The sequence below is a fragment of the Rothia sp. HMSC061D12 genome (assembly GCF_001836735.1).
Taxonomy (GTDB): Bacteria; Actinomycetota; Actinomycetes; order Actinomycetales; family Micrococcaceae; genus Rothia.
This window is the reverse complement of sequence record NZ_KV830307.1, coordinates 119,630-310,851: the sequence shown is the minus strand read 5'-3', so window position 1 is coordinate 310,851 and position 191,222 is coordinate 119,630. Positions and strand designations below refer to the sequence as shown.

Genomic DNA, 191,222 nt, shown 5'->3' with positions numbered 1-191,222 from the left:
TCGATGTCCAAGAAACGGGAGGCAGTTCACCTTAGCGGGTCGCCCATCCGGGGCTTTAGCTACACAAAAATCAACAACAGGCTAGTGGCCCGCCGCCGGGGCCTCATGGCTCAGACCGTCCGCCGAGTAGTCCGAATCCTTACGCGGCGTAGTCCACAGCACCAGCGCCGTCAGGACGGCAAAACCAAAAATGGAGAAGCCCATCGGCAGGTACTCATGCTCACCGGCAAACGACACCAGCGGCGCCGCCAACGCACCGAGCATCGCCTGAACCGTACCCATCACCGCCGAAGCACTACCCGCCATGTGGCGTGCCTCGTTCAACGCCAACGCCGAAGCATTACCAAAAATCAGACCGCACGAACTGGTCAGCAGGAACAGCAGAATCAGCGTCGGCACCAGCGAGATACCGATAAGGAAGCTAACCACCAGCAGCGAAGACACCACCAGCAGGCTCACCACGCCGACATTCACAATACGACGCTGCGCCACACGACCAACCAGCTTCGTTGCAATCGCACTGAACAGCACAATACCAATCGAGTTCACACCGAACACGATCGTGAACTCAGTCTCGGACAAGCCCAGAATCTTCTGCAACACAAACGTCGAACCGGAAATGTACGAGAACAGCGCACCAAACGCGAAGCACATCGTCAGCATGAAACCCAGGTAGCGGCGAATCTTGAAGACCTTCGGCAGCTCCGAGTACACGCTCAGGGAGGTGCCCTGGTAGCGTTCCTCCACCGGCAGGGTCTCCTTAATCACGAAGATCACGCCGAGCATCATAATCGCGGTAATCACGCCGAGCACATGGAAAATATCGCGCCAGCTACCCCACGACAGCACCCAGCCACCAAACAGCGGCGCAAGCACCGGCGCGAAGCCGTTAATCATCATCATGACGCCCATGAGCTTAGCGGTCGCCAGACCCTCAGTCGTATCAGCCACGATAGAACGCGCCAGCACGGCACCAATCGAACCGGTGAAGCCCATCATGAAACGCGCAAAAATCAGCAGCTCAATATTCGGCGCGAAACCACACGCCACCGTCGCAATAAAACAAACCACCGCACCAATCAGCAGCGGCTTGCGGCGGCCCGTCTTATCCGACAGCGGACCCACGACCAGCTGGCCCAGCGCCATACCCACCATGAACGCACTCAGAGTCAACGAGGCGTTCGTGCTGGTGGTGTTCAGGTTCTCAGCGACTGCGGGCAACGCCGCCAGGTACATGTCCGTGGCGAGCGGCGCGATAGCGGTCAGCAGCGCCAAAACAACAATGAAAAGGGGCGATAGCCCGAAGGAGGTCTTAGTCGACTTCGAAGACATTAGTCTTAGTTTTTCTTTCTGCGTGATGCGCGTGCAACGGCGCCTGCGGCTCTACAAGACATGGATGCGGTAGTACCGCCCCTGGGGATGAGCTTGCGCAGGCTGGAAGCACAACTTTTTCACGGTAGCAGAATCGGGGGTGGCTTCGTAAGTTAAACGTTTGACATTTTTTAATTTGGGAGCGGGACGGGTATGCAGAGGGTATGCAGAAGGGACGGTGTTATCCTCGCTCCTACAGGGGCACCCGTCCTCGCTTCGCTTCGGACACCCTGATGTCGCTTACGGATAACACCGCCCCTTGAGCGGCTTGGCTTAGCCTGCCGCTCAACCCCCAGCGCTGAAGAAATATTTGAGAAATATTCTTGAGAAGCATTGCTCGGGGCGACCGCATAACTTACGTTGGTCATACCACGCGATACGACCGGAGGGACAACCTCAGATGCGCAACCACTATTACAAATATTTGCTATGCATCCTGCTGCTCATAGCTTGCGTCTTGCTCGTAATCCTCGCTGTGCTTTCTAGCAACAACTCGGGTAACGAAAAAGACGGTACCGCCTCCACGCACGCGCCGAGCAATACCTCAACCTACTGGGATAAAGACCGCATGGAATCCGCTAGCCCGGCTTCCATGCCCGAATAAAACAGCGCCTGAATAAAACTGCCTCTGAATAGCCGTAGGGCCCAATGCTTCGAGATACACAAAGCATTGGGCACTACTGTCTTGTAGGCGGCTGCTACTGCGCCGCGCCGTCGTAGATGAAGTCCACGGTCGCGTAGTCCTCCGGGATTTCGGCGAACAGCGCCTCCTCCTGAGCCGCCCAGCGCTCCCAGTGCGGGCGGAACATGTCACCGTCACGAGCCATGGCGCGTTCGTAACGCACCTCGTCCGGGGCGGTGGCGAGAATACGCACCTCGCAGGCGCCAGCAATCGCGCCGACACCCTCACAAATAATGACCTGCGTAGCCGCCGGGTCAACGGTGCGCACCTCACCGGGGGCGCCCGCCTCCCAATCCCACGGGGTGTAGGTCCCGGCAATACCCTCGGTCAGCTGCACGGAGAGCGCGTCCCACGCCTCCACGCCGTCGAAGAGGCCGTCCCAGCCGGGGTAGAAGTCGTCCAGGTGCAGCACGTGCACGCTGTGGCCGGCGGCGGTGAGCTCCTGCTCAAGCTGCGCGGCGAGGCTGGTCTTGCCGGTGCCGCTACGGCCGTCAATGCCGATGATCAGCGGGATCTGCGCGAAGTCGGCGAGGAACTGCGCACGGAATTCGGTGAATTCGGCGGTGTCCATGTCGAAGTCGTTGCCGATGCCGTGCTCCAGGCGCAGCATGTCTTTGCAGAGCTCCAGGATTTCGGTGGTGCCGGTGACGCGGCGGTTCTGGTTCAGGGGGATACGCTGACTCACTACGCGTCACCTTCCTGCTTGAGGTGGTTGATGAGGCCGCGTGCGGCGGCGTCAATGAGGTCGGTGGTGTACACGAAGTCGCGTTCGCTACCGTACCAGGGGTCGTAGATGCCGAGCTGGTCCAGGTGGGTGGTGGTGACCTTCGGGTCGAAGCTGCGCATCATGCGGATTTTGGCTTTGTCGTCGTCGTTGCGGGCGAGGGCTTTGAGGCGCAGGTAGTGGGGTGCGTCCATGGCGAGGATGAGGTCGTTGCGGTCGAAGTCCTCGACGGTGAAGACGCTGGCGCGGTGCGCGGACGGGTCGATACCGCGGGTGGCGAGCTGCGCGGCGGCGCGCGGGTCGATGCGGTTGCCTTCTTCTTCGTTGCTGATGCCGCTGGAGGTGACGGTGACGGGCACGCCGGCTTCTTGGGCGTGCTGGCGGATGAGGTATTCGCCGACGGGGGAGCGGCAGATGTTGCCGGTGCAGACAGTCATGATTCGGTACATGGTTCTAGTGTATCGGTGGGGTGACAGGTGGTTGAGCGCGGTGGGGGCTCGGTGTGGTGCTGTGATGGGTGGATGACGGGTGGATGCGCTCGCAAGACTCAAAGTGCAACAGCTGTGGATATATTTGCGCTTTATAAGACTGTTATATCTGCAAAATGATGTATATGAGGGGAACCATAATCAGCCTTAAATATTAAAGATGTACCCAGATATATTTGACTCTTCTATCAAATTGAATTGCGGTTGTTTATCCGTAGCGTAGCGATGCACCTTTCTCATTTGTTCGCCACGGGTTTACAGAAAGAAGTCCCGCTGTATTGGATATACAAGCGGGACTTCTGGGTATTATTTATTGCGCACGTTCGCTTTTATCATAATCTCCCGTTTCTTGATTCTTTGATTTAGGGTCGAAAAGGCGGGAATATATTGGTATTTCCTGTGAATTATTTTTAAATTCTATTGGGTATACCGGAAATACTAGAGGAGAATCCCCTGAAGGAATTATGCCATCTGGCGAATCATATTTGAATCCGAAGTAATGAGATTTGTAAATTGTGAATAGCGCATCGGTGAATGAAGGCGTTTCATTGGAAGTACAGTTTGAGAAACTTGCCTTCTGGAAGAAGCGTGATTCACCAAAATTGACGCTATTGAAATGCGTGTCAGAAAACTGAACTTCGCCATTGAACTCGGCTCGCTCAAAAGAGTTTGAATTTTGGAAAGAGCAATCGCTAAAAGAGGTGAGGTAATTTTCATGAGTTGATCTATGAGTTGAAAATTTTGTAGATGTAAATTTTACGCCACCCTTGAAATTAATATTTTTAAATTTTGCTGAGTAGAAGAACTTGGCCCCTGAAAAGTCTACATTCTTTTTAAATTCCATATCCTGGAGATCTAGTTCGTAGAAAAATAGTGCTCCTTGAAACTCAAATAGTAGATCGCTCCAGTTTGTTTTGTCTTTCTGTGAATCTTCTTTAGTTCGAATGGAAATTTCATTAAATATTGTTTTTCGAACTTCCCTTTCTCTGGCAGTAGCTTGGCCTGTCGCAAATTCATAGGGAGAACGAATATAAGCACAGAGGTTATTGATAATAACTTGCCCTTCTTTTTGTTGCTTTTTTGATTTGAGGTCCTTATCAGTAAGCCATTCATCTGCTAGACCGACGAGTGTATAAACGCCTCCTAGACGAATAGCAGAGTTAGCGTCCGCAAGTTGTTCTACAGCCTTGGTATAGCGGCTGCGGTGTTCAGCATGTACCTGGCGGGTGTAATCATCCTTGTTCTTCTGGATGTCATCCTCAATTTTTCGGCGGTCGATTTGATTTTTCCAGCTGTTCTGCAGAAGAGTCAGAATCGCGATAATTCCACCCGTGATATATAGGATGTGTAGGCGTAAATCAGAGATAGATTTCTGTCTAATCTCATCTGCCTTAATATCTGCAGAATTATTGTTTGAAATTTGCCAGTCAATACAGTTTGGCACCATAAGAGCGGCTAAACCTCCTAAGAGGCCAAGAGAAACAATGACCCAGAAGAAGCGCTCTGGTTTATCAAAAAGCCACGTATATAAGTTAAAACGTGGTTTTTTGTTTTCTTGGTTCTGGTCGTTGGGAGACGGTGGTGAGACGTTCTCTGGCATGTTTGTTTCTCCTGTCTTCGCTGAAAGGAACGGTTACCTTTCAGTGTAGTGTACAGGCTACTCGTTGAGAGCTGCCTGCGGGCATAAATGAAGACCCCGCCACAGTGATGTGTGGCGGGGCTTCGAGGGAGCTGCGTCTAATGGATGGTGCTATAGGTGTTACTGTGCGGGCTCGCTGATTCGAGTATATTCCTTCTTATCTTCATCCCAGGAACCTGGGTCGTACAGTACAGTTCCGAGAGGGATAGCGAATGACTTATCAAGGAACCTAGCCGTCCCAAGACGAATAGGTGCGCTTGTTCCAGGAAATGAGAATAGATAATCATTTGGATTCGGTAGAGCAGAGAACCTGGCTTTGCAATTATCAATGACAAATATGGGCTCCGAGCTTTTGAAGTGTGTGTTGTAGAAATTCACGCCCTGGGCGAAGCGTGCCCCAGGGAAAAGTGTTTCTTTAGCGAAAGTTGCTTCGAGGAAGCTTGCGTTTTGAAAGAAAACTGCCTTGCTGAAATCAGCGTTTTGAGGGAAAAATGCATTGCTGAAGTTAGCATCTTGAGAGAAGACCGCGTAACTAAAATCTGCATCTTTTTCAAAGATCGTTTCGCTAAATTTCATATATTGGGTGAAAGCTGCTTTGCAGAAGTTTGCTTTTTCAGTGAATGTAGTCTGGGTAAAGTTTACGATTTTAGCAAAGACAGTTTTGGTAAAGTACGCATTTTGAAGGAAAGCTGCCTTGGCGAAATCAGCACCTTGAGTGAAAGTAACTCTGGTAAAGTCTGCATCTTTCATTTTGAAAGTTGCTTTATAGAAATCTGCTTCTTCTGTAAAAAATGAATCTTTGAATTCGGTGCCCTGTTCAAACATTGCACCTCGGAAGTCTGCATTTTTTTTAAAAAATACTTTGCAGAAGTCGGCGCTACTTTTGAAACTAGCTTCGTAGAAGTTTGCATAGTGTTCCTGCTTCTCCCCAAGAAATTTTGCTTCGAAGAAAGTAGCAGGTTGTTTGAAATTTACTTTATAGAAATCTGCATATTGGCGGAAGACTGTTTTGAAGAAATTTGCCTCCTGGGTAAAGACTACGTTCCTGAAAGATGCTTTTTGAGCGAAATCTGCCTCGTTGAAGTTTGCTTCATGGGTGAATTTTACGCGGTTGAAGGAAGCTTTCCCGCCGAAGAATGTTTTGACATCCCCTTGGTCTGAGAAATCTGCTGCTTCGTTGAAGACCGCTTCGTTGAAGGTTGATTCTTGAACAAAATTTGAACCGTTAAATTTTGCTTTACCGTTAAAAGTTGCTCGGCTAAAGTCTACGTTCTGGATAAAGGATGTCTTGAGGAAATTTGCGTCACCGTAGAATCTGGTAGAAGAGAAAATTGCTTTTTCAATGGTGAGGTTACTCAAAGGGTAGAAAATTGGTGCCCAACTGAAATTGAAATCAAATTCACTCCACGCGCCAGGGGTTACAAAAACTTTCCCGTTCTTATCTTTGGTGAAGGTACTACTGCGATTGCTAATTTCTGCAAAAATTGTTCGTCGTACATCCTGCTCTTCACGAAACATCGCCTGGTCTGCAACGAAGTCTCCTACATAGTTAGCAGGTGCTATATCTACATCAGACTGAAGATATTCCGTCTTTGTTACCAGGGGGAAGGGCGCACGGACATATGAACAAAGATTATTAATAATGACCTGTCCTTCTTTTCGCTGTTCTTCCAGCTCGAGAGCATCATCAGCAAGCCACTCATCGACCAAACCTGCAAGGGTATAGATGCCGCCCAGACGGACGGCGGCTTTCTCGTCAGCTAGCTGCTCGACAGCTTTGGCATAACGGCTACGACGTTCCGCGAGTACTTGACGGGTATGGTCCCGCTCATTCTTGTTCTTTTCATAGGTATTTTTGCGATGGGTCTCCGAGAGCGTGAGCATGGTAAGGGCTCCTGCTAAGACTGCGAGAATACCCTGACGAACGGACACAATGCTATTGCCATCATTGATGAGCCCAGGGATTAGCGCCGGAATGAAAAAAGCGCTGGGAACCCCAATCACGGCTAACAAAATGAGGACTGTATAAAACCAGTACTTACTCCACCAGCTAGGTTCCTGCAGCGGCTTTTTGGAATCTTTAATCGTTTTAACCATATCCCTATCTCTATCTCCTTTGAGAGGAATGTTCACCTTCCAGCATAGGGTAAAGCTGCTTGCCATGAGTTGCGCCCGGTCATAACGAAGACCCCGCCAGCGCTGGATGCACGGGCGGGGTCTGTGCATATGTGTGTGGGAGCTTCCCCGACGGCAGGGGGGAGCTAGGTTTTACTGCGCAGGCTCACTAACGCGGGTGTACTCCTGCTTCTCTTCGTCCCAGGAATCCGGGTCGTACAGCACCGCACCAACAGGGAGCATGAACGTTCTGTTAAGAAGTTCCGCCTCGCCACAGCTGAAACCGTGCGGGCTCTCCGGGCGTGCCTCGAACAGGTAATCCTGCGGATCCGCCTGCGCCGAGAACCGTGCCCTCTGCAGCCGCCTCTCCAAAGCCTCAAAGGACGGCTCAACGTACGCGAAGCTAGTCTGCCTGAAATCAGCCTTCTGACTGAACGTCGCATCCGCGAAGTAGGCGCCCTCAAAGCTCGCCCCGTTGAAGCTCACCTCCCGCGCGAACGTCGCCTTGTAGAAGCCGACATGCGCCGTGAACGTCGCCTTACTAAAGTCGGCATCCTGCGCGAAGGTCGCGTTACCGAAGTTCGCTCTCTGCGGGAAGTCCATCTCATAGCGCGTCCTCGGAAGCGCAATAAAAGACGCCCGGCTGAACGTGGCGTCGCCGTCGAACCGCGCCCCACCAAAATCCTCGTACTGTGTGAAGGACGCCCCGCTAAAGTCCGCCGCGCTCGCAAAGCGTACGTTGCTGAACATTGCGGACTGCTTGGTGGCTATTCCGGCAAAGCGCGCGACCCCGCCGAACAGCGACTTGGAGAACACCGCCGGACGGTTGAAGACCGACGCGGCGAAGTGTGCCTCATCGTGGAACGTGGAGGCGGTGAATACTGCCTTTCCGTCGAAGGTGATTGCCGCGAAGCTGGCTATGCCTGCGGTGTTCAAGCGTGAGAAGTCGGCATCGGATTTGAAGGTGGATACCGCGAAGTCAGCCGCAGCCGAGAAGACCGCATCTGAGAAGTCGGCTCCGCCGGTGAAGGTTACGGTTGCGAAGCTTGCCGCGTCTGCAAAGTGTGCCCCGCTGAACTCTGCTGCGCCCGCGAAGTGCGCGGCGCTGAACCCCACCCAGTCGTTGAAATTTGCGCTGTTGAAGGATGCGTCAGCCGTGAACTGTGCTGCGGAGAAGCTGATGTCACCGTGGAAGGTTGCGCCGGAAAAATCCGCCGGGCCGTAGAAGGTTGCGGAGGCGAAATCGGCGTTCTGAAAGTGCAGCTGCCGTAGCGGGTAGAAGATGGGTGCGCCGCCAAAGTCGAAGCACAGATCAGCCCACATGGGCGATATTGGCGGCACCGCGTGCTGGCTTTCTTCGCTGTCTGCCTTGTTGCTCTCGGCGATTGCGGCGAGGCGGCGGCTGAACTCCATGAAGACGGTGCGGCGCACCAGCTGCTCTTCGCGGAATGCCTCCTGATCGCGCGTAAAGTCGCCTTCGTATCCTTCGGGGGCCTCGCCTGATTCTAGGACCTGCCGCTTCTGTGCGAGGGGGTAGGGCGTGCGGATGCACCCGGTCAGCGCGTCGATGATGGCCTGGGCTTCTTCGCGGCGTACCTGCTCGGGGAGGGATGCGTCGGTGAGCCATTCGTCTGCGAGGTTCGCGAGCGTGTACGCCCCACTGAGGCGTACGGCGGGCTGCCCGTCAAGGAATTGCTCGAGTGCGTGCGTGTAGCGTTCGCGCCGCCCTGCCTGCTGGTTGTGTGCCGGGGTGTTTTTGTGTTGCCGCAGCGCGGTTAAGAGTTTGTTGAGGTTCATGGCGGTGTGCCCTTCCTGCTCCGGTGCTGGCTTATAACCAGCATAGGGGAGGACCCCACCCTATGCGCTCGCGATGGGCAAAAGAAGAAGCCCCGCCTGCACGAGAGGTGCAGACGGGGCATCCGTAGGTGGGCCTTATTTAGAGGGGCTTCTTTCTTTTTCTAGTAACATCCTATTTACTTTGCAGGCTTACTCATACGGGTGTATTCTCCTGTCTTTTTATTCTTAATATCTGGGTTGAAGAGCACAGTTCCGATGGGGATACTTCGTTCTACTCCGTCAAGCTCGGCTGTGCCCGGCGGAATAGTCTTACCGTTATAGGTTGAGAAATCGTAGTCCTTCTGAGCCGAGTGGAGGGAGAACCTGGCTCGCATATTAGGAATTTCTGGTTGCCCCGCTGGCACCATTATAAAAGCTGGTGAAAACTGCTTGAAACAGGCATTGAAGTGTACCTTTTTTTCGAAGGATACTCCAATGAAGGTCGAATCTTTGATGAAAGTTGCATATGAAAATATTGAATCCTTTATGAAAGTCGCATGATTAAATGTTGTAGTATTTTCAAATGTCGCATCGGTAAAATCAGCATTTCCTTCAAAAGTTGCACCTGTGAAATAAGAACTATTTTTAAAAACTGCAGACTCAAATTTAGCTTCCTGCTTGAAATTTGCATCCTCAAAATACGCGTTGCCAGAAAATTGTGCCCTAAAGTGGGCCGTCTCTACAAAAGTAGCCTTTCTGAAGTATGCACTATTTTTGAAAATATCTATGTTATATAGTCCTCCGAAGTAAACTTTCTTCATGAAGGTCGCTCCACTGAAATCGGCTGTAGATTTGAAGGGTACAGTACTAAAGTTTAATTCATCTATAAAAACTGTCTGATTGCATTTAGCTTCGCCATGGAATACAACATCGGAGAAATTTGAATTTTTAATAATTAGGTTATTAAGGGGGTAGAAAATTCGTGCATTATTAAAATCAAAATTGAAATGACTCCAGGGCCCAGGAATTATCTCTATATTGTTGTCATGTTTGATAATCTCTCCGAGGTGGTCGCTAATCTCTGAGAGAATAAGGCGACGAATTTCAGCATCTTCTTTAGGGATGTCTCCGCTTTCAAGCATTTTGTCAGTGTATTTATGTGGCATACTGCGAATGTATTTACAAAATACATTGATAATAGTCTGAACTTCAGCATTGGCTTTGTCCTCGAACTTTGACAAATCTTTTTCGGAGGTTGCAAGATTTTTGAATTCGAGCCAGTCGTCAGCAAGGTGTGAAAGTTTGTAAACAGCAGCAAAAGCAATATTTGCGTCTCTGTCGTTGTTGTTAAGTTCTGTGACAGCTTTGTCAAATCGATCGCCATATGTGCTATACAGTTGACGTATATGATCTCGGCTATCTTTCTGCTTCTGGACCTCCAATTGCTCACGTTCAAGCTCGCTCTTTTGATGGCTTTTGATGAGTGAGAATAGTGCAACAACTCCACCCGTAACTCCAAGTAACGCGGTTGTTAAATCTTTAGTCTCCCCGATGAGTCTGTAATTATACAAAAAAGATGGGATGGTGAATGCGAGTATGCCTCCAGATATTACTGTTGCTACAAATACTCGTAAGATATGATTTCTTAGCGTTAATTTAATATGTTTTCTAAAAAACCAGGCAGTGAGAAAAATTAGGAAGATAACTCCAAGCATCTGCATAAAAATAATGTTTTGAAGAGAGTGAATTTTTGAAAGTTCCTGACTTTTGGTGGAGAAGGTGAAATTGTCTGGGAGGCTTATCATTGTTTCTCTATAGCTATTAATGTTCCCTAAGAGAAAGACGATTAGAATTACGGTGATTAATGCAAGAATAGCAAGATAAAATCGTTTAAGAAATTGGTCTTTGGTGCTTTTTTCTTTAGCTTCGGGGGCCTGTTGAATATTCAATTTTTTGTGCCCAGTGGGATTTTCTGAATTGATGATATGGTTTGTAAGGCGAAAGTATAAGAAAATAAAAACAGGTATACCGATAAATAAAATAATTCCGAAGATAACTGGACTAGATATGTATACTATGAGATAAGGAATGAAAATAAACGTAAATAATTCTAATATCCAACGAGGAAATTTTCTTTTGGTCTTTTGGGTGGGCTCTGACATGAAGGCCTCCTGTCTACTTTGAGAGGATATGGTCCTAACCAGCATACGGCAGGCGGGTAGCCTCAAGCCACAGGTGAAGGTTAGAGAATTGCGGATCGGACGAGCAGAGATACCTCCATAAGGTGAGCGATGGAGCTTGCGGGCAGATACTCCATATATTGCTCCCTATATAAGAGGGATGATTATCTGATATCTCGCTGTGATGTCTCACGGTGGGTGCTCGTGGTTGTGGGGCACCCGCACGAAGCGCACCTCTAGCAACACTGTTAGAGGTCTAGCTTCCCGGCTCAAAAATCGTGCCTAAAAATCGCCCCGCACACCCTATACAAGGTGCCCTTATGCCACCTTCCGGCACCTCTCGCACCCTAATTTTTCGGGTTTTTCACCCCTTTTTAAAGATTTTTAAAATTTTTTTCGCCCAGTTAGCCCGGCAGTGTCTGCCGTGCGCTGAATCGTTGCGCCGCACCCTTGCGCCACCCGAAACCCCCGGAATTTCGCGGTAAAACCGCCCAATCCCGCCTCGCCGCCGCCCCAAAATCACCCGCAAAACACTGCCCCAGAACCCTAAAAAACCCGCCCCTCACACACCTCCGCGAAAAAAAGTTGAGTAAAGTTCGCTCAACCCTATTGACACGCCCTCTGAGAGGGTGCATACTTGAGTACATGAGGCTCAAGGAGCCGCGCAGACCACCCCACACGGGGCGGCACGCGCAGCACCGACCGCCTCCACAACTTTCAAACTAACCCGCCTCGCATTAGAAGAAGCGGGGCACTGATCACAAGGAGTGAATAAACATATGGCACGTGCAGTAGGTATTGACCTCGGTACCACCAACTCGGTCGTAGCAGCACTGGAAGGTGGCGACCCGGTCGTCATCGCTAACGCAGAGGGCACCCGCACCACCCCCTCCGTCGTCGCATTCTCCAAGGACGGCGAGGTTCTGGTCGGTAGCGTCGCAAAGCGTCAGGCAGTGACCAACGTCGACCGCACCATCTCCTCCGTCAAGCGCCACATGGGCACCGACTGGACCACCGAGATCGACGGCAAGAAGTACACCCCGCAGGAAATCTCCGCTCGTATCCTCATGAAGCTGAAGGGTGACGCAGAGGCATTCCTGAACGACACTGTCACCGACGCCGTCATCACCGTCCCGGCATACTTCAACGACGCTGAGCGTCAGGCAACCAAGGAAGCCGGCGAGATTGCAGGCCTGAACGTCCTGCGTATCGTCAACGAGCCCACCGCCGCAGCACTCGCATACGGTCTGGACAAGGGTAAGGAAGACGAGCTCATCCTGGTCTTCGACCTCGGTGGCGGTACCTTCGACGTCTCCCTGCTGGAAGTTGGCAAGGATGACGACGGCTTCTCCACCATTCAGGTTCGCGCAACCAGCGGTGACAACCGCCTCGGTGGCGACGACTGGGACCAGCGCATCGTCGAGTGGCTGCTCGCACAGGTGAAGGCAAACACCGGCGCAGACCTGTCCAAGGACAAGATCGCTCTGCAGCGTCTGCAGGAGGCAGCTGAGCAGGCTAAGAAGGAGCTGTCCAGCGCTTCTAGCACCAACATCTCCCTGCAGTACCTGTCCGTGACCCCCGAGGGCCCCATCCACCTGGATGAGAAGCTGACCCGCGCAAAGTTCGAGGAACTGACCCGCGACCTGCTCGAGCGCACCAAGAAGCCCGTGCTCGACGTAATCAAGGAAGCTGGCGTGTCCATCTCCGAGATTTCTGAGGTCATCCTGGTCGGTGGCTCCACCCGTATGCCCGCCGTCGCTGAGCTCGTCAAGGAGCTCACCGGCCGCGAGCCCAACAAGGGCGTGAACCCCGACGAGGTCGTGGCAATGGGTGCAGCACTGCAGGCAGGCGTGCTGAAGGGCGACCGTAAGGACGTTCTGCTGATCGACGTCACCCCCCTCTCCCTCGGTATCGAGACCAAGGGCGGCGTGATGACCAAGCTGATCGAGCGCAACACTGCAATCCCGACCAAGCGTTCCGAGACCTTCACCACCGCAGAGGACAACCAGCCCTCCGTGACCATTCAGGTCTTCCAGGGTGAGCGTGAGTTCACTCGCGACAACAAGAACCTGGGTACCTTCGAGCTGACCGGCATCGCCCCCGCACCCCGTGGCGTGCCCCAGATTGAGGTCACCTTCGACATCGACGCAAACGGCATCGTCCACGTCTCCGCAAAGGACAAGGGCACCGGCGTTGAGCAGTCCATGACCATCACCGGCGGCACCTCCCTCTCCAAGGAAGACATCGACCGCATGGTCAAGGACGCAGAGGCACACGCAGAGCAGGATAAGGCACGCCGCGAGGCTGCTGACACCCGCAACGCAGCTGAGTCCGTCGCATACTCCGTCGAGAAGCTCCTGAAGGAGAACGGCGACAAGCTGCCCGAGGACGTCAAGACCGAGGTTCAGGGCGATGTCGACGAGCTGAAGAAGGCACTCGAGGGCGACGACGACGCAGCAGTGAAGTCCGCATTCGAGAAGCTGCAGGCATCCCAGTCCAAGCTGGGCGAGGCACTCTACGCAGCAGCACAGGCTGAGGCATCCGAGTCCAAGCCCGCCGCTGACGAGGACGTTGTCGACGCCGAGGTTATCGACGAAGACGAGAAGAAGTAATCATGGCTGAGCAGGAAAACATCACCCCCGACCCGCTGGAGGAGGCATTCAACGCCCCCGCAGCGGAAGGCCACCCCGAAGCTGAATCGGTCGAAACTGCCGAAGACGCTGCGGAAGCCGTCGAGGCTGAGCTCCAGGACGCCGTAGAAGCAGAATCTGCGGATGCGGCACTCGCCGCAGAGCGCCTGGACTCCCTGCTTCGCCTGCAGGCAGAGTTCACCAACTACAAGAACCGCACCGCCCGCGAAAAGGAGCAGCTGCGAAACTTCGTAATCGGTGACCTGGTCGGCGCACTGTTGCCGGTGCTCGACGACATCGACGCCGCACGCAAGCACGGCGACCTGCAGGACGGCCCCTTCGCCTCCATCGCTGCGAAGCTCGAAGAGCTGCTCAGCAAGCAGGGCGTGGAGCGCTTCGGTGAAGTAGGCGATGCCTTCGACCCGAACATCCATGAAGCTGTACTGCAGCAGCCCACCGACGAGGTGGCCGAGGATCATGTCTCCATGGTTCTGCGTTACGGCTACCGCGTGAACGACCGTGTGGTTCGTACCGCTCAGGTGGCTGTGGCTGTCGCACCGTAAGGTGGTCGGCTCAGCAATGGCTGAATAACTAACGACGGGCGGGTGCTCTCCCTGGTGGGGAGTGCCCGCCCTGTTGTTTGCCTGAGCTACTATGCCCAGCGTTGGCGCGGGTTTCGGTGAGCTGTGGCGGCGGTCAAGAGGCTTGTAGGGGCGCAATTTTTTGGACTCAACCCTTTCAAAATTGAGTCAAGTAGACTAAACTTTTATATAGAGTATTAAGACAAGTACGCGGTGCCCCTGCAAGCCGTCCCGTAACCGAGGAGGGCGGCGCATCACCGCAGAAGGAGAAACACAACATGGCAAGTGAAAACTGGCTAACCGACGACTTCTATAAGGCACTGGGTGTCAGCGAAGACGCAAGCGAAAGCGACATCAAGAAGGCGTACCGCAAGCTCTCCCGCAAGTACCACCCGGACCTGAACCCCGGCGACGCCGCAGCAGAGAAGAAGTTCAAGGAAATCTCGGAAGCATACGACGTGCTCTCCGACAAGAAGCAGCGCGAAGAGTACGACCAGATTCGCCGCTACGGTGCCGCAGGCATGGGCGGATTCGGAGGCGGCGGCTTCGGCGGTGGCAGCTACACCGGCTACCCCGGCGCGGACGCATTCGGCGGCTTCAGCAACGGCGGCGCAGGCATCAACATTGACGACCTGCTCGGCGGCCTCTTCGGCGGTAGCGCAGGCGGCTCCCGACGCTCCGCAGGCTTCACCAGCGCCGACTTCGGCGGCATGGGCGGTGGCGGTTTCGGCGGCGCACAGCACGCAGCCCCCGAAGAGAGTACCACCAGCACCCGCATCAGCCTCGCCCAGGCATACACCGGCGCGACCGTGACCGTGTTCCTGCCGGACGGCTCTCACACCGAGGCACGCATCCCCGCAGGCATTAAGGACGGCCAGAAGGTGCGCCTGCGCGGCAAGGGCCTGCGCGGCGGCGACCTGAAGGTCACCGTGCGCGTCTCCGATGACTCCGTGTACTCGCGCGAGGGTAACAACCTGATTATGCGCGCGCCCGTCACCCTCGCTGAGGCTGTCGACGGCGCAGTGATTGAGGTGCCCCTGCCGGATGCATCCACCGTGAAGCTGCGCCTGGCACCCGGCCAGGTCGGCCGCCGACTGCGCGCTAAGGGCCGCGGCTTCAAGGCTAAGGGCGGCGACGGCGACCTGCTGGTCATCCCGGAGATTGTTCTGCCCACCGAGTTGAGCGCAGAGGCAAAGGAAGCATTCGATAAGTTCGTAAAACTGGCTCCGCAGGAGAACCCGCGTAAGGATCTGTTGAAGAAGGCGAAGTAAACCATGGCATCTCGAGAATCATCATCTAAGTCCCGTAACGGTAAGCCGTTGCACAGCGTGGACCTGCCGGTTTTCGTGATTTCTGTGGCGGCTGAGCTGGCGGGCATGCACCCGCAGACCCTGCGCCAGTACGACCGCATCGGCCTGGTCCAGCCTTCGCGTGCGCCCGGTAAGGCGCGCCGCTATTCGCAGCGTGACGTGAACCGTCTGCAGCAGATTCAGCAGCTCTCGCAGGAGGGCGTCTCCCTGGAGGGTATTCGCCGCATTATTGAGCTGGAGTCCCTCGTGGAGGAGCAGCAGGAGCAGATTGCGGCGCTGCAGCGTCAGGTTGAGGACGCGAAGGTGAAGATGGGCATGGCGGAGCGCGTGTTCGCCGCCGGTACCAGCGGCGACGTGGTGCATATTGCCCGCGGTACCCGCCCGGCGCCTCGTCAGCGTTCTTCGGCTGTGGTGCTGTACCGTCAGCGTCACCAGCCGGTTACGGCGGATGATACGAAGCCACAGCGCTAAACCGGCTAAACCCGCTACACTGGGATAAACGGTTCGGCTGTTCTAGCTCATTTGCGCTAGTCGGCCACCCATATAGGCTTGTGCGTCTTTGTGTATACGCCGCGAGAGGGAGGGTAGACCCCCGCCCCGCATGCACTTGGACCCACACACAAGGAGGTGAGGCTCCCCGAATGATCGGGGAGCCTCACCTCCTTAACGTATATTCGCGCTAACCTGCGCCACCTGATGCCGGTGCTGCCTCGGCTTACTTGCGGCGCTGCTTACTTGCGGCGGTAGGTTAGATCGTGCGCGCGGCGGCCCGCCTCCTGAGCCTTACGCTCAAAGCTGGTGAGGGTACGACCCTCCCAACGCGGAGCCCAACCACCCAACGGATCCTCCTCGGTCGCACCGGCGCCGGGGTTCACGTTCTCAAAGTCGGGGTGCGCCTCCAGAACCTCACGCATGACCAGGGCGTACTCCTCCCAGTCAGTCGCCAGACGCCAAATGCCGCCAGGCTTGAGCACGCGCGCAACCTTATCAGCGAACGCCGGGGACACCAGGCGGCGCTTGTGGTGGCGGGACTTGTGCCAGGGGTCCGGGAAGAACACCCACAGCTCGTCCACGGAGTTCTCCTCAAGCATGTTGTCGAGCAGTTCGGGCGCGTTCGCCTGAGCCACACGCACGTTCTCCACGCCGGCGTTGCCCATCTTCAGAAGCAGATCCGCGATGCCGGGGGTGTACACCTCAACGGCGAGGAAGTTCGCCTCGGGCACCTCAGCTGCGCGGTGCACGATTGCCTCGCCCAGACCGGAACCGATCTCGACGACCTGGTACGCCTCACGGCCGTAAATCTTAACCGGGTCGAAGGTCGCCTCGGGTGCGACGGAGGTGTCGGTGCGCAGGCGCGGGATGTCCAGCACGTGGGTGGGGGAGTAGGCGTCCCACGCCTTCTGGCGGCGTGCGGTGAGGCGGTCGCCGCGGCGGACGAAGGAGTAGGGCTGGCGGAAGAATTCCTCGGGAACCGGCTTCTTGGCCTTTTCTTCGGTGGATTCGGGTGCCTGGCTAGGCTGCGTGTTCTCAGTAGACATACCTAAAAGAATAGCGCAGGGCCGCTGCACCGTGCGGTTTCGCGGTTTGCTCGGGCTGGGTGATGCTGAGCTAGCCGTGTGTGGGTAGGTGGTGTGCGCCAGCCTGGGCTGCGTAGAAAGTCAGCGCGCATACAAAAGTGCGGCGGGAACAAAGACTGTTCCCGCCGCACTTTCGTGAGGTTGTTTGAGTGAGTTAGCTTGTGGGGCTTACTTCTTGGAGCCCAGCAGTGCCAGACCCGCGCCGAGTGCGGTCTCTGCGCCGGAGATGAGCTTACCGAAGGTTGCTGCGTCCAGCTTGGAGCCTGCTTTAGGCGAAGCCTTATGCGTTTTCAGGGGCGCGCTCCATCTCAAAATTCTGCTCCCGTTGGGTTCTGTGTGCTTGTGTGGGTATGAGGGGGTAAAATTTGAAATTATGCATTCTCTGCATAACCTTTTATCGGCGATGCAAGAAGTCGGAAGCTCCGCGAAATCGGAGTTTACAAGCCCCAGCGCACCGCGCAAGCTATGGATGCGCGGGAACCGCCTCCTGGCGCGCCGTTCAGGATTATGCACGAATACCAACCACCCGGACTCGCCCCCGAGTGAAATTTAGGGCGAATCGACGCAGGAAAGAGAAATACGTGACACAGCAGCCAATGCAGCACAACTCCGTCACCGGCCTAGACTCCGAAGCTGAGCACTCCAAGCTTCAGCGCGGACTAAGCTACCGACACATTCAGCTGATCGCTATTGGCGGCGCCATCGGCACCGGCCTTTTCCTCGGCTCAGCAAAGACCATCGCCCTGACCGGCCCCTCCATCGTCTTGGTGTACGCCATTATCGGTAGCGTCATCTACTTTGTTCTGCGCGCCATGGGCGAGATTCTGCTCTCTAACCCCAAGTACAAGTCCTTCACCGACTTCATTACCGACATCCTCGGTCTGCGCGCCGGCTTCTTCGTCGGCTGGTCGTACTGGTTCTTCTGGGTCGTCACAGGTATCGCGGACGTCATTGCTATTACCGGCTACATCAAATACTGGTGGCCGGAAATCCCAGCCTTCATCCCGGCGCTGACCGTTATCGTGGCTCTGCTGCTGCTGAACCTGCCCTCGGTGAAGAACTTCGGTGAAATCGAATTCTGGTTCGCAGTCATTAAAATCGTCGCCATTGTCGCCCTCATTATTGTTGGTGCGCTCATGGTTGCCTTCAGCTTCACCGCGCCCGACGGTACCGTCGCCTCTGTAGCAAATCTCTGGGATCGCCCCGGCCCCTCCGGTAGCGGTATCTTTACCCAGGGCCTGACGGGCTTCCTGGGTGCCTTCCAGATTGCGCTCTTCGCCTTCGTGGGTGCTGAGCTGGTCGGTACCGCCGTGGCGGAAACCGAACACCCCGAACGCACCCTGCCCAAGGCGATTAATGCGGTACCCTTCCGCATTGCGCTCTTCTACGCTGTGCCGCTGATGACCATCCTCGCCGTGACCCCCTGGGATAAGCTGGATAAGTCCATGAGCCCCTTCGTGGGCATGTTCTCCCTGGCGGGTATTGCTGTTGCAGCCTCGCTGGTGAACTTCGTGGTGCTGACCTCCGCCGCATCTTCGGCGAACTCCGGTATCTTCTCGACCTCCCGCATGGTCTACGGTCTGGCACACGACGGTGCCGCACCCTCCGCACTGGGTAAGCTCACCAAGAACGGTGTGCCCGCCAACGCCCTGTACCTGACCACCGTGCTGCTGCTGTTCAGCCTGGTCATGCTGTACGCCGGTAGCGGCATTATGGAGGCGTTCACCGTGGTGACCTCCGTGGCGTCGATGATGGGTATCTTCACTTGGAGCATGATCCTGATTGCGTACCTGGTCTACCGCAAGAAGTTCCCCGAACGCCACGAGGCATCCGAGTATAAGATGCCCTGGGGTATCGGCATGAGCTGGTTTGGCCTGGTCTTCTTTGCTGTGATGGTCTACGCCCTGAGCCTGTACCCGGACACCGCAATCGGTCTGGCACTGACCCCCATCTGGTTCATTGTTCTGGCGATTGGCTACGAGATCCTAACCCGCCGCCACGCCGCGAAGCGCGCTCGCGCGCTGGCTACTGAGAGCACTGCTGACAAGGCTGGTCAGAAGTAGTCTTCAGCTCTCCTCCGGCTGGTTTGTGTGAGCCCCGCCCCGCATTCTTGATTGATGCGCAGGGCGGGGTTTTCTGTGTCTATTAGCCCCCGTCAGGCGGCAGATAGTGACCTGTTTAATAGATTCGCGACACACCAAGAGCTGAAAAACATTTCATTCACCGTTCAAAGCGTGTAGAATATCTATCCAAACAGATGTGTAAGCTCCCAAAGGTACCCGCATCGGGCGATGTTTGAACGCGCCCCGGATGCGGCGCGAACCATGGTTGAGCGCATCTTCCGCCCCGAAAGCCGGGGCTGCCCCGCATTAATAGTGGTTGCATATCTATACGCGAAACCTACCGGATGACACCGAAAAACCCTCATCCACCATGCACTATATGCGCTACGGGGCCTAACTGCAGAAAAGAGGACGTCGTGACTGAACAGAACAACGTCACCCTGAATCCTAAAGCTCCCGAACAGGGAGAACGACTGCACCGCGGTCTGAGCAACCGACATATTCAGCTCATCGCTATCGGCGGTGCCATCGGCACCGGCCTGTTCATGGGATCCGGACGCGCTATCTCCGTCGCCGGCCCCTCCGTCATTTTCGTGTACATGCTCATCGGCGCCGTCATCTTCCTGGTGCTGCGCGCCATGGGTGAAATCCTGCTGTCGAACCTGAAGTACAAGTCCTTCTCCGACTTCACCACCGACCTGGTCGGCCCCATGGCGGGATTCTTCCTCGGCTGGTCCTACTGGTTCATGTGGGTGGTCACCGCAGTTGCGGACATCATCGCAATCGTCGGTTACCTGCGCATGTGGTGGCCTGACCTGCAAGCCTGGATTCCGGCGCTCGCCGTTATCAGCGTGCTCCTGGTGCTGAACCTGGTCTCGGTGAAGAACTTCGGCGAAATCGAATTCTGGTTCTCCATGATTAAGATTGTCGCGATTGTTGCCCTGATTGTGGTCGGTGGCGCACTCGTGGCTATCGGCTTTACCTCGCCCAGCGGCGCGCAGGCATCCGTCGCGAACCTCTGGAACGACGGTGGCATGTTCCCCAACCACTTCATCGGCTTCCTTGGCGCATTCCAGATCGCCGTCTTCGCGTTCATGGGCTCCGAGCTGGTCGGTACCACCGCCGCAGAAACCCAGGACCCCGAAAAGACCCTGCCCAAGGCAATTAACGCCGTGCCCGTGCGCATCATGGTCTTCTACGTGGGTGCGCTCGCCATCATCCTGATGGTTACCCCCTGGCGCCTTGTCAGCCCCGACAACAGCCCCTTCGTCGCCATGTTCACCCTGGCGGGCCTGGGCATCGCCGCGCACATCATCAACTTCGTGGTGATTACCAGCGCAACCTCCTCGGCGAACTCCGGTATCTTCTCGACCTCGCGCATGGCATTCGGCCTGGCACGCGAGCGTAGCGCACCCGCCTTCCTGGGCAAGATTTCCACGAACGGTGTGCCGCGTAACGCGCTGTTCCTTTCCGCCGTGATGCTGCTGTCCTCCATCGTGCTGCTCTACGCGGGTGACTCAATCTCTAGCGCGTTCAACCTGGTCACCACCGTGGCTGCGGTACTCGTGATTTTTGCGTGGGCGATGATTATGGTCAGCTACCTGATGTACCGCAAGAAGTTCCCCTCGCGTCACGAGAAGTCGAAGTTCCGTCTGCCCGGCGGCCGTTTCTCCGCGTGGCTGTCGCTGGTGTTCTTCGCCTTCACCATCGGTGTGCTGGCCATGGATGAAGAAACCCTCAGGGGTCTGCTCGCGATGCCCGTCTGGTTCGTGATTCTGGGTATTGGTTGGTTCTTCAAGCGCCGTGCGGATGCACGCCGCCACGAAGCAATCTCTACCCGCACCGCGCAGATTGCGATTGTGGAGGCGTCCGAGATTTTCTCGGCACGCTAAGCACTCCACGCTAAGCACCTGCGCTAAGCCACGCCGGCTATCGGTGCCGGTTATCTCGGTACCGGCTATCAGCGCATGCGTAAAGCCCGTGTCACCTGCTCCTCTCAGGGAGCGGGGACGCGGGCTTTCGCTGTCTCCAGGGATGAACCCGACGAGAGGCTCGCGGGAGTGCTTGCTTAGACGGAAGCCATCTCAGCCTCTTCGGCAAGCGGGTCGTTGTCGTCATCGGTGCGGTAGAAATCCCAGCGTTCACAACCGCAACCGGAACGCATCGCCTCGATGACGGCGGCAGCTGCCTCCAGCGGGTCGAGCGCGTGCAGGTTCCACAGTGCATGCACCGGTACCGGGTGCCTCCAGCCGTGCTCCTGCAGGAACTCCGGGTCGAAGGCGGGCAGCGCCTCGACGGTGGGTTCAAGCTCGCAGAGGAAGCCGGTGGGGGAGCGGAAAACCGTCACCACGGGGGTCGGGTCGGCGTCTTCCAGGCAGGCTCCGTCGAAGAAGTAGTAGGTGCTCAGGCGGCGGTTCCAGGCAAGCTGCGCGAGGCGTTCGCCGAAGACTTCCACCGTCTGTTCCCATTGGGTGCGGTGGTACGCCGCCAGGTCGGTGTGGGCGGTCTGCACCACGCCGATGCCCTGCTCGGTGAGTTCGCGGGCGCTCAGACGTGCGGGTTCTGCCGATTCTGCGGGAGCGCCCGCAGGGGAGCCGTCCGGGGTATCCGGCTCTGCTAGTTCTGCTTCGGTGAGCTCAGTATTAGTCAGCTCAGCGTCAGCATTAGTCAGCTCAGCGTTGAGGAGCTCAAGCTCCTCAGCGGCACCCGACTCAGTGGCACTCGCCTCGGCCTCGTTCGGCTCAGCGGCACCCGACTCCACGGCAGCTGCGTTTGCTTCGTTCTTCGTCCACAGGCGCAGCTCGCGGGCAATCTGCGTGCGTCCGCGATGCAGAGTCGTCTGCCAGGAGCCGAACTTGGCGCGTACCGCACCCAGCGGCGGCACCTGCTCAATCAGCGTGGGAATGGTAGACCAGTAGCCGTAGTTCAGCGCTGTCGGCTCGCGGTCGTAGCGGGCACAATAGCTCAAAAACAGGCTCAGAGTCTTCGGTGCAAAATCCTCGGGTACTGCCGCGGCGTCGATATACCACTCGTTCTCGAGCGCCTCCGCCGGGTAGATGCCGGTGCGGAGCATGCCCAAGGACCAGTCGCCGTCACCGAGGTAGTCGTTAACCGTCTGAACCGGTGCCGGCCACGCCGATTCGCCCTCCATGCTGGCGGCAAGCAGGGTGTACAGGCTACCGCCCTCGGTACCGATTTCTTTTACGCCGCGCAGCCGGATGTCCTCGAGGGTCTGCGCGTAGGCTTCTTCCTCCAGCTGGGAGTAGGGGTGTGCGGCAAGGTACTTAAGCGTTGCGCCAATCTTCGCCAGAACGTGCGCAATGTCTTCATTGTTGAAGTGGCGTGCCTCCAGCGCGGACGGCAGGTCGTGAATAATATCGCAATCAAGAATCAGCGCCGCATACTCGGGCTCCGGAGGCAGATCGTAGGCTTCCGCGAAAACGTACCAGAGGCCGCAGGCGAGCACCGTGTAGCTCGGGGCGTCTGCCGTGACCGGGCCAAACTGCCAGATGCCGGAGTCCAGCGCATAGTTCAGATGCTTCTTGTTGATGCGCGGGTACAGAAAATTGAGGCGGCGGAGAACCTGGGTAGGGGTGAACCCCAGCGCGGCGAGTTCGGCGATGAGTTCCGCGTACTCGTCGTGAAAATCTAAGTAGCCCTCCGGAGCGTTTGATAGCGCGGCTTGTTCGCGCATGGGTCCCTCTTTCATCTGCGGGATGTGGCGGCACCTTGTCGTACCGTGCCGCCGAAACCCTGAATGTGTGCACGCAGACAAGGGCGTTTGCGTGGTGTGAGGCCACCCCTTATCTGCATGAATAAGCGATATTTTTTCAAAAAATATGCTCTTTTATCTAAATTTATCGCTGAAACTAAGCACTATTCAAATACGTGAACCCCTAACACGGTTTCTTACGGAAAGATGACAACGTTTAGCGCACCCACAGGGCAAAATGTGCGTAAAGACTCGTAATCTGCATTAGAAGATGCGATAGAAAAATACGCTTACCCGCACCCGCACAGGCGAGCAAAATACGCCCCGCGCTGACTCTTTTCTCAGCATTACCGGCCAACCCATGAGCCGCGGCGAAATATGCGAAACTGGAAGGATGAGCGAACACCCCCTCCCGAGTAGCATCCGCCCGCGCGCGGATCGAGCTGCAGACCCTGCGCCCAGTAGCGCCGCCGGCAACGAACCCAGCAGTGCCGCACACCGCGAAAAACACGAAACCGGTGGCAAGACTGAGCAGCCCGCCGAGTACCTCATCAACGCGCTCGCCGTAGAAACCGGCATCGCGCCGCACCGCATCCGCGCCGCCGTGGCGCTGCTTGACGCCGACAACTCCGTACCCTTTATCGCCCGCTACCGCAAAGAAGCAACGGGCGCGCTCACCGACACCCAGCTGCGCGCCATCCAGACCCGCCTGGGCCAGCTCCGTGCCCTCGAAGAGCGCCGCAACCGCGTGCTCGAAGCGCTCACCGAACGCGCCGACGAAGGCCTCATCGACCCGCTCACCCTGCTGCAGCTGCGTTCCTCGCTCATGAACGCCGCCACCATCGCAGACGTGAACGCCATCTACGCCCCGTACCGCAGCGAGCGTGTGACCCGCGCGCAGATGGCGCGTGCCGCCGGGCTTGATTCCCTCGTCGAAGACCTGCTGGAGGTGCCCCTCGCTGACGCGCACGCCATTGCCGCCGCGTACATTACCGACGGCGCCGAAGAGGATGAGGAAGAGGGCGTTGAAGCTTCGGAGGCGGAGGAAGCCCTGCAGATTCACAGCGCCGAAGAAGCCCTCGACGGCGCCCGCGCGATCCTGATTGACCGCGCCCTCACCGACCCGGTACTGAGCGAAAAGCTCCTTAAGCGCCTGCGTGAGGGTGGCGTGATTGAGTCCCGCGTGATTGCCGGTCACGAGAGCGACGGCGCGAAGTTCTCCGACTATTTCGCCTTCTCAGACCGTATTCGCTCCATCCCGCCGCACCGTGTGCTGGCGCTGCACCGCGCCAAGGATGCCGGCGTGGTACGCCTCAAGGTGGATGTGGCGCCCGCCCCCGTGGCGCTCAGCCGCCTGCGCGGTGCCGCCCGCGCCGAGGCGGAGGCCGCCGCCGAAAATTACGAGAACGTCCGTTCTGCATACGAGCGTGAAGTTGCCGCCGCGCTGCGCATCCCCGTGCAGGTGCTCAACACCGTCGACGACGAAGACCGCGTGCTCGGCTGGCTCGCCGCCACCGTCCGCACCGCATGGCGCAGCCACTTGCGCCCGCGCCTCGCCGAACGCATCCGCCACCAGCTGCTCGACGCCGCCGCACAGCACGCGACCGAGGTGTTCGCCTCCAACCTGCGCGATATTCTGCTCGCCGCACCCGCCGGACACAAGACCACCCTCGGCCTGGACCCGGGCCTGCGCCACGGCGTGAAATACGCCGTAGTTGACGGCACCGGTGAGCCGCTGCGCGTGGGCACCGTCTACCCGCACGCCCCGCGCAACCAGTGGGCAGAAGCACTGCGCGAGCTCGCCGCCGCATGCCGCGAGCACGGCGTGGAACTCATCGCCATTGGCAACGGCACCGCAAGCCGCGAAACCGACAAGCTCGCCAGCGAGCTGATTCGCCTCCTGCGCGAGGAGGGCGTAGAAGCACCCCAGAAGGTGACCGTCTCGGAGGCGGGTGCCTCCGTCTACTCCGCCTCCGCGCTCGCAGCCGCCGAGCTGCCCGACTACGACGTGACCGTACGAGGCGCCGTCTCGATTGCACGCCGCCTGCAGGACCCGCTCGCCGAGCTCGTCAAAATCGACCCGCAGTCCATCGGTGTGGGCCAGTACCAGCACGACGTGCCGCCCGCCGCCCTGCGCCGCGCCCTCAACGACACCGTCGAAGACTGCGTGAACGCCGTGGGCGTGAACCTCAACAGCGCCTCCGTGCAGCTGCTCGCGCACGTGGCGGGCGTGGGCACCGCAACCGCCGAACGTATCGTCGCCTACCGCACCGAACACGGTCCCTTCGCGAACCGCCAGCAGCTGCTGAACGTGCCGCGACTGGGCGAGAAGACCTTCCGGCAGGCGGCAGGATTTATTCGCATCCGCGGCGGTGAGGAGCCGCTGGACGCCTCCGCCGTGCACCCGGAAGCGTACCCGCTCGCGCGCCGCATTATTGCCGACGCGCAGGCACGCAACGGCGCCCACTGGGTTGCCGGCGCCCTGGGTACCTCGGATGGAACCGACCCGCTCGCCGGGCTGAACCCCGCCGACTACGTGCAGGATAGCGATACTCAGGCGAGCGCGGACGAAGGCACCGCGGGCGTGTACACGGTCGAGGACATCTTCGCCGAGCTGCGCCGCCCCGGCCTGGATCCGCGCGGTAGCTTCCGCACCGCCCGCTTCTCCGAGTCCGTCTCGCACTTCGAGGACGTGCGCCCCGGCATGGTACTCGAGGGCACCGTCTCGAACGTGGCGGCATTCGGCGCGTTCGTGGATATTGGCGTGCACCAGGACGGCCTCGTGCACATCTCGCAGATGAGCCGCGGCTACGTGGCGAACCCGCACGACATTGTGCGTAGCGGCGACATCGTGCAGGTGCGTGTCGTGGAGGTCGACCCGGCGCGCCGCCGCATCTCCCTCTCCCTGCTGGTAGAGGACGAGAACTAGCGGGGGGAGAGCTAGATACAGAGTGGTCGCCGACTTATTGGGCAATCCAAGAATGAGCGTTCGCTAAAAATTCAGCTTCCGCAAGAGTGCACAAAAGCCCCGACAAGCACTATCCGTGCCTGTCGGGGCTTTATTTAGGTGTGTATCGAGCTATACGCCCGAGCTACACCTTAGAAGTCAATGTTCGCCGGGTCAGCGCCAATACGCCCCTCGGGGCTGGAAAGCGCATCTACAGCCGCGATGTCCTCGGCGGTCAGCTTCACGTTCACCGACGCCAGGTTCTCCTCAATGCGGGAGGGGGTCACAGACTTCGGGATAGCCACGGTGCCCTTAGCCAGGTGCCACGCCAGCACGACCTGCGCGGGGGTTGCGCCGTGGCGCTCCGCGATCTCAGCCAGCACGGGGTTCTGCAGCAGGTCACTACCGTTACCCAGCGGGCTCCACGCCTGAGTCGCGATGCCGTACTCGGCGTGAACGGCGCGCAGCGCCTCCTGCGAGAAGTAGGGGTGCAGCTCAACCTGGTGGATGACCGGAACCACACCGGTCTCCTCGATAATCTCGCGCAGCTGCTCCTCGGGGAAGTTCGAAACACCAATCGAACGGACCTTACCCTGCTTCTGCAGCTCAATCAGAGCACGCCACGAATCCAGGTACAGGCCCTGCTGCGGCTTAGCCCAGTGAATCAGGTACAGGTCAACGTAGTCGGTGCCCAGCTTCTTCAGAGAAGCGTCGAACGCCTCGAAAGCGCTCTCGTAGCCCTGGTCGGAGTTCCACAGCTTGGTGGTGAGGAAGATGTCCTCACGAGCCACGCCGGAGTTAGCGATAGCGCGGCCCACGCCCGCCTCGTTGCCGTAAATAGCTGCAGTGTCGATGTGGCGGTAGCCAATCTGCAGGGCGGTGCCCACAACCTTCTCAGCGACCTCGTCCTCAACCTGCCACACGCCGTAGCCCAGCTGCGGAATGGTTCGGCCGTCGTTGAACTTTACGTTCGGTACGTTGTAGCTCATGATGCTCCTTTGGAATCTATGGGGAGGCGGCGCCTCCCGAAGAGTTGCTTTGGATAGTTCTACAAGGCTACGCCCCAGAGCCCCCGTTGAAAAGAGCCGGGCCAGAATCGGGCGTGAATCTAGCCTGAGGCGTAACCAAATGACAAAAAAATGACGGGGGCCAGACACCTCCTCAGACTCGAGGGGTACCGCTCAGGCTGGAGGGCGGCTATCGCTCGACAGCCGGCGCAAAGAGCTCGCGCACATCCTCAGCTGTCACCGCCGCGGAGGCGAACTCGCCCTCACCGACCACCGCATCGAAGAGCGCGGCCTTCGACTCCTTGAGCTGCATGACCTTCTCCTCAATCGTGCCCTCGGCGACCAGACGGTAGACGTGCACCTCCTTGTCCTGGCCGATGCGGTGAATACGGTCCACCGCCTGCTGCTCGGCGGCGGGGTTCCACCACGGATCCATAATGAACACGTGATCCGCCTCGGTCAGGTTCAGACCGAAACCGCCAGCCTTGAGCGAAATGAGGAACACCGGCTCCTGACCGCTCGTGAACGCCTCAATAACCTCTGCACGGTTGCGGGTCGAACCATCCAGGTACAGGTGACCGATGCCCTCCTCCGCCAGGCGCGCCGAAATGCTCTTGAGGTAGCCGGTGAACTGGCTGAACACCAGCACACGGTGGCCCTTCTCGAGCAGGTCGGGTAGTTGCTGAACCAGGTAGTCGCGCTTGACCGACGACACCCCGGCGTAGGCTTCCGGGTCAATCAGCGCGGCATCAAGCGCCAGGCGGCGCAGCAGGGTCAGCGACTGGAAGATCGTGAACCGGTTCTTATCCATATCCTCCAGCAGGCCCAGTACCTTCTGGCGTTCACGCTGCAGATGCGTGTCATAGATGCGGCGGTGACCGGGAGCCAGCGGCAGGTTCACGCGCGTATCGTTCTTCGCCGGAAGCTCCGCCGCCACCAGCTCCTTGGTGCGGCGTAGCATGAGCGGGCGGATGCGCCGGCGCAGACGAGCCGCCGTCGCCGCGGCGTGCGCCGGGTCCTCGCCAGACTCCGCCGGGCGAGCGTACAGGTCACGGAACGCACGGGCGGAGGGGAACAGGCCGTCCGCCACAATCGCCAGCAGCGCCCACAGCTCCATGAGGTTGTTCTCAATGGGCGTGCCGGTCATCGCGATCTTGGTGCGGGCGGGCATTGCGCGGGCGATGGACCAGGCGCGGGTGCCGGTGTTTTTGACGAATTGCGCCTCGTCCAGCAGGAGCGCACCCCAGCCTTCGGGGGCGGACTGCTCGCCCGTGAACTCGTTGACGGCTTGGCCCAGCGTGCGGGCGTAGCCGGTGTATGCCTCCTCATCCATGCGTAGCAGCGTGTAGCTGGTCAGCACCAGGTGCGCCCCGGCAATCCGCTCGGCCAGCGGGGTCTTACCGGCGGTGGTTTCGGTAATGGTCACGACCTTCGCCTCGGGCAGGAATCGCTCAGCCTCCGCCGCCCAGTTGGCGATAACGGAGGTCGGCGCAACCACGAGGAAGGGCGCGAACGGCTCGACGCTCTCACCTCGCTTTGCGGCACGTTCGGAGGCGGCACGGTGCTCCTCCATCGCGTGGGCGAGCAGGGCGAGAGCCTGCACGGTCTTACCCAGACCCATATCGTCGGCGAGAATACCGCCCAGACGCTGCTCGTACAGGAACGACAACCACTGGAAACCCTCCACCTGGTAGGGGCGTAGGGTCGCCTGCAGGCCGGTGGGTACCGGGCGCTGAGCGATAACCCGACGGGACGCCTTCTGGGGTGCGGGAAAACCCTGAGTGCCCTTGTCGAGTGCTTTTTCAATGCCCTTTTCGGGGTTCTCTTCGGCACTCTCTTCGGCATCCTCCAGGCCCTCAACCAGCTCCAACAGCGAACGCACCTGCGCATCCCACCGCGCGGTCGTATGCACGCTTGCCGCCAGCGACTCCAGCTCCGAGAACAGCCCCGCCTGGTGCCGGTTAATGCGCAGCTCACCGCCCGCATCGTCGAGTTCGCGAGCCTCCGCGATGAGGGTGCGCAGGGTCTTAAACTCGGGTCGACGCAGCGAGAAGTAGGTGCCGCTACCGAGCAGAATACGGTCCGCCCCGCGGTCGAGTGCCTCGAAGATCTGGGCGAAGGGCACGGTCCAGTTATTGACCTTCACTGCAATGCCCAGACCGAACCAATCGCGAGAATTGCCCTCGCTCACGGTGATTTCGATGAGCGCGTCGGTTGCCTCCACGAACTCCGGCGGGGTGCCGTTAAAACGCACCTGAACAGCGGAAACACGGCGAAGCTTCGGCAGAATCGCACTCAGCAGCTCGCGGGTCTCCCACCCCTCAATGCGGCGCTCCTCCAACCCGGAAAGCGCCGGATGGGCGGCAAGAATTGCGCGCACCGAACGCAGTACGCGCGCCTCAAAACGCTCATCACGAATCTCGCCACCCTCTTCTCCGGGGTAGCCGAAAACGGGAAGGGACTGCACCTCGGAGGCGCCCGCAGAATCCTGCGCGCTCGCCTCATCTGCGCTGTCCTCCGCGAAGGGGTTCAGCGGGTACTCCCAATGCCAGCTCAGCTGCGCGTCGTGGGGAACTTGCTCGTCAAAGCTGATTTCGAGCACCAGATGCGGCGGCTTTACGCGCGGCAGCGCCAGCGCCGGGTCGGAGGTCAGTGAAGGAATGGAGCGGCTGAGCGCGGGTAGGTACTCCTTCTGGAAGGTGGCGCGCTCCGCGGCGGGAATCCGCACGGTTCCGGTGCTAATGAGCGATTCGGAGGCGGCATCAAGCGGCTCGACTAGGGGGATGAGCGCCAACTCCACACCCTCGGGCAGCTCGGGCACGGCGGGGGAGTAGCGCACCCGCTCACCCTGTACCGGGGCAATCGTCGGCGCGCTATTCTCAGCCTCCTCAGCCGGCGCCTCCTTCTGCACAAAGGATTCGCGACCCACCTCGTCCAGCGCACCGGGGCGCGCGGTCTTCCAGTGCACCGCCTTTGCCGCCTGCTCGTACTCCTGCTGCACCAACCCACCCAGGGCGAAGAAGCCGGTGCGCGGGGTGCCGATGGGGTGGCAGTGTGCGGCGGGTAGCCAGAGCTGGCGCAACAGTTCGCCTTCGCGTCCTTCCCAGCTGAGCGCGGCTTGAAGCTGCAACCCGGTGCCTTCCGCGTGCTTCTCTTCGCTGGCGGCGGCGTGCAGGCGCACCTGCGCGGGGCTCAGCACGGCGTAGTTCACCTCGCGGCCGTTGACGAGCAGGGGCAGGCCAATATCCTCCGCGCGGGCGAGCACATCCCAGAGCAGAGTGGAGGCAGAAGCACTAATTGAGATCCAATCGCGGTGCGAGGAGTACATGTTCTGCCAGGGGCGGGCAATCGAGTAGAGCTCGGCGAAGAACCGTTCGTGTTCGGGGTAGATTTCGTGCCGACCGACGGGGCCACCCACGCTGGAGGCGAAGGTTTCCCAGCTGAGTCCGCCCTTGATCCAACGCCCGGTTTTGGACGCCATGAGCGGTCGGGCGAGCAGGTTAATGCTGGGGGTCGCGCCGGGCATATTGCGGCCGCGCGCGTAGGATCCGGAGACACTCAGTGAGAAATCCAGGGCGCCGCTCACGCGCATCGAATCGATGCCCGCAAGGTCCTGACGTGCGGAAAGGATGGAGGAGAGGTCGCGTCGCCAGGCAGAAATCTTGGAGGTGGCACCATCGAGCACGGTAGGGGAAGAGCCCAGCTCGTTGAGCGCGAAGCTTCCCTGCGCCTCGTCGCGCGTACCGTGTGCCGCAGTGCCCTGTTCTGCGATGTTGTTTTCTGCATCGGGTGCGGGCAGTTTTGCCGCGGTGGTGAGTGCACCGGATGCGCGCAGCGCCGCGAGCGGGTCGGCGGATTTCTTCGCCTCAGCAACATCTGCGCTCTTCGCAGCTACGCCATGAGAGCCAGCATTTGGTACGCCGACCGGTCCGGGGTGTTCGCTGAGTGCCTTTTTCGCTACGGAGGCGCGGTCGAGCGCGGTGAGCATGAGCGCTACGGCGTGCTTGCAGTCGGTGAGCACGGGGCAGGTGCAGCGGGCGGTGAAGGTCGCGGAGCCGCTGACAGCGGGGAAGAAGCGAACCGTCACTTCGTAGGGGATGATGGTGCTTCCGTTGACGAGCCCGGTGAGGGTGCGTTCGTCTTCGTCGTAGCTGTAGCGGATGACTTCGCGGTTGCGCTGGTAGGCGACACCGCGCTGGTAGGTGCGGTGCCCGACCTGGCGGATGATTTGCGGTACGGTAACCGGAATTTCGGGGAAAGGATTGTTGGCGCTCACCAGCTCATTATCGCGTATCGTGCGGGTTTGCGCCTTGCCGCCGGTCATTGCCGGGCGGGTGCGCGGGATGCGTTTTTGATGCATAAAAACACCTATATTTACATAAAATATTCCGCACCGTATCAAAAATTCCCGCCATCAAAAACGCTTCCACAAGCAAAAACGCTAATAGTCTAAATCTCTTTCAAAAAACGCTTTACTTAACTTGAGAAAATGCTGTAAGCTGAACCCAGCTTCAAGAGTTTCGACTGATAAGCTCCGACTATGGTCGAACGCCAACCCCATGTTCACGGGTGGCTCGGATGACGAAGCGGTTTGTATTCACCACCGGAATAACCGGTGGTAACCGGTACAGACAAGAGCAACGCGAAAGGATCGCGCCACTCACGGCGCAGGTTGTCACATGTACAACGGCTCTGCAACCGAAGCAGCAATCTCTCTGAACCCCTCCCGCTCCTACCAGGAAAGCCTGCGTGCCGCAGCTGTCCCCGCGCGAGGCGGATACACCGCAGTCAGCATTGACGACTACTCCCGCATTTCTTCTAAGCGCGACGAGTTCCTGAACTTCCTTCTTCTGCCCAACCCCGAGGGCATTCCCGCTATTGAGTACGCCGGTCTGCGCGTAGCGTAGCATTAGGGGTATGAATTTCTCCGGTATGCTCCTGGACTCCGACGTTCTTGCGGAGATCCGTAAGGCGGATCCAGACCCCGCCGTGGTCGCTTTTCTGCGCCGCCGCTCGTTCCGACACATGTATATTTCTGTGCTGAGTATTGGCGAGCTGAAGGGCCTGTACCCTTACCCGGAAACTAATCGCTGGATTACCGAGCTGCTCGAACGCTTTGGCGACCACGTTATTAACGTGGATGCGCGTGTGAGCCTCGAGTGGGCGGGCCGCCAGGCACCGCCCGGCGTGCACGCCGTGGGCCGTGATGATGCCGGTCCGCTGCCTACTGCCGCCCTGGAGGGTCTGATGGCGGCGAGCGCGAGCGCCTATGATTTGGAGCTGATTTCTTCTAAGGCGCAGGTGTACCGCGCCTGGGGTGTGCAGGCTTCCAACCCGTGGACTGAGCAGTAAAACTTCACAGGATACACGCCCTCGCGTGCGTGTCTGTATGAATACCTGTGCGAATAGTTGTGAGAACCCGCTTTCGAGTGTTAATCGGAGGCGGGTTTCGTCGTTAATTCGTGGCATGATTGAAGGACGATGAAAAGCACCTCACCTATCTCGCGTTATTCCATGCCCATGCCTCTGTGGCTTCAGGGTGTTGTTGAGCTAATTGTTACTGCCCTGTTCTCTGCGCTTGCCGTGTTTGCGGCGATGTCTGCCGTGTGGGCGACTAAGGGTTTTGGCGACATGGAGTTCTCCTCCGTGGCCGCCATGTCGGCGCACCTGTGGCTTCTGATTCACGGTGTTCCGCTGGATCTTGCGGCTGCTTTTGGTGCTTCTGCCGGCACGATGACGCTGGTGCCGCTGGGTTTGAGTGTTCTGCCTCTGCTGCTCTGTTACCGTTCGGGTCGTCGCCTGGCGCGCGCCTCGTATGAGGGTGAGTTTTTGATTCCGGTGCTGTCCGGTTCGGTGACGTATGCGCTGATTAGTTCGGCGATGTACGGTTGGGCGAGCCCGCATCCGCAGCCTCTTCAGGCGTTGAATGCTGCCCTGGTGCCTTTGGGTATTGTGGTGGCTGGTCTGATGTGGGGTGGCTACCGTGAGGCGCGTTCGCTCTCGCGCATGGTGGGTGTTGATACTGCGGAGCAGATTTCGCAGATGAGTCAGTATTCGCGTTGGGCGGGTTCGTATGCCTGGGCTGTGGTGCGTGCTGCGGTGGTTGCTTTTGTGGCGCTGGTTGGTCTGGGTGCGGTGCTTTTGGGTATCGGTATTTTGGCGGGCTGGTCGCAGATTGTTGCCACCTACCAGGAGCTGCATGCGGGCGCTGTGGGTGATACTGCGGTGACTCTGTTGCAGCTGGGTTTCTTGCCGAACCTGGTGATTTATGCGATTGCGTGGTCGACCGGTGCCGGTTTCTCCTTTGGTGCGGGTACCTCGGTTGGTTTGACCAGTAGTGATGTTGGTACTTTGCCGATGCTTCCGATTCTGGGTGCTGTGCCCGAGTCAATGGGCACGTTCGGTCTGGTGGGTCTGCTGGTGCCGCTGGGTGCCGGTGCGATTGCTGGCTGGTGGTTCTTGCGTGAGGGTGAGGATCACCTGGATGAGTGGGTTGCCCTGAAGGTTCCGTTCCGCCCGCTGTCTGCGCTGATTTCTGCGGTGGTGCTGGGCATGATGACCGGTATTATGACGTCGTTTGGTGCCCTGTGGCTGGGCTGGATTTCGTACGGCTCCCTGGGTATTGGTCGTTTTACGGAGGTTGGTGCTGAGCCGCTGACTTTTGCGGCGCATACCGCGTTGACGGTGGGTGCCGGCGTGACTTTTGGTATGTTGCTGAGCCGCGCCCTGGTACCGGATAGCAGCCGTGAGCTGCCTCGTTTTGCGGATGAGCGCCCGAACCTGGGTGAGCGTCTGATGAGCTTTACTGTCTCGACCCGTGAGCGTTTTGCGGAGTACCGTGAGCAGCGTGCGCAGGCGCGTGCGGAGCGTATGGAGCGTGAGGCTGAGGAAGCCGCCGCACGTGAAGCGGCTGAGCGTGAAGCAACAGAGCGCGAGGCGGCTGAACGTGAAGCTGAGGAGGCGGCACGCGCACAGACTTCCGAGAACGTTGCTGAGCCTGAGCAGTCTGTTGTATCTGAGGTGGCGACCGGTCACGTGCCGGTCCACCCGCAGGAGCCGGTGGTTGCCGTCCCCGTGGAGGCGACCGAGCAGCTGGCGCAGCGCGCGGCGGCGGACGCTTTCGCCGAGATTGTTGCAGAACACGAAGAGGTAGCTGAAGAGCCCGCCTCTGAAGAGCTTATTGCTGAAGAAAACTCCGCTGAGGAGTACGAGCCGATTGAGGCCGTTCAGCAGGTCGATTACCTGCACTCTGCTCACGCTGACTCTGCACAGGTGGAGGACTACGAGAGCATCGAAGCATCCGCCGAGCCCGCATCCTATGACCCCGCCCTGTACGCGCATGACCCCTCCGAGGAGGAGACTCGCGAGCTGATTCAGGAGCCCGTCTACGAGGCTGCTGAACCTGCGGAATCTCAGCGCGTATCTGTCACTGACGAGTCTGCAGAGCAGGCGCCGCGTTCTAAGGGTCGCGCGAGCCGCATTATGGCGTACTTCGGCTTTGGTATTGAACAGCCCGCCGCGGCGCAGGGTTCCGAGTCCGCAGAGGGTACCCACGCTGAACCCGCTCCGCAGGATTCCGCTCAGGACCGCGCCAACGACCGCGCGCAGAAACGTGAGGCGAAGAAGGCGGCTAAGGCGGCACGCAAGAAGCAGAAGAACGGCCTAGAGCGTGATTTTGTGGACCGCGAGCTGGATGTCCTCTCCGCCGATCAGGCGATGAGCCGCATCTTTGAGGTTCGTAGCCAGACCGGCATCCTTCCGCTGGTGACCGATGAGGCGTCTACCGTGGAGCTGCCCCCGCTGGATGTCAGCTCCTCGAAGCCCCAGGGCTCTAGCGCGCCGAAGAAGAACTAGAGCTGGACGCGCCGGTGAGCTTGTCCATCGTGCCCTGGAACTTCTGATCGCAGGTGTACATGTCGGTCTGAGTCAGCGCGGCGGCGCGGCACTCGCGGTACTCCTGCGCGCCGGGCATGAAGGCAAGACCAATGCCACCGAGCAGGGTCATTGCGCCGTAGATGATGCTGACGCCCGCGGCAATGTAGAAGAACCAGGGGCCGCGGTAGATTGCGGTGCGCACGATCGCGATGATGCTCAGGGTGATGCCGACCAGTGCGAAGAGGAAAAGCGCCAAGAAGAGCGGCATCGTGGAGAGCACGAAGGATGACGCCGCAAAAATCACCAGCGCGGCAACAATCAGCATGAGTGAGGTGCGAATGTTCGCCTTCTGCTGCTCGACGGGGTCGATGGGCTTGCGAGGCTTCTTGCCCTGAGGCGCCCGATGCGGCGGCATCATGTTTTGAGGTGCCTGCTGCGGCGCTCGCGGGGGAACCTGCTGGTTCTGCGGTGCGCCGTTGTTCGGGGTGGGCTGTTGCGGCGTGTTGTTCGGTGCGTTGTTCGGAGTGTTCTGCGGGGGAGTAGACATACCTATAAGGGTACCGTCCCGCTCGTCTGTGACCTATTGAGTTCGCGACCTGTTGAGTTTGTATCCAGCAAACCCCGGTGAACCTTGGTGAACTCTAGTGAACCCCGGTGAGGATTTGTCTCGCCGGGGTTTCTGTGTGCTCGCCTTTGGGCTTGAGGTGTGTTGTGAGCCTCTGACCCCTTTGGATAAGGGTGTGAGACGGGTTATACTAGTCGGGTGCGAATTGTGGTTATGGTATCCGGCTCCGGAACGAATCTTCAGTCCATTCTCGACGCTGTAGCAGCGGGCGAGCTTCCCCTCGACATTGCGGCAGTGGGCGCCGACAAGCCCTGTCTGGGTATTGAACGTGCCCAGGCGGCGGGTGTACCCACCTTCCTGGTGCAGCCCGGCGACTACGCCGACCGCCCCTCCTGGAACCGCGCGCTGGAAGAAAAGATTGCTTCCTACGACCCCGATTACATTGTGTTCGCCGGTTTCATGCGCATTGTTGACGCGCAGCTGGTCGAGCGTTTCAGCAACCGCATTATTAACACCCACCCCGCCCTGCTGCCCTCTTTCCCGGGCGCGCACGGCGTGCGTGACGCTCTGGCGCACGGTGTGAAGATTACCGGCCTGACCGTCCACTTTGTGGATGCGGGCGTTGACACCGGCCCCATCCTCGCCCAGGCGGCAGTGCCCGTTCTGGATGGCGACACCGAAGAGACCCTGCACGAACGCATTAAGGTGCAGGAGCGCCGCCTGCTCGTGCAGACCATCGCATCCCTCGCTGAATCTCACGGCACTGAATCCCACAGCGTTGCATCTGGCAGCTAATTCCGTCCACTAAATAATCCGCGGCGGAATGAGCCGAGCTCAACCCCGCCGCCCACACACGTTCCGTTGTGGCACCCGAGTACCCCTGAGGGGAAGGTGCACAGCGGCGGGGAATACCCCCACACATATCCTGTCGATCCTGGCAGGCTACGTCCATCCACCAGCTGTGCCGCCGAGAGCCGGCGTGCACGTCTAAAGCATCGGAGTATTTGTGTCTCTCATTGAGCTCGATCGCGTGCCCCTGCGCCGCGCCCTCATTTCCGTCTACGACAAGACCGGTCTGGAGGAGTTCGCCCGCGGCCTGCACGAGGCTGGCGTCGCACTGGTCTCCACCGGTTCGACCGCAGCAACCATCGCGGCAGCAGGCGTACCCGTCACCGAGGTCACCGAAGTGACCGGCTTCCCCGAATGCCTCGAAGGCCGCGTGAAGACCCTGCACCCGCGCATCCACGCAGGTATTCTGGCTGACCGCCGCAAGCAGGAGCACATCGACACCCTCGGCGAGCTGGATGTCGAGCCTTTCGACCTGGTCGTCGTGAACCTGTACCCCTTCGTTGAGACCGTCGCATCCGGTGCCGGTCAGGACGCCATCATCGAGAAGATTGACATTGGCGGCCCCTCCATGGTTCGTGCAGCTGCGAAGAACCACGACGCTGTCGCTATTGTTGTGGATCCCGCCGATTACGCACGCACCGTTGAGGCCGCTAAGAACGGTGGTTTCTCCCTGGATGAGCGCCGCCGCCTGGCCGCCGGCGCTTTCGCCCACACCGCCGCATACGATACCGCCGTGGCTACCTGGACCGCATCCCAGTTCCTGCAGGATGAGGACGCTAACTTCTGGCCCCCGTATGCCGGCCTGGGCTTCGAGCGCAGCGAGACCCTGCGTTACGGCGAGAATCCGCACCAGCGTGCCGCCCTGTACGTTGACCCGGCTGCAGCCCCCGGCATTGCTCAGGCGGAGCAGCTGCACGGTAAGGCGATGAGCTACAACAACTATGTTGACGCTGACGCCGCTCTGCGTGCCGCATACGACTTCGACGAGCCCGCTGTTGCCGTTATCAAGCACAGCAACCCCTGCGGTATTGCTGTGGCAACCCCCGGCGCGGCTGACCCCATTGCGGACGCTCACGCGAAGGCGCACGCTTGCGACCCGCTGTCCGCATACGGTGGCGTGATTGCCGCTAACCGCCCCGTGACTGCCGAAATGGCACGTACCGTCAAGGGCATCTTCACCGAGGTTGTTGTGGCTCCCGGCTACGAGCCCGAGGCACTGGAGATTCTGCGCGAGAAGAAGAACCTGCGCCTGCTGGTGCTGCCCGAGGGCTTCGCCCGCGAGGCTATCGAGTACCGCCCCATTTCCGGTGGTGCGCTCTTCCAGGAGGCTGACCGCCTGCAGGCTGAGGGTGACGACCCGAAGAACTGGACCCTGGTTGCCGGTGAGGCTGCTGACGAGGCTACCCTGCGCGACCTCGAGTTCGCGTGGCGTGCGCTGCGTTCGCCCAAGTCCAACGCTATTCTGCTTGCCGATAACGGCGCTGCTGTGGGCATCGGCATGGGCCAGGTGAACCGCGTGGACTCCTGCAAGCTCTCGGTTGAGCGTGCGAACACTCTCGGCGGTGAAGGTAACGAGCGTGCCCGCGGTGCGGTTGCCGCATCCGACGCGTTCTTCCCCTTCGCTGACGGCCTGCAGGTGCTGCTGGACGCCGGCGTGCGTGCCGTCGTGCACCCGGGCGGTTCGATCCGTGACGAGGAAGTTATCGAGGCGGCTAAGGCTGCTGGCGTGACCATGTCCCTGCCCGGTACCCGCCACTTCTTCCACTAAACATGTGTAGCGGGCTCAGTACGCGCTGAGCTACCTGCTGTGAGCGGGGCATTTTCGGGTGAACCTTTTGAGGTGACCCCGGGGTGCCCCGCTTTTTCGTGCTTGCTACCTAGGACGCCCGCAGGGCATCCGTATTGTGGGCACTCATATTTATAGAATTTTTGCTCTATTTTGCGCCGGATTTGCGCGTGAGGGCGCGTCAACGGTGACCCGGATGCGCACGGATTGGCCAAAAGTTCGCTAGGATTAGGTTGTGCCTAAAGTCAGCGAAGAATACAAAAAGAACAGGCGTTCTCAGATTGTAGAGACCGCCCGCGAATGCTTCATCAAGCACGGTTATCAGAAGGCTTCGATGAGCGACATTATTGCGGCCACCGGCCTGTCTGCTGGAGCGATCTATAACCACTTCTCCTCCAAGGATGAGATTATCCTGGCGGCAGCCCGCATGGACATGGCGCCTTTCGACCGCATCCGCGCCGAACAGCCCTGGGACTACGTGTTCGGGTGCCTGAAGGTGCTGGACACCCCCAAGATTCGCCGTCACCTGCTCGTCACTTGGGGCGAGGCTGTTGCCATGCCGCAGCTGGCGACCGTGGTTTCTGAGCAGCTGAGCTACCTGCGCGATCAGTCCCTGGAGCGCTACCGCGCCTGGGGTGCCGCTGAACTGGACTTCACCGAAGAGGAGCTCGAGGAGTGGCTGACCGTGATTGGTGCCGCTGTGCTGTCGGTGCTGACCGGTTACGTGGTGCAGACCCAGCTGGTGGCTGGTGGTAAGAAGGATAGCGCTCGCGAGGCGTACCTGGAGTATGCTTCCGCTATTCTGCGTCAGGCGTAGGGTTCGCAGACCTGCGTAAACGCCGCCGATAAGCCTACCGGGGTGTGTTGTGCGCCCCGCGCTGGTGCCGTACTGGCGCTGTAAAACTTCATCGTGATGCTTGGTAAAGCCCGTTTTCCTTCTCGAAGGAAAGCGGGCTTTACGGTATTATGAGGTGTAGCTCATATTTTTTCATTCAGGGTTTTCAGCCGCAGACAGCGCCGCAACCCCGATGATGAGCGACCGAAGATAACGCAAAAACACTCCCAGGAGCGTAATGTCCGAGCAGAAGATCCTCGAGATGCCCCTCGCCGACCTCGACCCCGAGGTTGCAGAAGCCATTGAGCTGGAGCGCAAGCGCCAGCAGAACACCCTCGAGATGATTGCATCCGAGAACTTCGTCCCCCGTGCCGTCCTCGAAAGCCAGGGCTCGGTACTGACCAACAAGTACGCTGAGGGTTACCCCGGCCGCCGCTACTACGGCGGCTGCGAATTCGTCGACATCGTTGAGTCCCTCGCTATCTCCCGCGTGAAGGAACTCTTCGGCGCTGAGCACGCGAACGTTCAGCCGCACTCCGGTGCGCAGGCGAACAACGCCGTCATGCACGCGTTGCTGACCCCCGGCGACACCATCATGGGCCTGTCCCTGGCACACGGTGGCCACCTGACCCACGGCATGAAGCTGAACGTCTCCGGCAAGCTGTACAACGTTGTCGCCTACAGCGTGGACGAGAACGGCTACGTTGACATGGAGCAGGTGCGCGAGCTGGCGCTGGCCGAGCGCCCCAAGCTGATTATCGCCGGCTGGTCCGCATACCCCCGTCAGCTGGACTTCGCTGCGTTCCGCGCGATTGCTGACGAAATCGGCGCATACCTGTGGGTGGACATGGCTCACTTCGCTGGTCTGGTGGCTGCGGGTCTGCACCCGAACCCCGTCCCGCACGCACACGTGGTGTCCTCCACCGTGCACAAGACCCTGGGTGGTCCTCGTTCCGGCTTCATCCTCTGCACTGAGGAACTGAAGAAGAAGATTGACTCCGCTGTGTTCCCCGGCCAGCAGGGCGGCCCGCTCATGCACGTGATTGCTGCGAAGGCTACCGCGTTCAAGGTCGCCGCATCTGACGCGTTCAAGGACCGTCAGAAGCGCACCGTTGAGGGCGCACAGATCCTGGCGGACCGCCTGCTGCAGCAGGATGTGAAGGATGCCGGCGTTTCGATTGCGTCTGGCGGTACCGATGTTCACCTGGTGCTCGTTGACCTGCGCAACCACGCCCTCAATGGCAAGGAAGCAGAAGATCTGCTGCACGACGCTGGCATTACCGTCAACCGTAACGCTGTGCCGAACGACCCCCGCCCGCCGATGGTGACCTCCGGTCTGCGTATCGGTACCCCCGCGCTGGCTACCCGAGGCTTCGATGCTGAGGGCTTCACCGAGGTTGCAGACATTATCGCTTCCGTACTGCTGCCGAACCCGGACATTGCGGCACTGCGCGCTCGCGTGGACGCGCTCTGCGCCAAGTACCCCCTCTACCAGGGCAGCGAGAACTGGTAGACCCATGAATGACCCCGTTCGCTCAACACCCCCTGTGGCTGCTGAGCGGGCGGGGTTATTTCGCCCTCTTACTTTTTGCCGCCTTACCCGCTACATCCGTTGAGGGAGGTAGTGGGGGAGTGGCACCTCCTAGGCACACACCCTAGAACTCAACACACAGACCATCCGTTTCGGCGAACCCGCCGCAATCTATGGAAGGAAAAACAATGCCCCAGATTCTAGACGGTAACGCAACCGCCGCAGCCATCAAGGAAGAGCTGAAGGAGCGCGTCGAGGCGCTCAAGGCTAAGGGTATTACCCCCGGCCTGGGTACCGTTTTGGTCGGTGACGACCCGGCATCCCGCTCGTACGTGGGCGCTAAGCACCGCGACTGCGCAGAGATCGGTATTAACTCCATCCGTGTGGACCTGCCCGGTGACATCACTCAGGAGGAGCTCGACGCCGAGATCGACAAGCTGAACAACGACCCGGCGTGCACCAGCTACATTGTGCAGCTGCCCCTGCCCAAGCACCTGGACACCAACCGCGTGCTCGAGCGCATCGCCCCCGAGAAGGACGCTGACGGCCTGCACCCGACCAACCTCGGCAAGCTCGTGCTGAACGTTTCTGAGCCGCTGGATTCCCCGCTTCCTTGCACCCCGAACGGTGTGATTGAGCTGGTCAAGCGCCACGGCATCGACTGGAACGGCAAGAATGTTGTGGTGCTCGGCCGCGGCATTACCGTGGGCCGCCCGCTGGGTCTGCTGCTGACCCGCCGCGAGGTGAACGCAACCGCAACCTTGGCGCACACCGGTACCGAGAATCTGGACGAGGTGCTGCGCGAGGCGGACGTCATCGTCGCCGCTGTGGGTGTTCCGCACGTGCTGAAGGCACACCAGGTCAAGGACGGCGCAATCCTGCTGGACGTCGGTGTTTCCCGCGCTGAGGACCCGGAAACCGGCAAGAAGAAGCTCTTCGGCGACGTCTCCCCGGAGGCCGCTGAGAAGGCGTCCTGGGTTTCCCCGAACCCCGGTGGTGTGGGCCCGATGACCCGCGCGGAGCTGCTGGTGAACGTGGTGGAGACCGCGGAGCGTCAGGCGGCATAAGGCTCGCAGCATTTCAGAGCTGATAACTCAAAAGGGCGGTGCCCCGGTAGAGCAATCTACCGGGGCACCGCCCTTTCGCGCGTCTCGTGCGGCCTCCTGCGTCAGGGGAGAGGCGCTAGAGAAGCAGCTCGTAAAAGTAGTGGTCCGAGAGGTATAGGGTCTCAGCGTATTCGACCGGCGTTCCCTCCTTGGTGTAGCCGGTGACGCACACCTTGAAGGCGGCCTCGCCCACGGGAACCTGCTGGTTGAAGGCCTCGGTATCGGCATCGGTGAAGAGGGCCGCGCTCGTGCGTACGCGGGCGTGCTTAATGGCGTTGGGGGTGTCGGCCAGCTGATCCAGGGAACTGGAGGAACCCGAGAGGCCGGCCATCATGGAGTCCAGGATGCTGCTGGCGGCTTCCTTGACAAAGTAGGAACGCTCGAAGCCGATGACCTCGTGGTTGGCCAGGCGCAGACGGCGTACGAAGAGGACCGACTCGCCCACGGGAACGGATAGTCGGGTCGAAATCTCCTCGGTGGCGTCCACCCAGCGGGTCGCGATCATGCGGGTCGAGCCTTCGAACCCGCGGCGGCGCATATCGTCGGCGAAGGTGTCCACGCGCGGGATGTACGTGGCTTCGCTGCGTTCGGCCACGTAGGTGCCGGACCCCTGCACGTTGTAGAGCAGGCCGCGCTCGATGAGGACCTTCAGGGCGCTACGTACCGTCTGGCGGCTCACGCCGAAGTTCTGCTGAATCGTGCGCTCGGTCGGGAGCTTATCGCCGGGCTTACCCGGAATGATGTAGCGCTGCTCGAGGTAGTGAATCACCTGCTCGTACTTGGGTCCCGGAATCGGCGGCAGCTCATAGGTCTGGCTACCGTTGGGGGAAGTACTCGGGGAGACCTGATCTGCGGCCTGAGCATCGGTGGAGAGCGAGTGGGCGGTGGGTTCGGGGGTATGTGAGGAGTGTGAATTCATCACCCAACATTTTAACCATCTGTGAAAGAAAAATGAATCACGGTGAATTTTTACTTCCGCGCATGCTGGCATAATTAAGACTATGCATTCTTCGATTCCTCCCGTTCCGCGTGAGCCCGGTCTGCTCCGCGTGGCGAGCGTCAACGTCAACGGCATCCGCGCCGCCTACCGCAAGAACATGGCCGACTGGCTGGCTGAGCGAGACATCGACATCCTCTGCCTGCAGGAGGTTCGCGCGCCCGACGCCATCGTGCGTGAGCTCCTCGATGAGTCGCAGTGGAATATTCTGCACGCCGAGGCCGCCGCTAAGGGCCGCGCGGGTGTGCTGGTGGCTACCCGCCGCACCCCGAACTCGGCTGGTGAGGTGCTGAAGGATCAGCCCGTGGCCACCCGCTCCACCATCGGCGAGGAGTACTTTGATGACTCGGGGCGCTGGGTTGAGGCCGACTACGTTCTGCCGAACGGGCAGACCCTGACCGTGGTGAGCGCGTACGTGCACTCCGGCGAGGTCGGCACCCAGAAGCAGGAGGACAAGTACCGCTTCCTGGAGCGTATGCTGGTGCGTATGCCCGAGCTGGCCGAGCATTCCGATCACGTGCTCATCGTGGGTGACCTGAACGTGGGCCACACCGAGCTGGATATCAAGAATTGGAAGGCCAACCAGAAGCGTGCGGGTTTCCTGCCCGAGGAACGCGCCTATTTCGACCGCTTCTTTGGCGATATCGGCTACCGCGACGTGGCGCGCGATCTGGCCGGTCAGGTTCCCGGGCCCTACACCTGGTGGTCCTACCGCGGCAAGGCCTTCGATAACGACGCCGGCTGGCGCATCGACTACCAGATGGCGACCCCGGCCTGGGCCGAGCGCGCCGTGCAGGCGCAGGTTGATCGCGCCGCCACCTACGAGGAGCGCTTCAGCGACCACGCGCCGCTGGTGGTGGACTACCGCATCGACGGCTAGGTCCTCGCGCTACCGCGCCCCGAACATAAGTTTTGAGATACACGCTGCACCGTTCGCAGCACCGCACAGGAAGTAACTGCACAGGAAATAACTATGGCAGACGAAAAGAAGCAGGATAAGTCCCTCATCCCGAACGCCTCCCAGCAGAAGACGCGTATCTTCTCTGGTGCCCAGCCCTCGGCCGATTCGATGCACCTGGGTAACTACATTGGCGCCGTGAACAACTGGGTGGCCCTGCAGAACGACCCGGATAACGAATGTCTGTTCTTTATTCCGGATATGCACGCCATCACCGTTCCGCAGGATCCCGAGGAGCTGCGCGAACGCACTCGCCTGACCGCGGCGCAGTACATCGCCTCCGGCATTGACCCGTCCCGCGCGCCCCTGTTCGTGCAGTCGCACGTGCCCGAGCACGCCCAGCTGGCCTGGGTTCTGAACTGCTTCACCGGCTTTGGCGAGGCGTCCCGCATGACCCAGTTCAAGGACAAGTCCCAGAAGCAGGGCGCGGAGAACGCCTCCGTGGGTCTGTTCACCTACCCGATTCTGATGGCTGCCGACATCCTGCTCTACCAGGTGGACGGCGTGCCCGTGGGTGAGGACCAGCGTCAGCACCTGGAGCTGACCCGTAACCTGGCGCAGCGTTTCAACTCCCGTTTCGGTGAGACCTTCGTGGTGCCCGATCCTGTGATTCTGAAGGAAACCGCTAAGATTTACGACCTGCAGGACCCGACCTCGAAGATGTCCAAGTCGGCGGCATCCGATAAGGGCCTGATTAAGCTTCTGGACACCCCCAAGGTCACCCAGAAGAAGATTAAGTCCGCCGTGACCGATGACGGCTCCGTCATCGCCTACGACCGCGAGGCTAAGCCCGGCGTCTCCAACCTGCTCTCCATCTACTCGGCAATGACCGGCGAGAGCATCGATGAGATTGTGGCACGCTACGAGGGCAAGATGTACGGCCACCTGAAGGTCGACCTTGCCGATATCGTGGTGGAGCGCCTCACCCCGGTGCGTGAGCGTACCCTCGAGCTGATGGACGACCCCGCCGAGCTGGACCGCCTGCTGGCTGTGGGCGCATCCGCTGCCCGCGAGATCGCTACCGTCACCATTGAGAACGTGTACAAGAAGGTTGGCTTCCTGCCTGCCGCCGCAATCTAGCGCGCTGTTCAGCCTGCCTGGCTGAGACGCCGCATTACCTGCCCGACTGAGATGACAGCACAAGAGAACTCTTCGAGCCCCACGACGGCTCCTGTATCCCCGACCCTGAAGCCCGGTCACCGCTACCTGAGCGTTATTGCGCATGTGAGCGGTGAGAATGTTCAGCGCCTGGAAGAGTGGAAGCGCACGGTAGTTGGCGGTGCTGCGGCACCGATCAGCACGCACGTGACCGTGTACCTGGCGGAGCTGAACGAGTCTCTATTGGCTGCGGTGCAGTCCCCGCAGTTCCGCGAGGCGCTGGACGCACCGCGTTTTGAGGCACGCTGGGGTTCGGTACACTCCTTCCGCCCGGTGACCGAGGTGGAGTACCTGAACCTGGAGGCGGGCAAGGCCGAGTTCGAGCAGATTCATCAGAAGCTGGTTGAGCTGTTCGGTGCCGGCGCGGCGTCCTTCCCGTACGTGCCGCACGTGACTCTGGGCCACGGGCTCACGGAGGCGCAGGTGGCGAACGCTCACAAGGTGTTTGATGCCCTACCCGCCGAGCAGCGTACCTTCACCGTGGATCATCTGCACTACTACTCCTACGACGGGCAGAACTGGGAAGAGATTGGGGTTCTGCCGCTCCGTTAGTGGCTGGCGCATAAACCCTGCATACATAAAGAGAGATGCGACCGATAGGTTATCGGTCGCATCTCTCTTTATGCTTTCGCTCGGTTTATCTCAGTGTGAACGTGCTAGTGAGAGCGTCCTAGTGGGAGTGGCCCTCGTGAGCCTCGCCGGATTCGTGAGCATCTGCGGAAGCTGAGGAAGAAGCCGCGCCGTGCGAGCCGTGCGCCTCAGCCTCAACCGGTGCAGCATTCGCGGAAGAAACACCCAGGATCTCGTTCGGGGTCTTCGGAAGCTCCACGCTCATCAGCTCCTTGGGTGCTGCCGGGTTCGACAGGGATACCGCAATGAGCTTCTTGGTCGCCGGGTCGGTCACGTAGGCGGTCTTACCGTCCACCCACAGCGCCGGGCGCTCATCCTGCCAGGTCTCAGACTCGGTCCACGCCTCCATGAGCTGTACGGAGCCGAGCTCGGTACCGGTTGCCGGATCGAAGACGCGCAGCTTACCGTCGGTGGTCAGCAGCAGCGCCTCCCCCTGGGGACCGCGAGCCAGCGAACGGAAGGTGTAGCTCACGCCAGAGGGCAGGGAGTAGACGGTGCGGGTTGCCGCAACGGTGTCGATGATGGAGAACTTCTCCGGGCGCTCCAGCTTTGCGTCCTTATCGGTCTTGTAATCCGCCAGAACGTACTGGGAGTCAGCCTTACCAGCCTGGTTACCGGAACGCGAGTACGGGTCCTCGGGGTTGGTGATCTTGGTGAACTTGCCGTCCTTGTAGACCAGCGCGCCGTCGGTGCAGCCGATGGAGAACGCGCCGTCCTTGGCGATAGCTTCACCGTGTACGCCGGGGCATGTGGGGCTCTCGAGAACGGTCTTACCCTGCGCGTCCACAACAGCGGCACCGGTGCGGGTCTTCGAATCGCCAACCGCTACCAGGTACTGGTCGTTGGGCAGCGGGATTGCGAAGCCGTGGTGCGGCTTCGGCAGGGTGACGGTAGTGGTCTCCAGGGAGGATGCGGTGCGCTTATCGTGGGTCAGCTTCGCCGGGTCGTACACGGCGAAGGAACCGGTGCCGTCAGCGAATGCCGCAACCTTGCCGTTGTCCTTGATCACGTGACCGGTGTGGTCAGCTGCAAGAGACAGCGAAGACAGCGACGGGGAAGTGGTGTAGTAGTGCGAGTGGTCGCCGTGCGCTACGGACCATACGCCGGTGTCCAGGAAGGTGTAGCTGTTGCCGTCTGCAACGACGAGGTGGCGGTTATCGCCAGCGTCGGAGAGGCGCAAGAAGCCTTCCTTGGGGATGTCGGCGAGCAACTTCATATCTTTAGCGTCGTAGACGAGTACGCCGCCGTCGTAGGTGATGGCGACTCGGCTTGCCGCGCCCTTGCCTTCGGTGATGGGTGCGGGGGTTGCGCTCGCGGAGGTGGAAGCGCTGGGGCTGGTCTGTGCGTTCTGGGTGGTCTGGGAGCCGCATGCGGTCAGGGCGAGGGCGGCTACTGCGCCGAGTGCGCCGGCGCGGGTGAGGAAAAACTTACGGGTCATGTGCATGCACCAAGATTAACATGAGAATGGTTCTCTATAGAAGCTACTCCTTGGCTCATATCAGAGTCTGGAAGTGCAGTCTGCGTCGGGCCTGCAGGGCGTCCTGCGCTCTTCTCATTCGAAGGGGGATTCCTTCCCGGCCCCACTATGCGAAAGCCTTGAACCGACCCGCGAAGTGTCTCATCAGGGCATAAGAAAAACCGGCTCCCTTCTGAAAAGAAGAGAGCCGGTTTCTAGAGGTGTCTTTTGCTCGAATAGGGTTCACGTACCTACTCGGGGCTAAAAACTTAAAGGAGGTTGTTCAGGCCTCGCGCCTTGACCTCACCCACAGCGTCCTTGACAGCCTGAGCCTTGGAGCGCGGAGCGACCAACAGAGCATCGGGGGTATCCACCACAACGATGTCATCGAGACCAATGATAGAGATCTTACGGTCGGTGTTCGCAACAACAATGCCGGAGCAACCGTGGTTAATGACGTTGTCCTTCTCGCCGAGGATGGTCAGCTCTTCGCCGCTCTTCTCGGTGTTCAGGCGTGCCACGGCGTCGAAGTCTCCAACGTCGTCCCAGCTGAAGGAGCCGGGAACCATTGCAACGTCGCCTGCAGCTGCGGCAGGCTCTGCCACTGCGTAGTCAATAGCGGTCTTCGGCAGGGTCTCCCACACGCGCTCCATGACGGTCTCACGTTCGGGGGTGTCCCATGCGTTAGCAATCTCCATGATGCCCGCGTACAGCTCGGGCTCGTTCGCCTCGAGGTGCTTGAGCATCAGGGCTGCCGGTGCCACGAACATGCCTGCGTTCCAGGTGTACTCACCGGAATCCAGGTACTTCTGTGCGGTAGCGGTGTCCGGCTTCTCCACGAAGGTGTCCACCGCGTGAGCGTTGGGTGCACCCTCGATGCCCAGGGACTCGCTGGCGTGAATGTAGCCAAATGCGCTGGAGGGCTCGGTGGGGGTAATGCCGATGGTGACAATCTTGCCGGTTGCCGCGGTGATGACAGCCTCGGTCACCACGCGCTGGAACTCGTCCACCGGGCTGATGACGTGGTCAGCTGCGAAGGAGCCGATGATAGCGTCCGGTTCGCGGCGGTGGATGATGGCGCAAGCCAAGCCGATAGCTGCAGCCGAATCCTTGGGGGAGGGCTCCAGTACCAGGTCAGCGGCCCGCAGTTCAGGAATCTGCTGGGTAACCGCATTGGCGTGCGAAGTGCCGGTAACCACCATGACGGAACCGTTGCTGAGATCGATGAGACGGTCGTAGGTGTCACGCAGCAGAGAATTGCCCGACGAGGTGAGGTCGAGCAGGAACTTCGGGGCGTGCGCGCGGGACAGGGGCCACAAACGCGAGCCAACACCGCCGGCGGGAATGAGCGGGCGGAATCGAGTGAGTGCAGTATTCATCGCTTCAAGAATAGCGGGTCAATTTGTCATATATCGAATTCTTTTAGGTTTTAACAAAAAAGTGTCAGGCGGCTCTCATTTAGGCGATGTTTGAGGTTAGGTTAAGGTAAGTTCCGCACAAACACAGGGAAGTAGGCGATATGGTAATAAAAACATGCCCTAATTCACTTTTAGAACCTGTAAAAATTCCCTAAACAGGGTGTCAATAAGCTGTGAATTTACCTGATATCTTGGAAGTAACAGACGAACAAAAGCAGTCGGTGAGCACACAGCTGTGCCCGGAAGCTGAGGGTCACAATGACCCCTCAGAACCCGGAAGCTCGCCGTCGCAGCAGGAGGTTATTCAGTGTTGAATGGTTCTAAAGGAACCCTCTACCGCGGCCGCTGGGGCATGTGGTCCTGGGTTGCTCATCGCATTACCGGTATCGCGATTTTCTTCTTCCTTCTTGTACACATCCTGGATACTGCCGTCGTGCGTATCTCCCCGGAGGCCTACAACGGCGTACTGAGCCTGTACAAGAACCCCATCATGGGTCTGGGTGAGACCGCGCTTGTCGCCGCCATCGTCTACCACGCGTTCAACGGTATCCGCATTATCCTCATTGACTTCTGGGGTAAGGCAACCAACTCACACGTGGAGCACATCCAGGCGAAGAACAAGGACGGCAACGTCGAAATCAGCCAGAAGGCAACTTACACGCACATCAAGATTCTCTGGGTTGTGCTTTTCCTCTGGGCAATCACCGTTGCTGGCTTCGCAGCACGTCACCTGCCGATCGTTTTCTCGCACATGGGAGGTCACTAAACTATGGCTACTCCGCTTAAGCCCCGCACCTATGTACCCCGTCTGCGTGACAACCGCATCGACGGTGTGAAATACAACCGCTCCTCCTCCAAGCGCAACAACTTTGAGATGTTCGCTTGGCTGGGTATGCGCCTGTCCGGCGTCGTACTCGTCGTGCTGATTTTCGGCCACCTGTTCTCCAACCTCATGGTCGGCGACGGCATCCACGCCATCGACTTCGGCTTCGTGGGCGGCAAGTGGGCTAACCCCTTCTGGCAGGTCTGGGATCTGCTGTTGCTCTGGCTGGCTATGCTGCACGGTGCTAACGGCATCCGCGTCATCATCGATGACTACGCTGAGAAGGACCGCCTGCGCGTTTGGCTGAAGGTCATTCTCTTCGCAGCATGCGCATTCGTCCTGCTGGTTGGTACCCTCACCATCTTCGCGTTCGACCCCTGCCCCTCCGGCGCAGCGGCTGAACTGCTCCCCAGCTTCTGCTCGGCACGCTAACGGCGACGTATCCGAGACAAACGAAAACATCTAAAACACAGAAAGAACATCATGCAGGTACATAAGTACGATGTAGTGATCGTCGGTGCCGGTGGCGCAGGTATGCGTGCCGCCATTGAGGCCGGTCAGCGAGTTCGCACCGCGGTACTGACCAAGCTATACCCCACCCGCTCCCACACCGGTGCGGCACAGGGTGGCATGTGCGCCGCTCTGGCTAACGTTGAAGAGGACAACTGGGAGTGGCACACCTTTGACACCGTCAAGGGTGGCGACTACCTGGTTGACCAGGACGCAGCAGAAATCATGGCTAAGGAAGCTATCGACGCTGTGCTCGACCTGGAAAAGATGGGTCTTCCCTTCAACCGAACCCCCGAAGGCCGCATCGACCAGCGCCGCTTCGGTGGCCACACCCGTGACCACGGTAAGGCCGCTGTGCGCCGCGCATGCTACGCAGCTGACCGTACCGGCCACATGATTCTGCAGACCCTCTACCAGAACTGCGTTCGCCACAATGTGGAGTTCTACAACGAGTTCTACGTTCTCGACCTGATCCTGGTCAAGGACGAAGAGGGCAAGCCCCGCCCCGCTGGCGTCGTCTCCTACGACCTGGCAACCGGCGAGGTCCACGTCTTCCAGGCTAAGTCCGTGATCTTCGCATCCGGCGGTTGTGGCAAGATCTTCAAGACCACCTCCAACGCACACACCCTCACCGGTGACGGCATGGCTATCGCACTGCGTGCAGGCCTGCCCCTGGAGGACATGGAATTCGTTCAGTTCCACCCGACCGGTCTGGCTGGCCTGGGCATTCTCGTCACCGAGGGTGCTCGTGGTGAAGGCGGTATTCTCCGTAACGCTGACGGTGAGCGATTCATGGAGCGTTACGCACCCACCATTAAGGACCTCGCACCCCGCGATATCGTGGCACGTGCAATGGCAAACGAGGTGCGCGAAGGCCGCGGTTGCGGTCCCCACAAGGACTACGTGCTGCTGGACCTGACTCACCTGGAGCCCTCCCACATCGATGAGAAGCTGCCCGATATTACCGAGTTCGCTCGTACCTACCTGGCAGTGGAACCGCACCACCAGCCCATCCCGGTGTTCCCCACCGCGCACTACGCAATGGGCGGTATCCCCACCAACAACGAGACCGAGGTCTACCACAACAGCGAAGAGACCATCCCCGGCCTCTACGCAGCTGGTGAGGTTGCTTGTGTGTCCGTCCACGGTGCAAACCGTCTGGGCACCAACTCCCTGCTGGACATCAACGTGTTCGGTAAGCGTGCAGGCCGCAAGGCTGCAGAGTACGCAGCATCCGCTGAGTTCGTGCCGGTTCCGGACGACGCTGCAGATCGCGTTCTGAACATGCTCAACGGCATCCTCGAAGGCAAGGGCACCGAGAAGGTCGGCGCTATCCGCGCGGACCTGCAGAAGGCTATGGAAGCTGACATGCAGGTGTTCCGTACCGACGAGACCATCCGCGCAGCACTGGCAACCATTGCTGAACTGGAAGAGCGCTACAAGAACATCGCCATCCAGGACAAGGGCAAGCGCTTCAACCTCGACCTGCTCGAGGCTGTTGAGCTCGGCTTCTTGATTGAGCTGGCAAAGGTCATGTCCGTTGGCGCGCTGCACCGTAAGGAATCCCGTGGTGGTCACTACCGCGAGGACTTCCCCAAGCGTGACGACGTTAACTTCATGAAGCACTCGATGGTCTACCTCGACCCCGAATCCGAGTTTGAGGGTGTCAAGGGCCTGCGATTCGAAACCAAGCCCGTTGTCTACACCCGCTACGAGCCGAAGGAGCGTAAGTACTAAAATGGCTGAAAACGAACTCCCCGAACCGGAATCCGTCAAGCTGTTTGAGGGTATGACCGGCGGCGACTCCGACTCCATCCCCACGTACGATGTGGTCATCAAGATTCGTCGCTACAACCCGGAAGTTTCCTCCGAGGCATACTGGGATGAATTCCCGCTGACCATGTACCGCACCGACCGCGTGCTGGATGCTCTGCACAAGATTAAGTGGGAAGTAGACGGCTCCGTCTCCTTCCGCCGCTCCTGTGCACACGGCATCTGCGGTTCGGACGCGATGCGCATCAACGGCCGTAACCGCCTGGCTTGCAAGACCCTGCTGAAGGACCTTGACCTGTCCAAGCCGATTACCGTTGAGCCCATCAAGGGTCTGCCCTGCGAGAAGGACCTCATCGTTGACATGGAGCCCTTCTTCCAGGCATACCGCGAAATCATGCCGTTCTTCATCAACGACTCGAACGAGCCTGAGCGTGAGCGCCTGCAGACCATTGAGGACCGTGCACGTTTCGATGACACTACCAAGTGCATCCTCTGTGCAGCATGTACCTCGTCCTGCCCGGTCTTCTGGACCGACGGTCAGTACTTCGGCCCCTCCGCTATCGTGAACGCACACCGCTTCATCTTCGACTCGCGCGATGATGCAGGCGACCTGCGTCTGGAGATCCTCAACGACAAGGAAGGCGTATGGCGTTGCCGTACCACCTTCAACTGCACCGAGGCTTGCCCCCGTGGCATCCAGATCACCAAGGCTATTGCCGAGGTGAAGCAGGCAATCCTGAGCCGTTCGCTCTAATCTGAGTACGCGGTATCAGCTGATACAGCATTAACGATTCAAGCCGTCACCCACACCGGGTGGCGGCTTGAATTGTTTGACAGAAAAAGTCTGATGGAAATGATGGGGCAGAGCATTTTCAGGGGATTGGGAGCGCACAAAAACTCTTCACAATCTGTCATAAAGTCATAGATATTCTCGAGGGCTGTCAGAAAGGGGCAGCGGGTAGGTAAACCTCGGTGGGCGGCGTTATTCTACTGTGTATGGTTTTCGCTAATTCTCGCTACGATTTGTCCACCCCCGTCTTTGACGACTGGGTGGAGCGCATGATGGGTACCCTCGTGCAGTTCCGCCGCGAAGTGCACGCCAACCCGGAGCTTTCCTTCCGTGAGGTGGCGACCACTGAGCGCCTCATGAATCGACTGCGAGAAGCCGGCATGAACCCCGTCGCCTGCGAAGGTACCGGCTGCTACGTCGATATTGGAAGCGGCCCCTTCGCCGTGGCTCTGCGCGCCGATATTGACGCTCTGCCCATTGTTGAGCAGACCGATCTGCCCTACGCTTCTACCGTGCCCGGCGTGATGCACGCCTGCGGCCACGATATTCACCAGACCGTCATGCTCGGTGTGGCGCTGGCACTGCACGAGCTGAACGAGAAGACCCCGCTGGGCCGTAGCGTCCGCATTCTTTTCCAGCCCGCTGAGGAGCAGCTGCCCGGCGGTGCGGTGCAGATGATTTCGCAGGGTCTGCTGAAGGATATTCCGCGTGCTTTCGCTCTGCACTGTGACCCGAAGGTGGACCTGGGCCAGATCGGTACCCGTATCGGTGCGATTACTAGCGCATCCGACACCATCAAGATTCACCTGAGCGGTCACGGCGGCCACACTTCTCGCCCGCACCTGACCGAAGACCTCATCTACGCCATGAGCCAGATCGCTGTGCAGGTTCCCGCCGTGCTGACCCGCCGCACCGACGTGCGTTCGGGCGTGCTGGTCGCCTGGGGACAGGTCAGTGCCGGTGTTGCACCCAACGCTATCCCCGCCGAGGGTTACTTGGCGGGCACCATGCGTTGCCTGGACGTTGAGGTGTGGCGCCAGGCAGGCAACCTGCTGGACGAAGTGATTGAGCAGGTCGTTGTGCCCTTCGGCGTGACCGCGCGTGTGGAACACATCCGCGGCGTGCCGCCGGTTGTGAACACCGACCTGGAAACCACCATGCTCGAGAACGCAGCCCGCGCCGAGCTGGGCGAGGATTCCATCGTTTTGGTGGAACAGTCTATGGGCGGCGAAGACTTCGCATGGATGCTGCAGGAAGTTCCCGGCTCCATGTTCCGCCTGGGCACCCGCGCCCCCGGCGATCCCACCTACGATTTGCATCAGGGTGATTACGCCCCGAGCGAGCAGGCGATCGGTATTGGTGTGCGTGTTATGGCGGCAACCGCGCTACGTGCCGTCCGTTTTGAGCTGGCGAAGGCGGCGAAGGCGGCGAACCCCATCCGCGATGAGGCACGCTAAAGAGCTTTTCGAAAGCTTATTCTGCAGCCTTGAAGGCGCGACTCTATAGCCGCATTAAGCCTTGAAAAGTGTAGAAGTTTCACCCCGTTACCTCTCACCGAGTAGCGGGGTGAAACTCTATGCACGCGATAGAATTAAAAGGATTATGAGGACATTTGCGTCATGTTTCCGACCCCGTGCCCACACACCTGCGGGGATGAAGGAGGTGGCGCATCATCACACGGCGCACGCCGGAGGAGGACACCCAATGAGCTTCTTTGGAATCGGCAAGAAGAAGTTGGATGAGCAGTCGCGCGAAGAACAGAGTGCCGAAACTGCTAAGGTCCAGAAGGAACAGGTAAGCGAAGATGCTCCCAAGAGCGCGCGACTGAGCCAGAAGATTATGGAACAGCAGCAGTGGGAGGACTCCCTGCGCCGCTTCGTGAAGTCTGAAAGCACACGCCACCAGAACCACGATGAAGAGCAGAACGAAGAGCACCGCGCTGTTGAGGACCTCAAGCGCGCCCTCTTGCACGGCGATGAGAAGGTGGAAGAATCTTCCGCTACTGATGAGCTGACTGAGGATCAGGCTGAGGAGCAGGAGCGTCGTAGCCTACTGGCTGCGCTTGGTGCTTTCCCTCAGGAATCTGAAGAGCCTGTTGAGACCGAGCAGATTACTGAGGTCCAGGACGTTAAAGAAGAAGTCGCCCCGGTTGCTGAGGCAGCTAAGCCCGCTACCCCCGCATTCCTGCGTGATGACGAAGAGACTGAAACCGAGGACGCATCTGTAGAGGCTGAGGAACCTAAGGATGCCGCTGAGGACGCGCGTTCCCAGTTTGAGGAGCACCTGCGTGCTGTGCGTGCCCAGAACACCGAAGATACTGCCGCTGAGGTCGCTGAGGAGACTGTAGGCGAGGCAGAAGACAGCGAAGAACATGAGGTCGTCGAAGCATCTGTAGAACCCACCGACAACAAGTCTGAGAACGCTCATTCTGTATCTGAGCCTGCATCTGAGGATGCTCCCGCTGATGCTGAGGAGTCCCTGACCGTAGAAGACATGAAGGCTGCCCGTACCCGCGCCGCCGTCACCGAGGCACAGAACACCGGTCTGGACGACCTGGCGGCAGCCTATGCGGCACGCCTGGGCATCACCCTCGATAGCGAAGAGGAGACCTTTGGCGAGGTCGCCTCCGATGAGGTAATCGCTGAAGAAGCTCCTGCTGATGAGGTAGCTGCCGAGGAAGCAGAGTCTGCTGAATCTGTCGAAGACGCTGAGGCCTCTGAGGCACCCGCACCTGTTGCTGAGGTTTCTGAAGACTTCGAAGCCGAAGAGACCATTGACCTTACCGCAGGCGTAGAAGAGGCTGCAGAGCCTGTTGCCGCTGGTGAGGAAGAGCCGATTGAGGCCGTCGTTGAGGCACCCGAACTGCTGGCATCTGAACTTACTGAGGAAGAAGACGCGGTCTCTGATGAGACCGAGTTGCTCTCCGCTGTATCCGTTGAGGAGAAGCATGAAGCGCTCGAGGCTGAGGACTTCGACGCTGAAGAAGAGAACACCGCAGAGCTGATCTTTGACGCTTCCGCTGTTGAAGAAAGCACCGTGGAAGAAACCGCTACGGAAGAGCCTGCTACCAAGATTGAGGACTCCGCAGCTGAAGGTTCCGCTTCTGAGGAAGGTGAGCCTGCCAAGAGCGCCTCTGTAGCTCCTGCTCTTGTCGCTGTTGCTGCACCCGTGGCTGCTGCCGCTGCTGTTGCCTCCGCCGCAAAGGCTGAAAAGGCTGAGGAGAAGGCTGAGGAGAAGGCTGAGAAGGGCACCTCTCAGGGTGTCGCCCTGACCGCAGAGGCCATCGACAAGAAGGAAGCGGAGAAGCAGGAGGCTTCCGCTCGTGAAGAGCCCGCTGCAGAGTTGAAGGAAGCTGAGCAGAAGATTAGCGAAGACGAGGCTGAGCTGGTTGCCGAGTCCATCGTCCTGAGCGAGCCCGCCGAGGGCGCGGCAACCCTGCCCGCTCTCCCCAAGCAGCGCGCTCTCTACAGCCTGGCGGAGCTCATGCGTACCCGCGGTTCGGGCACCATGAGCCTGGAACTGCGCCAAGTAGATGAGGACATGCACTACCGTCTGCTGCACCGCGGCCGTGAGGTTGAAACCGGCATTGTGGTGCCCGGTGTTGACTGGTTCGCGCCCGTGGCGGCACTGTACACCGAGGCTCAGCAGGCTGGCGCAACCTGGAACCGTGCGGCGGTCTCCCTGAACCCGCGCCTGGGTGACGGCCTGGAGGTTCACGCATCCTACCTGGGTGCTGCGGACGGTCAGACTACCGACGAAAGCTTCCTGCTGGAAGGCTCCGCTGTCGAGGCTAAGCCCGTTGCGACCGCTGAGGCCGCTGAGGCTACCTCGCAGGATGAGCCTCAGGAAGCTGCTGTTCAGAGCGTTGACTCGGTTGAGGCTGAACGTGAGGCTATTGAGCGTGAGCTGGAGGCTGAGCTTGCTCAGAAGCAGGTAGCTAACGAGGTTGAGGCCGCTGTTGAATCTGCTGAAGAGCCTGCCTCTTCGGGCCTGGCGGCTGCTGCAGGTCTTGCTGCGGCCGGTACTGCTGTGGCTGGTTCTGCTGTCGCTTCTGCGCAGGAGAAGGAAGACGTAGAGGAGGCTGTTGAAGCTTCTGCCCAGCCTGCCCAGCCTGCCCAGGCTGAGTTTGCGCCGGTTGAAGCTGAATTCGAGCACGATTACGAGAACGACCCGGTCTTCGGTGCGGCTACCGTAGAGCCCGAGACTGAGCAGGCTGAAGAGTCTGCCGCTGAGGCATCTGAGGCTTCTGAGACCTCCGCTGAGGAGCTTGATGAGTCTGGCGAAGACATGGAAGCCGCCCTGGCTGCCATCGTTGCCAACGCTCAGAAGAAGCTGGATGCAGAGGAAGAAGCTCCTGCCGCTGAGGAAACTGCCGCAGTTGCTGAGGAAGCACCCGCTGAGGAAGCTTCGGCTGTCGAGGAACAGAAGGCTGCCGCTCCCGTGGTCGCAGAGTCCTTCACCCTGGACCGCACCCAGCCCGTTGAAGAAGCTGCAGAAGAGCCGGTCGCAGAGAGCTCCGAAGAACCCGCCCTGCCCGCGTTCTTGGACGACTCTGAACTGCTGCCCGAGAAGGAAACCTCCGCCGCTTCCGCTGAAGCGCCCGCCGAGGAACCTGCCCTCGTAGACGTTGAGCCTGCCGCTGAGAGCGCATCTGTGGCACCCGGCCTGGCTGGTGCTCTTGCCGCAGCTGCCGCAGTGGGCACCGCCGGTGCCGCTGCGAAGGCTACCGGCGTTCAGGAAGAGCCCGCTGAGAAGGTCGCTGAGCTCAAGATCGTTGAGGTGACCCCCGCAGCTAAGATTGCTGAGGCTCCCGTAGCGCTTGCGCCCGCCTCCGAGGCTACCGCTCAGACTGCACCGGCAGCACCTGTAGCAGAGGCGGCACCCGCTGCGGCGACCACCCCGGTTGCCCTGCCGGAGAGCACCCCGGCAGGTATCTCCTCCAGCATCTCGGCATCCGCGCTGAGCGAGCTCAACCAGCTGCCCACCATCGTGGCTGAGCCGGACACCCCCTCCGCCGCGGTGCAGAGCCCGCTGGTTCCCTCGGAGACTCAGCTGGCAGCCGGTAACCTGGTTCTGACCGAGGCTCAGGTCGCTCAGCGTCTGGCGCCGGTCGTCGAGCACCTCTTCGGCGAGAACGGCACCGCAAAGGACGCCACTACCGTGCTGATTCGTGTACGCGCCCTCGGTTCCTACTACGACGCCCTGACCCACGTGCGCCGCAACGGCTTCTGGGAGCAGGTCCGTACCTTCGAGCTGATTCCCGAAACCCTGCTGGACATTCCGGCGCTGAAGACCGACTCGTACAGCGAGGGCGAGGGCTCGCCGCTGGCTATGAGCCTGACCTTCACCCCGGGCGTGCCGGTTCAGGCGGCATTCGATTATGCGAATGAGCAGGCGTTTGTCACCTACCCGCGTCCGTTGGATGCTGAGCGTTACGTTGAGGAGCTGCGTATGTTCCCGCGTTTGGGTTCGAAGATCCCGGCTCATATGACGAGCGCGCTTTCGCACTGGAACCTCTAAAACCTTGTAAGGTGCGCCGCGCCGGCTCCCCGTGTGGGGGTCGGCGCGGCGCGCTATGTTTGTCATTTTTTCGATGAGGAAGATTGTTATGACTGATACCCCTAATACTCCTGAGGCTTCTGCGGTGCAGAACGTTCAGGACACTGCCGCCCGCGCGGCTGAAGCCTTTGGCACCCTGGTGGAAACCATGGCGCTGTTGCGCGCACCGGGCGGTTGCCCGTGGGATGCTGAGCAGACTCACGCCTCCCTCATCCGCTACCTGGTGGAGGAAGCCTACGAGGTTGTCGAGGCGGTAGAAACCGGCGGCGAGCCGAATATGCCGCTGTTGCGTGAGGAGTTGGGCGACGTGTTGCTGCAGGTGGTGTTCCATTCCGATATTGCTGCGGCAAACCCGCAGGGCTTCGACATTGTGCAGGTGGTTGAGGGCCTGGTGCAGAAGCTTCGTTCGCGCCACCCCGATGTGTTCGCGGCTGAGTCTGAGGGCTCTTCGGAGGCGCCCCGCACCGCAGCTGAGCAGCAGGCGGCGTGGGATGCGTTGAAGAAGAAGGAGAAGAGTGACCGTGGCGCGCTGGACGGTATTCCGCCGCATCTGCCGGCGCTCGCTATGGCTGAGAAGACTGCTGTGAAGGCACGTAAGGCGGGTATTATTCTGCCGCCGGAGCCTACGAGCATGGAGGACGACCTGCGCTATATGCACACTGAAGAGGAATTCGGCGAGCTGCTCTTTGCGTTGGTGAGCCGCGCACAGCGTAATGGTTTGGATCCGGAGCGTGCCCTGCGTTCGTACACTCGTCGCTATATTGCTCAGCATACGCATGATGAGCCGAGCTATTAGAAACGGTGGTTGAGTTCTTCTGTGAGGCGCTTTGAAATCTGTTCTCTGAGGGAATAAGAGGTTTCAAAGCGCCTTCTGTTTGTTTGGGGTTGTGTTGGGCAGCCGTGAGGATGCTCTTGGCACATACCCCGGCATTTGGGCTCATGTTGTGCTTTGGTCGAGTACCCACACCCTCCCAATGTGGGGGAGTGTGGGTCTTGTTCCGCTTTGTAGCGCCTGACTAAGGGTTATTTAGACCTTCAATAAGGCAATAAAAAAGCGGTGGCAACTAGTGTGTTTGTGTGGGAGTTTTGCTAGAATTTAGGGGACGCGACTTGTCCACTACCGGGTGAGCCGTTCACATCCTTGACATCTCATAAGGAGAACAATTCATGGCTGTTATTACCGCAGTTCACGCACGCCAGATCCTGGATTCCCGTGGCAACCCGACCGTTGAGGTTGAGGTTCTGCTCGAAGACGGTGCTTTCGCACGCGCAGCTGTGCCCTCGGGCGCATCCACCGGTGAGTGGGAAGCTGTTGAGCGCCGCGATGGCGACAAGTCCGTATACCTGGGCAAGGGTGTTCTGGGCGCAGTGAAGTCTGTTATCGAAGAAATCGCTGAAGAGGTCATCGGCATTGAGGCTTCCGACCAGCGCGCTGTTGATGCAGCCATGATTGCTCTGGATGCAACCAACAACAAGGGCAAGCTGGGCGCAAACGCAATCCTGGGTGTCTCCCTGGCTGTTGCTAAGGCTGCTGCTGAGTCCGCTGATCTGCCCCTGTACAAGTACCTCGGCGGCCCGAACGCTCACGTTCTGCCCGTCCCCATGATGAACATCCTCAACGGTGGTTCTCACGCAGACTCCAACGTTGATATCCAGGAGTTCATGATTGCTCCCATCGGCTTCGACAACTACTCTGACGCTCTGCGCGCAGGTGTTGAGGTTTACCACTCCCTGAAGTCCGTGCTGCACGACCGCGGCCTGGCAACCGGCCTGGGCGACGAGGGTGGTTTCGCACCCAACCTGGAGTCCAACGCAGCTGCACTGGACCTGATCGTTGAGGCAATCGAGAAGGCTGGCTACAAGCCGGGCGAGCAGGTTGCACTGGCACTGGACGTTGCATCCTCCGAGTTCTACAACGACGGTGCGTACGAGTTCGAGGGTCAGAAGAAGTCCGCAGCTGAGATGAGCGCATACTACGCTGACCTCGTTGCAAAGTACCCCCTGGTTTCCATCGAGGATCCCCTGGATGAGAACGACTGGGAGGGCTACAAGACCCTGACCGAGCAGATCGGTGACAAGGTCCAGATCGTCGGTGACGACCTGTTCGTGACCAACCCCGAGCGTCTGGCTCGCGGTATCGAAGAGGGTGCAGCTAACGCTCTGCTCGTGAAGGTGAACCAGATCGGTTCGCTGACCGAGACCCTCGACGCAATGGAGCTGGCACAGCGCCACGAGTACCGTTGCATGGTTTCTCACCGTTCCGGTGAGACCGAGGACGTCACCATCGCCGACCTGGCTGTTGCAACCAACGCTGGCCAGATTAAGACCGGTGCTCCCGCACGTTCCGAGCGCGTTGCTAAGTACAACCAGCTGCTGCGCATTGAGGAAGAGCTGGGCGACGCAGCTGTTTACGCTGGCAAGTCCGCATTCCCCCGCTTCAAGGCATAATGACGCCTGAAGACTTATAAGGGACGTTCCGCTGAACTTCCCTGAATAGACCGGGTCGAGCCCGATACATCGTGATGTAATTCATCACGTCATGTATTGTGGTTCGGCCCGGTTTTCTTTTCAGAAGCATATAATTTTATTTATACATATACTCACTCACACTTCGTACTTTCAGCTGGTTTAAGGCGTTATTGACGACTTAAACCTATGCACCCACTTGGTGCTTTTCGGCTACTCGGGTCGTACCTGACTATATCGTGATGTGATTCATGACAGATAGTTACGGTGCGACCTTATTTTTATGCCTTGATAGGACACCCAGATCTTTCCACTCAATTTCTTAAAGGACTGTCATGACTGTATGTTTTATGATCCTCGCCCATTCGCGACCTCAGCAATTTCTTGAACTCACCCGAATCATTAAAAACTCGGGTGGAGAAACAGTCGCTTTTATTGATAAAAAAGCTAATTTGCAGGAATTTGAAACTGCTGATGCTCATTTTGTAAGCCGCCGGTTTAACGTTAACTGGGGAGGTTATTCCCTGACACGTGCTATGCAGGTTCTGCTGCGTGAGGCTCTGCAAACCTACCCCGACGCTCATCACTATATTTTCTTGTCTGGCCAAGATTATCCGGCTCGTCCGCTCACTGAATACATTGAGTACCTAGGCCGAGAAGAGAACCGTGACCGATGCTGGATGAACTTCTACGCAATGGCACCTGGTACGCAGTTCTATACTGTTTTGAAGTACCCGCGTTCCTATGACTTGAAGGCGCGTTTGGGCAATAAGGTGTACGCCCTGGTTCAGAAACTTTGGGACGTATACTACTCTCGTCGGCCTCGCATGAAGTATCCGGTGCAGTTTTACCGTGGCTCTTCTTCTTGGGTTGTTTCTCGTGAAGGAGCGCTGGCAATGGTGAAATTCCTTGATTCCAATCAGGGCAAGGCTATGCAGAAGTTCTTGCGGAAAACCCACGTTTCTGATGAGATTTGGGGTGCCACTGCTCTCCTGAATTCTTCTGCGAAGGAACATGCTACCAACTGGGATACCGATGGTCAGCTTGTTCCTGGAACTATGAAGGAAGAGAACAAAGTTTATCACCATTACATTGATTGGGATCCTGAACGCGAGAACCCCGCTCTTCTAAATAGTGGTGATCTTGAGAAGATTGATGCGTCAGGTAAGTGGTTCATCCGAAAAGTTGATGCTGAAAAATCGCAGGATTTGCTCGATATTCTGCGTCAACGACAGATTTTATAATCCTCAGCTCCTGCCCCATCCGTGAAGAAAAGTGGTGCTACGAACCCGGTAGAATATGAAGGAAGCGTTTAGCGGCACAGAACGGAACGAGGGATAGAGCAATGAGCCAGCGAGCAAACCAGCAGACCCGGTCGCACTCTACGAGTTCCACTGCACCCGCTCAGGGCGCTACCGCCTCCGATGCGCCGCGTGGCGCCGCTAAGGAAGCCCGCACCTCCCTGATGAAAAAGGCTAGTGCCCTTTTCTTCGGCGTGGGCTTGAACCAGCGCCATCCTGAACGTGAACGTCAGGCGCAGGCTCGCCGTGAGGAGCGTGCCCGCCGCCGCGCCGCAGCCCAGCAGGGCAGTGAAGAGGGCGGATACGACGCCCCCGTGGCGGCTCATATGTTCTCCGGTCGTAGCTTCCTGACCGCTGTTGTGGTGGGCGTGATTGCGCTCGGTACCGCTTACCCGGTGGTCACCTACATTGACCAGGATCGGGAAATCAAGCAGATCAACACGCACATTTCCCAGCTGCAGCAGGAGAACGCCCAGCTGAAGGCGGAGCAGACCTGGTGGAACGACGACAACTACGTTCGTCAGCAGGCACGTAGCCGCCTCTACTATGTGAACCCCGGTGACACCCCCTACGTTGTCACCGGCATTACCGAGGACTCCACGAAGGCTGACGGTACTTCTGCGAATGCGAAGAACGCCCCCGAGGACGCCTGGACCACGAAAATCTGGGATTCTCTCGAAAAGAACTAGCTCCAGCCACCGGCAGGAACCCTGCCTTGGCAAGCACCCGGCACAAGCGGACGAGGTGACCCCTCGTTCCAGGAACTTAGGATTATGAGCACCGAAAACACCATTGAAGAGCTGAAGGCACGCACCCCCGGCGGCTTCGGCGTAACTGTTGAAACCCTGACCCCCACCGAGCAGGACATCCGCGTTCTCTCCGCGCAGCTGGGCCGTAAGGTCCGCGACGTGATTGAGATTCCGGCACGCTGCGTGTGCGGTAACCCGCTCGTGGCTGCTACCGCGCCGCGCCTGAGCAACGGCACCCCCTTCCCGACCGTTTTCTACCTGGCGCATCCGGTGATTACCGCTGCGGCTTCCCGCCTGGAGGCGGGCGGCCTGATGTACGAGATGACCGACTCGCTGGCTGAGGACGCGGACCTGGCGGCACAGTACGCTGCCGCGCACGAGAACTACCTGGCTGAGCGTGAGCGCATCCGCCTAATCAGCGGCACTGAAGAGGTCCCGGAGATTGACGGCATCTCTGCCGGCGGCATGCCGACCCGTGTGAAGTGCCTGCACGCCGTTATCGGCCACACCCTGTCGGTGGGGCGCGGCGTGAACCCGATGGGTGACCGCGGCCTGGACGCTATCGCCGAGTGGTGGACCCCCGAGGTCTGCTCCTGCGACCCCGCGTGGCGTGAAGAAGCCTAAATATTGATTCTGGTGCGCCCGCATCGTCTTGAAGGACGGTGCGGGCGCATAATAGATAGAAGAAAGAGCGCCGAAAAGCGAAAATTTTTCGCCTGCGGCGCTCGCGTTGCCTTTGGCACTGATTGGTATTGAAGACCTGAAAGGAACCCACCGTGCGCGTTGGTGCGATTGACTGCGGTACGAACTCTATTCGCCTGCTGATTGCTGATTCCACTACTGAGGTGGTGGACGGGGTCGAGAAGACTGTCCTGAAGGACGTTGTGCGTGAGATGCGCATTGTGCGTCTGGGCCAGGGCGTGGATGCGACCGGCTGGCTGGCGCAGGAGGCGCTGGACCGTACTTTCGCTGCGGCGCGTGAGTATGCGCAGCTGCTGAAGGAGCACGGCGCTGATTCGGTGCGTTTTGTGGCGACCAGTGCGACTCGCGATGCGGGTAACCGTCAGGTGTTCGTGGACGGTATCCGCGAGATTCTGGGCATTGAGCCCGAGGTCATCAGCGGTGATGAGGAAGCTGCGCTGTCCTTCGCAGGCGCGGTGCGCGCTGTCGGTTACGGCGATGGCGACACCCTGGTGTTCGACCTGGGCGGCGGTTCGACTGAGTTTGTGCTCGGCGACGAGTCGGGTGTGAAGGCTTCCCGTAGCGTCAATATTGGTTGTGTGCGCCTGACTGAGCGTCACATGCTCAGCGCTCCGGCGACCGAGTCGCAGATTGCCCGCGTTGAGGCTGATACTGACGAGGCTCTCGACGTGGCTCGTAAGACGGTTCCCCTGCAGAATGTGCGCCGCGTGGTGGCTGTGGCTGGCACCGCGACCACTGTGGCTGCCGCTGCGCTGGGCCTGGACCGCTACGATTCTGAGGCTATTAACGCTCAGAGCTTCTCGGTAGAGACCGTTCAGAAGACTGCCCGCTGGTTGGCTTCGCTGAACCGTACCGAGCGTGAGGAGCTCGGCTACATGCACCCCGGCCGGGTGGATGTGATTGGTGCCGGCGCGACGATTTACGCCCGCATCCTGACCCGTCTGAATGAGATGACTGATGGCGCCGTGGATTCGGTGACCGTCAGCGAGCACGACATTCTGGACGGTATCGCGCTGTCCCAGCTGTAGGCTTGAGCGCTCGCGTCGTGAACCAACGGTGGTTCACGACGCGGCTCAGCTTGAGGAGTTTTAATGGTTCGTTCTGAGCGTCGGCGAGGTATACCCCTGACCGGCTGGTCTGTTGCGCCGTCTTTCGCCTGTGCGTCTCGTGTATTTGGTGTGTGCGCCTCGGCGTTTTCTGTCGGAGGCGCTACTCGCCGCATCCGTAAGGGTGCAGCTTTGGGTGCTAGCGCCGCGTTGACTCTTCTGCCGTTGTGGACTCCGCTGGCGCCTACCGCTTGGGCGACGGACCCGACCCCTTCTGCTTCCCCGAGCCCGAAGCGGGAGGTGACGGCGACTCCTTCGCCGTCGGCTACTGCGGTGCCGAAGACTTCTGCGACTCCGAGTAAGGGCACGTCGACTACGAATGGTGATGATGTTCGTCAGCGTGAGTATTGGCTGAAGGAGTACGGTATTACGTCCTTGTGGTCGCAGGCTACGGGTAAGGGCGTGACGGTTGCTGTGATTGATACGGGCGTGGATGGTACTCACCCGGATCTTGAGGGTAATGTTCTGCGTGGTTATGACGCCTCGGGCGTGGGTAGCGAGGACGGCTGGAAGGGCCTGGGTGCTGAGCCGATGCACGGTACGGAGGTCGCTTCTCTGATTGCCGGTCACGGTCACGATACGCGGGGCTATTCTGCAATTGCAGGTCAGCCGGGTAAGCCGACCGGTGTGATTGGTGTAGCTCCCGATGCGAAGATTCTGCCGATTTCGCTGAATATGGGTACGACCGGCGGTAAGAGCATTGATGAGCAGATCCCGGCGGCGGTGCGTTACGCGGTCGATAATGGGGCTCAGATTATTAACATGTCGATTGGCTCGAATAAGACGAGCTGGCCGCAGAGCTGGGATGAGGCGTTTGCCTACGCTGAGCAGAAGGGCGTGCTGATTGTTGCGGCTGCGGGTAACCGCGGTAGCGGCTTGACGCAGGTTGGTGCTCCGGCGACGATTCCTGGCGTGTTGACGGTTGGTGGTATTGACCGGAAGAAGGCTGTTGCTGAGGGCTCGTCGACTCAGGGCATTTCGATTGCTGTGGTTGCTCCGAGTACGGATATGATTGCGGCTGCTCCGGGTAATGGGTACATGATTTGGTCTGGTTCTTCGGCTGCTGCGCCCTTGGTGACGGGTGTTGCGGCGTTGTTGAAGCAGAAGTATCCGAAGGAGTCTGCGGCTCAGTTGGCTCAGCGTTTGATTGCTTCGGCTGATGATGCTGGCGTGACGGGCCGTGACCCTTTGTATGGTTACGGTATTTTCAATCCGCAGGATGCAATGGCTTTGGCGGCGCCTACGGTGACGGCGAATCCGTTGGGTTCTATTTCTGAGTGGATTGCGGTGCATCGTAAGCGGCAGGTGAGCGATCCGACTCCTAGCGATGCTGCGCCGGTCCATGAGGAGGGTGAGAGCATTGTGAAGGCGGCGGCGCCGGATGCGCGTCGCCCTCCGGAGGATCGTGGCTGGTTGCCACCGGTGATTTTGGCGGCGCTGGTGTTGTGGCTGACGATTATTACGGCTGGTTCTGTGCATCGTTTGCACAGGATGCATGTGAGCGCGGGGCAGGCTGCGCGGATGGCTCGTGCGGCGGCGCATCATCCGGGGTCTCATCGGGGTACTCGCCGGACCTCTCGTTAGTACTGTTTGATGACGTTTTTCTGTTGTACAGTGGCTTTTCTGTTCGCCCGGGGCTGACTTTTGAGTTGGCCCCGGGCTTTATTGTTTGGGTTGGGGGTTCTGGCAGGATAAGCAGTAATAAACGAAAATATCGAACACGCCGCGTAAAAATCAGAAAGGGTGTTTTTGACCGTAACCACCATTAAGGGGTGAACCCCGTTCAGATGCGCAAAACTTTTAACTTAGGGTGCGCCCTGAGACGGCATAAGTGCGAAATTACCTAAACAAAGGCGTAAAATAGAAGATAACAGGTATGTGATAGACAGGCTCGTGCTGCTAGCCACTTCGCGTTGCGCAAGGACTTCCAGAGCGGGCCGCTTTGTTCGTCAGGGGAGCTTTCGGAACGACCCGAAAGTTGCACATACCACCCTACCGGGGCTACCGAACCTCGGTACCTAAAGACTAGGAAGTAACAAAATGGCATTCACTAAGGTGGCACAGGACCGTCCTCGCGTCCTGATCGTCGGTGGCGGCTACGTCGGCTTCACCGTTGCTAAGAAGATCCAGAAGGCTATCAAGGAGACCGGTGGCGTTGTCACCATCGTTGAGCCGAACCCCTACATGACTTACCAGCCCTTCCTCCCCGAGGTTGCAGCAGGTTCCATGGAAGGCCGTAACGCAACTGTGCCGCTGCGCCAGCACCTGCGCGACACCGAGCTGATTCCGGGCCGTGTTGTCTCCATCGACCACGCAAACCGCACCGCTGTTGTGGAGCCCACCGACAACGGTGAGCCCTTCGAGCTGAAGTACGACGAGATCGTCCTCGGCGCAGGCGCAGTGACCCGTGCATTCCCGATTCCGGGTCTGGCAGAGGTTGCTATCGGTCTGAAGACCATTGAAGAGGCAGTTTCTGTTCGTAACTGGGTTCTGGACCGCATTGAGGTTGCATCCATGCTCAGTGATGCTGAGGCACGTCGCCGTGCCCTGACCTTCGTCATTGTTGGTGGTGGCTTCGCTGGCGTTGAGACCATCTCCGAGCTCGAGGACATGGCACGCGTTGCTGTTGAGCGCAACGAGCGTCTTTCCGTTTCCGACCTGCACTTCGTCATGATTGAGGCTGCACCGCGCATCATGCCCGAGGTTCCCGCAGACCGTGCAGAGAAGGTCGTTGCAGAGCTGCGTGCGCGCGGCATCGAAATCCTGCTGAACACCTCCCTCTCCGACGCAACCGACGGTAACCTGCAGCTGATTAACATGGCTGACAAGTCCCCCGCAGGCGAGATCAAGACCGACACCCTGATCTGGACCGCAGGCGTGGCAGCATCCCCGATGCTGAAGAACACCGACTTCCCGATTGACGAGCGTGGCCGCGTTCGCGTGAGCGCAGACCTGCGCGTCACCGGCGACGACGGCGTGGTTGAGGGTGCTTGGGCTGCAGGCGACAACGCAGCTGTTCCGGATCTCTCCGGTGGCGGCGTGGGCGGCTTCTGCGTTCCCAACGCTCAGCACGCTTCCCGCCAGGCTGTTGTTCTGGCTAAGAACCTGCTGGCTGCTCGCCGCGGCGAGCCCCTGACCGACTACTACCACGAGACCATTGGTGTTGTGGCAGGTCTGGGCCTGTGGAAGGGCGTTGCAAACTTCAAGGGCAAGACCATTGGCGGCCCGCTGGCATGGATCATGCACCGCGGCTACCACGGCTCTGCAATCCCCACCACCGAGCGTACCGTTCGCGTTATGACCACCTGGGCTCTGAACCAGATCTTCGGTCGCGACACCTCCTCGATTCGCCACCAGCGTTCCCCGCGCCTGGCATTCCAGGAAGCAACCGGTACTGCACCGGCACGCCAGAAGGCAAAGCTCTAAAATAGCCTGACTTGGGGTCTATCTTCCTGAGATAGTGCACCTGAGATAAAGTAACGGGCGGTGTGGAAGACTTCGGTCTTCTGCACCGCCCGTTTGCGTTCCCGGAAACTCATTAGCTACCCAGTTTAGCCACCCACCAGTGCTTTTGCGTGGTGATTGCTGCGGCGGGGCGCGGGGAACTGTTTGAAATGTGTCTCTGCTTAGGCTCGGGTGCGTTTTCGTGGAATAATAGGTGTTTGTGCCCCGAACTGTTCGGGATACGCCCTCATAGTCCAATTGGCAGAGACAGAGGACTTAAAATCCTTGTGTTCTGGGTTCGAGTCCCAGTGGGGGCACTGCATAGACACGCGTAGATGCGCGGTATAGATAGGCGGCGGCTCTTCCCGTAGGGGAGGAGTCGCCGCTCGCGTGTTTGAAGGTTTACATGTCTGGGTTTTGGGGGGGTAAAAGACGATGCCCCCGACCAGTTCGGTTGCCATGGGGATGCCCACCTGCTCGAAGGAAGCGATGGTACCCGCGGGCTCCACGCTCAAAAACGCCCGCATACCGTCTTCCGGAGCTTAAAAACGTGAGACCCTAGAAGAGACGCAGCCACAGATGCACCCCAGCCTGAATGGGGCAGCAGAGTCAGAAAGGCACAGCATGCAGACTATACCCTCCATCATTGCTGTCGATATGGACGGCACCTTCCTCACCGACTCCAAAACTTTCGACACCGAACGGTTCGCGCGCATCCTGCCCCGCCTGCAGGCGCAGGGGATCCACTTCGTCGTGGCGAGCGGCAACACCCATGCCAAACTGCAGGACTATATGCGGGGCTTCGAAAACCAGGGCCTCACCTACATTGCTGAGAACGGCGCGTACCTCGCTGATGACAGCGGCCAGCTTGCCGTGCATCCCTTCCTGGATGAAGACGTGCCGCGCGTCATTGAAATCGTTCAGGGGCTAGACCAAATCGGTCTGCTGGTGTGCACCACCGAAGGTATTTACCTGCCCAAGGATCGTTGCGACCAGATTGTGCACATGATTCGCGGCTATTTTGAAGACACCGGTCAGGAACTCCCCGAAACCCTCACCCTGGAGGACTTTGCGGCGTTCTTCTTCCCCGGCTCGGTCATGGTTGACTCTATTGAAGATTTTGAGGGCTCACCTATTAAGTTCCCGCTGCTGACCCCGCCGAAGCAGACGCAGCAGTTGAGCGTCTACCTGCGTGAGGCTCTTCCGCAGACCGTCACCCCGGTGGTGAGTGGCTTCGGTGCCATTGACCTGGTGCGTACCGGTGTCAATAAGGCGACCGGTCTGAAGGACCTATGCGAGCGTCTGGATGCTGATCCGGCGGGCATTCTTGCCTTCGGTGACGGTGAGAATGACATGGAGATGCTCCGCTATGCGGGCTGGGGTGTTGCTATGTCTAACGCCCCGGAGGTTGTGCGGAATGCTGCTGACGAGGTGATCGGCTCGAACGAGGAGCAAGCAGTTCTGGATTATCTGGAGCAGCTCCTGGATCGTTTGGAAGCTTCGCAATAGAGACTTCACGAAGAGGCACACAGAAGCGTTTGCGTGCGGGGCGGTGTGGACTTGGGTGAACCTCAGGTAAACACCGCCCTGAAATATTCTGGCAAGGTCGCCAGATGCGCTTGCTGGTAACGAACAGCGCCCGTGAGCGCAGAATCTATCCGATAGAATTAACAAGAATTAGTTTTGTCCCCGTATGAAGGAGAGAATGATGGCGGGAAATCCGCTTCTGAATTCAATGACGAAGAATGCCACTCAGGGTGACTCTCGTTTCGGTCGCTTTGGTGCGCAGTCTCAGCAGAACAACCAGCAGGCGTACGGTCAGCAGCAGGGCTACGGCCAGCAGACTTACGGTCAGTACGGTCAGCAGTCCTACGGCCAGTACGGCCAGCAGGGCTACGGTCAGAACGCATACGGTCAGCCCCAGTACGGTCAGCAGCCCTATGGTCAGCAGTACGGCCAGCCCCAGTATGACCAGCAGGCACAGTACGGCCAGCCGTACGGTGAGGCTGACTACGGCGTAGCGGCTCCCACCTACTCGGAGCCCATTTCCGCAGGTGAGCGTCTGACCATGAACGATGTCATGGTCAAGACCGGTATCAACCTGGGTCTGGTCGCTGTCGGTGCCGCCGTTGCATGGCATGCACCGGTGCTGCTGCTCCTGGGCATGGTTGGCGGCCTGGTGCTGGGTCTGGTGAACTCCTTCAAGAAGAAGGTTTCCCCGGTCCTGGTCATGACCTACGCGCTCATGGAAGGCCTGCTGCTCGGCGGCCTGTCCGCAGTTGTGGATATGCGCTACCCCGGCGTGGCAATTCAGGCGGTTCTGGCAACCCTCGCGGTCGCAGGTACCACCCTGGCTCTGTTTGCGAACGGTAAGTTGCGCGCAACCCCCAAGCTGAACAAGATCTTCATGATTGGCGCTATCGGTTACATGGCGTACGGCCTCATCTCGATTCTGGGTGCGGGTATCTTCGGTTCCTCGCTGAACAGCTTCTCCATCGGCGGTATTCCGCTGGGTCTGGTTGTTGGTCTGTTCGCTGTTGCGCTGGCAACCTACTCGCTGCTGCTGGACTTCACCACCACCTCCGAGGCTGTGGAGGCGGGCCTGCCCGAGCGTGAGTCCTGGCGCCTTGCTTTCGGCCTGACCGCTTCTCTGGTCTGGCTGTACGTTGAGATTCTGCGCGTTCTCATGTACCTGGCAAGCATCTTTAGCAACGACTAAAGCTCACTTTGAGGCGGCGGTACCGTGATGGTGCCGCCGCCTTTGCCGCTTTACTTCCCCGGTGCATCGAGGCGCGGGGAGAGCACACAATAACAACACCACACACCGCCTCCGATGGGGTAGCTGAAGCTACCCCGCACGAGTGCGACACCGATAACGATTTGGAGACACCGTGAAAATTACACCTGTTGCAGAAGAACATGTAGCCGAGGAGGAGCGCGGCTACCGGGTTCCTTTTGCCATGGAAGTTGCCGGTGCTTGGGCGTGGCGCATCATTATGATTGCCGGTGCCGGCTGGATCCTATGGAAGGGTCTGGGGCACGTCTCCCTGCTGGTTATTTCTCTTCTGGTGGCTTTGCTTCTGGCGGCTCTGTTGAGCCCCGCCGTGATGCTTCTGCGTAAGAAGGGTGTTCGTGCCGGTGGCGCGGCGGCTATTGCCGAAATCGGTATGATTCTGGTGCTCGCCGGTATTATTTCGCTGACCGGTCAGCAGATTCTGCGTGGTTTTGTGTCCATGGCGGATAAAGCGGTGCAGGGCTACCAGCAGCTGATTGGTTGGTTGAAGAACCTCGGCTACGAGTTCGGTGCCGACCAGATGAACCAGCTGTTGGATCAGATGGAGAGCGCTGTAACCAATAACCCCAGCTCCGTGCTGCACGGTGTGTCTCAGGTGGGTTCGACTGCGGCTGAGGTTGCGACCGGTACCCTGCTGACCCTGTTTACCCTGGTCTTCTTCCTGATGGAGGGCGAGCGTATCTGGCTGTTCGTCACCCGCCTCTTCCCGAAGGATGCGCGTGCCGCGGTCAACGGTGCGGGTCGCGCGGGCTGGAAGTCCCTGGGTGCGTACGTGCGCGTTCAGATTCTGGTGGCGGCTATTGACGCTATCGGCATCGGTATTGGTGCCGCAATTCTGGGTGTTCCGCTGGCTATCCCGCTGGGCGTGTTGGTCTTCCTCGGCTCTTTCGTTCCGGTGATTGGTGCCCTCATTTCCGGTGCTGTGGCTGTGCTGTTGGCGCTGGTTGCTCTGGGGCCGGTGCAGGCGCTGATTATGCTCGGTATTGTTCTGCTGGTTCAGCAGCTCGAATCCCACATTCTGCAGCCGCTCATTATGGGTAAGGCTGTCTCCCTGCACCCGCTGGCGGTTATTTTCTCGGTGGCTGGTGGATCCATGATTTTTGGTGCGGTGGGTGCTCTGTTCGCTGTGCCGACTCTGGCTGTGGTCAACGCGGTGGTGCGTTACCTGGCGAACCGTGACTGGGAGAAGGAAGCACCTCGTGAGGAGGAGTTCCTCTTCCCGCACGAGGTGGCTCGCCGCGAGCAGGCTGAGGAGAAGGCCCAGGAACGGCAGGAGAGCGTCAAGAATCTGGCCTCCCGGGTGCCGAGCCGTCAGAAGGCTGAGGAGCCTGAGAACCAGGCTTCCGAGGCTTCGGACTCCTCCGAAGACTAGGGGCCTGCATCGAGCGGGAGGTTTTGGCGTAGGGCACCCCGCCACCCTCGATAACGCACCGCTAACTCGTCCCGGCGATACCGCCGGCCGCGATGCCGTCTACGGCGGTGTCTCGCCAGGGGGCTACTTGCGACCGGGTAGCCCCCTTCGCTGTACCCATCCTCTAAAATGGGATGAGCAATAATACATCACCATCCCGCGCCCGCGGGACAACGCACCGTCAGAATGGAAAACCCGTGAGCGTAGATCTCGACTCCCTGCCCGTGACCATTACCGATATTGAACGTGCCGCAGAGCTGCTCGAAGGCGTTATTGAACGCACCCCGGTCGCCCATTCGCGTGCCCTGAGCCAGCGCCTGGGTTCCGAGGTGTTCTTCAAGTGTGAGAACCTGCAACGCGCCGGTTCGTTCAAGGTGCGCGGCGCGTATGTGCGCATGGCAAAGCTCTCCGAGGAGGAGAAGAAGCGCGGCGTCGTGGCGGCGAGTGCAGGTAACCACGCTCAGGGTGTGGCTCTGGCTGCTGACCGTCTGGGCATTAAGGCTCGCATTTACATGCCGCTGGGTGCGGCACTGCCTAAGATTACCGCAACCCGCGATCACGGCGCTGAGGTTGAGCTGCACGGCCTGACCGTGGATGAGGCTCTGGCGGAGGCGAAGCGCTACGCCGAAGAGACCGGCGCGGTGTTCGTGCACCCCTTCGACAATGAAGACATTATTGCCGGCCAGGGCACCATCGGTCTGGAAATCCTGGAGCAGGTTCCGGACGTTGACACCGTGATTGTGGGTGTTGGCGGCGGCGGTCTGCTGGCTGGTCTGTCCGCTGCTATCCGCGCGAAGGAGCAGAAGCTCGGTAAGAAGATCAAGATTATTGGTGTTCAGGCGGAGCACGCGGCGGCGTACCCGCTGTCGCTGGCTGCGGATGCTCTGGTGCCGCTAAAGAAGGTTTCCACCATTGCTGATGGTATTGCGGTGGGTCGCCCCGGCCAGATGCCTTTCTCCATCATCAAGGAGCTGGTAGACGATGTGGCGACCGTGAGTGAAGACGATATCGCTCGCGCCCTGATCTTCCTGATGGAACGTAACAAGCTTGTGGTGGAGCCTGCCGGTTCGGTGCCCGTGGCTGCGCTGATGAACGGCAAGCTGAAGGAAGAGTACGGCGACCTGGGTACGGTCGTGTGTGTGCTCTCCGGCGGCAATATTGACCCGATGCTGATGCTGAAGGTGATTCAGCGCGGTCTGTCTGCGGCTGGCCGCTACATGACCGTGAAGATGATGCTGTCTGACCGTCCGGGTGAGCTGGCGACCATTTCCCGCATTATTTCTGAGAATGATGCGAACGTGACCGGTGTGGATCACACCCGTGTGGGTGGTTCGCTGTCCATGGGTGATGTGTCGATTACCATCGACATGGAAACCAAGGGCGTGGAGCATTGCCGCCAGGTGATTTCTGCCCTGGAGGATGAGGGTTTCAAGCCCATCATCGTCTACTAAGCCGATATATTTATTAGCCGACGAGCTATAGCGTTGCCTCGAATCGGAAGGGTGGAGGCAACCAGATAGGCGCACGCAGGCAGACAAAAAACAGTGCGGGGTGCTGACCGTTATAGTCAGCACCCCGCACTGTTTGTTTTAAATCTAGCGCTGTCTCTTAGCTCTAACTTCTTAGCCCAGGTAGGGGGTTGCGGAGATAATCTTGGCGCTCAGTTCCTTACCGTTCGGAGCGGTGTAGGAAACCTCGTCGCCCTGCTTAGCACCCATGATTGCGGCACCCAGCGGGGACTTCTCCGAGAAGACCTTCAGGTCGCTACCTGCAGGCAGAGTGTCCTCAATTTCGCGGGAGCCGAGCAGGAACTTCAGGGTGCGGCCAGCAACCTCAGCTTCGATAACCATGCCGTGTTCTACCACGCCGTCGTCAGCGGGAGTATCGCCGATGTGCGCGGTTTCGAGCAGGTGCTTGAGCTGCTTGATGCGTGCCTCGTTCTTGGCCTGCTCGTCGCGGGCGGCGTGGTAGCCGCCGTTCTCGCGGAGGTCGCCCTCGTCGCGTGCCTGCGCGATGCGGTCGACGATTTCCTGACGGTACGGGCCGGAGAGGTACTCCAGCTCCTGGGTGAGACGGTCGAAGGCGTCCTGAGTGAGCCATGCACCGGTGTTGTCAGCCATGCGTATCCTTTGCTTATGCGCCGGCGTTGCCGGTGCGAAACGAATAAACCCGCTACCGCGTGCCGCGTTCAATGCGCGGAGGTGCCGGTAACGGAATGAATCAACAGACCTATTCTAGAGCACCGGAGGATTTTCGGCTGTTATGCCGGTCGTATCTTCCCCTCTGAGCGCATCTTCGTCGGTACGCACGCCTGTAGCTGAACGCTCCGCCAGCATCAGCCTGTTTCATGCCCAAGAATCTGCTGATATGACGGCATGTTTCACGATGTCACACGGCGTCATCTGCGCTAGTGTACCGGCGCTATCCTTGGGTATCATACGAGAAGCTACAACCGTAAAATTTCTGCCGTGTAGCGCTCGTATTCGCGAGTCACAGACACATCATCGACCCCCTGGCGCATCACCTAAAGGAGACCACCGTGAGCGAAGCCATTGAACAGCTGAAGGCAAACCTGCCGACTCACCCTCCCGTGGACTCCCTCAAACCGCTGGAGGAGGACTACACCGGTCTGCGTATCCTCGCGGTGCACGCCCACCCGGACGACGAGTCCTCCAAGGGCGCCGGTACCGCCTCGGCGTATATTGCCCGTGGTGCCCGCTTCATGGTGGCGACGATGACCGGCGGGGAGCGCGGTGACATCCTGAATGGGGAGGTCGATAAGAGCCCGCGTGCGCACCGTGACCTGCCGGGTCTGCGTCGTGCTGAGATGGCGGCTGCCCGCGAGATTATGGGTATTGAGCACCGCTGGATTGGCTTCTTCGACTCTGGTCTGCCCGAAGGCGACCCCATGCCGCCGCTTCCCTTCGGTAGCTTTGGCACCATGCCCCTGGATCGTGCCGCCGCGCCGCTCGTGCGTCTGGTGCGTGAGTACCGCCCGCACATCATCATCACCTATGACGAGATTGGCGGCTACCCGCACCCCGACCACATCATGACCCACAAGGTTGCCGTGGAGGCATTCGAGAAGGCAGGCGATCCCGAGGCGTACGTGGGTGAGGGCGAGCCCTGGACCCCGCTGAAGCTCTACTACGACCGCGCGTTCAACCCCGAACGCACCCTCGCCCTGCACGAGCATCTGCTCGATACGCACGGTGAGAGCCTGCTGAGCGGCTGGATTGAGAACATCGCGCACCGCGCTTCCTCGGGGGAGGCGCCTCGCCGCGAGACTACGACCCGCATCCTGGTTCACGAGCACTTTGAGCAGCGCGATCAGGCTTTGCGCGCGCACGCCTCGCAGGTGGACCCGAACGGCGTGTTCTTCGCCGTTCCCAGTGAGAAGCTGAAGGATATTTGGCCCTGGGAGGACTACACGCTGGCCGCCTCGCACGCTGAGGTTCAGCTGCCCGAATCTAGCCTGGACGAGGGCCTGAGCGACTACTACGTTATCTAGGCTGGGGTGCATCGCCCCGCGCGTTACAATGATGCCCTTCACCCACGATATGAGTCGTAGGTGAAGGGCATCATCCATTCTTAGGCGCGCGATGCGTGCAGCCCCTGTGCACAACCCCGAACGCCGCCACCAGATGCCACAAATTTTGAGCCGATTCTCAGCCCAACCGTGATGCCGATTGCCGCGAAGGTACGGCGCGGCGGCGTAGAATAAGAGCTTGGACTCTTTCGTTATGAGCCCGCTGAATTATCTGCCACGACAGCCGAATGAGGTATGAGCTATGAGCGCCAACGCCCTGCCCGTGATTACTGTGCACGGCCACGCCAGCAACCCCGGCACTGTCACTGAGCCTACCGTCTATGAGCAGGCTCTGGCGCGCTCGCTGAGCCCCGAATCCCTGCCGGCACATATTGGAGTGCTGGTGGACGGTAACCGCCGCTGGGCGGCTCAGCGCGGCTTGAGCACCCGTGAGGGCCACGCCGCCGGTGCGGAGCGAATTATTGATTTTCTGGCCTGGTGTACTGAGCTGTCGATTCCGCAGGTGAGCCTGTACATGCTCTCCACTGAGAACCTGAAGCGCCCCGAGAAGGAGCTGACCGGCCTGGTCGCTGTGATTGATGCGTTCTTGGTGCGTCTGGTGGAGTCCGCCTGCGGTCCGGTGCGCGCTATCGGCAATATTGACCTAATTCCTCCTCAGCTGCACGAGCGCCTGGATTGGGCGATTGAGCAGACTGCGCACCTGCCCGGTGTTCGCGTGAACATTGCGGTCGGCTACGGCGGCCGCCAGGAGATTGTGGACGCGGTCAGCTCGGTTCTGCGTGAGGCCGCCGCTGAGGGCGCATCCTTGGAATCGCTTGCCGAACAGCTGAGTGTGGAGGATATTTCTTCGCACCTGTACACCGCCGATATGCCCGACCCGGACCTGCTGATTCGCACTTCGGGCGAGCAGCGCCTGTCCGGTTTCATGACCTGGCAGAGCGCGTATTCTGAGTTTTATTTCTGCCGCGCCCTGTGGCCGGATTTCACACGCGTTGATTTTCTGCGTGCCCTGCGGGATTACGCGAACCGTTCCCGCCGCTTCGGTTCCTAGAACTTGGATGCCCTAGCGCCATCGGTGCATGTTTCTCGGCCGGCTGGCTGGTTCCTGGCTAGCAGTCTCCGGTAGTACAGCCTCCAGCAATACAGAATGGACGTTCTATGCTCGCTGAGCTTTCCCGCCTCTACAACGCTGGAGGCGCCTCCGTTATTGCCGCTCTGGTGCTCGGCAGCTACCTGCTGTATTTTCTGTGGTGCGCCCTGCGGCTGTGGCGTATTGACGTGCGGGAGCACCGTCTGCCGCACCGCATCCTGATTCCTTTGGCTATTGCCACCTATACGGCACTGCCGGTGTCTTTGCTTTTTGCCGGTCGCCCCGCCGATATTTGGCGTGTGATTGGTGCCGGTCTGGTGCTGTGGTTCTGCTACCTGCTTCTGCGTATCCTGTCTTTTGGCGCGCTGGGCCGCGGGGATGTGAAACTTGCCGGCATTCTGGGCGGCGTGCTCGGGTACCTGTCCTGGGCGAATCTGGGCTGGGCGTCGCTGGTGACGTTCCTTGCCGGTGGTCTGGTGTCTTTGGCTCTGGTGCTGTTTACGAAGGCGCGCGGTAGCACCCGCATTGCTTTCGGTCCGTTTATGCTTTTGGGGGCGCTGGTGGCGTTGGCTGCTCCGGCGTATTCTCTGTGGTAGATTTCGAAGTAGGGTGACCGTCCGGCTAAGTGGCGGGCTTGTTCTGTGTGCGGCTCGCGGCTGTTTGCTCTGCTCTCTAGCACCTATTCCCGATAGACTTGCCGGGGCTTTTGAAAGGTTGATGTTATGCCTACTCCTCCCTATATCCGTAAGCTGCGTGAGCAGATTGGATCGGATTACCTGTGGCTGTCCGGTGCGACGGCTGTGGTGTACCGTGAGCAGGATTCTAAGGTGCTACTGGTGCGCCGTAGCGATAACGGGGCGTGGACCCCGATTACGGGCATTGTGGACCCGGGGGAGAGCCCCGCACTGACCTGCCTGCGTGAGGCGCAGGAGGAGGCGAACGTGCAGATTGAGGTGCTGGAGCTGGCGCAGGTGAAGGCTGACCCGCCGATGCAGTTCGGTAATGGTGACCGCTGCCAGTTCTTGGATCATACGTTCTTGTGCCGCTGGGTTTCTGGTGAGGCGAAGGTGAACGACGAGGAGTCTTCGCAGGTGCGTTGGGTGGATGTGTCTGACCCGGCGGAGCGTGCGTTGCTTTCGGATCGGATGCTGGACCGTATTGATGCGGCGCTGAACTATAACGGCCACTGCCGTTTTGGTTTGGAGTCGGTGCCGCCGGAAGAGCTCTAGACCGGTTACTGGGACTGAGTAAAAGCTGCCGAACTAAACCTGTACATACAGAAGGAGGGGCGACCCGCCGTCATGGCGAGTCGCCCCTCCCAGCATTTTTATGACAGTTTGTTACATGTTATTGGGTGGTTCTTCCTGTTTTTCTGTGGGAGTGGGGGACTGGAAGCCTAAAGGTTGCCGTGGTTTTATTTTGTTTTTGTCTTCTTTACCTTAAGTTGCGTCTGTGTATCGAGTTATGAGTGGTGTACATGAGATGCTTTATATATGACACGGGTTACATTGGGAGTGACGGCCCCGTATTAGTCAGTAACCCGAGAAAGATTCGTTCACGTGATGTTCTGGTGAGCGTAGTCGCTTTCCTTTTACTCTGCCTATAAATCTTTAAGGCATGCCATTTTTCTGTGAACTAGGCTCATTGTGTTCATCGCAATTCTTGGGCGCTATTTTGATGCGTCCTGGAAGGAGCAAAGCATGACAACACATAAAATACCCTGGAGAATCTACGTAGCCCTTATTGGCTCTCTGGTAGGTACAGGAATATATTCCTTCGCCCTACCCATCGCGATTCTCGCTAGTACAGGCGAAATTGGGTTGGCTGGCGTAATGGCGGTAGCCATGCAAATCCCCAATATCGCCTTGGCATATCCACTAGCAACCCTATCTGATAGTCTGCCTCGAAAACCTATGATTGTGATTGCCGGGGCAGTAAACATCCTCAGCATCCTTACCTTGGCGTTGATGATTGAGCAGCATATGCTGTCATGGTTCACCATCGCCGCACTAGGATTTGTGAGCGGTGTCTTCTCCGAACTGGCTGCTGCCTCAGAAGCAGGATATATTCCGCAGCTTCTCGGACGAGAAAACCTTCTTTCGTACAATGCACGTCGTGAAATTTGCGAGGGAATATCCGCAATCATTGCACCCCCTACAGCAGGATTTATTGTTCTTGTCGCGGGTGCAACGGTCGGTCTTATCGTCCCGGTGCTCCTTTTCGGAGCGGCAACTATTTCATACGCAACGTTGCCATCCGTAGAGATGGAAACTAAAACTGAGCAACGCGAAACCGCACAACATGGGTTTATTCACCGCATGTTTGACGGTATCCAATACATGTTCTCCGGCGCCCCGCAGAGACTTATCCTTGTCTACACGTTCTTCTTGGCGGCAGCTACAGCATCGTATTCACTCATCATTATTTACCGCCTATACGAGGAACTCACTTTTGAAGCCTCAGTGGTAGGCATGATTATGGCCTGCAGTGGTATCGGCGGTATTGTCGCGGCACTCATCATCGATCGTTTCCTCTCTTTCGAGAACACACGAGGAATGCTGCTGGTCGCCAATGTCGTATCCCTGCTCGGAATACCGCTCGTCACTGTCAGCAATAACCCCGTAGTGCTCGGCGCCCTGCTCTTCATCCTGGACGTAGGATGGGCATCAGCTTTCATCTTCTCCAACAATCTGCGTGACTGCATTACACCGAATGAGCTACTGGGGCGTGCCAGCTCCCTTGACGGTGCCGTGTTTGGACTAGGAACGCTGTACTCCATGGGCGCGGTAGCACTGATGCTTGACCATCTCGGCTCCTTCAACGCTGCGCTTGTCGTCAGTATTCCGGCTGTACTCTGCCTCATCTACACGCTGGTCCACTATAAACAGTTCAAAGTGTTTAATATCGTTGAACAATAGTGAGAACCCGCTACCACCTTAATGACGGGGGCAGAGAACATACACAGAAGGAGGGGCGACCCGCCGTCATGGCGAGTCGCCCCTCCCTCTATGGTTAAGCCGCGAACCTCAGGCGAGGTTCAGACGGGGTGAGATTAGAAGTTGCCCAGCATCTTGGTGACGTCCAGAGCCGCATCCAGCTGCTCCTCAGTCACTTCGCCGCGCTCCACGTAGCCCAGTGCCACAACTGCCTCACGGACAGTCACCTTGTGAGCCACCGAGTACTTAGCGATCTTCGCAGCAGCCTCGTAACCAATCAGCTTGTTCAGCGGGGTCACGGTCGACGGCGAAGCCTCAGCCAGGAAGCGGCAACGGTCAACGTTAGCGGTCAGACCGTCAATCATCTTCTCAGCCGAAACGCGAGAAACGTTAGCGAGCAGGCGAATCGACTGCAGCAGGTTAGCAGCCATCACCGGGATACCCACGTTCAGCTCAAACGCGCCGTTAGTGGAAGACAGAGCAATGGTTGCGTCGTTACCGATGACCTGAGCGGCAACCATAATGGTAGCCTCACAAATCACGGGGTTGACCTTACCGGGCATAATCGAGGAGCCGGGCTGCAGATCCGGGATGTGCAGCTCGCCCAGGCCGGTGTTCGGGCCCGAACCCATCCAGCGGATGTCGTTGCTGATCTTCATCAGGCCGTACGCCAGGGTGCGCAACTGACCGGAAACCTCAATCAGGCCGTCACGGTTAGCCTGAGCCTCGAAGTGGTTACGAGCCTCGGTCAGGGGCAGGCCGGTCTCCTCAGCGAGCAGCTCAATCACACGAGCGGAGAAGCCGTCCGGGGTGTTAATGCCGGTACCCACAGCGGTACCGCCCAGGGGAACCTCAGCCACACGGGGCAGAGAAGCGTTCACACGCTCAATGCCGTAACGCACGGTTGCGGCGTAGCCGGAGAACTCCTGGCCCAGGGTGATGGGGGTTGCGTCCATCAGGTGGGTACGACCGGACTTCACAACGTCCTTGAACTCTGCGGACTTGCGCTCCAGGGACTCAGCGAGCACCTCGAGAGCGGGAATCAGGTCCTTCACCAGAGCCTCGGTCACAGCAACGTGCACGGAGGTGGGGAAGACGTCGTTGGAGGACTGGGAAGCGTTCACGTGGTCATTGGGGTGAACCTCAATGCCCTTGGACTCCAGGGAACGGGTTGCCAGGGTTGCCAGAACCTCGTTCGCGTTCATGTTCGAGGAGGTACCGGAACCGGTCTGGAAGACGTCAATGGGGAAGTGGGCGTCGTACTTACCGGTTGCTACCAGATCCGCTGCGTCGCGGATAGCCTGGGCGCGCTCAGCGTCGAGCACCTTGAGTTCCTCATTGGCGGTCGCGGCTGCCTTCTTCACGAGGGCAAGCGCACGAATATGGGCGGATTCGAGGGTCTGACCCGAAATCGGGAAGTTCTCGACTGCGCGCTGGGTCTGTGCACGGTAGAGTGCATCAGCCGGAACGCGAACTTCGCCCATGGTGTCATGTTCAATGCGGTATTCAATGTTTTCAGCCATATCTCTAGGATAGGCGTTCAAAGTGGCTTACGTCGCCTCGAAAAGGTGTCAAAAGAGGAAAAACGCTCATAAATTTTGAGGCGTGAGAAGGCACGTAAAAACCCCGCCCCGGTAGATGTGCGAACACGCTACCGTGGCGGGGGTATCCCATAGAAAAATCTGTTGTTAAGTGCGAGCATGTGGGTTCTCGCGCTAAGGCTCGTAATGAGCGGAGAAGAGGAAACCTAGTCCAGGTTCTCGGCAACCACAACGCGCGGGGGAGTCTTCACGACCACCGGAAGCGTCTGAGTCGGCGGGTTCTGCGCGTCGTTCTTCTCCTCCGGCAGGGTCAGATCCTGCGAACTGAACACCAGCTCCGCCTTACCCTCCTTCAGATGGTAGAAGACACCAATCACGGCGACCTTACCCTCAACCACCGCATCCGAAATGATGTGGGACTGCTCAATAATGCGGATGGCGGTCTGGCGGGTGTGCTCACGCACCATGTCGTTAACGACCGGGTTCTCCGGCAGCTTCGGGGACATCACCGAAGGCAGGATGTGCTGCACCAGGTTACGGATGAAGCCGTGCGGCATCTCACCGGACTCCAAGGACTTGCTGGCCGCAGTCACAGCACCGCAGGAGTCGTGACCGAGAACCATCACAATGGGGGTCTCAAACTCATCAACCGCGTACTCCAACGAACCGAGCGCGGCATTCTCCAGGACGTGGCCGGCGGTACGCACCACGAACGCGTCGCCCAGGCCCAGATCAAAAATAATCTCTGCCGCGAGGCGAGAGTCACCGCAACCGAAAATCGAGGCGAACGGGAACTGACCCGATGCCAGGTCGGTACGGCGAATCGTGTCCTGGTTGGGGTGCTCGTTGCTGCCCTCAACAAAACGGCGGTTACCGTCCTTCAGACGCTTCCATGCTTCTGCGGGAGTCGGTTGGATGCCAGCCATGTGATGCTCCTTAGCGGACAAGTACAGATAACGCATGCCGTCGGAGGCAGCGAATCTGCGAACGGGTATGTGGGGCTTCAGGCGCTCGCGCTGAAGCTGAGTTTCTCGCCGGGAGCCTCCCGGAGAAAGAACCTACCTCAAATATGCCTTAAATATGCGAAAAATAGCTAGTTTGGCACGCCTTCACAACACCCAAAATCAGTGCCTCAGAGCGTATGAAGCGCCGAAGAGAGACGCAGCCCTCACCAATTTGCCGCATCTGCTCACCTTAAAGTCAACACGCACGCAAACTCGTTCAGAACAAGAAAAACGAAGCCTGAGCGCGCTATCCTGAAAGGAGCACTACTGCGTCGGCGACTTCGTGCTGGAAAGAACCAGCCAGCCGACAGTGTATTCAGAAATCTCGAAGGTGAGTCTATGACTACGAACAACAATCACGGCGATCGCAACCTCGCAATGGAACTGGTCCGCGCGACTGAAGCAGCAGCAATTGCTGCAGGCCCCTGGGTTGGCGCAGGCGAAAAGAACCTCGCAGATGGTGCAGCCGTAGACGCAATGCGCTACCGCCTCTCCACCGTCAACTTCAACGGCACCGTCGTCATCGGTGAAGGCGAGAAGGACAAGGCTCCCATGCTGTACAACGGCGAGAACGTCGGCGACGGCTCCGGTCCCTCCCTCGACGTGGCGGTTGACCCCATCGACGGTACCCGCCTGACCGCACTCGGCATGGACAACGCCCTCTCCGTGATTGCTGTGGCAGACGGCGGTACCATGTTCGACCCCTCCGCAGTGTTCTACATGGAGAAGCTGGTCACCGGCCCCGAAGCCGCAGAGTTCGTGGACCTGCGCCTGCCCGTCAAGCAGAACCTGCACCTGGTCGCTAAGGCTAAGGGCAAGAAAGTTAGCGAGCTGACCGTATGCGTGCTGGACCGCCCCCGCCACGCCAAGCTGATCCAGGAGATTCGCGAGGCAGGCGCCCGTACCCGCATCATCCTCGACGGTGACGTCGCAGGCGCTATCGCAGCTTGCCGCGAGAACACCGGCGTGGACCTCATGCTCGGCACCGGCGGCACCCCCGAAGGCGTCGTCGCAGCGTGCGCTATCAAGGCAACCGGTGGCGTGATTCAGGGCCGCCTGGCACCGACCGACGAGGCTGAGCGCGAGAAGGCACTGGAAGCCGGCCACGACCTCGACCGCGTGCTGACCACCAACGACCTGGTCACCAGCGACAACTGCTTCTTCGCCGCAACCGGTATCACCGACGGCAAGCTGCTGCGCGGCGTGCGCTACAGCAAGAACGTTGTGACCACCCAGTCGCTGGTCATGCGTTCCTCCTCGGGCACCGTGCGCACCGTTGAGGCTGAGCACCGCCTCTCCCGCCTGCGCGAGATCCTCTCGCACACCAAGAGCCCCGGCGAAGCATAAGCCCTTGAGGTAGCCCCCAAGCATAAAGGAGCCGCCCCCGACCGAGTGATTCGGTCGGAGGCGGCTCCTTTGTATATTTAGCCCGTATATTGAGCTCGTATATTTAGCTTTTAGCTCTCAGAACCTACCCAGATTGGGGCGCCTGAAGTCGTTAGCGAGAGCGGAAGGACTGAACCTTTGCCTTCGCCTTTGCCACTGCATCGCAAACCGCAGGACGAGCCTTGTACGCCAGGGTGTAGGCGCGGTAACCCAGCGAGGTGACCGGCACATCCCAGGTACCCGGGTACTCCACGGACTCGCCGCCGAAGGACTTCTTGAACTTCGTGAAACCGGCCCACTCGTGATCCGGCTGATCCTCCGGCGCGATGCCGAAGAGGTCAACGTACTTCAGGCCCTTACGCTTAGCGTCCAGGATAAAGTTCGTCACCACCACAACACCTGCACTAAGGTTGCGGTGCTCGAAGGAAGCCGCAGCGTGCGCGTAGGTGCGGGTGTCATCCGAATCGTACACAAACGCCGCCGCAATCGGGGTGCTCTCACCGTTCTCATCGGTCAGCTTCGCAATGTACAGGGACGCCGCACCGGCGGGCATCAGCACGCGAGCAACCTGCATCAGGTACTCATCCTGCTGACGGTTAAAACCGTTACGGTCCGCGGTTTCCTCGAGGAAGCCGAAGAGAATCGTCATATCCGAGGGATTGGTCGACACCTCAATGGTCACGCCCTTTTTGTGGAGATTACGATGACGATTACGGTAACTGGAGCTCATTCCCTTGAGGATTTCGTCCTCAGTGCCCGAAAGATCAATAATCTGAGTGTGCGAAGGCTGCACCTGGCGAGGAGCCAGAACCGCACCGCGACGAGCCAAGAAAGCAGCCGCATCCTGATCGCCCCAAATAGCGGATTCAGTAGGCTCAATGCGCACAAACAGGCAACGAAGCTTTGCGGCCTCTTCCTTCAACGACGCGAGAGCCTCATCAAAAGCCACAGCGCTGGAGGCGACCGGTCCGTACGGGCTGTACAGGTAGCGGCCGGTAGCACCGCCCTCAACGGTCGCAAGGTACGACCAGCCGTTACCGCTCTTACGAATTACGGTGTGACCATTAGATTCCTGAAAACGTGCCCAAATATCGGACTGAAGAATATTGCTCATACTTCTAGTGTATCCGAGCTTAGGGAACGTAAGCCTGCGGCTCCGAGGAAGCCTCGGGGGCAGGTGCCGGGCGAGTCGAGGAGGTGCTCTCCTCAGCCTCATGCTCGGCAGCAGCCTTCGCCTTCGCCTCGGCTACGCGGGCGCGCAGGGCGGCGCCCTTGTCCATAGCGCTCTGACGCAGATCCTGAGAGAACTGACGCAAATCAGCGTGAACCTGCTGAGCAAACGCATCGGTGCCCGAACCCAGAATACGCAGAGCCAGCAGACCCGCATTGCGAGCGCCGTTAATGGAGACGGTAGCTACCGGAACACCGGCGGGCATCTGAACAATCGACAGCAGCGAGTCCATGCCCTCGAGGTTCTTCAGACGCACCGGAACACCAATCACAGGCAGAGCGGTGACGGAAGCGAGCATACCGGGCAGATGAGCGGCGCCGCCGGCACCGGCAATAATCACGCGAATACCGCGGCTGTGAGCCTTCTTGCCATACTCAATCATGTCCTCGGGCATGCGGTGTGCAGAAACAACATCAGCCTCGTAAGGGATGCCGAACTCGTCCAGAACCTCGGCTGCGGCCTCCATGACCGACCAATCCGAATCCGAACCCATCACAATGCCAACAATGGGCTGGGAAGAATTATAGGGAGACTGAGACATAATCCTCATATCCTTTCAGGATGCGGTGGCGAACCACCATCAATAGGGTGCGTCGGATACGCAGGATGCTCTCACCCCACGCACCGGCTAAAAATAGGGCTACAGGGGGCGGCCGTCACGCAAAATGGAGGCGGCATTCGCGGCGCTGTGGCGCAACTCGTCAAGCTCAGCCACCGTGCCAGTAATGTTCACGTGACCAATCTTGCGTCCCGGACGGGTTTCCTTGCCGTAGAAGTGAATCTTTGCGCGCGGCTCAGCCGAAAGCGCCAGCGGGTAGACGCCGAAGATATCCTCGTTCTCGCCGCCCAGGTAGTTCTTCATCACTGCAACGCCCTCCAGCACGGAGGTATCGCCCAGCGGCAGATCAAGCACCGCACGCAGGTGCTGCTCAAACTGGCTGGTCACCGAACCGTCCTGAGTCCAGTGGCCGGTGTTGTGCGGGCGCATCGCCAGTTCGTTGATGTAGAAGCCTGCGGGGGAGCCGGGTACCTCAAAAAGCTCAGCAGCCATCACACCGGTGACACCCAGCTCGGAAGCAATAGTCACGGCGGCGGAAGCGGCAGCCTCAGCAATCTCGGGGTCCAGATTCTGCGCGGGGGCAATGACCTCGTCACAGATGGAGTTCACCTGGATGGTCTCAACGACCGGCCAGGGGCGCACCTCGCCGCTTTCACGGCGAGCAACCAGCGCGGAGAGCTCACGGGTGAAGGGCACCTTCTCCTCAGCGAGCAGGGCGGAGAAATCAGTGCGGGAAGGCAGCTGCTCGAACCACTCGGCGCTGCGCTCGCGAGCATCGGCGGGGGAATCCAGAACGAGAACGCCCTTGCCGTCGTAGCCGCCGCGCGGGGTCTTCAACACCACGGGCCAGCCAATCTCATCACCGAAGGCGAGCAGCTCGTCCAGGGTAGAAACCTGAGCCCAACGCGGGTTCGGCAGACCCAGGCGCTCAACGGCCTGGCGCATCAGGAGCTTGTCCTGGGCGTACTGCAGGGCTTCGGGGCGGGGCTGAACGTTCACGCCCTCCGCCATGAGAGCGCGCAGAAAATCGGTGGGCACGTGCTCGTGGTCGAAAGTGATGACATCCTTGCCGCGAGCAAACTCGCGGAGGGTGTCCAGGTCTTTGTAGTCCCCGACGGGTGCGGTACGTACCGCTGCCACGGCGCCGACGGTGGGCGCCTCCGCAAGAATCTGCAGGTCGAGGCCAAGGTTAGTTGCTGCGGGTGCCATCATGCGGGCCAGCTGGCCTCCGCCGATGACGCCAATTACGGGTCCAGTCACAGGGTAAGTCACAGCACCTAAGTGTACCGGTTTCAGAGTGCTTATGGGAGCAAGACCACATTAAGGTCACAGAATGAGTGCCAGGGAGGTGAAACAATCCAGCGCATAGATTCTTGCGCCGTTGATGTAACGCGGCGGATACGCGGGTAAAGCCCTCAAGCTTGCCTCTTTGGCATCATCAGGGGCGAGGTGAACGGAGGCGTCCCGATAGCTGGGAGGTCCATGGAAAAACTCTCAGAGGTACAGAGAAGACAGCAGGACTGTATTAACATATAAGAGCTTGTAAAAGAGGCTGAAGCATTCGACCGTCGCCGCGTAACTAGCGCCCACCGTCGCATATCGCCCCTTTTTCCCGATAAAACTCCGCTAGATAGGCCCCGTATGAGCGCACAGACGAAACCGACCCTCACCGAACGCTTGAAATCCCTCTGGGACAGCTACGGTATTGAGGTGCTCAAATTCGGTACCGTGGGCGGCGCCGCCTTCATCGTGAACTCTGTGACGGTGTGGGTGCTGATGATGACCATCATGTCGGAGTCCCACACCAAGGCGAAGGTCGTTGCAAGTGTTGTCGCAACCATCTTCTCCTGGCTCATGAACCGCCTGTGGACCTTCCGCGAATCCCGCTCCGAGAACTGGAAGCGCGAAGCTATCGAATTCGGCTTGGTCAATCTGCTCGGCATCCTCGTTGAGGCCGGCTGTGTGGCATTCAGTACCTACGTGCTGAACCTGCGCACCCCCGAGGCGTCCTTCATCTCCGGTACGATCATCGGTACCATCCTGGGCACCATCCTTCGCTACTTCCTCTACCGCTTCTGGGTGTACGGTTCGCACCGCCAGAAAGTCGAAGAGGGCGAAGGTACCGACCACGAGGAGCTCGGCCGCATGTTTGACGAGGCAGCCGCCATTCTCGACGGCGAAGAGCCTGCAGCACGTAAGGCAACCTCTGAAACGGCTGCATCCGAGGCGCAGCCGAAGTCCGGTTCGCAGAACTCCTAGACCCGCCTAAGGCCGGTCATCAGCTAAGACTTGTTCCAAAAACTTATCCCCCGATACACGCTGTATCAGGGGATAAGTTTTTAAAAATCTAGAAACTGTGGAAGACTCACTAGGCGAGGGAAACTAGCTGCGGGGAATCTCCACTGCACGCTCGGAATCCATCAGGGACGCCAGCTGCTCATCCTGCCAGTCCACGCTCGGGTCAGCCACAAACACCGCATGACCGGAGAGCAAAATTGCCAGAACCTCCAACAGGGCGCTCATGGTCGCCTCCGACGCATCAAAAGCGTAATCGGGGCTCAACTCCAGCGTGAGCGCACGCTGCCCCGAAGGTAGCGTATAGCCCGCCGTGCGATAAATCTGCGCCTGCGCGAGCGCCTGCTCGTACGCCTCTGCGTATGTGAAGCCCTCAAGCACCTCTGCCGAGTCATCCGGAAGCATACCGGAGTACTGGTCGCCAAAGCTACGCACCAGCGCGCAATAATCGAGCACCTCATCGGCATAGGAGGACAGCGCCTGCAGGTCACCGGTGTAGGAAAGCGCCAGCGGGGCACGATCAACCCCCAGAAGGTACGCGGGGTCGTTCGTGTAGCCAGCCTCCTGCTCGGTGCAGACCGCAGCAACCAGCGGCTCATCCTGGTTCAGCAGGGCACCCACACGCAGCGCCGCCAAACCCAGAACAATAGTGCGCCAGTGCAGGGGCGCCTGAAGATCAAAACCCTCGCCGGGCTCCAGCTCGCATTCTTCAACCAGCAGGTTTGCGCTCTTATCAACCCAATTCATCAGAACCCTGCCGGAGAGTTCGATGCGCTCGCCATTTGCCGAATACCAGATGAGGGCGGGGGTCTGCTGGCTGCTGAGCTTCTCAAAGAAGCGGTTCAGAGTTGTGGGCACGGAGGCGCCGGTGGGGGAGAGAGTAACCATGGGTTTTACTCTACCGCACCGTGTGGTGGGGCGCGTGGAGAAGCCGACGCTGGAGTAAAAGATACAGGGGTAAAGTAAAAACTTCTAAGGGCGCCTTAAAAACCTAATGGCTCAAAATGTTTGACAGCCCTAATGTCTCATTTTGGAATGCGGCATAAATATAAATTGGAAATGTAAATGCTTCGCAATGCCTCGAAAAAATATTCAGAAACCGCATGGTGAAAAAGATAAGTTTTTCTTATCTAATTATTAGAATCTTTCCTCGCGCTCGAGATGGGGTGGGTGGGGTGGTCGTCGTGAACCCTTATATTTGCGGTCAGCATGCGGAATTTGCGGGCGATGGAAACCGGCCCTGGAGAAGGGAAAACCTGGGTGCCCCTTAGATGTGAGCGAGGGTAAGTGGTGCGTGCGAAAATATATAAAGGTCAAATTTACATTAAATATGACGCCCCTAACACATACATCTAAATATTGTTTAAGTCTAGTTTGACGAAACGGCGTGTCGCACGTCTAATAGATATATAAGCGTGTTTGCCTTGGAGGGACCGTAGAGGCCAAAGCGAACCATGCCACACCATACACACTAAGATTCCGTCCACGACGGATCCGCAGACTCATTAAGCTCACAATGAGAACACGGAAGGAAAACCCATGGGCTCCTACATTGCATCGGACCGCTCCATCGCGGCCGCGCGCGCATCAGGCGCTCAGCACCGTAGCATGAATCCCACTCAATCTCTCGAAAAAGCCACCGACGCCTTTCTCGCAGACGCAGAACGAAACATGCCTGCCTGCACCGACGTATGGACCGCAGCGGCAGGACTCTACGGAACCGAAGGCGAAGACGGAGAACTCGCCTGGCAAGCTGAAGCGCTCTGCGCCCAAACCGATCCTGAAGCCTTCTTCCCCGAGAAGGGCGGCTCCACCCGAGACGCCAAAAGGGTATGCGGTGTATGCCCCGTGCGCGAAGAATGTCTACAATATGCAATGGACAATGACGAGCGCTTCGGAATCTGGGGCGGGCTGTCAGAACGTGAACGCCGCCGACTGCGCAAGCAGGCGAGCTAAGCCAGGAAGGTACCATCTACATGCAGACCGCACGACTGTGCTCCCGCCAGACCTGCCAGCGAGAGGCGACTGTTACTCTCCACTACTCCTACGCAGATTCCACGGCACTCATTGACGCGCTCTCTGAATTCCGCGAACCCCACGCCTACGACCTCTGCGACGACCACGCCGCACGACTGACGGCACCTCAGGGTTGGCGAGTGGTCTACAAGGTACCCGTCCAGGGTGCGGACACCACCGAATCCTAGAATTCGAACCCAAGATTTAAACACCCGAATGCAAAGAACCTTCCGTGAATTCACACGGAAGGTTCTTTGCGTATGAGAAACTGGCAGATAGTATAGACACCCGCAACTCACTCAAACACCAATCACTCGAAAAGAACACGAGATCAATGAGCAAAGAAACACACCGAGGAATGTGGGGCGCACTGCGCCCGGCCATCCGCCGTACCAGCGCCGACGAACTTCTCAAGGCCCGCCGCGCAGAGACCGTCACCAGTGAACCGGCACCGCACACCGGCGCATTCGGCCGCATCGCAGCAGACGTACCCACCGTCGCTGAAGAACCCGACCTGCCCACCGGTTCCGTACCTGTCGTCCCGGCGCGCAGCAAACTCCGTGAGCAGGGCGTCGGCACCCGCGTGCGCACCCGCACCAACGTCTCCACCGGCTTCGTGCCCCTCGTCCGCGATTCGAAGAGCACCCCCAAAAACCCGACCCTCAGCGACCTCAACCGCGAAACCATGCAGCGCGCCGCCGAAGCAGAAGCAGCAGCAGAAGCCGAAAAAGCCGCTGAAGCAGAAACCGTCGCCACCGCGGAGGCGGCAAGCGCCTCCACCGCCGGACGTAAGTACCGCACCGAAACCACCCGCACCGGCCACACCCAAGCGGTCGCAGACCCCAACGCGCCCCTGTCCTCCCTGGCAGCCTCACCCGAGGCCGCTGAACGCGCCGCGGCACGCGAAGACGCCGTGGAAGACACCCCGCGCCTCCTCAAGCTTCGCGCAACCCTCATCGCGCTCACCGTACCGCTGACCGTACTCATGATCGCGATCCGTGCCGTAGCCTCCGCGCCCTTCCTCTGGCTCGAATACCACCGACCCGGATTCCCCGAAGACAGCTACGGCTACTACCTCATCGAGAGGATGCGCCTGGGCTCCTATGGCGTGGACTACATCAACAACTTTGCGCCGCGAGAATACCTCGCCCGCGTTACCACCGGCGCCGACAACGCCCTCGCCTTCACCGAGGCAGAAGTGAACCACATGCACGACGTGAAGTGGGTGCTACTCATCGCCACCGTAGCCGTTGCCGCGCTCTTCCTCGTGACGCTCTTCAGCAGCATCTCCCTGCGCGAGCGTGCCCCCGGAACCATCCGCCGTAGCCTCTTCTCCGGCGCGTGGATTACCCTGGGACTCATCGTGGTGCTCGGCGTTGTGGGCGCCTTCGGTTGGGAATGGCTGTTCACCACCTTCCACCAGGTGTTCTTCCCGCAGGGCAACTGGGAGTTCTCCGTGCGAAGCTCCCTGATTCGCCTCTACCCGCCGCAGTTCTGGATCGATGCAGCAATCGCCGTAGCGGTCCTCGTGGCAGCGCAGATTACCCTCCTGCTCGTGACCACCTGGCCCACCAAATACCGCAAGCTCAAGGCAGAACGCCGCCGCCAGGAACGCCAGGAACTGCGAGTCAAGCTCGCCTCCGCACGAGTCGGCGAGAACTAAAAATCATCAGCCTCTTCACCGTGCGAACCAGCGCGGAAAGGGCACAGCAAAGGGGGCTGGGCTCTACCCATACGGTAAAACCCAGCCCCCTTCGCTATACCCAAGCTCGCATTGCTCGCGCCTCAGCCCGAGCCTAAAACCCGGCTCTAAAACCCGAGGCTAGATTCCGAGCCTAAATCCAGGACTTGAACCACATGTGCGAATACCACTGCTCATACGGAATCACCTGAGCAGTCCACAGCGGCATAAAGTACGCGCTCAACACCAGCACGCCCACCAGGTAAATCGTCACCAGCGTCACGCCCAAACGAGCACGCAACACCGAACCGCGAGCACCCGACAGCACCAGACCTAAAGTACCCGCCAACAGCAGAATCAGGAACGGCTCAAAGGACAGCGCGTAGAAGTAGAACATCGTGCGGTTCGGGTACATAAACCACGGGAAATAGCCCGCACCGAACACAACCAGCAGCGCACCAAAACGCCAATCCCGCTTCAACAACAGAACCAGAAGCGCCACAATAATCGCCGGAATAAACGCCCACCAAATCGCCGGGTTACCGATATTCAAAATAGCCTCGGAACAGGACTTCACGGTACAACCCGAAGAACCCAGCTTCGGCGACTCATAGTAGTACGAGGTCGGGCGGCCCAAAACCAGCCACTGCCACGCCTGCGAAGAATACGTGTGCGGGCTGCTCAAACCAGAATGGAACTTAAACGCCGACACATGATACTCCCACAGGGAACGCAGATCCTCAGGAAGCCACATGACGCCCTTGCCGGGGTTCTCAACAGCCCAACGGCGGAAATACGCATTCGAGGACTGGAACCAGCCCGCCCAAGTGCTCAGGTACACCAGCAGACCCACACCAATCATCTGGAAGAACGCGGGGATGCCGTCACGCACCAGCGCCGTTAGACCCCACTTATCCAGGCCCACAATACGGCGAGCATTAATATCCCAGAACACCGTCAGCAGACCCATCGCCGCAATAAAGAACAGCGAATTCCACTTCACGCCCACCGCGGCACCGGCACACACACCGGCAGCAAAACGCCACAGGCGCAGACCCATGCTCGGGCCCCACGGCATCGGCGGAAGCACACCGCTATTCTGGCGTGCCGCCTCCGCAATATTGCGCGCCAACACGCGCCGCGCCTGAATACGGTCAAGCACCAGGCACACAAAAGTCGCCAGAATCCAGAACATCTGGAAAATATCCAGCAGAGCCAGGCGAGACTCCACCAGCATCAGGCCATCCACCGCAGCCAGCAGCGCCGCAATAGTCGCCACCGTCATCGAACGGAACAACAACCAGCCAGCATACGCAATCAACGCCACCGACAGGGTGCCAATCACCGCAGCAGAAACACGCCAACCAAAGGGATTATTATCACCAAAAATCGCCATGCCCGCGGCAATCATCCACTTACCCAACGGCGGATGCACCACATACTCCGGCGAATCCGTCAACAGACCCGACGGGTGACCCGCCGCAAAGGAAGCATTAGCGTCCTTCGACCAGCTCAACTCATAGCCGTAATGCACATACGAGTAGGCATCCTTGGCGTAGTACGTCTCATCAAAAACAATGGCATTCGGATGCGCCAAATTATAAAAACGCAGAATACCGGCAACCAGCACAATCAGTGCGGGCGCCAGCCAGCCCCAACGCGGGGCACGAATATAGGCAACAGCGAGCGCATCCAGCAGAGAATCGAGGCTGTAACGACCACGTTCAAACGAAGAACGGGCCGAACCAGCCGAACCAGCCGGAGCGGCAGATGCGGGAGAAAGTAGCTTAGGTATCTTCACCCCATCAATCCTAAAGGGTCAGAACGCACGATGCACCATTTCAGCCCGTGAACGGCTTATATGACGCACTGGCACCTGTGCCTGACGCGGAGTCCCACCCGGTACTGGATTGAGCGCGGGCGTTACACTTAGTGGGTACACGAAGACCAGACACAAACACGAGGCCTGCCATGACCGCACCCGCAGAATACACCGAAGAAACCGCCGCCCCCTCAGAAACGGTCGAGGCACCCGAGACTGACACCGCCGTCACTTCCGAAGAAGGCGGCGTACTCATCCTCGGCGGCACCCCCATCGGCAACCTCGCCGACGCCTCCGACCGACTGCGCTCAGCCCTCGCCACCGCAGACCTCATCGCCGTTGAAGACACCCGCAAGCTACGAACCCTCGCCTCCGGGCTTGGCGTGCGCACCCGCGGCCGCATCATCGTCAACCACGACCACAATGAAGCCGAACGCAGCGAAACCATCGTGCAGGCGGTACAGGACGGTCAACGTGTGCTGCTGCTCTCGGATGCGGGCATGCCCACCATCTCTGACCCCGGCTACGTTGCCGCCGCAGCCGTCGCAGAAGCCGACCTGCCCGTCACCGTGGTGCCCGGACCCTCCGCGGCGTTGACCGCGCTCGCGCTCTCCGGTCTGCCCACCGGACGATTCACCTTCGAAGGCTTCCTCGCCCGCAAGGGCTCCGAGCGCACCCGCCGCCTCGCATCGCTGGCGGGGGAGGAGCGCACCATGATCTTCTACGAATCCCCGCATCGCACCGCCGCAACCCTCGCTGATTTTGTGCAGATCTTCGGCGCTGACCGCTGCGGAACGGTCAGCCGTGAGCTAACTAAGCTTCACGAAGAGGTTCGACGCGGTACCCTGGCTGAGCTTGCCGAATGGGCTGACTCTGAACGCGTCCGAGGCGAAATCGTCATTATTGTTGAGGGCGCACAAGCCCCCGAAACCCCCGAAGCGCGGGACGTAGTGCAGCTAGTCCTCGACCGTGTGGCTGGCGGCGAGCGCCTCAAGAGCGCCTGCGCCGCGGTCGCCGCCGAGACCGGCACCTCCAAGCGTGACCTGTACGAGGCAGCCCTGGCTGCCCGCTCCGAATAACCCAAAACACCCGCAGTTTTATCCCGAGGATTTATCAATGTGTCAGAGCCACCCCGGTCCTGAAATCACCCAGGAGTACCTGAACTCCCTCGCCGCCCTGGCGAACTACACCCTGCCCACCCCCGCGGCACTCCAGGCAACCACCCTGCCTAACGGCTGGGAGCCGGTGCCTGGTGAAGTACCCGCGCCCTATAAGGCGGAACTCTACACCGGCATCAGCGACGCCGAAGGCGGAGAGGGAACCCGCCGCCGCTCCACCACCGGCGAGAACGGTCGCAGCCGCAACCTGGTCTTCCCGCCAGCCCCCGAGCCGCTACCGTACCCGATTGTGGATAACCACACCCACATGGACCTGCTCGACGGCGAGGTAGAAATCAGTGCCCGCGATGCGCTCGATGCCGGTGAGAAGCTCGGCATCGGCGCCATCGTGCAGGTCGGATGCGATATCCCCTCCTCCCTCTACGCCGTGGCCGCCGCCCAGGCTGACGAGCGTGTGCTGGCCGCCGTCGCCATTCACCCGAACACCGCCCCCGAGCTGGCCGCAGCCGGTCAGCTGGAGGCGGCGCTCGCCACCCTCGACGAGCTCGCCACCGCCGATCGTGTGCGCGCTATTGGCGAGACCGGCCTGGACTATTTCCGCACCGGCGAGGAAGGCATGGAGGCGCAGCACTACAGCTTCCGTGAGCATATTCGCATTGCGAAGAAGCACAACCTGGCGCTGCAGATTCACGACCGTGACGCGCACGAGGATGTTGTGCGCATCCTGGATGAAGAGGGCGCACCGGAACGTACCGTGTTCCACTGCTACTCGGGTGGCCCGGAGCTTGCCGCGATCTGCAATGAGCGTGGCTGGTATATGAGCTTTGCCGGCACGGTGACTTTCAAGAACTCGAAGGGTATTCAGGAGTCGTTGGCGATGGCTCGCCCGGAGCTGATTCTGGCTGAGACGGATGCACCGTTCTTGACCCCGCATCCGTTCCGTGGCCGCCCGAATGCGTCCTACATGACGAACTACACGGTGCGGTTCATGGCGGCTCATCGCGGTGAGGAGCTGGAGGTGCTCTGCCGCCGTATTCGTGAGAATTCGGAGCGGGTTTACGGTCAGTGGTAGGCGCGTACAGCTTATAGCGGATAGCTACTTGGAGTCGCCTCGCGGTGCCTGGCTGCGTGCTAGACTATAGCGACTACAAACAACTCACTCAAACAGCTATGCCATGATCTGGCGCGTAGTACTTTAGGCATGTTTTGCGTCTAAAAGAATGCGCTTAAAAATTAGGGGTGCAAGAACTCTCACTTGGTTTTGTGCCTTGCTCCCGGTGATTGGTGCTCTAGGAGGACACTATGGCAAAAATTCTGAAATACGTTCTGGGACTGGACGGCGCTAACCGGTTTGATTCTTTCTTCTCGGTGGGGGCACCCGCTCAAGGTTTTCAGCGTTATTCTGCGGTGGATAACCGTGATAATCACGTCACTGATGCACAATTCGATAGCAAGCTGTTCTTGACTCGTTACGGTAAAGAGCCGAGGCCTGCCGAAAAGGGTTGCGCTTTGAGCCACTACCACATGTGGAAGGACTTCCTCGCTTCAGATGCCGACTGGGCTTTGCTGGCAGAGGACGATGTCCTCATTTCCCCTGACCTGCAGCCTGTAGTGGAGAGGATTATCGAAAAGTATCCTCACGTGCAGATGGTTAACCTGGGTGATATCTACGCTTCTGAAGCTGGCAAGCTCAACCCGCAGGTTGATTACCCCCGTCTTTCGTTGCTTTCTCCTTTTGTGTACGGCAAGTACCGTATGGGTAGTGCCTATGGTTCAAAGCCTCTGTATGGTGCTGCCTTGTATCTTCTTTCGCGTTCTGGGGCTGAACGACTCGTAGAATGTTATGGCGAGACGGTTCCCGGCGTTGTTGCTGATGATTATTCCCTCTACCGAGAATGGGGAGTGGACGTATATTTGGTGCAGCCCGGCCTGTGCGGTTGGGAAGGTACCAGCCTCATTCAAACTTCTGGCGTTCGTCACTTGGAAAGTCTCAAGAGCACGCAGCATGGCACCGGTTTTATCGACCGGTTGCGCATCGCTCTGGCGCCGAAGAAGCGTATTGCGAACGCGAAGAACATTCTGGAAGCCACCATTGATGATGTGAAGCAGCGTCAGGACGATAATCCAGAGACGGTAACCCAGAGACGGATTGGGCTACTGTCATCACATAAAAATGTAAATATGTGGGTCTTCTGCCTGTCTAGTATCCCCTCCCCATCGTGTATCTGCGGTAGGGAGGGGATTTTTGCTGTGCACCAGTACGACGCGTGCCATATCGCGTTTTAACCTGCGGAGACCTGAGATTGGCGCATGGTGAATGATAGAATTCTTTTTACGTTGCACTGCGGTGTGCGTATTTATCACACGCTCAATATTTCAGACTCCCTGCCGTTTACGCACTGATTTTTAAGATTGATGAACCCCTCTGTTGTGCAGGTGGTCTGAAGTTCTGAAAACTCATCATTAACCGACGCGATCTTCTACTGCTTAGGTCTTCTGGATGAGTTATTGAAGGGAAAAACATGGCAAAGATTCTGAAGTATGTTCTGGGCCTGGACGGCGCGAACCGTTTTGAATCGTTCTATTCGGTGGGCGCACCTGTGCAGGATTTTGTCCGTTATTCTGCGGTGGATAACCGTGATAATCACGTCACTGATGAAGAATTTGACGTTGAGTTTTTCCGTAGCCGCTGGCATCGCGACCCCAGCCCCGCGGAGAAGGGCTGCATGCTCAGCCACGTGAAGATGTGGCGTGACTTTGTTGCGAGCGACGCCGACTGGGCACTGATTGCTGAAGACGACATCCTTCTTTCTCCGGATGCTGAGGCGGTGGTGAACTCAATCATCACGAAGTACCCGCAGGTGCAGCTGGTGAACCTCTGCGATTCTTTTGCGAATGATGCCGGCAAGCTGAATCCGCAGGTCGAATACATCCGCCTGTCTCTGCTGTCTCCTTTTGTGCACGGTAAGTACCGTATGGGTAAGCCGTACGGTACTTGGCCCCTGATTTGCACCGGTCTGTACCTGATTTCCCGTTCGGGCGCTGAGCAGCTGCTCAAGCAGTTCGAGGGTAAGGCACCGGGTACTGTGGCTGATGACTATAAGCTGTACCAACAGTGGGGCGTGGATGTGCGTTTTGTGCAGCCTGGCCTGTGCGGCTGGGAGGGCAGTAGCGTCATCCTGGAATCCGGTAAGCGTCATCTGGATAAGGTGAATAGTCTCCAGCACGGTACTGGTCCCCTGGATCGAGTGCGTATTGCTTTGGCGCCGAAGAAGCGTATTACAAATGCTAAGAACGCCCTGGAAGCCACTCTTGATGAGGTAAAGCAGCGTTTCTCGCGGTAACCTAAACTGTAACCTCCCCACCATCCACCTATGTGAAGGAACGCTGTGAACGATCTGCCCCTGCTCGGCCCTGCTGAGATTCGCGAGCTTGCCGAGATGCTCGGTATTCGTCCTACGAAGACTCTTGGGCAGAACTTTGTGATTGACCCCAATACGATTCGTCGTATTGTCAACGCGGCAGAGATTTCACCGGAGGAGACGGTGCTGGAGGTCGGCCCGGGCCTGGGTTCGCTGACTCTCGGTATCCTGGACGCTGCGAAGGACATGGTGGCGGTGGAGATTGACCCGCCGCTGGCTCAGCAGCTTCCGCACACGATTGAGAAGTTCCGCCCCGAGAAGGCGGACGATATTGACGTGGTGCTCATGGATGCTCTGAAGGTCACCGAGCTGCCGCGCACTCCGGATGCTCTGGTAGCGAACCTGCCCTATAACGTGGCGGTTCCGGTGCTGTTGCACCTGTTTGCGCAGTTCCCGAGCATTCGTCACGCCCTGGTGATGGTTCAGGATGAGGTCGCCGATCGCCTGTCCGCAACCCCGGGTTCGAAGATTTACGGTGTGCCCTCGGTGAAGGCCAATTGGTATGCCGAGGTGTATAAGGCGGGCGTGATTGGCAAGAACGTGTTCTGGCCTGCGCCGAAGATTAACTCGGGCCTGGTGGGTTTCCGCATGCGCGAGGAGCCTCTTTCTACCGTTGACCGTGACCTGGTGTTCACGATTGTGGATGCCGCTTTCGCTCAGCGCCGTAAGACTCTGCGCGCTGCGCTGAGCTCCTGGGCGGGTTCGGGTGCGCGTGCGGAGCAGATTCTGGTGGCTGCCGGTATCGCTCCGACGGAACGCGGTGAGAAGCTGGATATTCACGGCTTTATCCGCATTGCGGAGGCTTCGCTGACTATTCCGGCTGAGCCTGTAGCGGAGTAGCTTTTTCCGCTCTGAATTTTTCACTGACGTTCTCACGCGAGTTCCCGCGCGAAAGGTGTATGCGCTGATGAGTACCCAGGCCGCTATTTCGGTTGATGCTCCCGGTAAGGTCAATCTGTACCTCGCCGTGGGGGATGTCCGACCGGACGGCTACCACCCGTTGACTACGCTTTTTGCGGCGGTCTCTTTGCTGGAGACCATCACGGTCTCTGAGGGGCAGGCACCGGGGCTGAGCTTGAGCATGGATATTGTGCCCGGCTCCCTGGTAGATCAGCAGATGCAGGCGGGGCAGTTCGACCCTGCCGCTGTGCCGATGGATGAGCGGAACCTCGTGTATCGTGCCGCTGCGCTGATTCTTGCGGAGCACGGTATCGAATCTGTCCCGGCGCTGCACCTGCATATTGCGAAGGCTGTGCCCGTGGCTGGCGGTATGGCGGGCGGTTCAGCGGACGCGGCTGCCGCCCTCATTGCTACGGACCGTTATCTGTACGCAACCGGTCGCACCGGTGCGCTCCTGACCCAGGCGGATTATGAACGTCTTGCCGCGCAGCTGGGCGCAGATATTCCCTTTAGCGTGCGTGCCGCGCTCGGGCAGACCCTCGCACTGGGCCAGGGGACCGGTACCAAGCTACAGAATGTTGCGGCGCCTCGGGAACCTCTGCACCTGGTGATTGTTGCCGCGCAGTTTGGCCTCTCCACCCCCAGCGTATTCAAGCAGCTGGATGCGGGCCGTGCCGCCGGTGAGTATCCCGCCTCCGGCGAGCTGATGGAACCCGTAGAGCTTCTGAGCGCCCTGAATTCTTATGACGGTTCGGAGGCGGCGCTCGCCTCCTTGGCACCGCTGCTACGTAATGACCTGCAGGCACCCGCACTTTCGTGCGCCCCGCAGCTGGAGCAGACCCTGAACCTGCGCAAGAGCGAGGGCGTGTACGCGTCCCTGGTGTCCGGTTCCGGTCCGACGGTGCTTCTGCTGACTTCTTCGCAGACTCGGGCGGAGGCTCTTGCCTCCACTCTTCGCGCTGCGGGCAACCACGCGGTCAGCGCGGTCAGTGCGGTTCTGAATCACCCTTAGTTGCCGCTGTAGCTGAGCGCTGAATATATGAAGAATGCCGGTTCTAGATTCAATCTAGAACCGGCATTCCTTATATCAGTAGACCTTAGCCCAGCAATTCGGAGAGTTCGAGCCAGCGCATTTCTAGCTCGTCAATCTCATCCTGAAGTGCCTGCTGCTGCTCGCCGAGTGCCGCCAAACCGGCGTAGTCCGAGGCGTCATGAGCGCTCATCTGCTCGGAGAGCTTCTCCTGCTCTGCAGCGAGCTTTGCCAGGCGACGCTCAATCGCGCCGGACTCCTTCTGCGCCGCACGCAGCTCGGCACCGGAGACCTTCGGGGTATCCGGCTCAGCAGAAGCCTGCGCCGAGGAGGAGGCACGCGCCTGCACGCTACCGGCGGCAGAACCGCCGGCACCGGCAGCAGAGAGCGCCAGGTATTCGTCCACACCACCGGGCAGGTGACGGAACGAGCCATCAATCACCGCGTACTGCTGATCTGTTACGCGCTCCATAAGGTAACGATCGTGGCTGACCACCAGCAGGGTGCCGGGCCAGGTGTCCAGTAGATCCTCCATGGCTGCGAGCATGTCGGTGTCCAGGTCGTTGGACGGCTCGTCGAGAATCAGCACGTTCGGTTCATCCAGCAGAATCAGCATGAGTTGCAGGCGACGCTTCTGACCACCCGAAAGGTCCTTGACCGGGGTAGACAGCTGCGCGCTCGTAAAGCCCAGACGCTCCAGCATCTGCGAGGGGGATAGCTCCTTACCATCGGCAATGTAGCTGCGCTTCTTGCGGCCAATCACATCCGAGACGCGGTCGTTAGCGACCTCGTTGAGCTCATCGAGCTGCTGGGTCAGGGTCGCAATCTTCACGGTCTTACCGTGCTTGACGCGGCCCTCGGTCGGCTTAAGATCGCCGGTCACCAGAGAGAGCAGAGTGGACTTACCCGCGCCGTTCACGCCCAGGATTCCGGTGCGCTCGCCGGGGGCAATACGCCAGGTGACCTTCTTCAGCACGGGACGCTTGCCGCCGGGCATCGAGGGGTCGTCGTAGACGACGGAAACATTTTCGAGGTCGACCACGTCCTTGCCGAGGCGGGAGACTGCCATCTTCTTCAGCTCCACGGTGTCACGCACCGGCGGGACGTCCGCAATGAGGGCGTTGGCGGCATCAATGCGGAACTTCGGCTTGGAGGTACGCGCGGGCGCACCGCGGCGCAACCAGGCGAGCTCCTTGCGCATCAGGTTCTGACGCTTCGCCTCCGCTGCGGCTGCCTGACGGTCACGTTCCACACGCTGCAGAATATACGCCGCGTAGCCGCCCTCGAAGGGCTCGACGATGCGGTCGTGCACCTCCCAGGTGTCGGTACAGATTTCGTCGAGGAACCAGCGGTCGTGGGTGACAACCATGAGTCCACCCGCATTCTTGGACCAGCGGGACTTCAGGTGGTTAGCGAGCCAGGTGATGGCTTCAACGTCCAGGTGGTTGGTGGGCTCGTCGAGCATCAGCACGTCCCACTCCTGCGCGAGCAGGGAGGCGAGCGCTACGCGTCGGCGCTGACCGCCGGAGAGCGAAGAGACGGGTGCATCCCAGGGCAGATCGGAGACCAGGCCCGAGATGACATCGCGGATACGGGACTGCGAGGCCCACTCGTATTCGGGGGTGTCGCCCACAATTGCGTAGCCAACCGTGTGGTCGTCGTCGAGAACATCTGACTGGTCGAGGTAGCCGATGCGGGTGCCGCCGCGCACGGTAACGCGGCCGGAGTCCGGTTCGAGCCGGCCGGCAAGGATCTTCATGAGGGTGGACTTGCCGTCGCCGTTGCGACCGACAATGCCTATGCGGTCGCCTTCGTTCAGGCCGACCGTGATGCCTTCAAAGATGGTTCGGGTAGGGAATTCGAGGTGCAGCGATTCGCCGCCAAGTAGATGTGCCACGCCTTCTAGGGTACAGGGTGAGTGTTCAGTTCAAGTAGCGCTCCAAGCTTTGATGAGGGGCTACTTGGCGGTGCTGAGAAAAGCTGTGGGGATTGCGGGGCGCGCGGCTAAGTTGAGCACAGATATTTGATAAACTGAGGAAAGCATTTCCTGCATTGCGCTGTTCTGTGCCCAAAATGGCGGTCAATGACGATGAGGACCCGCTAGCGGGGGCTTGTCGTGAATGTAAGGATAATCCGCCATGGTGTAATGGCAGCACAGCGGCCTTTGGAGCCGTTTGTCTAGGTTCGAGTCCTAGTGGCGGAGCGTAAGCACTCAACGGCACCGTTGATAGAGAGTTGGCGGTCCGCGCTCACTCCTCACTCTTACAACCTCGTCTAAGGAGTCTTCCCAGTGAACACTGAACTGGCACCCTCTGCAGTGATCGTTCTCGCTGCAGGCGCTGGTACGCGCATGAAGTCCGCTACCCCCAAGGTCATGCACGGCATTGGTGGTCGATCCATGGTTGAGCATGCTGTCGCTGCTGCACGCGATCTGAACCCCGAGCGCCTCGCTGTTGTGGTACGTCACCAGCGCGATAAGGTTGCTGAGCATGTGCTTGCGTTTGACCCTGAGGTAACCATCGTTGATCAGGATGAGATTCCGGGTACCGGCCGCGCTGTTGAGGTCGGTCTGAACGCCCTGGATGCGCAGGCACCCGTCTCCGGCACCGTTCTGGTGACCTACGGTGACGTTCCTCTGCTGCGCCCCGAAACCCTGCGCGAACTGATTGCCTTCCACGAGGACGACAAGAACTCCGTAACCGTCCTGACCACCCACATTGATGAGCCCGGCGCCTACGGCCGTATTGTCCGTAACCAGGCTGGCGAAGTGACCGCCATCGTTGAGGCGAAGGACGCTTCCCCCGAAGAACTCGAAATTACCGAAATTAACTCCGGTATTTACGCTTTTGACGCCGCTGTTCTGCGTGAGGCACTGCTCGAGGTGACCACCAACAACGCACAGGGCGAGAAGTACATTACCGACGTTCTGTCCATCGCTCGTTCTAAGGGCTACCGCACCTCCGCTCTGGCTATTGAGGACCGCTGGGAGGTCGAGGGTGCTAACGACCGCGTGCAGCTGGCTCAGCTGGGTCGTATGCTCAACAACCGCATCCTTGAGGCTCACATGCGTAACGGCGTGACCATTGTTGATCCGCAGAACACCTGGATTGACGTTACCGTCACCATTGAAAACGACGTAACCTTGCTGCCGGGCACTCAGCTGCACGGCTCCACCACCGTCGCTACCGGCGCTACCATTGGCCCGGACACCACCCTGACTGACATGACCGTTGAGGCTGACGCTACCGTCATCCGCGCTCACGGTCACGGCGCGGTCATTGGTGAGGGCGCAACTGTTGGCCCCTTCGCATACCTGCGCCCCGGTACCACCCTGGGCAAGGACGCTAAGCTTGGCACCTTCTGCGAGGCTAAGAACTCGCAGATTGGTGATGGCGCAAAGATCCCGCACCTGTCCTACGTTGGTGACGCCACCATCGGTGAGGGCGCAAACATTGGTGCTGGCTCAATCTTTGCGAACTATAACGGTCTGGTGAAGAGCCGCTCCGTGATTGGTGCTCATGCTCGCATGGGCTCCGCAGGCATTTACGTTGCACCCGTTACCGTTGGTGACGGTGCCTACTCCGGCGCGGGCGCGCTGATCCGTAAGGATGTTCCTGCGGGCGCCCTCGCCTACTCTGAGACTTCCCAGCGCACCATCGAGGGCTGGGTCCTGAAGAACCGTGCTGGTACCGAACCCGCCGAAGCCGCCAAGGCTGCTGGCGCTCAGGAACCGGCAGAATCCTAATTCGAGGAAAGAACAACACCATGAGTAGCGAGATTACCAACCCCGGTGAGCGCAAGCTTGTAGTGGTCTCCGGTCGAGCACACCCCAAGCTTGCCGAGGAGATTGCACAGGCACTTGATCACGACCTGCTGCCCACCTCCGCATACACCTTCGCCAACGGCGAGACCTACGTTCGCTTTGAGGAGTCGGTGCGCGGTGCGGACGCTTTCGTGATTCAGTCGCACCCGGCACCCATCAACGAGTGGCTCATGGAGCAGATCATTATGATCGATGCGCTCAAGCGTGCATCCGCTCGTTCCATTACCGTGGTGTCTCCTTTCTACCCCTACGCTCGTCAGGACAAGAAGCACAAGGGTCGCGAGCCTATCTCGGCACGTCTGATTTCGGACCTGTACAAGACCGCTGGTGCTGACCGTCTGATGTGCGTGGATCTGCACACTTCGCAGATTCAGGGCTTCTTCGACGGTCCGCTGGATCACCTGTTCGCGATTCCGGTTCTGGCTAAGCACATCCGCGACCGCGTGGACGACCTGTCCAACGTGACCGTTGTGTCCCCGGATACCGGTCGTGTCCGTGTGGCTGAGCACTGGGCTGACCTGCTGGACGGCGCGCCCCTGGCATTCGTGCACAAGACCCGCGACATCAACGTCCCCAACCAGGCTGTTTCTAAGACTGTTGTGGGTGACATTGAGGGTCGTACCTGCGTGCTGATTGACGACATGATTGACACCGGCGGCACCATTGCTGGCGCTGTGAAGGTCCTCATGGACAAGGGCGCGAAGGAAGTTATCATTGCGGCAACCCACCCGGTTCTGTCCGATCCGGCTGCTGAGCGTCTGTCCCAGTGCGGTGCTGTGGAGGTCGTCGTGACCAACACCCTGCCCGTGCCGGAAGAGAAGCAGTTCGATAACCTGACTATTCTCTCCATCGCTCCGTTGATCGCTCGCGCTATCCGCGAGGTCTTCGACGAGGGCTCTGTGACCGAGATTTTCGATCACTAAGCTTTCTGAAAGCATGAAGAAAGTCCCCCTCTGACCGTTTGTCGGTGGGGGACTTTTTGTTGTACGAGGCTAAAGCTAACCCGGCTGGAACAGAGATCTGTTCCAGCCGGGTTAGTGCTGTATTTAGCGCCGTGTGTTTAGCGGTGGGCCTGTGCAAGCCAGGGCAGAATCACGTGGAGGGACTGCTCCACCTCGTCCACGGCAACCTTCGCTGCTGCGGGGCCGCGGCGGTAGGGGTCTTCCAGCTTGTCGGTATCAAGCGGGCGGGCGCCGTAAGAGTAGAGGTAGGACAGCGGTTCGGCGCGGCGAGCATCTTCGCGGATACGTGCAACCTGCTTGAGCAGCTTAATCTTGGAGTGGTGTTGGGGCCACTCGCGCACAATCCAGTCGGCATGCACCTTCTCAGCCACCAGGATGATGGTGGCGTTCTCAATAATCTGGCCGTTGAGCTGGCGGGACGCGAAACCTTCGGGGTTGTAGCCGCGCTCAATGAGTTCGTTGGCCACGTGTTCGTAGACGCCGTGGCCGACGAGGGCACCGGTGCCTGCGCTGGCGAAAATCCACTTGTCTTCCAGACCGTACTCGGCGGCAAGGTGCTTGGAGATGACCTCGCCGGATGCGCTACGGGCAATGTTGCCGGTGCACACGAAGAGCGCTTCGAAGGGGCCGTCCTTACGTGTGCTGTCAGCCTGGTTGAGGGTGCTGGGGGAGAACTTGAAGAGGGAGGGGCGTTCGCTGCGGGGTTTCGTTGTCTGGCGGGAAGCCTGCGTATTCTGGCTGTTGGCTTCTTCGGGGTTGGCAAGCTCTTCGGCATCAACGGTGGGCGCGTTGCGCTGACCCACGCGGATAATGTTGGGTCCTGCGGGCTTTTCGTCTACGTCGAGAATGTCACCGGGGGTAGCCTCGATATCGGTGTGGGTGAGGGGCTGCGCGGAGACGGTTGCGGTGCCGTCGGCGCTGAGCTCTTCTTCCGGGGTGACTTCCTGTACGGTTACCTTGGTGGGGGAGTGATCTTTATAGTCCTCGATGGCTTCGCGGAGCGAACCGTCGGGGGTGATGGTACGACCGGCTACCCCGCGGCGGTTCTTGCCTGCCAGTTCGGGGTTGCTCTTAATGAGGGAACGGACTCCATCGGCAATATTCGCGGAGGAAGAAGCGGGGGGTGCCGGGTGCTCCTCGGCGGTTTCTGCGGAGTTGGTTTTGTCCTCGGAGGACCCCCACGCGTACTTGTCCTTGAGGGACTTAATGTTGAAGATGCCCATCAAAAAGCCTTTTCTAATTGACGTACCCAACAGTGAACAGGGAAGCCGGAAGTGTCGGGTTGGTTGAATGAATAGTATCTATCATACCGAGTTACTTGCACCTTCAACGGTTCCTTTTCCTGCGTGTGGCGAATACCCTACAGATGTACATAATGTTGACGTAACTATTGAGTATTCTCGAACGAAAAATGACCTAAAGTACAGAAAACTTTCTGAGGGCGAGGAAAGCCTGCGTGTTAGAATTATGGCTAGCATCTACTCATCACTCCTCAAACTCATGGGCTCGTCTATATCTTGTGACGGGTCGAGAAAGGCATCATGAACCTTCTCTCAAAAATCCGCTCAGAATTGGGTCAGCTTAGTTATTCCTTTAAACGGCGAAACACCCCTAAACTCTGGCGAGATCAGGTTGAAGCCATTCGTTTTCTTAAAGTCCATAACCTTCCTGCACCGCATCTTAAAGGTCCTCGTCAGGAAGTGTGGGCTGTTTCTGTCGTTAAGAACGAGCTCGATATTTTGCCCTCTGTTCTCGACCATTTTTTTGCCCAGGGAATTGATCGGATTATTGTTGCTGACAACCTCTCGACTGATGGCACTCGTGAGTACTTGAGCCAGCGAGCAAACGAGGATCCGCGACTTATCTTTGCTGAAGATAACTGCGACCGACACATTCAGTCTGAGAAGATGACATATCTTTCACATCTGGCATGGCGGAGCGGCGCTCGCTGGATTATTCCTTTCGACGGAGACGAATTTTGGTATGCGGAGGATGAGAAGCTCGGTGATTTCCTGCGCAATGCACCCGATAACATGGGTGTCTACTACGCAGGATTCCACCACACTGTACCCACTGTGGACTCACCAGAGAATATCGTGGACACCGAGTTGGTGATGGATACGTCCTATCCTTTCCCTGGCAAGTGTGCTTTCCGCTCTCACCCCTTCGCTGTGGTCATCCCAGGTAATCACGATGTGTGCCGTCTTGGCAATATTGAGCAGCGACTTGAGATTGTTCACCTGCAGTACCGAGGCATTGCTCAGATTGCCCGTAAGGTACGCGTGGGAACCGAGACCTCCCGTCGTACTGGTGAGGATTTGAGCTACTTCGCGCCTCACTGGGAAGCGGGTAGCAAGCTCAGCGATGCTGAAATTGCTGAGGTATGGGAGAACATTTCGCATGGCCGTCCCGATGAGCGTATTAAATTCGTAGCTAAGGGGCCGATGGTGTGGGGCAAATTCCTACAGTGGCGTTACTGGAATGAAGACGGTTCGATTGCTAAGGGAGATGCTTAATGACAGCGCCCGTACGCCCAGCATCCAGGATTATGTTGGATTCTCTGACTGCTGTGCGCGGTCCGGCGGCACTTCTTGTGTTCGGGTACCACGTTATCCACGGGACTCAATGGGCTAACTGGCTTCCGGGTGCGCGCCTCGGTTATGTGGGTGTTTCGCTCTTCTTTATTCTTTCTGGATTCGTGTTGGCATGGTCGTATAACAAGAACGCTGGGGCGAAGAACTTCTATCTTCGCCGCTTTGCGAGGGTATACCCTCTGCATCTCTTCTTCTATTGCGTGGCGTTGCTGGGTCTTCTACTGTTCGGAGTGTCTAACTCTGCTGGAGACCTCAACCCGCTGAGTGCATTGCTGAATCTGGTTCTGTTGCAGGCATGGGTACCGTCCTGGGAAGTTATTTTCTCAAATAATGCGGTGAGCTGGTCACTCTCCTGCGAGGCATTCTTCTACCTCATGACCCCGTTCGTACTGAACCGCCTGGATGGTATGCGCTACCGTGTGAAGGCTGCTCTACTGGGTGGCTGGTTCCTACTGATGGCAACGGTCTCCTATATTCTGGCCGCCCAGTCGAACTTTATGGACGTGGTGGTGTACGCTAACCCACTTCTGCGCTCGGGCGAGTTCGCACTCGGCCTGGCTCTGGGCCTCTTTGCTCTCAAGGTGCGTGATGGTTACCGCGTTCCCGTGATTCACGGTTACCACTGCTTGGCCATGATTGCTATAGCTCTCGGCGCCATGTACGTCAGCTCGAAGTTCTACCTGCTACAGACGGCTCATGGCCTGCTACTGGCACCGGTCTGGGCGGTATTGATTCTTGTATTGGGGCTCTGGGATATCCAACGTTCCGCTCAGCCTCGCGAAAAGAACGTGTTCTGGAAGATTGGGGTCGTTGCTGGTGAAGCAAGTTTCGCATTCTACCTGGTGCATGAGCTGGTGCTGGCTTACGTGCGATCGGTACCTTCGGCTGCATCCGCTCACGGCGGTATAACGGGTCTGGTGTACGTCGTAGTTTCTCTTATCATCGCGAGTATTCTCGCGCTGCTGGCTCATTATTATATTGAGCGTCCAGCTCATCGTTTCATTGTGAAAAAATATTCACAGAAGGTATAGGTTTTATTGTGAAGAGTGTTTACTCTAAAATTCGGGTTTTTTTCCCGGGTAAAAAGTTTAGGCTCTTGGTACTAAACATTTTGGGTCTCTTTGCGGTATCGCTTTTTGAGATGCTTGGTGTGGCTCTCGTGCTTCCTCTGGTGAACCTCGCTATGGGAACCCCACGTGAAGGCTTCATCCTGAAAGTTTCTAACTTCTTCGGCGATCCGGATACCCCCACCCTAATTGTTATCTTCGGCGTGGCTCTCGTCGCAGCATTTGTTTTCAAGGGTGTCTTCTCCCTAATTATTCGTCGCTGGAGCCTCGGCTTCATCGCCACCCAGCAGAGCGCTGTTTCAGTGACTCTGCTAAACCGCTACATGCGCGAGCCCTACCTGGACCACCGTAAGCGTGGTACCGCCCCGGTGCTGAACTCCGTAAATGATGTGGTGGGTCAGGCCTACGGTACCTTTGTCAACGGTGTGCTTGGCTTTATCGGTGACTTACTGTCAATTATTGTGTTGATGGTAATGCTACTAGTCATTATGCCGGTGCCTGCTCTTCTCGCCTTTATCTACTTCGGTCTGGCTTCGTTCGTGCTACAGGCTGTGCTCAAGCGCAAGAACCGCGAACAGGGCGTCATCGTACTGAATGCGACTAAGGGCGCGCTGGACGCGGCTATCGAAGCTGTAGTGGGCTTCCGTGAAATCCGCATGTACGGTGTGACTGAACGCTACACCTACCGCTACCAGGAAAAGCGAATTGACTCTGTTAATGCGTCAATGCGTAGTGCTTTCCTCTCCGATTTCCCGAAGTACACCTTGGAAATCATCTTCATTGTTGGTATTGCTGCTCTCTTGGCCTTTATGAGCGCTACGCAAGGTGCTGATAGCACTGGCTATTTGCTTCTCTTTGCTGGTGCCTGCATTCGTATTTTGCCTAACTACACCCGTATGGTTGCCTCTCTTGGTAGCATCCGTGCAGGTGAACATGCGAGTGATACACTGCTGGAAGAGCTTGAACACCTTACCCCTGAAGAGCGTATGTTCAAGATGCCCTCCGCACCGGTCGTCCCGAAGGATCACGACTACATCAACAAGAGCATTGAGCCTGTTAATATTCAGATTGATAATCTGACCTTCCAGTACCCTGACGGTGATAAGCCTGTGCTGAAGGACATCACTCTTGATATCCCGATGGGCTCCTCAATTGCTTTTGTGGGTGGTTCTGGTTCGGGTAAGACTACTCTGATTGACCTTATTCTGGGTCTCTTTGCACCGACCCGTGGTCAGGTGCTGCAGAATGGTGAGTCGATTCTGAAGGACCTGCGTTCCTGGCACCAACATATCGGCTACGTTCCCCAGGATGTCTTTATCGCAGATTCCACTGTGCTGGAGGCTGTAGCATTCGGACTAAAGCCTGAGGAAATTGACGTGGAACGTGTCAAGTACTGCCTCGAAGTGGCTGCTCTGACCGAGGTTATCGACTCTCTGGAGAATGGCCTGGAAACTAAGATTGGCTACAACGCCACCCGTTTGTCGGGTGGTCAGAAGCAGCGCCTGGGTATCGCCCGTGCACTGTACCGTAACCCGAGTGTGTTGATTCTGGATGAAGCAACCAGCGCATTGGACAACGAGACCGAGCACAAGATCACGAAGACCATCGAGCGTATTTCTAAGGACATTACGGTTATTATCGTGGCTCACCGATTGTCGACGGTTCGTAATGTTGACCAGCTGGTTTATCTCTCCAAGGGACAGATTGCTAATCAAGGTACCTTTGTGGAGGTGCAGCAGGCCAACGCTGAATTCGCTAACCTGGTGAAGCTGGGCCAGTTGCCGGATTAGTCTCATAGGTTGCATATCTAAAGCAGAAGGGGCTCTCGTCATGAACGAGAGCCCCTTCTTTTGTTTATGTTGTATTTTTTACCGTCTGGAAATATCCGTGTTAAATACCTGTAGCCGTCTTTTCTTTGAGCAAATGAACGATTTCTTTAAACTCTTGAGGTAAAGAGCCAATAGATGTAAGAGGGCCAGTTGGATGCCAAGTGACGGTTTCATGGTTAACTTCGCCGCGCAAAAGTGCTTCCCATAGGGGGGTAGCACTTTCAACGGTTATATCACCATTACGTCTCCAATGGTATCCCATCTCTTCAGGCAGATTGGTGGCTTCCAACGCCTTAGCCCCTTGACGTAGCTTGCGCGTAAATTGTTCTTTTGAACGCCAGGGGTAGTGGATGATAGCAACTTCATTAAGCTTCTGCTTACCCGGTGCAATGACCTCATGGTTGCCCATTTTGATAACTGCATTCTCCCAGCGTGAGAAACACACTTTCAGATCCCAGTGGGGAGTTGGATCAATCCTGAGAGTAGGTCCTTCAATACTGGGAAAAACGTTGTACAGCTTCGTCAGCTCGACAGTATGACCCTTTTGCGAGCGTAGGACTTCCGATAGCGGAGCAGAAACACCATACCAAAATTCATCAGCGTCGAAAGGGATAATCCATTCAGCGCCCGCTTCCATCACCCGGTCAGCAAGCCAAGTCATTTTCTCTGACTGGTAGTAGGCTAGCTCACGGTCCTGAATAACGTGCACCGGTAGATTCTTGCTGAGTTCGAGCAGCAGCTCATAGGTCCCATCAGAAGAGCCATTATCGGCTGCTAAGATATGGTCCACACCTTGATTGAGTAGATGTCGGATCGTCTGCTCGACGATATCTGCTTCGTTTTTCACCATGGTTATGCCCCAGATGAAGGGACCAGAGGGGAGATCCGCGTGGGTAAATGTTTTGTTGAGTGAAGCGTAACGCTCTTTAAACTCAGCACTCTCACGGAGCTCAATCGCTTCGCGTTTTTTATCACGATTAATTTTTAGCAGGAAAAGCTGATGCTTGAGGGATTTAAGAGCGTTAATCACAGCAGTTCACCCGTAATCCAGTTTTTACCTTCGGGATGATGCACAGCAACCCAATGAGTGCGGTGCATCTTTGGGCGGCTCTGATAGGCACGATCGTCTACAGGAATAACTTGATGAATATCAGGGGAAAGGACAACCTTCTGAGCTAACAACTCACCGATGTAAGCCCCCCAATAGCCGAAGGTCGTATTGGTTAGAATCAGGTAAGGCGCGCTAGCCACAAGGGCCAGGTCATCGAACATGCCAGATCCCTGCTTTTCGAAAATGCAGGGCGCAACTGAGCTCAGATGTGAGAGATTTTCCTCGCACCACTGAAGATCATCTGATACAAAAATAATTTTTGAAGGAGTAACGGTATCCTGAAGCTTCTTCAGTGCTTCCTCCACATAGGTCACCGTATCAATTCCGAAAACCTCACTAATTTGAGGCACGGAATAGTAATCGCCTCGGCGAACATTAATGACGAGAGAATTTTCATCCACTACATTCTGCATTCTTGCAAGGCGCTCACTAAAGGCCTCTGAAGAAAGAAGATATTCGCGAATAAAAAAGTGCAAATCTTCTTCGCTGATATCTTTCTCAATATCCGTCGGGAAGTAGCCGCTACGGCGGGTGAAGAACGTGTACTCTGACAAAGGAGCCGTAATAGAGGCAAGTTTCGGGAATTCCTCGGTCCATGCCTCCATACCGGGACCGTAGAGCAAAGATGCTTTATCGGTACCGTGATGGCGCAGAGTCGCAGCGCGGGCCCATAGATACAGCCAATTGCCTCCCCGGGAGATAGGGTAGGAAAGGAGAATAAATTTTTCACCGCGACGTAGAAGGTTAATATATTTCCCCAAATACTTATGGCGAATAGAGCTGTAAGCTGCAGTGACAGCACGTTTGAAAGCGGGTTGCTGAACAGTGTATACGGCGACCCTTTCTGATTCATTGATGGGTTGGATATCAGAATCCACGAGAAAGTCCCCTTTCGAATGTGTAAGATGGCGAGTTGATAGTGGGTGAGTATTTGTTACCTGTATAGGTAATCGAAAAGTGCAGCTGAAAAAGTAGTGAAGTTGTATAATCCTAGAGACGATAGCACCCACCGCTACGGTGGTTTCTATTATCCCTCTCACTCAAGAAAGATTGTAATACATGACCTTCCTTCCCCGCGTTTCTGCGGTTATTCCTTTCTACGGCGAGCCGGAACCGGTTCTTGCCATTATTGACACTCTGCGTACTCAGCAGGGCATTGACCCCGCCGATATCGAGATTATTGTCTCTGATGATGTTTCTCCCACCCCCTTCCCCGAGGTTGAGGGTGTGACCGTGGTTCGCCGCCCCGTCAACGGTGGTTTCGGTAAGGCTGTGAACTCCGGTGTTGCTGCCGCGACCGGTGAATGGGTTTTCATCCTCAACAGCGACCTGGAGCTGGATAACAGCTTCGTCTCGCGTATGCTTGCAGCCGTGGAACGCCACGGCGAGATCCTGGCTAGCCCGCAGATTATTGGCCACGACGGCAAGCAGCAGTGGGTGGCTCGCAAGTTCCCCACCGCGGCACATGTGGCGTGGGAATGGTTCACTCCGCTGGCTCGTTTCAAGCCGACCAACTGGTGGCACCGCGGTGTTGGCCACGATGTTGAGGCCTGCACCGGCACCTCGGACGCGAAGGTCGACTGGGTTATGGGTGCGTGCATGGTTGTTCCTCGTGCGACCTTCAACCGCATTGGTGGCATGGATGAGCGTTTCTACATGAACAGTGAAGAGGTGGACTTCCAGTATCGCCTCTCGAACGCTGGTGTGGATCGTTACCTGATTCCTTCGGTGACTGTAACCCACGAGGGTGGCGGATCTTCGCCTTCTGAGCGTCGTGTACAGTGGCTGACCACTGCTCGTTTCATTTATGCGGATAAGTGGGGCTGGGAGAAGAAGCTTGCTGTTGCTCTGCGTGCTACCAGCTACGCGAACTTCCTGGTGAACTCGGTACGCGGCCTGCGCAATAAGGACGTGGATGCTCGTGGCTTCCTTGCCACCGAGCTGGAGCGTATCGCCAAGGCAGAGCGCCGCGAGAACTAGACGCGAAACGTGCGGAATCTACAGCGGTAGTTCCGCAAGATTTTGAACGCGACATCACAGAAGGCACATATAGAACGTAGGAGGCGACACAGTGCACTCGAGTGTGTCGTCTCCTGCTTTCGTTGTAAAATTTCAGTAGGTATGTTTTGCCTCAAGTTCTAGGTGAAACTTTCCGTTCCTCTTCACTCCAACACATAGCACCGCACGGTTTTACCCTGCGGGTTCGTATAGCAAACGCCGACAGGATTCAATCCTCATATGACTCAGCCCAAACTTCTACTGCTCTCGCCCGCATTCCACGGGTACTGGAAGGCAATTCAGGCATCTCTGGAAGTGCACGGATACGAAGTGCGCACCCACATCTACGATGCGCCGGGTACTCTGCCCGAGCGTATCCTCAACAAGCTTGCCCACGAGCTGCCCGAGAAGTACCGCCCCGAAAGCTTCGCGGCTCAGGCAACTCGAAAGGCTATTGACGCTTTCAACGAGTTCCGCCCCGATATTGTGCTGGTCATTAAGGGCGACATGCTCTCCCGCGAATGGTGGGACCTGCTGGAAACCTCCGGCGTTCGCTACGGCACCTGGCTCTACGACGAGATGCGCCGCATGAGCTACACCGAAGAGGACCTGCACCACCTGGGTTCGCTGGCAAGCTACAGCCCGCTGGACGCGCAGCACCTGCGCGAGCAGGGCTTCGAGGTGCTCGACATGCCCAACGCCTATGACACCCACTGCCCGGTTATTCCCGTGCGTGAGGACTCCATCAACTTCGTGGGCGCCAAGTACCCCAACCGCGAGGAGACCCTGCAGGCCCTCGTCGCCGCCGGTCTGCCGGTTCGCGCGTACGGCCGTGCCTGGTCGCGTCACCCCTACGATATTCTGCGCACCAAGCAGTTCAAGGACTCCGGTGTTCCCGCCGGCCGCGACATCGACCGCTCCGAGGCGTACGGCATTATGGCGTCCTCCCCGGCAACGCTGAACATCCACAATAACCAGGATGGCTTCACCATGCGTACCTTCGAGGCGCCCGGCGTTGGCGCCCTGCAGGTGATTGACCGCCCCGACGTGGACCGCTACTACATTCCGGGTGAAGAGGTTTTGGTGTACGAGAGCATCGATGAGCTCATCGAGATTTGTACCCGCATTTTCCGTGACCCGAAGTGGGCGCGAAAGATTCGTGAAGCCGGTCAGAAGCGTACTCTGGCCGAGCACACCTTTGATCAGCGCGTCAAGATTTTGGAGCAGCTATGGGCCTAACCTATCCCCTCGACATTGATGCATGGGCCGCCTGGCAGAAGCGCCAGAATACCCTGCGTTGGGCTAAGGGCGAGGCCCGCAGCCTTATCGGACGTCTGCGCGGGGGCGCGGCTGAACAGGAAGCACCTGTTGGCGGTGTTCTCTACACCCGCGGCGCTGTACCCCGCGTGCTCATCGTGCTCGATTCTTTCTCCCCGACGAGCCGTAACTCCCTGCTGGAGCCGCTCAAGTACCTCGAGAACGTGGGCGTGGCCCTGTGGGTCCCCGAGGACGCCTCGGAGTACCTCAACGGCCAGTACGCCACCGAGCGTTACGGCCGTGATGCCTGGACCGAGCAGGAAGTGACGGGCGACCAGCTGCAGGGGCTCCTGCCCGGTGTGCGCGTGGTCCTTTCCCTCGGCCACTACCTGGCCCGCGGCGCGGCCGCCTACGAGTACTCTCGCGCGATCGGCGCTGAGTACTGGGTTGTTCAGCACGGCCTGCTGGTGCCTCAGGCACCGCCGCTACCGGTTGGATGCACCCTGCTGGCTTTCAGCGAAGCGGACGCCCAGTTCTGGGCATCGGGTCGCCGCGATGTGACCACCCACGCGGTGGGTTCGCAGCTACTCTACCTGGCGGCACAGAAAGCTGCCGGTGCTGAAGCGCAGAAGCAGAACGACCTGGAACCGATTTTCCTGGGACAGATGCACGGTGCGGAACTGCCGCGCGCATCCTTCGCGTACGCTTCCCACTCTTTCTTGAAGAAGTTTGGTGGAACCTACCGCCCGCACCCGAGCGAGAAGGACAAGCTGTCGGTGCTGACCCACAAGCTGTGGGAGAAGGAAGGTATCCGTATTGACCGCTCCGGTACCCCGCTGAACGAGGTACCGAACCCGGTGGTGTCCATCTTCTCTACCGGTGTTCTGGAGGCAGCGATCCGCGGAATCCCGGCGTGGGTATACCACCCTGCACCGCCGGCATGGCTGGTGGAGTTCTGGGACCGCTACGGCATGAACCAGTGGGGCCAGGAACCGACCCCGGCACCGGTTCAGCCGAAGAAGGAACCGGCACAGCGTATCGCTGAACTAATGATTGAAACTTTGGAGGCATAATGCGTATTCTCTGCGTCATTCCCGTGCGCGGTGGCTCGAAGGGCATTCCGCGTAAGAACCTGCGTCCTATCGCGGGTAAGCCGCTGGTTGCATGGACCATCGAGCAGGCACTGGCTGCTAAGGAAGAAGTAGCCGGCGAGCACGAGCTACGTGTTGTCGTCTCCACCGACGATGCTGAGTTGGCTGACATCGCCCGCGAGTACGGTGCCGAGGTGCCGTTCATTCGCCCGGCACACCTGGCTGAAGATACCACCGCAACCGAGCCGGTCATTGAGCACGCCATCGAGTTCTACACCGAGAACGGTTGGGAGCCCGAGGCTGTCATGCTGCTACAGGCAACCAGCCCCGTGCGTCTGCCCGGCACCCTGGCTCGTGCGGTCCGCCAGTTCGCTGAGAACGGTAAGGACTCCATGGTCGGTGTGATTCCGATTGGTCCGTTCATCTGGACCTGGCACGCAGACGGTGAGCCCACCGCGGCATTCGAGATTATGCATCGCCCGCGCCGCCAGGAACTGACCAAGGAAACCTTCCGCTACCGCGAGAACGGCTCGATGTACATCACCAAGACTCACGTGTACATGGACCACCACAACCGCCTTGCGGGTTACCCCGGCGGTACCATTGACTTGTTCATGCTGGACGAGGTCGAGGGCGTCGACATTGATGCACCGATTGACTTCTCCGTGGCAGAGCACCAGCTCACTCAGATCCTGGCCGAAGGCAAGTAACCTTCACCAGCGGCAGTACCTCGTCTGCCGCTCCCGGCTTGACCGGCACTCAGGCATTCAACTGAACACTCAAACGAAAAGGTCAAAATCGTGATTATTGAACGCAATATTGCCCCCTATGTGGTCTTCGCTGAAGACCCGATTCTCAACGCCCTGCAGAAGATTTCTGCTAACGGCCAGCGCATCATCTTCCTGGTGAACGAGTCCGGTATTCTGCGTGGTTCGCTCTCTGACGGCGACTTCCGTCGTTGGCTGATCGCTAACCCGACCGCATCCCTGGAGACTAGCGCCCTGGACGCTGCGAACACCAACCCGCAGACCGCACCGGCTGACGCTGACCCCGAGACCCTGCGCGGATACTTCGCGAAGGGCATCAACCACGTTCCGCTGACCGACGAGCGCGGTCACCTCGTGGCGCTGGCAATGGACGAGCAGGACGTTCTGCGCATTGGTAAGCAGACCATCAGCGAGGATTCCCCCTCCTTCATCATTGCTGAGATTGGTAACAACCACCAGGGTAGCGTTGACTTCGCTAAGGAACTGGTGGACCTGGCTGTTGAGTCCGGCGCGGACGCTGTGAAGTTCCAGCTGCGCGACATGGACGCTCTGTACCGCCAGCGCGGCGCAGCAACCGCAGGTGAGGACCTGGGCGTTCAGTACACCCTGGACCTGCTGTCCCGCTTCTCCCTGACCGTTGACCAGATGTACGAGGTCTTCGACCACGTCAAGCAGCACGACATGGACATCATGTGCACCCCCTGGGACGCACCCTCCGTTCAGGCACTGGTTGACTACGGTATCCAGGGCATGAAGATTGCTTCTGCCGACCTGACCAACCACGAGCTGCTGCGCGACGTGGCTTCCCGCGGCCTGCCCATGCTGGTCTCCACCGGTATGAGCCGCGAAGAGGAAATCCGCGAGTCGGTTGCCCTGCTGCGTAACGCTGGCGCATCCTACGCTCTGCTGCAGTGCCAGTCCGCATACCCGGCACCCTTCAAGGACGTCAACCTTGCGTACATGGACCGCCTGGCTGAAATCGGTCAGTGCCTGGTCGGCTACTCCGGCCACGAGCGTGGCTACCACGTGCCGATTGCTGCTGTTGCTCGCGGCGCGAAGATTATCGAGAAGCACTTCACCACCGACAAGACCCTCGAGGGTAACGACCACACCGTCTCCCTGCTGCCCGAGGAATTCAAGGCAATGGTTCAGCAGATCCGTGAGGTTGAGACCGCTATTGGTTCTGCTGCTCCTCGCGAGGTGTCCACCGGTGAGCTGATGAACCGCGTGAACCTGGCAAAGTCCCTGGTTGCTACCCGCCACATCGCTAAGGGCGAGGTCGTGACCGAGGCTGACGTTGCTGTGAAGTCCCCCGGCCGCGGTCTGCAGCCGAACTACCTGCCGCAGCTGCTGGGCCGCACCATGCAGCGCGACGTTGAAGAAGGCTCGTTCTTCTTCGAGGGTGACCTGAAGGACGACCTGGTGACCCGCCGCGACTTCAAGTTCGACCGCCCCTGGGGTCTGCCGGTTCGTTACCACGACTACAAGCCGCTGATTGAAGAGGCTAAGCCGGACTTCCTGGAGTTCCACTTCTCCTACAAGGACCTCGAGATTAACATCGACGACGTCTTTGACTCCAAGCTGGACATGGGCTTCACCACCCACCTGCCCGACCTGTTCGCAGGTGACTTCCTGGTGGACCTCGCGTCCAAGGATCCTGAGGTGTGGGAGCGCTCCATCGCTGAGGTCCAGCGCACTATCGACATCACCCGTGACCTGACCCGCTACTTCACCGTAGACGAGGACCCGGTCATGGTTGTGACCATGGGTGGCTTCACCAAGGACAAGCACATCCCCGCTGCTGCACGTGCTGAGAAGTACGAGCGTATCGGTGAGGCTCTGAAGCGTCTGGACGCATCCGGCGTTCGCCTGGCTGCTCAGACTCTGCCCCCGTACCCCTGGCTGATGGGTGGTCAGCAGTACCACAACCTGTTCCTGGATCCGAAGGACACCGCAGAGTTCTCGCGTGCATTCGATACCGCACTCTGCCTGGATATCTCCCACACCATGCTTGCATGCAACTTCCTGAACATTCCGCTGTCGGAGGCTGTTGAGCAGCTGGCACCGCTGTCCATTCACCTGCACCTGGTGGACGGCACCGGCGTTGACGGTGAGGGCGTTCAGGTTGGCGAAGGCGATGTCGACTGGGCATCCCTGGGTAAGCAGCTGCGTGAGCTGGCGCCGAAGGCATCCTTCATTCCCGAAATCTGGCAGGGCCACATCAACAACGGTGAAGGCTTCTTCACCGCACTGGACCGCCTCGAAAAGTGGCTGTAGGATTAGCGTCTATGGCCAAGTCTCAGACCGTAAAAGCTCGGGAGGGTGAAATTCTGGATCAGAATTTCATTACTCCCGGGCGTTTCCGGGAGCTAGACGGGTTCCGTGGCCTGGCTGCTATTACCGTGGTGATTTATCACCTGGGTGTTCCGGCTACTCAAAATTACCCGCGAACCGCCCCCTCGCCTTACGATATTCCTCTGGGCGAGCTGGGTGTTCAGCTCTTCTTCATTATTTCTGGCTTTGTAATCCTGCTCAGCGCTATCAAGAGCGGGTCGGCACTGAAGTTCGCGGTTTCGCGTTTTTCTCGTATTTACCCGACATACTGGTTTGCGCTGGCTGTATCAGCGCTGGTGTATTTCATCTATGGAAACCCCGGACGCCATATTACGATTCCGCAGACCCTAATCAACACAACGATGTTGCAACGCTTCCTGCGTGTGGATAACGTGGATCAGGTGTACTGGACGCTGGCAGTTGAACTGCAGTTCTACGTGATGGTCGCCCTGTACCTGATTATCAGGAAGGGAAAGATTTACCGTGGGGAGCTGACTACGATTCTGCTTACCTGGTCGGTTATCGGTACGGCTCTGTGTCTGCTTTTCCACCCTGAGGCTTCTCTCGGTGGAGCACCGAAGATGATTGTGTGGGCTGCGGTTGCGGAACATTCTTCGCTCTTTAGTCTGGGCATGATGTTCTTCATGTACAGTCATGATCGAAAGTTCACCTGGCACATTCCGTACTTTGCAATTCTGGCTTCCCTCAACGCAGCGCTGATGCATGATCTTGCTCATGGAATCGGTGTGGCGCTGATTAGCCTGGTGTTCTTCATCGTTGTATACCTGAAGAACGTTCCGGTACTTGCAAAGGGTCCGCTGAATTTCTTGGGACGTATTTCCTACCCCCTGTACTTGGGCCACGCTATGGTCGGCTATATGCTGGTGGATCTGTTCTACCCGGTGGCTGGTCCCTGGGGGGCACGTATTATTGCATTGGTTTTGGTGGTTTGCTTCGCCTACCTGGTGCATATTTCCATTGAAACTAAGGTTTCTGCATCCTTCCGTTCTTTCCTCACTCGAAAGTTGACTAAGGCATGACCTCTACACCAACGGCTCTATGGGTCGTTCCGGTTCCCGATTTTGGCGGGGTAGCTCGGCACGTTGTCGATATGGCACGTGCCGGGCTCCCCGGCTTTAACCTGGTGGTTCTCGCACCCGAGGGTAAGCTCACGAACCGCCTTGAGGAACTGGGCGTCACCGTCATCAAAGCTGACTTCGGCCCCGACTACGGTTTTAAGACTTCCTTTGCTTCTCTACAGAAGGCTATTGAGCAGGTCCGCCCGGATATCGTGCACAGCCACCTGGCGTATGCGGACGTTGTAGCGACCGCTGTAGTCAACGCGCTACGCATCCGTAGCGTCATCAAGCGCGGCACCTGTGTGCCGAAGCTCCTGACCACTGAGCACGGTATCGCCGGTAATGACTCCGTGTATCACGGTAGCTCTTGGCGTTCTAAGCTCATGGAGACCGTACACCGTGTGCGTCTGTGGGGTACCAATCAGGCGATTGCTGTTTCTCGTTCTACCGCTGATCAGATGCGTGCCAAGTGGGGCGCTCGTGGCGTGGAGCTGGTGTACAACGGCGTGGATATTCCCGAGGTGCACGCGGCTGTTGAGCAGCAGTGTGTGCCTGCTGATGGCGGTCCGCGTATTCTTTCGCTGTCTCGCCTGTCCCCTGAGAAGGGTATTGACGTGCTGCTGGACGCTTTTGCGCAGCTTCGTGCTGATTACCCGCAGGCTCATCTTGAGATTGCGGGCTCTGGCGATTTGGCTTCCGAGTTGCAGGCTCAGGCTCAGCGCCTGAAGCTGGGTGATTCGGTGACCTTTAGCGGTTTCGTTAACCCGATTGAGGCGATGGGCCGCAGCGACATGATTGTTCAGCTGTCGGTGTGGGAGAACTGCTCCTACACTCTGCTGGATGCTAAGGCAGCCGGCTTGAAGACGGTCGCTACCGCTGTGGGCGGCAACCCGGAGATTCTGGGCGCCGATGAGCTGGTGGACCGCCAGAGTGCAACTCTGACTCAGGATGTTCTGCAGGCTATGCGCGCGCAACTGCAGAAGGGGGAATCGGTGCCTTTTACCTGGATCTCAAACGCGCAGATGGCTGCTCAGACCGCCGAGATATACGCTCGTATTTTGGAGAAGAAATGACTGTAGCTCACTCTCAACCTGCATCTGGAACCCAGTATCCAGGTGCCGCATCGAGCAATGCCACTCGCTTTGGGCAGGCTGCGAAGGCTGAAGCAAAGTACCTTGCTGGTAGTGTGTCCAAGCTATCGATGCTCGATTTCTGGGCGGGGTTCGGCCTGATTTTTATTGGTATTACAACAGCGTTCTTCGCCATGCCAGTTGGAACTGTTGTGGTGATGGTGCTTGTACTCTACAACTTGACTAAGCCTGCCAAAATCGAGAACACCTACAACGGCTTGTTCTTTACGATTCTTCTGTTGGCCATTGGCTGGGCACTATTTGAGACTTTGACGTTCAACAGCTTCCCTGTTGAATATGCGATTCGTCGTGCTGTGCGTATGGCGGTTGTGGTACTGCTTGCTCTGCAGATTGCGCAGAAGAAGATTGATATCCGTTCTCTACTGTTTGGTGTGGCCTTTGGCCTCTTGATCAACGTCATTGGCTTCTACGCGGGTATCGCACCTGATAACTATGGTGGTACGTTGACCGGTTGGCTCAATGATAAGAACCAATCGGGTCTGTACTATGCGCTTTTCGGTTTCCTCTTTGTCGCTATGGTCAGAAAGACAAGCCACCGTATTGCTGCTATTGCTGTTAGCGCGGGCATGTTGTGGCTGACTGGTTCTCGCACTTCATTGGCGGCGTACGCATTCGCCGTCCTGTGGTTGTACTTCTCCTACCGTCTGAATCTCTTCGGCAAAGCTGTTCTGGCGTATCTGTTCTATCTAGGCGTGAACTACCTGGAAGATAACTTTGCTCGTGCTGGTGCTTTCTCGGATCGCCTCGGTAGTGACCTATTGCGTCAGCGAATTGACGAAGGAATGTACCGCATGATTGATGTGGTTCCGTGGTACGGCGGCGGTTTGGGTACTGCACAGGTTCCGCTACAAGACCGATACTTTTACTTCCACAACTCATATATGACGCTGGTCCAGGAGGCCGGATGGGTCTATATGATTGTGGTTGTATCCTTGATGATTTCTGCCGCATTCATCTGGAAGCAGCAGCGTACTCAGCGCATTGTTATTGCCGAAGCCGCAATGGTGATTATCATTATTACCTCTCAGCGTCTTGGAGAGGTGATTCTGACTGTGCCGTGGGCTATCGTGGTGGGTCTTGCATTGCTGTACCTGAACCCGGATAAGGATCTGGATGCTTCAGATAGCGGACAGCAGGAACCAGGTGCTATGCAGAAGGTGCAGAGTAGCGATGAAAAACCTGCGCTGCAGAACGGCGAGCTCATCGAGAATGAAGCTCCTGCCTCTGTAACCCATCAAGAAACGCCTAAGAAGTTGACTACTTCTAAATCGTTTGACGTCAGTTCTATCCGTCAGCAGGCGAGGAAAGTATAACGATGAAAGAACTCTACATCGCCACCAATAACGGTGACATGGGCGGCGGCGAGGTCATGCTCCTGAACATTGCCCGCGCAGCCCGTAGCCTTGGCTACAAGGTCACTATTGTGGGTCCTTCCGAGCCGAAGCAGCTTGTAGAAGCTGCTGCGGATGAGGGGTTCCCCCGCATTGTCTTGCCGGCTAAGAACCGCGCACAGTACATGGTGGCTCTGCGTAGCTGGCACGCTCGCCATAAGGACGTTCTGTTGTGGTGCAATGGTCTGGTTCCCGCAGCGGCAACGGGCGGCCGTAAGAACCGCATCGTGCACCTGCACCAGCTGCCTACCGGTGTGAACGCGAAGCTCGTACCCTTTGCCCGCCATAAGGCGTCTGTCACCCTGGTGCCTAGCCGCTATGTGGCTCGTGCCTGCCCCGGTAGCGAGCTGTTCGCGAACTGGGTCAGTGGCGTATCCACCGAGCTGGATCACCGTGTGGGGGAGCGCCGACTTCGCGTCGGTTACCTGGGGCGTTTGACTCCGTCTAAGGGCATCGCGACCCTGTGCCAGGCGATGAGTTCCTTGAACTCTAACGGTATTGAATACGACCTGGTGATTGGTGGCGAGCCTGTCTTCGCATCTGATGAAGAACGTGCTGAGGTTGAGGACGCCCTAGCCCGTGTTGCTACGTTCAGCACGCGTTTGGGCTGGACTACCCCGGACCGTCTTTTCGGTGACATCGACATGCTCGTTGTACCGTCGATTGCCCCCGAGTCTTTTGGCTTGGTGGTCGCTGAAGCGATGAGCGCACGCGTCCCTGTGGTTGTCAGTGATGCTGGTGCTCTGTCGGAGGTGCTGGGCGGCGCGTCGTACCCGTACGTTGTGCCTGCTGATCAGCCGGTAGCTCTTGCACAGGCCATTAAGAGCCTGGGTACTGAGCTTCGAGAAGATACGGATGCCCTGGCGGAGCGAACCTCCGAGCTGTTCTGGCGATGGCAGGAAAACTACTCGCCTGAAGCAGGTAAGGTCCGTGTTGGTGAGATTCTGGAGCGTTTTATCCGCTAAGGTGCTTCTAAACGTATAAGCCATTCCCAACGGATATCCTCTCACTCAAACCCTGAAGGAAAATTATGACGACTACCCACCGTTACAAGGCCGCGGTTATCATTCCGTCTCGCGGTGGTGCAGATATTCTGCACTACCCGCTGGATGCGCTTGCCGCCCAGACCGAGAAGGACTTCCAAGTTATCGTGGTCCTCGACGGCGATATCGATAACAGTGAAGCTGTGCTTGACCGCTACATTGCCGAAGGCAAGCTGAACCTGACCAAGATCGTTTTCGAGGAGAACCGTGGCCGCGTGGCTGCGCTGAACGCTGGCCACCGTGCGGCTGATGCGGATGTCCTCATCCGTTGCGATGACGATCTTGAGCCGGCATCCGACTACGTCGAGGCGCAGATCCGCCTGCACCGTGATTACGACGGTGTGATTGGTACCTTGAAGAACGTGTACCCGGACACTCCCTACTCTCGTGTGTACGGTAACTTCCGCGATGCTCGATTCAAAGAGGGCGCCCTCAGCGTAGCTGAAGAAGGCCGTTGGCTGTACTGGAACGGCAACTCTTCTATCTCTGCGGAGTATTTTGAGCGTACTGGAGGCTACGACCCCGCGTACCGTCTCTACGGCTGGGAAGACGTAGACATGGGCAAAATGGTTCATGACGCTGGTGGCCGCATCATCATCTCTGATGAGGTTGAGGTCAAGCACTACGCCGAGGCTACCACCACTGCTGTGCGTGCCCTGCGTGCCCTGCACTCGGGTTCTGCCCGCACTATCTTCGTGCGTAAGCATGGTGAAGAAGCACACCCCGCCCCGAACCCGACGGGTCCGTGGGGTTTGCTGGTCAAGACCCTCGCTCGTTTCACCACCGAGAAGACCATTAAGGCTCTGGGCGATGCGAGCGATAAGATTCTGCTGAAGCTGCCCGCTAAGGCCGCTGAGAAGCTTGTGGCACTGCAGGTTGAGGCTGCATCTTACGCCGGTATTCACTACCCTGAGCGTGCTCAGAAAGTCTTTTAGGAGGAAAAGAAAATGTCACTCACTCAGCTCTTGACCTCCGCTCCGTTTACCGGGCCGAAGAACCCTGACGCGGTGCTCGCGGATATCCCGAAGAGCCTCAAGAAGCTTGCCCATCTGGCGCGCCGTTACGTGCCGCTGGTCAAGCCTGAGGCTACTGAAGAGATAGCAATTGCCCACGACTACCTGACTCAGCGTGGCGGTGCGGAGCGTGTTGTGCTGGCAATGCATCGTGCATTCCCTGACGCACCGATTTACACGACTTTGTACGACCCGGAGGGCACCTTCCCGGAGTTCAAAGATGCGAAAATCATCACCAGCCCGCTGAACAAGATTGGTTACCTACGTCGTAACCACCGCATGGCTCTGCCAATTCTGCCGATTGCTTCTTCTTTCCTGAAGGTACCGGCTGAGCGCGCTGTGGTATCGACGACCGGTTGGGCGCACGGCTTCAACTTCGCCGGCCGCAAGTTCATTTACTGCCATTCGCCGGCGCGATGGCTGTACTTGAGCGATCAGTACCTGGGCGAGAAGAGCACCGGTCCCGTGCCGCTGTTGCTGAAGACCTTGCGTCCTGCACTGATGCTGTGGGATCACTGGGCTGCTCACCGCTCGGCTGTGTATGTGGCGAATGCGAGCGTCATTAAGAAGCGTATTGAGAATGTCTACGGTAAGAAGGACGTTCCGATTTTCTTCCCGCCGCACTCGGTAGACACCACCGCACCGGTTGAGCCTATCCCGGGCCTGGAAGAGTTCACCGAATCGGACGATTATTTCCTGATCGTTTCTCGCCTGCTGCCCTACAAGAATGTTGATAAGGCTGTTGAAGCCTGCAATGAGTTGGGTAAGAAGCTGCTGGTGGTTGGTCGCGGCCCGGAAAAGGAACGCCTTGAAGCGCTTGCAGGCCCCACTGTTCGTATCGTTTCTGGCATTTCGGACGCCCAGCTGCGTTACGCGTACCGGCACTGTCTGGCTCTGCTGGCTATCTCCTATGAAGACTTCGGTATTACTCCGTTGGAGGCTGGCGCCAGCGGTAAGGCTGTGATTGCGTACCGTGCGGGCGGCTTCCTGGACACCATCCAGGAGGGCAAGACCGGCATGTTCATCAACCAGCCGACCGTGGAGCAGCTGGTGGAAGCTCTCAAGGCTTTCAACCCGACTGACTGGGACGCTGACTATATCCGCGAGCACGTTGACGGTTTCTCGGAGGCTCGTTTCATTAGCCGTCTAAAGACGTACGTGCAGGCTCTGCCCGAAGACTAAAAAGAGCTAGGCTGCTCATAGAAGAAGGCGGGGCGGTAGAAACTATAAAGTTTCTACCGCCCCGCCTTCTTTGTGTCTTCTGGGAGGCCTAGCGGGCTTCTAGGAGCCCCTTGGCTAGCAGCTCGGGGATAAACCCCTCGATCTGCGGTCCCATGGTCTCTACGGGCTGTTCATACATTTCGCAGAGCAAATCGATAGCTTCCTGTAGAGACATTGGGGCCTCAAAGATACTCCAAATAATGGAGGCAGAATCCTGAAGAACAGACAGCTCACCATTGGCAAGATTTGCAAGATACGTTGCTGTGGGGGAGTACTTAGCGAACTCTTCAGAATGAACGTACGCGATGTTCTCGGGGATACCGTAGACGGTCTGGCGGGAATCTACCGGGTTGCTCATTTTTTCACCTTGATTCCGAAACGTTCAAAGAACTTGGCACGAATTTCAGCCTTGGTGGGGGTACGTCCCAGCTGCATCGCCAAGTGGTCCTTATTCACGAAGAAAATATTTTTGAGGGTGCGTAGCTTATCGTGCAGGGTGGTCGCCGCCTGCAGGCGCCCAACCCACTGAATATAGTGGGGGACGTCCTGAGAGACAGACAGCCACAGCAGGTAGTCGCGGTCGTCACGGTACTGCTCCAAGCCGCCCATAGCCGCGCTATACGCCAGGGATGAGTCAAGCTCCTCCGCGCGGGCTCGCAGGCGCTGCCAATCGCTGTACGAGAGCAGAGAGACCAGATAGTTAATATCTGCGCTGTAGCGTGATGCTGCGCGGGCGCGGTGAAGCACCACGAGAAGACGCGCGTCCAAATCACTGGGGACAACGCAGGGACGGTGAGCAATCATACGGGTCTTGCGTGCCGCCCAGACGCGTTCAAAAGCCTTCTCATAATCGCCGTGGCGTCCAAGACCGGGGAAGAAACGATGAATATCGGTCAGACCCCATGAAGCGTGGTAGAGCGTCATCGCGTGTTCGAACACGGAGCCTGTCTCGAAATGGGCTTGGATACGCCATCCATCTGCCAAAAGGATCTCTACAAAGCGGTCCACGTGAGAGGGACGGACCAGCAGGTCGGCATCGGAACTGTACCTGCCTTTGCGGTAAATTTCCTGGGAGAAAGCGTAGCCTTTGACATGCATAATATCGATGGAGTGCATGTCGGCAATTCGCTGGAAGTAGGCGTGCGCAAGCCGAATCCGTGCCGCAAGAGGAGTGGTCTGCGGCTCCGGCGTATTGGGTGAGTGAGTGGTCACAATAGCCTTTCGGTGCACATGTATACCAGATAAGTATAAGGCGGGACGGGCAGAAAAACTGCCCATCCCGCCCTAAGTCGCTCCCTATGTTTTAGGGCGCTTATTACGTTATTACTTCTTGGTCGAGGACTTCTTTGACGACTTCTTGTCGCCTTCCTTGCCGTAACCGTAGTAGGTTGCATAGCCAACGTAGGCACTTGCGTAACCGAAGCCGTAGTAGGAGTTACCCAGGCCCTTACGGGGTGCACGGTTCAGCACCATACCGAGGAGGTTCGCGTTGACCTTCTTCAGGATGTTGGAAGCTTCAGTCATCTGCTCACGGTGGCTTCGTCCGATAGAGCCAACGAGGATCACGCCATCCACGGAGTGGGAGAGCAACGAAGCGTCGGTCACGGGCAGCAGCGGCGGAACGTCGACGACCACGATGAACTCTTCGGAGAGTTCGTTAATCAGCTGGCGCATCTTATCCGAGCCCAGAAGTTCGGAGGGGTTCGGGGGGATACGGCCTGCAGGCAGGACGAAGAGGTTCGACTCACCAAGCTGGTGGACGGCGTTAGCAATCTCAACCTGGCCGGCCAGAACCTGGGTCAGACCGACCTTAGCGTCCAGCTTCAGCTTCTTAGCCACGGTCGGGCGGCGCAGGTCGGCGTCAATGAGGATGACGGGCGAACCCGCATCAGCCATTGCGCGAGCCAGCGACAGCGACACGGTCGACTTACCTTCACCGGGCACTGCGGAGGTGACGATGAACGAACGCGGGGGAGTGTCAACATTCACGAAGCGCAGGTTGGTGCGTAGCTGACGGATGGATTCCTGAGCGATGTGGTCGTCGGTATCACCCTTCACGATGTTATCTTCGTTCAGGTCGTCACTGACGGGCAGAACACCGAGGATGCTTGCGCCGGTTGCCTTGGTAGCGTCGTCACGGGTACGGATACGCTGATCCAGAGCACGGCGCAGGAAGATCGCAGCGTAGACCAGAACCAAACCGGTGCCAGCACCGATAAGGGTGTTCTGCTCGTAGTTCGGAGCCACCAGCGGGGGGTTCACGCTTGCGTTATTCAGCGGAATCACGCGAACGGTGTTGCCACCAGTGGGAGAAGCAGCAGTACTGTCGCCATTTACCAGAGCCTGAGCGTTACCGGGGTTCTGCTCAATTTCCTTGATGTAGTCGGCAGTAGCCTGCAGTGCGCCGTTAGCGAGTAGCTGTGCGTTCTTCGGGGAAGAAGCCTTAGCGCTCACGGTAATCAGTGCAGCGTTTTCGCCTGCAGCTGCGGTGATGCTAGAACGAATCTGACCGGTGGTCAGAGACAGTTCGGGGGTGTTCTGCTTAATCTTCTGTGCCACGGCCTCAGAGGAGACGATAGCTGCGTAGGAGCGAGCACGCTCCTTAGCAGCCGTAGAGCCCGAGAGAACATCCACCGTACCGGACTCGCCCACGGTCACGTAGCCCGAGGACGATGCAGCGTAGACCTTCGGCTGGAGAGAAGCATAGCCGAAGCCCGCTGCGGCACCGACAACGATGCCTATAATCAGCAGCCAGAGGTTAGCCCTCGTGGTGCGGAAAAATTCCAAAATGGTCATGGTAGTGAGAATACTCCAGAAAGTTTGAGTTAGTGTACCTGCAACGTGGAGTGTTGTTGCAGGCGGTGAAGGGATACGAAAATCCCCTGGTGTTTATTAGCGGAGCAATCCGAGCAGGTAGCTACCGTAACCGCTCTTAACAAGCGGGGTAGCGATGTCGCGCAACTGCTCATCGGAGAGCCAACCGTGGCGCCACGCAATTTCCTCCGGGCAACCAACTGACAGACCCTGACGGCTCTGAACAGTGCGGATGAAGTTAGTGGCATCAGCGAGTGAATCAAAGGTTCCGGTATCGAGCCACGCGGTACCGCGAGGCAGGACCTCAACCTTCAGTTTACCCTGTTCCAGGTAGACGCGGTTAAGGTCAGTGATTTCCAACTCACCGCGCGGAGAAGGCTTAATCTGACGTGCGTACTCTACAACCTTCGAGTCGTAGAAGTACAGACCCGGAATAGCGTAGTCGCTCTTGGGATTCTCGGGCTTCTCCTCAATGGACAGTGCGTTGAAGTTCTCGTCGAACTCCACCACGCCGTAGGCGCGAGGGTCAGCAACCTGGTAAGCGAAGACGGTCGCGCCGTCCTTCTGCTCGTAGGTGGCAAGCTGAGTACCCAGACCGGGACCGTAGAAGATATTGTCACCGAGCACGAGGGCTACGGGGTCGTTACCAATAAAGTCGGCACCCAGAATAAATGCCTGTGCAAGACCATCCGGGGAAGGCTGCACCTTGTATTCGAGATTAATACCGAAACGGGAACCGTCACCGAGCAGTCGCTGGAACTGCTCCTGATCGGTAGGGGTGGTAATAATCAAAATATCGCGGATACCCGCCAGCATGAGAGTGGACAGCGGGTAGTAAATCATCGGCTTGTCATAGACCGGAGTGAGCTGCTTGCTAATACCCTGAGTGATAGGGTGCAAACGGCTTCCGGTACCGCCGGCAAGAATAATTCCCTTCATAACTTCTTATTGTGTCATGTTTATCTCGTTGTTGAGGCATAAAAATCGCTATTTAAGTGGGTAAAATATACCGTATGGCTCACATTCTTGTTACCGGCGGTGCCGGTTTTATTGGTTCGAACTTTGTTCACCACCTCATCGATAACACTGATCACACTATTACTGTGCTGGATAAGATGACCTACGCCGCAAATGCTGCGTCTTTGGAGGGTCTTCCTGAATCCCGCTTCAAGCTCGTCGTAGGCGACATCGCCGACCGCGAGCTGGCTGACGAACTGGTCGGCAAGGCAGACGCTGTTGTCCACTACGCTGCGGAATCTCACAACGACAACTCCCTGTCCAACCCCGAACCGTTCATCCACACTAACCTCATCGGTACTTTCAGCCTTCTGGAAGCAGTCCGTAAGCACGGCACTCGCTACCACCACATCTCCACTGACGAGGTCTTCGGCGACCTCGAGCTGGACGATCCGGCAAAGTTCACCGAAACCACCCCCTACAACCCCTCTTCCCCTTACTCCTCCACCAAGGCAGGTTCCGACTTGCTCGTGCGCGCATGGGTCCGCTCCTTCGGTATTGAAGCAACCATCTCTAACTGCTCCAACAACTACGGCCCCTACCAGCACATTGAGAAGTTCATCCCCCGCCAGATCACTAACATTCTCTCGGGTCTGACCCCGAAGCTGTACGGCGAGGGCCTAAACGTTCGTGACTGGATTCACGCATCCGACCACTCTTCTGCTGTGCTGCGCATCCTGGAGCAGGGCAAGATTGGTGAAACCTACCTCATCGGTGCAGACGGCGAAGAGAACAACATCACCGTTCTGCGCACCATCCTGCGCCTGATGGGTAAGGATGAGAACGACTTCGAGCACGTGGTTGACCGCCCCGGTCACGACCTGCGTTACGCAATTGACGGTAGCCGCCTGCGTGCAGAGCTCGGCTGGGAGCCGAAGTTCACCGACTTCGAGTCCGGTCTTGCCGACACCATTAAGTGGTACACCGACAACCGCAGCTGGTGGGAGCCCCTGAAGGCTGAGGTCGAGGCGAAGTACGCAAAGGCTGGCCAGTAATGACCAAGGAATTGAAGGTTACTGAAACCGAGATTCCCGGCCTGCTCATCATTGACCTGCCGGTTCACGGCGATAACCGCGGCTGGTTCAAGGAAAACTGGCAACGCGAGAAGATGGTTGCAGCCGGTCTGCCCGACTTCAACCCGGTGCAGAACAACATCTCGTTCAACGCTTCGGTAGGTACCACCCGCGGTATCCACGCCGAGCCGTGGGACAAGTACGTTTCTGTTGCGACCGGCCGTATCTTCGGTGCGTGGGTTGACCTGCGCGCTGGCGAGTCCTTCGGCAAGGTCGTCACCGTTGAGCTGGGCCCGGACACCGCAATTTTCGTGCCCCGCGGCGTGGGCAACTCCTTCCAGACCCTGGAAGAGAACACCGCCTACACCTACCTGGTGAATGACCACTGGTCGGCGGACGCAGTATCCGGCTACAGCTTCCTGAACCTTGCCGATGAGACCGTCGCAATTGACTGGCCCATCGACCTGGCGAAGGCTGAGCTCTCGGAGAAGGACCGTAACCACCCCCGTCTGAACGAGATTAAGCCCCTGGAAGCCGACCCGATCCTGATTATTGGCGCGGGTGGTCAGCTCGGCACCGAGCTGGTTCGCCAGCTCACCGAGCAGAACGTACCCTTCCTGGCTGTGGATCGCGACCGCCTCGACCTGGGCAAGCCCGAGCAGTGGCGCGACGCATTCCGCTGGCGCTCCTTCCGTGCGGTCATCAACGCTGCAGCGTACACCGCAGTGGATCAGGCAGAAACCCCCGAGGGTCGCCGCGACGCCTGGGCAGCTAACGCCCTGGGCGTGAGCGCTCTTGCCTCCATCTGTGAAGAAGCTAACCTGCCGCTGGTACACGTATCCACCGACTATGTCTTTGACGGTTCCCTGCCCCTGGGCGAGGAATACCCGGAGGATTACCCCCTGGCACCGCTGAGCGTCTACGGCGCGTCCAAGGCTGCCGGTGAGGTTGCCGCTGCCGCATGGCGTAAGCACTACACCCTGCGCACCAGCTGGGTTGTTGGCGCCGGCAAGAACTTTGTGGGTACCATGGCATCCCTGGCTGAGCGCGGCATTGACCCGTCCGTGGTCGCCGACCAGTGGGGCCGCCCGACCTTCACCCAGGACCTGGCAGCTGCTGCCCTGCACCTGCTCTTCTCCGGCGCAGAGTACGGCACTTACAACGTGTCGAACACCGGTGAAGTCATCAACTGGGCACAGTTTGCTCGTGCAGTGTACGAAGGTACCGGCCATGACCCGGCACGAGTCAGCGACACCACCACCGAGGAATACTTCGCCAACGCTGAGCTCTTCGCTCACCGTCCGACGAACTCGGCAATGGACCTGTCCAAGCTGATTGCTGCAGGCTTCACCCCGCGCGATCACCGCGAGGCGCTCGCCGCCTACCTTGCAGAAATGGGCTCCTAACCCTCTGAGGATTCGACCCTATATCTGCTGATAACAGCATAAAAGGCGTGAAAAGCGCCATATCACAGGTTCCCGGCCCTTGAAGAAGAGCCGGGAACCTGTACAATATTGTCTTGGCCAAGGCGGTGGAATACACGAAACGTGTAGGTCCGTAACTGACGGTGGCTGGTTGGAAAGAGATTTCTGGCGCCAGTCCCTATTCCACTTGGCGCATCACTTCTAACCAAGAAAGGATGGACGACTCATGTCAGATACCATCAAAATTTCAGCTACCGTACGTAGCGACTTCGGCAAGGGCTACGCGCGCCGCATCCGCATGGCAGGCGACATCCCCGCCGTCATCTACGGCCACGGCGAAGAGCCCAAGCACGTAGTACTCCCCGGTCACGCAACCACCCTGGCTGCCCGCGTCCCCAACGCTATCCTCGACCTCGACATCGAAGGTGAATCACACCTCGCAATGATCAAGGACATCCAGCGTCACGCAATCCGCCCCGAACTGCAGCACATCGACCTGCTGACCGTTAAGCGCGGCGAGCGCGTTGAGATCGAGGTTCCTGTACACGTTGAAGGCGAGCCCGCTGTTGGCGCCGTTGCTAACCAGGAAGAAACCGTTCTTCTGGTTGAAGCTGACGCACTGAAGGCACCCGAAGCTTTGACCGTGAGCATCGAAGGCCGCGAAGCTGGCGCTCACGTTCTGGCATCAGATGTTGAACTGCCCTCAGGCGTAACCCTGGTTGCAGACGCTGAACTGCTGATCGTTAACGTTTCTGAGCCCGAGGAACTCGACGTTCCCGAGCCCGGTGAAGAAGGCGAAAACGCACCCGAGGGTGACATCGTTGAAGCTTCCGAGGAATCAGATTAGGCTGGCGAAGCTCACGACTCAGATAACTCAAAGCACTAAGACCGCGCCCTGCGCCTAGCGCAACAGTGATCTGTGGATGGCCCGCCGCTACCTCTCTTCTGAGGTGGTAGCGGGCCATACTCATAGAATGGTGTAGTCCATGAATTTTCTAAAAAACCTTTTACAGCGCCGTGGAAAGGGCGAAGATATGTCTGATGCGTGGCTCATTGTTGGTCTGGGGAACCCGGGCCCGGAGTACGAGAAAACCCGCCATAACATCGGCCAGATGGTGGTTGATGAACTGGCGCGTGAAGTAGGCGGTGGCTTCAAGAAGCACGGACGCGCGCGCGCCCAGGTGCTGGAAGGACGTTTGGGTATAGGCGGACCCAAGGTAGTGCTGGCCAAGCCCCTGACCTATATGAACACCTCGGGCGGCCCGGTATCGGCTCTAGCCCAGTTCTACGATATTAACCCCGACCGTATCATCGCGGTGCACGATGAACTGGATATCCCCTTCGACACCATTAAGCTCAAGATTGGTGGGGGAGAGGGCGGCCATAACGGTCTGCGTGATATCACCAAGGCGCTGGGTACCAAGGACTACTACCGTGTGCGCACCGGCATCGGTCGACCTCCCGGACGCATGGACACCGCAGACTTCGTGCTCAAGCCCTTCAGCAGCACCGAATCGAAAGACCTGCCCTTCCTCATCTCGAACGCCGCTGATGCCACCATGATGCTCGTGAAGGAAGGCCTGCTGGCAACCCAGCAGCGCTACCACGGCGCAGGCTCCTAAGCATAAGACCGCACTGGGCATGCGCTGAACTGGACAATGCATGGTGTGGGTCGATGCGTGAACTAGGCTCTACCTAACTATGCAAGAGCCCGGTGAGGGAATAAGCTAGAAAAGAATGACGTTATACGCTCCACGACGGGAAAATACCCGACCCGTGGAGCGTATGAGCGAGAGAAGAAGGTACCCGTGGCTGAATACTCCACCCCCGCCAACACCCCGCTGAGCGACGACCTCGTACGCCAGCTTCGCCAGGATTTCCCGATCCTCAACACTGAGGTCAACGGGCACCCCTTGGTCTACCTGGATTCGGGGGCGACCAGTCAGAAACCGCTTCAGGTGCTCGACGCTGAACGTAACTTCTACCTGCACGCTAACTCTGCTGTACACCGTGGCGCACACACCCTCGCGGTTGAGGCAACCGACCTGTTCGAGGACGCGCGCATCACCGTTGCGAACTTCGTTGGCGCCACTGATGAAGAGCTCGTGTGGACCTCTAATGCAACCGAGGCGCTGAACCTGGTCGCCTACTCCATTGGCAACGCCTCTCAGGGTATCGGCGGTCCGGCTGCTGAGCGTTTCGCACTGGGCCCTGGCGACGAAATTGTCACCACCGAGATTGAGCACCACGCGAACCTCATTCCCTGGCAGATTCTTGCTCAGCGAACCGGCGCAACCCTGCGCCACATCCCCTCCACCGAGGACGGTCAGCTCGACTACGAGGCAGCCGAGGGCATCATCAACGAGAAGACCCGCATCGTGGCGTTCACCCACGTCTCGAACGTGACTGGCGCAATTACTGATGTGCCCCGCATGGTTGCTATGGCTCGTAAGCACGGCGCAATCGTTGTACTGGACGCCTGCCAGTCCGTGCCGCACATGCCCGTAGACTTCCACGCCCTGGACGTCGACTTTGCGGCGTTCTCCGGCCACAAGATGCTGGCACCCACCGGTATTGGCGCCCTCTACGGCCGCGCAGAGCTGCTGAACGCCCTGCCGCCCTTCCTGACCGGCGGCTCCATGATTACCCGTGTGGGTCTGCAGGACGCCGAGTACATGCCCGCCCCCATCAAGTTTGAGGCCGGCACCCAGCGTGTCTCGCAGGCGGTCGCTTTCGCTGCTGCTGTGTGCTACCTGCAGCACTTGGGCATGGAGAACGTTGAGGCGTGGGAACACGAACTGGGCGCTCGCCTCGTTGAGGGCGTTCAGAAGACTGAAGGCGTGCGACTGCTTGGCCCCACCGATCCCACCAAGCGTGCCGGCCTGGTCGCTCTCGCCATAGAGGGTGTACACCCGCACGATGTGGGTCAGCTACTCGACACTCAGGGCATCGCCGTGCGCGTGGGTCACCACTGCGCCCAGCCGCTACACCGCTGCGCCGGCGTGACTGCCTCGACCCGCGCCTCCACCTACATCTACAACACCACCGAAGATGTGGACGCTTTCCTGAAGGCACTCGCCGAGGTACGCCCCTACTTCGGCCTCTAAAACAGGCGTGTTAGACGCTAACGCCCCGAATTTTCAGACATACCAACTGACGGAAGAAGAACACTGTGTCTCTTGAATCCCTGTACCAGGAAATTATTCTGGAGCATTCTAAGCAGCGTAGCGGCGAGCACCTCGTAGAGGTACCCGCCGGTCACGCAAGTGCCGATAACCACCAGTACAACCCCACCTGCGGTGACGAAATCAACCTGCGTGTGGTGCTCTCTGATGAACTGAAGGATGGCGAGAAGACCATCGAGTCAATCTCTTGGGAAGGCGACGGTTGCTCCATTTCGATGGCTGCCGCTTCTGTGCTTTCTGAGATGGCTCCCGGTATGACTATCTCCGAGCTGCAGAGCCACGTGGATGCGTTCCGTGAGATGCTACGCTCGCGTGGCAAGGTGACTCTGGACGAAGAGGAGTACGGCGACATGGCGGCATTCTCTGGCGTTTCGAAGTTCATGGCGCGCGTGAAGTGCGCAATGCTCTCGTGGGTTGCTGTTGAAGAAGCTACCAAGGAAGCAGCAGCCAAGAACTAACTCTTCGCTGAGAATGTAGGCGGAAACGGCGGGGGAGTAGCTAGTATTTGAACGCCAATCGAAAATACCGAATGGCTACTCAACCTAAAATATTGCACGAGAACGTAAGCATGTGCGGTCAAAGCCTGCAGAAAATACTGGCTAAAACTCTTCGCTAAAATCTAGCGGTTAATTGTTTATCTATATAAGCTTTCTTTGATTTCAAGCGACGTATAGAAAATATGAGGCGGATACTACACTGTATCCGCCTCATATTTATATCTTTCCCTTTTTCCTCCAAAAAGGTGACTGGTAAAATAAAAGGACGAAGGGCGCCCAACCAGCACCCTCGAGAAACTCTTTTCGGACCCGCATACTCTGGGACGACAGAGAGAAGAAATAGGGCAATAATAAGAAAATATTTTCTCAATATTGCACATTCTTCACTTATTCTTAGGCTCTCACCCCAGACTGCGGATATGTTTCTCACCCTCCGGTACCTCAACCACACCGGAATACCCATCGCCGCTACCAACCACAAGGAAGCCCCATGATTATTGGCTACGCCGCAGGCGCCTACGACCTTTTCCACTACGGCCACCTCGAGATTCTCCGCAAGGCCAAGGAAAACTGCGACTACCTCATTGCAGGCGTTGTGCACGATGACGTCCTGGAAGTGACCAAGGGCCGCCGTCCCGTCATCCCCATCGAAGAGCGTGCCGCTATCGTCAGCCACATCGACTACGTGGACGAAGTGCACGTCGAAACCACCCCCGACAAACTCGAAACCTGGAAGCAGAAGCCCTTCAACGTCTTCTTCAAGGGCGATGACTGGAAGGGCACCGACAAGGGCAACGCCCTCGAAGCACGCTTCGCAGAGGTCGGCGTGGAAGTACACTACTTCCCCTACACCGAGCACACCTCCAGCACCAAGCTCCGCAAGGTCGTTGACCTGCTCGAAGCAGAGCACGACCTGCGCGTAGAGATGCGCCGCTTCGCCGAGCTGCTCGGTGAGCGCGAGTACTCCGAGGCGATTGTCGCTTCCTAACGCTGTCACATCCTAACGTGCATAAGTCCTTATTAGGGCGCTAGAGCTCTAGAGACCCATAAAGAACAGAGGATCCCCGCCGTAATTACTTACGACGGGGATCCTCTGTATATTGGCGTATCTAGCCGTATATCAGCTACACCTCAAAGGCGAGCGTCTAATAAGCCTTAGCGCTGTGCCAGCCACTTCTCAGCGGAGGTGCCCAGAACCTTCAGCACACGGCCAACCTGCGGCTCAGCAGCGGCAGCAATCTTCTTGCCCACCAGCGGGATGGAGCAGGAAACCTCACCGTTGACGTCCAGGCGGGTCTTGTCACCCTCGGGAATCAGGTGCTGGGTAGCCTGAGCGGACACGGGTACGCCGTTGACCTTCACCTCGGTGGAGACGGTGCGTGCACCATCAGCTGCCGGTGCGCTCACGGTGTCCACCTGGGTCATGGAGACGCCGCTACCGACGAACTTACGAGCGATGTCCGGTACGCGATCAGCGGGCACGGTGCGCTCGGTGGTTGCGGTGAACTCAGCGGAGGTGTCACCGGAAACGGAGAAGCTGTTGAACTCAACGCCAACCTCGGAGCAGACGAAGCGTGCGAAGTCCTCGCTGGAGAACGCCTCGATAACCTGCTCAACGCTTGCGTTGATAACGGTCGATTCCTGAACTGCCATAATTGTTCCTTTCGTAGTGCGCGAAAACCCCGCGCATTATCCCTTACTAAGGATACGGTGCGCGGGGTTTCGCAACCAATGTAAAGACGCGAATCCACCTGAGAATATGCCGTGAACAAGGGAAAACGTTCGCAGCCTCTCACAGGGTGGTTGGAGGATTCGCATGCCGGTCTAAAAATGTGGGAAGCATCCGGTAGGGCGCCTCCCACACCGCATCATGGGGATGCTGAGCTTAGAAAGATAAGAAAACCTTAGGCGCTGGGAGCCATCGCGTCGATGCGAGCCATCTCAGCCTTACCCGCACGGTGCGCGCGAGCAGCCTGCTTCAGGCGGCCCCAGAAGGAATCCTTACGGTGGGTCTTGCCGGCGAGCAGGTCCTGCAGCTCCTCGCCCAGCTGAGCTGCGGAAATCTCCGGAGTGGAGACGTACGGCTCAGCGGTGCGGAACAGGGAGGGGTTAGCCAGGGCAAGATCCAGCTTGGCGAAGAGGTCTTCGCGGCTCTCAACGACAACAGCGTGGCCGCGCTTCTCCATCAGAGCGGTGAAGGGGACCTGGTGGTTGTCAACAACCTCATCGAACTCTGCGCGGCGCGGAACAGCCAGGGGCAGGGCGCCGGTGCGGCGTGCATCCTGGATGGAGCCGGGGCCGCCCTGAACCAGCACTACGCGTGCGGTTGCGTAGTAGTCCAGCAGTTCGGAGGCGGGAAGAAGCTTAAGGTTGTCTGCGTGCTTAATAGGCGCAGTGTGGCCGTGCTGCACGAGGCAGGTGACCTGCGGGTGAGCCTCAAGGTAAGCCTCAACCCAGCGCAGAAGACGATCAAAAGTGTGAACGTCGGTGCCGAGGGACACCACCAAATCGTAAGTCTTGGTAGGAATACGAACGGGCGCGACGGCAGGGGTAAATACGGGCAGGTCGAACTTGGAAGTATCAACACTGACGTGGGGGAAGTTCTGAATAGACATCGCCTATTCCTCTCTATGTATTTATCGGTAGTAACCCCGTATACCTGACGCAAAAATCCGGAGGGCATCATGGGTATACGCGGCGGCGTCGTGCCGGAGAAAATGGTGAGTAATCTCCGCATACGCTTCTCTGGCGAGTGGTTAGTTCGCTTGGATGGTGAGTCCACAGTGGAGCGCACGACTTATGCGTATCTGTATGTTTAATAAATACTATACCCTGAAAATAACGCCCCCAGCACACGCGGGGACGCCATTTCCAGGATAAATTCATCACTCTTAGAAAATGGGATGAATTACACGAGAATCAGGGAAATTCTCCTGCTGCTCCTCACTCTGAACAATAATTCGATCGGCAAAGGTGTACAGCATCTTGCCGGTCATCGTCGGCAGAGTCGGGCGGTCAAAACACTCAATATAAAGAGTCTTTACGCCAAAAAGTTTAGCCGCAACAAAGAAAGGAACAGCAACACCCGCACCCGCAGAAACAACCGCATCCGGGCGTTCCTTCGGGAAAATACGAAATGCCAAGAACAAATTACGAATAGCGTTCTTAATATTTCGGGTAGTCGGGTAATAAGCCCAATAGGTCTTCTCATCAGCAAGAGAAGATTCAACATCGGGCTGCTTAAAGCTAACCCATACGCGGTCATAATCCTGCCACGCAGCAGAAGTAGCCGTCAGATGCTTCAAGTGTCCGCCACTGCTAGAAACCAGCAGAAGCTTCTTCTTCGGTGCCTGAGAGGAAGTTGCCTCAGTCATAGTGTTCTCCTAAAGCCCCAATACAAGAGAAAAATAAGAAGAGAAGATAAGGGTGAGCTGACGGGCCCGGCGGAACCGGCATCAACAGACCTATCACAATAGATCCGCCTCAGCAGGTACCACCGCACCCTAAGCTCAAGGACGAAGGACGAACCCGCACAGAGGCGAGGCATCCATCAACAGAACCCCGAGTACTCGCGGTCTGATTACTCGCGATCCAGGAACACAGCCAGAGCGTTCACGCCCTCAAGCTGATCCAGCTGAGCGAAAAGCTCACGAACCTGCTGCAGAGAAGTAGCCGCAGTCACCGGAACCAGAGCCACGCCGCCAGCCTGAACGAAACGCAGCTGGGTCGACAGGGGAGTAGCGGTGCTCAGGCTAATCACCAGAGGAGTCTCGCTCTTCTCAACCAGCGACTCGGGGGTGTGGCGGGTCAGAGCGTCACGAACCGAAGCGTAATCGGTGAAACGTGCGTACTCGGTGGGCAGAACACGCTGCAGCATCTGGTACAGGTGCTCAACACCGCGGTCAGTACCGGGCAGAATGACAACGCCGGAAGCACCAGCGCTCTTCACATCGCCGTCAGGAGCACCAATGGTGCGCAGCAGCATGAACGCGTCATTCGCCTCAGAGGTGGAGCCCAGCTCGTGAACCGGGATGCCAGCATCCTCCAGACGATCAGCGTAACCAACGTGACGCATGGTGCGGTCACGACCATACGCCAGCACAGCACCAATCAGCAGACCGGCAACAGCACCAACAATAGCCATCTTTACCGGGCCAAGAGCCGAGGAAGAAGAAGGAACCTGAGCCTCGCTCATCACGCGGCCACCGGTGGTAGAAGTCAGCTGAATCTGAGCGCGACGCTCCTGCAACTGAGAGAGCAGACCCGCACGGTTGTTATCACCCTCTAGGGCCGAAATCTGCTCATCAATCTGGTGCAGAGCAGAATCAACGCTGCTCTTCAGCGACTCGGAACGAACCTGCAGGTACGCGTTCGCCATAGCGTTAGCGTAACGTGCCGCATCCGTGCCGTTGGGGCGGGTCACCTCAATATCCAGAACAGCAGTCTGGGAGGTGCCAGTCACCTTGACGGAGTTCATCAGGCGGCTGGTCAGCTGAGCCTCAGAGAGGGTATCGCCATTCGCAATCAGAGACTTTGCTGCGTTCTGTGCAACCTCACGAGAGGCCGCAACGCGAGACTCGGTCGCAATATCCACCTTCGCGGAGTTAGCGCTACCGGTACCGGCGGGATCAACCACCAGCGGGTAAACAACCAGCGAAGCCTTAGAAGTGTACTTGCTATTGGTCATGTAGCCGTAGACGGCACCCGCCACAGCGAAAACCACAACCGACAGCAGAATCAGCAGACGGTGTCGGAAAATGCGACGTACCTGGCTGCCAAGGGTAACCGAGGAGGTATGAGAGGTGTTATCCATGAGGACATCCTTGAGGAAGAGAAACGGACACTAAATATCGGAGAAAAACTGTAGAAGAAGCGGAAGGCTAAGACTTCGCTCGGCGGGCGGAAAGGAAACGCTCAATACCGAGTGCTTTGCGGAAGCGGAACAACACCGCACCGTACACCGGCACCAGCAGCACCACGTACACGATGACACCCAGCACGCTCTGACCCAAGAAAGCCAAAGACGCCAGAGCACACACCGTCGGAACAGCCGCACCCAAGAATAGCGAAGGAGCCATCTCGCGAACCGAAGCGCGAATACCAACGAGGCGGAATACCTGGTAGCTCGCCAGGAAGGTATCAATCAGCAGAGCAGAGGCCCACGCCGTCACCGCACCGTACAGGCCCCAAACCGGAACCAGCGTGAAGTTCAAGGTCACAGCCACCACCAGCGAGGAGAGCTTGTTCAACAGCTGCCAGCGGCTCTTACCGCTCATCAGCAGAACAGACTGCACACCACCGGCACTCATCGACAGCATCGCCGCCGGGCAAATCACCCAGAGAATACCGGCGCCAGCCTCAAAGCCCTTACCGAAGAAATGCAACAGCACGGGGCCGAAGAACGCCAGAGAGAGGTAGAACGGCCAAGACAGTGCAGTCAACACGCGAGTGGTCGACAAGAAAATCTCTCGAGCACGATCCAGCTGACGGGTAGCCAACGCCGCACTAATCGACGGTCCGGTCACCACGCGTCCGGTGTGCTCAATCATGGTGCCCACACGAACACAACGGTTCACAGCACCATAGATACCACCGGCAGCGGCACCCAAGAATGCCGTCACGACCAGCACGTCAATCCACTCCAGGATCGTCTCCACAACGGTAGCGACACCGCGCGCAGAACTGAAACCCCAGAACGAACGGAACGTCTCAGTCGGAGAATCCTCAGAAGGAAGAACCTCCACATGCTCCTCATTGGGGAACGCCCGCTCCAAAAGCCACAGGGCAACCACCGCAGTAATCGCCACCGGAACAGTCCAGGCATACACCAGATCCATGAGCTGACCCGAGAACAGAACCACCAAACCCACAGCCGCAAAACGCAGAGTAGGAAGCAGAACATTCTGCAGAACCGTAAAGGTCACCACACGGTGCAGGCCACGCAGCGCGCCGAAGAACACCGTCATCAGTGCCGCCACCAGCACGAAAGCCGAGCTGACGCGCATCGCCGCCTGATACTCCGGAGCCATCGGCACCATTTCGGTGTAGATGTACACACCCGCCACCAGAAGCACCGAAGTGACCAGCGAAGGAATCAGACCGTAACGGATTAGCTGCGGCAACACACCGTAACGACCCAGCGCACGCTGAGCGCTCATCGTACGAACCAAGCCAGTATCCGCACCGAAGGTCACCAGCGAAATCGCAATCGCAAAAAGCGCCATCAGACGGAAAAACTCGCCCGAACCCTCAGCGCCAATACCGTTCGACACCACCATTGTGGTCACGAATGCGATACCCGCACCGTACATCACGCACAGAGAAGCAAGAGAGCCACTCTTCGCCAGGCTGGGCTGCTTACCCTTAGCGGGAGCCTTCTTGACTGGTGCATTGACTGGCGTATTGACCGGTTCATCCTTCACGGAAACGCTCTCATCCTGCGCCTTAGAATCGGCAGACTCAGCAGTAGCCGAGGCAACCCGACGGGAACCGGGCAGATGAGCACCCGCCACAGCAACGCTCGTATCTGCAGAATCTTTTGCCTCGGAACCGGCTACCAAAGAACCGGGGAGCGGTTCCTTAGCGGCAAAGCCCTGGGCCGGAGGCACAATCGACAGCGCCGTGGTCGCCGGAAAACGACCCGAACGGATATCGTCCACCGTCGGAGCGAACTCATCAGCAGAAGACTCAGCCTCTTCCACTACCGGCTCGACGTACTCGCCGCTCTCACGCAGACGCGCACGGCGGCTAGGATGACCACCCGTCGAATACGCATCCTCGAAAGATGAAACCGCAGAAGTATCTAAACCACGAGGGGACTGCTTCTGCGTCATAGCCCCTCACCATCCCGAATGGAACGGATGCACGCCATCGATGCGAGCATCAGAATGGTCAGCTGAGCGATATCGAAGCTGTAGAAAATAAAGACAACGCAACATGCGACCGGCACGCTATGGAGCCAGTACCCGGAGGTGGTCTTCACCCGCGCGCCGCTTGCCACAGTGCACACCATGAAGAGCGCGAACAGGGCCAGGCCCACGAAACCGAAGCAGAACATCAGAGTCCACAGGTAACCCTGGGTACCCATCGACACGCCAATGCTTGGTTCCATACGCGGAGTGCCATAACCGATAATCGGGGACTCCAAAGTCGCCTTCCAGGTAGCACGGTAGAGCGCCGCACGACCACCGGTGGAGTCCGAGTAGTCCTGACGACCCAGAATATTGTCCACGGTGCCTGAAGCAAAGAGTGCAACAACCACAGCTGCAATCGCCGCAATACCCATACCTACAGCACGCCAATTAGCCGCCAGGAACTGACGAAGCAGTACGTACGCCGCGCTAATACCCAGGCCAATGAACATGCCGCGGTTACTGGTAGCAATTGCCGGCACGGTAGAAAGCGCCATGCCAATCAGCAGAGCAATACGTAGCCAGATGGAACGCAGACGCAGCAGGCACGCCAGCATCACCGGGGTGAGCAGGGTGTACGCCAAACCCCAACTATTCGCGTAGGGGAACGGTGCGGAGGGGCGAATATACGCCTCGGGCGCGCCCCACGGACGCTGAACCTCCGCCAGCGGAGGAAGCATGTAGTCGCGCACCAGGGGGTTCTGCATAAAGCCAGAAGGCATGATGAAGCTCATCGGGGTACGCAGACGGAACTCAGGGAAGAGCACACCGCCGTAACCCAGAACGATGAGAGTCACCCACAGAGTCGCCAGACCACCCAACAACCTGTTGAGGCTAATAGAGGAACGCGCATTGTAGTAGTACAGGGCGTAAATGCCTGCACTGAGAATGTTCACAAAACGCAGACCCCAACCGATCATGTCGGTGGAACGGGTCAGAGCAAGCGCCGCAACAACAACCCACACGCAGAATGCACCCCACACCCACAGGGAACCGGGCACACGCACATTACCTCGAATAATGAGGTAAAAAAGCATGATCGCTGCCAGTACCAGCGGCGCAATCTGAAGCAACCCCATAGCCCACAGCGCCGGGAAGCCGTACAGCAACGCCAGCAGGGGCCAGGCGGGGAGCTTCTTCTGCGCTGTCGACATCGGGCGGATGCGCGCGCGGGCACGCAGAATACCGCTGGGCGGCGTACTAGCCGACCCCGCGGAATCCTTTAGCGCCACGGGCGAAGCACCCGGATGAGAAAGAACGGAAGAAGAAACCATGTCTGTGCGATACCTGGTTAGAGACCTCGACCGGTCTTCTGGACGAGATCAAGAAGAGTAGCGGGCTTAATAACACCGGTGGACACAACATATGCCGCCCATGCACGAAGCTGCTTGGGGTCACGGCGCAGAGCGGCACGAGCGTAAGCACGCGCCTCCTTGTTGTTGCCCAGAGAAGCCTGAGCGTAGGCAATCTGACCGGCAATACGTGCCAGGCCCTTGGGATCCTGCTCAAATTCGGGGAACTTACGCAGAATGTAGCTCAGGCCGTCAACCATGGACTGCCACTTGCCGGAGAAGAAGGAGGGGCGGTCCCAGAGCACCAGAATCAGCGGCTCGGGCACGCTCAGTACATCGCCGTGGCGGGTTGCACGTAGCAGCAGGTCGTAGTCTTCACCGTAGGCAGCGGGCAGCTCCTCATCGACCAGGCCGATGCGAGCGGGCTCACCGTCAACACCGAGCAGGTCCTCGCGGGAGTACAGCATGGCGGAGGGGTGAATTTCGGTAATGCGCGAACGCAGGAAGTCCGCGAAGGTTGCGCGCTCGGGCGCCAGGCGCACGATGTCCTGACCGCCGGAACGGACGGTAATACCCGAAGAGATAGCGGCTGCTTCGGGGTTTTCACGCCAGAGAGCGACCTGCTGGGTGAGCTTGGACGGCATCCAGTAGTCGTCGTCATCGCAGAAGCCAATCATCTCGCCGCTGGAGGCAATAATGCCGCTGTTGCGGCCGCCAGCCAGACCGCCGGAGCGGGTGTTGGAGACGATCTTCAGGGCACGGTTTTCGCTAACCTCAATATCTTCGAGGCGGTCGGGCTCAACACGATCAAAGACGACAACAACTTCAACGAAACCGCGGTAGCTCTGCTCAAGGATGGAGCGGACAGCCACGCGCAGCAGTTCGGGGCGCTTGCCGTTGGTTGCGATAACGGCGGAAACAGCAGGGGTGCGAGAGGTGAAGTGCATCATTGGGATTCTCCTTACTCAGCGGGGGTCGCGAGGCTAACGTACTTGCGACGCATGGACAGCAGGACGGTTGCGGCATTAGCCAGAAGAAGCAGTGCGTAGACGATGACGAATACGGGGCCGAAGCCAACGAAAATGTAAATCCAGCAGAGGGTGCCAGCGTCCATGTGCAGGTTGATGAAGGAGCGCAGGGGACCACCGGTCGGCGGTGCCGCGGTCTTGCGGTTGTTGCGCAGCTGCTCAGCCAGAATCTGGCTCATGAAGTGACCTGCGGTCAGCGCGGTGAAAATCATCGGCATCGCAATGATCCAGCCGTTGAATGCGCTGGAGCCGGTAAAGGAGTAGTGCGCCGGGTACAGCAGGAAGGAGAGCAGGGTTGCCATGTGCACGGAAGGCACGCGGATGGAGTCGACCACGTGGTCGAGCCACTCACCGGCGGGGGAGGACGCGCCGGTCACGCGAGCAACCTGGCCGTCAGCGGAGTCCAGACCGTAACCGAGCGCGAAAAGCAGGGCAACGCAGATACCTACACCAACGCTGGGCGGGCAGGTAATCAGAACGATGATGCCTGCCGCGGAACATGCAGCGGAAATTGCGGTGACGCCGTTGGGGGTGATGCCCAGCGCAACAGCTGCCGCAGCGAAGTAGCGTGCTACTCGGCGGTTGACCCAGCGGGTGTAGGCGGGAACGCCAATGCCGGGCTTCTGCGCTGCTTCAAGAGAGCGCAGGGTGTGAGAAAACTTCGCAGAAAATCCCGATGCGGGCGCGGAGTTCGGGGCGTGAGGTGCCTCAGAGGTGGACATGCACATTCCTTTTTAATCGGTGAGAGGAGTGAAGGAGAGTGAATTACTCCCTTTCGGGGTGGTTGCGAGAAAGTCCGGAAGTCTCGCACGCGAAAAAAGAGGTGGTTGGTCCCTTTTTTCACGTACACCACTATATAGATATTTTACAACGAGATGAAGTGCAACAGGGGGCGTGTGGTCAGGGTCAACAATTGTGTCGTAAAAACCCTCTGACAATGCGCTTTGGTGCAGATTTGCGGGATCCTTCGGGTAGGCTTGGTGTGCTGTTAGAGGGGGTTATCGGCGCTTTGTTCTCGTGAATTGTGGATTTAGAAAACATTTCTGAACATTGTGCAGAGAGGCACATGACAGAAGCACAAATAATGGGAATAAATGATGCAAAAAACACGGAAAAGTGGGGAATATACGCAAATGGGGTTTGATTTCCTGAATCATTCAGAAAATCAAACCCCATTTAGCTGAGATTATCTAGAAGGTATTAGTTCCTTCGAGACTGCATCGGAACGCGGGTTCCGACTCCGTTATTGACGATGCGTCGCTCGCCCTGGCCGGCTGCCGCGTTGTTCGCGTTGTCGACCACGGGCTGCTCAGCCTCGTGTGCGGCGGGAGCATCCGCCTCCTTGTCAGCTTCCTTCTCGGCAGGCTGCTCAGCAACCGGTGCCTTAGCGATTGCCTGCATGTCGAAGCTTACATTCGGGCGAACGTTTCGTCGACTGATGCCCGGATGAACCTCAACTGCGATGAGGTTCTCGCCAACCTTCAGCTTGGAAGAAGGAACGGTGAAGGTCACCGGAGTCTTCTGAGCCGTAGCGGTATCAATCGAGCTCGATGCAATCGCGCTATTCCACAGCTTTCCACGAGTGTCAAAGTTGGAACGACCAACCTCTTCACCGTTGACACCCACCGCAATAGCGTCATCCGCGTAAGTGGTCAGCACGAGATCACGGCTGGCCTGCTCACGAGTGAGCTGGATGGTGGTGTAGGCGTAGATATTGTGGCGGGAACGCACGAGCGGAACCTTAACGGAGGTGTTGAGGTTACCAGTACCGACCCCAATCGGGGTCTTGCCGGTCTGCCATGCTTCCTGCGCAATATCTTCCAGGCTGAAGTGGAAGTTGTACTTCCAACCGTACTTACGGTTGGGAGCCTGGGTAGAGACCATGTACTTCCAATCCGAGGCGTAGGGCAGAACAATCTGGTCCTTAGCGGCTTCTTCCTTCGGATTCTCAGGCTTGGGATCGGCGGGCTTAGGCTCCTCAACCTTCGGGTCCGGATCCTGGACCTTCGGTGCCTCAGTAGTCGCTTCTGCACTCGGGGTAGCGCTTGCCGAAGCACTGGGGTCAGCGCTCGCGGTCGGGTCAGCAGCTGCAGTCGGATCCACACTTGCCGTCGGGTCAGCGGTAGGAGTCTCGGTTGCGGTCTCCGTGGGGGTAGGAGTCGGGCGAACCGGAGCTACCTGAACCGGAGTGGATGCAGAGTAGTTATCCGAGCTGTCCACTGCACGCACAAAGTAACGTGCGTTATCGGTGTGGTCAATCTCGAACTTCGTACCCGAAGTGCTAGCGATAACTCGGTCGTCACGCAGAATCTGGTAGCGGACACTACCGGTATCCTGCACGGCATCCCAGGTCAGAACGTCCTTATCGTCCTTCAGCTCAACCTTCAGGTTCTGCGGGGTAGGCGGAGGAGCCACATCGCGAGCCTCAAAGCGCGCAAAACCGACGGTATCCTGAGTACCGTGAACACCCAGCGAACGGTGAATATCGCCGCCAACCCACAGGGTGCCCTTCGAATCCACGAAAGACTCCCAGATACCGAATCCGTGGTCACCCTTAATAGCAGGGGAGAACTCCGGCAGCATCTTACCGCTGTCCTTATCGAAAGCAGCAACCAGCTTGACCGAGTGAATCACGCTCGAACCGCCCACGGGGGTCCGCTTGTTACGCGAATCCTGGTAGAGGAAGTCGCCGCAGTGGCAGGCGCCGTAGATGGTGTTACCGTGCAGGTGCAGATCCTGGAAGTCTCCACCATCGCGGGTAATCGCGGTGTAGGTGGGGGTCAAGGACGCCTTATCGTAACGAGAGATGAGGTGCTCGGTACCGCCCACCCAGACGCCGGTACCGGCATCCTGGACGTCGAACTGGAAACCCCAAATTTTGGTTTCATTACGCAGGTCAGAGACATTAGCGCCAGCAGGAATCTCAGACTGCTGGTACGCCCACGGGCTGCCCTTCTGCATATGCTGAGTAATATCAGCCACGCGGTAGGCAAGGCCACCGTTGAGCCAGGTGAAGTAACCGGCTACGTAAACATGAGAGTTATCAGCGGAGGCGCTAATACCGTTGACAGTACCGTTGAACACCTGGCGCCAGTTACGGTCTATACTCACAATACCGGGCACACCGTTAGAAGGCTCGCCCAACTTAAAACGGGCAATATTGCGCGAATACGCCTCACCCGCCTTTTCACTTTCATAAATGTGGGTAAAGGTGCCGCCAATATACACGTAGTCACCCTGACGGTGAATGGTCTTCACTGTCATGACCTCGGTACGAATGCGATCTTCGACTTTAACCTGGGCCCATTCAGGGGCAACTTCACCGGTTGTGGCGTCAACAACGACGAAGCTCTCATGCTTCTCACCGTTAACAAGCTTGAAGTTACCGCCAACAGCCAAACGGTTATTCGGCAGAGCCTCAACAGCCTTCACCTGACCGTCAACAGTCAGCTTAAAATCGCGGCGCAACTCGCCGGTCACCGGGTCAAAAGCAGCAATATTAGATTGCGCAACACGCTCACCGGTAGAGGACTCAAGGTACTCGAAGTCGCCACCAATAAACACGCTGGAGGTGCCGTTACCGTGATCGACCTCGGTAATGGCCTCAACGTAGGTGTTCATTTCGCCGGTTTTACCGGAGGCGGTCCTGGCGCTGGTTCGCCAGCGCCAATCCGCCGAACGGCTATTGGGCAGGGCACGACGAGCGCTCGCCGGGGTACCGGAATCCGGGATAGCGCCCAGGTTCAAATCATTCTGGGTCAGCTTCGGGCGCAGGAACATCTGGGTGTAACCGAAAGAGGCCTCACCGTTGCTTTCCTTACCGTAGATGTAGGAGTTCCGCGCATCGGTGATTGCCGGCTCAGAGCCATCCTGCGAAATGGGAGAGTTTGCACCGTAACGGAAACCCATACGGTAATCCTGGGACGCCATTTCCTCAAAGAGCATCGTCCTGAAGCCGTAGTTCTGGCCGCCCAGCATATGGTCCTGCCACTCGCCGTTAAGCCAGTCCCTGCGGCCATTCTCGTCGTAGGAAGAGAACTCGCTAGGGTTCGTGACGACCGCGTTAGACCAGACAGCGTTCGAACGCAGAGCCCAGGTCCACTCGGAGGTCTGACGGCGCTCCACCGTCGCCTCCTGCCACTTAGTGCCAGAAGTGTTTACAGCGCGACGGAAACGGTAACCATCGGACAGCTGATCGGGGCGGGTGCCGTTGAGCAGCTGAGAAATAGTGGTACCCGAAAGCTGAATCGGGGTCTTTGCGGCGGGCAGGGAGCTCAGAGGCTTGCCCTGCTCGAGAGTCAAACCGGACGATGCGGGGGCGGCATCGCTGTAGAGCTGGGAGGTGTCACCCTGGCCCTCATAGTTTTCGGTCCAGCCGTCACGGCCCTCACCAATCTTGACCCAGCCGCCGCCATCAGTCTCCTGATCGCAGTAGAACTGAGTCGGCTGGCTCATCGCGGGAGTGTACAACCAGTAGGCGCCGCTCTTTGCCTCGGGGTTAGCCTGCTTGGCTTCCCAACAGCTGGCGGCAGCACGCTCGGAGGTCGTGCCATTGTAGAAAGCAGAGTCCCTTTTTTCCGCAGTCTGTTCGACAGCGGTACTCGGCGTAATAGCGGGGATAGCTACGGGCAAAGCCAAGGCCGTAGCAATGCTCAAGCAAAGAGTTGAGCGGGTTATAGCAGAACGAGAAAAGCCTGAGCCCGTCATGCCAAGTTGGGCTTTCATAATATCTCCAAATGAATGCCAAGAAATGTTATTGAACGCGCATCAACATTAATGCGCTATGGACGATAATGCGCGGTTTCCAGCGAATCATAGCTGGAAACCGGCATCTTTAGTTAGACCCTAACAATCAGGATTGTTCGGGAAATCATGGGTCGCAATCTTCCACTGACCATCGACCTGAACGAGGGTGTAAATATTGAGTGAACGCTTGGGAGAATTGTCATCCTTAACGGGCTGATTATTCTCGTCATAGATCTTCACAGAGGAAGAATCCATGCATACTTCCAGCATGCGTGCGGGCTGACCCTTGTACTGAGTTGCAGTCATACGGGGAGTGCCCACCACAGTGGAAGAACCTTCATAGTGCCAGCCTGCCAGTGCGTATTCGGAAGCCTGCACGGCAAACTCAGCCGCAGCGGAATCAACAGCCACAGCCTCGATGGAGCGAATCGTCTCATCATCGAGAACGGCACGAGCCTGCTCAACGTTCTGCTGCTCAGCCTCTTCATCACTGCTCGGGTCAGCGGTGCGTTCGGGAGAGGGAGCAGCGGAAGGAGCCGCCTTAACCTTGGTCAGAATGTTCTCAAAAGAATTGACCAGCTCGGTAGTCTTCTTCACTTCTTCAGTATCAACGGGCACGGAAGAAGCATTCTTCATTTCCTCCGAACCGGTGTAAATCTCTTCAAGCTTCTGGCCATCAGAAGAAGTAGCCTTAGCATCCGCCTTGGGGGACGCCTCGCCCGAAGCCGCGGCGGATGCAGAAGCGGTGCCCTGCTCAGAGACCTGGGGAGAGGTGCTCGACGACTGCTTTGACGAAGCGTGTGCAGAAGCGGAAACGCTTGCGGAAGCAGAAGCGGAGGAGGAGCTGTCGGTGCTCGGGTTTTCAGTAGCGCAAGCGCTCAGAACCAGAGCAGATACTGCAAGGGTGCCCAGAGTGCCCAGAACGCGGGACCGGGAGGGCTGCTTGAAGAATGCTGACATAGGAAGCCTCTTTAGTGGTTGGAGTGAGAATGACTATATTCCGGAAGATAATACCCCGCGCAGTCACGAGGCACCTAAAGGCTAACACGTAAAGCTGGGAGAATACTTGAACCCATAAAAATAACGTTTTTATAAATGATGAGAATAGAACCTAGATAATGACCTAATATGCCCTATTTAGAAGGTAAATGTATATCTCTGGCTGAAAAAACCTTCATGTAAATGAATGAAATAGATTCACTATGTGCAAAAAAGTCCCGGGCTGGTTATAAAACCAGCCCGGGACTATAGGACGAACGTCACTAAAATTCTTTGTCATAAAAGTGCATATCGTCCTGATGAGGGGTTATGCCGCCTGAACTGCCTCGGTACTTGCCGAATAGTTATCCGCAGTATCTACCGCACGCACATAGTATCGGGCGCCGTCGCGGTGGTCCACCGAATAGCTCGTACCAGTCACCGTTGCAATCGGACGATCATCGCGCAGAACCTGGTACTTCACATTACGTTCGGAAATACCCGACCAAGTCAGCTGATCCTTCGAGCCGTTCTTCGTCACCTTCAGGTTGCTCGGGGTAACCGGAGGAGCCACATCGCGAGGTGCGTAACGAGCGAAGCCAATAGTCGGCTGCACACCATTAGCACCCAGTGACTTACGGATATCGCCGCCAACCCACAGAGTGCCAGTAGAATCCACGAAGGACTCCCACACACCGTAGCCATACGCGCCGCTCATAATCGGTGCGAACTCCGGCAGCATCTTGCCGCTGTCCTTATCGAAGGCAGCTACCAGGCGAATAGTCTGAGCATCCTGTGCACTCTCCCACGCTTTCTCCCAAGTAGTTGAGTTCTGGTAGATGTAATCACCACAGTGGCACGCACCGTAAATAGTGTTGCCGTTCAGGTGCAGATCCTGGAAATCGCCACCCTCACGAGTAATCGCGCTATACGTGCGGCGCATGGTTGCCTTATCGTAACGGCTAATCATGTGCTCAGTACCGCCAAGCCACACCGAAGAACCAGCGTCCTGCACGTCGAACTGGAAGCCCCACATCAGACGCTCATTCTTCAGATCATTCAGACGGGCACCTTCAGGAATATACGAAGGCTGGTGGTTCCAATTGCTGCCCTTCTGAGAGCCCGACTTCATGTGTGCAATACGGAAAGCCTCAGCACCATTGAGCTGAGTGAAGTAACCAGCGACGTACACATCGGTGTTGCCCTCAGAAGCGCTCACGCCGTTGACCGTACCGTTAAAGACCGGACGCCAGTTCCAGTCCACCTCGCCATTGCTCAACTTAATGCGAGCCAGGTTCCTAGCGTACGCATAAGTGGGGGAGGTCTGACCCTTCAGGTGAGTGAAGGAGCCACCAATATACAGGTAACCATCACGCACATGCAGAGTCTTAATCTGCACCGGGACAGAAGCAATGCGGCTCACCGGGCGGATATCCCAGTCCTTAGCGATCTGACCGGTCTGCGGATCCAGAATCACGAAGCCATTGTAGTACTCACCGTTCACCTGGGTGAAGGAACCGCCCACAGCAAGCAGACCGTTCGGCAGGGCCTCAACGGACTTCACCTGACCGTTAATCTTCGGGCGGAAGGAACGGCGCAGCTCGCCGGTACCCACCTCGTAACCCGCCAGGAACGCCTGCTCAACCTTCTCGCCGCTTGCCGACTCAACGTACGCGAAATCGCCACCGGTAAAGACAGTGCCACCAACCTCGGTGATAGCCTCAACCTGGGTGTTCATCTCACCCTTCTTGCCGGTGCCGGTGTCAGCGCTGGTGCGCCACTTCCACTTCTCAGAGTAGCTATTGGGTAGTGCGCGGCGATTACTTGCCGGAGCACCCTGCTGACCGTAAGCGTGCAGACCCTTAGCCGCCAAATCGTTCTGAGTCACCTTCGGGCGCAAGAACATCTGAGTGAATACCAGGGGAGGGTTTGTATCATTCGCCGGGCGGTAAATGTACGAGGACTGGTTGTTCATCTTGTACGCAGTCAGCCAGTTACCAATCTGGGCATGCACACCATACGAGAAACCCTGCTTATATCCCTGAGAGGCTTGCTCCACAAAGTACAAGCCGCGGAAGTCGTACGCATCATGGGAGAAAATACGACCCATCTGCGACTCGCGGGAAGAATAGTTATAACGAGTGTAGGGGTAAGGGTTCTTGATCGTAATATCAGACCAGTACATCCTCGCACGCAAAGACCAAGACCACTGGGGGCTTGCCACACGCTTAGCGGTGAAATCCTGCCACTTAGTTCCTTCAACATTCAACGAACGGTGGAAACGCACGCCATCCGCCAAATCCTGCGGGCGACTACCGTTCAATAGAGCATCCACCTTATTCGAGGGAAGCTGCACCGCATCAAAACCGGTAGGGTTCTTATACAGCTGGTCAGCGTTACCACGACCGTAGTAGTTCTCGGTCCAGCCCTCACGACCGCGGCCAATCATGACCCAGCCGCCACCTTCAGTTTCCTGATCGCAATAGAACTGCTCAGGAGCACTCATCGCAGGAGTGTACAGCCAATAAGCGCCGCTCTTAGCCTGCGGGTTATTCTGCTTGGCTTCCCAGCAGCTCGCCGCAGCGCGCTCGCTCGAAGAACCATCGTAATAGCGGGCATCAGCAGCCTGTGCACCCGAAGCAATCGGGCCCAAAGAAGCCGCAACCATCGCAAAAGAAGCAGCCGCCGCGCCCAAAGCGCGGGAGCCAGAACGAGAAGCTATGCGAGAGCCCTCAGAAGCGGAGGAAGCAACGTCCTGCGAACGCCCTCCACGCGTGAACGGAAGAAAATTCATTTGTCTCTCCTAGAGACCTCAACCGGCACATAGCAGAAAAATGCAATTCACACAGCAACACCCACCCAACACAAGGCACAGCATAGTGACCATGCATCGGGGAAAGAAGAAGCGGTATGAACTGCACTAACAGCGAGTCTGCTGCCGGAATCAGTGAGTGTAGTTATCGGAAATTGAATGAATACGCCCCGCCCCTCAAGAACGAAGCCAACAATGGCAACGCACCCATAAGAAGCGGAACGCTAAAAATCTGTGAAACCTCCCCTGCCGTACCAACAGCGAAGAAACACCACAGACAAAGATTCAGCCCATCATCGAAAAGGACGGAAGCAACCTATCCGACGCAATGAATCCCAACCCATCATAGCCGCCACAGGGGCGAAGAGATAGCAAACTGGGAAATCCGGACCAAACCAAAACTATAGGGGACATACACCCCGGGTGTACCGCCGCCTGCTCCGAACCCTGCAAACCCTGCAGAACCCGGAACAGGCGGCGGCTCAAAGAAAATAGATCAGCAACCTGACCTAAGCCTGAGCAGCTCCCGTAGAAGCCGAGAAATTCTCAGACGCATCGATGGAACGCACGTAGTAGCGAGCGCCATCGGTGTGCTCAACCTCGTAGCTGGTGCCCGAGACCGTAGCAATCACACGGTCATCACGCAGCACCTGGTAACGGGTGCCCGCCTCGCGAACGCCAGACCAAGACAGCTTATCCATCGAACCATCACGCTGAACCGACAGGTTCGACGGGGTCGACGGGGGAGTTACATCGCGAGGCGCAAAGCGAGCGAAACCGACAGTGCGCTGCTCACCATTAGCACCCAGCGAACGGTTGATGTCGCCGCCAACCCACAGGTTGCCGCGAGAATCCACGAAGGACTCCCAGACACCGTAGCCGCTAGCACCCTTCAGAACCGGGCTGAACTCGCCAACAACCTCGCCACTGTCCTTATCGAACGCTGCGACCAGGCGCATACGGTGAACCGCCTTCGACTCCTTCCAATAGGTGTGGTAGCCGGTGGAACCCTCAAAGAGAACGTCACCGCAGTGGCACGCACCGTAAATGGTGTTACCGCTCAGGTGCAGATCCTGCCAGTCGCCACCGTACTTAGAAATCGCGGTGGAGATACGGCCGTAACCGTTCTTCGAGTAGTTCGCAATCAGGTGGTCAGCGCCAGCAGTCCACACGGTCGAGCCGGCATCCTGAACATCGAACTGGAACGCGTACACAATACGGTCAGTAATGTTCAGCTTCAGCGACGGCTCCCACTCCCACTTAATGTTCGAAGCGTTAGAGCCATTCAGCGCAGCCAAGCGGAACGCACGCTGGTTATTCAGCTCAGTGAAGTAACCCGCAGCGTGAACAGTAGAGTTATCGGACGCGGCGGTAATGCCGTTGACCGTACCGTTGAAGTTCGGGCGCCAGTTCCAATCCACCGCACCGTTCGAAAGATTAATACGAGCGGCACCACGAGAGTAAGCGTACGCCTTAGAAGTGTTGCCCTTCACGTGGGTGAAGTTACCGCCAATGTACAGGTAACCATCCTGAACCAGCAGGGTCTTCACCTGAGCCGCAGCACCGTTACGGCGCTGAACCTGAACATCCCACGTGCGGTCAATCTGACCGGTGGTCGCATCCAGAATGACGAAGTGATCAACCTTCTCGCCGTTGACCTCGGTGAACTCGCCACCGACCGCCAGGCGGTTATTCGGCAGCGCCTCAAGAGCCTTAATCTGACCGTTGAAGGTCGGGCGGAAGGAACGAACCAGCTCGCCCGAATCCACGTTGTAGCCAGCCAGGTACGACTGGTCCACGCGCTCGCCGCCAGCAGACTCAACGTACTTGAAGTCGCCACCGGTGAAGACGGTGTCACCCACCTGAGTAATAGCCTGAACGTAGGTGTTCATCTCGTTCTTCTTGCCGGTGCCAGTCTGCTCACTGGTGCGCCAGCGAACGGGCATCGTGTAGCTATTCGGCAGGGCGCGGCGGTTACTAGCCGCGGATCCAGAACCAATCTGCGAGAAGTGCAGGTCACGCTGAGTCAGCTTCGGACGCAGGAACACCTGAGTGAAGGGGATAGAGTAACCGGCAGAACCGCGCTTGTGGTAAATGTACGAATCCGAGTTCTCGTTACCAAAGTTCACCAGCGCACCGTACGCAAAACCAATCTGGTAGCCCTGGTTCGGGTTAGCGAAGAAACGCACCGAGCTGGTGGTAATACCCGGAGCCATCTCCGAAGCGGAACCGCCCATGTGAGCGGTGCGGTTAATGCCGGCACCGGTGAACTTCACGGTGCCCCAACGCTGACCGTAGCTCATCGCCCAGGTCCACTGCTCAGTCTGAGGACGCTGAACATAAACGTTCTGCCACTGGGTGCCCCTCGCATTGTGGGCACGGTGCAGGCGCATACCGTCGGGAAGATCCTGAGGCTTAATGCCGTTCAGCAGAGCATCGACAGTGTTTGCGGGAAGCTGGACCGGAGTAAAAGCGGAAGGGCCGGTGGGGTTCTGATGCAGCTGGTTCGGGTCGCCGGTGCCGTTGTAGGACTCGGTCCAGCCCTCACGACCGCGGCCAATCATGACCCAGCCGCCACCATCAGTTTCCTGATCGCAGTAGAACTGAGCCGGGCCGCTCATCTGCGGGGTGTACAGCCAGTAAGTGCCAGAAGAGGCAGAAGGATTAACCTGCTTGACCTCGTAGCAGGAAGCAGCCGCCTTATCACTGCTGGAGCCGTCATGGGTTCCGGTCGCAGCCGAGGCGGGAGTAGTAGGAGTAAGCGGTGCCGCAGTAAGAGCAGTACCAAAAGCGAGTGCGAAAGCGGCCCACTTCTTAGCGGACCATGAACGGGCATGGTGCTTTTCGGCGGGTTTGTTCGTGTATGTGGTTGTCATATGCGTCTTTCTGATGCGACGTTCCGGAAGAAACATCGAAAGATACGGTGAATTATTGCACTAGAAAAACCGCAGTAAATACTGAAAACCTGAGGTTGGTTGGAAGAGGTAAACAGAATCCGGAAGAGGATATACCGTCTGGTTTTTCTGTAAGTGTTAATGATTAGGGTACAGGATTAAGCTGTGAAAATAATGGTGCACAAAGTGCAAAGATTCCTGTGAGTATGTGATTTACGCCCCATGTAATGGGCGTTGTGACACAGGAAAAGACACAGAAGAAAACCATATTCAAATATCACCCATGAAAGTGACAGCCGAGTGCAAAAAGACATATATTCCACCGCGGAAGAACGCAGGAGAAAAATGCCAGAAAATGCAGACAAGTCCTACAATGGAAAAGCCGCATAAAACACCCCAAAACACACAAAAGCACCGTGAAATAAAGGCAAAACCACTCGGGTACCCAACCTCACGCAGGTACGTACCCAACACGGCACACATTACTGGCATACTCGCCAAAACCGGCAAACCCGCCAACCCCGAGGACCGCAGATTCAGGAGAACCCGTGAGCACCACCCGAAAAGCTACCGCACAGCCCCTCGAGGCGCCCCTGCAGCCCCTCCTGAACACCCTCAACCAACTCAGTAACTGGGCGGCGATCCGCACCGCCGCCTCCGCACAGCCCCGCGAACGCAGTGCACGCACCCTCATCGGCGCCGTCGCCGGAACCCACGCCGCACTCATCGCAGACATCTCCACCGCAGTACGCGGTGCCACCGGTGAAGCGCTCAGCCTCATCATCGCCCCCACCGACCGCCAGGCAGAAGACCTCGCCGCAGCGCTGCGCTCCTACCTGCCCGCCGCCGATATCGCGCTCTTCCCCGCATGGGAAACCCTGCCGCACGAACGCCTCTCACCGCGCTCCGACACCGTAGGCCGCCGCCTGCAGGTACTACGCGCCATCACTGGGGAAACATCCAAACGCCCCCAAGTTGTCATCGCACCCGTGCGCGCCGTCATCCAGCCCATCGTCACCGGCATCGAAAAGCTCGAACCCGTGCACCTGGTCCGCGGTGAAGAATACCCCTTTAAAGACGTAGTACGAGGCCTCAACGATGCCGCCTACTCCCGCGTAGACCTCGTCGCTAAGCGCGGCGAGTACGCGGTGCGCGGCGGCATTATCGATGTTTTCCCTCCCACCGCAACCACCCCCGTACGCCTCGAATTCTTCGGCGACGAACTCGACGAAATGCGTCACTTCTCCGTCGCCGACCAGCGCACCCTCAATGGGGGAGAGGAACTCACCGAACTCACCCTGCTGCCCTGCCGTGAACTGCTCATCACCCCCGAGGTGATGAGCCGCGCCGCACGCCTGAAGGCAGACTACCCTGCCGCTGCATCCATGCTCGAAAAGATTGCGGGCGGAATCTACGTTGAGGGCATGGAATCGCTCACCCCGCTACTCATCGAATCCATGACCACCCTCACCGAGCTGTTGCCGGCAGGGTCCATGATTATCGATGTCGAACCCGAACGCGTGCGTGCCCGCGCCGAAGACCTCGTCGCCACTAACGAAGAATTCCTCGCCGCCGCCTGGGACACCTCCGCAGAAGCCGACGCCGTAGCACCCATCGACCTGGGTCAGCTGCGCATGAGCGACAGCGGCTTCCGCACCATCGACCAAACCACCGCGCAGGCGCTCGAAGCCAAGCTCAGCTGGTGGGAAATCACCGAACTCGTCACCGACGCAGACCTGCTCGAAGACGCCGCCGCAGGTGCGCTCGAAAACCAGAGCATCGCCGACGCCATCGACACCTACACCGTCAACGCCGCCCCCGCAACCGCATTCAACGGCTCCGTCGAACGCATGCTCAGCCAGGTCGGCGAACTCATCCAGAAGCAGTGGACCGTCCTCGCCCTCACCAACGGCCGCGGCTCCACCGACCGCCTCATCGATCTCTTCCACTCCGGGGAAGGGGCGCCCGCCGTACCTGCAGCCCGCCGCACCAGCCTCGAAGCCGACCCCGCAGGCGAGCTCGACCACGGCATCGTCGAGGTGTGCGAGGCGCCCGCCTCCGCAGGCTTCCTGATTGAGGAGGCGAAGCTCGCCGTCTTCACCGAGGCCGAGCTACTCGGCCGCCGCGGCACCTACGCCCCCCGAGGCGCCGCCGGACAGAAATTCAAGACGCGCCGTCGCCGTAACGCAGTCGATCCGCTCGCCCTGAACCCCGGCGACTACGTGGTACACGAACGCCACGGCATCGGTAAGTTCGTCGAGATGACCTCCCGCCCGGTGGCGGGTGCCTCCCCGGTCAACGGCGTGCAGCCCATGAAGGAATACCTGGTCATCGAGTACGCCCCCGCCAAGCGCGGCGGCGCGCCCGACCGCCTCTTCGTGCCCTCCGACCAGCTGGACCTCATCTCTAACTATGTGGGTGGCGAGAACCCGAGCCTGTCCAAGATGGGTGGCAGCGACTGGGCGAAGACCAAGTCCCGCGCCCGTAAGGCCGTCAAGGAAATCGCCGCCGACCTGGTGAAACTCTACTCGGCACGCCAGGCATCGCGCGGTCACGCTTTCGCCCCCGACACCCCCTGGCAGCGTGAGCTGGAAGAGTCCTTCCCCTACAACGAGACTCCCGACCAGCTCACCGCCATCCACGAGGTGAAGGAAGACATGGAGAAAGAAATCCCCATGGACCGCCTCATCTCCGGCGACGTGGGCTTCGGTAAAACCGAGGTCGCCGTGCGTGCTGCGTTCAAGGCGGTGCAGGACGGCAAGCAGGTCGCCGTGCTCGTGCCTACGACCCTGCTCGCCCAGCAGCACTACGAGACGTTCAGCGAGCGTTTCTCTGGCTTCCCCGTGAAGATTCGCGTGCTCTCCCGCTTCCAGAAGGCGAAGGAAACCCGCCAGATTACCGAAGAAATCGCCTCCGGCGCGGTGGACGTGGTGATTGGTACGCACCGCATCCTCTCGGACAGCGTGGTGTTCAAGGACCTGGGCCTGGTCATTATTGATGAGGAACAGCGCTTTGGCGTGGAGCACAAGGAAAAGCTCAAGCAGATGCGCACGAATGTGGACGTGCTCGCCATGAGTGCGACCCCGATTCCGCGCACCCTGGAGATGTCGCTGACCGGTATTCGTGAGACCTCCACCCTGGCGACCGCGCCGGAGGAACGCCACCCCGTGCTGACCTTCGTGGGACCGCGCACCGACAGCCAAATTACGGCTGCGATTCGCCGCGAGCTCATGCGCGAGGGCCAGGTGTTCTTCGTGCACAACCGAGTGGCTGATATTGACGATGTTGCCGCAGAAATCGGCAAGCTCGTGCCGGAGGCGCGCATCGCCACCGCCCATGGCCGTATGAGCGAGTCGCGCCTGGAACAGATTATTGTGGACTTCTGGGAGCGCCGCTTTGACGTGCTGGTGTGCACCACCATTGTGGAGACGGGCCTGGATATTTCGAACGCGAACACGCTCATCGTGGACCACGCCCAGAACTACGGTCTGAGCCAGCTGCACCAGCTGCGCGGTCGTGTGGGTCGTGGTCGCGAGCGCGCCTACGCGTACTTCCTGTACCCGGTGGATAAGACTCTCGGCGAGATTGCACACGAGCGTCTGAAGGCTGTCGCAACCCACAACGAGCTGGGTGCGGGTCTGCAGCTTGCCATGAAGGACCTGGAGATTCGCGGTGCGGGTAACCTGCTTGGCGGCGAACAGTCCGGTCACATTGCGGGTGTTGGTTTTGACCTGTACCTGCGCCTGGTGGGTGAGGCGGTGGCGAACTACCGCGGTGAGAAGGAAGAACGCGAGGTCGAGACGAAGATTGACCTGCCGGTCAACGCGCATATTCCGCACACCTACATTGATTCGGAGCGCCTGCGCCTGCAGGCGTACCGCCAGATCGCGGCGGCCGACACCGAAGAGAAGATTGCGGAGGCACGCGAGGAACTGGTCGACCGTTACGGCGAGCTGCCGGAGGCGGTAGAGAACCTGCTTGCCGTGGCGACGGTGCGTATGCACGCCCGTGCTGCCGGTATTCACGAGCTGGTGGTGCTGGGGCCGAAGGTGCGCGTAGTGACCGCTACGCCGTTGCCGGAGTCCCGTCAGATGCGTCTGAAGCGCGTGTACCCGGGGTCCACCCACGCTCAGCCGAAGGGTATGGATACCTGGCTGACGCTGGTTCCGCGTCCGAAGACCATGCCGGTCGGCGGTAAGGACCTGGTGGACGGCGCGATGTTGCAGTGGGCTGAGAAGTTCATTAACTCGATTTATGCGGAGAAGCCCCAGGCTCTCGAAGACTAGAGACTAGAAGAATAGGGGAGCGCCCGGTCATACCGGGCTACCGCGTCAGAAAATGCTCGCCGTGCAGATTGCCACAATATGGCACATCTGCACGGCGAGTGCGTTTGCCCCACGCAGGCGGCATAGCTCACAATTAAGGCATGACTTCAACGGTGAACTATGCATCTCAGCGAATTGTAATTATTGGTGGCGGCCCCGGCGGCTACGAGGCGGCGATGGTGGCTGCCGCATCCAATGCGGACGTGACTCTGATTGAGCGTAATGCCATTGGTGGCTCCGCCGTTCTGACTGACGTTGTGCCCTCTAAGACCCTGATTGCTACGGCGGATATGATGACCCGCTTCTCCGAGGCGGGTAGCCTGGGCATCGAAAACACGAAGGGTAAGGCGCCGCAGCTTCGTGTTGATATGGACCGCGTGAACCGCCGTGTCCGCGACCTGGCTCAGCAGCAGTCTGCCGATATTAAGCGTGCGCTGGCTTCTGCTGGCGTGAAGATTATTCACGGTACCGGTAAGCTCCTGGACCGCCACACCGTGCAGGTGACTGACGAGGCGGGTCTGGTTTACCCCCTGCAGGCGGACTTTGTGTTGCTGTCGGTGGGTACGCACCCGCGTGAAATGGCGACCGGTATGCCTGATGGCGAGCGCATCCTGACCTGGACTCAGCTGTACAACCTCTGCGAGGTTCCCGAGGAACTGATTGTGATTGGTTCGGGTGTGACCGGTGCGGAGTTCGCGTCGGCGTATAACGGTCTGGGTTCGAAGGTGACTCTGGTGTCTTCGCGTGACCGTGTGCTTCCCGGTGAGGACGAGGATGCAGCCCGCGTGCTGGAGGACGTGTTTGAGCGTCGCGGCGTGCGAGTGATGCCGCGCTCGCGTGCTTCGGCTGTTGAGCGCACCGAGGATGGCTCCGGCGTCATCGTGACCCTGTCGGATGGTCGTAAGGTGTCCGGCACTCACTGCCTGGTGGCTATTGGTTCGATTCCGAACACTGAAGATTTGGGTCTGGAAGCAGCCGGCGTGGAGCAGACCCCGAGCGGTCATATTAAGGTGGACGGCGTGTCCCGCACGAGCGTGAACAGCATTTACGCTGCCGGCGACTGCACGGGTGTTTACCCGTTGGCTTCCGTGGCTGCGATGCAGGGTCGTATCGCTATGGCGCACATCCTGGGTGATGCGGTGCGTCCGCTGCGTACCGACAAGGTCGCGGCGAACATCTTCACCTCCCCGGAGATTGCGACCGTGGGTGTGAGCGAGAAGGACCTTGCCGAGGGCGCCTACCGTGGTGACGCGGTGACCCTGCAGCTGAGCACTAACCCGCGCGCGAAGATGATGGCGATGCGTGACGGCTTCGTGAAGATTTTTGCTCGCCGCCACTCCGGCACTGTCATTGGCGGTGTGGTGGTTGGTCAGCGTGCTTCCGAGCTGATTTACCCCATTGCTCTGGCGGTGGAGAAGAAGCTCGCGGTGGACGACCTGGCGGATACCTTCACGGTCTACCCCTCGCTCTCCGGCTCTATTGCTGAGGCGGCACGCAAGCTACACACTCGCGGCCTGTAACCCGCGCATAGGTACCCTGGGCTTGTAGAGAGCCGGTATCTCTGAAGCGCACAAAAGCGGTGGGGGTCGCCTCCTGATTCTTAGGAATTCAGGAGGCGACCCCCACCGCTTTGCCGTAGAGACGCCTTAGCCCCTGCGAAGTTTTACTTCGTGGTGCTGACAGCGTTCATGTCCACGTCACGGGTTTCGTGAGTGAGCAGGATGAAGACAACGCTCAGAATCGAGGCGAATGCCAGGTAGCCGCCCACTGCAGCCACACCGTAGGAGGTGTTCAGCCACACTGCCACGAACGGGGTCAGTGCCGCACCGAGGATGGACGCCACGTTGTAGGCGATACCGCTAGCGGTGTAACGCACGTTGGTGGGGTACAGCTCCGGCAGGTATGCGGACATAGAACCGAAGGATAGACCCATCAGGCACATGCCGATGAAGATGAAGAGGGTGACCACTGCGGCGTTTGCGTTCGCACCGGTACCGACGACGGAGGGGGAGATGAACAGGCCGAAGGACAGACCGAAGACAGCCATCGCGATGGTGGTCCACAGCTGCTGGGTGCGGCGGCCGTACTTGTCAGCCAGCCAACCCGAAATCGGGATGAAGATCGCGAAGCCGATAATGGAGATCAGCTGAATAATCAGGAACTCGCGGTAGGGGATAGCCAGGCCGCCCTTGTCAGCCTTGCCGATACCGTAGGAGAGAACCCACGCGGTCATCAGGTAGAACAGCACGTAGCATGCCACCATGATGAAGGTACCCTGAATCATGGGCCACCAAGCGACCTTGAATGCCTCAACGAGCGGGGTCTTAACCTTCTCATTGTTAGCGGCAGCCTTGGCGAAGACGGGGGTCTCCTCCAGCTTGAAACGCACGTACAGGCCGACAGCAACCATCACGATGGACAGCAGGAACGGAATACGCCAACCCCAGATGAGGAAGGGGTGGTCCAGGTTCTTGCCGTCGGTTGCGGAGTTGAAGGTAATCCAGCTGGTCAGCAGCAGCATGAAGCCGTTTGCAAGGACGAAGCCGATGGGGGCACCCAGCTGAGGCCACATGGCGGCGCGGGCACGCTTGCCGTCCTCAGCGTATTCGCTCGCGAGCAGTGCCGCGCCGGACCATTCGCCGCCCAGGCCCAGACCCTGGCAGAAACGCATGATGGTCAGCATGGTCGGTGCCCACAGGCCAATCTGGTGGTAGGTGGGCAGCAGGCCGATGATGAAGGTTGCCAGACCCATGGTGAGCAGTGCGCCGACGAGGGTTGCCTTACGACCAATCTTGTCGCCGAAGTGGCCGAAGATAATGGAACCGAGGGGGCGTGCGATGAAGGCGACGCCGAAGGTGGCGAAGGACGCCAGAAGCTCGGTGGTTGCGTCCTTCGAGGGGAAGAACAGCACGGGGAAAACAGCCACTGCCGCGGTGGCGTAAATGTAGAAATCGTAGAACTCGATGGTGGTACCAACGAGCGAGGCGAGAATAACTCGACTGCGAGGAGTCGTATTCTTCACCGATGCAACAGACGCTTTCGTGTCGGGTGCAGAGGCGCTCATGAGGAAAACTCCCGAGATGGTGAATTTGTGTGTACACGAGGAGCCTGAGGTGGGTGTTCCATGACCGGTCGGCGCGGGAGGCGGGTGTGCCGTGGGCGCGTACCGGGTGCCGTGACCGCACCGGGTGAGGTGGGTGGGTGCCGGAATCTGAAAGGCTCCTCTAAAGTGCAACATTATAACTCTGTTCAGAAAAGACCCAACAAATACGGTCACTATCTGGACGTAATCGCAATAGGTACTCGCTCAAACCCCACAGAAACAGACAAGAGTGCATACAGAAAATCCCCCGGGCGGTACGAGATTTTACCTCGTATCTACCCGGGGGATTCGTAAAACCTATAGCGCTCGCAGGGGCGAGACTACGCTAGCGAGAGTTACTTGATGGTCGCCAGCACCGCACCGGAGGTGACGGTATCGCCGGCCTTAGCGGACAGACCCGAAACCTTACCCGCCTTGTGCGCGGTAATGGGCTGCTCCATCTTCATCGCCTCCAGCACCAGAATCAGGTCGCCCTCAGCGACGGTGTCGCCGTCAGATGCGGCAACCTTCACGATGGTGCCCTGCATGGGGCTGGTCAGCTCGTCGCCGCCACCCTTCGCCGCGCCGCGTGCCGAACGGGACTTGCGGGTCTTGGCGGCGGGCTTAGCGGCAGGCTTGGTGCCGCCACCCAGATCAGGCAGGGACACCTCCAGACGCTTGCCGTTGACCTCAACGACCACGGTGGTGCGCTCATCCTCATCCGAATCCACGCTACCGGGAGCACCGGAGTACATGGGGATGGTGTTGTTGAACTCGGTCTCAATCCAACGGGTGTGCACCTTGAACTCGCCGCCCTCAGCCGGTGCGAAGGCGGGGTCATCCAGCACGACGCGGTGGAACGGGATGACGGTGGGCATACCCTCAATGCTCAGCTCAGCCAGGGCACGGCGGGCACGCTGCAGAGCCTGCTTACGGTCCGCGCCGGTGACAATGAGCTTAGCCAGCATGGAGTCAAAGTTACCGCCGATAACGTCACCAGCAACGAAGCCGGAATCCCAGCGAACACCGGGGCCGGTGGGCACGGTCATCTTCTCGATGGTGCCGGGTGCGGGCATGAAGGAACGGCCCGCATCCTCACCGTTAATACGGAACTCGAAGGAGTGACCTCGCAGAACCGGGTCCTTCTCCTCAATTTTCTCGCCGCGAGCAATACGGAACTGCTCACGAACCAGGTCCAGACCGGAAATCTCCTCGGAAACCGGGTGCTCCACCTGCAGACGGGTGTTCACCTCAAGGAAGGAGATGGTGCCGTCGGTGCCGACCAGGAACTCACAGGTGCCGGCACCCTGGTAGCCGGCCTCGCGCAGAATCGCGCGGGACGCCTCGTACAGGCGCTCGTTCTGCTCATCGGTCAGGTAGGGGGCGGGCGCCTCCTCAACGAGCTTCTGGTTGCGGCGCTGCAGGGAGCAGTCACGGGTAGAAACCACCACAACGTTGCCGTGCGCATCCGCCAGGCACTGAGTCTCAACGTGACGGGGCGAATCTAAGAAACGCTCGATGAAGCACTCGCCGCGACCGAATGCCGCGGTAGCCTCACGAACAGCGGACTCGTACATCTCAACAATGCTCTCGCGGTCGCGGGCAACCTTAATGCCGCGGCCACCGCCACCGAAAGCAGCCTTCACTGCGATGGGCAGGCCGTGCTCATCAGCGAACGCGACAACCTCATCGGCGGACTTAACGGGATCCTTGGTGCCGGGCACCAGGGGAGCACCCACCTTCTGCGCGATGTGGCGTGCCGCCACCTTATCGCCCAGCTGGGTAATGGACTCGGGGGAGGGGCCAATCCAGGTCAGACCCGCGTCGATGCACTTCTGAGCGAACTGCGCGTTCTCGGAAAGGAAGCCGTAGCCGGGGTGTACAGCGTCAGCGCCGGAGCGGATAGCAATCTCAATGAGCTTGTCCATCACCAGGTAGGACTGCGCCGCGGTGGCACCGCCGAGAGCGTAGGCTTCATCGGCAAGCTTCACATGCTGGGCGTCGCGGTCCGGGTCAGCGTAGACGGCGACGGTCTGCAGACCCTCATCGCGGGCTGCACGAATCACGCGGACAGCAATTTCACCGCGGTTAGCGATCAGAATCTTGCTGACCGGGCCGGTGTGGCGGCCGGGGACTGCAGTAAATTTCTTGGCGGCTTCTGCCTGGTGCTGAGTCACTTAAAGCTCTCCTTTAATCTCCTGCTCCAAGGATACATCGGCAGGATTGGCGAATATAACGCGCATCATACTGTTCTATCTTATCGATTGGTGTTCAACAATGTATATTTCAGGGCGCGCTTTGAGACAGATTTATGCTGTGGGTTGGTTCTAATTCTCTTCCTCAGGCGGTAGCCACAAATCGGTCACCGCTACTTCGCGGCGGCGCAGCATATCGCGTAGCGCGTGGATGGATAGACCCACCACCGTGTGGAACTCGCCCTCAATACCGCGAATGAACGCGGAACCGTAACCGTCCAGGGTGAAGGAACCCGCCACCCAGAGCGGCTCGCCGGTGGCAATGTACGCCTCGATTTCTTCGGGGGTGAGCTCGTCAAAGTGGACGGTGGCGCTGCGCAGTTCGGAAACGGTGGGAAGCTCCGAGACAGTAGGAAGCTCGGAGCCGGTGAGCACCTCGGCACCGGGCTCAATGCCGCGCAAATCCACGAGCGCGTGACCGGTATGCAACACGCCGTGGTTACCGCTCATTGCGCTGATGCGCTCGCGCGCCGCCTCCGCAGTGTGCGGCTTGCCGTAGGCGACGCCCCCAAACTCGAACACCGAATCGCACCCCAGAACCAGCGCATCGCGCACCCCCTCGGCGGCAAGCTCCGCGGCAACCGCCTGCGCCTTCAACTGCGCCAGCAGGGAGGCGGTTTCAGCCGGGGTGAGTCCCGCACGTCCCTGCGCTCGCGCCTGCTCGTTGGCGGCGGCGAGCGCAGCGTCCTCATCGACGGAGGAGACGCGCACCGTAAAAGCAATGCGGGAATCCTCCAGGAGCTTGCGCCGCGCGGGGGACGCGGAGGCGAGAATCAGGCGAATCGGTGTGGTACTCATAGGTTCTATTTTAGTGCCTCGCGGGTGAGGTTTACCCTCGGGTGCAGATTGAAGGGCGCTGAGAAGCTGGGGAAGGGGGAGGTGAGGGGATATGAAAAGAGCGTGTCCCATCCCCCTCAACCACGTAGGAGATGGAACACGCCGTTCAAAATCATAACTCTTCTCAAACGTTAAAGAAAAGAAGAATCAATAGTGACACTTTTATGACGCTTGACAAATGTATTTCGCCCATGCTGAGGCACGAGATTAAGAAAGCTACACGGCGCTAGGCAGTACAGCCTAGCGCCGTGTAGCTTCAAGAGTCGCCAGGTTAGCGGCGTGCCGCGACGGTGTTGTCCTCCACCTCGTGCAGACGCTGCGCCTCACCGGCGATACGCTCATCGTAGAATTCCTGAGCCACGAAGCCGCCCTCCGAGCGGGGAGCGTTGTAGAGCTCCTCATCCAGGATGCCCTCGCGGCGAGCCACAATCGCGGGAACCAGAGCTTGACCGGCAACGTTCAGGGCGGTACGACCCATGTCAACGATCGGGTCAATCGCCAGGAGCAGACCCACACCGTCCAGCGGCAGACCCAGAGTGGAAAGGGTCAGGGTCAGCATCACGATAGCGCCGGTGGTACCGGCGGTTGCGGCCGAGCCGAGCACGGACACCATCACAATCAGCAGGTACTGGGTGAAGTCCAGCTGAATACCGTAGAACTGCGCCACGAAAATTGCGGCAAGAGCCGGGTAAACCGAGGCACAGCCGTCCATCTTAGTGGTTGCACCCAGCGGAACCGCGAAGGATGCGTAGGCGCGGGGCACGCCCAGGTTGCGTTCTGCAACGGTCTGGGTCATCGGCATCGAACCCATCGAGGAGCGGGAAACGAAGCCCAGCTGAAGCGCCGGCCACACGCCCGAGAAGTACTGGCGGACCGACAGGCCGTTCGCGCGAACAATAATCGGGTAAACCACCAGGAAGACCAGCAGCAGACCAATGTAGAGGGCGATAACGAACGCGACCAGCGAACCCATCGACGCCCAACCGTAGGCGAACACAGCCTTAGCAATCAGACCCACGGTACCCAGCGGTGCCAGACGAATAATCCACCACAGAATCTTCTGAATAATGGCAAGAGCGCTCTTGACCACGTCGATGAAGGGCTTAGCCGCCTCACCAACCTTCAGCGCGGCAATACCGACCGCACCGGAAATAACCAGAATCTGCAGCACGTTAAAGGAAGCGGAGGCGGTAATGCCGGAATCGCCGGACTTAGCGCTGACGCCCAGACCCAGGAAGTTCACCGGAATCAGACCGGTCAGGAACGCGGTCCACGAACCGGTCGAGCCGGTGTACGCCTTGCCCTGCACCTGCGCGCCCACGCCCGGCTGGACAATCAGGCCCATCGCAATACCGATGAGCACCGCGAAGAACGCGGTAATCGCAAACCAGATGAGCGTGTTAACCGCCAGACGTGCCGCGTTCGTCACCTGCGAAAGGTTCGAGATGGAGGCGACCACGGCGGTGAAAATCAGCGGAACAACAGCCGCCTTCAGCAGGGTGACGTAGGAGGAACCGATGGTATCCAGGGTCACCATGAGCCAGTTGGGGTTGCTCTTCGCGTCCCCGCCCAGTGCGAGGGCGAGCGCGCCGAGAACAATACCCAGGATGAGGGAGGCAATGATTTGGTTGCCGAAAGAAGTAGCCCACTTGGGCAGACGTGAACGAGATGATGCATGCGGTGTAGACATGTGGCATACTCTAAAACTTTTGTGCACTCGCGCGCGAGTTTGTGTGAAGAAGTGTTTCAACCCGGTGCAGTGTAGGGGATGTGTGACGAATCGTGACCTTCCGGCAGGCCCGCCTGCAAGCGAGCGTAACGGCAGTTCGTGAGGTAGCTAGAGGCAGATATTTAAGGGGGAATCACCGCAAAAGCAAACAGAAAGGAAACAACTGCGCAACAAGCGGCGAAGCTTGCTGAGATTTTGCCGTCAGCTAAGAACCCGAAAGCGAGGGCTTGATATGCTGGAACCACACCGATAGTCCGGCGAAAGTCGCCGGATGATGCTGTACCCACTCAGCTTCATGTACGCGTTGAGCGTTACGCCACGCACCACCTTTCAAGGAGAGATGCATGAGTTCTGCTCCCCAATACCCCGGCGGAACCACCACCCCCAACGGCCCGAAGAAGCCTCGCAACCGCATGGAAGCGGTCGCAGAGTTCGCTACCCGCGCCGCACAGACCTCTGCCCAGCAGACCCTGAACCTGGGCGCAACCCGCCCCGGCATCGCCAAGATGATTGCCGTAGCGGGTGCCGGCGTGCTGCTGGTTGGCGGTGGCATCTTCGCCTACAACTCCATGCACCAGGAAGAGAACGCGTTCCTGTCGCAGGGCGAAGAGTACGCCCGCGTCTGCCAGGACGCGAAGACCGGTCTGCGCGTGGAAGATAGCGAATGTGAGAAGGCTGGCGTTCAGGAGCCGACCGACTCATCCAGCAGCGGCTCGTCCAGCAGTGATTCCTCGGGCTCGTCGAACTCTTCGGGTTCCTCCAGCTCTTCCGGTTCGTCTGGTTCCTCGGGCTCATCTGGTTCGACCACCAGCCACAATACGTCGAATGCTTTCCTCTGGTACTATCTGGGCCGTCAGAGCGCCGCTAATTCTTCCGGATCCCACTACATTCCTCCTGTAGGATCCAAGCTGTCCGGAGGCACCACCTCCCGCCCCAGCAACGGCACCGTCTACAGCGGCGTGTCTTCCAAAGGCGGCGGCTTTGAGGACTCCTACCGTACCGCGAAGAAGTCCTCCACCGTCTCCTCCGGCAAGGTGACCAGCACCAATAACTCCGGTAAGACCTCCACGGTGCGCAATAAGACCACCGGCTCGGTCTCCAGCGGTAAGCAGGGCACCAGCAATAGCGGTAGCACCGGCTCCTACAGCAAGTCGAACACCTCGAAGTCCGGCTCCAAGTCGGGTTCGTCCTCGAAGTCTGGCTCCTCGTCGAAGTCTGGTTCTTCCTCGAAGTCCGGCAGCAAGGGCGGTTTCGGTGGCGGCTCCAAGTCCGGTGGCGGCCGCTCCGGAGGCTAAGCCATAAGCCATCACACTGAATGCGGGCAGGGAATGAGCGGTCCCGCCCGCATTTTCCTCACTAGAACAACCACACTCGCGGTGACGTAACAACACCGCTTTCCAATCACTACTTCGAAGGAGCCTAGCCCCTCATGCGCCGTGAAGAATTTCCCGTCGGCCGACCCGACTGGGAGAACGTCATCATTGAGGAAGGCCTCACCTACAGCGTGGACGGCCCCCACGACACCGACCACTATTGGAACGAATACGCCGCCTACATTTTCAGCCCGCAAGAAATGGATTCTGTGCGCGCCCAGGCGGAAGAAATGCACCGCATGTGCCTGGAGACCGTCGAGTACATTGCCTCCGGTGTGTTCGGCACCCTCGGTCTGCCCCAGGCGGCATTCAACCTCGCCGTAGAATCCTGGAACCGCCGCGATGCCGACTTCTACGGCCGCTTCGACTTCATCTACTCGGGCGTGCCCGGCGACCCGATGAAGCTGCTCGAATACAACGCCGACACCCCCACCGGCATTGTGGAGGCGGCAGTCAGCCAGAAAACCTGGGCGAAAGACCAGCGCCTCGACACCCGCGGCTACGCCCACTGGGGTGAAATCGGTGAAGCCTTCACCAACCGTTGGCGCCACATTTTCGCCCCCGAAATCACCGCGGGCGTGCAGCCCGTACTGCACCTGGCGCACGTGCCCCCCGAGATTGACGAGACCAACGAGGACTACAACAACCTCTGGCTCATCGCCTACTCGGCTCAGCAGGCGGGCATCAAAACCCACATGATTCCCATCGACGAAGTCATCTTCAACGAAGACACCAAGAGCTGGGAAGACGCACAGGGACGGCGCATCACCAACCTCTTCAAGCTCTACCCCTGGGAAGACCTGGTCACCGACAGCGAAGCAGGCTACGACAAGCTCCTCTTCGCCTACCACGGCGCCATGGATCGCTGGATCGAGCCGGCATGGAAGATGTTCCTCTCCAATAAGCTACTGCTCGCCGCGCTCTGGGATAAGTACCCCGGTCACCCGAACCTCGTACCCACCTACGCCGGTCACCGCGGAGGCATGCGCAACTGGGTTCGCAAGCCCCTCTTCGGCCGCGAAGGCGACGGCGTAGAAATCTACGCCCCCGACTACGACGTCTTCATCAAGCCCGAAGAGGACGACTTCTTCGCCAACGCCCCCGAAAGCGAATTCATCTACCAGGAATACATTCCGGCACCGCGCTACGAAGGCATTATCAACCCGGTTAGCCACCCCATCCTCGGCGTGTGGGTAGTTGACGGACGCACCGTAGGTGTGGGCATCCGCGAATCCAACGGCGCGCTCACCGACTACTGGTGCCGCTTCGCCCCGCACCTGGTGGATTTGAACGACTCCACCGGCATGGGTTTCGGTACCACGGACCCCGGCACCGCAAACTTCGGATAGCCCGGAATCCCGATAGATAAACCTTGCATGAAAAGACGAAGCCCCCGCCTCAGCCAAAGCTGAAGCGGGGGCTTCACCTATAGAGCCTCTCCCGGAGATACTCCAGAAGCGGCAAGGAGCGAGCAGAGAGGTGCGAGCAGACTAGAGGCTACTCGTCGTCCTCATCGTCGTCATCCTCAGTGTCCAGAGGAAGCATCATCTCATCGGTCAGAGCGCGGCGCAGAGTGTCCAGACCTACCGAACCGAGCAGAAGCGCACGCGTGTGGAACGCACGCATGTCATCGCCGCGGCGCACAGCCTGATCGCGCAGCTCCAGCCAGAGGCGCTCGCCAATCTTGTAGCTCGGCGCCTGACCCGGCCAACCCAGGTAACGCAGGAACTCAAAACGCAGGTGGCCCTCGGACTCGTCCAGGTTCAGCTTCAAGAACTCGTAACCCAGCTCAGAAGTCCAGATGGTGCCCGGCTCAACGCCCAGCTGCTCAGCCCACTCGTCCGGAATCGGCATCTCGCAGTGAACACCAATATCGAAGACCACGCGGGCGGCGCGCATACGCTGAGCATTCAGCATGCCCATGCGGTCACCCGGATCCTTCAGGTAGCCCAGCTCTTCCATGAGGCGCTCGGCGTACAGCGCCCAGCCCTCACCGTGACCGGAAACCCACAGCATGTTCGTGCGCCAGGAGTTCATGGTGCCCTGCAGTGCCGTAGCAATCGCAATCTGCAGGTGGTGGCCCGGAACGCCCTCGTGGTACACGGTGGAGGTTTCACGCCAGGTAGTGAACGTGTCCTCACCCTCGGGAACCGACCACCACATGCGGCCCGGACGCGAGAAATCGGGGGAGGGGCCGGTGTAGTAAATACCGCCCTCGTTCGTCGGCGCAATGCAGCACTCAATACGGCGCATGGGGCCGCCAATTTCGAAGTGGCTACCCGCCAGGTTCTCCACGGCGGCGTCAGCGAGCTTCTGCATCCACGCCTTCAGCTCATCGGTGCCGTGCAGCTGACGTGCCGGATCCTGATCGAGCAGCTGCTTAGCGCGCTCAATGCTTGCGCCCGGCTCAATCTCCTCGGCAACCTCACGCTGACGAGCAATAATGCTCTCCAGCTCCTTCACGCCCCAGGCGTAGGTTTCGTCCAGGTCAATGGTGGTGCCCAGGAACGAACGGGAGTGCAGGCTGTACGCCTTACGGCCCACAGCGTCGCGGGAGGGCGCGACCGGCTGCAACTTCTCCACCAGGTAGCTGTTGAGGCGGCGGTAGCCTTCCTTCGCAGCCTCGGCACCTGCGGCAGCCTCGTCCTTCAGGGCGGGGACAGCCTCGGCAACCTCAGCGGCAAGCTCGTCAAAGAAACCACCGGGAGCGTAGTACGCGGCGGTCTGCTCAATGACAATATCCACCTGGCGGCGCGGGGCAACCTTGCCCTCTTCACGAGCCGCCTCAAGAGTCTGGATGTAACCCTCCAGCGCCTCAGTGACGCGGTGCATACGACCGACAATGTGCTCCCAATCCTGCTGGGTGTTGCGCTTCATCAGGTCAAAGACCGAACGCACCTCCTGCGGTACGGACGCAATATTGTTCAGCTGCCAGCCACCAAAACCAGCCTTGTGCTGCTTGCGGTACAGGCTCAGACGCTCCTGCAGAGCATCCAGGGTGACCAGGTCAACGTCATCAATAGGCAGGACGTTGTCAACCTTCTTGAGGGTCTTCTTCGCAAGGCGCGCAAAAGCCTTCTCGCCGGCGGGCGAGTAATCGGGGTACAGGGTCTCTACGCCCTTACGACCAAGCTCGGTTGCATGGACGGGGTTCAGGTCGAGGACCTTTTCAAAGTATTCGTTAGCAATCTGATCGACGTCGGTCAGCGAGCGCTTCAATCGGTAGATGCTGGGAAGTTCCTGGTAAGTGCTCATGTTCATATCCTAACGCAGGGGTGTGCCTCCAACCACGATTTTCGGTGATTTGGCTCGCCCGAACCGGCAATATTACGGGCTGAGCGGCACCGAACACGACGAAAAGGGCTCACCTGTGGACAACGCGCCGGGGTGTATGCGCAAAAACGCCCCGGCTTTCTTCCCCTGAACGTTCAGGAAAGAGAAAACCGGGGCGTCCCCAAGATGGGCTACAAGCTGCTAGCCGGTGACTTAGCCAGCGAAGTATTCACCGTTCAGCTCCAGCAGACCGTTCGCGCCCTCGACCACGCCGAGGCGGTGCGCAATGAGACGGTCCTGCAGCTCATCGCCGGACACCAAATCCACAAGAATATTCGGGTACTTGGTCGAGCAGCGGATGAACTCGTCGTACGCTTCATCGCTGAACGGGGCGTTCGTAATGAAGGTGCCGAGCTGACCGCCGCGGGCGTGAATAGCCAGGAAGAACGCGGTAATATCCTGCGGCTGAACGCTCGTGGACAGAACACCGTTCGCTACCGGGCGCAGAGTGCGAACATAGAATGCTCGCTCTTTTTCGCCGGTGGCGGGGGTTGCCACGCCGTCCACGCCCTGCGCCTGAAGAGCCTCCACGGTGTAGCCGCGCATCAGGAACAGATCGAAACCAATGCTACGGAAACGCTCCTCAGACACCTGAGCCAGGGCGGGCGCCAGAGCCTCGCGGCGGAAGACCTGACGGTAACGCTTCAGAGCCTCACGCACCTGAGCGGCAGCCACCTGTAGCGCGGTCGACGGGTCACCGGCAGAAGGCGACTGAGCTACAACAGCCGGAACGGAAGCAGCAATAGCAGGAGCAGTCGCCGCAGGCTTGGCGGCAGCAACCGGTGCCGCCGGAACCTCAGCGGGAGCCTGCGCAGAAGCCGTCACCGGCGCACCAGCCGGACGCGCCAGCAGAGCCGGAGAAGCACCCGGCACCGGAGCCAGCGGCTCACGCGAAGCGCCCTCACGAGCCCCCAGGCGAGCCTGACGCTCCGCAGCACGCGCCTCCTTCGCAGCCTGAAGAGCCTCCTCACGAGCTTGCAGTTCAGCCGCAATATCCAGAGGCAGCTTATGCTTGAGCGACTGCGGCGGCAACGGCGCCATGCGGGCGGTCACCGCCTCCGGAGCACCCTCCGGGAAACGCTTGAGTAGCTCCTTACCCGCCTCGCTCAGCTCGTAACGCTCCGGGTTCTTGCGGGACGTGCGGCCCGTACCCTCACGCAGAGCGTTCAGGTAGCGCTCGCCCTTCAGAACGTGCATCGCCACCGAGTAGCGGTTACGCAGACGCGGGGTCAGCTTGTAGCGGTGCGGCGCGACCTCACCCTGCAGGTAGGGGATGTCCAGGGCGATCTTCAGCTCATCGTAAATGTCGTAGTAGGAGATGCGGGGGTTCTCCTCAACCAGCTTCAGAATCGGGTACAGCAGCTGATGCGGGTACGGCAGGGCATCCACCGCTGCAGGATCCAGCAGAGCCGAAGCCACCAGCTTCTGAACGCTCGGCTCAGCCATCTGTGCCAGAGTGGGCGCAAACGCGGAACCCAGCGAGTAGACGGTCTCACGCTCGGACAGGTAGTGGTGGGCGATCAGCACATCGTAGAGGTAATCCTGCGCGTCAATCTGCACAAAATAGGGGTTCGAGGACGCCTGCTGAATACGCTCGTCGCGGTCAAAGACCTGCTCCAGGCTCGGAAGGCTCAGCTCCACATCGGCGCCGTGGTCGTTGAGAGTATCGAGCAGAAGTACGCCCATGTGGGTCAGCAGAGCATCGGTTGCGGCAATATCCTCGGCAGTAATCGAGGTGCCCTCATCCTTCACCAACGCCAACACGGAGCTCAGCTCGCTCGCGGGCACACCGGTCTCCTCGTGACGAGCCACCAGCTCCTTCGCCGACGGCGACAGCGAGTACAGGGTCACCGGCGAATCCGTGTGCTCGTGAAGAGTCTTGGTGCGCAGGTAGCCCTCGCGGGTCAGGATGCTCAGCGCCTGAGCAATCACTGGCTCAATAATGCGCTGCTCCAGGTACGACAGGCCGTACCAACCCTGCACGAAACCGCACTCGCGCAGCACCAGCTCACGAATCTTCACGGGCGCCGCCGCGGGGTAGGACGGGGTAACGCTCAGGACGATGGGCAGAAGCTCACGCACCGTAATGTGCGAGAGTAGAACCGGGTAGAACTGCTTCAGGTAGTGCAGGTACACGCCGCTCTGGAGGGGCAGAACCGGCAGGAGAGCCTGAGCCTGCTGCTCCTTCGCGGTGCCCAGAAGCTCGCGGCCAGCCTCGCTGAGGGTGTAGTGCAGATTGCCCGGATGCAGCTGGCTGAGGGACACCTCAAGATAGTCGGCATTGACCAGCGCCGCAATCAGCTTATTAAGCGCCTCACGGAAGAGGACATTGTCACCGACCGCAATGAAGCGCTGAGTCATATTGAAACCCAGGTCTACGCCAACCGGGGTGTACATATCGGGGAAGAAAACCTTCTCGCCACGATTCTGCGCGCGCTCAAAATGGCGGAGCAGAGAGAAAGCCGCCGCAACGCTGAGAGTGCGTGCTTCCTCGGGTAGAGCCTCCCACGAGGTTTCCTGCTGCAAAGAGTGCAATTCGGAATGATCGATATGGAGCATTGTTTTATTCACAAAAGCCACGCCGGGCTCCTTATCTAGTGTTATTTATCGTGCAGGCGTTCTTCATGAAGTGCAGTCATTTGAGCGGGAAAATAATCACGAAAGTGAGCGGCACCATCTTTATTTTTGGGCCGGCACTTTGAAATCCCGCTGTGAAGAGAAGCAAGGTAGGTAGTTTTTTCTCAACCCGTCCCGCTTACGCACCGTCTTCTATGACGCGCACTCAGAAAGAACGCTATAAATTGGGGTGAAGTGTCTAGACCGTCACGGGTATATACACTTCGTGAAATAATGCGAAGAATATATAACGCACTACCTTCTCATTGTATCGGCTGGTTCGAGAAATAACCTAGATTTCTAAAACCAGCCGATATGTGAAAAATATCCTCAAGGAAAAGTGAAAATACATTAAGTGAAATGACGCGGGAAATGCGTGAAGATTGGAGATATTCGGAGAGAAATACTCGCCCCAGAAACACCCCCGGCTACTCCATGCCACGGGCAAAATACTCCTCGTCAATGCGGTAACCGCACTCGCCCTCACCATCAAGAACACCCACACGGTGACGAATCATCAGCTCCACCAGCTGGTGCCGATCAACCAGCGCAATATTGCGAGCGCCCGGCAAACCTTGCAAATACTCGGGAACCGGCTGCGCAAAAGCACCGCAGGTCACCAAAACACCCTGCAGGCCGCCGTGCAAAAGCACTGCACCGGCAAGCTTCTGAATCTCGTTCGGGGTGACCTTCATGGTTCCGCAATAATGCTTCACCTGAATATAAATCGGCGCAAAATCCAGACCGTCAGAATAGCGGGCAATAACATCCACGCCCTTATCATCGGCGCCGCCGGTTACCTCGGTTGTAAACCCAAGAGCCGTAAAAATATCGGCAACAATCTGCTCAAAGTACTCCGGCGTCACCGCGTGAATATGTTGAACCAAATCCTGCGTAAAATGCTCCGCAAACTCAGCCTGAGCGTGAATGACCGGCGAATCGCTGGCACGCAAAATAATATCCAGAGGCGACTGACCGGCGGGCCAGGACCCCGCAGCCTCCGCAGAATTCAAAGCATGCGCAAGATGCGCTGCGCCGGTTGCCTCATGAGCAGCGGTGGCGGCATCAGCATGATCAGCGTCTGAGAAAGGCGGTAGCGCATTAAGCGCACCGGTATCAGTAGCACCAAAAATGAGGCGATGCTCTGCCTCCGCGGTCTCCAGCAGGGCATTCGCCTGCTTCTTCAGCTTCTTCGTGGTCCTCGCCGTCAGGCTCTGAGCACACAGAGCCTGCACCTGCTTCACTACTCGCGGCGGCACCGAACCGTGCAGGTGCGGGGTGCAGGTCAGCTCGGCACCCAGGGGAGTGAGCAGGTACTTCCTCTTCTCCCACGGGGTCAGACGAGGCATCAACTGGGCATAACGAAGCGCCACCAAGATTTTCAAGGTGGTACGTACAGCCACCGCAAAATCGGTGGATTCAAGATCGGGTAGGTTCTTCTTCGACCCCAACGCCTTAGTCTGCTGCCGCAACTGCTCGCTAACATAGGCTGCGGTGCGAGGTACAGTCTTCGACAAGCGCCGTAGCGTCGGCAACAGAAGCGCGATATAGACATCCGGTGGGGGCCTATGGTTTTTATTCAGCATCTTTGCCATGGTCCCTGCCAATTTATTAACACTAATGTGATGGTATATACATCGTAGCATCAGTACGTATCATCATGACTTTATCGTTTCTAATATGACAAAACCACAAGAATCAGCGCATTAGATGTTGAATAACGCAATATAAATCTTGAATTTGAGGCAAAACAAGAAATTCCCGCCGCACCAGTCGGTGCAACGGGAATTTACTATTCAAATGAGCCACCCACACTACATGGGGCGGGCGCGCCTCCACGAACCGGGGCCCGGACGCAAGGACGCACCCAGGCGCTGGCGACGGTTCAGCAGACGCGATGCCGCACCCACCAGTGAGTTCTGCTCCTGCTTCGCGGCGCTCGCCTGCATCATCGCCACCACGGCGGTCAGCGCGGCAATCTCCTCCGGAGTGGGGGAGCCCTTGACCACCTTCAGCAGCGGCTCCTGTTCAGTATCAGTATCTACCGAAGACTGAACGGGTTCCTTCGTTGCGCTGGACGCGGTAGCCGAGCGTGCCGAAGACCGAGCGGAGCCGCGCTCAAGCTGCTCGGAACCCTCAGCGGACTCCGAACTATCCTTCTTCTTGCCGAACGAGAAATAACTCAGCGGATTGTAGCCTGCCAAAGGCACGCCTCCTTAGAAAACCTAAAATCGTGCGAAGGCCCGCACCACACACGGTGCGGGCACAACGGAAGCCTACAGCGGGATGTTGCCGTGCTTCTTTGCCGGGGTTGCCGCACGCTTATCGTGCAGAGCACGCAGCGAAGAAATGATGCGCACGCGAGTCTCGCTCGGGGCGATGACCTCGTCAATGTAGCCCAGCTCGGCAGCCTGGTACGGGTTCAGCAGCTCTTCCTCGTACTTGGCAATCAGCTCGGCGCGACGAGCCTCAACGTCGCCGCCCTCAGCCGCCAGCGCAGCCAGCTCGCGACGGTACAGAATGTTCACCGCACCCTGAGCACCCATCACGCCAATCTGCGCGGTGGGCCACGCCAGGTTAATATCGGCGCCCAGCTTCTTCGAGCCCATCACAATGTACGCGCCACCGTACGCCTTGCGGGTAATGACGGTGACCAGCGGAACGGTCGCCTCCGCGTAGGCGTAGAGCAGCTTTGCGCCGCGGCGAATAATGCCGTTGAACTCCTGATCGGTACCGGGTAGGAAGCCGGGAACATCCACAAAAGTCAGAATCGGAATGTTGAACGCATCGCAATTGCGCACGAAGCGGGCAGCCTTCTCGGACGCAGAAATGTCCAAGCAGCCTGCGAACTGCATCGGCTGGTTGGCAACGATACCGACCGTGCGGCCCTCAACGCGGGCGTAACCAATCATCACGTTCGGAGCGTACAGCGCCTGCATCTCCAGGAAGTGACCGTCATCCACCACGGACTCAATGATCGCGCGCATATCGTAAGGCTGGTTCGCCGAATCCGGAATCAGGGTGTCCAGATCCAGATCGTCCACGGTCACCAAGGGCTCCTGGTCGTGCTCCAGGGGCAGGGGCTCAGCAAGGTTGTTCGAGGGCAGGAATTCCAGAAGCTCACGCACAAAGTCGAACGCGTCTTCCTCATCCTCAGCCAGGTAGGTGCTGGTACCGGTCACGGAGTTATGCTGACGCGCACCACCCAGGGTCTCCATGTCCACGTCCTCGCCGGTCACGGTCTTAATGACGTCCGGGCCGGTAATGAACATATGCGAAGTCTTATCCACCATGATGATGTAGTCAGTCAGGGCGGGGGAGTACGCGGCGCCGCCGGCGCAGGGGCCCATAATGACCGAAATCTGCGGAACCACACCGGACGCGCGCACGTTCATACGGAAAATATCGGCAAACATCGCCAGCGATGCCACGCCCTCCTGAATACGGGCGCCACCACCGTCGTTAATGCCGATGACCGGGCAACCGTTCTTCAGCGCAAACTTCTGCACCTTCACGATCTTCTCGCCGTTGACCTGCGAGAGGGAACCGCCGTACACGGTGAAATCCTGAGAATACACGGCGACCAGGCGGCCATCCACGGTGCCGTAACCGGACACCAGACCGTCACCCAGAGGCTTCTTCGCCTCCATGCCGAACGCGGTGGTGCGGTGGCGGGCAAGGGCATCAAACTCAACGAAAGAACCCTCGTCCAAAAGCATTTCGATGCGCTCGCGGGCGGTGTTCTTGCCGCGTGCGTGCTGCTTCTCGATAGCTGTCTCACCGCTGGGCGCGAAGCTGCGCTCTCGACGTGCATAAAAATCAGCGAGCTTACCGGCGGTGGTGCTCAAATCAAATTCCTGCTGGAGGTTCTCGGACATCATTCCTCGTTCCTGCTCCACCCGATTGTCGGGAGCCAGTGGTTGCGGTGATGGCTGTTCAGAAGGCCCCGAAGAGCGCTCTTGAACAATGTGCATATCCCTCAACTATAGTGCGAACTAGGGCACATATGCCAGGCGAGAAGCCAGAATATCAACACTAGATACACTTTTATGCACTCAGCACCCAAGAAGGTGCATACAGTAAACGAAAAGCACGAAAGAACCGCCCAAAAGAGCGCAGAAAACCCCCTTCCGCCTCGGCAATCCTTGCCTGAGGAAGGGGGTTTTCGTTCAAGCTATTCCAGCGTGAAGTGACGCTTAGATGGTGCCCAGAACCGGGTTCCACTCGGTGACGGTGTGGGACAGAACCGCGCCGCCAACGTTCATCGGGTCATTCGCCACGATCTTCTCGGCAGCCTCAGCGGAGTCAACCTTTGCAATCAGCAGAGCGCCAGCGGGGGTCTCGCCATCCAGCAGGGGACCGGACACGATCAGGTTGCCCGCCTCAATCTGCGAACCAAGGTACTCGCGGTGAGCCGGGCGGTACTTCGCCTGCTCCTCGGGAGCTGCGTAAACGTAAGTAATTGCGTAATAAGCCATAGCGGTCTTCTTTCGAGCAGGGCGGAGGAACCTCCGCAGCCGGTCGGTGCTTGATGCACCCTCATTGTCTAATGTACCGTCTCGGGCGCCGAGCGGGCATCACCGGCGGCAAGAAATTGATATGGTGAGAAACTAGCGCGACTCGGTAGAAGCCGGCAGGTTTCGGTGGCGGGTCGGCATACTGCAGAGTAGTTTCGGACAGGGTAGAAAGGCGCAGGCTATGGAGAAGAACATGCACATCGAGAGCGACCATTCGGTTTTGGATGCGCCGCGCATCCGCACCATTGCAATGGAAACCGGGTACTCCAGCGTAAACCTCTACGACGAAGTGGACTCCACCACCACCCGCGCCCGCGAGCTACTCATGGGCGGCACCGACCCCGAACGCGAACAGCTCGGCGAGCTCTCCGTCTACGCCAGCCTCTACCAAAGCGCCGGACGCGGCCGCCTCGCCCGAGCCTGGACCGCCCCTCCCGGAGCGTGCCTTGCCGCGAGCATCGTGGTGCGCCCGCACGCCTCCGCCGACCCGCTGACTCGAGAGCTCCCCGAAGACAGCTACCACTGGCTGACCCTCATCGCCGGACTCAGCGTGGTCGATATTTGGCGCAGCTACGGCGTGGATGCTGCCCTCAAATGGCCCAACGACGTCATCGCGCAGGGCGCTAAGGGTTGCGGAATCCTCGCCCAGCTCGTTCCCGAAAGCGGCTCCACCGAGGGGCAGCGCAGCATTATTGTGGGCATCGGCCAGAACACGAATATGTCCGCCGAACAGCTGCCGGTACCCACCGCCACGAGCCTGAGCCTGTGCACCAGTGCCGCGGTCGACTCCTCCGAGGTGCTCACCCGACTGCTGAGCATCTTCGCCCGCCGCTACCGCGCCTTCGTGCGCGCCGGCGGCGACCCCGAACGCTCCGACCCGCTCACCACTGATAGCCTCAGCCTGCTTGACCAGGCACGTGCCGCCACCGCAACCCTCGGCGCCAGCGTGCGTATGAGCCTGCCCGACGGAAGCACCGTAGAAGGCATCGCCGAAGACCTCGACGCGCAGGGGCGCATCCTCATTCGCCGCGAGGGCGGAACCCTGGAGCCCTACGCGGTGGGCGATATTGAGCACCTTCGCCCCGCCAACGGTAGCTACGGAGATTTTCAGCAGGCACACTAGAACCAACCCCTAAAATTTCAGCCCGGCACGTCAACTGCATTAACCCACACCACCTCAACCGGTGCCTCCAGCCGGAATATAACAACCAGCACAGCTAAGGAACACCATGCGCTTGCGCGGAAAACTCAACCCCGGTGAGCATGTCATCATCGCCACCCGACAGCACTACGGTGCCCTGCTGCCCGCGCTCGCCTACCTGCTGGTTGCTATCGCCGCCTCAACCTTTGCCTCCACGGCACGGTCTTCACCTATCCTGTGGACTCTCGGCATGATTTGCGCGGTTGGTGCCGTCCTCGGAGCGGTGCGTACCGCATGGCGTTGGGCTACCACCTCCTACCTTCTCACCACGCACCGGCTCGTGGTTCGCCGCGGCGTGATGACCCGCAGCGGAGACGAATCCCTCTACTTGGATTCCATGGGGGAACGCTGGGTAAAACAACGCGGACCGGGCGCCTGGTTGGGCTACGGCTCCGTGTATGTGGTCTGCCGCGGAGCGCACCACCGCCTGACCTACGTGCCCGACCCGAAGCGCTTTGAAAAAGAAATTAAAGCCGCCCGACGTGACTACTACGCCCTGCGCTCTCGCTATATTTAGAGCTTCTTCGCCCCCGCCGCCGACTCGGGCGGGAGCTGTCGGGTTGGCTCAGAGCCTAAATCAGTCGCTAAATCTGCCGAAAAAATGCGGATTAGAGTATTCTTAAATGTGAATTACTCCACTAAACTATCCTAGGGTGCGGGCGCTTTTGTGACCCAAACACCACAGCGGAGGGGTATATTAACAAGGCGCTACACGGTGAGCATCATCGCAGTGACGCAATGCAAAACCCACAGAGTGTAACGAGGCACCTCGTAACCTCGTGCCACCACGGTGTAAACCAGACAGTATTGTCCGGCAGAGATGAAAGGAGCGGCAGCGGCAATGAGCACGGCAGACCACCATGAACCTGCGCACTCTCCGCAGGGCACCGGCGCCACCATGGGCCCCGAAACCCAAATGCTGAACCTCAAAATTCTGCAGAACCTCGCCCAGAACAATATCTACCGAGACGAGGAATCCAAGGCAGGAATCCGAGCCCTCGAAAAGTCGCTCCTGGGACAGGGCCGCCGCTACACCCCCCTAGAAGCCGCAGAATGCGCCGGACTTCCCTTCGAAACCGCCCAGCGCATCTGGCACAATATGGGCTTCCCGACGATTCCCAACCACTCGCCCTACTTCACTGAAACAGACGTGCAGATGCTCGCCGACCTACAGAAGTTGGACGCAGAAGGCGATATCCGCATGGAATATGTGGCATCCCTCGTGCGTGCCGAAGGCCAACTGACCGACCGCACCGTCGCCTGGCAGATTGAGGCGCTCGTGCACAACATCATGGTCACCGAAAACCTCAGCGATAATGATGCCCGCCGCAAGCTCCTCAAAGACTTCCCGCGCTACCTCGAGGTTCTCGAGCGTCTGGCGCTATACGCATACCGTCGCCAGATGTACGCCGGAATCCTGCGCCTGGGATTACGCGAAAACAACGTGACCACCTCCGGCCTCTCCCGCCTGCCCCTGGTACGCGGTGTAGGATTCGTGGATCTGGTCTCGTACACCTCTCTGGTACGTAACCTAGACGCGGCGGCTCTTTCTCAGCTCATCAACCACTTTGAGCAGAGTTGCCTGGACGTTATTGCGCCCCTGGGCGGTCGCATTATTAAGACTCTCGGTGACGAAGTTTTCTTCCTCACCGAAACCCCGGACGCTATCGCAGAGATTAGCCTGCAGCTCTCCGAAAAGATTGGTGCCGACCCGCAACTGCCGGATGCACGTGTCGCCTTCATCTGGGGTGAAGTTCTGGCTAACCGCGGCGACGTGTACGGCTCCAGCGTGAACCTGGCTGCGCGCCTGGTCTCCCTCGCTGAACCGGGTACCGTACTGACCGATAATGAGACAGCAAACACGCTCCGACAGGTGGGAAATCGCTATATTCTCACCTCTCAAGGGACGCGAAACGTTAGAAGCTTTGGTAACGTAGACCCCGTGGCGGTGACTCGTCGCGCGAACTACACAATGGAGATAGACCTCTCATGACTGAACTGAAACTACGTACCGGTGGTGCAACGCACCGCGGCGCACATCGAGAAAATAACGAAGATTCGATGGTCGTTGCCGGTTCCCTTTGCGTGGTCGCGGACGGCATGGGAGGCCACGAAGCCGGCGAAGTAGCATCGCGCCTGTGCGTGCGTCAGCTTGCCTACTCGCCTTTCTTCACCATGCCCGGTGGCCGTAGCGAAGAGGAGCAGCAGGCCTACGCTGAACGCCTCGCCGCCATTGACGACTCCGACCCCGCCAAGCGTCGTCGCCGCGCCAACACCGTCCTCAACAACGAAATCGTGGGCACCCTGAACCGCCTGCACGATATTCTCGGCGAAACCAACGAAGAAATTAAGCAGGCACTCTCCCGCGCTGGCGGCACGACCGTCACTGGCGCCTGGCTGACCAGCATCGGTGACCGTAACCTGTGGGTTATTTTCAACGTGGGTGACTCCCGAACCTACCGTCTGCTGCGTGAAGACGACGGTATTCACCACTCCGCCATGGAGAAGCTGCCCGGCTCTGAGGGTTCCGCCTCGCTGGAGCAGGTCACGAGCGACCACTCCGAGGTGCAGTACCTGGTTGACGAGGGTCAGATTACCGCCCTGGAGGCGCTGACCCACCCGCGCCGCAACGTGATTACCCGCGCCCTCGGTACCGGCAACTACTGGGAACCGGACTTCTGGGTTCTGCCCGCCCGCGCCGGTGACCGCCTGATGCTCTGCTCCGATGGCCTTTCCGGTGAGCTTTCGCACGAATACATGGCGCGCGTACTCACCTCGATTCGCCACCCGCAGGACGCCGCTGACGTGCTCCAGCACGAGGCGCTGCGCTCCGGCGGCCGCGACAACATTACGGTGATTGTTGCTGACGCTGTCGAGGCCTAAACTTCATACCTTATGATTCACCCCCGCTCTCTTCGGGTACTCGTGCGAGTGCCTTCAGGAGGTGGGGGTGAACTGTATCTGCACACAGAAACTAAGGAAGCGCGATTCGGGAAGTGGCTACGGTGTTTTTGCGCCAGTGTTCGCGCGCGAGGAACCTGCCAATATGACGAGCGATAGGGGAGAGGCGGAGCAAAAACGCTAGACTGGACGGGTGACTGAGAACAACACCACCCAGCAGACTGCCACCGCCGAGACTCGAGCAGAGAGCCCCGCAGAAAACTCCGTGGAAAACACCGCAGAAAACACCGTGGAGATTACCGAGGCCCTGCGTGCTGAGTACGCGGAACTGACCGATAAGATTCGTGCCGCCCGCCGCGCCTACTACAACGAGGACGCGCCCTTCCTCTCTGACGCCGAGTACGATGCGTTGTACCGTCGCCTCGAAATCATTGAGGCGGAGCACCCGCACCTGATCGCGAACGACTCTCCCACTCAGGAAGTTGGCGGTGAAGCCATCGAGGCTTTCGCACCCGTCACCCACCTGCAGCGCATGTACTCCCTCGAGGATGTTTTCTCCTTCGAAGAGCTCCGCACCTGGCTGACCAAGACCGAAGAGAGCGTCCGAACCCTCACCGGCGCCGCACCGCAGTGGCTGACCGAGCTGAAGATTGACGGCCTCGCCGTGAACCTGCTCTACCGCAACGGCACCCTCGTGCGCGCGGCAACCCGCGGCGACGGCACCACCGGCGAAGACGTCACCCACAATGTGCGCACCATCGCGAGCATCCCGCAGCAGCTGACCGGTGAGAACCACCCCGAAGAAATCGAGATTCGCGGCGAGGTGTTCATCTCCTCCGCCGACTTCGAGAAGCTCAACGAGTCCATGATTGCCGCCGGCAAGAACCCCTTCGCGAACCCGCGTAACGCCGCGGCAGGCTCCCTGCGCCAGAAGGACGCGGCGATTACCGCCTCGCGCCCGCTGAGCATGTACGTGCACGGCATCGGCTCGCGCACCGGCCTGGATGTTGCCACCCAGTACGAGACCTACGATCTGCTCGCCTCCTGGGGTCTGCCCGTGAGCCCCTACAGCGAAATTGCCGCAAACACCGAGGCGGTCTTCGACTTCATTAACAAGTACGGCGAGCAGCGCCACTCCCTGGTGCACGAGATCGACGGCATCGTTATTAAGGTCAACGACTTCGCGACCCAGGCTCAGTTGGGCTACACCTCCCGCGTGCCGCGCTGGGCTGTGGCATACAAGTACCCGCCCGAAGAGGTGCACACCAAGCTGCTAGACATTCGCGTGGATGTGGGACGTACCGGCCGCGTGACCCCCTACGGCGTCATGGAGCCCGTGTTCGTCTCCGGTTCGACCGTGGAACGCGCCACCCTGCACAACCAGGACGTGGTCAAGGCTAAGGGTGTGCTCATCGGTGACACCGTGGTGCTGCGCAAGGCAGGTGACGTGATCCCCGAGATCGTCGCCCCCGTGGTTGCCCTGCGTGACGGCACCGAACGTGAGTTCGTCATGCCTAGCGAATGCCCCTCCTGCGGCTCGCCCCTTGCCCCCGGTAAGGAAGGCGATGTGGACCTGCGCTGCACGAACCCGCGCTCCTGCCCGGCGCAGCTGACCGAGCGTGTGTACTATGCGGCAAGCCGCGGTGCCTTCGACATTGAGGCGCTCGGCTTTGAAGCAGCAAAGGCACTCACCAGCCCCGCAACCCCGGACACCCCTCCGCTAACGACCGAGGCGCACCTGTTCAGCCTCAACATTGAGGACCTGCGCGATGTCACCATCGAACGTGAGAAGAAGGTCAAGGGCGTGGGCACCGGAAAGATGGAGCGCGTGCCCTACTTCTACACCAAGCCGACCAAGGCACGTCCCGAGCCGAAGCCCACGAAGAATACGCTGAACCTCTTCGCCGAGCTGGAGAAGGCAAAGCAGCAGCCGCTGTGGCGTGTGCTGGTTGCCCTCTCGATTCGCCACGTGGGCCCGACCGCTGCCCGCGCGCTCGCCGCGGAGTTCGGTTCGATGCAGGCGATCCGCGAGGCTGATCGTGAACGCCTTGCCGCTGTGGACGGTGTGGGCACCACGATTGCCGACTCGATTATTGAGTGGTTCGCTGAGGACTGGCACGCCGAGATCGTGGACTCCTGGGCTGCCGCCGGTGTGCGTATGGAGGATAGCCGCGATGAATCGGTGGAGCGCACCCTGGAGGGCTTGACCGTGGTCGTGACCGGCACGCTGAACGGTTATACCCGTGACGGCGCGAAGGAAGCCATTATTTCTCGCGGCGGTAAGGCGTCCGGTTCTGTATCTAAGAGGACCCACTTTGTGGTTGCTGGCGCGAACGCCGGCTCGAAGCTGGATAAGGCTCAGCAGCTGGGTCTGAAGGTGCTGGATGAGGATGGCTTCACCGCCCTGCTCGAGGGTGGTCCGGAGGCTGTTGAGGCCACCGCCGAGTAGACCCGGTAGCGGGGTCACCTGAATCTGACCCCTGCAATGTATAGAGCATTCAGGCTCTGGAGTGCGTGCTTCAGGGCCTGAATGCCAATTTCTGGCATTTGTAATTACCATAGCTTTTAAGGCGGAAGCGCCTTAAAACACTCCCAAAGCGAAGAAATATTTAAAAAATATTTACACGCTGTTCAAAACCCTTAAAGGTGGTGCCCATCAACCCCGAATCAGAAAACTCGGCGGGGGAGCGCCTTCGAGTTAAAGCCCTAGAAAACCCCGAAATTCCGGGGTGAAACCCTTAAGGCGCGAGGGGCTCAAGGTCTTAAATAATGTTTCCTTCACTTTTAACCTGGAAGAACCCTGGGAGAACCCGGGACGTTCGCTGTGAACTTGAAGTCGGGTTGGAATCATAAAAAACCTCGGCTATCTTTGAGACCAGATGGATTCTCGCAAGAGAATCACCTGTGTGGTTTCAAGCTTGGAATGCTTGAAACGATGCCCGGTTCTACCGCACGTCCCCATCGAGGAAGTGCCACCCGGATTCCGCACACAAGTGCAGAATCGCTCACGGTGACATGAAATCGGTGGAGAGCCGCTCACATGGTAGAGCCAGAACATGAGTAACCTACTTCGTTATCAAAGGGTGAGCGGCGGCGCGCTAGAGTTCCGGGGACGGAACGAGCGGGGACGGCCCCAAGGAGCATTATGAAGAACACTTCCATTCGTCGTACCGCAGCAGCTCTCGCCATCGGTGGCGCTGTAGCAGCTACCATGTCGATGCCCGCTGCAAACGCAGTAGACGGTGCTACCTGGGACGCACTGGCACAGTGCGAGTCCGGTGGCAACTGGTCCATCAACACCGGTAACGGCTTCTACGGCGGTCTGCAGTTCACCCAGCAGTCCTGGAACGGCGTCGGCATGTCCGGCTCCCCCGCGACCGCTACCCGTGCACAGCAGATCGAGGCTGGCGAGCGTCTGCTCGCTATCCAGGGCTGGGGCGCATGGCCCGCATGCTCCGCTAAGCTTGGCCTCTACGGCAAGACCGGCGCAGCTCCCACCTACACCGAGCCCACCACCACCGTGGCTGCACAGTCGCAGACCCAGCAGACCTACACCGCTCCCGCGGCACAGGCTGCACCCGCAGCTCCTGCAGCTCAGGCTGCACCCGCAGCAGTTGAGGCACCCGCAGCAGCTCCCGCTGCACCCGCAGTTGAGGCTCCCGCAGCTCCCGCAGCAGCACCGGCAGCTGAGGCTCCCGTAGCAGCAGCTCCCGTTGCAGCTCCCAAGGCTGCAGCAGGCACCTACACCGTGGTTCCCGGTGACTCCCTCTCGCTGATCGCTGCAAAGCTCGGCGTTGCAGGCGGCTACCAGGCAATCGCAGCTGCGAACACCGACATCATCTACAACGTTGACCTGATCTTCCCCGGCCAGGTTCTGACCATCCCCGCCTAAGGATTAACCCCCAAGCGTAACGTGGACACGTTGTAGCCCAACGCCCCGCACCTCACACGAGGAGCGGGGCGTTGAGCATTTAACCCGAAAATAGGGGAGGAGAACACCGCCTGACCACGCAAACCAGCAGGTAAACCCTCCAACCCCCAATGAGACGGAAAACGCAACCTCCACTACACTAGAGAAGAGACAAGAAAACAAACTACGGGAGAACCATGTCTGCCATCACCTTTGAACAGGTAAAGCACCTGGCATCGCTGGCACTCATTGAGATGACCGATGAAGAACTCACCGCGATGGCGTCTGAGCTGGACGTCATCGTCGCATCCGTTGAGACCATGTCGCAGAAAGCAACTGCCGACATCCCCGCGACCAGCCACCCCATCCCCCTCGAGAACGTCTTCCGCGAAGACGTATCCGTCACCACCCTCACCCAGGAAGAGGCGCTCTCCGGCGCCCCCGACGCACAGGACGGCAAGTTCCGCGTGCCGGCAATCCTCGACGAAGACTAAGAGGAGAACAACCAAGTGAACGAACTGATCCAGCTCACCGCCGCAGAAGCAGCAGAAAAGCTCGCATCCGGCGAAATCACCTCCGTCGAGCTCACCCAGGCACACCTGGACCGCATCGCAGCCACCGACGGCGCACCCCTGAGCGACAACCGTGCAGACGGTAAGAATGGCCTCAACGCCTTCCTGCACATCAACGCCGAAGAAGCACTTGCCACCGCAGCAGCAGTGGACGCAGACCGCGCAGCAGGCAAGGAACTGCCCCCGCTCGCAGGCGTACCCATCGCCGTCAAGGACCTCATCGTCACCAAGGGCCAGCCCACCACCGCAGCATCGCGCATGCTCGAAGGCTGGATGAGCCCCTACGACGGCACCGTCACCCGCAAGGTCCGCGAAGCACGCATGCCCATCCTCGGCAAGACCAACCTCGACGAATTCGCAATGGGCTCCTCCAACGAGCACTCCGCATTCGGCGTGGTCCGCAACCCCTGGGCACTCGACCGCGCACCCGGCGGTTCCGGCGGCGGCTCCGCAGCAGCCGTCACCGCATTCCAGGCACCCCTGGCGCTCGGCACCGACACCGGCGGCTCCATCCGCCAGCCCGCAGCACTGACCGGTAGCGTCGGCGTCAAGCCCACTTACGGCTCCGTCTCCCGCTACGGCGTCATCGCCATGGCGTCCTCCCTCGACCAGGTCGGCCCCGTCGCCCGCACCGTCCTGGACACCGCACTGCTCCACGAAGCAATCGCAGGCCACGACCCGCTCGACGCAACCTCCCTGCCCGATGAGCCCGGCAACTTCGTTGAAGAAGCCAAGGCAGGCGCAGAAGCAGCACGCAAGCGCGACCTGTCCGGCCTGCGCATCGGCGTCATCAAGGAACTCGGCGGCGGCGACGGCGAAGGCTTCGAAGCAGGCGTCCTCGCACGCTTCCGCGAATCCGTTGAAGAGCTGCGTGCCGCAGGCGCAGAGATCATCGAGGTCTCCCTGCCCTCCGTCACCGAAGCCATCAGCGCCTACTACATGATCATGTCCTCCGAGGTGTCCTCCAACCTGGCACGCTACGACGGCGTCCGCTACGGCCTGCGCGTCGTACCCGAAGACGGCCCCGTCACCATCGAACGCGTCATGTCAGCAACCCGCTCCGCAGGTTTCGGCCACGAGGTCAAGCGCCGCATCATCCTCGGCACCTACGCACTGTCCGCAGGTAACTTCGACGCCTACTACGGCGCCGCACTGCGCGTCCGCACCCTCATCCAGCGCGACTACGCAGCAGCCTTCGAAAAGTGCGACGTGCTGATTTCCCCGACCGCGCCCTCCACCGCGTTCAAGCTCGGCGAGAAGACCGAAGGCGACCCCATGGCAATGTACCTGGGCGACGTCGCAACCGTGCCCGTCAACCTGGCAGGCGTCCCGGCGCTCTCCCTGCCCGGCGGCCTTTCCGAAGAGAACAACCTGCCCGTCGGCATCCAGTTCACCGCACCCGCACGCGAAGACGCACGCCTCTACCGCGTCGGCGCAGCACTGGAAGAACTGCTCACCGCAAAGTGGGGCGCACCGCTCTACAAGAGCCTGCCCGACACCGAAACCCTGATCCGCGACTTTGACTTTGGGGGAACCAAGTAATGAGTGAAGAAGTCCTCAGCTTCGAAGAAGCCATCGAAAAGTACGACCCGGTCCTCGGCTTCGAGGTGCACGTCGAACTGAACACCAAGACCAAGATGTTCGACTCCGCACCCAACGAGTTCGGCGACGAGCCCAACACCAACGTCACCCCCGTCTCGCTCGGCCTGCCCGGCGCGCTGCCCATGGTGAACAAGACCGCTGTTGAGTCCGCCATCAAGCTCGGCCTGGCACTGGGCTGCGACATCGCAGACAAGTCCTACTTCGCCCGCAAGAACTACTTCTACCCGGACTCCCCGAAGAACTTCCAGACCTCCCAGGCTGGCGGCCCCATCGCGGAAAACGGCTCCCTGGACGTAGAACTCGAAGACGGCACCATCTTCACCGTCGAAATCGAGCGCGCCCACATGGAAGAAGACGCAGGCAAGCTCACCCACGTCGGCGGCGCAGACGGCCGAATCCAGGGCGCAACCTCCTCCCTGGTCGACTACAACCGCGCAGGCGTGCCCCTCATCGAGATTGTCACCCGACCCATCGTCGGCGCCGGCGAACGCGCACCCGAACTGGCACGCGCCTACGTTGCCGCAATCCGCGACATCGTCCGCTCCCTCGGCATCTCCGACGCCCGCATGGAACGCGGTAATGTGCGTTGCGACGCCAACGTCTCCCTCATGCCCAAGGGCGCAGAGAAGTTCGGCACCCGCTCCGAAACCAAGAACGTGAACTCCCTGCGCTCGGTCGAACGCGCCGTCCGCTACGAGATTCGCCGCCACGCCGCAATCCTCGAACGCGGCGAAAAGGTCACCCAGGAGACCCGCCACTGGCACGAAGACACCCGCGAAACCTCCTCGGGTCGCCCCAAGTCTGATGCTGACGACTACCGCTACTTCCCGGAGCCGGACCTGGTCCCGGTTGTCACCAACAGCGAGTGGATTGAGCGTCTGCGCGCCGAACTGCCCGAACCCCCGGCAGAGCGCCGCCGCCGCCTCAAGAACGAATGGGGCTACTCCGATGAAGAGTTCCGCGACGTGGTCAACGCCGGCGCACTCGACGTCATCGAAGAGACCGTCGCCGCAGGCGCAACCGCAGCAGCAGCCCGCAAGTGGTGGATGGGCGAAATCGCCCGACGCGCAAAGCAGGCCGAGGTTGAGCTCACCGCCCTCGGCGTGGAGCCCGCAACCGTGGTCGCCCTCGAAGCTCTCATCAGCGAAGGCAAGATCAACGACAAGATTGCCCGCCAGGTGCTCGAGTTCGTCCTCGCCGGTGAAGGCACCCCCGCCGAAATCGTTGAGGCACGCGGCCTCGCCGTGGTCTCCGACGACGGCGCACTCACCGCAGCCGTCCAGGAAGCACTGGCAGCAATGCCCGACGTTGCCGACAAGATTCGTGCCGGCAAGATTCAGGCTGCTGGCGCTATCGTCGGTCAGGTCATGAAGGCTACCCGTGGTCAGGCTGACGCCGCCCGCGTGCGTGAGCTGATTCTGGCTGAGTGCGGCGTGGAAGGCTAAGCTTTTCCGCTGATCCGGCTCTAGCGAAAGCGGCGCTGTCTCCCGATGTGGGAGGCGGCGCCTCTTTCGTTTTTCCCTAGTTTCGCTTGTGATACGGCGTTCCGTTTGGCTTTGCACGTTAGCTCCGCTTGGAAAGGCGGTTATCGTCCTCGTTCCGCACCATAGCGTTTGGGGAGGCACGCCGCATGTTTCCTCCGCGCCTACGCA

General features: G+C 58.8%; 142 protein-coding genes, 2 tRNA genes and 1 riboswitch. Of the genes, 90 read left to right on the top strand and 54 right to left on the bottom strand.

The window, feature by feature from the left end; genetic code table 11:
- Positions 1-81: 81 nt before the first annotated feature.
- From HMPREF2682_RS07900 to HMPREF2682_RS07865, 7 genes are all read right to left on the bottom strand, one after another.
- Positions 82-1,332, bottom strand: coding sequence for a multidrug effflux MFS transporter (locus HMPREF2682_RS07900; protein WP_070833016.1), 1,251 nt, complete (start codon positions 1,330-1,332; stop codon positions 82-84).
- A gap of 737 nt (positions 1,333-2,069) precedes the next feature.
- Entirely contained in the window at positions 2,070-2,738 is a 669-nt protein-coding gene (locus HMPREF2682_RS07890) for a nucleoside/nucleotide kinase family protein (protein WP_070667061.1), read from the bottom strand.
- Positions 2,738-3,214, bottom strand: a complete 477-nt coding sequence (locus HMPREF2682_RS07885; protein WP_246827287.1) for a low molecular weight protein-tyrosine-phosphatase — start codon at positions 3,212-3,214, stop codon at positions 2,738-2,740. The genes HMPREF2682_RS07890 and HMPREF2682_RS07885 overlap by 1 nt, the downstream gene beginning before the upstream one ends.
- A gap of 361 nt (positions 3,215-3,575) precedes the next feature.
- Positions 3,576-4,865 carry a pentapeptide repeat-containing protein gene (locus HMPREF2682_RS09310; RefSeq protein ID WP_083321781.1) on the bottom strand — a complete coding sequence of 430 codons (1,290 nt, stop codon included), beginning with the start codon at positions 4,863-4,865 and terminating at the stop codon, positions 3,576-3,578.
- A 159-nt stretch (positions 4,866-5,024) separates the two neighbouring features.
- On the bottom strand, positions 5,025-7,001 hold the full coding sequence (locus tag HMPREF2682_RS07875) for a pentapeptide repeat-containing protein (protein ID WP_070833006.1): 1,977 nt from the start codon (positions 6,999-7,001) through the stop codon (positions 5,025-5,027).
- A 171-nt stretch (positions 7,002-7,172) separates the two neighbouring features.
- Positions 7,173-8,816, bottom strand: a complete 1,644-nt coding sequence (locus HMPREF2682_RS07870) for a pentapeptide repeat-containing protein (protein ID WP_070833003.1) — start codon at positions 8,814-8,816, stop codon at positions 7,173-7,175.
- 176 nt (positions 8,817-8,992) lie between these two features.
- Positions 8,993-10,957, bottom strand: coding sequence for a pentapeptide repeat-containing protein (locus HMPREF2682_RS07865; RefSeq protein WP_070832999.1), 1,965 nt, complete (start codon positions 10,955-10,957; stop codon positions 8,993-8,995).
- A gap of 797 nt (positions 10,958-11,754) precedes the next feature.
- Here HMPREF2682_RS07865 and dnaK point away from each other — a divergent pair.
- The 4 genes from dnaK to HMPREF2682_RS07845 all read left to right on the top strand — a co-directional run bounded on the left by dnaK (position 11,755) and on the right by HMPREF2682_RS07845 (position 15,967).
- The gene (gene dnaK / locus HMPREF2682_RS07860) at positions 11,755-13,587 is read left to right on the top strand and encodes a molecular chaperone DnaK (RefSeq protein WP_044150760.1); all 1,833 of its coding nucleotides are present in this window, start codon (positions 11,755-11,757) and stop codon (positions 13,585-13,587) included.
- A 2-nt stretch (positions 13,588-13,589) separates the two neighbouring features.
- Complete coding sequence (locus HMPREF2682_RS07855) at positions 13,590-14,168, top strand: nucleotide exchange factor GrpE (RefSeq protein ID WP_070832996.1); 579 nt, start codon at positions 13,590-13,592, stop codon at positions 14,166-14,168.
- A 296-nt stretch (positions 14,169-14,464) separates the two neighbouring features.
- Positions 14,465-15,457, top strand: a complete 993-nt coding sequence (locus HMPREF2682_RS07850) for a DnaJ domain-containing protein (protein WP_070832993.1) — start codon at positions 14,465-14,467, stop codon at positions 15,455-15,457.
- Between the two features lie 3 nt (positions 15,458-15,460).
- Positions 15,461-15,967, top strand: a complete 507-nt coding sequence (locus tag HMPREF2682_RS07845) for a heat shock protein transcriptional repressor HspR (RefSeq protein WP_070832990.1) — start codon at positions 15,461-15,463, stop codon at positions 15,965-15,967.
- Between the two features lie 260 nt (positions 15,968-16,227).
- Here the strand turns inward: HMPREF2682_RS07845 and trmB are convergent, their stop codons facing one another.
- Positions 16,228-17,034 carry a tRNA (guanosine(46)-N7)-methyltransferase TrmB gene (trmB, locus tag HMPREF2682_RS07840; RefSeq protein WP_070832987.1) on the bottom strand — a complete coding sequence of 269 codons (807 nt, stop codon included), beginning with the start codon at positions 17,032-17,034 and terminating at the stop codon, positions 16,228-16,230.
- A 207-nt stretch (positions 17,035-17,241) separates the two neighbouring features.
- Positions 17,242-17,385, bottom strand: a complete 144-nt coding sequence (locus tag HMPREF2682_RS09485; RefSeq protein ID WP_168167735.1) for a hypothetical protein — start codon at positions 17,383-17,385, stop codon at positions 17,242-17,244.
- A gap of 284 nt (positions 17,386-17,669) precedes the next feature.
- Here HMPREF2682_RS09485 and HMPREF2682_RS07835 point away from each other — a divergent pair, with 284 nt between their 5' ends.
- Both HMPREF2682_RS07835 and HMPREF2682_RS07830 read left to right on the top strand, forming a co-directional pair.
- Positions 17,670-19,136 (top strand): amino acid permease, encoded by a 1,467-nt coding sequence (locus HMPREF2682_RS07835; protein ID WP_070832983.1) that lies wholly within the window; start codon positions 17,670-17,672, stop codon positions 19,134-19,136.
- A gap of 416 nt (positions 19,137-19,552) precedes the next feature.
- Entirely contained in the window at positions 19,553-21,028 is a 1,476-nt protein-coding gene (locus HMPREF2682_RS07830) for an amino acid permease (RefSeq protein WP_070832980.1), read from the top strand.
- 176 nt (positions 21,029-21,204) lie between these two features.
- On the opposite strand, the gene HMPREF2682_RS07825 is transcribed toward HMPREF2682_RS07830, so the two are convergent.
- A complete protein-coding gene (locus tag HMPREF2682_RS07825; RefSeq protein ID WP_070832967.1) occupies positions 21,205-22,830 on the bottom strand; it encodes a dehydrogenase in 1,626 nt (541 codons plus the stop codon).
- 412 nt (positions 22,831-23,242) lie between these two features.
- On the opposite strand from HMPREF2682_RS07825, the gene HMPREF2682_RS07820 reads away from it, so the two are divergent.
- Positions 23,243-25,777: a helix-hairpin-helix domain-containing protein gene (locus HMPREF2682_RS07820; RefSeq protein ID WP_083321778.1), complete on the top strand. Its 2,535-nt coding sequence runs from the start codon at positions 23,243-23,245 to the stop codon at positions 25,775-25,777.
- Positions 25,778-25,947: 170 nt separating this feature from the next.
- Here HMPREF2682_RS07820 and HMPREF2682_RS07815 read toward each other — a convergent pair whose 3' ends face one another.
- Both HMPREF2682_RS07815 and HMPREF2682_RS07810 read right to left on the bottom strand, forming a co-directional pair.
- The gene (locus HMPREF2682_RS07815; protein WP_070832963.1) at positions 25,948-26,784 is read right to left on the bottom strand and encodes an aldo/keto reductase; all 837 of its coding nucleotides are present in this window, start codon (positions 26,782-26,784) and stop codon (positions 25,948-25,950) included.
- 208 nt (positions 26,785-26,992) lie between these two features.
- Positions 26,993-31,126 carry a DEAD/DEAH box helicase gene (locus HMPREF2682_RS07810; RefSeq protein WP_070833049.1) on the bottom strand — a complete coding sequence of 1,378 codons (4,134 nt, stop codon included), beginning with the start codon at positions 31,124-31,126 and terminating at the stop codon, positions 26,993-26,995.
- Between the two features lie 185 nt (positions 31,127-31,311).
- Positions 31,312-31,446, top strand: a riboswitch (SAM riboswitch).
- A 35-nt stretch (positions 31,447-31,481) separates the two neighbouring features.
- Here HMPREF2682_RS07810 and HMPREF2682_RS07805 point away from each other — a divergent pair.
- From HMPREF2682_RS07805 to HMPREF2682_RS07795, 3 genes are all read left to right on the top strand, one after another.
- Complete coding sequence (locus tag HMPREF2682_RS07805; protein WP_005506796.1) at positions 31,482-31,709, top strand: hypothetical protein; 228 nt, start codon at positions 31,482-31,484, stop codon at positions 31,707-31,709.
- 10 nt (positions 31,710-31,719) lie between these two features.
- Entirely contained in the window at positions 31,720-32,154 is a 435-nt protein-coding gene (locus tag HMPREF2682_RS07800) for a PIN domain-containing protein (protein ID WP_070832958.1), read from the top strand.
- A gap of 129 nt (positions 32,155-32,283) precedes the next feature.
- Positions 32,284-34,656, top strand: coding sequence for a cell division protein PerM (locus HMPREF2682_RS07795; protein ID WP_070832957.1), 2,373 nt, complete (start codon positions 32,284-32,286; stop codon positions 34,654-34,656).
- Here the strand turns inward: HMPREF2682_RS07795 and HMPREF2682_RS07790 are convergent.
- Positions 34,634-35,224 carry a 4-hydroxyphenylpyruvate dioxygenase gene (locus tag HMPREF2682_RS07790; RefSeq protein ID WP_070832955.1) on the bottom strand — a complete coding sequence of 197 codons (591 nt, stop codon included), beginning with the start codon at positions 35,222-35,224 and terminating at the stop codon, positions 34,634-34,636. The two genes, HMPREF2682_RS07795 and HMPREF2682_RS07790, sit on opposite strands and share 23 nt — an antisense overlap.
- Before the next feature lie 231 nt (positions 35,225-35,455).
- Here HMPREF2682_RS07790 and purN point away from each other — a divergent pair, with 231 nt between their 5' ends.
- From purN to HMPREF2682_RS07765, 5 genes are all read left to right on the top strand, one after another.
- Entirely contained in the window at positions 35,456-36,037 is a 582-nt protein-coding gene (gene purN, locus HMPREF2682_RS07785) for a phosphoribosylglycinamide formyltransferase (RefSeq protein WP_070832952.1), read from the top strand.
- Between the two features lie 211 nt (positions 36,038-36,248).
- Positions 36,249-37,859 (top strand): bifunctional phosphoribosylaminoimidazolecarboxamide formyltransferase/IMP cyclohydrolase, encoded by a 1,611-nt coding sequence (gene purH, locus HMPREF2682_RS07780; protein WP_070832950.1) that lies wholly within the window; start codon positions 36,249-36,251, stop codon positions 37,857-37,859.
- A gap of 253 nt (positions 37,860-38,112) precedes the next feature.
- Positions 38,113-38,694: a TetR/AcrR family transcriptional regulator gene (locus tag HMPREF2682_RS07775; protein ID WP_070832947.1), complete on the top strand. Its 582-nt coding sequence runs from the start codon at positions 38,113-38,115 to the stop codon at positions 38,692-38,694.
- A 256-nt stretch (positions 38,695-38,950) separates the two neighbouring features.
- Positions 38,951-40,225 (top strand): serine hydroxymethyltransferase, encoded by a 1,275-nt coding sequence (glyA, locus tag HMPREF2682_RS07770; protein ID WP_070832943.1) that lies wholly within the window; start codon positions 38,951-38,953, stop codon positions 40,223-40,225.
- A gap of 206 nt (positions 40,226-40,431) precedes the next feature.
- Positions 40,432-41,310 carry a bifunctional methylenetetrahydrofolate dehydrogenase/methenyltetrahydrofolate cyclohydrolase gene (locus tag HMPREF2682_RS07765; protein ID WP_070832940.1) on the top strand — a complete coding sequence of 293 codons (879 nt, stop codon included), beginning with the start codon at positions 40,432-40,434 and terminating at the stop codon, positions 41,308-41,310.
- Between the two features lie 115 nt (positions 41,311-41,425).
- On the opposite strand, the gene HMPREF2682_RS07760 is transcribed toward HMPREF2682_RS07765, so the two are convergent.
- Positions 41,426-42,268 (bottom strand): GntR family transcriptional regulator, encoded by an 843-nt coding sequence (locus tag HMPREF2682_RS07760; RefSeq protein WP_141762625.1) that lies wholly within the window; start codon positions 42,266-42,268, stop codon positions 41,426-41,428.
- An 82-nt stretch (positions 42,269-42,350) separates the two neighbouring features.
- Between HMPREF2682_RS07760 and HMPREF2682_RS07755 the strand changes: the two genes are divergently transcribed.
- From HMPREF2682_RS07755 to HMPREF2682_RS07745, 3 genes are all read left to right on the top strand, one after another.
- The gene (locus HMPREF2682_RS07755; protein WP_070681288.1) at positions 42,351-43,226 is read left to right on the top strand and encodes an exodeoxyribonuclease III; all 876 of its coding nucleotides are present in this window, start codon (positions 42,351-42,353) and stop codon (positions 43,224-43,226) included.
- Positions 43,227-43,319: 93 nt separating this feature from the next.
- Positions 43,320-44,384 carry a tryptophan--tRNA ligase gene (trpS, locus tag HMPREF2682_RS07750; protein ID WP_070832934.1) on the top strand — a complete coding sequence of 355 codons (1,065 nt, stop codon included), beginning with the start codon at positions 43,320-43,322 and terminating at the stop codon, positions 44,382-44,384.
- Between the two features lie 51 nt (positions 44,385-44,435).
- On the top strand, positions 44,436-45,014 hold the full coding sequence (locus HMPREF2682_RS07745) for a 2'-5' RNA ligase family protein (protein WP_070832931.1): 579 nt from the start codon (positions 44,436-44,438) through the stop codon (positions 45,012-45,014).
- A 118-nt stretch (positions 45,015-45,132) separates the two neighbouring features.
- Here HMPREF2682_RS07745 and HMPREF2682_RS07740 read toward each other — a convergent pair whose 3' ends face one another.
- Together HMPREF2682_RS07740 and HMPREF2682_RS07735 are read right to left on the bottom strand one after the other, a co-directional pair.
- Entirely contained in the window at positions 45,133-46,530 is a 1,398-nt protein-coding gene (locus HMPREF2682_RS07740) for a hypothetical protein (protein ID WP_246827286.1), read from the bottom strand.
- A gap of 287 nt (positions 46,531-46,817) precedes the next feature.
- Entirely contained in the window at positions 46,818-47,927 is a 1,110-nt protein-coding gene (locus HMPREF2682_RS07735; RefSeq protein ID WP_049346824.1) for a mannose-1-phosphate guanylyltransferase, read from the bottom strand.
- A gap of 346 nt (positions 47,928-48,273) precedes the next feature.
- Here HMPREF2682_RS07735 and sdhC point away from each other — a divergent pair, with 346 nt between their 5' ends.
- The 19 genes from sdhC (at position 48,274) to ilvA (ending at position 72,845) form a co-directional block, all read left to right on the top strand.
- Positions 48,274-48,732: a succinate dehydrogenase, cytochrome b556 subunit gene (gene sdhC, locus HMPREF2682_RS07730; protein ID WP_005506819.1), complete on the top strand. Its 459-nt coding sequence runs from the start codon at positions 48,274-48,276 to the stop codon at positions 48,730-48,732.
- A gap of 3 nt (positions 48,733-48,735) precedes the next feature.
- Positions 48,736-49,221: a succinate dehydrogenase hydrophobic membrane anchor subunit gene (locus tag HMPREF2682_RS07725; protein WP_005506820.1), complete on the top strand. Its 486-nt coding sequence runs from the start codon at positions 48,736-48,738 to the stop codon at positions 49,219-49,221.
- Between the two features lie 51 nt (positions 49,222-49,272).
- Positions 49,273-51,036, top strand: a complete 1,764-nt coding sequence (gene sdhA / locus HMPREF2682_RS07720; protein WP_005506821.1) for a succinate dehydrogenase flavoprotein subunit — start codon at positions 49,273-49,275, stop codon at positions 51,034-51,036.
- A gap of 1 nt (position 51,037) precedes the next feature.
- Positions 51,038-51,826, top strand: coding sequence for a succinate dehydrogenase iron-sulfur subunit (locus HMPREF2682_RS07715; RefSeq protein ID WP_005506828.1), 789 nt, complete (start codon positions 51,038-51,040; stop codon positions 51,824-51,826).
- Positions 51,827-52,068: 242 nt separating this feature from the next.
- Complete coding sequence (locus HMPREF2682_RS07710) at positions 52,069-53,319, top strand: amidohydrolase (protein ID WP_070833046.1); 1,251 nt, start codon at positions 52,069-52,071, stop codon at positions 53,317-53,319.
- A gap of 247 nt (positions 53,320-53,566) precedes the next feature.
- The gene (locus HMPREF2682_RS07705) at positions 53,567-57,382 is read left to right on the top strand and encodes an ornithinee aminotransferase (protein ID WP_070832925.1); all 3,816 of its coding nucleotides are present in this window, start codon (positions 53,567-53,569) and stop codon (positions 57,380-57,382) included.
- An 88-nt stretch (positions 57,383-57,470) separates the two neighbouring features.
- Positions 57,471-58,217, top strand: coding sequence for a nucleoside triphosphate pyrophosphohydrolase (locus HMPREF2682_RS07700; protein WP_070676099.1), 747 nt, complete (start codon positions 57,471-57,473; stop codon positions 58,215-58,217).
- Positions 58,218-58,588: 371 nt separating this feature from the next.
- Positions 58,589-59,869: a phosphopyruvate hydratase gene (gene eno / locus HMPREF2682_RS07695; protein ID WP_049341512.1), complete on the top strand. Its 1,281-nt coding sequence runs from the start codon at positions 58,589-58,591 to the stop codon at positions 59,867-59,869.
- A 353-nt stretch (positions 59,870-60,222) separates the two neighbouring features.
- Positions 60,223-61,131: a beta-1,6-N-acetylglucosaminyltransferase gene (locus tag HMPREF2682_RS07690; protein ID WP_080973343.1), complete on the top strand. Its 909-nt coding sequence runs from the start codon at positions 60,223-60,225 to the stop codon at positions 61,129-61,131.
- A 101-nt stretch (positions 61,132-61,232) separates the two neighbouring features.
- The gene (locus HMPREF2682_RS07685; protein WP_049358310.1) at positions 61,233-61,877 is read left to right on the top strand and encodes a septum formation initiator family protein; all 645 of its coding nucleotides are present in this window, start codon (positions 61,233-61,235) and stop codon (positions 61,875-61,877) included.
- A gap of 84 nt (positions 61,878-61,961) precedes the next feature.
- The gene (locus tag HMPREF2682_RS07680) at positions 61,962-62,561 is read left to right on the top strand and encodes a DUF501 domain-containing protein (RefSeq protein ID WP_049341514.1); all 600 of its coding nucleotides are present in this window, start codon (positions 61,962-61,964) and stop codon (positions 62,559-62,561) included.
- A 152-nt stretch (positions 62,562-62,713) separates the two neighbouring features.
- The gene (locus tag HMPREF2682_RS07675) at positions 62,714-63,667 is read left to right on the top strand and encodes a Ppx/GppA phosphatase family protein (protein WP_070832921.1); all 954 of its coding nucleotides are present in this window, start codon (positions 62,714-62,716) and stop codon (positions 63,665-63,667) included.
- Positions 63,668-63,730: 63 nt separating this feature from the next.
- On the top strand, positions 63,731-65,329 hold the full coding sequence (locus HMPREF2682_RS07670) for a S8 family peptidase (protein ID WP_070832918.1): 1,599 nt from the start codon (positions 63,731-63,733) through the stop codon (positions 65,327-65,329).
- A 456-nt stretch (positions 65,330-65,785) separates the two neighbouring features.
- Entirely contained in the window at positions 65,786-67,171 is a 1,386-nt protein-coding gene (locus HMPREF2682_RS07665) for an NAD(P)/FAD-dependent oxidoreductase (RefSeq protein WP_005506850.1), read from the top strand.
- Between the two features lie 261 nt (positions 67,172-67,432).
- A tRNA-Leu gene (locus tag HMPREF2682_RS07660) sits at positions 67,433-67,506 on the top strand.
- A 307-nt stretch (positions 67,507-67,813) separates the two neighbouring features.
- Positions 67,814-68,698: a Cof-type HAD-IIB family hydrolase gene (locus HMPREF2682_RS07655; RefSeq protein ID WP_083321776.1), complete on the top strand. Its 885-nt coding sequence runs from the start codon at positions 67,814-67,816 to the stop codon at positions 68,696-68,698.
- Between the two features lie 199 nt (positions 68,699-68,897).
- Positions 68,898-69,908, top strand: coding sequence for a Bax inhibitor-1/YccA family protein (locus HMPREF2682_RS07650; RefSeq protein ID WP_070832913.1), 1,011 nt, complete (start codon positions 68,898-68,900; stop codon positions 69,906-69,908).
- A 172-nt stretch (positions 69,909-70,080) separates the two neighbouring features.
- Complete coding sequence (locus HMPREF2682_RS07645; protein ID WP_070832910.1) at positions 70,081-71,355, top strand: AI-2E family transporter; 1,275 nt, start codon at positions 70,081-70,083, stop codon at positions 71,353-71,355.
- Positions 71,356-71,591: 236 nt separating this feature from the next.
- Positions 71,592-72,845: a threonine ammonia-lyase gene (gene ilvA, locus HMPREF2682_RS07640; RefSeq protein ID WP_049358314.1), complete on the top strand. Its 1,254-nt coding sequence runs from the start codon at positions 71,592-71,594 to the stop codon at positions 72,843-72,845.
- Positions 72,846-73,016: 171 nt separating this feature from the next.
- On the opposite strand, the gene greA is transcribed toward ilvA, so the two are convergent.
- The gene (greA, locus tag HMPREF2682_RS07635; RefSeq protein WP_070832907.1) at positions 73,017-73,514 is read right to left on the bottom strand and encodes a transcription elongation factor GreA; all 498 of its coding nucleotides are present in this window, start codon (positions 73,512-73,514) and stop codon (positions 73,017-73,019) included.
- A 419-nt stretch (positions 73,515-73,933) separates the two neighbouring features.
- On the opposite strand from greA, the gene mca reads away from it, so the two are divergent.
- The 5 genes from mca to HMPREF2682_RS07610 all read left to right on the top strand — a co-directional run bounded on the left by mca (position 73,934) and on the right by HMPREF2682_RS07610 (position 78,952).
- A complete protein-coding gene (gene mca, locus HMPREF2682_RS07630; protein WP_070832903.1) occupies positions 73,934-74,905 on the top strand; it encodes a mycothiol conjugate amidase Mca in 972 nt (323 codons plus the stop codon).
- A 280-nt stretch (positions 74,906-75,185) separates the two neighbouring features.
- Positions 75,186-75,995, top strand: a complete 810-nt coding sequence (gene uppS, locus HMPREF2682_RS07625; RefSeq protein WP_049354994.1) for a polyprenyl diphosphate synthase — start codon at positions 75,186-75,188, stop codon at positions 75,993-75,995.
- 107 nt (positions 75,996-76,102) lie between these two features.
- Positions 76,103-76,630 carry a prepilin peptidase gene (locus HMPREF2682_RS07620; protein ID WP_005508942.1) on the top strand — a complete coding sequence of 176 codons (528 nt, stop codon included), beginning with the start codon at positions 76,103-76,105 and terminating at the stop codon, positions 76,628-76,630.
- A 126-nt stretch (positions 76,631-76,756) separates the two neighbouring features.
- Positions 76,757-77,263: an NUDIX hydrolase gene (locus HMPREF2682_RS07615; protein WP_070691471.1), complete on the top strand. Its 507-nt coding sequence runs from the start codon at positions 76,757-76,759 to the stop codon at positions 77,261-77,263.
- A 417-nt stretch (positions 77,264-77,680) separates the two neighbouring features.
- Positions 77,681-78,952: an MFS transporter gene (locus HMPREF2682_RS07610; protein ID WP_246824612.1), complete on the top strand. Its 1,272-nt coding sequence runs from the start codon at positions 77,681-77,683 to the stop codon at positions 78,950-78,952.
- Between the two features lie 134 nt (positions 78,953-79,086).
- Here the strand turns inward: HMPREF2682_RS07610 and HMPREF2682_RS07605 are convergent, their stop codons facing one another.
- Together HMPREF2682_RS07605 and HMPREF2682_RS07600 are read right to left on the bottom strand one after the other, a co-directional pair.
- Positions 79,087-80,493 carry a class II fumarate hydratase gene (locus tag HMPREF2682_RS07605; RefSeq protein ID WP_049338717.1) on the bottom strand — a complete coding sequence of 469 codons (1,407 nt, stop codon included), beginning with the start codon at positions 80,491-80,493 and terminating at the stop codon, positions 79,087-79,089.
- Positions 80,494-80,717: 224 nt separating this feature from the next.
- Entirely contained in the window at positions 80,718-81,437 is a 720-nt protein-coding gene (locus HMPREF2682_RS07600; protein WP_005508935.1) for a carbonic anhydrase, read from the bottom strand.
- A 417-nt stretch (positions 81,438-81,854) separates the two neighbouring features.
- Here HMPREF2682_RS07600 and glpX point away from each other — a divergent pair, with 417 nt between their 5' ends.
- Positions 81,855-82,862: a class II fructose-bisphosphatase gene (glpX, locus tag HMPREF2682_RS07595; RefSeq protein WP_049355000.1), complete on the top strand. Its 1,008-nt coding sequence runs from the start codon at positions 81,855-81,857 to the stop codon at positions 82,860-82,862.
- A gap of 151 nt (positions 82,863-83,013) precedes the next feature.
- Here glpX and HMPREF2682_RS07590 read toward each other — a convergent pair whose 3' ends face one another.
- The 3 genes from HMPREF2682_RS07590 to HMPREF2682_RS07580 all read right to left on the bottom strand — a co-directional run bounded on the left by HMPREF2682_RS07590 (position 83,014) and on the right by HMPREF2682_RS07580 (position 85,963).
- Positions 83,014-84,015: a lipid II:glycine glycyltransferase FemX gene (locus HMPREF2682_RS07590; RefSeq protein ID WP_070832901.1), complete on the bottom strand. Its 1,002-nt coding sequence runs from the start codon at positions 84,013-84,015 to the stop codon at positions 83,014-83,016.
- A 19-nt stretch (positions 84,016-84,034) separates the two neighbouring features.
- Positions 84,035-84,673, bottom strand: a complete 639-nt coding sequence (purE, locus tag HMPREF2682_RS07585) for a 5-(carboxyamino)imidazole ribonucleotide mutase (RefSeq protein WP_070832898.1) — start codon at positions 84,671-84,673, stop codon at positions 84,035-84,037.
- A gap of 99 nt (positions 84,674-84,772) precedes the next feature.
- Positions 84,773-85,963, bottom strand: coding sequence for a 5-(carboxyamino)imidazole ribonucleotide synthase (locus HMPREF2682_RS07580; protein ID WP_070832895.1), 1,191 nt, complete (start codon positions 85,961-85,963; stop codon positions 84,773-84,775).
- 369 nt (positions 85,964-86,332) lie between these two features.
- Between HMPREF2682_RS07580 and HMPREF2682_RS07575 the strand changes: the two genes are divergently transcribed.
- Positions 86,333-86,950, top strand: a complete 618-nt coding sequence (locus HMPREF2682_RS07575) for a GtrA family protein (RefSeq protein WP_070832892.1) — start codon at positions 86,333-86,335, stop codon at positions 86,948-86,950.
- Positions 86,951-87,073: 123 nt separating this feature from the next.
- On the opposite strand, the gene HMPREF2682_RS07570 is transcribed toward HMPREF2682_RS07575, so the two are convergent.
- A complete protein-coding gene (locus HMPREF2682_RS07570; protein WP_070832888.1) occupies positions 87,074-87,874 on the bottom strand; it encodes a TIGR03089 family protein in 801 nt (266 codons plus the stop codon).
- Positions 87,875-88,525: 651 nt separating this feature from the next.
- Between HMPREF2682_RS07570 and HMPREF2682_RS07565 the strand changes: the two genes are divergently transcribed.
- From HMPREF2682_RS07565 to HMPREF2682_RS07555, 3 genes are all read left to right on the top strand, one after another.
- Positions 88,526-88,942 carry a WhiB family transcriptional regulator gene (locus tag HMPREF2682_RS07565; protein ID WP_005506882.1) on the top strand — a complete coding sequence of 139 codons (417 nt, stop codon included), beginning with the start codon at positions 88,526-88,528 and terminating at the stop codon, positions 88,940-88,942.
- Positions 88,943-88,962: 20 nt separating this feature from the next.
- Positions 88,963-89,190, top strand: coding sequence for a DUF3499 family protein (locus tag HMPREF2682_RS07560; protein WP_049355007.1), 228 nt, complete (start codon positions 88,963-88,965; stop codon positions 89,188-89,190).
- 146 nt (positions 89,191-89,336) lie between these two features.
- On the top strand, positions 89,337-90,665 hold the full coding sequence (locus tag HMPREF2682_RS07555) for a TIGR01906 family membrane protein (RefSeq protein ID WP_070832885.1): 1,329 nt from the start codon (positions 89,337-89,339) through the stop codon (positions 90,663-90,665).
- A 172-nt stretch (positions 90,666-90,837) separates the two neighbouring features.
- On the opposite strand, the gene HMPREF2682_RS07550 is transcribed toward HMPREF2682_RS07555, so the two are convergent.
- Positions 90,838-92,484, bottom strand: a complete 1,647-nt coding sequence (locus tag HMPREF2682_RS07550; RefSeq protein ID WP_070832882.1) for a dolichyl-phosphate-mannose--protein mannosyltransferase — start codon at positions 92,482-92,484, stop codon at positions 90,838-90,840.
- Between the two features lie 170 nt (positions 92,485-92,654).
- Here HMPREF2682_RS07550 and rsmI point away from each other — a divergent pair, with 170 nt between their 5' ends.
- From rsmI to HMPREF2682_RS07520, 6 genes are all read left to right on the top strand, one after another.
- Positions 92,655-93,584 (top strand): 16S rRNA (cytidine(1402)-2'-O)-methyltransferase, encoded by a 930-nt coding sequence (rsmI, locus tag HMPREF2682_RS07545; RefSeq protein ID WP_070832879.1) that lies wholly within the window; start codon positions 92,655-92,657, stop codon positions 93,582-93,584.
- 37 nt (positions 93,585-93,621) lie between these two features.
- Positions 93,622-94,695: a TatD family hydrolase gene (locus tag HMPREF2682_RS07540; RefSeq protein WP_070832876.1), complete on the top strand. Its 1,074-nt coding sequence runs from the start codon at positions 93,622-93,624 to the stop codon at positions 94,693-94,695.
- Positions 94,696-94,925: 230 nt separating this feature from the next.
- Positions 94,926-95,909, top strand: coding sequence for a glycosyltransferase family 25 protein (locus HMPREF2682_RS07535; protein WP_246827285.1), 984 nt, complete (start codon positions 94,926-94,928; stop codon positions 95,907-95,909).
- Between the two features lie 236 nt (positions 95,910-96,145).
- Positions 96,146-96,967, top strand: a complete 822-nt coding sequence (locus HMPREF2682_RS07530; protein WP_049355013.1) for a glycosyltransferase family 25 protein — start codon at positions 96,146-96,148, stop codon at positions 96,965-96,967.
- A 45-nt stretch (positions 96,968-97,012) separates the two neighbouring features.
- On the top strand, positions 97,013-97,885 hold the full coding sequence (gene rsmA / locus HMPREF2682_RS07525; RefSeq protein ID WP_049341563.1) for a 16S rRNA (adenine(1518)-N(6)/adenine(1519)-N(6))-dimethyltransferase RsmA: 873 nt from the start codon (positions 97,013-97,015) through the stop codon (positions 97,883-97,885).
- A 67-nt stretch (positions 97,886-97,952) separates the two neighbouring features.
- Positions 97,953-98,957 carry a GHMP family kinase ATP-binding protein gene (locus HMPREF2682_RS07520; RefSeq protein ID WP_070832873.1) on the top strand — a complete coding sequence of 335 codons (1,005 nt, stop codon included), beginning with the start codon at positions 97,953-97,955 and terminating at the stop codon, positions 98,955-98,957.
- A gap of 85 nt (positions 98,958-99,042) precedes the next feature.
- On the opposite strand, the gene HMPREF2682_RS07515 is transcribed toward HMPREF2682_RS07520, so the two are convergent.
- Positions 99,043-100,872 carry an ABC-F family ATP-binding cassette domain-containing protein gene (locus tag HMPREF2682_RS07515; RefSeq protein ID WP_070832871.1) on the bottom strand — a complete coding sequence of 610 codons (1,830 nt, stop codon included), beginning with the start codon at positions 100,870-100,872 and terminating at the stop codon, positions 99,043-99,045.
- Between the two features lie 235 nt (positions 100,873-101,107).
- Here HMPREF2682_RS07515 and HMPREF2682_RS07510 point away from each other — a divergent pair.
- From HMPREF2682_RS07510 to HMPREF2682_RS07500, 3 genes are all read left to right on the top strand, one after another.
- A tRNA-Gln gene (locus tag HMPREF2682_RS07510) sits at positions 101,108-101,178 on the top strand.
- Positions 101,179-101,265: 87 nt separating this feature from the next.
- Positions 101,266-102,720: a bifunctional UDP-N-acetylglucosamine diphosphorylase/glucosamine-1-phosphate N-acetyltransferase GlmU gene (gene glmU, locus HMPREF2682_RS07505; RefSeq protein ID WP_070832868.1), complete on the top strand. Its 1,455-nt coding sequence runs from the start codon at positions 101,266-101,268 to the stop codon at positions 102,718-102,720.
- A 20-nt stretch (positions 102,721-102,740) separates the two neighbouring features.
- Complete coding sequence (locus HMPREF2682_RS07500) at positions 102,741-103,721, top strand: ribose-phosphate diphosphokinase (protein WP_049346763.1); 981 nt, start codon at positions 102,741-102,743, stop codon at positions 103,719-103,721.
- 137 nt (positions 103,722-103,858) lie between these two features.
- Here the strand turns inward: HMPREF2682_RS07500 and HMPREF2682_RS07495 are convergent, their stop codons facing one another.
- Positions 103,859-104,983: an arsenate reductase/protein-tyrosine-phosphatase family protein gene (locus HMPREF2682_RS07495; protein ID WP_070832865.1), complete on the bottom strand. Its 1,125-nt coding sequence runs from the start codon at positions 104,981-104,983 to the stop codon at positions 103,859-103,861.
- A gap of 318 nt (positions 104,984-105,301) precedes the next feature.
- On the opposite strand from HMPREF2682_RS07495, the gene HMPREF2682_RS07490 reads away from it, so the two are divergent.
- The 3 genes from HMPREF2682_RS07490 to HMPREF2682_RS07480 are packed head-to-tail and all read left to right on the top strand — an operon-like array spanning position 105,302 to position 109,211.
- Complete coding sequence (locus tag HMPREF2682_RS07490; protein WP_070832861.1) at positions 105,302-106,276, top strand: glycosyltransferase family 2 protein; 975 nt, start codon at positions 105,302-105,304, stop codon at positions 106,274-106,276.
- Between the two features lie 32 nt (positions 106,277-106,308).
- Positions 106,309-107,385, top strand: coding sequence for an acyltransferase family protein (locus HMPREF2682_RS07485; RefSeq protein ID WP_049346759.1), 1,077 nt, complete (start codon positions 106,309-106,311; stop codon positions 107,383-107,385).
- An 8-nt stretch (positions 107,386-107,393) separates the two neighbouring features.
- A complete protein-coding gene (locus HMPREF2682_RS07480) occupies positions 107,394-109,211 on the top strand; it encodes an ABC transporter ATP-binding protein (protein ID WP_049355021.1) in 1,818 nt (605 codons plus the stop codon).
- A gap of 100 nt (positions 109,212-109,311) precedes the next feature.
- Here the strand turns inward: HMPREF2682_RS07480 and HMPREF2682_RS07475 are convergent, their stop codons facing one another.
- Positions 109,312-110,280 carry a glycosyltransferase family 2 protein gene (locus HMPREF2682_RS07475; RefSeq protein WP_053089017.1) on the bottom strand — a complete coding sequence of 323 codons (969 nt, stop codon included), beginning with the start codon at positions 110,278-110,280 and terminating at the stop codon, positions 109,312-109,314.
- Positions 110,277-111,239 carry an alpha-1,2-fucosyltransferase gene (locus tag HMPREF2682_RS07470; RefSeq protein WP_049355022.1) on the bottom strand — a complete coding sequence of 321 codons (963 nt, stop codon included), beginning with the start codon at positions 111,237-111,239 and terminating at the stop codon, positions 110,277-110,279. The genes HMPREF2682_RS07475 and HMPREF2682_RS07470 overlap by 4 nt, the downstream gene beginning before the upstream one ends.
- 181 nt (positions 111,240-111,420) lie before the next feature.
- On the opposite strand from HMPREF2682_RS07470, the gene HMPREF2682_RS07465 reads away from it, so the two are divergent.
- The 11 genes from HMPREF2682_RS07465 to HMPREF2682_RS07415 all read left to right on the top strand — a co-directional run bounded on the left by HMPREF2682_RS07465 (position 111,421) and on the right by HMPREF2682_RS07415 (position 124,667).
- Positions 111,421-112,341, top strand: a complete 921-nt coding sequence (locus tag HMPREF2682_RS07465) for a glycosyltransferase family 2 protein (RefSeq protein WP_049355023.1) — start codon at positions 111,421-111,423, stop codon at positions 112,339-112,341.
- 258 nt (positions 112,342-112,599) lie between these two features.
- Positions 112,600-113,598: a CgeB family protein gene (locus tag HMPREF2682_RS07460; protein ID WP_070634159.1), complete on the top strand. Its 999-nt coding sequence runs from the start codon at positions 112,600-112,602 to the stop codon at positions 113,596-113,598.
- Complete coding sequence (locus HMPREF2682_RS07455) at positions 113,589-114,689, top strand: RNA-binding protein (protein ID WP_070634158.1); 1,101 nt, start codon at positions 113,589-113,591, stop codon at positions 114,687-114,689. Before HMPREF2682_RS07460 ends, HMPREF2682_RS07455 begins: the two co-directional genes overlap by 10 nt.
- Entirely contained in the window at positions 114,689-115,417 is a 729-nt protein-coding gene (locus HMPREF2682_RS07450) for an acylneuraminate cytidylyltransferase family protein (RefSeq protein ID WP_070600619.1), read from the top strand. The genes HMPREF2682_RS07455 and HMPREF2682_RS07450 overlap by 1 nt, the downstream gene beginning before the upstream one ends.
- Positions 115,418-115,507: 90 nt before the next feature.
- Entirely contained in the window at positions 115,508-117,751 is a 2,244-nt protein-coding gene (locus tag HMPREF2682_RS07445; protein ID WP_070832858.1) for an N-acetylneuraminate synthase family protein, read from the top strand.
- An 11-nt stretch (positions 117,752-117,762) separates the two neighbouring features.
- Positions 117,763-118,848, top strand: coding sequence for an acyltransferase family protein (locus HMPREF2682_RS07440; protein ID WP_049355028.1), 1,086 nt, complete (start codon positions 117,763-117,765; stop codon positions 118,846-118,848).
- On the top strand, positions 118,845-119,960 hold the full coding sequence (locus HMPREF2682_RS07435; RefSeq protein WP_049355029.1) for a glycosyltransferase: 1,116 nt from the start codon (positions 118,845-118,847) through the stop codon (positions 119,958-119,960). The genes HMPREF2682_RS07440 and HMPREF2682_RS07435 overlap by 4 nt, the downstream gene beginning before the upstream one ends.
- Positions 119,957-121,351 carry an O-antigen ligase family protein gene (locus tag HMPREF2682_RS07430; protein WP_070634157.1) on the top strand — a complete coding sequence of 465 codons (1,395 nt, stop codon included), beginning with the start codon at positions 119,957-119,959 and terminating at the stop codon, positions 121,349-121,351. The genes HMPREF2682_RS07435 and HMPREF2682_RS07430 overlap by 4 nt, the downstream gene beginning before the upstream one ends.
- A gap of 2 nt (positions 121,352-121,353) precedes the next feature.
- Entirely contained in the window at positions 121,354-122,394 is a 1,041-nt protein-coding gene (locus HMPREF2682_RS07425) for a glycosyltransferase family 4 protein (RefSeq protein ID WP_049346739.1), read from the top strand.
- A 65-nt stretch (positions 122,395-122,459) separates the two neighbouring features.
- Positions 122,460-123,407, top strand: a complete 948-nt coding sequence (locus HMPREF2682_RS07420) for a glycosyltransferase family 2 protein (RefSeq protein ID WP_049352040.1) — start codon at positions 122,460-122,462, stop codon at positions 123,405-123,407.
- A gap of 12 nt (positions 123,408-123,419) precedes the next feature.
- Positions 123,420-124,667: a glycosyltransferase gene (locus HMPREF2682_RS07415; protein WP_049355031.1), complete on the top strand. Its 1,248-nt coding sequence runs from the start codon at positions 123,420-123,422 to the stop codon at positions 124,665-124,667.
- Positions 124,668-124,755: 88 nt separating this feature from the next.
- Here the strand turns inward: HMPREF2682_RS07415 and HMPREF2682_RS07410 are convergent, their stop codons facing one another.
- The 4 genes from HMPREF2682_RS07410 to rfbA form a co-directional block, all read right to left on the bottom strand.
- Positions 124,756-125,064: a PqqD family protein gene (locus HMPREF2682_RS07410; protein WP_070832855.1), complete on the bottom strand. Its 309-nt coding sequence runs from the start codon at positions 125,062-125,064 to the stop codon at positions 124,756-124,758.
- A complete protein-coding gene (locus HMPREF2682_RS07405) occupies positions 125,061-125,918 on the bottom strand; it encodes a nucleotidyltransferase family protein (RefSeq protein ID WP_049355186.1) in 858 nt (285 codons plus the stop codon). The genes HMPREF2682_RS07410 and HMPREF2682_RS07405 overlap by 4 nt, the downstream gene beginning before the upstream one ends.
- Positions 125,919-126,029: 111 nt before the next feature.
- Positions 126,030-127,502, bottom strand: coding sequence for a tyrosine-protein kinase domain-containing protein (locus HMPREF2682_RS07400; protein WP_070832852.1), 1,473 nt, complete (start codon positions 127,500-127,502; stop codon positions 126,030-126,032).
- A 96-nt stretch (positions 127,503-127,598) separates the two neighbouring features.
- Positions 127,599-128,459: a glucose-1-phosphate thymidylyltransferase RfbA gene (gene rfbA / locus HMPREF2682_RS07395; RefSeq protein ID WP_005506948.1), complete on the bottom strand. Its 861-nt coding sequence runs from the start codon at positions 128,457-128,459 to the stop codon at positions 127,599-127,601.
- A 74-nt stretch (positions 128,460-128,533) separates the two neighbouring features.
- Here rfbA and rfbB point away from each other — a divergent pair, with 74 nt between their 5' ends.
- From rfbB to HMPREF2682_RS07360, 7 genes are all read left to right on the top strand, one after another.
- Positions 128,534-129,532: a dTDP-glucose 4,6-dehydratase gene (gene rfbB / locus HMPREF2682_RS07390; protein ID WP_070832849.1), complete on the top strand. Its 999-nt coding sequence runs from the start codon at positions 128,534-128,536 to the stop codon at positions 129,530-129,532.
- On the top strand, positions 129,532-130,956 hold the full coding sequence (rfbD, locus tag HMPREF2682_RS07385; RefSeq protein ID WP_060823810.1) for a dTDP-4-dehydrorhamnose reductase: 1,425 nt from the start codon (positions 129,532-129,534) through the stop codon (positions 130,954-130,956). Before rfbB ends, rfbD begins: the two co-directional genes overlap by 1 nt.
- Positions 130,957-131,200: 244 nt before the next feature.
- Positions 131,201-131,821 (top strand): 50S ribosomal protein L25/general stress protein Ctc, encoded by a 621-nt coding sequence (locus HMPREF2682_RS07380; RefSeq protein WP_005506952.1) that lies wholly within the window; start codon positions 131,201-131,203, stop codon positions 131,819-131,821.
- Between the two features lie 187 nt (positions 131,822-132,008).
- Positions 132,009-132,596: an aminoacyl-tRNA hydrolase gene (gene pth, locus HMPREF2682_RS07375; protein ID WP_070819054.1), complete on the top strand. Its 588-nt coding sequence runs from the start codon at positions 132,009-132,011 to the stop codon at positions 132,594-132,596.
- Between the two features lie 186 nt (positions 132,597-132,782).
- Positions 132,783-134,081 (top strand): cysteine desulfurase, encoded by a 1,299-nt coding sequence (locus tag HMPREF2682_RS07370; protein WP_070832846.1) that lies wholly within the window; start codon positions 132,783-132,785, stop codon positions 134,079-134,081.
- A gap of 65 nt (positions 134,082-134,146) precedes the next feature.
- Positions 134,147-134,617, top strand: a complete 471-nt coding sequence (gene sufU, locus HMPREF2682_RS07365) for a Fe-S cluster assembly sulfur transfer protein SufU (protein WP_049355035.1) — start codon at positions 134,147-134,149, stop codon at positions 134,615-134,617.
- Between the two features lie 529 nt (positions 134,618-135,146).
- Positions 135,147-135,644, top strand: a complete 498-nt coding sequence (locus HMPREF2682_RS07360; RefSeq protein WP_005508886.1) for an FAD synthase family protein — start codon at positions 135,147-135,149, stop codon at positions 135,642-135,644.
- A gap of 167 nt (positions 135,645-135,811) precedes the next feature.
- Here HMPREF2682_RS07360 and HMPREF2682_RS07355 read toward each other — a convergent pair whose 3' ends face one another.
- The 12 genes from HMPREF2682_RS07355 to HMPREF2682_RS07300 form a co-directional block, all read right to left on the bottom strand.
- Positions 135,812-136,309, bottom strand: coding sequence for a DUF2505 domain-containing protein (locus tag HMPREF2682_RS07355; protein WP_049327953.1), 498 nt, complete (start codon positions 136,307-136,309; stop codon positions 135,812-135,814).
- Between the two features lie 251 nt (positions 136,310-136,560).
- On the bottom strand, positions 136,561-137,271 hold the full coding sequence (locus tag HMPREF2682_RS07350; protein ID WP_070832843.1) for a glycosyltransferase: 711 nt from the start codon (positions 137,269-137,271) through the stop codon (positions 136,561-136,563).
- A gap of 276 nt (positions 137,272-137,547) precedes the next feature.
- Entirely contained in the window at positions 137,548-138,030 is a 483-nt protein-coding gene (gene pssD, locus HMPREF2682_RS07345; protein ID WP_049327955.1) for a PssD/Cps14F family polysaccharide biosynthesis glycosyltransferase, read from the bottom strand.
- A 206-nt stretch (positions 138,031-138,236) separates the two neighbouring features.
- On the bottom strand, positions 138,237-139,469 hold the full coding sequence (locus HMPREF2682_RS07340; RefSeq protein ID WP_070832840.1) for a Wzz/FepE/Etk N-terminal domain-containing protein: 1,233 nt from the start codon (positions 139,467-139,469) through the stop codon (positions 138,237-138,239).
- Positions 139,470-139,536: 67 nt separating this feature from the next.
- Entirely contained in the window at positions 139,537-141,489 is a 1,953-nt protein-coding gene (locus tag HMPREF2682_RS07335) for a lipopolysaccharide biosynthesis protein (protein WP_070832838.1), read from the bottom strand.
- Positions 141,486-142,841: an O-antigen ligase family protein gene (locus HMPREF2682_RS07330; protein WP_070832835.1), complete on the bottom strand. Its 1,356-nt coding sequence runs from the start codon at positions 142,839-142,841 to the stop codon at positions 141,486-141,488. Before HMPREF2682_RS07330 ends, HMPREF2682_RS07335 begins: the two co-directional genes overlap by 4 nt.
- Positions 142,842-142,858: 17 nt before the next feature.
- Positions 142,859-143,809 carry a glycosyltransferase family 2 protein gene (locus HMPREF2682_RS07325; protein ID WP_049355040.1) on the bottom strand — a complete coding sequence of 317 codons (951 nt, stop codon included), beginning with the start codon at positions 143,807-143,809 and terminating at the stop codon, positions 142,859-142,861.
- An 11-nt stretch (positions 143,810-143,820) separates the two neighbouring features.
- Complete coding sequence (locus HMPREF2682_RS07320) at positions 143,821-144,609, bottom strand: CDP-alcohol phosphatidyltransferase family protein (protein ID WP_044150701.1); 789 nt, start codon at positions 144,607-144,609, stop codon at positions 143,821-143,823.
- Between the two features lie 478 nt (positions 144,610-145,087).
- Positions 145,088-148,525, bottom strand: a complete 3,438-nt coding sequence (locus tag HMPREF2682_RS07315; protein WP_246827284.1) for a fibrinogen-like YCDxxxxGGGW domain-containing protein — start codon at positions 148,523-148,525, stop codon at positions 145,088-145,090.
- 207 nt (positions 148,526-148,732) lie between these two features.
- Positions 148,733-149,593, bottom strand: a complete 861-nt coding sequence (locus HMPREF2682_RS07310; protein WP_070832830.1) for a hypothetical protein — start codon at positions 149,591-149,593, stop codon at positions 148,733-148,735.
- A 346-nt stretch (positions 149,594-149,939) separates the two neighbouring features.
- Entirely contained in the window at positions 149,940-152,405 is a 2,466-nt protein-coding gene (locus HMPREF2682_RS07305; RefSeq protein WP_070832827.1) for a fibrinogen-like YCDxxxxGGGW domain-containing protein, read from the bottom strand.
- A gap of 527 nt (positions 152,406-152,932) precedes the next feature.
- Positions 152,933-155,299, bottom strand: a complete 2,367-nt coding sequence (locus HMPREF2682_RS07300; RefSeq protein WP_070832824.1) for a fibrinogen-like YCDxxxxGGGW domain-containing protein — start codon at positions 155,297-155,299, stop codon at positions 152,933-152,935.
- Between the two features lie 566 nt (positions 155,300-155,865).
- Here HMPREF2682_RS07300 and mfd point away from each other — a divergent pair.
- Positions 155,866-159,603, top strand: coding sequence for a transcription-repair coupling factor (gene mfd, locus HMPREF2682_RS07295; RefSeq protein WP_070832822.1), 3,738 nt, complete (start codon positions 155,866-155,868; stop codon positions 159,601-159,603).
- Positions 159,604-159,743: 140 nt separating this feature from the next.
- On the top strand, positions 159,744-161,162 hold the full coding sequence (locus HMPREF2682_RS07290; RefSeq protein ID WP_049355047.1) for an NAD(P)H-quinone dehydrogenase: 1,419 nt from the start codon (positions 159,744-159,746) through the stop codon (positions 161,160-161,162).
- Positions 161,163-161,305: 143 nt separating this feature from the next.
- Here the strand turns inward: HMPREF2682_RS07290 and HMPREF2682_RS07285 are convergent, their stop codons facing one another.
- The 4 genes from HMPREF2682_RS07285 to HMPREF2682_RS07270 all read right to left on the bottom strand — a co-directional run bounded on the left by HMPREF2682_RS07285 (position 161,306) and on the right by HMPREF2682_RS07270 (position 167,506).
- Positions 161,306-162,706, bottom strand: a complete 1,401-nt coding sequence (locus HMPREF2682_RS07285; protein ID WP_070832819.1) for an MFS transporter — start codon at positions 162,704-162,706, stop codon at positions 161,306-161,308.
- A gap of 374 nt (positions 162,707-163,080) precedes the next feature.
- The gene (locus HMPREF2682_RS07280) at positions 163,081-164,901 is read right to left on the bottom strand and encodes an acetyl/propionyl/methylcrotonyl-CoA carboxylase subunit alpha (protein ID WP_070832816.1); all 1,821 of its coding nucleotides are present in this window, start codon (positions 164,899-164,901) and stop codon (positions 163,081-163,083) included.
- 150 nt (positions 164,902-165,051) lie between these two features.
- Positions 165,052-165,777: a Maf family protein gene (locus HMPREF2682_RS07275; RefSeq protein ID WP_070832813.1), complete on the bottom strand. Its 726-nt coding sequence runs from the start codon at positions 165,775-165,777 to the stop codon at positions 165,052-165,054.
- Positions 165,778-166,087: 310 nt separating this feature from the next.
- Positions 166,088-167,506 carry a dicarboxylate/amino acid:cation symporter gene (locus HMPREF2682_RS07270; protein WP_049341627.1) on the bottom strand — a complete coding sequence of 473 codons (1,419 nt, stop codon included), beginning with the start codon at positions 167,504-167,506 and terminating at the stop codon, positions 166,088-166,090.
- Between the two features lie 383 nt (positions 167,507-167,889).
- On the opposite strand from HMPREF2682_RS07270, the gene HMPREF2682_RS07265 reads away from it, so the two are divergent.
- Both HMPREF2682_RS07265 and HMPREF2682_RS07260 read left to right on the top strand, forming a co-directional pair.
- Complete coding sequence (locus HMPREF2682_RS07265) at positions 167,890-168,840, top strand: hypothetical protein (RefSeq protein WP_070832811.1); 951 nt, start codon at positions 167,890-167,892, stop codon at positions 168,838-168,840.
- A gap of 134 nt (positions 168,841-168,974) precedes the next feature.
- On the top strand, positions 168,975-170,267 hold the full coding sequence (locus HMPREF2682_RS07260) for a glutathionylspermidine synthase family protein (protein ID WP_070832808.1): 1,293 nt from the start codon (positions 168,975-168,977) through the stop codon (positions 170,265-170,267).
- 148 nt (positions 170,268-170,415) lie between these two features.
- On the opposite strand, the gene HMPREF2682_RS07255 is transcribed toward HMPREF2682_RS07260, so the two are convergent.
- From HMPREF2682_RS07255 to HMPREF2682_RS07230, 6 genes are all read right to left on the bottom strand, one after another.
- Entirely contained in the window at positions 170,416-172,173 is a 1,758-nt protein-coding gene (locus tag HMPREF2682_RS07255; RefSeq protein ID WP_070832805.1) for a DUF885 domain-containing protein, read from the bottom strand.
- A gap of 231 nt (positions 172,174-172,404) precedes the next feature.
- Complete coding sequence (locus HMPREF2682_RS07250; protein WP_246827283.1) at positions 172,405-174,777, bottom strand: restriction endonuclease; 2,373 nt, start codon at positions 174,775-174,777, stop codon at positions 172,405-172,407.
- A gap of 518 nt (positions 174,778-175,295) precedes the next feature.
- Complete coding sequence (locus tag HMPREF2682_RS07245; protein WP_246827282.1) at positions 175,296-176,384, bottom strand: restriction endonuclease; 1,089 nt, start codon at positions 176,382-176,384, stop codon at positions 175,296-175,298.
- Positions 176,385-176,681: 297 nt separating this feature from the next.
- Entirely contained in the window at positions 176,682-177,071 is a 390-nt protein-coding gene (locus HMPREF2682_RS07240) for an acyl-CoA carboxylase subunit epsilon (RefSeq protein WP_070832795.1), read from the bottom strand.
- A gap of 72 nt (positions 177,072-177,143) precedes the next feature.
- Positions 177,144-178,745 carry an acyl-CoA carboxylase subunit beta gene (locus tag HMPREF2682_RS07235; protein ID WP_070833043.1) on the bottom strand — a complete coding sequence of 534 codons (1,602 nt, stop codon included), beginning with the start codon at positions 178,743-178,745 and terminating at the stop codon, positions 177,144-177,146.
- Positions 178,746-179,063: 318 nt separating this feature from the next.
- On the bottom strand, positions 179,064-179,345 hold the full coding sequence (locus HMPREF2682_RS07230) for a YciI family protein (protein ID WP_005507003.1): 282 nt from the start codon (positions 179,343-179,345) through the stop codon (positions 179,064-179,066).
- A 220-nt stretch (positions 179,346-179,565) separates the two neighbouring features.
- Here HMPREF2682_RS07230 and HMPREF2682_RS07225 point away from each other — a divergent pair, with 220 nt between their 5' ends.
- The 9 genes from HMPREF2682_RS07225 to gatB all read left to right on the top strand — a co-directional run bounded on the left by HMPREF2682_RS07225 (position 179,566) and on the right by gatB (position 191,015).
- Complete coding sequence (locus tag HMPREF2682_RS07225) at positions 179,566-180,507, top strand: biotin--[acetyl-CoA-carboxylase] ligase (protein ID WP_070832793.1); 942 nt, start codon at positions 179,566-179,568, stop codon at positions 180,505-180,507.
- 106 nt (positions 180,508-180,613) lie between these two features.
- A complete protein-coding gene (locus tag HMPREF2682_RS07220; protein ID WP_070832790.1) occupies positions 180,614-181,102 on the top strand; it encodes a PH domain-containing protein in 489 nt (162 codons plus the stop codon).
- Between the two features lie 324 nt (positions 181,103-181,426).
- Complete coding sequence (locus HMPREF2682_RS07215) at positions 181,427-182,578, top strand: adenylate/guanylate cyclase domain-containing protein (RefSeq protein WP_070688305.1); 1,152 nt, start codon at positions 181,427-181,429, stop codon at positions 182,576-182,578.
- On the top strand, positions 182,575-183,468 hold the full coding sequence (locus tag HMPREF2682_RS07210) for a PP2C family protein-serine/threonine phosphatase (RefSeq protein ID WP_070634121.1): 894 nt from the start codon (positions 182,575-182,577) through the stop codon (positions 183,466-183,468). The genes HMPREF2682_RS07215 and HMPREF2682_RS07210 overlap by 4 nt, the downstream gene beginning before the upstream one ends.
- Before the next feature lie 283 nt (positions 183,469-183,751).
- Positions 183,752-185,935, top strand: coding sequence for an NAD-dependent DNA ligase LigA (gene ligA / locus HMPREF2682_RS07205; protein WP_070833040.1), 2,184 nt, complete (start codon positions 183,752-183,754; stop codon positions 185,933-185,935).
- A gap of 696 nt (positions 185,936-186,631) precedes the next feature.
- A complete protein-coding gene (locus HMPREF2682_RS07200) occupies positions 186,632-187,378 on the top strand; it encodes a transglycosylase family protein (RefSeq protein ID WP_070629087.1) in 747 nt (248 codons plus the stop codon).
- Positions 187,379-187,593: 215 nt separating this feature from the next.
- Positions 187,594-187,890, top strand: a complete 297-nt coding sequence (gene gatC, locus HMPREF2682_RS07195) for an Asp-tRNA(Asn)/Glu-tRNA(Gln) amidotransferase subunit GatC (protein ID WP_070629089.1) — start codon at positions 187,594-187,596, stop codon at positions 187,888-187,890.
- A 15-nt stretch (positions 187,891-187,905) separates the two neighbouring features.
- Positions 187,906-189,510 (top strand): Asp-tRNA(Asn)/Glu-tRNA(Gln) amidotransferase subunit GatA, encoded by a 1,605-nt coding sequence (gene gatA, locus HMPREF2682_RS07190; protein ID WP_070832787.1) that lies wholly within the window; start codon positions 187,906-187,908, stop codon positions 189,508-189,510.
- Positions 189,510-191,015: an Asp-tRNA(Asn)/Glu-tRNA(Gln) amidotransferase subunit GatB gene (gene gatB, locus HMPREF2682_RS07185; protein ID WP_070832785.1), complete on the top strand. Its 1,506-nt coding sequence runs from the start codon at positions 189,510-189,512 to the stop codon at positions 191,013-191,015. Before gatA ends, gatB begins: the two co-directional genes overlap by 1 nt.
- The last annotated feature ends 207 nt before the right edge of the window (positions 191,016-191,222 follow it).

Coding starts and splice junctions, on each gene's coding strand:
- HMPREF2682_RS07530 (WP_049355013.1), top strand. CDS start 96,146: ATGGCAAAGATTCTGAAGTATGTTCTGGGCCTGGACGGCGCGAACCGT.
- gatB (WP_070832785.1), top strand. CDS start 189,510: ATGAGTGAAGAAGTCCTCAGCTTCGAAGAAGCCATCGAAAAGTACGAC.
- HMPREF2682_RS07410 (WP_070832855.1), bottom strand. CDS start 125,064: ATGAGCAACCCGGTAGATTCCCGCCAGACCGTCTACGGTATCCCCGAG.
- HMPREF2682_RS07590 (WP_070832901.1), bottom strand. CDS start 84,015: ATGAGCAATATTCTTCAGTCCGATATTTGGGCACGTTTTCAGGAATCT.
- HMPREF2682_RS07605 (WP_049338717.1), bottom strand. CDS start 80,493: ATGGCTGAAAACATTGAATACCGCATTGAACATGACACCATGGGCGAA.
- HMPREF2682_RS07535 (WP_246827285.1), top strand. CDS start 94,926: ATGGCAAAAATTCTGAAATACGTTCTGGGACTGGACGGCGCTAACCGG.
- HMPREF2682_RS07865 (WP_070832999.1), bottom strand. CDS start 10,957: ATGTCAGAGCCCACCCAAAAGACCAAAAGAAAATTTCCTCGTTGGATA.
- HMPREF2682_RS07290 (WP_049355047.1), top strand. CDS start 159,744: ATGACTTCAACGGTGAACTATGCATCTCAGCGAATTGTAATTATTGGT.
- HMPREF2682_RS07735 (WP_049346824.1), bottom strand. CDS start 47,927: ATGAATACTGCACTCACTCGATTCCGCCCGCTCATTCCCGCCGGCGGT.
- HMPREF2682_RS07490 (WP_070832861.1), top strand. CDS start 105,302: ATGAACCTTCTCTCAAAAATCCGCTCAGAATTGGGTCAGCTTAGTTAT.
- HMPREF2682_RS07305 (WP_070832827.1), bottom strand. CDS start 152,405: ATGAATTTTCTTCCGTTCACGCGTGGAGGGCGTTCGCAGGACGTTGCT.
- rfbB (WP_070832849.1), top strand. CDS start 128,534: ATGGCTCACATTCTTGTTACCGGCGGTGCCGGTTTTATTGGTTCGAAC.
- HMPREF2682_RS07575 (WP_070832892.1), top strand. CDS start 86,333: ATGAGCGCACAGACGAAACCGACCCTCACCGAACGCTTGAAATCCCTC.
- HMPREF2682_RS07765 (WP_070832940.1), top strand. CDS start 40,432: ATGCCCCAGATTCTAGACGGTAACGCAACCGCCGCAGCCATCAAGGAA.
- HMPREF2682_RS07875 (WP_070833006.1), bottom strand. CDS start 7,001: ATGGTTAAAACGATTAAAGATTCCAAAAAGCCGCTGCAGGAACCTAGC.
- HMPREF2682_RS07430 (WP_070634157.1), top strand. CDS start 119,957: ATGACTGTAGCTCACTCTCAACCTGCATCTGGAACCCAGTATCCAGGT.
- HMPREF2682_RS07435 (WP_049355029.1), top strand. CDS start 118,845: ATGACCTCTACACCAACGGCTCTATGGGTCGTTCCGGTTCCCGATTTT.
- HMPREF2682_RS07690 (WP_080973343.1), top strand. CDS start 60,223: ATGACTGTATGTTTTATGATCCTCGCCCATTCGCGACCTCAGCAATTT.
- HMPREF2682_RS07270 (WP_049341627.1), bottom strand. CDS start 167,506: ATGTCTACACCGCATGCATCATCTCGTTCACGTCTGCCCAAGTGGGCT.
- HMPREF2682_RS07655 (WP_083321776.1), top strand. CDS start 67,814: ATGCAGACTATACCCTCCATCATTGCTGTCGATATGGACGGCACCTTC.
- HMPREF2682_RS07340 (WP_070832840.1), bottom strand. CDS start 139,469: ATGGATAACACCTCTCATACCTCCTCGGTTACCCTTGGCAGCCAGGTA.
- HMPREF2682_RS07455 (WP_070634158.1), top strand. CDS start 113,589: ATGGGCCTAACCTATCCCCTCGACATTGATGCATGGGCCGCCTGGCAG.
- HMPREF2682_RS07335 (WP_070832838.1), bottom strand. CDS start 141,489: ATGACGCAGAAGCAGTCCCCTCGTGGTTTAGATACTTCTGCGGTTTCA.
- HMPREF2682_RS07495 (WP_070832865.1), bottom strand. CDS start 104,983: ATGGGCATCTTCAACATTAAGTCCCTCAAGGACAAGTACGCGTGGGGG.
- HMPREF2682_RS07810 (WP_070833049.1), bottom strand. CDS start 31,126: ATGACCGGCGGCAAGGCGCAAACCCGCACGATACGCGATAATGAGCTG.
- glpX (WP_049355000.1), top strand. CDS start 81,855: ATGACTACGAACAACAATCACGGCGATCGCAACCTCGCAATGGAACTG.
- HMPREF2682_RS07235 (WP_070833043.1), bottom strand. CDS start 178,745: ATGTCCGAGAACCTCCAGCAGGAATTTGATTTGAGCACCACCGCCGGT.
- HMPREF2682_RS07450 (WP_070600619.1), top strand. CDS start 114,689: ATGCGTATTCTCTGCGTCATTCCCGTGCGCGGTGGCTCGAAGGGCATT.
- HMPREF2682_RS07760 (WP_141762625.1), bottom strand. CDS start 42,268: ATGAATTCACACTCCTCACATACCCCCGAACCCACCGCCCACTCGCTC.
- HMPREF2682_RS07415 (WP_049355031.1), top strand. CDS start 123,420: ATGTCACTCACTCAGCTCTTGACCTCCGCTCCGTTTACCGGGCCGAAG.
- HMPREF2682_RS07440 (WP_049355028.1), top strand. CDS start 117,763: ATGGCCAAGTCTCAGACCGTAAAAGCTCGGGAGGGTGAAATTCTGGAT.
- HMPREF2682_RS07210 (WP_070634121.1), top strand. CDS start 182,575: ATGACTGAACTGAAACTACGTACCGGTGGTGCAACGCACCGCGGCGCA.
- HMPREF2682_RS07740 (WP_246827286.1), bottom strand. CDS start 46,530: ATGACCCGTAAGTTTTTCCTCACCCGCGCCGGCGCACTCGGCGCAGTA.
- HMPREF2682_RS07500 (WP_049346763.1), top strand. CDS start 102,741: ATGAGTAGCGAGATTACCAACCCCGGTGAGCGCAAGCTTGTAGTGGTC.
- HMPREF2682_RS07620 (WP_005508942.1), top strand. CDS start 76,103: ATGCTCGCTGAGCTTTCCCGCCTCTACAACGCTGGAGGCGCCTCCGTT.
- HMPREF2682_RS07850 (WP_070832993.1), top strand. CDS start 14,465: ATGGCAAGTGAAAACTGGCTAACCGACGACTTCTATAAGGCACTGGGT.
- HMPREF2682_RS07425 (WP_049346739.1), top strand. CDS start 121,354: ATGAAAGAACTCTACATCGCCACCAATAACGGTGACATGGGCGGCGGC.
- HMPREF2682_RS07400 (WP_070832852.1), bottom strand. CDS start 127,502: ATGACCATTTTGGAATTTTTCCGCACCACGAGGGCTAACCTCTGGCTG.
- HMPREF2682_RS07310 (WP_070832830.1), bottom strand. CDS start 149,593: ATGTCAGCATTCTTCAAGCAGCCCTCCCGGTCCCGCGTTCTGGGCACT.
- rsmI (WP_070832879.1), top strand. CDS start 92,655: ATGACCGCACCCGCAGAATACACCGAAGAAACCGCCGCCCCCTCAGAA.
- pssD (WP_049327955.1), bottom strand. CDS start 138,030: ATGACTGAGGCAACTTCCTCTCAGGCACCGAAGAAGAAGCTTCTGCTG.
- HMPREF2682_RS07230 (WP_005507003.1), bottom strand. CDS start 179,345: ATGGCTTATTACGCAATTACTTACGTTTACGCAGCTCCCGAGGAGCAG.
- dnaK (WP_044150760.1), top strand. CDS start 11,755: ATGGCACGTGCAGTAGGTATTGACCTCGGTACCACCAACTCGGTCGTA.
- greA (WP_070832907.1), bottom strand. CDS start 73,514: ATGGCTGACAACACCGGTGCATGGCTCACTCAGGACGCCTTCGACCGT.
- HMPREF2682_RS07325 (WP_049355040.1), bottom strand. CDS start 143,809: ATGATGCACTTCACCTCTCGCACCCCTGCTGTTTCCGCCGTTATCGCA.
- HMPREF2682_RS07215 (WP_070688305.1), top strand. CDS start 181,427: ATGAGCACGGCAGACCACCATGAACCTGCGCACTCTCCGCAGGGCACC.
- HMPREF2682_RS07725 (WP_005506820.1), top strand. CDS start 48,736: ATGGCTACTCCGCTTAAGCCCCGCACCTATGTACCCCGTCTGCGTGAC.
- gatC (WP_070629089.1), top strand. CDS start 187,594: ATGTCTGCCATCACCTTTGAACAGGTAAAGCACCTGGCATCGCTGGCA.
- HMPREF2682_RS07835 (WP_070832983.1), top strand. CDS start 17,670: ATGCAGCACAACTCCGTCACCGGCCTAGACTCCGAAGCTGAGCACTCC.
- HMPREF2682_RS07540 (WP_070832876.1), top strand. CDS start 93,622: ATGTGTCAGAGCCACCCCGGTCCTGAAATCACCCAGGAGTACCTGAAC.
- HMPREF2682_RS07565 (WP_005506882.1), top strand. CDS start 88,526: ATGGGCTCCTACATTGCATCGGACCGCTCCATCGCGGCCGCGCGCGCA.
- HMPREF2682_RS07285 (WP_070832819.1), bottom strand. CDS start 162,706: ATGAGCGCCTCTGCACCCGACACGAAAGCGTCTGTTGCATCGGTGAAG.
- HMPREF2682_RS07225 (WP_070832793.1), top strand. CDS start 179,566: ATGGAGAAGAACATGCACATCGAGAGCGACCATTCGGTTTTGGATGCG.
- HMPREF2682_RS07615 (WP_070691471.1), top strand. CDS start 76,757: ATGCCTACTCCTCCCTATATCCGTAAGCTGCGTGAGCAGATTGGATCG.
- HMPREF2682_RS07885 (WP_246827287.1), bottom strand. CDS start 3,214: ATGACTGTCTGCACCGGCAACATCTGCCGCTCCCCCGTCGGCGAATAC.
- HMPREF2682_RS07680 (WP_049341514.1), top strand. CDS start 61,962: ATGAGCACCGAAAACACCATTGAAGAGCTGAAGGCACGCACCCCCGGC.
- HMPREF2682_RS07300 (WP_070832824.1), bottom strand. CDS start 155,299: ATGACAACCACATACACGAACAAACCCGCCGAAAAGCACCATGCCCGT.
- HMPREF2682_RS07420 (WP_049352040.1), top strand. CDS start 122,460: ATGACGACTACCCACCGTTACAAGGCCGCGGTTATCATTCCGTCTCGC.
- HMPREF2682_RS07650 (WP_070832913.1), top strand. CDS start 68,898: ATGGCGGGAAATCCGCTTCTGAATTCAATGACGAAGAATGCCACTCAG.
- HMPREF2682_RS07820 (WP_083321778.1), top strand. CDS start 23,243: ATGAGCGAACACCCCCTCCCGAGTAGCATCCGCCCGCGCGCGGATCGA.
- HMPREF2682_RS07330 (WP_070832835.1), bottom strand. CDS start 142,841: ATGGTTTCTTCTTCCGTTCTTTCTCATCCGGGTGCTTCGCCCGTGGCG.
- HMPREF2682_RS07360 (WP_005508886.1), top strand. CDS start 135,147: ATGATTATTGGCTACGCCGCAGGCGCCTACGACCTTTTCCACTACGGC.
- HMPREF2682_RS07705 (WP_070832925.1), top strand. CDS start 53,567: ATGAGCTTCTTTGGAATCGGCAAGAAGAAGTTGGATGAGCAGTCGCGC.
- HMPREF2682_RS07570 (WP_070832888.1), bottom strand. CDS start 87,874: ATGGTTACTCTCTCCCCCACCGGCGCCTCCGTGCCCACAACTCTGAAC.
- purN (WP_070832952.1), top strand. CDS start 35,456: ATGGTATCCGGCTCCGGAACGAATCTTCAGTCCATTCTCGACGCTGTA.
- HMPREF2682_RS07685 (WP_049358310.1), top strand. CDS start 61,233: ATGAGCCAGCGAGCAAACCAGCAGACCCGGTCGCACTCTACGAGTTCC.
- uppS (WP_049354994.1), top strand. CDS start 75,186: ATGAGCGCCAACGCCCTGCCCGTGATTACTGTGCACGGCCACGCCAGC.
- HMPREF2682_RS07825 (WP_070832967.1), bottom strand. CDS start 22,830: ATGCGCGAACAAGCCGCGCTATCAAACGCTCCGGAGGGCTACTTAGAT.
- HMPREF2682_RS07355 (WP_049327953.1), bottom strand. CDS start 136,309: ATGGCAGTTCAGGAATCGACCGTTATCAACGCAAGCGTTGAGCAGGTT.
- HMPREF2682_RS07260 (WP_070832808.1), top strand. CDS start 168,975: ATGCGCCGTGAAGAATTTCCCGTCGGCCGACCCGACTGGGAGAACGTC.
- glyA (WP_070832943.1), top strand. CDS start 38,951: ATGTCCGAGCAGAAGATCCTCGAGATGCCCCTCGCCGACCTCGACCCC.
- HMPREF2682_RS07555 (WP_070832885.1), top strand. CDS start 89,337: ATGAGCAAAGAAACACACCGAGGAATGTGGGGCGCACTGCGCCCGGCC.
- HMPREF2682_RS07795 (WP_070832957.1), top strand. CDS start 32,284: ATGAAAAGCACCTCACCTATCTCGCGTTATTCCATGCCCATGCCTCTG.
- sdhA (WP_005506821.1), top strand. CDS start 49,273: ATGCAGGTACATAAGTACGATGTAGTGATCGTCGGTGCCGGTGGCGCA.
- HMPREF2682_RS07745 (WP_070832931.1), top strand. CDS start 44,436: ATGACAGCACAAGAGAACTCTTCGAGCCCCACGACGGCTCCTGTATCC.
- HMPREF2682_RS07715 (WP_005506828.1), top strand. CDS start 51,038: ATGGCTGAAAACGAACTCCCCGAACCGGAATCCGTCAAGCTGTTTGAG.
- HMPREF2682_RS07670 (WP_070832918.1), top strand. CDS start 63,731: ATGGTTCGTTCTGAGCGTCGGCGAGGTATACCCCTGACCGGCTGGTCT.
- HMPREF2682_RS09310 (WP_083321781.1), bottom strand. CDS start 4,865: ATGCCAGAGAACGTCTCACCACCGTCTCCCAACGACCAGAACCAAGAA.
- HMPREF2682_RS07255 (WP_070832805.1), bottom strand. CDS start 172,173: ATGAGCACTTACCAGGAACTTCCCAGCATCTACCGATTGAAGCGCTCG.
- HMPREF2682_RS07560 (WP_049355007.1), top strand. CDS start 88,963: ATGCAGACCGCACGACTGTGCTCCCGCCAGACCTGCCAGCGAGAGGCG.
- HMPREF2682_RS07815 (WP_070832963.1), bottom strand. CDS start 26,784: ATGAGCTACAACGTACCGAACGTAAAGTTCAACGACGGCCGAACCATT.
- trmB (WP_070832987.1), bottom strand. CDS start 17,034: ATGTCTACTGAGAACACGCAGCCTAGCCAGGCACCCGAATCCACCGAA.
- HMPREF2682_RS07755 (WP_070681288.1), top strand. CDS start 42,351: ATGCATTCTTCGATTCCTCCCGTTCCGCGTGAGCCCGGTCTGCTCCGC.
- HMPREF2682_RS07380 (WP_005506952.1), top strand. CDS start 131,201: ATGTCAGATACCATCAAAATTTCAGCTACCGTACGTAGCGACTTCGGC.
- HMPREF2682_RS07485 (WP_049346759.1), top strand. CDS start 106,309: ATGTTGGATTCTCTGACTGCTGTGCGCGGTCCGGCGGCACTTCTTGTG.
- HMPREF2682_RS07600 (WP_005508935.1), bottom strand. CDS start 81,437: ATGGCTGGCATCCAACCGACTCCCGCAGAAGCATGGAAGCGTCTGAAG.
- HMPREF2682_RS07520 (WP_070832873.1), top strand. CDS start 97,953: ATGAGTACCCAGGCCGCTATTTCGGTTGATGCTCCCGGTAAGGTCAAT.
- HMPREF2682_RS07700 (WP_070676099.1), top strand. CDS start 57,471: ATGACTGATACCCCTAATACTCCTGAGGCTTCTGCGGTGCAGAACGTT.
- HMPREF2682_RS07320 (WP_044150701.1), bottom strand. CDS start 144,609: ATGTCCACCTCTGAGGCACCTCACGCCCCGAACTCCGCGCCCGCATCG.
- HMPREF2682_RS07460 (WP_070634159.1), top strand. CDS start 112,600: ATGACTCAGCCCAAACTTCTACTGCTCTCGCCCGCATTCCACGGGTAC.
- HMPREF2682_RS07855 (WP_070832996.1), top strand. CDS start 13,590: ATGGCTGAGCAGGAAAACATCACCCCCGACCCGCTGGAGGAGGCATTC.
- HMPREF2682_RS07665 (WP_005506850.1), top strand. CDS start 65,786: ATGGCATTCACTAAGGTGGCACAGGACCGTCCTCGCGTCCTGATCGTC.
- purE (WP_070832898.1), bottom strand. CDS start 84,673: ATGTCTCAGTCTCCCTATAATTCTTCCCAGCCCATTGTTGGCATTGTG.
- trpS (WP_070832934.1), top strand. CDS start 43,320: ATGGCAGACGAAAAGAAGCAGGATAAGTCCCTCATCCCGAACGCCTCC.
- HMPREF2682_RS07805 (WP_005506796.1), top strand. CDS start 31,482: ATGTACAACGGCTCTGCAACCGAAGCAGCAATCTCTCTGAACCCCTCC.
- HMPREF2682_RS07845 (WP_070832990.1), top strand. CDS start 15,461: ATGGCATCTCGAGAATCATCATCTAAGTCCCGTAACGGTAAGCCGTTG.
- rfbD (WP_060823810.1), top strand. CDS start 129,532: ATGACCAAGGAATTGAAGGTTACTGAAACCGAGATTCCCGGCCTGCTC.
- HMPREF2682_RS07790 (WP_070832955.1), bottom strand. CDS start 35,224: ATGTCTACTCCCCCGCAGAACACTCCGAACAACGCACCGAACAACACG.
- HMPREF2682_RS07275 (WP_070832813.1), bottom strand. CDS start 165,777: ATGAGTACCACACCGATTCGCCTGATTCTCGCCTCCGCGTCCCCCGCG.
- HMPREF2682_RS07800 (WP_070832958.1), top strand. CDS start 31,720: ATGAATTTCTCCGGTATGCTCCTGGACTCCGACGTTCTTGCGGAGATC.
- pth (WP_070819054.1), top strand. CDS start 132,009: ATGTCTGATGCGTGGCTCATTGTTGGTCTGGGGAACCCGGGCCCGGAG.
- HMPREF2682_RS07710 (WP_070833046.1), top strand. CDS start 52,069: ATGGTTTTCGCTAATTCTCGCTACGATTTGTCCACCCCCGTCTTTGAC.
- HMPREF2682_RS07220 (WP_070832790.1), top strand. CDS start 180,614: ATGCGCTTGCGCGGAAAACTCAACCCCGGTGAGCATGTCATCATCGCC.
- rfbA (WP_005506948.1), bottom strand. CDS start 128,459: ATGAAGGGAATTATTCTTGCCGGCGGTACCGGAAGCCGTTTGCACCCT.
- HMPREF2682_RS07870 (WP_070833003.1), bottom strand. CDS start 8,816: ATGAACCTCAACAAACTCTTAACCGCGCTGCGGCAACACAAAAACACC.
- HMPREF2682_RS07900 (WP_070833016.1), bottom strand. CDS start 1,332: ATGTCTTCGAAGTCGACTAAGACCTCCTTCGGGCTATCGCCCCTTTTC.
- HMPREF2682_RS07200 (WP_070629087.1), top strand. CDS start 186,632: ATGAAGAACACTTCCATTCGTCGTACCGCAGCAGCTCTCGCCATCGGT.
- HMPREF2682_RS07350 (WP_070832843.1), bottom strand. CDS start 137,271: ATGTCTATTCAGAACTTCCCCCACGTCAGTGTTGATACTTCCAAGTTC.
- HMPREF2682_RS07465 (WP_049355023.1), top strand. CDS start 111,421: ATGACCTTCCTTCCCCGCGTTTCTGCGGTTATTCCTTTCTACGGCGAG.
- eno (WP_049341512.1), top strand. CDS start 58,589: ATGGCTGTTATTACCGCAGTTCACGCACGCCAGATCCTGGATTCCCGT.
- HMPREF2682_RS07265 (WP_070832811.1), top strand. CDS start 167,890: ATGAGTTCTGCTCCCCAATACCCCGGCGGAACCACCACCCCCAACGGC.